A 228,037-nucleotide genomic window follows, 5' to 3' on the forward strand; every position below is an offset into this window, starting at 1 on the left:
CACCATCGCCAGGAGGTCCACGATCTGCTGCGCACCGGGAACGAGCCGCCGGAACGCGGCGTCGACCGGGCCGTACTCGGAGTCGTACGTGTCGCGGAGCGCGTCGCCGAGGTTCAGGAACGGGCCCTGACCGGCGTTGATGTCGTCGAGGTTCGCGATCAGCGTGTCCGCCTGATTGCCGAAGGTGGACACCACGCGGTCGAGTTCGGCGAACAGTCGACCGAGCTGCTCGGAACGCTGGCCGACGACTCCGGAGATGGCGCCGAGGTTGCGGATCAGCAGCACGATGATCTGTTCGCGCTGCTGTGCGTACGTGGTCAGCCCGTCGAGATCGCGCAGGACCGGGCCGAGTCCGGCTCCGTCGCCCTGCACCAGGTCCAGCACGTTCTGGGTGAACCGGTTGACCTGCTCGGTGTCGATCGTCTCGAAGATCGGCTGGAAGCCGTCGAAGAGAGTGGTGATGTCGAAGGACGGCACCGTGCGATCCGGGGCGAACGACGAGCCGGACGGCAACGGTGTCCCGGACGTGTCGTCCTGGATCAACTCGAGGTACCGCTGGCCGAGGAGGTTCTGGTACCGCACCGCGGCCTCGGTGGTGGAGGTGACGGGCCGGTCGCCGTCGACCTCGAAGGTCACCTTCGCGCGGTCGCCGTCGAGGTCGATTCCGGTGACCGTGCCGACCAGCACGCCGGACAGTCGCACGTCGTCCCCGGTGTACAGGCCGGACACGTCGTCGAAACGCGCGTCGTACCGCGCCCGGTCACTGCCCCCACCGGCGGAGAGGGCGTTGCCGATCAACACCAGGCAGAGCACGGACACCAGGGCGAAGACGGCCAGCTTGACCACCGTGGCGACGGGGAAGCCCACTGCGGACGACCGGCTCACGGGGTGGCCCCCGCTCGGTCCAGGAACGCCTCGACGGGACCCGCCATCGTCGGCATCGAGTTCACGATCACCTGCAGTTGGAGCTGGGTCCGTCCGTCGACCGTCGGGAACGCGTCCTCGATGCCCTGGAGGACGTTCGGCACGCGCTGGTACGCGGGCGCGAGCGTGCCCGTGGACAGGGCCACCGGAATCAGCACGTCGAGTGCGGTGTCCAGCAGCGGTTTCAGGTAAGGGTTGTTGTCACGCAACAGGTCTCCCAGGGGAACGCTCAGCCCGGTCCCGAGTCCCGACATCGCCTTGATCGCTCGGTCTCGGTTCGCCGGGTCCTCGAAGTACTCGCTCGACGCCACCACCTGCGACACCACGTCGACGACGGGGCCGATGGACTCGCGCAGACCGTCCCCGAGCTCTGCGCCGCGGACGAGCTTCCACGACAGCGGCGAGCGTTGCGTCTCGGCCATCATCTGCGCGGTGTCGAAGAACGGCTTCAGACCGTCGCCGAAGTTGGTCGAGACGCGGGACATCAGGTCCAGCACGCGGTCGGTGTTGTCGGCGTCGAGCACGTCGGTCAGATCGGCGAGGCGACGGAACACGCCGGTGACGGTGGCGGTCTCGCTGTCGTCGCCCAGTTCGACGGTCGCGTTCTCGTCCAGTGGGGCCCCCCGGCCTTCGGAGAACAGCTCGATCACCGTGGCGCCGAACACCGTCGCCGAGGAGAACCGTGCCGTGAGGTCGTCGGTGAGCACCTCCGCGACGGCCGGTTCGATGTGGGCGTGCACGCGCTGCCGCCCGAAGCCGACCGGCTCGATCTCGTCCACCCGACCGACCGGCAGGCCGCGGTACTTCACGTCGGAGCCCACGGCGAGGCCGTCGCCGACGCTCGCGCTGTCGAAGGTCACGTCGAACCGGGACTCGAACTCGCCGCGGGCGTAGGACGTCAGGACCACACCGGCGAGCACCAGGACCACCGCCACGGCAAGGCCACGCACCCGGAGTGCGCGGGGGCCGGCGGACCGCTTGGAGAGGTCGTCGAAGACTGCCATGGCGCTACCCCGAGATCCTGATGCCGACGTCGGAGCCCCAGATGACCACCGTCATGACCATGTCGAGCACCACGATGACGATGAGCGAGGCGCGGATGGCCCGCCCCGACGCCCGTCCCACACCCTCCGGACCACCGGTGGCGTAGTAGCCCTGGTAGCCGTGGATGAGGATGACGGCGGCGACGAACACGGTGGCCTTGAGCAGGGACCAGCCGAGGTCGGGCAGGCTGAGGAACGTCGAGAAGTAGTGGTCGTACGTCCCGGAGGACTGGTTGCCGAACAGGCCCACGATCAATGCGCACGAGACGTAGGCGAGCACCAGCGTCAGCAGGTAGAGCGGCACGATGGTGAGGACGCCGGCGATGACGCGCGTGGTGACCACGAACGGGATCGAGCGGATGCCGACCACCTCGAGCGCGTCGATCTCCTCGGAGATCCGCATCGCGCCGATCTCCGCGGTCATGCGGCATCCGGCCTGCGAGGCGAAGCCGATGGCCGCGATCATCGGGGCCAGCTCACGCGTGGTGGCGTAGGCGGAGATGAAGCCGGTCAGCGGGCCCATGCCCACGAGGTTCAGGGCGTTGTAGCCCTCGATGCCGATGGACGATCCCACGGCGACGCCGAGGATCACCAGCACCGACACCGTGCCGCCGCCGACCACCAGGGCGCCACTGCCCCAGGTGATGTCGGTGAGCACCAGCATGGTCTGTCGGCGGTAGGCGCGCAGGGTGTGCGGGACCGCGGCGAGCACCTGCCACACGAAGGTGAGCTGGTGTCCCAGGTGTTCGGCGGCCGAGAGGGGCAGTCGGGCGACCCGAGTGCCCGAGCGACGCAGGCCCGAGGTGCCGAGTGGTGAATACCGTGCGACGGTCATCGCGTCACCCGAGCCGCTGCGGGAAGAACATGGTCACCAACTGCGTGGCCAGGACGTTGACGACGAAGGCCGAGATCACTCCGACGACGACGGACGCGTTCACCGCGTTGGCGACGCCGCGCGGTCCGGCCGTGGCCTCGAACCCGCGCTGGCAGGCGACGAGGACGACGATGATGCCGAAGATCTCCGCCTTGACCATCGAGACCACCAGGTCGGTGGTGGAGGCGAAGGAGGCGAACGACGCGAGGTAGCTGCCGGGCGTGCCGCCCTGGAATCCGACGTTGACGACGTAGCCGGACACCAGGCCGATGAAGATCACCAGCGAGCAGAGCAGGGGCGCGACGACGATCATCGCCGCCAGTCGCGGTGCGGCGAGGCGACGGACGGGGTCGATGCCCATGACGCGCATCGCGTCGATCTCCTCGCGCACGGTGCGGGCGCCGAGGTCGGCGGCGATGGCCGACCCGGCCGCACCGCCGAGCAGGAGCGCGGTGACGATCGGGGCACCCTGACGGATGACCCCCAGTCCGCCGGCGGCGCCCGAGATGGAGGTGGCACCGATCTGCGAGGTGAGGCTGCCGACCTGGACGGAGACGATCACGCCGAACGGGATGGACACCAGGACGGCGGGCAGCACGGTCACGGTGACCATGAACCAGGCCTGGTCGAGCGCCTCCCGCCAGGCGAATCGCAGCGCGACGAGATCGCGGGCGAGATAGCCGAACGCAGCGGCCGTCAGGTCGGCGAACCGTCCGAACGTGCGCATGCTGGTGACGACGCGCGATCGCGCCCACGCGCCTGCCCACGACGCGGACCGCGACCTGGCTTCGGTGCCGGCGATGGTGACCCCCCGGTGTGTGCTGTTCCCCCCGGTCCGCGAGGCTTCCGCGAACCTCCGAAAAAGTAGCGGCCCGAAACAGGATCGGGGTCGGTTTCCGCGGGGTTCCGTGACGGGATACAGACGACGGCCCGGCCCCCCGGGACATCCCACCGAGTCGGTGGAAGCGGGGAGTCGGGCCGTCGTGAGATTGCCGCCGGTGTCGCTGCCGGTGTCGATCGTCGCCGGTCAGGACACGATGCGTCCGTTCTCGTACGTGTAGAAGCCCTGACCGGTCTTCTTGCCCAACAGGCCGCCTTCCACCATGCGCAGCAGCAACGGCGGCGCGGCGTAGAGCGGCTCCTTGTACTCTTCGTACATCGAGTCGGCGATGGACTTGACGGTGTCGAGACCGATGAGGTCGGACAGCGTCAGCGGTCCCATCGGGTGGGCCAGGCCGAGAACGGTCGCCTTGTCGATGTCCTCGCGGGTGGCGAAACCCGACTCCACCATCCGAACGGCGGCGAGCAGGTACGGCACCAGCAGGGCGTTGACGACGAAGCCGGATCGGTCCGTCGCGCGGACCACCTGCTTGCCGAGGACGTCGGCCGCGAAGCGTTCGGCGCGCGCGACCACCGCGTCGGACGTGACGAGGGACGGGATCAGCTCGACCAGCGGCAGCACCGGCACGGGGTTGAAGAAGTGCAGTCCGACGACGCGCTCCGGCCGGGTCGTGGCCGTGGCGATCCGCGTGATGGGCAACGACGACGTGTTGGAGGCCAGCACGGCGTCGGAGTCGGTGACGACGCGGTCGAGTTCGGCGAAGATCTCGGTCTTGATCCGCTCGTTCTCGAGGACGGCCTCGACGACGATCTGCCGGTCGGCGAAGTCGGCGAGGTCGGTGGTGAACCGCAGGCAGTCGGCGGCCTGGTCGCGTTCGCGCTCGGTGATCTTGCCGCTGGAGACGCCGCGGTCGAGGGACTTGCGGATGCGGGCACGACCGGCGTCGACGAGGTCGGCGGTCTTCTCGAACACCAGGACGTCGACGCGAGCGCGAGCGCACACCTCGGCGATGCCGGCGCCCATCTGCCCCGCGCCGACAACCCCGACACGCTCGATCTTCTCGCTGGACACACTTACTCCTTCGTTCGCCGCCGTCGGGACGCGACGACGGCAAGAGGTGAGACGGGGGTGACTCTGCCGGGGAACGGTCGAAGCCCCGGGGTACGAGTCAGGCGGCCCGCAACGAATGTCACGGACCGCCTGACTGGTGCGCAGAAACCTCGGAGATGCGGGACTGCTAGTGGAACTGGCCCTCTTCGGTGCTGCCCTTGAGGGCGGCGGTGGAGGTGTTGGGGTCGACCGTGGTGGCGATGCGGTCGAAGTAGCCCGCACCGACCTCGCGCTGGTGCTTGATGGCGGTGAAGCCACGCTCGGCGGCGGCCTTGAACTCGCGCTCCTGCAGGTCGACGAAGGCGGTCATGCCCTCGCGGGCGTAGCCGTGGGCCAGGTCGAACATGCCGTAGTTGAGCGAGTGGAAGCCGGCGAGGGTGATGAACTGGAACTTGAAGCCCATCGCGCCGAGCTCGCGCTGGAACTTGGCGATGGTCGCGTCGTCCAGGTGTGCCTTCCAGTTGAAGGACGGCGAGCAGTTGTAGGCGAGGAGCTGGTCGGGGAACTCGGCGCGCACCGACTCGGCGAACTTCTTGGCGACCTCGAGATCCGGCACGCCGGTCTCCATCCAGATGAGGTCGGCGTAGGGGGCGTAGGCCTTGGCGCGGGCGATGCAGGGCTCGATGCCGTTCTTGACGCCGAAGAAGCCCTCGGCGGTGCGGGTGCCGTCGAGGAACTCGCGGTCGCGCTCGTCGACGTCGGAGGTGATGAGCGTGGCGGCCTCGGCGTCGGTGCGGGCGATGATGACCGACGGGACGTCCGCGACGTCGGAGGCGAGGCGCGCCGAGGTCAGGGTGCGGATGTGCTGCTGCGTGGGGATGAGCACCTTGCCACCGAGGTGGCCGCACTTCTTCTCGGAGGCGAGCTGGTCCTCCCAGTGCACACCGGCGGCGCCGGCGGCGATCATGGCCTTCTGCAGCTCGTAGGCGTTGAGCGCGCCACCGAAGCCGGCCTCGGCGTCGGCGACGATGGGGGCGAGCCAGTTGCTCACCGAGGTGTCGCCCTCGATCTTGGCGATCTCGTCGGCGCGAAGCAGCGCGTTGTTGATGCGGCGCACGACGGACGGCACGGAGTTGGCCGGGTAGAGGCTCTGGTCCGGGTAGGTGTGGCCGGAGAGGTTGGCGTCACCGGCGACCTGCCAGCCGGAGAGGTAGATGGCCTTGAGGCCGGCGCGCACCTGCTGCACGGCCATGTTGCCGGTGAGGGCGCCGAGGGAGTTGATGTAGTCCTCGTTGTTCACGAGGTCCCAGAGGATCTCCGAGCCGCGACGCGCGAGGGTCGCTTCCTCGACGACCGATCCCTGGAGGTCGCTGACCTGCTGGGCGGTGTAGTTGCGCTCGACACCCTTCCAGCGCGGGTTGGTGTCCCAATCCTTCTGGATCTCTTCGGTGGTCCTGGGGGTACCGGTGGTCGACATCGACTGCTCCGTCTCTTCGGTTTCGTCCGCCGATGGCACGTGCGCCGACCTGGAGGGGTCTTCGCAGGGTTGTCAGGCGGATCGGATGTACGAGACCACGATGGCACAGCCGAAAAATGGTGTCTACCTGCTGAGACTGTAAAGTTCGGTTAAGCAGTACAAGCATACTGCGAATGTTGCGAAGATCGACACCGTCGACACCTGCTCGACCTACCCACCGGTAACCGCATCGCCGCACGTCGGGAACGAAATGCACGAAAGTCCGCCGCGAGGCGCGGCCCGCGCGCCACCGGCGACACCGAGCGCGCTGCTGTAGCGAACTGTGACCGACGTCACCGTACGATCGTACTGTTTGTCCCGGTCGACGCGGCTTCTAGGCTCGGTCCATGGCACGGACGTACGTCGGCGCGCGGTTGCGCCAGCTGCGCGTCGAGCGCGGGCTGTCCCAGGCCGCCCTCGCCGCGCGCCTCGACATCTCCGCGAGCTACCTGAATCAGATCGAGCACGACGTCCGACCCCTGACCGCCGCCGTCCTCACCCGCATCACGACGGCGTTCGGCGTCGACACCACGTTCTTCTCCACCCAGGACGACACGCGGTTGATCGCCGAGCTGCGCGAGGTCACGCTCGACCAGGACGTGGCCGTCCCGACGGAGGTCGACGAGTTGGCGGCGTTCGTGTCCGCGCATCCCGGGCTCGCTCGGGCGATGGTGGACATGCACAGCCGGTACCGCAACACCTCGGCGCAACTGGCGGCGGCCACCGACGACCGCTTCGCCGACGGCAGCGGCAGCGGCGCGATCTCCAAGCCGCACGAGGAAGTGCGGGACTACTTCTACCGGCGGCAGAACTACCTCGACGAGCTCGACACCGCGGCCGAGGATCTGGCCAACCGGCTGCGCTTCCACCGCGCCGACATCGCCGCCGAGATCGCCAAGCGGCTGCGGAACCTGTACGACGTCCACATCGTCGAACGCATCGACCTCGGCGAGGGCGTGCTGCATCGCTTCGATCCCCGCACCCGGTTGCTCGAGATCTCGCCGCGACTGTCCGGCGGGCAGAAGGTCTTCCGCTTCGCCGCCGAGCTCGCCTACCTGGAGAACGGCGATCTGATCCGGCGCCTCGTCGACGAGGGCAACTTCTCCGGCGAGGAATCCCGCGCCCTCGCGAGCCTGGGTCTGGCCAACTACTTCGCCGCCGCGACGGTGTTGCCCTACACCAGGTTCCACGAGGTGGCCGAGGACTTCCGCTACGACATCGAACGGCTGTCGGCCTACTACGCGGTGAGTTACGAGACCGTCTGCCACCGCCTCTCGACGTTGCAACGCCCGTCGCTGCGCGGCGTGCCGTTCTCGTTCGTCCGCGTCGACCGGGCCGGCAACATGTCGAAACGCCAGTCCGCCACCGGGTTCCACTTCTCCTCGAGCGGCGGCACGTGCCCGCTGTGGAACGTCTACGAGACCTTCGCCTACCCCGGCCGCATCATGACCCAGATCGCCGAGATGCCCGACGGGCGTCGCTACCTGTGGATCGCCCGCACGGTGGAGCGGCGCGCGGCGCGGTACGGCGAACCCGGTAAGACGTTCGCGATCGGCCTCGGCTGCGAACTGCGCCACGCGTCGCGACTCGTCTACGCCGACGGCCTCGATCTCGACACCGCGCGCGGCGCGACCCCGATCGGGGCGGGGTGCCGGGTGTGCGAGCGGGCGCACTGCCCCCAACGCGCGTTCCCGCCGTTGGGCAAGGCCCTCGACATCGACGCCCATCGCAGTTCGGTGTCCCCGTACGTTCTGCGGGACCGGTGACGCGTCGGTCCGTTACGGTTCGCCCATGACCGGTCGCATCCCCGCTGGCACCCTGTCCTCGCTTCGCCCGATCAACTTCGCGATCGCCCGACTCGCGAGCCGTGTGGTGGGGGCACCGGACATGCATCTGTTCTCCACGCTCGGACAGACCCGCGGGTTGTTCCGCGCGTGGCTGGTCTACAGCGCCCGGCTGATGCCCTTCGGCACACTCGCCCGGCGCGACGCGGAGACGGTGATCCTGCGGGTGGCCGCCGTCCGCGAGTGCGGGTACGAGCAGGACCACCACCGCCGGCTGGGACGGCGCGCCGGGCTCACCACTGCCGAGATCGCGGCACTGGAGCACACCGGCGCCGGTACGGACGAGACCCTCGACACGCGAGCACGGGCCCTCGTGGTCGCCGTCGACGAGCTGCTCGCAGATCGGGACCTCACCGACGCCGCGTGGACGCGGCTCGGAGAGCACCTGACCGACCGTCAGCGCATCGAGTTCGTGCTGCTCGTGACGCAGTACGACGGCCTGGCCACCACGATCGGCACCCTGCGCATCCCCCGCGACTACCCGTAGCCCGAACGAGAACACCGGGGCCGGAACGAGAACACCCCGGCCGCTCGTGCGCGGCCGGGGTGTCTCGTCGTGACGAACGGGATCAGAAGTTGATCATGTGCCCGGCGAGGCCGTGGATGGCCTCCTGCAGTGCCTCGGACAGCGTCGGGTGCGTGTGCACGTTGCGGGCCAGCTCGGTGGCGGTGAGGTCCCACTTCTGCGCGAGCGTGAGCTCGGGCAGCAGCTCGGAGACGTCGGGGCCGATGAGGTGGCCGCCGAGCAGCTCGCCGTGCGTGGTGTCCGCGATGAGCTTGACGAAGCCCGTCGGGTCGCCGAGACCGTGCGCCTTGCCGTTGGCCGTCATGGGGAACGTGGCGACCTTGATGTCGTGGCCGGCGTCCTTGGCCTGGGCCTCGGTCAGACCGAAGCTGGCCACCTGCGGCTGGCAGAACGTCGCGCGCGGCATGAAGCGGTAGTCGTCGATCGGCAGCGTCTCGGCTCCGCCGATGGTCTCGGCGGCGACGACGCCCTGCGCCTCGGCGACGTGCGCCAACTGCAGCTTGGCGGTGACGTCGCCGATCGCGTAGATGTGCGGGACGTTGGTGCGCATGACCGAGTCGATGGCGATGGCGCCGCGGTCGGTGAGCTCGACGCCGGTCTTGTCGAGCCCGAAGCCCTCGACGCGGGGAGCGAAGCCCACGGACTGCATGACCTTGTCCACGGTGACCGTCTCGGTCTCGCCGGACTTGTTGTTCTTGATCGCGACGGTGACCTTGCTGCCGTCGTCGTCGATGCTCTGCACGGCGGCGCCGGTCATGATCTTCACGCCGAGCTTCTTGTACTGCTTGGCGATCTCCTTCGAGACGTCCTCGTCCTCGTTGGGGAGAGCGCGGTCGAGGAACTCGACGATGGTGACGTCCACGCCGTAGTTCTTCAGGACGTAGCCGAACTCCATGCCGATGGCGCCGGCGCCCACGATGAGGATCGACCCGGGCAGATCCTTGGTCATGATCTGCTCTTCGTAGGTGACGACGTTCTCGCTCAGCGAGGTGCCGGGCAGCAGCTTGGTGGTGCTGCCGGTGGAGATGATCGCGTTGTCGAACGTGACCGTCTCGGTGCCGCCCTTGCTCATCTCGACCGAGAGGGTGTTGGCGTCGGTGAACGAGCCCTTCCCGTCGAACTGGTCGATCTTGTTCTTCTTCATCAGGAAGTGAATGCCCTTGACGCGGCCGTCCGCGACCTTGCGGCTGCGATCGTAGGCAGCGCCGAAGTCGAACGACACGTCACCGGAGATGCCGAACTGCTTGGCCTCCTTGGTGAACAGGTGCGCCAGTTCGGCGTTGCGCAGCAGAGCCTTGGACGGGATGCATCCCACGTTGAGGCACACCCCGCCCCAGTACTTCTGCTCGACGATGGCGGTTTTCAGGCCCAGCTGCGCCGCGCGGATGGCAGCGACGTATCCACCGGGACCGGCTCCGAGGACGACGACGTCATAGTGTGAGGTCACGGTGCCTCACCTTAGTCCCGTTGCCTCCGCCACACGAGGCGCGGTCCGTGAACCGGGCTTTTCGTGCTTAGTGTTCGTTCCGGGCAGCCGGTCGTGTCGGTGTCCCTCAGTCGGGGATCATGTCGAACGTGTCGGGGTTGGGGCCGGTGCGACCGTCCTCGCCCTTGTCGAGCGCGGTGATGTCCTGCATCTGCCGGTCGTCGAGGGTGAAGTCGAAGATGTCGAAGTTGGCCTCGACCCGCTCGCGGGTGACCGACTTGGGGAAGACGATGTCCCCGCGCTGGATGTGCCAGCGCAGCGTGACCTGGGCGGTGGACTTGCCGACGTCCTTGGCGATGCGCTCGAGCTCGGGGTCGTCCAGCACCTTGCCCTGCGCGATCGGCGACCACGCCTCGGTGGCGATGCCGTGCTCGGAGCCGTAGGCGCGCACCTGCTCGTTGACGAAGTACGGGTGCACCTCGATCTGGTTGACGGCCGGCACGGTGTCGGTCTCGGCGGCCAGCTTCTCGAGGTGGGGCACCTGGAAGTTGGAGACGCCGATGCTGCGGGCCCGGCCGTCGCGCTGGAACTCCTCGAGCACCTTCCACGTGGAGACGTAGTCGCCGTCGTAGCGAGTGGGCAGCGGCCAGTGGATGAGGAACAGGTCGACGTAGTCGGTGCCGAGCTTCTCGAGCGTCTCGTCGAAGGAGCGCCGCGCGTCGTCGGGCCGGTGGAAGCCGTTGTTCAGCTTGCTGGTGATCCACACCTGGTCGCGGTCGACGCCGGAATCGCGCACGCCCTGGCCGGTCTCGGCCTCGTTGCCGTACATCTGGGCGGTGTCGAGGTGCCGGTAACCGACCTCGATGGCGGTGCGGACGGCGTCGGCCGTCTTCTCGGGTTCGATCTGGAAGACCCCGAAGCCCAGCTGCGGGATGCTGCGGCCGTCGTTCAGGGACACGGTGGGGACTGCACTCATGATCGTGGAAACTCCTCGTCTCGACTTGCGGTACTCCGCGGGTACCCCGTTGCCCTCCCGATCACGCCCCGCGCCCCGGCCCGAGACGCGATGATGGGGCGATGACGGACTTCAACGAGCAGATCATTCGCGAGTTCCGCGAGAACGGCGGCCGGGTGTCCACCGCCGGATTCGGGGACAACCTGGTGGTGCTCCACTCGATCGGCGCCCGCAGCGGCGAGGTGCGGCTGAACCCCCTGTTCGCGCTGCGCGAGGACGACGGGTGGCTGGTGGTGGGCTCGGCCGCGGGCTCTCCCAAGGATCCGGCGTGGGTGCACAACCTGCGCGCGCATCCGCGCATCGAGATGGAGGTGCCGGCGAACGGAAGCGTGCGGACCGTCGAGGTCGACGTCACCGAGATCGACGCGGACGAGTCGGACCCGGCGGCGTGGTCGGCGCGGTGGGACCGTTTCACGGCCGCGTCGAGCGGCTTCCTCGACTACCTGACCACCGCGGAGGGTCGGCGGTTCCCGATCTTCCGACTGACGCCGGTGTCCTGACGATCAGACCCAGACCTCGCCCGCCACGCGCCGGAAGTTGCCGCCCGTCACCGCGTGGACGGCGTCGTCGTCCCACCCGCGAGCGCGCAGGACGTCCGGGATCGTCCGGGTGTCCTCCGGCGGGACCCACTGCAGCGGACCGTAGGCGGTGTACTCGGGCCCGAAGGCGTCCGGGTGCGCTGTCACCTCCGAGACGAAGTCCTCGTGGTCGAACGAGAAGTCCGATCCGATGCCCACGTGGTCGATGCCGAGCAGGTCCACCCCGTACTCGAGGTGGTCCGCCATCGCCTCGACCCGCGCGGCGCCGTCGTCGATCCCGTTGACGCCGAGAAAGATTCCCACACCGTTGATGCCGACGACGCCCCCGGTCTCGGCGCAGGCGCGAGCCTGCTCGTCGGCGATGTTGCGCGGATGTTCCCACAGCGCAGCGAAATTGGAGTGGCTGTAGATCATGGGTCGCTCGGTGACCGTGGCGATGTCCAGTCCGGTACGGCGAGAGCAGTGCGATCCGTCGGCGGCCATGCCGGCCGCGTTCATCGCCCGCACCAGGTCGCGTCCGTAGGCGGTCAGGCCGGTGTCGGTCGCGTCGAGACAGCCACAGCCCGCGGCGTTCTCGTGGTTGTAGGTCGGGAGCAGGGACCGGACCCCGAGGCTCACGAAGTACGCGACGTTGTCGAGGTCACCGTCCAGCGGCGCCGAGTCCTCGAGGTCGAACGCCAAGCCGAGCACCCCCTCGGACCACGCGCGGTCCACGTCGTCCACCGTGTGGACCAGGCGGAAGCGCGAATCGTCCGCCGCGCGGGCCGTCCACGCCGAGATCATCGCGGTGCTCGCCGTCCGGTCCTGCGGCGAGTACCCGACGTTGACCGACAGGTAGGCACCGGTGCCGTACCGGGTCAGGGGCGTGATGTCCGCCTCCGGGTCGAGCGGCAGGCAGGTGTGCTGTTCCCACAGGCGCATGGTGGATCAGCATGTCACGGACCGGAGCGGTCCCCCTCATCGCTTCAGCGGTGGTGCTCCCGTTCGACTCCCAGAGCGGCCCGCACGAGTTCCGTCGCCGCCGGCCGCTCGACCGATGCCGTGGTGACGGCCAGGCCGTGCACCATCCAGTGACGAGCGTGGATCTCCCGCGCCAGCCGGAGCCGTCCGCGCAGGTCGCCGACCGGGACGGTGGTGGCGCCGGTGGACCGCACCGCGTCGCCGGAGTAGATGCGCAGGCCGGATCCGGGATCGGACACGGGGGACCGCAGGATCGACGCCGCCACCCGGTCCGCGAGCAGTCGGAGGCCGCGTCGGCCGCGTCGTGTGCCGACGACCATGCCGACTCCCACACCGTCGGCCGTCGTGATCAGCCGGGCGATGTCCGCGGCGCGCCAGTGCCGGTCGGCGCCGGGGTCGTCGACCACGACGATGCGGTCGAAGCCCAGCACGTCGACGGTGCTCGCTCCGGTGACGGCGCGCACGGTGGCGGCCGGCAGGACGGTACGGACGGCATCCTGGACGGCCTGCGATCCGGCGCGGTCGGCGGCGACGCAGACCAGGGTGCCGGCGGTGGCGGGTTCGGCGGAGCGGGGCCGGGTGGTCACCCCGAACGTCCGGGCGCGAGCGGCCGCCCGTGCGGTCTCGAGGGATGTCTCGTGGGATGTCTCGTGGGATGTCTCGTGGGACACGGACATGGGTCCACCTCCGGTCTGCCCGGCCGTGACGACGGTGGGCGTGGCTGTTCCTGTGCCGCAAACCTACCATTTCCCCGTTTTTGCCGCCATTGTTCGATCAACGGACGGTTCTCATGGTCGGATGTGCCCGCGCACAGCGGGGCACAATGGGGCCGGTGACGGACCCCTACCTCTGGCTCGAGGACGTGACCGGCGCCGACGCGCTCGAGCACGTGACCTCGCGCAACCGCCGGACCCTCGCCGAGTTCGCCGACGACGCCGAGTTCTCCCGCCTCGAACAGCGCCTGCGCGACATTCTCGACACGGATGCGCGCATCCCGTACGTCCGGCGCCGAGGGCAGCACCTCTACAACTACTGGAAGGACGCCGCCCACCCCCGCGGACTCTGGCGGCGCACCACCCTCGAGCAGTATCGGACGGACGACCCGGACTGGGACGTCCTGCTCGACCTGGACGCCCTGGCCGCCGAGGAGGACGAGAACTGGGTGTGGTCCGGCGCGCAGGTCCTCCGGCCCGACTTCGATCGCGCCCTGATCGCGCTCTCCCGCGGCGGCGCGGACGCCACGGTGGTTCGCGAATTCGACCTCGCGACTCGCGAATTCGTCGCCGCGGCCGAGGGCGGTTTCACCGTCCCGGAGGCCAAGACGGACATCGGGTGGATCGACGCGGACACCGTCTACGTCGGCACCGACACCGGGCCCGGCAGCCTCACCACCTCCGGATATCCGCGTCGGGCCCAGCGGTGGCGGCGCGGCACCCCGCTGCACGACGCTCCCGTCGTGGTCGAGGGTGACCCCTCCGACGTCGCCGTGTCGGTGGGATTCGACCCCACCGAGGGGTACTCCCGCACCGTCGTCACGCGCGCGACCGGGTTCTTCGACAGCGAGGTCTCCGTCCTCGGACCCGACGACCGGCCGATCCGCATCGACGCCCCCACCGACGCGTCCCTCTCCCTCCACCGGGAATGGCTGCTGATCCGCACCACCACCGCGTGGACACTCGACGGCGTCCGGCACCCGGCCGGCACGCTGCTCGTCGCGCAGGTGGACGACTGGATCGCCGGAGATCGGCAGGTCCGCACCGTGTTCCGTCCCGATGCCCACACCTCGCTGCATCAGGTGGCCTGGACCGAGAACCACCTGCTCCTCGTCGTGCTCGAGGACGTGCGGTCCGCGGTCGTCGTCGTCACGCTGGACGGCGACAGCGACAGCGACGGCGACGGCGACGAGGGGGTCCGTACCGAGCGTCTCACCGGCCTCCCCGAGAACGCGTCGGTCGGCATCGTCGGCACCGATCCCGACGACGGCGGCGACGAGTTCTTCCTCGACGTCGGCAATTACGTGACCCCGTCGACGCTGCTCCGCGGGACGGTGGGTGGCCCGCTCGAGGAACTGCGCCGCTCCCCCGCCTTCTTCGACGCCGACGGGCTCACCGTCGATCAGTTCTTCGCGACGTCCGACGACGGCACGCGCATTCCGTACTTCGTCGTGCATCGGGCGGGGCCGGACGGCGGAACGGACACCGAGGCGGAACCTGGTCCGACCCTGCTCTACGCGTACGGCGGCTTCGAGGTCTCGCTCACGCCGTCGTACAGCGGCATCGTCGGCGCCGCCTGGCTCGAACGCGGCGGCACCTACGTCGTCGCGAACCTGCGCGGCGGCGGCGAGTACGGACCGGCGTGGCACACCGACGTCCGCGTGGCCGGTCGGCACAAGGTGCACGAGGACTTCGCCGCCGTCGCACGGGATCTCGTCGAGCGCGGCATCACCACCGCCGACCGGTTGGGCGCGCGGGGCGGCAGCAACGGCGGACTGCTCATGGGGATCGCGCTGACGAAGTACCCGGAGTTGTTCGGCGCCATCGTCTGTCAGGTCCCGCTGCTGGACATGAAGCGCTACCACCTACTGCTGGCGGGCGCGTCGTGGATGGCCGAGTACGGCGACCCCGACGACCCCGACGACTGGGCCGTCATCTCCGAGTACTCGCCGTACCAGAACGTCAGGCGCCCCGGAGAATCCGGCCCGCAGTACCCGCCGGTGCTCATCACCACGTCCACGCGCGACGACCGCGTGCACCCCGGTCACGCACGCAAGATGGCGGCGCGGCTCGAGGAGTACGGCCACGACGTGTCGTACTACGAGAACATCGAGGGCGGCCACGGCGGCGCCGCGGACAACGCGCAGCTCGCCTTCACCTCCGCCCTCGCCTTCACCTTCCTGTGGCGGATGCTGACCTGACCAGTCGGCTGCACCCGAATGCCGACATCAGTCGGCGTCGGGGTCGGCCGGGCCCACGATCGACGGGTCCGGCCGACCCACCACCTCGTGGTCCTTGTTCGCGTAGTCGAACCGGTCGAGCACGAAGCGCATGGATTCGAGTCGAGCACGCTTCTTGTCGTTGCTCTTCACCGTGATCCACGGCGCGTGGTCGGTATGGGTCAGGCGGAACATGTCCTCCTTGGCCTGCGTGTAGGCCTCCCACTTGTCCAGCGACGCGAGGTCCATCGGCGAGAGCTTCCACTGACGCACCGGGTCCACCTGACGGATGGCGAACCGGGTGCGCTGCTCGGACTGCGAGACCGAGAACCAGAACTTGGTCAACTGGATGCCGTCGTCGACGAGCATGCGCTCGAACAGCGGGACCTGCACGAGGAAGCGGCGGTACTCCTCGTCCGTGCAGAAGCCCATGACGCGCTCGACGCCGGCGCGGTTGTACCAGGAGCGGTCGAACAGTACGAGCTCACCGGCCGCGGGCAGGTGCGTGACGTATCGCTGGAAGTACCACTGGGTCGACTCGCGCGCCGTGGGCTTCTCCAGCGCGACCACCCGCGACCCGCGCGGATTGAGGTGCTCGGTGAATCGCTTGATGGTGCCGCCCTTGCCGGCGGCGTCGCGACCCTCGAACACGATGACGTGACGCCCGCCGGTGTCCTTGATCCAGTTCTGCAGCTTCAGCAGTTCGATCTGCAGCAGACGCTTGGTGCCCTCGTAGTCCAGGCGGGGCAGGCGGTGGTCGTAGGGGTACCCCTCGCGCCACGTGTCGACGGCGCGGCCGTCCGGTGCGACCAGGACGGGATCGTCGTCGTCGTCGTCCCGCACGGACCACGCGGACCAGGCGGGCGGCGCAGACGGCGCGGACAGGGCGTCGGGGCGAGTGAGCAGCGTCGACGGATCGGTCACGCCCGGCACGGTACGAGCCGTCGGAAACGACGCGGTGACGGCCGGATGAACGACACGAGCCCCGCCCTGATCGGGCGGGGCTCGTGTCGGACGGGAGTCGTCCGTCGGGGTCGTGGGTCAGGCCGGGTCGCCGCCGCTGCCACCACTGCCGCTGCCGCCGCTGCTGCCGCTGTCGAGCAAGCCGGAGAACAGGTCACCGATGCTGTCGACGACGCTGTCGAAGATCGCGTCGAATCCGCCGGACAGGGTCTCGAGAATCGTGTCGAGGAATTCCATCTGCCGTTCGTTCCTTTCTCGGAGCGATCACCACGCCGGATGCGGGCAACCCGTGAACACTCCCGAATCAATCACGAGCGACGTGTCCACGAACGGCTTTTCGTCCGAAAAGTCACCATTCTCGAAGCGTGCCTCGTGGCGGTCGATACCACCGTTTCGCGGGCTCGAACGGGTCGGACGATCACCTCGTCTCGTCGACCAGCCACCCGCACGGGGTCGCCAGGTCCGTCGCCTCGTCCGGGCCCATCGAACCCGGCTCGTACGGGCGAATGTCCGGGCGTGCGTTCAACAGTGGCGCGGCGACCTCCCACACCTTGGCGAGTCCGTCGGGTCGGGTGAACAGCGACCGGTCACCGTCGAGCACGTCGAGGATGAGCCGCGAGTACGGCGAGAGCGGCTCGGCGTCGGACACCGTCGACAGGTCGAGCGACATGCGACCGATGCCCAGATCCTCGCCGGGCCCCGGCTCCTTCACGGTCATCGCGATGTCGACGCGGCCGTCGCCGGAGAGGTCGAACGACAGCACCGCCCCGTCCTCGGGAAGGTGCTTCACCGGGCCGTCGGGACGGCGGAACACCAGCGACACGCGTTGAGTGCTGGTGCCCAACATCTTTCCGGTGCGGAGGAGGAACGGCACGTCCCGCCACCGGTCGGTGTCGACCCACAGCCGCGCCGCGACGTAGGTGTCGGTGGTGGAGTCGTCCGCGACGCCCGCGGTCTCGGTGTAGCCGCGGTACTGACCGAGCACGACCTCCTGCGGGTCGAGGGGACGGAAGGCGGCGATGACCGATTCCCGCGCGGTCTGCAGATCGTCGGCTCCGAGGCTCAGCGGCGGCTCCATCGCCACCTCGGCCGCCACCTGGAACAGGTGCGTCACCAACATGTCCAGCACGGCACCCGTGGCGTCGTAGAACTCGGCGCGATCGTCGATGTCCAGGGTCTCCGGCACGTCGATCTGGACCTGCTCGACGTGTTCCCGATTCCAGATGCCCTCGACCATGCCGTTGGCGAATCGCAGAATGTGCAGGTTCTGGGTGTTCTCCTTACCCAGGAAATGGTCGATGCGGTACACCTGCTTCTCGTCGAGAACGTCGTGCACCGCCGCGTCCAGCTTCTCGAAATTCTCCTGCGACGTGCCGAAGGGCTTCTCGTAGACCACCCGAGCACCCTCGGCCATTCCGTGTTCTCCCAATGCCGCCGTGTAGTCGAGGAAGGTCGACGGCGGCAGCGCGATGTAGTGGACCAGCTGCACGTCGCCGCCCAGCTCGTCGCTCACGTCGGAGACGACCGACGGCAGGTCGCCGGCGTCGTCGACGGAGAATCCGCGTCCGGCGAAGCGCACCCGATCGGAGAACTCCGACCAGACCTTCTCGTCGATGGTCTCGACACCCTCGCCGGGTCCGAACTCCTCGAGGGCGTCGCGCACGTGAGCGCGGAACTCGTCGTCGGTCTTCCGGCCGCGCCCGTTACCGATCAGCGCCCAGTTCTCCGGCAGCAGTCCCTCCTGCGCCAGCTCGTAGAAGGCGGGCAGCACCATGCGTTTGGCGAGGTCACCCGTCGCGCCGAAGAGAACGAAGACGGTCGGGGTGGTCGCACCGGAGTCAGCCATGTGCGGGGGATGCCCGGTTCCACCGAAAACCGAACCTGTCGACGATGGCTACCCTCGCTGCGATGAGCACGTACGTCTTCGACGGCGACATCTCGGGCTTCGGAACGCAGAGCGGCACCCGCATCGTGGTGGGCCACTGGACGTCGTCGCCCCTCGGCGAGTTCACCGACGTCATGGTCGAGTTCGCCGACGGCGAGCGGCTGCTGCTCGCCCCGTCCGTCGAGGTCCGCGACTTCGTCACCGCCACCTACACGTTCGATCGCCATGAGCTCGTCGACGTGGTGCACCGGCGGGTCGGAGACCGGGTGAGCGTCGAGGCCGGCGAGCTCGCGCTCGAGTTCACCGTGGGATCGGCGACCCTGCTGGGCCGGCTGCTCGCCGTGATGCCCGACGCCGTCGTCACCGCGCCGTGGTTCTGCACCCTGAGCGACCCGATCGCCCGCGTGCTGCTGTCCGGCGTCCGCACCCGCGGCACCGCCGGCGGTGGGCGGCGCGAGTTCTACGGTGCCCGCGCGCAGCACCGCATCGTGTCGGCGTCCGCATCCTGGCGGGGGGACGACCTGGGCGGCCTCACTCGGGTCGAGCCGCCGGTGCGCTTCGGGTTCGGCTCCACCCCCGCCGCACCCTCGACGACGGCCGTGCGGACCACCGTCGAGGTGCGCTGAGCGGATCTCGGGGTTCGGACCCGGCCTGCACAACGACGCACGACTCCTGCCCCCGAACCGGGGTTTCCGGTTCGGGGATTCGTCGTGTTCGGTTGTGGTGGTGCGGGTTCCGCCGGTCAGGTACTCCCGGGGTCGGGGTCTGGGTCGCGGAGGAGGTCGCCGGGGTGGAAGTGGTGGTTGACGCGGCCTTCTCTGGTGGGGTCGGCGAGGGCGGGTGGGTGCCAGAGGGTGCGGCCGGCCCAGCGGTGGCCGGGTGGGGCGATGGTGGTGGCCCAGCCGAGGGGTCCGGTGTGGATCTGGCGGTGGTGGCGGTCGCAGGCGTAGGTGAGGTACTCGATGTCGGTGGTGCCGCCGTGGGCCCAGTCGGTGACGTGGTGGACCTGGGTGCGGGTGGCGGGGGCGGTGCAGCCGGGGAAGGTGCAGCCGTGGTCGGTGGCGAACAGCGCGAGGCGTTGGTCGGTGCTGGCGGTGCGGCGGCTGCGTCCGAGGTGCAGGGGCCGATCGTTCAGGTCGGTGATGCACAGCCAGGTGTCGAGGTCGTCGGGGTGGTTGCCGGCGAGGGTGAGCAGGTCCGCGATGGGGAGGGCGGTGCCGCCGGCGGTGAGGGCGAGTCCGGCGCGGGCGGCGAGGTCGGCGACGGTGGTGGTGAGGATCAGGGAGATGGGCAGTCCGCGGTGGGTGGTGCCGAGGTCGCGGCGGGCGAGGGTGCGGGTGATGGCGGTGAAGACGGCGTCGTAGTCGCGTTGGGCGGCGGTGCGGGGATCACGCACCCGCTCCGCCGCCGCCGCAACAGTCTCGGCCTCAGCGCCGGTCTCCCCGTCGCCGGTCTTCCCGTCGCCGGTCTTCCCGTCGCCGGTCGTCCTGTTGCCGGTCTTCCCGTTGCCGGCGGCGTCAGCGCGAGTGCCGTCGCCGTTGCCGTTCTCCCCGTCGCCGCTGTCACCCACCTCGTTCTCGCTGTCACCGGCTCTGTCGCCGTTGCTGTCGAGGGTGACGCCGGGTGCGCCGAGGGTGTCGCGGACGAGTTCGAGGGTGGCGGCGCCCTCGGCGTCGCAGACGATGACGGCGGTGTACATGCCGTGACGGTCGGGGCCGGAGATGCGGAAGGAGCGGCGTCGGCGGCGGTCGGCGGGGTCGGTGAGGGCGCCGTCGGCGTCGATCCATCCGGCGAGGCGGGTGGCGGCCCGGCGGAGGGTGGCGGGGGTGATCTGCCGGGCGAGGTCGGCCAGTTGTTCCTCGGCGTGCTCGCGGGTCTGCGCGTCGACGGCCGGGGAGAGCTCACGCAGGAAGGTGTCGATGACGGTGACGTGGGCGAGGGAGATGGCCCCGTCGCGCAGGGCGGCGGCGGTGCCGGGCATGCGGGGTGGGAGGGGGTCGCCGGTGAGGGTGGTCTGCTCGGTGAGCAGCATGGACCGGCGCAGTCGGGTGCGGGCCTCGGGCAGGTCGATGTGCAGGAGGCCGGAGAGGGCGTCGGCGCAGGTGAGGCCGGTGTCGGTGAACGCCCCGGCCTGGACGGCGCGGTGCAGCCAGGTCTGGCCGAGGCCGGTGAGGGCGCGGGTGGCGTGGTCGGAGTCGATGATGAGGGCGAGGAGGTCCTCGACTCCGGTGGTGCGGGTGTCGAGGGCGGCGAGGTCGGCGATCGCCGCGTTCAGCGCGGCCCGCGCCGCCGTCACCGGTGAGACCGGTGCATCCACCGGTGTTGCTGCTGTGTGTGCGGGTCCGTTCCCGCCGCCCCCCGACGACATGACCCCAGTGTAGGCGGACCCACCGACAGGAATCGATCATACGTTCGAACTGCCGACACGCACGCACGACGCGGTTCCACTGCCGTCCACGTCCCATTCCGGACCGGCATCGAATACGGTGTGCATTCCGTCCGCCGCCCGACCGAGGAGACGCCCTGGAGACGTTCCTGATCGTCGCGGCCGTCGCGCTCGCGGCGAACCTTCTGGTCGGTGTGCTTCGCGTGTCCCGCGGCCCCGACGTTCGTGACCGCGTCGCCGGTCTGATCCTGTTGTCCACCACCGGAACCGCGGTGCTGCTCGTCCTCGCCCACGTCGTCGACGAGCCGTCCCTCCGAGTGGTCGCCGCCGTCGTCGTGGCGCTCGCGGCGGTGATCGTGGTGTCCCTGGTGGCTCACGAGCGGGGACGCCCGTGAGCATCGGCACAGAGCGGGGACGCCCGTGAGCATCGGCACAGAGCGGGGACGCCCGTGAGCGCGCTCCTCGACGTCGTCGCGGCGGCGCTCGTCACCGTCGGGGTCGCGTTCTTCACCGTGGGCACGATCGGCCTGATTCGTCTCCCCGACAGGCGAAGTCGACTCCACGCGTTGACCAAGGCGGACAATCTCGGCCTGGGTCTGGTCGTTCTCGGACTCGCGGTGATCAGCGGATCGATCGCGTCGGCGTTGCTCATGGTCGCGGTGTGGATCCTCGCCCTCGGCGCGTCCGCGACGACGGCCGCGCTGCTCGCGTCGGACCGGGCGGAGGACCGATGACCGCCGCCGTCGTGCTCGACGCACTCCTCGCCGCGGGCGTGCTGGTCACCGCGGTCGTCGCGCTCTGGCACCGTGAGCGGGCCGCGTCCGTCACCGTGTTCCTGGGGTTCGGCGTTCTGCTCACCGCGATCTGGGCGCGCCTGGGTGCGCCCGACGTCGCCCTGGCGGAGGCCGCGCTCGCGGCCGGTGTCACGGGCGCGCTGATGACGACGGTCGTCGCGGGGCGCACCCGATCGACGGCCCCGGCATCGCGGTCCTCCCGCGCCGTCGACGTCGCCGAGGGCGCGGTGGCGGTGGGTGTCGGTGTCGCCCTCACGGCCGTCACCGTCGGTGCGATGCGTTCGGCTGCACCGGTACTCACGGGCGACGTCGCCACCGAGGCCCTCCCGGACAGCGTCGTCGCGCACCCGGTCACCGCGGTTCTGCTGGACTTACGCACCTACGACACCATGCTCGAGATCGTCGTTCTCGCCGTCGCCGCCCTGGCCGCCGTATCCACCCTGCGCGATGCGGCACCCGCACTGAGCGTGCCCGTCGACCGACGCCCGGTCCTCACCGCGGCGGTGGCCGCACTCACTCCGGTGCTCGGCGTCCTCGCGGCCTGGCTGCTGGTCGCCGGCAGCGACCGACCGGGCGGCGCGTTCCAGTCCGGCGCCGTCGTCACCGGCATCGTGTTGCTGACCGTGCTCACGGGCACCCTCCGCCTACCGTCGGCACGGACCACGCGGCTGCTGCTGGCCGTCGGGTCCACGGTGTTCCTCGTGGTGGCGCTGGCGACCGCCCTCACCACGGGCTGGCTCACGCTGGAGAACCCCTGGGGAGGAACGGCGGTGGTCGCTCTCGAGGCGGTGCTCGCCGTGTCCATCGGCGTCTGCCTGGCCGTCCTCGCACTGGCCGGAAGCACGCGAGCGTGACCCGCCCGGAGTGGTTCGTCGCGCTCGGCCTCCTGGTGTTCGCGCTGGGCTCGGTACGCCTGCTGTTCGTGCGGGACATCGTCACTCGACTCGTGGCCCTCAACATCGCGGGCGCGGGAGTCTTCCTGGTGCTGATCGCCCTCGCCGCGCGCACCGATCCGCCGGATCCCGTGCTGCACGCTCTGGTCCTCACCGGCATCGTCATCGCCGTCTCCGTCACCGGGCTCGGCCTGGTGCTGATCCGACGGAGCGACGACGGAGCCGACGAGTCGCGAGACGGAGACGCCCCGTGACATCCCTGCTCCCCGCGTTCGTCGTGGTCCCCGCCCTCGTCGCGACGCTCGTCGCCATGATCCCTCGGATCGGCGCCGTCGCGGCCGGGGCGACCGCCCTCGCCGGCGTGGTCGCGGCGGTGGCGCTGACTCTGCGCGTCTCCGCCGACGGCCCCGTCGACGTCGCCCTCGGTGGCTGGGCCGAACCCGTCGGGATCGCTCTGCGCGCCGACGGCCTCTCGGCGGCGTTCGTCCTGTTCACCGCCGTCGTCGTTCTCGTGGTGACGGTCTTCGCCTCCGGGTCGTCCGCCGCCCGGGGCACGCCGTTCTTCTGGGCGCTGTCCCTGGCGCTGTGGTCGGGACTCAACGCGGTCTACGTCGCGGCGGACCTGTTCAACACCTACGTCGCTCTGGAACTGGTCACCGTCGCCGCCGTCGGGTGCGTGGCCCTCGGCGGCAGATCCGCTGCGGCCCCGGCCCTCCGGTACCTGCTGGTGGCCGTCGCCGGGTCGCTCTGGTTCCTGCTGGCCGTCGGCCTCCTGTACGCGCGCACCGGCACCCTGTCCCTCCGCCTGGCACTCGACGTGCTGCGTGATCCGACCGACGACGGCGCCCTCGTCGCCACCGTCCTGATCCTCGCCACCGTCGGACTGGCCCTGAAGTCCGCGCTGGTGCCGCTGCACGCATGGCTGCCACCCGCGCACGCGGGTGCGCCGGCGGCGGTGAGTCCGCTGATGTCCGCCGTCGTGATCAAGGCCTCGATCTTCGTGCTGTACCGGCTGTGGACGTCGTTGCCCGCCGATGCGGCCACCACCTCTCTGGCCGTTCTCGTCGGTGCGGTGGGCAGCGTGGCCGTGCTGTGGGGATCGCTCGCCGCGTTGCGCCAGGCCCGTCTCAAACGCGTCGTCGCGTACTCCACCGTGGCGCAGGTGGGGTACTTCGTTCTGCTTCTGCCCCTGGTGGTTCCGGCTCTCCGACCCGAGGCCGACGACGCGGCGCGCGCGGTCGCCGAGCTCGCCGTCCAGGGCACCGTCGCGATGGTGGCGGCGCACGCGCTGGCCAAATCCGCGATGTTCATGGCGGCGGGGTGCCTGCTGCACGCTCGCGGGACCGACGAAATCGCCGCGCTGCGGGGCGCCGTCGTCACGAATCCCGGCGCGGTGCTCGCGTTCGGTGTCGCGGGCGTCGCGCTCGCGGGACTGCCTCCTGCACTGGCGTTCTCGGGCAAGTGGCAGCTGCTGACGGCCGTGCTGGAATCCGGTCAGTGGTGGTGGCTGATCGCGTTGCTCGGCGGCGGACTCCTCACCGCGGCCTACACCGTGCGGGTGCTCGCGGTGCTCGTCGCCGAACGCGAGACGGGCACCGAGAACACCCCCGTTCCCGTCCGGATGACCGCCGCGACCCTCGTCACCGCCGTCGCCGCGGGGATCGCCGGCATCGCGTCCGCCGGGTGGCTCGCGACGACGACGGTGGGGGTCTTCTGATGTCCGCCTCGCTGATTCCGTTCGCCGTCCTGGCGACGTCGTTGATTCCCGCGGTCGTCATCTTCTTCCTGCCCGACGACGCCACCCGGACCCGCACCACGCTCAACCTGGGCGGGGCGGCGGCGAAGGTGGCGTTGGTGGCCGCGCTGATTCCGGCGGCGGTGGACGGCGAACGCTTCGAGTGGCGCAGCGCATTCGTGCCGGGCGTCGACCTCGTGCTCCGTGTGGAGCCGTTCGCGCTCTACTTCCTGGCGTTGTCGTCGGTGCTGTGGTTGGTGACGACGATCTACGCGGTCGGGTACTTCCGTGACACACCGGGGCGCAGCCGGTTCTTCGGCTTCTTCAGCCTCTGCGTGGTGGCCACCACGGGAATCGCGTTGGCGGGCAACCCCGTCACGTTCGTGATCTTCTACGAGCTGCTGACCCTCGTGACCTACCCACTGGTGGTGCACGAGCGGTCCGCCGCCGCGATCGCGGGCGCCCGCACGTACCTGGTCCACACCCTGATCGGCGGGGTTCCCCTGCTGATCGGCGTGGTGTGGCTGACCGAGCGCGTGGGCTCGATCGACTTCGCCGATCGGGGCAGCGACGCCATGACGCAGTTCGCCGCGCGGGAGCCCGTCACGGCCACGGCGATCTTCGTGCTGATCCTGGCCGGTCTGGCCGTCAAGGCCGCTCTGATTCCGGTGCACGGGTGGCTGCCGCGCGCGATGGTGGCGCCGGCACCGGTCAGCGCCCTGCTCCATGCCGTCGCGGTGGTGAAGGCCGGCGTGTTCGGCATCGTGCTGCTCGTCGACTACACCTACGGCGTCGAGGTGGCCGAGCGGCTGGGTGTCCTCACTCCGCTGGCGGTACTCGCGTCGGCGACCATCGTCTACGGCTCGGTCATGGCGCTGCGGCAGGACGGCATCAAGGCCCGGCTCGCCTATTCGACGGTGAGTCAGGTCGCCTACGTGACGCTGGGCGTCGCGGTCGTCTCGGCGACGGCGACCACCGGCGGCATCGCGCACATCGTCAACCAGGGCCTGATGAAGATCACCATGTTCTTCTGCGCGGGCCTGTTCGCGGTGGTCCTCGGCATCACCCGCATCTCGGACCTGGACGGCGTCGGCCGACGCATGCCGGTGACCAGTGCCGCGTTCACCGTCGCCGCGGTGGGCATGATCGGGATCCCGCCGATGGCCGGGTTCCTGTCCAAGTGGTACCTCGCCGTCGGATCGGTCGAGGCCGGGCAACCGTGGGTGTTGGGCGTCCTGGTCGCGTCCAGCCTGCTCAACGCCGCCTACTTCTTCCCGATCGTCCACCGCCTGTGGTGGAAGACCGGCGACCACGGACGCGTCGCGGGCATCGAGGCGCCGCCGTCCCTGCTGGTGCCCGCTGCCGTCACCGCGGTGGCCACCGTCGTGGTGGGGCTGGTCGCGGGGTGGATCTATTCACCGCTGAACCTCGCGCGCATCATCACGGAAGGGATCTACGGCCTGTGACTCCCGTGTCGACCCTCGCGGCCGTTCTCTGGATCGCCGCCGTCTCCGTCCCCGCCCTGGTGGTGCTCGCCCTGGCCGCCGCGCCCGTTCGCGTGCGCCGACGACTGGTCACCGTCGCTCCCGCCGCCGTCGTTCCCGCCGGACTGCTCGCGGTGCTCGGCCCGTCCGCGGGGTCGGTGGACGTGCCGTGGTTGCTGCTCGGCACCTCGCTGACCGTGACACCGCTCGGTCGGCCACTGCTGCTGCTGGCGGTGGTGCTGTACGCCGGCGCTCTGGCGGCGGTCGCCGCCGGCGGCGCCGATCGACGGCATCTGCTCAGCGGCTTCCTGCTGGTCGCGTTCGTCGGCAACGCCGGCGTCTTCGTCGCCGCCGACACCGTGACCTTCTACCTGTCGTTCGCCCTGATGAGCGTGGCCGCGTTCGGATGTGTCGTCCACACCCGCACCGAAGCCGCGCGGCGAGCGGGCCGGATCTACCTGGCCCTGACCATGATCTCGGAACTGACCGTCCTGTGCGGGCTCGTGCTCGTGGTGGACGCCGGTGGCCGCGCGGTGGCCGACGCACCGGCCGCCGTCGCCGCGTCGGACCACCGGTCGGCGATTCTCGCCCTGCTGCTGATCGGCTTCGGGATCAAGGCGGGCACCGTCCCCCTCCACGTCTGGCTCCCGCTCGCGCACCCGGCCGCGCCGCCGCCGGCGAGCGCCGTGCTCAGTGGCGCGATGGTGAAGGCCGGACTGTTCGGCTGGCTGACGTTCCTCCCGCTCGGCGAGGTCGCGCTTCCCGGATGGGGCACCACGCTGGTGGCGCTCGCGCTCGTCGGCGCGTTCGCCGCGCTGCCACTCGGGGTGCTGCACGCCGATCCCAAGGTCCCCCTGGCCTACAGCACCATCTCGCAGATGGGGTTCCTCGCGGTGCTGGTGGGCATCGCCCTCACCCAGCCCGAGTTGGCCGATGTCTGCGCCCTGGCCGCCGTCGTCTACGCGGTGCACCACGGCGTCGCCAAAGGCGGTCTGTTCCTCGGGGTCTCGGTCTGGCAGCGGCACGGCGCGGGCCGCGCCCGGCCGCTCGTCCTGGCGGTCCTCGCTGTGCTGGCCCTGGCCGTCGCGGGCGCTCCGCTCGGGTCGGGATCGGTGGCCAAGTACGCCGCCAAGCAGGCCGTCGCCCCCGCCTCGCTCGGCGGCGTGGAGCTGGTCGACCTGCTGCCGTGGGTCGGCACCGTGTCCACCCTCCTGCTCGCGCGCGCGGGCTGGGTCCTGCTGCGCGGGCGGACCGGACCTGCCCGACGGGTCGACCTCTCGCTGGTCTCCTGGTGCCTGCTCACGGTGACCGGCACGGTGGCCACCTGGATTCTCGCCGACCGGTGGTCCGAGGTGGTCACCGTGCCCGGCCTGGACCTCGTGACCCTGTGGGACGCGACGTGGCCGATCCTGATCGGCCTGGTGATCGCCGCCGTCGTCGGCACTCTCGCGGTGCGAGAGGTGTTGCCGCCCAGACTCGCTCACCCGGACGGCACGCTGATCCCGGCCGGAGACCTCGCCGTTCCCGAGGAGCGCGTCGCCACCCGCGCCGCCCGGGCTCTGGTCACCGTGGGAGCGGGTCGCTCCGCCGCCGTCGGTGCCCGCCTCGTCGACGCGGTCGGTCCTCTCCGACGCAGCACGGTGATCGACGACGCCGAGCAGGAACTCTCGCGGTGGGCCATTTCCGGCGCGGCCGTCGTGGTCGTCGCCGCGCTCGCCGTCGTGGTGGTGGTGATCGCATGACGACGGTTCGGGCGACCCTCCTGCGCGGCGGCGCCCTCGCGCTGCTCTGGTGGCTGCTGACCCAGGGTGACGGGCTCTGGTACTACGGCATTCCCGTGGTCGTGGCGGCCACTGCGGTCTCTCTCCTCGTCAGCCGCCCGACGCGACGGGACCGACACCCGTGGCCCGCCCGGCTGCGCGCCGGCGTCGGGGTCGTGCGCTGGTTCCTGGTCCACTCCGTCACGGGCGGGCTCGACGTGGGCCGCCGGGTGGTCGGGCGACGACTCGACATCGATCCCGTCGACGACCACGTTCCCGTCCGCGTCGCGTCCGCGGTCGGTCGCGTGCTGCTCGCCGACCTCGGTTCTCTCACACCGGGTTCGCTGTCGGTCGATCTCACCCCGACCGGTCTCGACGTCCACGTGCTCCACCGCGAGATGCCCGTTCGCGAGCAACTCGCCGAACTCGACGCGCTGCTCGTCACGCTGTTCGACCCACCTGCGCTGTCCGACCCACCTGCGCTCTCCGACCCACCTGCGCGGTCCGACCCACCCACCGGAAAGGCGACCCCGTGACCAGGTTCGGCTCCCCGCCCACCGCCCCGTTCGCCCCCGAACAGGGCCAGCTGCCCATCGAGGACCACGGCCTGATCGGCGACGGGCAGAGCTGCGCCCTGGTGGCCCGCGACGGGGCCGTCCCGTGGATGTGCCTGCCGCGCTTCGACGGTCCGCCGCTGTTCGCACGCCTCCTCGACGCCGAGCGCGGCGGCTCGTTCGACGTGGCCCCGGTGGGGCTGGTCGAGGGCGGGCAGCGGTACCTCGAGGACACCGGCGTCCTGGTCACCACGCTGGTCGGGCCGGAGGGCACGGTGGAGGTCACCGACGCGATGACGCTGCGGTCGGGGGCCGACCTGACCGAACTGGCCTCGGCGTCGCGCGGGGAACTGCTGCGCGTCGCCCGCGTGACGTCGGGCGTCGTCGATCTGCGAATTCGCCTGCAGCCCATCGACACCACGCGGTATCGACCCGACGCCGGCGGGTGGGCCGTGGACACCGACTCGCATCCCGACCTCCCCCTGCGCGTGCTGTGCTCCGCGGATCTGGAGCCCGACGACGACGGCGGACTCGGCACCACGGTGCGTCGACACGCGGGCGAGGTCGTCGTGGTGTCCCTGCACTGGTCCGGCGACACCCGGCTGCCCGTCGGCCTGGATCCGTCCGGTGTCGTCGACCAGACCGCCGCAGCGTGGCGACGGTGGATGCGCCACGTCACCTACGAGGGGCCGCAGCGGGCGCTGGTGCGCCGGTCCGCGCTGACGCTCAAGTTGCTGGACCATTCGACCACCGGCGGCATCATGGCCGCCGCGACGTCGTCGTTGCCGGAACACGTGGGCGGGGTGCGGAACTGGGACTACCGGTACACCTGGGTGCGCGACGCTGCGTTCTCCACCTACGCGCTGCGCCGCATCGGACTCACCAGCGAGGCCGATGCATTCCTGTCGTGGACCCTCGCGTGTGCGGACCGGGACGGTGGACCGTCCATCATGTACGCCCTCGACGGCGGTCAGCCGCCCGAGGAGACCTCCGACGATCGACTGCGAGGGTGGCGCGGCAGCGCGCCGGTGCGATGGGGCAACGGTGCGGCCGGACAGACGCAGCACGACGTCTACGGCGAACTGCTCGACGTCGCCTTCCAGTGGGCCCGCGCGGGCGGGCCCATCGACGATCACCTGTGGGGCATTCTCACCTCGCTCACGGAGCAGGCGATCGAGAACTGGACGGTCCCGGACCACGGCATCTGGGAGATACGCGACTCCGGGCGCCCCTTCACGTACTCGGTCGCCCTGTGTCACGTCGCGGTGGACCGGGCGATCCGCATCGCCGAGATCGCCGGCCGCGACGCCGATCTCGACCGGTGGCGCCGGGCGGCGGCGGAGATTCGCGAGGCTCTGCTCGAGCGGGCGTTCGATCCCGACGCGGAGACGTTCACCGAGCACCTCTCGGCGGACGGCGACGGACGCGGCGGGCTCGACGGGTCGCTGCTGGCCCTGCCGCTGCGTCGCATCGTCGACTTCGACGATCCCCGCATGGTCGCGACCGTAGACGCGGTCCGTCGCCGCCTGGACGCCGGCGACGGCCTGCTCTACCGCTACCTGCACGAGGAATCGTCCGACGGCCTGCCCGGCAAGGAGGGCGCGTTCCTCCTGTGCTCGTTCTGGCTCGTGGACAACCTCACCGGTCAGGGCCGCCTCGACGAGGCGGAGGAGCTGTACGACTCGCTGTGCGCGCGGGCCAACCACCTCGGCCTCCTGAGCGAAGAGATCGACCCCACCGACGGGTCCTTCCTGGGCAACTTCCCGCAGGCCTTCAGCCACATCGGCATCATCGCCAGCGGACATCGGTTGGCCGAGGCACGCCGGAAGGCATCCGGGCGCACGCACTAGAATGTGCCGGTCAGACCCTCGTCCACCCGGCATTCGATCAGGAGAAGATCCGTGACCGCGCACGTCGAAGAACTGCAGTTCCAGGCCGAGACCCGGCAGCTGTTGGACCTGATGATCCACTCGGTCTACTCCAACAAGGATTCGTTCCTCCGTGAGCTGGTGTCCAACTCGTCCGACGCGTTGGACAAGCTGCGCATCGAGGCGTTCCGCGACAAGGACCTCGGGGCCGACACCTCGGATCTGCACATCGACCTCGAGATCGACAAGGACGCCCGCACGCTGACCGTGCGGGACAACGGCATCGGTATGAGCCGGGACGAGGTGGTCGACCTCATCGGCACGCTCGCCAAGTCCGGCACCGCCGAGGTCCGCGCCAAGCTGAAGGAAGCCAAGGACGCCGCGGCGTCCGAGGAGTTGATCGGCCAGTTCGGCATCGGCTTCTACTCGACGTTCATGGTCGCCGACACCGTCACGCTCGTCACGCGCAAGGCCGGCGAGACGACGGCCACCAAGTGGGAGTCTTCGGGCGCCGGCACGTACACCATCGAGGAGGTCGAGGACGCCCCGCAGGGCACGTCGGTGACGCTCGCCCTCAAGCCGGCGGACGAGGAGGACCACCTCCACGACTACACGTCCGAGTGGAAGATCCGCGAGCTGGTCAAGCGGTACTCCGACTTCATCGCCTGGCCGATTCGCATGCAGGTCGAGAAGACCACCGGCGAGGGTGACGAGAAGACCACCACCCTCGAGGACGAGACGATCAACTCCATGAAGGCGCTGTGGACGCGCTCGAAGGACGACGTCTCCGCCGAGGAGTACACCGAGTTCTACCGCCACGTCAGCCACGCCTGGGACGAGCCGCTCGAGGTCGTCCCGATGAAGGCGGAGGGCACGTTCGAGTACCAGGCCCTGCTGTTCATCCCGACGCGGGCGCCGTTCGACCTGTTCATGCGCGAGTCGAAGATCGGCATCCAGCTCTACGTCAAGCGCGTCTTCATCATGGACGACTGCGAGGAACTGGTCCCCGAGTACCTGCGCTTCGTCAAGGGTGTGGTCGACGCGGCCGACCTGTCGCTCAACGTCTCCCGCGAGATCCTGCAGCAGGACCGGCAGATTCGCGCGATCCGTCGTCGTCTCACCAAGAAGGTCCTGTCGACGATCTCCGATCTGCAGTCGAACGAGCCCGAGAAGTACGCGACGCTGTGGTCGGAGTTCGGCCGCGCGCTCAAGGAGGGCCTGCTCTCCGATCCGGACAACGTGCAGACCATCCTCGGCCTGTCGTCCTTCGCCTCGACCCACAGCGACGAGAAGCCGACGACGTTGGCGGACTACGTCTCTCGTATGAAGGACGGCCAGGACACCATCTACTACATGACGGGCGAGAGCCGTCAGCAGGTGGAGAACTCCCCGCACATGGAGGCGTTCGCCGCCAAGGGTCTCGAGGTGCTGATCCTTACCGACCCGGTCGACGAGATGTGGACCGGATCGGTACCGGAGTTCGACGGCAAGGCCTTCCGCTCCATCGCGAAGGGCGCCGTCGATCTCGGTGACGACGAGAAGTCCGACGAGCAGGACGCGAAGAAGGAGCAGTTCGCGGACCTCACCTCCTGGATGGCCGAGGCCCTGTCCGACGACGTCAAGGAGGTCCGTCTCTCGACGCGCCTGACCACGTCGCCGGCCTGCATCGTCGGTGACGACTTCTCCCTCAGCCCCACCCTGGAGAAGATGTACCGCGCCTCGGGTCAGGCCGTGCCGAAGACCAAGCGCATCCTCGAGATCAACCCGGACCACGCGCTCATCGCCGCGCTGGAGAAGGCGCACGCGGAGAAGAAGGACACCGAGCAGCTCACCGAGACCGCTCGGTTGCTGTACGGCACGGCCCTGCTCGCCGAGGGCGGGGAGCTCGAGGACCCGGCATCGTTTGCCAAGCTCCTCGCGGATCGGTTGACGCGCACGCTCTGACGACGGCCGGGGGTGCGGCTCACGCGACCGCCGCGTGCCATGCCGCGCCCCCGTCGTGCAGGCGACGAGCAAGGATCACCGTCGCCGCGGCCACCGACACGGAGGCAGTCGCGGCGATCGCCCACCCCGTCGCCGCGGGCGTCGACGACGCCAGTCCGAGCAGTACGGACGACGCCACCGCGGCGACGAGCAGGTCCACGAGGATCGGGCGCGCCGCCGGGCCCCGCGTGGTCGTCGCGCGCCATCCGGCACGCAGGGCACAGCCGAGGAAGACCGCGATCACGACGACACCGCTCGCCGGCCCGTCGGCTCGCCCGATCGCCACCGCCGCGACGACCGCGCACGGCGCCGCGAGGACCGACGCCACCGCGGCGCGCGCCGACAGGTACCGCCGCAGACCGTCGGGCACGGTCACGATCGCGCCGACGGTCTCGGGGCACGTCCAGACACAGTGGGCGAGGCCCGTCGTCGCTAGCACCGCCGGAACGGCCAGGACCGACACCAGTTCGGTTCCGGTCAGCGCGGCCGCCCCGACGCCCACCGTGGCCACGGCGGGCGGAAACACCTCGCCCCATCGCCGCGACCGGACCAGCTCGACCACGACGGCTCGTATCACGGGGAACCTGCCCCACTGCACCTCGTCGGGCACGTCGGTCTCCCCGTCGTCCACACCGCTCAGGACGGCGTCGGTACCGCGGATCGCGACGGCCGTCACGATCATCGCGGCCACCACCGAGACCGGAACGGCTGTGATCGGGTCCCTCGCACCCGCGGCGGTGACGACTCCCGCGCCGACCGCCAGGACGAGGCGCGGCGCGTGGCCGGGCAGCATCGCCGCGACCGCCGTCACGGCCCGGATCGACACCGCCGCGCCCGCGACGATCGCGGGGACCGCCGACCCGAGCGAGACCGAGGCCCCGGCGCCCGCACCGAGCACCACCGCCGGGCCGCCGCGCACGGACGCCCACAGCCGCGCCGTCACCGCACCGGCGACGAACACCCGGCCGGAGATCGGTACGCCGCGAAGATGCTGCGGCAGCACGGCATTCGGTGCCGGCGGGAGCATCGACCCGGCGAGGGCGGACCACCACGGCCACGCCGCAACGGTCAGCAGCGTGAGACGGACGGCGTCCGGCGACGGGACCCTGACCGTGAGTAGCACCGCTGTCGTCAGCGCCGCGGCCACGAACCCGGCCGCGAACCCCGCCACGATGCGCGCGATCGGGCGCCCCGCCGCGGTGTGATGCGCGGCGAGCATCGCCGCGACCGCCGTACCCGTCGCGCCCGTCGCGCCCGTCATGTCGCGGTCGATTCGGGGCTCGACCGCAGGTCGCCCAGCCGCACGAACGCTGTCGCGACGTCGGTGGTGCGCTCGGCGCGGTGCGTGCAGAGCACCACCGCGCCGCCGCGCCGTCGAACGCCCTCGACCTGCCGGGTGACGACGTCCATGGACTCCTCGTCGAGGGCCTCGAACGGTTCGTCGAGGATCACGAGGGCCGGCCGGTGCAGCACTGCAGCCGCCACGCCGACCTTCTTCCGCTCCCCCGTCGACAGAGCGGCGATCGGCGTCGCGGCACACGCGCCGAGGCCGAATGCTTCCGGTGCCGTCTCCCGCACCCCACGCAGTCGAGCCAGCAACCGCAGGAATTCGACGGTCGTGAACGCGCCGGGTGCCGCGAGACCGGCCGCGGCGTAGCCGATTCCGTTGCGATGACCGCCCGCCGCCGCGGTGACGGCAGGCCCGTACGCGACGGCTCCCGGCTCCGACCGCCGCAGTCCCGCCAGGGTGCGCAGCAAGGTCGACTTCCCCGTCCCGTTCGGGCCCGTCACAGCGACGACGTCACCGGGCCGGGCGGTCACGTCGAGACCGTGAACGAGCGTGCGCGTACCCACCCGCAGCGTCAGGTCCCGGACGGCGAGCACGGTGGTCTCCCCCGGTCTCGGCAGGGTCACCGGGTCGGCCCGTGCGTCGTCGAGGAGCGGACGGCCGCCACCCGATCCGAGTAAGCCCGCCGCTCCCGCTCCGTGCGGACCGGGGTCCACGGATCGCGGCTGCGTATCGTCACCCGCACCCCGTCGCCCGACGCGGTCACCCGCACCTCGACCGGAAAGCGGGACGCTACGAGACGGACGCCCAGCAGCCGATACAGCACGACGCTGCCGAGACGGAGCTGGATCCGACCGTCCCGGACGGCGGGACGGTGACCGCCGGCCAGGGCGGCCAGTCGGTCCGCCGCGACGTCGAGACCGACCCGAACCGTCCACGTGACCGGCTCGCAGTCCGTCGGCGCGGCGCTCAGAAGTCGCCCGCCCGGTGACGCTGGTTCAGACGAACGCCCAGCACGCCCACCACGAACGGAATCACCACGGTCAGTACCGTTTCCATCAGAACAACCCTCCCAACACGCCGCCTACTGCTCCGGCCATCAGACCACCCGTCGCACCGGTGAGGGCACCCGGGCCGCAGCCCACTCCACCCGCCGCGGCCCCGGTGACGCACCCGCCCACCGCGCCCGCAGCGGCGCCCTTCGATCCACCGCTGGTGATCTGGGAATACAGGCCCGATCCGACACACCCTCCGTCGTCGTCGCTCAGGATGCACCCGGCCGCTCTGTACTCGGGGACGGTGTACTCGACCGGTGCTGCCTGCGTGATCGCGAGCGGGGTCACCGTCTCGGCGGACGCGGTGCCCGCGGCGACCGTACTCCCCGCGCCGAGCGCGATCGCTGCGACGGTGAGACCACCGCCGAGGGTCGATCGTCGTCGTGCCTGCATGGATCCTCCTGTCGTCGTCTGCTTGTCGCCGGCGCGGTCGTGCGCCCGGCAGCAACGACGCTACGAACGAAAAATGCTGCACCACAATGACATGCGCGCATGTTCGGAGTTTCCCGACACGGACGCATCGCCTGGCTGCGGTAGGGTCCGCCCATGGGGACGCATGTCGTGGTGGTGGGGGCCGGGCTGTCGGGACTGACGGCGGCACGGGAGCTGAGCAGGCGCGGGACCGCCGTGACCGTGCTGGAGGCGGCGGACCGTCTCGGCGGCAAGGTCCTCGACCGCACCGTCGGCGGGGCGCACGTCGATCTCGGCGCGCACTGGGTGGGCGGGTCGCAGGACGCGGTGCTCTCCCTCGCCGCGGAGCTCGGCATCGCGACGGCCGCGGAACCACTGCCGAATCGCCGGTCCCGGCAGATCTTCGCCACTGCGGACCGGGTGCGGCGGCACGCCCTCGAGCTGCCGCTCCTGCCGCCGCGCGACCTCGCCGCGGTGGGAATCGGCGTGGCCCGACTCGCGCTCGCGGTGCGACGCGATCGGCCCAGCCCCCTCGAGACCGCCCTGCCCCTGACCGAGCGGTGGTTCCGCACTCCGGTCGCGCAGGGCGTCGCTCTGACGTTCTTCCGGCTCATCTTCGGGGCGGATCCGGACCAGGTCCCGGCTCGCGCGGCGCTGGACTACCTCGCCGCGGCGGACGGGCTGCGGTCCATCGCGTCGGTGCGGAACGGTGCACAGGAGCGCTTCGTCGTCGACGGGACCGGCGCCCTCGTCGACGCGGTCGCCGCAGGTGTCACCGGCGACATCGTCACGAGCGCGCCCGTCCGTCGGATCGAGCACGACGACGACGGTGTCACCGTCCACGCCGACGGCCGCACGGTCCGCGGGTCGCACGTCGTGCTCGCGGTTCCTCTTCCCGAGGTTCCGGCCGTCGAGTTCGATCCGCCTCTGCCGGAAGCGGTTCGACTGCGCCTCACCCACAGCCGGATGGGCGAGTACGCCAAGACCGTGGCCGTCTACGACCGGCCGTGGTGGCGCGACGCCGGACTCACCGGCACCGCCCTGCTGACCTCCGGTCCGCTGCAGATGGTGGTGGACGGCCGTCCGGATCGATCCGACGTCGGGGTCCTGGTCGCGTTCAGCGGCGGGCGCGCCGCGGCGGACCTCTTCGCCCGACCCGACCGCCGGGACATCGTGCTCCGCGAGCTCGTCCGCCTCTACGGCGACGCCGCCGCGCGGCCCCGCGCGATGGCGGACATCACCTGGTCGGCCGAGCCGTGGCTGCGCGGCGCTCCCACCGCCCTGCCCCCGTCGGGCGGGCGGTTCCGGGCCGGCGACCTCGCCACCGAGCGCATTCGTTGGGCCGGAACCGATCTGGCAGATCGATGGCCGGGGTACCTCGACGGCGCGGTGCGAGCCGGTCGCGCAGCGGTGGCGGGTATCCCGCGCTGACGCGCACCGGCGTCATGGAGACGGGGGCGCGAGCAGGCGACGCGGCGCTGCGGTCCGGCGAATCGCCGGCGCCACCGGGCGGCCGCGCAGCAGTCCGTCGACGGACCCGGCGTCGAGTGCACGGCGGTACACCTCGGCGGCGCCGAGGACGGCGTCCACGGTGTGGTCGACGTCCTCCTCGGTGTGGGCCGCGGACACCACGAACGACTGTCCGAGCACACCCCGCAGGATCAACTCCTGCAGGAACAACGTCCGGAACGCCTGGGACGGAACGCCGGTCGCGTCCAGTGTGGTGAAGATGGCGCAGCTCGGTCTGCCCAGCACCCGGACGTGATCACCGATGCCTGCGTCCACGCAGACCTGCGTCACGGCGTCGGTCAGGCGGGTGCCGGCTCGCTCCATCGCGCCCACCGGATCCTCCGTCTCGTAGGTGCGGACGACGGCACGGAACGCGGCCAGCCCCAACGTCTCCGGACCGTGTGTGGTGGACAGCAGGAAGACCCGATCGACGTCGGTGTTCATCCCGCCGAGCTCCATGAGGTCCCGCCGACCCGCGAGCGCCGAGATCGGCACCCCGTTGCCCATCGCCTTGCCCCAGCAGGACAGGTCCGGGGTCACCCCGTACACGGACTGCGCGCCGCCGGCGGCCCAGCGGAATCCGGTGATCATCTCGTCGAACACGAGCACCGCACCGTGCCGATCACAGAGCGCCCGAACGGAGTCGAGGTAACCGGGCTCCGGCTCCGCCAGCGCGCCGGCCGCTTCCATCACCACGCAGGCAATGTCGTGCTCGGTGAGCAGCCGTTCGAGCGCGTCCGCGTCGTTGTACGGGAACGGGTGCACCGGGCTCGCGGGAATGCCGGCGTTCATCTCCGTGGTACCGATGAACCAGTCGTCCACGGAGAAGAACGGCTGTCGGCACACCGCGACGTCGGTGCGGCCGGTCGCCGCGCGGGCCAGTCGTACCGCCGCGGTGGTGGTGTCCGAGCCGTTCTTCGCGAACTTCACCATCTCGGCCGTCGGCACGGTGCGCAGGAAGTCCTCCGCCGCCGCCACTTCCAGCGCCGTGGGGCGCGAGAAATTGGTCCCCGCCGCGACGGCCTCGGTCACGGCGGCCACCACGGCCGGGTGCCCGTGGCCCAGGGTCACCGAGCGCAGACCCATGCCGTACTCGACGTAGCACCGATCGTCGACGTCCCACACCCGAGCGCCCGCGCCGCGGGTCAGCACCGGGGCGAGTCCTTCCGGGTACTGGTCGCTGCCGCGGGCGTAGGTGTGGGCGCCGCCGGGCACGAGCCGGTGCAATCGGTCCTGCAGAGCGGTCGATTCGGGCAGGATCATCGGGACACCGTCCGGGTGGTCGGAGTGGACACGCCCTCGGAACGGACGGTGCCGGCGGGCGCGCGGAGAGCGGTGAGCACGAACCAGGTCGCGACGGCCCACTCGGACACCACCACACCGAGAACCATCGTCAGCACGGAACCGGTGACGGCGGTGATCGCGAGGGCGACGCCCGCCGTGGCGACGCCCACGATCGCCCCCGTCAGCACCGTCGACGTCCGACGGCGGGCCGGGAGCACGGCCGTCGTGACGTACGACGTCAGCGTCGTGGCCGGCAGGATCCAGGCCATGATGCGCAGCAGGTCCACGGCCTGCTCGAATCCCGGGCCGTAGACGAGGCGAACGGCGAGCGGCGCCGCCACGGTGATCGCTGCCGCCGCGACGACGGCCACCGCCGTGCAGGCCACCGCGCCCCGGTGGACTCGGCGGTCGAAGTCGGCCTCGGCACTGCGCCGCACCATGCGGGGCAGGAGGGCGAAGCCGATGGGGTCGAGCACCGATTGTCCGGCGCGCACCAACCGATCCGCGGCCGAGAACACGCCCAAGGACGCCGCGTTCAGCACCGCCGAATAGGCGGCGGCGCCGCCCTGGCCGTACCCGGTGAGCAACAACCGGGACGCGAGAACCGGTGCGGCCGTGCGCAGGACCGGCCCGACCGCGAGGGTCGGCTGCAGGCGGCCGGTACGCCGCTCGGCGTCGATCCAGGTCGCCGCGACGGTGATCAGGGACGACGCGCCGAGACAGGCGAGCGCGACCTCGGGAGTCGGGAATCGAGGCAGAGCGAGAAGCAGGATCACGAGGTAGACCACCCGACCGGCGGCCTGGTACGCCGTCGACGCACCGAAGCGTCCGTGACCGATCAGCACCCAGTCCTCCGACAGCGACCAGACGCCGCCCGCCACCGCACCCACCAGCAGCATGCGTGGGGCCCCGTGCAAGCCGGCGGCCCACCCGACGGCGAGCGCGACCACCAGCGCCCCGAAGATCGCGACCCGGATCACGGCGTACGCCCCGCGCACGCGCACGAGGTCGGCATCGTGCACGCGAGCCGAAAAGTATTGCGTGGCCCCCAGATCGACCAGGACCGACCCCAGGAAATACGCCGACATACCCACGGCGACCAGCCCGACGCCCTCGGCGCCGAGCAGTCGTGCCGTCAGCGGCAGGGTGATCAGGGTGACGAGGAACTGCCCGTAGGTGCCGAAGCCGACGAGCAGGACGTCGCGAAGCAGACGCACCGTCAGCGCCGCCGCAGCCCGCGCATCACCGCGCCCGCACGGACCTGCACCCGGGTGAGCACGGCACCGAGAATGCGCCGATCCCCGGCCACCACGTCGCTCGGCCGCACGTAGGCGGGCATCTCCCGCGCCAGCCGGTGATGCATGCGCACCGACTCGCTCAGCTTGCTGTAGCTCGAGGTGCGGCTGCACAGATTGAACGTCGAGTCCCGCCAGGCGGCGTCGACCGAGTCGACGCCGTGGAAGTCACCGAAGACGCCCATGCGCGCGAACAGATCGACGTCCATCGGGAAGACCAGGTCGCCGCGGAACCCGCCGACGCGGTCGTAGAGGTCGCGCCGGAACATCGTGGCCGCAGTGGGACCGAACTCCGCGGGCCCGCGCCGCACGATCACCCCGGCCAGATCCTTGCCGGCCCGGCGACCGAGCAGGCCGGGCAGACCCAGCCCGGTCTCCTTGACCGCGCCGTCCTCGTCGATCACCTCGAACCGCGACGACACCACCGACACGGCCGGGTCGTCCAGGACGGCCTGCTGCCCGGCGAGTGCGCCGGGACGCACCACGTCGTCCGCGCACACCACCTTGACCAGACGCCCGGTCGACCGCCTGACCACGGCGTTCCAGTTGTCCCCGATCGACAGGAGCCGTCGGTTGCGCTCCACGCGCACCCGCGGATCGTCGAAGGAGCGCGCGATCTCACCGGTGTCGTCGGTGCTGGCGTTGTCGAGCACCAGCACCTCCATGTCGACGTCCTCGGCGAGCACCGACCGCAGCGTGGTGCCCAGCGTCCGGCCCGCCTGATACGCGGGAATGCACACCGACAGCGGTACGGTCGCGGTCATCGCCGGAGACCTTCCGTGAGCAGGGCGAGATCGACGAACGCCACGTCCGGATGCGCGGCGGAGACCTCGGCGAGCAGATCCGGCACGGTGACGACGACGCGGTCCGGCCGGGCCGTCGCCAACCAGTCGGGACCGACGATCGGCACGGTCGTTCCCGGCATGCGCCGACCCCACTTCGCGGGCGAGGCGTCCACCGTCGCTCGGATCGTCGAGGCGTCCACGCCTGCCAGGGCGAACAACGCCACCGCGCGGGACGCCGCGCCGTAGGCGGCGACCGACACACCGGCAGCGGCGGCGTCGTCGACGGCCCGACGCAGGGCCGCCACCTCGTGGGTCGCGGCCTCACCGAGGCCGACCAGCACGGCCGCGTCGGTGACACCGAGGAGACGCTCCTCGGCCAGCACTCGACGTGCACACTCGAGGTCGGGACTCACCACGCGCACGTCGGCGTCCATCGGTCGGGCCGTGACCAGCAGCGTGCCGCCGTAGAGCTCCGACTCCCAGCAACCCGTGGGCACGAGCTCGGCGGCGTGGAGGGCCCGCTGCAGGGCAGTGAGCGACCAGTAGGCGAAGTGGCCGTGCCGCACCGACGTCCATTGCCGCTGCCGCAGGATGGCGCCGAACGTGTGGATCTGCAGGACCAGCACCCCGCCGGGTGCGAGCCGTGCCGCTCGTTCCCGCAGGGCGGCAGCCTGATCCGCCTCGTGCATGAGGCCGAGGCCGTCGACGATCAGGGTCGCCGGCGCGTCGTCCGCCGAGGCCGGGAGCGCGTCGCGCACCCCGCGGGCCCGCAGATTCGGCAGCCAGGATCCCCCGTGCGGACTGCCGTACTCCCGCACGACCGTCGTGTCGGTGAGCCAGCCGCGCGCCGCGATCTCCGCGACCGCACGCTCGCCCGCACGGCGCACCGCCGCCGGCTCCACCCCACGGGGCTCGTCCGCCGTCGTGTCGTCGCCGGGCAGCTGGGCCAACCCACACGCGGTGCACAGGGCGAGTCGGAGGACGTGCCGCGGGTCCGTCGCCGGATCGGTGTGCGCGAGCGGGAACAGATCCGCCGCCGGCACGGTCCCGAGATCGAGCACGGTCACGAGGTCCGCCGCGCCGCAGACCCGGCAGGACGCGGTCACGACGCGACCGCCCGGTCGACCCGGGTCAGACTGGAGACATGCGCGTCGTCACCACGCCCCTGCCGGACGTCCTGGTCTTCCTGCCCACACCTCACCGCGACGATCGCGGCTTCTTCACACGGACCTTCGACACGGAGATCTTCGACGCCGCCGTCGCCGAGCACACCGGCCTGGACGTCCGGTCCGCGGACTTCCGTCAGGATTCCCAATCTCGTTCCGCCGCCGGTGTTCTCCGTGGCCTGCACGGACGCGGCGGCCGTGGCGAGACCAAGCTGGTGCGCTGCGCCCGCGGCGCCGTGCAGGACGTCGTAGTCGACGCGCGGCCCGACTCCCCCGCCCGAGGCCGGTCCCACGCCGTCGTGCTCGACGACGTCGACTTCGCGCACCTGTTGGTGCCTCCGGGTTTCCTGCACGGGTTCCTCACGCTGAGCGACACCGCGGACGTCTGCTATCGCATCGACCGGCCGCACGACCCCACCGAGGACGTCGGGGTGCGCTGGGACGACCCGGATCTCGCGATCGACTGGCGCGCCGCACCCGAGTCGCTGAGCGCCCGCGACACGGCGGCCGGTTCGTGGGCGGACCTGCTCGCGCGCTGACCGGCACGGTCTCGCGTCAGCCATGACGCGCCGCCGTCACGGTGCGATGCAACGTCTCGTCGAGTTCACCGCGACGCTGCAGTTCGGTGATGCGCGCCAGACGCGTGAAGCGCTGCGACAGGGTCTCGGCCGTGAGGCCGTGGCGTCGGTAGGACTCGGCCAACTCCACCGCGCCGTCCCGAATGTCCCAGTGGGCCACGAACTCCGGCAGAATCCGGCGTGCCGCGGAGAAGTCCACCCGGTACGAGCGCGGATCCGCCCCGTACTCACCGGTGATCACCACGTCCGCACCGGTCACCTCGGCCACCGTCTCCGCGATCTGCGCGACCGTGACGTTGTTGGCCTCGGTCCCGATGTTCAACGCCCGGCCCCGTACCCGCGCCGCGGGTGCCGCGAGAGCCGCGGCGAACGCCGCCGCGATGTCGCGCGCGTGGACCAGCGGACGCCACGGGGTGCCGTCGGACTTCACCACCACCCTGCCGGTGAGGACGGCCGACGCCGTGAGGTCGTTGACCACGATGTCCGCCCGCAGCCGGGGCGAGAAGCCGAACGCCGTGGCGTTGCGCAGGAACACCGGCGTGAAACCCTCGTCGGCCAACGCGGCGACGTCGTCCTCCACCCGCACCTTGCTCACCGCGTAGGGCGTGAGCGGACGCAGCGGGGCGTCCTCGGTGACGGCGTCGGCACCGGCGGCGCCGTACACCGAGCACGTCGACGCGTACAGGAAGCGCTCCACCCCGGCGTCCTTGGCCGCGCGCGCCAGCCGTACCGACGCATGGTGATTGATGTCGTGGGTGATGTCCGGAGCCAGCGTGCCCAGGGGGTCGTTGGACAACGCCGCGAGATGGATCACGGCGTCGAACCCGCGCAGGTGGTCGACGGTGACGTCCCGCAGATCGAGTCGCAGCGCGTCGGGTTCGGCCGGTGCCGGCCCGAGAACGCAATCGGCGAACCACCCCGTGTCCAGACCGGTCACGGTGTGACCGCGTTCGATCAGCAACGGCACCATGACCGTGCCGAGATACCCCTGATGTCCCGTGACGAGAACGTGCATTACGGCTTCACCTCGACCTGTCCCGGCTGCCGACGTCCAGCAGCATCTTCTCCACGACGAATCCCTCCGCGTACCGGCTGCGGCACTGCACACCCCGTAGCCGCGCCACCGCGAGGAAGGTCTCGTCGTCGTACCAGTCGTGTCCCTGCTGCGAGCGGTAGTGCATCGCCAGCAGCTCGACCTTGCGTCGAGCTACGCTGTCCTGCAACGGAATCAGGACCGGAATACGTGGCAGGTCCGATTCCCACTTGACGATCTCGTAGCCCAGCACCAGATGGTCCCGGAACGTGGTGGGCACCAGTTCCGCCAGCAGGCGGTGGTCCTGGTGCGCATCCGCGCGCTGGGGGGCCAGCACCACCTCCGGCTCGCACGTGCGCCGGAAGGCCTCGAGGCCGTCCTTGACCGCGTTCCAGTGGTGCGGCATCCGGCCGTCCGGCACGTCCAGCACGGTCAGGTGCACCGTCGCGTCGGGGCAGAAGTCCGCCAGCGCGGCGCGCTCCTCCTCCTCGCGGTCGGTCCCGCCACCGGTGAGCACCAGGGCGTGGACCTCGGTGACCGACGATGCGCAGAGCGTCAGCAGGGTGCCGCCCGCGCCGATCGCGATGTCGTCGGGGTGCGCACCCACCACGGCCACCGATCGGATCGGTCCCGGGGAGAGCCCGATCATGCGACGTCGGCGGACGCCCGTGCGGATCGCTCCCACACGGCCCAGGGGCGAATGCCGCGTCCGTAGTCGAGATCGAGTTCCGCCCGCTCCTTGAACGTGTCGGCCGGCTTCCAGAACCCTTCGTGCCGATAGCCGAACAGCTCGCCCCGCCCGGCGAGCGCCATGCACGCGTCGCCCACCAGGTCGCCGCCCGGCGGGATGTGATCGAACACGGCCTGGCTCAGGACGAAGTATCCGCCGTTCTCCCAGATCGGGAATCGGCTGACCGGCACGATCTCCTTGATCTCGCCGGCCTCGGAGACGTCCACGCAGTGGAAGCTCGACTGCGGCGGCACCACCAGCATGGACGCCACCGCGCCCGAGGCGTGGTACTTCTCGATCATCGTGTCCAGCGGGGCGTCGGTCAGCACGTCCGAGTAATTGGCCAGGAAGTACTCGTCGTCCCCGAGGTGCTCGCGCACCCGGCGCAGGCGTTCACCGATGGGCGCCTCGACCCCCGTGTCGACGAACGTGATGGACCAGTCGCTCATGTCGGTGGCCAGCAGTTCCACTTTGCCGTCGCGCAGCACGAAGTCGTTGGACTCCTCCTCGTGGTAGTCGAGGAAGAACTGCTTGATCGCCGCGGCACCGTACCCGAGGCACAGGACGAACTCCGTGTGCCCGTAGTGGGCGTAGTACTTCATGATGTGCCACAGCAGGGGCCGTGGTCCGACCATCTGGAGCGGCTTGGGAATGGTGTCCCCGTCCCCGTTACGCATCCGCATGCCGTATCCGCCGCAGAACAGAACGACCTTCATGACAGAGCCTCCACGGGTTCGTCGGTGCGCAGGGTGGCGCGGGAGAGATCGGCGGTGCGCAGGGACGGGAGCGGGAAGACCACCCGCCCACCCCAGTCGCCGACGTACCGCAGCTGGTCGGTGAGCTCACGCTCGAGGTTCCAGGGCAGCACGAGCACCACGTCCGGGCGGTCGGCCGCGATCCGATCCGGATGATGGATGGGGATGCGCGTGCCGGGAGTGAATCGACCGTGCTTGTACGGGTTCCGGTCGACCGTGTACTCGAGCAGGTCGGGCCGGATGCCGCAGTAGTTGAGCAGCGTGTTGCCCTTGCCGGGGGCGCCGTACCCGACCACCCGCTCGCCGCGGCGGCGGCAGTCCAGCAGGAACTCGAGCACGGCCGCACGGGCATCGCGCGCGGCGGAGTCCAGGCCGCGGTATCCCTCCACCGTGTGCAGGCCGGCGCGACGCTCCTCCGCCAGGAGCTCCAGGGTGCGCTCGCTGGGCGGGCCGGCGTTCGCGGACGGTGTGGCCCACAGCCGAATGGATCCCCCGTGCGTCGGCAGCGCCTCGACGTCGATCACCGTCAGGTCGCCCGCCTCCAGGGCGCGCATGGCCGTCAGGACCGTCCAGTACTGGAAATGCTCGTGATAGACGGTGTCGAACTGCGCCTCGGCCACCAGTCTCAGGGCGTGGTGCACCTCGATGGACACCAGACCGTCGTCCGTCACCAGCGTCCGCAGCCCCTCCGTGAACCCGCGCACGTCGGGGATGTGGGCGTAGACGTTGTTGGCCACCACCAGCGACGCGGGCCCGTGCTCGGCTCGCACGCGCGCGGCCGTCTCCGGGTTCAGGAACGCCGTCAGCGTGGGCACCCCTGCGTCCCGCGCCGCGGCACCGACGTTGACACTGGGTTCGATTCCCAGACAACGGATCCCGCGATCGACGACGTGACGCAACAGGTAACCGTCGTTGCTCGCCACCTCGACCACGAAAGCGTCGTCACGCGCCACGAGGTCCATCCGCCCGGTTGCCTCGTCGACGAACCGGCGGGCGTGGTCCACCCAGCTCGACGAGAAGGACGAGAAGTAGGCGTACTCGGTGAAGGTGTCGTCCGGACCGACGAGGGCCGGAATCTGCAGCAGCAGACAGGCCCGGCAGACGCGAACGTGAAGCGGGTAGGTGGGCTCGGGATCGTCGAGGCGGTCCGCGGTGAGGAACGATTCACACGGCGGGGTGGCGCCCAGATCGAGGACACTCTCGAGATCACGCGACCGGCAGAGGCGACACACCATCTTCGTCACTCCTTCGGGACGGCAGTCGGTGGCTTCTCACGACACGTGCCGGTCCGGCGTCGTGACCCGGACCCGTTCGCATCCCCCGACGCCGTAACGAACCGCATGACTGCATTTGTACGATTTGTACGCATTCTGCCACAGAAACCGTACCTGCGCCCGGTTTCGGGGCGAAGAACCGTCCGAACGGACGACACCGCCTCACTCCTCGGGCGCGCGCAAACCCGCCTGCTCGTCCCGCTCCGCCCACTCGACCAGGGGTCGGAGGTCGTACGCCGCGTCGTCGATCCCGGCGTGCAGGTCACCCAACTCGGCGAACCGCGCCGGCACCGTGTGCATCGTGAAGTCGTCGGGAGAGGCGTCGGGAATCTCGTCCCACCGCACCGGCGTGGACACCGTCGCCCGCTCGGTGCCGCGCACCGAGTACGCACACGCGATGGTGTGATCGCGGGCGTTCTGATTGAAGTCCACGAAGACCTTCGACGGGTCCCGGTCCTTCCGCCACCACGTCGTCGTCACGTCGTCGGGAGCACGTCGTTCCACCTCGCGGGCGAACGCCAGCGCGGCCCGACGCACGTCGCCGAATCCCCAGTCCGGACGGATGCGCACGTAGACGTGCAGTCCGTGGCCACCGGAGGTCTTCGGCCAGCCCACGGCGCCGAGCTCGTCCAGCACCTCGTGGACCACCCCGGCCACCCGCCGCACCCGGTCGAACGAGCACTCGGGCATGGGGTCGAGATCGATCCGCCACTCGTCGGGGCTCTCGACGTCGGCCCGACGGCTGTTCCACGGGTGGAACTCGACGGTGGACATCTGCACCGCCCAGATCACGTGCGCGAGCTCGGTCACGCAGAGCTCGTCCGCGGTGCGGTGGTAGCGCGGGAACGTCACCCGCACCGTCTCCATCCACTCCGGGGCACCGCGGGGCAATCGCTTCTGGTGCACTTTCTCCCCCGCGAGACCGTCCGGAAAGCGGTGCAGCATGCAGGGGCGCTCACGCAGCGCGGTCACGATGCCGTCGCCCACGGACAGGTAGTACTCCACGAGGTCGCGCTTGGTGGCCCCGCTGGCCGGGAAGTAGACGCGGTCGGGGTTCGACACCCGCACGGTGCGGCCGCCCACCTCGAGTTCGATCGCCGGAGACGCCGCCATCGTCCGAGCCTAGGTCAGCGACTCGTCGAGAGCACGGATCGCGTCGGCGAATCGTCCCGGCAGTTCCTGCGGCGGATTGTGGCCACAGTCGACCTCGCGCACGTCGACGAGCCGGGTGAAGTGCCGGGTGTGGTCGGGGACCCCGTACAGCGCGGCGACGGTGTCCTCCGTGGGGTCGAGCACGACCGTCGGCACGGTGATCGGCGGCCCCTCCGCCAAGCGCTCCTGCGTGGCTGCGTAGGCCGGGTCTCCCTCGGCCATCCCGTGCCGGTGCCGGTAACTGTGCACGACGACGTCCACGAAGTCCGGATTGTCGAACGCCGGTGCCGTGGCGGCGAATTCGGAGTCGCCGAACCGCCAGGTGGGTGACCAGTCCGCCCACAACGTCTGGGCGAGCTCGGCACGGTAGGCGGCCAGTCCCGCCCGGCCCCGCTCGGAGTGGAAGTAGTACTGATACCAGTATCGCTTCTCGAGATGCGGCGGCGCGGGTGTCGCGAGCCCGCCCGCCTGGATCAGGTAACCCGACACGCTGACCAGACCCGACACCTCGTCGGGCCACAGCGCGGCCACCGCGCACGCAGCGCGGCCGCCCCAGTCGTAGCCCGCCACGATCGGGCGGTCGAGGCCCAGGGCGACGATCAACTCCCGGAGGTCGTGCGCCAGCGCGGCCTGCTCCCCGGAGCGCGGGGTGGCGTCGTCGAGGAACCGGGTGGCGCCGAACCCGCGCAGGTACGGGACCACGACGTCGTGGCCGGCGTCGGCGAGAAGGCGGGCCACGTCGTCGTACGAGCGGGTGTCGTAGGGGAAGCCGTGCAGCAGGACCACCGGCCGACCCGACGGATCGCCGTACCGGTCGATCGCGACGTCGAGAACTCCAGCCACCACCATGCCCGTCACCATTCCCCGCGACCGGCCGCGGCAACCACGGCGACGCAGTGCTCGGTGAAGCGGTCGCGGTCGACGGGCAGCTCACCGTCCAGGAACGCGGTGAACAGGGTGGTCAGCGCACCGACCACGGCGGTGGCGGTGAGAATCCTCGTCGCCGGATCCGTCTCGTTGGGCAACTGCGCTTCCACGAGCGCCACGAAGTGCGGCACGGTGCGCGTTCCGATGCGGCCGAGCGCGCTGTCGCCGAACGGAGCGGCGAGCAGCACGCGTCCGTACTCCGGGCGGTCCAGCACCAGATCGGTGAAGGCGTGCACCGCGCGGCGCGCCCGCTCCGACGGCCGTCGCGCCCGGCCGACCGCGGCGACCAGGGCCTGCTGGGCGCGGTCGGCCACCAGGGCGTAGACCTCCCGCACGAACGTGTCGCGGTCGGTGAAGTTCTCGTAGAAGTACCGCTCGGTCAGGCCCGCGCGCGAACACACGGACCGCACGCTCACCGCCGGTCCCTCGGGCGCCCCCAGCAGGTCCACACCCGCGGCCAGCAACGTCTCGCGCCGGTGCGCGCGCCTCGCCTCCAGGTCCACCCTCGTCCTCACCGTTGACGTCCGTGCGCACCGACTCTACGGTGACAACATGTGTAGTCAGCCGCTCGGGCCGGACGCGCTCACGTGGCGGTACTTCGGCGATTGGCGCGGCATGCTGCAGGGACCCTGGGCCGGGTCGATGCAGAACATGCACCCCGGCCTCGGCGCGGCGGTCACCGAGCACTCCACCTTCGAACTCGAACGGTGGCAGCGAGTCATGCGCTCGCTCTACCCCATCGGCGGAGTGGTCTTCGACGGAGCGCGCGCGGCCGACACTGCGGCTCGAATCCGTCGGTACCACAACGATATCGGGGGCGTCGACGCACAGGGACGCCGCTACCACGCCCTTGATCCCGACACCTTCTACTGGGCCCACGCGACCTTCTACGTCGGCACGCTCCGCACCGCGGAGTGCTTCATGGGTGGGCTCACCGAGGCGCAGCACGAGCAGCTCTTCGCGGAACACCGCCAGTGGTACGCCCTGTACGGCATGAGCATGCGCCCCGTCCCCGCCACCCGCGCGGACTTCCAGCGCTACTGGGACCACATGTGCCGCGAGGTTCTCGAGGACACGCCCGCCGCCCGGGTGGTGCTCGACCTCTCCGAGCTCCCGCGCCCACCGTTCCTGCCCTGGCTGCCGGCCCGCGTGTGGGCGCTGCTGCGGCCGGCCGTCGCGCGGTCCGCCGTGCGCCTTACCGTCGGGCTCTACGATCCATCGGTTCGAGAGCTGTTGGGCTACAGCTGGTCCGAGGCCGACGAGCACTGGTTCCGCCGTGTCTGCCGCGCCGTCGAGCTGGCCTTCCGCCTCGTCCCCGCACGCCGGCGCCTGCACCCCCGCGCCCGGGCGGGGGTCGACCGCGCCACCGGGCGGCTCCCCGCCGACGCGCCGCTCCCCCAGACCCCCGACCGCAACCTGCCCCTCCCGGACCGGCGGAACAGCCCCCGTCACTACGTCCCCGGCCGCTGACCGCGCGAGTTCTCGCACGATATCGGTGCCGTTTCTGCGGATCCGCGGACCGCGTCTCGATCGTGTGGCAGAACTCGCGTGCCGCCGCTCCGCAACCCCGGTCATCGCGCCCCGGGGAGAGCGGTCACACCATCCCCGGGCCGAGGCACGAGCGGCTCTCCGCCCTACGCGACGCGCTGCGGCCATGGGGGTCGTCACCAGAGCTCAGCTGATCGCGGGAGGGCTACACCAGTCCACCGTCCGCCGGCGGGTGGCCAACGGAACGCTGCACCGCCTGCTCCCCGGGGTGTACTCCACCGAGCCCGCCGACTACCGCCGACGGTGCGACGCCGTCCTCCTCTGGAAGCCGGACGCCGTCCTCAGTCACGACACCGCCGCCTGGTGGTGGGGTCTGCTGGACGACGAGCCCGCGTCGGTGCACGCGACCGTCCCGCCGACCGGGACGGCGGGTGGACCGTCGTGGGTCCGCGTTCACCGACGCCTCCTGACCGACGTGCGGCTGCTGGGAGAGACCCCACTCGTGTCCCCGGAACACGCGATTCTCGATCTGGCGACCACTCTGAGCCGACCGGACTTCCAGCTGGTCATCGATCGGGCCTCGAGTCCGAAGATTCAGTGGCGCGCGCTGGCCGCACTGTGCGACGAGGCAGGCGGCAAGGCCGGAATGCGAGTCCTGCGCGAGGAACTACGACGGGCTTGCCCCGGCACGCTGTCCGAAGCCGAGCGACTCCTGGCTCGGACCCTCTCGGCCCGGTCCTTCCGCATGGAGATCAACGGCCGCGTCGGCCCGTATTACGGCGACCTGGTCTGCCGACGAGCTCGCGTGATCGTGGAGGTGGACGGACGCGAATTCCACAGTGCGGGGGCGGTGTTCACCAACGATCGGAAACGCCAGAACGCACTCGTCCTGGACGGGTGGCTGGTGCTGCGGTACTCGGTCGCCACCGTGCCGGCGACCCCGGACGCAGTTGCCGACGAGATCATGGCCGTCGTGCGGCGGCGCCGGTCTCTCACACGGGGCCGACACCGCCCGGGCGCGAGTTCTTCCACATGATTGCGCCACGACCCGCGGATTCGCAGCTTCACGCACGATCGTGTGGCAATACTCGCGACGCCGGGCAGCTCGGTCCGCCACCCGACGGTCCAGGGTGAAGCCCCCGGTGCCCGACTCGGCCCGCGCGACGAACTCGTCGCACACACGCCGACGCCCGGCCCACCGCGAGGGTGGACCGGGCGTCGGACGAGGTGGGGCAGGACTCAGAAGTCCATGCCGCCCATGCCGCCGGTCGGATCGCCCGCGGGCGCTCCGGCCTTCTCCGGCTTGTCGGCGACGACGGCCTCGGTGGTGAGGAACAGAGCCGCGATCGACGCTGCGTTCTGCAGAGCCGAGCGGGTGACCTTGACCGGGTCGTTGATGCCGGCAGCGAGCAGGTCCTCGTACTCGTTGGTCGCGGCGTTGAGGCCGTGGCCGGTGGGGAGGTTGCGGACCTTCTCCGCGACGACGCCGGGCTCGAGGCCGGCGTTGAACGCAATCTGCTTCAGCGGTGCCTCGAGGGCGACGCGCACGATGTTGGCACCGGTGGCCTCGTCACCCGAGAGGGTGAGTCCGTCCAGAGCCGGCGACGACTGCAGCAGAGCCACGCCACCACCGGCGACGATGCCCTCCTCGACGGCGGCCTTGGCGTTGCGCACGGCGTCCTCGATGCGGTGCTTGCGCTCCTTGAGCTCGACCTCGGTGGCAGCACCGGCCTTGATGACCGCGACGCCACCGGCCAGCTTGGCCAGACGCTCCTGCAGCTTCTCGCGGTCGTAGTCCGAGTCGGAGTTCTCGATCTCCGAGCGGATCTGCGCGACGCGACCGGCGATGGCGTCGGCGTCGCCTGCACCCTCGACGATGGTGGTCTCGTCCTTGGTGACGACGACCTTGCGAGCCTGGCCGAGCAGCTCGAGTCCGGCGCCCTCGAGGGACAGGCCGACCTCTTCGCTGATGACCTCGCCACCGGTGAGGATGGCGATGTCGGCGAGCTGAGCCTTGCGGCGGTCACCGAAGCCCGGTGCCTTGACGGCGACGGACTTGAAGGTGCCGCGGATCTTGTTGACCACGAGGGTGGAGAGAGCTTCGCCCTCGACGTCCTCGGCGACGATCAGCAGCGGCTTGCCGGACTGGATGACCTTCTCCAGCAGCGGCAGCAGGTCCTTGACCGTGGAGACCTTGGAGCTGACCAGCAGGATGTAGGGATCCTCGAGGACGGCTTCCTGACGCTCGGCGTCGGTGACGAAGTAGCCCGAGATGTAGCCCTTGTCGAAGCGCATGCCTTCGGTGAGCTCGAGCTGCAGGCCGAAGGTGTTGGACTCCTCGACCGTGATGACGCCTTCCTTGCCGACCTTGTCCATGGCCTCGGCGATGAGCTCGCCGATGGACGCGTCGCCCGCGGAGATACCGGCGGTAGCAGCGATCTGCTCCTTGGTGTCGATCTCCTTGGCGGACTTCAGCAGGGACTCGGTGACAGCGGCGACGGCGGACTCGATGCCGCGCTTGAGGCCGAGCGGGTTCGCGCCGGCCGCGACGTTGCGCAGGCCTTCGCGGACGAGCGCCTGAGCGAGGACGGTCGCGGTGGTGGTTCCGTCACCGGCGACGTCGTCGGTCTTCTTGGCGACTTCCTTGACCAGCTCGGCGCCGATCTTCTCGTACGGGTCCTCGAGCTCGATCTCCTTGGCGATGGAGACGCCGTCGTTGGTGATCGTGGGGGCGCCCCACTTCTTCTCGAGCACGACGTTGCGACCCTTGGGGCCCAACGTCACCTTGACTGCGTCGGCGAGGCTGTTCAGCCCACGCTCGAGGCCACGACGTGCCTCTTCGTCGAACGCGATGATCTTGGCCATTGCGAAGTGATCCTCCGGATTGGGGGTGACACGCGAAGCGACCGCGGTTGGGGCCGCTCCAATTCCAATTCCGGCCGAGTCGGTGCCCGCGACGGACGACCAGGGGTGTCGACGATTCCCGATCTCACCTCTTCGACCTGGCACTCACACTACATGAGTGCCAGGCCCGATTCTGGCACTCGACCCAGCCGAGTGCAAGCCCTCGAGGTCCGGTCAGAATCCGGCGATGCAGGCCCGCCCGGTCGAGAGGTCGAGCGCGAAGGAGTTGAGGCCGGCGCAGTTCACACCCGTCTCGGTGGACGCACTCGCGCCGCCGCCGTAGCCCGCCACGGCGATGGCCGTCGCGCCGTTCGACGCCGCCGACCGACTGATGCCGCCGCCGAGCGCGAACGCGTAGGAGTTGCCCGCACCGGAGACCGCACTGAGCGCGGTGCCGAAGCCCGTGGCCGTCGCGTTCGCCGCGCCACCGTCGGCGACGGAGACCGCGGTGCCACTGTCGCTCGCGTCCGACCGTGCGACGCCCGGCGCGGTGGCCTTGGCCCCGCAGCTCGCCGTCCCGTCGATCCGAATGTCGTTGGCGGACGGGGGCGAGACGCACGTGACCGGTGCCGCCGTGGCGGTCGCGGTGCCGAGCACCGCACCGAACGACAGGACGGCCGAGGTGGCGGCGACGGCAGCGGCGGCGCGGCGGACACGCGAGGAACGAGCGGACGAGAAGGCGGCGAACAGCGTCACGGAGAACTCCTGGAATTGCGGCGAGAGATCCACCCACGGGCGGACGTGCACGGCGAACCTTACCGGCCCCACCCGGCCGACGAGGGGCGCCGAACGTAACGATTCGGTGTGCGCCCGAGCCCCGGGTCAGTGGACGTGGTCGCGCCAGTCGGCCGGCACCCGCTCGGCCGGACCCGGAACCGTCTGATCCCGCGGATGATGCTGTGGCGCAGCGAGTTCCGGGCCCGTGGTCATCACCTCGCGGCGGTAGTCCCAGAACCAGGTCTCGCCCGGTTCGTAGGACTGCACCACCGGATGTCCCGTCGCGGCGACATGGGCGCTCGCGTGCTGTGCGGGCGAGGAATCGCAACACCCCACGTGCCCGCACCGAGCGCACCGCCGCAGGTGCACCCACCACCCGCCGCCGGCCTCGCACTCCACGCATCCCGGGCCGCTCGGTGGGACCGTCGGATCGATCGCCTGCTCGCTCATGCGCCGTCGCCTTCCGCCTCCTCCGCCGGGCGTGCGCCCGCGGGTCCGCGTGGCCCGTCCAGCGGCAGCCGAACGACGAACGCGGTGTCTCCCGGCACCGACTCCACCCACAGGTCGCCGCCGTGCTTGTTCACCACGATGCGTCGGGAGATGTCGAGCCCCAGCCCGGTCCCCTCCCCCACCGGCTTGGTGGTGAAGAACGGTTCGAAGATGCGGTTCCGGATCTCCCCGGGGATCCCCGGCCCGGAATCCCGGATCTCGACGACGGCGTTGCTGCCGTCCCGCCGCGTGCGCACGGTGAGGGTGCCCGTCCCGCCCATCGCGGCCACCGCGTTGTCGATCAGGTTCGTCCACACCTGATTCAGCTCTGCGGCGTAGGCGGCGACCTCCGGCAGGGCCGGGTCGAAGTCCTTGACGACGGTGACGCCGTCGCCGATACGCCGAGCCAGCATCACCAGCGTGCTCTTGAGCAACATCCGCAGGTCGACGCGGGTGAAGGGCGCGCGGTCGATCTGCGAATACTGCTTCGCCGCGCCGACGAGCGTGGAGATGCGGGTCGTCGACTCCGCGATCTCCGACATCAGCAGTTCGGTCTCGACGGTGTAGTTCAGCCACCGCACCGTGCTCTCGAGCAACCCGTCCCCGGCGTCGGCGGCCACCCGGTCCAGCCAGGCGACGTCCAACCCCGCGGCGACGAACGTCGGGGCCAGGTCCCACCCGTCCGCGACGCCGTGCTCGGTGAACCAGTCGCCGAGCTCGTCCTCGCGGTCGGCGGTCTCCATCGGCGTCAGGTCGGGCGCCTTGCCCACCAGATCCGCCGCCTCGTCCTGCAGCCGCATCAGGGCGGTGAGGGCATCGGTGTCGTAGCTACCCGACGCGATCACCGCCAATTTCCGACGCATGTGGGACACCCGATCGCGCAGCGCCGCCGTCGCCCGCACCGCCGCGGCGGCGGGGTTGTTGAGTTCGTGCGTCAACCCGGCCGACAGCGAACCCAGCGCCAGGAGCCGTTCACGCTGGTCGATGACGGCCTTGGTGCTCTGCTGCCCGAAGAACAGGCCCTCGAGCAGGTGGACCGCCATGGGGAACCACTCGCGCATCAGCGCCCCGAACACATCGGCGTCCAGCACGAAGAAGCGCGACCGACGTACGACGTCCATCGACGCCATGTAGCGCTGCGGTGCGCGGTCCCCGAGGTAGGCCTGCCACGCGCCGGCGTACACGCCGCGTTCGGACGACCGGTTGATTTCGATGGCTTCGCCACCGGACAGCTTCGACAGCGTGATCTCGCCGTCCAACAGAACGTAGAAGCAGGTGGCCTCGTCACCCTCCGCGTAGACCGGGCCGGGGTCGACGACCTCGACGTGACCGCACCGGCACAGCTGTTCTCGCTGCTCCGCGTCGAGCGACTCGAACAGGAACAAGCTCCGCAGTTCGTCCGGGTCGCACTCGACGACTTCGCTCATCGCAGGCCTCCGTCGCGCGTCCGTCAGGGTTGAGCCAGGTACCGGTGTACCAGCATGACCGCCATCGCGCCCTCGCCGACGGCGGACGCGACGCGCTTCGCGGAGTCCGCGCGGACGTCGCCGGCAGCGAACACTCCCGGCACGCTGGTTTCGAGATGGTGCGGGGGGCGATCGGCGGTCCAGCCGCGCGGCCGGATGCCGTCGACCGTCAGGTCCTGACCGGAGACGACGAACCCGTGCCGGTCGCGCACCACGTTCTCGCCCAGCCAGTCGGTGCGCGGCTGAGCCCCGATGAACAGGAACAGGTGGCCGGTCTCGACGGTCTCCTCGGCCCCGTCCACCGAGCGGAGCGTGATGCGCTCGAGGTGGCCGTCGCCCTCGGCGCCCACCACCTCGGTGCACGCGCGCACCCGGATGGTCGGGTTCCGTTCGATCTGCCGGATCAGATAGTGCGACATCGACGCCTCGAGTGACTGCGCTCGCACCACGATGGTCACCGACCGCGCCCACCGCGACAGATACATTGCAGCCTGACCGGCCGAATTGGCTCCGCCGACGACGTAGATGTCCCGATCCGCGCACCCCACCGCCTCCGTCGTCGCGGAGCCGTAGAAGACGCCGCGTCCGGCGAAGTCGTCGACCCCGGGCGCGGGGTGACGCCGGTAGGCGACCCCGGTGGCGAGGATGATCGCGTGGGCGGCGATCGACGCGCCGTCGGCGAAACGGACGACGCGCGCCGGTCCGTCGACCTCGATTCCCACGACGTCGCGCGTCGTCACCAACTCGGCGCCGAACTTCACCGCTTGACGACGGGCCCGCTCGGCCAGCTGCGTTCCGGACACACCGTCGGGAAATCCGAGGTAGTTCTCGATGCGCGAACTCTGTCCGGCCTGTCCGCCGGTGGCGGTGCGTTCGACCAGGACGGTGCGCAGCCCCTCCGACGCGCCGTAGACCGCCGCGCCGAGGCCGGCCGGTCCGCCGCCGACGACGACCAGGTCGTAGAAGTCCTCGGCGGGGGTCGTCCCCAGTCCGAAGTACTCGGCCAGTTCGGTGTCGGTGGGATCGACGAGCAGCGACCCGTCGGCGCAGACGACCACGGGCAGCGTACGGTCGTCGCGGTCCGCGGCGGCGAGCAGCCGGGCGCCCTCGGGTTCGTCGGCGAGGAACCACCGGTACGGAAGGCGGTTGCGCGCGAGGAACTCTCGCATCTCGCTGGACCGCGACGCCCACCGGCCGGCGATCACCTTGGTCTCGGTGACCGGCCGCAGATCCGCGCCACGCCAGGACTCGAGGAGCGCGTCGATCACCGGATACAGCTTCTCCTCGGGCGGGTCCCACGGTTTGAGGAGGTAGTGGTCGAGGTCGACGACGTTGATGGCCTCGATCGCGGCGTCGGTGTCCGCGTACGCCGTCAACAGCACGCGGCGGGCGTGCGGGAAGATGTCCATGGCCTGCTCGAGGAACTCGAGCCCGCTCATCCCCGGCATCCGATGGTCGGCGAGGAGCACCGCCACCTGATCGCCCCGGAGGGCGATCTCGCGCAGCGCCTCGAGCGCCGATTCCCCCGACTCGGCGCGGACGACACGGTAGTCCTCGCCGTACTTGCGACGCAGATCGCGCGCCACCGCCCGCGACACCGACGGATCGTCGTCCACCGTGAGCAGCACGGGCTTGGGCGCGGTCATCGTGCTCGCTTTCGACGGGAGATGGGGCGCGGCGGCGTCTTCCGCGCGGGGGCGGCGGTCTTCCGCCGCGTGGGACGCGTAGCAGGGGTGGCACCCGTTCGCCGCTCGGCGGCGGCGCGAGAACTGTGCTCGGACCGGCCTCGAACGATGCCGAGGAACTCCTGCCGGGGGTCGGTGTCGTCCTCCCCCCTCTCGACGGGCCAGGCCAGGAACACCTGCGTCGACGGCGCGTCCGTGACCGGTCGGTAGACCAGATCCTTGCGCGCGTGAAGCCGAGCGAGCGAGTGCGGGAGCACCACCGGCCCGACGCCGGCGGCGACCATCTCGAGCGTGACGGCGACGTCGTCACCTCGGTCCTGCATCGATTCGTCGTCCAGGTCGGCGAGGGTGACCGCGTCGTACGCGGCGACGGGATGGTCCTTCGGCACGACCACCACGGCCACCTCGGCGTACAGCGGGACGGTGTGAAGACCGTCGCGGTCGGCGGGTTCGCGAACGAAGCACATGTCCACGCGGCCCTCGCGGAGTGCCGTCAGCTGGTCGGGCTCCTCGATCACCTCGACGGTGAGGGGAGTCCCGGGGAATCGGTCGACCCAGATGCGCGTCCATTTGGTCACGGTGACGCCGGGCACGAATCCGATGCGCAGGGCGGGGACGGGTGCGGGCGCGGGTTCCGCGCGCCGTCGCTCGTCGTCGGCGGCGACGACGGCACGCGCGTGCGCCGACAGGGCCTCCCCGGCGGGGGTGAGGTGCGTCCCGGACTCGTCGGTGACGAACACCCGCTCGCCCACCTCGGCCTCGAGGTCTCGGATCGCCGCACTCAGGCGGTGCCGGGAGATGGACAGGTCTCGCGCCGCGCGACCGAAGGCGCCGATCTCGGCGACCGCGAGGAACCAACGCAGGACGGTCGCATCGTTCACTCGATCAGGGTAGGTCACCGGTACGACGGGCATGGGCCGCTCGAGACGGGTGCCCCCGATAGGGTGGTGCCGTGAGCACCGGAGACGCGTCCCAGACGATGAAGCCGCTGACCGCGGCCGGCAAACTCGGCATCTACCTGCCGGCGGCGCCGGAGGACTTCCGCTCCACCAGCATCAGCCGGGCGGACCTGGACGCCCTGCGCGCCGACCCGCCGGAGTGGCTGAGGGAGCTGTGGGCGTCCGGTCCGTTCCCGCGCGACGTGGTCGCGCGCAAACTCGGCGTGACCAACACAGCGCTGGCCCGTAACGGGGTGTCGGACGCGATGACGCAGGAGCAGATCGACGCACTCGTCGGGGAGGAACCCGAGTGGCTGATCCGCGAGCGCGCGAACCTGGCGGAGGTCCAGCGCGAGGCGACCCGCGTGAAGGAGAAGGAGATCGAGCGGCGCGAACGCACCAATCGGCCACCCAAGAACCGCTGACAACCGCTGATCGGGCCCGACCGCAGCCGGGCCCGGGGCGGATCAGACCGCGGCGGACCGGCGGTGTGCGAAGGACGCGCGTGCGTCCTGGTGAGCCGTCCGGCGTGCGGTCACCTCGTCGAGGCCACCGACCAGGGCGGACACGAGTCCCGCGGGATCGGTCAGCCACTGGCGTTCGATGGCGGCCACCTCGTCGGGCAGCAGGAGCCCGGTGTAACGCAGGTCGGTGACCCACCGGTCGATGTCGCCGTGGTCGATCGACTCGAGCGCGGCGCGATCCACGCCGGCCTCGAACTCGTCACAGAACACGGCGCGCACCAGGTCGGTGTGGCCGGAGTTGACCGTAGGACGTCGGTTCTCGAGTAGCTCGTACATCCGCATCTCCCCGATACGAGGCGCCGCATGGACGCCGTCCAAACTGGGTGTAACGAGTACGGGAACGTGAGCGATACAACAATCCCGGTCGTTGACGAGAGCGTACGCCCCGGAGAGCCATTACGCAGACCCTCGTAACAATTCGTGACCTGCCACAAACACGAATGTCATGGATACCGTTCGTTTCGGTTGTGCGGTCTCCACAAATTTCACCGCGAACCATTGTTCGACCATTGTGCGAGTCGGCGTGTCGGACTCGGTGTGTCGGCCGCCGACATCACGCATACTGCGCAGATGACCGCCCTCGCCACGATCGCCGCGCTGCTCGCCGCCGCGATCCACACCTACATCTTCGTGCTCGAGTCCGTGGCCTTCGATACCGCCGGGCGGCGGGTGTTCGGCGTGAAGGACGACGCCGAGGCCCGCACCGTACGCCGCTGGGCCTTCAACCAGGGCTGGTACAACCTGTTCCTCGCCGTCGGCGCTGCCGTGGGCGCGCTGGTGCTCGCGTTCGGAGAGGGCCACGTCGGTGCCGCGCTCGTGCTCTTCGCCTGCGGATCGATGGCCGGCGCCGCGTCGGTGCTCGCGGCCACCGACCGCGCACTTCTTCGACCCGCCGCGATCCAGGGCGGGCCCAGCGCGGTGGCCGTGATCGCCGCGGCGATCACCCTGATCTGATCCGCGCCGATCATCTGATCCGATCCGCGTCGTTGGGTGATCCGGTCCGCGGCGATCGAACCGCGACCCGCTCGGGTCAGGTCGACAGGAGAACCCGAACGGCCACGGCGCCCTCGCCGACCACCGCGGCGACGTGACGCCGGACCGCGGCGAGTTCGGCCGCCGCGGCGGCGGGCGATGCCTCCGCCTCGGTCCGCGCGATGACGGAGATCACCGGGACGCGGGTGCCGTCGACCCGCTCCCAGCGCAGGCGAGGCCGTGCCGACCTGATCCCGGGAAGGTCACGCGCGACGTCCGCGGCCTGCTTCGCGACGGCGCGCAGATCGACGGTGACCGAACCCGGCACCGACGGGTCCGCGCTCAGCGTCAGGTCGCGTCCGGCCGACGAGGGGAGTCGGCGCAGGAGCGACCACAGCAGGATCAGCACGAGGACGACACCCGCACCACCCAGTGCCCACGGCCACCACGTGTCCTGCTGACGGTCGGCGACCACGCCGACGTCGAGGGTGTCGAGGGTGAACGGCAGCGATCCCCGTTGCCAGAGAGCCGCGCCCACGCCCAGCGCGGCCAGAGCGGCGCCGAGAATCAGCACGCCGAGTCGATCGAAGAACGCGGTACTGCGCTTCACGACGTCGCCCCCTTCGTCTCGACCGTCGGCGCACCCGTGGCGGTCCCATTTTCGGCATCGGTCGCGGTGGAGGTCGCAGCGGCCGATCCGGTGGCGGACGCCCCGGACGTCCCGGACGTGTCCGACGCGGCCGCCGCCAGCTTCGCGCGGTCACTGCGGTGGATCCAGACGTCGTCGGCAATGCCGCTGGGCCGGTACCGGCGCCCGCGCCACTTGAGCGACGCCAGGATCATGAGCACGCCGACCACGGCGGCGGCGATGCCGGCGGGCACCATCCAGGACTGCGGCCCGAGTCCGTCGAGGTAGTCGAGGGCGCTGGCGGTCCAGGCCTCGCCCGGGACGACGTTCCACACCGCCAGCGCGTCGCGGATCAGCACAGCGGCCCCCGCCAGCAGCGCCAGGGTCCACAGCAACGCCCAGGGCGTCGCGGCGGGCGCGGCGAGGGGGCGCGGAGCGGGAAGCAGGTCGGCGGTGGATCCGGCGGAGGCTGCGAGGTCCCGGTCGCGGGGCGCGGCGAAGTCGCCCACCCGCACGTCCACGGATTCGGCGCGCAGACCCGAGTCGGCCATGCCGCGCGCGATGTCGCGTCGCAGCTCGTCGGCCACGACGACCGCCGAGCGCGGCCAGGTCACCGTGCAGTCGGCCGCTGCGCGCACGACGCGACCCTCCTGGGTCACCTTCACGCGGGACGGGCGGCGTCCGAAGGCGCCGCCGCCGGAGACGATGCCCGACGTCCGGGTGAGAGAGGCGTCGGCTATGCGCTCGATCGCGCGGTCGAGAACGGTCAGCGACCCGCGTTCACCGGGCTCGGCGAGCGGCGCCCGGTCGGAGCCCACAGCAGCCGCCGCGTCCGCACTCCGCGCGTCGTCCCGTTCAGCCACGGCCGCGGCCGCGCAGCAGGGACTCGGGATCGAAGTTGCCGTCCCGGTAGGCGCCCACGGCGAAGCCGATCGCCCCGAGCACGAGCGCGACCAGGAAACCGGTGAATCCGCCGGCGGCAGCCGCGACGGCCAGCAGCAAGCCGGCCAACAGTCCGATGGTGGAGGAGGTCATGGTGCTCCGATCGTGGAGGGGAAGAGTGGCAGGGACGGGATTGCTCACGGGTGCGGCGGGGTGGAGATGTCGACGTAGGTGCGTCGGCGTGGGAGTGCGCGCCCCGCCCGGCGGACGAGTCGCAGGACGCGGCGCGGAGTCGAGGTGACCACGACGACGTCGACCGGGCGTGCGGGCCGGGTTCGCTCGACCCCGATGCCGAACCGCCGGTCGATGTCGGCGAGCGCTCGCATCAGGACGTCGGGGTCGCCGCCCGCGTCGGGGTGATGAGCCCGAACCGCCGCACGACGAGCGTCCCGGTAGGCGCGCTCGTCGTGCGTCGGCTGTCGGTCGTCGATCACGGGGCGGGAGTACCCCCGCCGGGTTCGCTCGACTCGGCCTGCGCCGGGTCAACCGGCACGACGTCCTCGACGAGGACGTTCACCGGCTTGTCGACGACGGCGCGCACCGCTCTGCGCACCGCGTCGGCCGTGTCGCGCACGACCGAGTCGGTGGTGACGGCGATGTGCACCTCGGTGGCGTCGTCCCGCACGGCGACGCCCGAGACGCGACGCCCCGGCAGGTAGGTCCCGATTTCGCCGAACACGCCGCCGTGCAGGAACGCCACGCCGGGAACCGCGATCACGGCCGCAGCCACGCGGTCGGCGATGTCGTCACCTGCCGGAGCTGCGCCGGTCATCGGACGCGCGCGGGAGCGGGCTCGTCGTCGTCGTTGTCCTCTTCGAACAGATAGACGTCGTGAACGGTGATGTTGACCTCGGTGACCTCGAGGCCGGTCATGCGCTCGACAGCGTCGATGACGTTGCGGCGGATGCCTGCGGCGAGGTCCGCGATGGAGACGCCGTAGTCGGCCACGATGTCGATGTCGACGGCGGCCTGGCGCTCGCCGACCTCCACGGACACGCCCTGCGAGTGGTTGACGCGGGCGCCGGGGATGCGCTCGCGCAGCGCGCCGATGGCGCGGGTGGCGCCGCCACCGACCGCGTGAACGCCGTTGACCTCACGGGTCGCGATGCCCGCGATCTTCGAGACCACGACGTCGGCAATGGTGGTGCGGCCGTCGGACGCGACCAGCGCGCCGGTCCCCTCGCTCGACGAGGCGTTCGTGGACTTGTCCAGGGTCGAGTTCGCCGCCGAGGTGGTCGAGGTGGTCGAGCCGGTCGATGCAGTCATCTCCGAATCATCCTTTCAGGTCGTTGGTGTCGGGAGTGGGTCGCGGCTCGATCGGAAAAGCGTGCACCCAGGTGACGTATGCCACAAGAAGTGGTGTTCAAATCCTCGGACTGGTCCCCCGACGCCGCGGAACCGAATAGGGGGCATGCAGGCGACGAACTCCGCTGCCGCCGCGAGCACGGACGATTCCGCCGATCTCGTGAACGCGGCCGTGCTCGGCGACCGGGCGGCGTTCGAGACTCTCGTGCGTACCCACGGTCCGGCGATGTACCGCTTCGCCCGGAACATGGTGCGTGACGACGGCTTGGCCGAGGAGATCGTGCAGGACGCGTTCGTGGCCGCCTGGAAGAGCCTCGAGCACTACCGGTCGGAATCGGCGCTGCGGACCTGGCTGTTCGGCATCGTCAACCACAAGGCCATCGACGCGACGAGACGGCGGGTGCCACGCCCCGCGGAGGATTGGCTCTTCGAGGAGGCGGTGGGCGACGCCGTCGCCGCGGACGATCCGGCCTCGGCCGCCACCGGCTCCGACTTCCTGGCCGCTCTGCGCCGCGTGCTGTCGGATCTGCCGGAAGTCCAGCGATCCTGCTGGTTGCTCCGTGAAGTGGAGGGAATGACCCACGTCGAGATCGGGGAGACGCTGTCGATGTCCCCGTCCGCGGTTCGCGGACAGGTCACCCGAGCTCGACGAACTCTGAGCGAAAGGATGGCCCCATGGCGGTGACACTCGACGACGGCGCCGGTGCGGACCCGATCCTCGACCGCGCGGCGCGAGAACTGCGGGACGAGGAGACCCCCTCCTGGGTGACCGTCAGTGCGGCCATCCTGGAGACCCTGCGGCGCACCGCTCGGCGCACCACCCCGATCGACGCCGCCTTCCCGTCCGAGGCCGCGGGCGACACACTGCGGATCGGCGATCACGTCGTCCGGCTGGCCGTCCTCCGCGCCCTGGGCGGCCTGCCGAGTCGAGTCCGCGCGGTGGAACTCGACGTCGAGGGTCGACGACTGATCGGGGCGAGTCTCGACATCGCCATCCCCTACCTGCAGGACCTGGACGAACTCGTCGCGGCCATCGAGACCCGTGTCGTCGACGCCCTGTCCGAGGTGGTCGGGGTCCGGGTGTCGCCCACCGACGTGCGCATCCACGTCGTCGACGTCGTCGCCCCCTGAGGGTCGTTCCCGCGGGCGTCTGGATACAGTGCGGTCGATGCCGTGACGTCCGGTCACGGACACCGACGACGGGACCGATCGCCATGTCCACCTCTCTGTCCGCCAGCATCGACGTCCAGGCCCCGCCGGCCGCGGTGTGGGCGGTGGTCTCCGACCTGAAGCGCATGGGCGAGTGGAGCCCCCAGTGCAAGAAGATGACGGTGCTGGGCGGCGAGCCGAAGCTGGGCACTCGCACGATCAATCTCAACAAGCGCGGTCCCCTGGTCTGGCCGACGACGGCGAAGGTGGTCCGGTTCGAGCCGGAGCGTCGGCTGGCGTTCCGCGTGACGGAGAACCACACGATCTGGTCCTACGAGCTGGAGCCGACCGAGACGGGCACCCGCGTGACCGAGCGTCGTGAGGCGCCGGGCGGAACGACGGCGGTGTCGAACGTCCTCGTTCGCCTGGCCTTCGGTGGCCAGCGCAACTTCGACGGTGAGCTCGAGCGGGGAATGAACGCCACGCTGGCCAAGATCAAGGCTGCCGCCGAGAAGTAGCGGCTGCGAACGGGACGAATCCGGCGCCGCGTCCGTACCGTGGAGACATGACTCGCCGCCCGGCCGCCCTGACCGCCGTCGTTCTCGCGGCGGGACTCGCCACGGCCGCGTGCGGTTCGTCGGCAGCGGAGGCCGACAGCAGTCCCGCCACGACCACTGCTCCACCGGTCGCGGACACGGCACCGCCGCCGGTGTCGGTCGAGGTGGTGGCCGACGGGCTCGACCATCCGTGGGACGTCGTGCGGGCGCCCGACGGGACGATCGTGTTCACCGAACGGGCGGGGTCGTTCACCGCGGTGCGTCCGGGGGCCGAGCCCGCGCCGATGTCGGCGGATCTGTCGGACCTGTTCGCGTCGTCGGAGACCGGATTGATGGCACTGGCTCTGTCGCCCGGGTTCGAGCAGGACCGCACCGCGTACACGTGCCAGGGAATCGAGGCGGGCGGCGGCCGCTCCGTCGGAGTGGTCGCCTGGACCGTCGCACCGGACTGGTCGGGGCTCACGCGCGAGCGCACGGTGATCGACGGATTCCCCGTCTCGACGGGTCGGCACGGCGGGTGCCGGATTCTCCCGTCCGACGACGGCACCCTGCTGATCGGCACGGGCGATGCTGCACAGCCGTCGAACCCGCAGGATCGGAATTCGTCGGGCGGCAAGGTGTTGCGGGTCGACGCCGCGACGGGTGCGCCGGCGGCCGGCAATCCGGATTCGGCGTCGCCGGTGTTCACGCTCGGTCACCGCAACGTCCAGGGTCTCGCCGAGCAACCCGGCACCGGCCGGGTCTACTCGGTGGAGCAGGGCAGTTCTCGGGACGACGAGGTGAATCTCCTGACCCCCGGCGGCAACTACGGGTGGTCGCCGGACCGCAGTGGTTCCGGGTACGACGAGTCGGTGCCGATGACCGACCCCGACCGCGTGCCGGGTGCGCGGGGTGCGGTGTGGAGTTCGGGGCCGAGCACGGTGGCGACGGCGTCCGGAACGTTCCTGACCGGATCGGGTTGGGGCGCCTGGGACGGGGCACTCGCCGTCGGAGTGCAGAAGGGTCAGCAGGTGCTGCTGCTCCGACTGTCCGACGACGGCACCACCGTCACCGAGCAGACCACCCTCCCGGAGCTGAGCGAGTTCGGTCGGATCCGGACCGTGGCGGCGCAACCCGACGGCTCGCTGCTGGTGACCACGGACAACGGAGAGACGGACTCCGTCCTGCTCGTCGCACCACGGACGTGACCTCGACACCGTTTCGAGGCCCGATCGTGATGCCCTGTCGCTACGCGCGGCGTTTCACGGGGCGGGGGCTCGGGTAGCCGATTGCCGACGTTCGACCCGGACCTCGGGTCGGTCACCGAGTCGGAAGAGGTTCATCATGTTGGGTCTGGGCATCATCGGTTGGATCATCATCGGCGGACTCGCCGGATGGATCGGCAGCAAGATCATGAAGACCGATGCCCAGCAGGGCATCATCCTGAACATCGTCGTCGGCATCATCGGCGGCCTGCTCGGTGGATTCCTGCTGCAGGCGGTCGGTGTCGACGTCAAGGGCGGCGGCATCATCTTCAGCTTCGTCACGTGCCTCATCGGCGCCTGCATTCTGCTGTTCATCGTCAAGGCGGTCACCGGACGTCGTTCGCGCGTCTGATCCGTCTCCGGACCGTTCGGGGCCCCTCACGTAATCTCGTGAGGGGCCCCGAGCCGTCTCCGCGGCCCGGTCGGTTCCCCACGCCGGCACATCCATACGACGTAAGAGGAGATCGTGGCCCGACGCCCCGTCCCAGCAGGCACCCCCGAACCGACCGGCCTCGGCCACGTCGTGGATCTGATCCGCTCGTCGATTCCGCCGCTGCATCCTGCGGGCGCCCCGTTCGTCGCCGCACCGCTCGCCGTGGCCGCACTCGGCCGTCGTCGCCGTGCGGTGCGCACCGCCTCGCTCCTCACCGCAGGTGCGATGGCCGGCTTCTTCCGCCACCCGCAGCGCGTGCCCCCGAACCGGGCGGGCGTCGTCGTCGCTCCCGCCGACGGCGAGGTGGCGTTGGTCGACGTCGCCGTGCCCCCGGCCGAACTCGACCTCGGGACCGAGCCGCTGCCGCGCGTCAGCATCTTCCTGTCGGTGCTGGACGTCCACGTCCAGCGTGTCCCCGTGTCGGGCGAGGTCGTCGACGTCGTCCACAAGGCGGGCCAGTTCCTCTCGGCGGATCTCGCCGACGCCAGCGTGGTCAACGAGCGCACCTCGATGCACCTGCGGACCCCGGCCGGGCACGATCTCGCCGTCGTGCAGATCGCCGGCCTGCTGGCTCGGCGGATCGTCAACCAGGCGTCGGCGGGTGACACCCTGACCATCGGCGACACCTACGGGCTGATCCGCTTCGGCTCCCGCGTGGACACCTACTTTCCCGAGGGATCCCGCTTGGCGGTGCTGCCGGGCCAGCGCGCGGTCGGCGCCGAGACCGTGCTCGCCGAACTGCCGTGATCGCCGCGGAGGACTCGGCGTCCGACGGAGAGGGTGGGCGTACCGGCCCCGTTCGGCTGTTGCCGAGCGCGGTCACCGTTCTCGCGCTGTGCGCCGGTCTCTCGGCGGTGAAATTCGGCCTCGACGGCCGACTCGGGTTGGCGCTGGCCATGATCGGCGCCGCGGCCGTGCTCGATTCGCTCGACGGACGCATCGCGCGGATGCTCGACGCGACGTCGCGCATGGGGGCCGAGCTCGACTCCCTCGCCGACGCGATCTCCTTCGGCGTCGCCCCGGCCCTGGTGCTGTACGTGACGCTGCTCGAGGGCAGCAGCGGCGGGTGGGTCATCGCGCTGATCTACGCGGTCTCGATCGTCCTGCGCCTCGCGCGGTTCAACACCCTCATCGACGACGATTCCCGGCCCGCGTTCGCCGGGGAGTACTTCGTGGGAGTGCCCGCACCCGCCGGCGCGCTGATCGCGCTGACTCCGCTTGCCGTGCAACAACAGTGGGGCACGGGATGGTGGTCCTCGTACTACGTCGTGGCCACCTGGGTGGTGCTGTCCGCGCTGCTCATCGTCAGTCGCATCCCCACCCTGGCGCTCAAGAGCGTGTCCGTGCCGCCGCGCATGGCCGCCATCCTGCTCGTCGCGGTCGGCGTCGCCGGCGCAGCCCTGATCACTTTCCCGTTCGTGCTGCTCATCGTGCTCATCGCGCTGTACCTGGCGCACATCCCGTTCGCCATCCGCTCGAAGCGGTGGGTCGCGGCGCGTCCGGAAACGTGGGAGGCCAAGCCCGCCGAGCGCCGCGCGGTGCGTCGGGCCGCGCGTCGGGAACGGCCGGGCATCGTGCGCCGACGCCGCCCGGCGCGGGCCGGTCGGAGCTCGGCGCGGCTGCGGCTGCGCCCACCGGTTCCGCGGGACGACCGGTGAGCACTCCCGAGCTGTCCCTGACCGTCCGGCTCACCACCTCGGCTGCCGATGCGCGCCGCGGCATCGTGCGCATCCACCCCGAAGCGCTGACGGCGCTGGGCCTGCGGGAGTGGGACGCGGTGGAGTTGGTCGGATCACGGCGGACGGCATCGGTGGTCGCCGAGAGCACGGCGTCGCCCAGCGGAATCGCGTTGCTGGACGACGTGACGCTCTCCAACACGGGTCTGACCGAGAACGCCACGGTGGTCGTCCGCCCCGTCCGAGTGGCGGGCGGGACCACGGTCACCGTGCACGGCGGCACGGCCGTGGCGGCGCTCGACGACGCCACGCTGCGCCGCGCCCTGCTCGGCAAGGTGGTGAGCGCGGGCGACGCGGTGTCCCTGCTGCCCCGCGACCTCGGGCCGGGGACGTCCACGGCGTCGGTCTCGTCGACGCTCGCGCGCACCGTGGGGGTGGCCTGGACCACCGAGCTGTTGACCGTCACCGCCACCGATCCTGCTGGGCCGGTGAGCATTCAGCCCAACACGTCGGTGACGCGCGGTGCGGGCGCCGGGTCGGGCACGGCCGACGCTCGACCCCGCGGGGTCGCCGAACCCGAACCGCACGCGACGGAACCGCCCGTCGCCGTCGACGATCTGGTGGGGGCGCGGGAGCAGGCCGCCACGCTGAGCGAGTGGCTCGAGCTGGCCCTGGACCGGCCCGAGCTGCTGCGCACCCTGGGCGCCTCGCCGCGGCTGGGCGTGCTCGTCACCGGTCCCGGCGGCGTCGGGAAGGCGACGATGGTCCGCGCCGTCGCGGCGACGCGCCGGATCGTCGAGATCGACGGCCCCTCGGTCGGATCCACCGCTGCGAACGACCGGCTGGCCGCCGTGACGCGCGTCGTCGACACGGCCCGCGGCGCCGAGGATCCCGCGGTGCTGCTCGTCTCGGACGTCGATGCGTTGCTGCCCGTCGACGCGGACCCGGTCTCGACGTTGGTGCTCGATCGGCTGCGCGCGGCCGTCGCGTCGCCGGGAGTGGCGTTGGTGTGCACCACCTCTCGGCCCGATGCGGTCGACGCTCGGTTGCGTGACCCCGACCTGGTGGATCGGGAACTCACGCTGCCCCTGCCGGATTCGACCGCCCGCGCCCGCCTGCTCGACGTACTGCTGCGGGACGTGCCGACCGAGAAGGTCGCGACGGGGGAGATCGCGCTCCGGACACCGGGTTTCGTGGTGGCCGACCTCGCTGCTCTCTGCCGGGAGGCCGCGGTCCAGGCCGCGGCTCGCGCGCATCGCACCGAGGAGACACCGGTGCTGACGCAGGAGGATCTCGTCGGCGCGTTGGCCGTGATCAGGCCGCTGTCCCGCTCGGGCACCGAGGAATTGGTGGTCGGGAGTCTCACGCTCGACGACGTCGGCGACATGGTCGAGACCAAGCAGGCACTCACCGAGGCGGTGCTGTGGCCGCTGCGGCACCCGGATTCGTTCGCTCGCCTGGGCGTCGATCCGCCGCGCGGGGTTCTGCTCTACGGTCCGCCCGGATGCGGGAAGACCTTCGTGGTCCGGGCTCTCGCCAGTTCCGGCCAGCTCAGTGTCCACACCGTCAAGGGCGCGGAGCTGATGGACAAGTGGGTGGGATCGTCGGAGAAGGCGGTCCGCGAACTGTTCAGGCGCGCACGGGATTCCGCGCCGTCACTGATCTTCCTCGACGAGGTGGACGCGCTGGCGCCCCGCCGCGGCCAGAGCAGCGATTCCGGAGTCGGGGACCGCGTGGTCGCCGCTCTGCTCACCGAACTCGACGGCGTGGAGCCACTCCGCGACGTCGTCGTCCTGGGGGCGACCAACCGTCCCGAACTCATCGATCCCGCTCTGCTGCGGCCCGGCCGACTGGAGAAGGCGGTGTTCGTCCCGCCGCCCGACGCCGACGCGCGGCGGGCGATCCTGGCGACGGCCGGTCGGTCGGTCCCGCTGGCCGAGGACGTCGATCTCGGCGCTCTCGCCGAGGATCTCGACGGGTACTCGGCCGCGGACTGTGCCGCCCTGCTGCGGGAAGCCGCCCTCACCGCCATGCGCCGGGACGTCGACGCTGCCGTGGTGACCGCGGACGACGTCGCACGAGCGTGCGACGCCGTCCGGCCGTCACTGGACGCCGCTCAGGTCGCGGCGCTGCAGGCGTACAGCATCTCTCGCTAGCGACGACCCGAGCGAGTCAGCGCCACGCCGCGAGCACCTCGGTCGCGCGCTCGGCGAGCACCGCCTGCAACAGCGGGCCGAAGCTGACCCGGCCCACGCCGAGGGCGGCGAGCGCCGACGGGGTGTTCTTCACCGGATGGCCGATGGCGTTGACCGGCAGGGGCAGTTCGGCGGTGAGGCGCTTCTGGTCGTCGTCCGAGTGGAACCCGACCGGGTAGAGGGAATCGGCGCCGGCCGCGGCGGCCAGCTTCATGCGGGCGATGGCGCGGTCGACGCGATCGCTCTCGTCACCGACCTGCTTGACGAAGAGGTCGGTGCGGGCGTTGATCACGACGTGCACGTCGGTGGCGTCGGACGCGGCGCGCAGCGCGCCCACCAGATCGGCGTGCTCCTGCGCCTCGCGGAGTCGCCCGCCCTCGCCGTGCACGGTGTCCTCGATGTTGAGGCCGACGGCACCCGCGTCGATCAGGCCCTCGATCAGCCGCGTCGGATCCTCGCCGTAGCCGGACTCGATGTCGACCGAGACGGGCACGTCGACCGCGGCGGTGATCTGCCGGACGCGGGTGAGCAGGTCGTCGAAGGTCATGCCCTCGTTGTCGGACTTGCCCACCGAATCGGCGACGGGATGCGAGCCCACCGTCAACGCCGAGAACCCGGCCGTGACCGCGAGGTTCGCGGACCAGGCGTCCCACACGGTGGGGAGGATGACCGGCGTACCCGGAACGTGCAGGTCGAGGAGGGTGGTGGCCTTCTGAGCAAGTGTCGTCATGGTGGGTACGAACCCCCGCCGCCCGACGAGCATTCCCGGTGCACCGATCGGGACCGATAGGTTCGGTGCAGTGAGACGACTGCGCGCCGACCTCCCCTCCGCCGGGGCCGTTCCCGCTCTCGCCGCGTGCTCGTCCGGTGCGCTCGTCGCCGTGGCGTGGTCGGGACCCCGCACCGCGCAGTGGCCGTTCGCCGCCGGCGTCGACGATCTCGTCCGCTGGCAGTCCGCCCAGTCGACCGCGACGACCGTCGGTCAGGTCCTGGCCGTGATCGTCGCCGCGGTGTTCCTGGCCGTCGCCGAGAGTGCCCGGCGGCTGCCGTGGATCCTCGCCGTCGTCGCGATCGTGCTGCTCGCGTTCACGAAGGTCGCCGTTCCCGAGTCCGCGAGCCTGTCCGTGCTCATCGCGTTGCACGGGGTGAAGTCCGCGGCCGCGGGAGTGCTGCTCGGACTCGCCCTGCACGGGGTGCGCCGCTCCCGTCTCGGCTGGTTCGCGATCGCCACGGGCCTCCTCGGCGGAACGGCCCTGGCCGTGGTCTCGACACGGGCCACCACCGACGGCTTCGTCGCGCTGCGGATCGACAGCAGCAGTGTGTTCGGCGAGCCCGCCTGGTGGCTGGTCGGGGTCGCCGCCGCCGCGGCCGTCGCCGCCGCCGTCGTGCCGGGACTCCCGCCGCGACCACCGGAGTCGACGCCCGACGCACCGCGCCGCGACCTCCTGCGGCTCGTGGTCTTCACCGTCCTCGTCGCCGTCGTGTGCCGAGTCGGCGTCGAGGTGGTCGGGACCGGCGAGTACTCCCTGACTCTCGCGATCATCGCGCTGGTCGTCGCCCTCGTCGTGATCGACCGCGTGGCCGCCCGCTGGGACGCACCCGACGCTCGGACCGTCGTCGCGACCGTCCTCGCCACCACCGCCGCCGTCGCCCTGTGGAACACGCTGGCCCGGACCACGTCGTCCGCCACCGTCCTGCTCACCGTCGGTCTCGCCGGACTCGTGGTGGGGGCGCTCGTGGCGTGGCTGCTGCCGGTCGGACGCATCACGTCGTGGCTCACCGCCGTGGCCCTCGCCGCCGCTCCCGCCACCGCCGCTCTGCTGGACGTCGAGCCCGCGCCGGCCGTCGCCCTGGGTGTCGTGACCGTCGCCGTGCCGATCCTGCTCCTTCCCGTCGCCCACGGCGACGGCGGTCCGCACCCGACGGTTCGCCCCCTCGCGCTCGCTCTGCCGGGCGTCGCGTTGCTGCTGTCGACGGCGGCGCCGCTGCCTCCGTTGCTGCTCGATCAGGTCACCATCGACGACTTCCTGGCCACGCTGGGCCCGGCGGAACCGGTCAGCCCGGGAACGGTCACAGGAATCGGGATCTCCCTCGACGGCATCACCGCCGACCCCACCTCCACCTACCTGCTCCTCGGGGTGTCGGTGGTGGCGGTCCTGCGGCTGGTCACGCTGTCCCGACGCAGCTGATCGACCCCATACCCCTACCCCCCGTGGGTATCCCTGCTCCGACGGCGCCGTCACCCACCACGTAAGATGACGTTGCACGGTCGTCCCGGAACGCCGAATTCTCCCGGCGCCATCGATTCGTCCGACACCCCGCCGCCCCCACGTCACCGACGGAGTGCCACTTGCTTTGGATTCTCGTTGCCCACGCCGCGGCTGCGCTCTGTGCGCCTCTGCTCGTTCGATGGTGGGGTCGGCGAGCGTTCCTGGCGCTCGCGCTGGTGCCCGCGGCCTCGCTCGGCTGGGTGATCGGGAACTGGAACACCGAGCAGCGTCTGGACATCGAGTGGGTACCGGGCCTGTCGATGGACATCGACATGCGGTTCGACTCGCTCGCCGCCGTCATGAGCACCCTGATTCTCGGAATCGGGACGTTGATCCTGCTCTACTGCGCCCGCTACTTCGAGGACGACGAGCCGCGCCTGGGCATCTTCGCCGCCGAGATGGTCGCGTTCGCGGGCGTCATGTTCGCCCTGGTGACCAGCGACAACATGCTCATGCTCTACATCTTCTGGGAACTGACGACGGTGCTGTCGTTCCTGCTGGTCGGCCACTACGCCGAGCGCGCGTCGTCCCGCCGGGCCGCCACCCAGGCGCTGCTGGTCACCACCGCCGGTGGCCTGGCGATGCTCGTCGGCATCATCGTGCTGGGTCAGCTGGTGGGCAGTTACAACCTGTCGGACGTCGTCGCCGCGGCCCCGCGCGGATGGCTCGCCGGGGTGGCCCTCGTGCTCGTGCTCGTCGGCGCGCTGAGCAAGTCGGCCATCGTCCCGCTGCACTTCTGGCTCCCGGGCGCCATGGCCGCGCCCACCCCCGTCAGCGCGTACCTGCACGCCGCCGCGATGGTGAAGGCCGGCATCTACCTCGTCGCCCGGCTCGCCCCCGGCTTCGCCGACGCCGGTCCGTGGCGGGTCACCATCCTCACGCTCGGCCTCGCGTCGATGCTCGTGGGCGGCTACCGCGCGCTGCGGGCGTACGACCTCAAGCTGGTGCTGGCCTTCGGCACGGTGAGTCAGCTGGGCTTCCTGGTGGCGATCGTCGGCATCGGCACCCGGACCGCGCTGCTCGCCGGCCTGGCGATGGTGGTCGCCCACGGCTTCTTCAAAGCGGCGCTGTTCATGGTGGTCGGCATCATCGACCACACCACCGGAACTCGTGACGTCCGGCGCCTGGCCCACCTCGGTGACCGTGCCCCGGTCCTGTGTACGACGGCGGTCGTCGCGGCCGCGTCGATGGCCGGCCTGCCGCCGTTCCTCGGGTTCGTCGGCAAGGAATCGGCCTTCGAGGCCGCGATCGACTCCGACGCGTTGAGCCCCGGAGCGTCGGCGGCGGTCCTGGCCACGATGGTCCTCGGATCGATCCTCACGGTGGCCTACAGCCTGCGCTTCGTCTGGGGCGCGTTCGGCCGCAAGAAGCTGCGCGCACCGAGTGCCGCGGTGGCCGGGATGCACGCCCCCGGCGCGTTCTTCCTCGCCCCGGCCGTCCTGTTGGCCGCGCTCGGCCTGGTCGGCGGACTCGCCGCGCCCGTGATGGACCGGCTGCTGTCCCCGTACGCCGAGACGCTGCCGTCGTACGGCGCGAAGGTCTACCACCTCGCGCTGTGGCACGGATTCTCCCTCCCGCTCGGCATGACGGCGATCGTGATCGTGGTCGGTGTCGCGCTGTACAAGGTGCACAAGTCCATCGCTCGCTCCGTTCCGCAGTCGCCGCTCAACGCCGACCGCATCTACGACCGCACGCTGTACGTGATGGACCTGCTCTCGCTGCGGCTCACCGGAACCACCCAGCGCGGTTCGCTCCCCGGCACGCAGGCCACGATCCTCGCCACGCTGGCCCTGTTCCCGCTGATCTCCCTGCTCGTGTACACCCGCACCGGCATCGAGACCCGCCTCGCGGACTCACCTGTGCAGATCGTCGTCGCCGTCGTCATGGTGGCCGCCGCGGCCGGTGCGATGGTGATGCGCAACCGTCTGGCCGCGGTGTTGCTCGTCGGAGTGACGGGCTACGGCGCCGGTGTGATGTTCGTGCTGCACGGCGCACCCGACCTGGCGCTCACGCAGTTCCTCGTGGAGACCTTGACCCTGGTGGTCTTCGTGTTGGTCCTGCGCAAGCTGCCCGCCGAGATCGACGAGGGCCGTGCCTTCGGCCGCAAGCCGTTGCGCGCCCTGCTGGCCATCGGGGTCGGCGTGATGGTCACCGTGGTCGGGGCGTACGCGATGAACGGGCGCAGCACGCGCCCCATCGCCGAGTTGCTCCCCGACGCCGCGTACCTGCTCGGCGACGGCCGCAACGTCGTCAACGTCATCCTGGTCGACATCCGCGCCTGGGACACGTTCGGGGAGATCTCGGTGCTGCTGGTCGCGGCCACCGGCGTCGCCAGCCTCGTGTTCCGCAATCGGCGGTTCGGCAGCGCGCCGCGCGTGTCCGACGCCCCGAACTCCATGGATTCCTCCCAGGCCGCGTCGGAGATCACGTGGCTGTCCGGCAGCGACCTCATCGACCCGAAGCACCGCGTCCTGGTCCTCGAGGTCACCACCCGCCTGGTGTTCCCGACGGTGATGATGCTGTCGATCTACTTCTTCTTCTCCGGCCACAACGCCCCCGGCGGCGGTTTCGCCGGTGGCCTCACGGCCGGCCTCGCGTTGGTGCTGCGGTACCTCGCGGGCGGACGGTACGAGTTGGGCGAGACGTTGCCGTACGACGCCGGCAAGGTGCTCGGCGTGGGCCTGCTGTTCGCCGGCGGTGCGGCGCTGACGTCGCTGTTCCTGGGCGCGCCGGTCCTGTCCTCCGCCACGTTCGAGGTGACGCTGCCGATCCTCGGCGACATCAAGATGGTCACGGCGCTCTTCTTCGACGCCGGGGTCTACCTCATCGTCGTCGGTCTCGTCCTCGACGTCCTCCGCAGCCTCGGCGCGCGCCTCGACGCCCAGATCGAAACGAGCCAGCAATGACCGCCAACATCACGATCCTGGCGTTGGTCGCCGTTCTCGTCGCGGCCGGCGTGTACCTGCTGATCGAACGCAGCATCGTCCGCATGCTGCTCGGACTGCTGCTGCTGTCGAACGGGCTGAACCTGCTGATCCTGACCTCGGGCGGGCCCAACGGCAATCCGCCGGTGGTGGGGCGGGTGTCCGACGCCGGTGCGGGCGATTCCGATCCGCTCGCCCAGGCGATGATCCTCACCGCCATCGTCATCACCATGGGCATCGCGGCGTTCGTGCTGGCCCTGGCCTACCGCTCGTACACCATCAACGTCGCGGACGTCGTCGAGAACGACCCCGAGGACACCAAGGTCGCCCAGCGGCGCAGCCTCGCCGACGCGCCGGACCGCGACAAGTCCGACGACCCGGTCACCGGTGAACCCGGGGAAGCCGGCGACGCCTTCGACAAGGACGGAAATCCCATTCCACTCGACCAGATCGCCAACCGCGAGGACCTCGAGTGCTACGAGGACCTCCACCAGGGCCGGTTCCTCGACCGGGACGACGACGAGACCGGACGGGTGGCGACGGACAAATGACCCTCCCCGCCTCCGTCGTCACACCGCTCATCCCGCTGCCGGTTCTGATTCCTCTGCTGGCCGCGGCCCTGACCCTGGTGCTCGGTCGTCGCCCCCGCGCCCAGCGCATCATCACCATCGCCGCGCTGATCGCGGTGACGGCCGTCTCGGGACTGCTGCTGTTCCTGGCCGATCGCGACGGCACCACCGCGCTGCAGGTCGGCGGCTGGGAGGCGCCGCTGGGCATCACGCTGGTGGTCGATCGACTGTCGGCGCTGATGCTGGTGGTCTCTGCCGTCGTCCTGCTCGCCGTCATCGTCTACGCCGTCGGTCAGGGCATCCGCGACGGAGACGCCGAGCAGCCCGTGTCGATCTTCCTGCCCACCTACCTGGCCCTGACCGCGGGCGTCTGCAACGCGTTCCTCGCCGGCGACCTGTTCAACCTGTACGTCGGGTTCGAGGTCCTGCTGGTGGCGTCGTTCGTCCTGCTGACGCTGGGCGCGAGTGCCGAACGCGTCCGTGCCGGCGTCTCGTACGTCATGGTCTCGGTGGTCTCGTCGATGATCTTCCTGGCCGGGTTGGCCGCGGTGTACGCGGCGACCGGAACCCTCAACTTCGCGCAGATGGCGCTGCGCCTGGACGAGGTCCCCCACGGCACCCGCATGGGCATCTTCGCCATTCTGCTGGTGGCGTTCGGCATCAAGGCCGCCGTCTTCCCGCTGTCCGCCTGGCTGCCCGACTCCTACCCGACGGCGCCGGCGCCGGTCACCGCCGTCTTCGCGGGCCTGCTGACCAAGGTCGGCGTCTACGCGATCATCCGCACGCACACCCTGCTGTTCCCGGACGGGTCGATGGACAACGTGCTGGCGATCGCCGGTCTGCTCACCATGGTGGTGGGCATCTTCGGCGCCATCGCGCAGAGCGAGATCAAACGTCTGCTGTCCTTCACCCTGGTCTCGCACATCGGCTACATGATCTTCGGTGTCGCTCTGTCGACCAGGGCCGGACTCTCGGGCGCGGTCTACTACGTCGCGCACCACATCCTGGTGCAGACCACCCTCTTCCTGGTGGTGGGTCTGATCGAACGACAGGCCGGCTCGTCGTCGCTGCGACGCCTCGGCAGTCTGGCGGCCGCCAGTCCGTTCCTCGCCGTCCTGTTCCTCGTCCCGGCCCTCAATCTCGGTGGTATCCCGCCGTTCTCGGGGTTCATCGGCAAGGTGGCGCTGCTGCAAGCGGGCGCCGACAAGGCGAGCGCCCTGGCGTGGATCCTGGTGGCCGGCGGCACCGTCACCAGCCTGCTGACCCTCTACGTGGTCGCGCGCGTGTGGACCAAGGCGTTCTGGCGTGCCCGCGCCGACGCTCCCGAGGGCGACATCTCGGACGATTCGCCGACGGCATTGCTGGACAACGCGTCCGACGTCAGTTACGACTCGCGGGTCGACCCGGGTCGCATGCCGGTGGGCATGCTGGTGCCGACCGTCGGACTGGTCGCGGTGGGTCTGGGCCTGACCGTGTTCGCCGGGCCCATCATCGGCATCAGCGACCGAGCGGCCGACGATCTGCGTGACCGGTCCGTCTACATCACCGCGGTGCTCGGCGGAACCGAGGATCCGGTGACCTACGGGGCGGAGGCCGACCCCGGTTCGGATGCCGGCGTCGTCCCCGACACCGACGCGACCGGAGAGGGCGGCCGATGAGGTTCCTCACGCGTGATCTGCTGCTGCGCCTCGCCCTGCTGGCCTGGCTCACCGGGGTGTGGGTGCTGTTGTGGGGCAATGTCTCTCCGGCCAACATCCTCGGCGGCCTGGCCGTCGCCCTGTTCGTGACCACCGTGCTGGCCCTGCCGCGGGTGCCGGTCGAGGGCCGGGTGCACCCGCTGTCGATCGTCCGGCTGCTCGGTGTGCTGATCTGGTACGCCGGAGTGTCCAGCGTGCAGGTCGCGTGGGCGGCGATCCGGCCCGGTGAGGCCCCGATCAACGCCGTCCTGCGGTACCCGGTGCGCATCAAGTCCGATCTGGTGCTGACGTTCCTCGTCGACGCGCTGAACATGGTGCCGGGCACGCTGGTCCTCGAGATCGACCGTGACGAGCGGGTGCTGTACATCCACGTCTTCGACGTCGGCAAGCCCGACGCGATCGATCAGTTCCGCACGATCGCACGCACCTACGAGGACGCGTTCATCGCGTCGTTCGAACGCGACCGCGAATGGCACCCCGCCGTCACGTCGTCGCACAGCACGACCGACGAGGAGGAGGCGGTGGCCGAGACCGCGCACGACATCTCCACCGACTTCTCCGGGAAGGACCGCTCGTGACCGTCGTCCTGACCGTCGCCGGCCTGATGATCCTGACGGCCGCCGTCATCACCACCTACCGCCTGCTCGCGGGACCCAACTCTCTCGATCGCCTGGTCGCCGTCGACACGCTCATCGCCCTGGTGATCTGCGGGGTCATGGTGTGGGCCGTCTACACCCGCGACACGACCCTGGTGCCGGCCATCGTCGCCCTGTCGGTGGTCGGGTTCGTCGGGTCCGTGTCGGTCGCGCGCTTCCGCGTTCCCGACGACGCGGCGAGTCGCGCCGCCACGAAGCGACTCCCCCACCCGCCCACGCGGGACGACATCGAGTCCACCTCCGCCGAGGCGACCGCCGAATCCACGGAGAAGCAGCGATGAACCTCGTATCCGACATCGTCACGTCCGTGCTCATCCTGTCCGGCGCCGTCCTCGCGCTCACGGCCGCGATCGGCGTCGTGCGATTCCCCGACACGCTGTCCCGCATGCACGCGGCGACCAAGCCGCAGGTGGTGGGACTGATCCTCATCCTGCTGGGCGCGTTCAACTACCTGCGCGGCAACGTCGACATCTGGATGATCGCGCTGGTCGGGGTCTTCACCGTCCTGACCGCGCCCATCATCGCCCATACCGTCGGGCAGGTCGCCTACCGCGAACAGCGGGTCCGCGATGGGCTGTTCCTGGTCGACGAGCTCCGGGTGGACGAGCGGGACGAGGCCGAGAACGAGGACCGCACCGACTGACGTCGGCCCCGGTCCGACGGGCCCTCGTCGGGACGTCAGGGCTCGCGCAGCTCCCCGATCAGCGAGTCGACCACCGCGGTCAGATCGCCACCGTGCTCCCGTGCGACCGCCCGCTGGCGTTGGTACGAGGCACCGCGGCGGGGAATGTCGGCGACGGAGGCCAGCTCGTCCGCGCACCCCAGCGATCGGGCGACGGGCGCGAGACGCTCGAGCAGATCGTTCAGGTCGTCGGTGACCAGGCGCTCGTTGCTGTCGGCGTCGAGGATGATCTCGGCGTCGAGTCCGTAGCGGGCGGCCCGCCACTTGTTCTCCTGCACGTGCCACGGGGGGACGGTGGGCAGGGTCTCGCCGGCGTCGAGCCGGCGGTCGTAATCGACCACGAGGCAATGGATCAGCGCCACCAGCGCGGCGAGCTCACGTTTGGTGGAGACACCGTCGCACACCCGGATCTCCAGAGTGCCCAGCCGCGGTACCGGGCGGATGTCCCAGTGCATTCCGCCGAGCTGGGAGATCACGCCCGTCTTCATCTGGTCGTGCACGAAGCCCTCGAACTGCGACCACGTCTCGAACTGGAACGGCAGTCCCGCGGTGGGCAACTGCTGGAACATCAGGGCCCGGTTGCTCGCGTAGCCGGTGTCCGACCCCGCCCAGGTGGGCGACGACGCCGACAGCGCCAGCAGGTGCGGGTACTGCAGCAGCAGCGCGTTGAGGATGGGGAACACCCGGTCCGCGGACCGCAGGCCGACGTGGACGTGCACGCCCCAGATGAGCATCTGCCGACCCCACCACTGGGTGCGCTCGATCAATTCGTCGTAGTTCGGTGACCGCGTGAGCTGCTGCGACGACCACTCCGCGAACGGGTGGGTGCCGGAGCAGAACAGGTCGACCCCCAGCGGATCGGCGGCGCGCCGGACGAGGTCGAGCGACTCGCTCAGATCGTCCATCGCTTCCCCGACGGTGTCGCAGACGTCGGTGACGAGCTCGACGGTGTTGCGCAGCAGCTCCTTGGTCACGCGCGGGTTCTCGGCGAGCGCGCCGACCCCGTCCATGACCTCGGCGGCGGTGTTGGACAGATCGCGCGTCGCCTTGTCGACGAGGGCGATCTCCCACTCCACGCCGATGGTCGACCGCGCCGACCCGACGAACGGAACCTCGACCGGACCGGCCGCTCTACTCGGCTTCGACCACGGCGCAGGCGACACGGCCGCCTGCGTCACCCGTGGCCAACGTGGTGGCGTCCGGCACCGCGGCACCGTCCGGGAGGGTGTAGCGCGGCGGGATGTTCGCGAAGTTGTCCGCGCCCGCGTGCACGATCACCGCGACACCGCCGGACAGGTCGTCGAGCGTGACCGCGTCGGTGGTCGTGGTCAGGGTCGCCGTGCCGTCCTCGCGCGCCTGCAGCGACGTCAGGTCACCGCTGGCGGGGTGGCCGGTGTTGCCGCCCACCTGGAGGTGACCGCCCGCGGACAGGAAGTCGCCGGGCTCGCCGCCGGTGGGCGCCACCGAGTTCGGCTCGCACACCGGGTTCTGGTGCATGTGCAGTCCGTGGAAGCCGGGGGTCAGGCCCTCCGCCTCGACGGTGACCTTCAGGTGCCCGTCCTCCTCCGTGAAGGAGACGGTGCCGACGGACGCGCCGGAGGGATCCCGCAGGTCACCGGTCATGTCGGCGGAGGCCGCCCCGCTCTCGGAACCGCCCTCGGCCTCGCCTCCGTGCGACTCGCCGCCGTGCGACTCCATGCCGGCCGGCGGCGCGGAGCTGGTGAACACCGGAGGGGTGGTGCCCGGGACGTCGCTGGCGTTCTCGTTCGCGCTGCACGACGCGAGGGCGAGGACGGCGACGGCGGCGAGGGGCATCGCCACGATCGTTGTGCGCTTCCAGCTGGCCATGGTCACTCTTCTCCTGCGTCCGGACGAAACGGGCGGTGGTGCGGTTCCCCGTCTGGTACCCGGGGGTCTCGCCGACGACTCTAGTCGGCGCTATCGAGTGACGATGACGACGATCCCCGGCGACGCGCTCGCGATGCCGGCGAAGCGCGGCTCCGACCCGAACCCGAGTGTCCGGGCGATGCGTTCGGCCTGCGCCTGCTGGCCGGGAACGGCCGGGTCGTAGTAGACGGTCGACGCGGCGATGACGCCGCTGGAGTAGTTGCCCGTCTCCCCGACCTGGAAGCCGGCCGATTCGAGGCGACCGGCGGTCTCGGCCGCGAGGCCGGAAACCTCGCTGTTGTTGAGGACACGGATGGGCCCCACGGAGGCCCATCCGGACGTCGTCGCGGTGGTGGTGGTGGTGGTCGCAGACCCGGAGGTCGTGGGGGGCGCCGAGGTCCCGGAGGTCGCCGCGGGGGCGGCCGTCGGGGTCGCGACCGCGCTGGTGTCCGCGGCCGGCGCTGCGGCCGTCTCCTCGGATCCCGACCCGGTGAGCGAGAAGATGCCGATGCCCGCGAACACGACGGCAAGGGACAGCAGCACCATCGCCAGGGCCCGCAGCGGAGGGCCGGAGGAGGTGTCGTCGGGGCGGGTACTCACGGGGGTCGAGCTTAGGCGACGGCTCAGATCTCGAAGCCCAGGCGGCGCGCGGCGCGAGCCTTCTGCCGACTCGCCCGCAGGCGCCGCAGGCGCTTGACCAGCATGGGGTCGGCCGCCAGCGCCTCCGGCTTGTCCACCAGGGCGTTGAGCACCTGGTAGTAGCGCGTGGCCGACATGTCGAACAGTTCCTTGATGGCTTCTTCCTTGGCGCCGGCGTACTTCCACCACTGTCGCTCGAAGGAGAGAATGTCGTGTTCCCGACGCGTGAGCCCGTCGTCAGGCTCGTCGGCAGGGGCCTCGGACCCGTGACTACGCGCAGCAGCGCTGTCCATCTCGCTCCTCGTCCGTCCGCATCACGGGCGGTGAATCACACCCGTGTCATCTTCGGTCGCAATCTAACCACGCGGGGGTCGGCGACGACGGGCGCGGCGGGCCCAACACGCCGCGCCCGCCGCTCGGGGGCGCCTCGTCGCCGCCGCAAGCCGTCACGGGCCGTCGTCGGCGGCCCGTGGTGGGCCGGTAATCTTCTGCCCCATGGCCATCCTCCCCATCCGGATCGTCGGCGACCCCGTGCTGCACACGCCCACGCAGCCCGTGACGGCCTCGCCCGACGAGATCGCGCCGCTGATCGCGGACATGTACGAGACGATGGATGCCGCCAAGGGCGTGGGCCTCGCCGCCAACCAGGTCGGCGAATCGCTGCGCATGTTCGTCTACGACTGCCCCTTCGAGGACGAGAACGGCACCGTCACCCGTCGCCGCGGCGAGGTGATCAACCCCGTGCTCGAGACGTCGGAGATCCCCGAGACCATGCCGGATCCGGAGGACGACGACGAGGGCTGCCTCTCCGTTCCCGGTGAGCAGTACCCGACCGGCCGCGCCGACTGGGCCCGCGTGACGGGAACGGACGCCGCGGGCAACCCCATCACCGTCGAGGGGCGCGGGTTCTTCGCGCGCATGCTGCAGCACGAGACCGGTCACCTCGACGGGTTCCTCTACGTCGACGTCCTGGTCGGCCGCCACGCGCGGGCGGCGAAGAAGGCGATCAAGAAGAACGGCTGGGGTGTGCCGGGCCTGAGCTGGGTCCCCGGCACCGTCGCCGATCCCTTCGGTCACGACGACGACTGAGATGCGCGTCTCCGTCGGCGACCGGGTGGTGGTGCGGTACCGACGGCAGGACGCGGCGGAGGCGCCGCCGCTCAGCGACGTCATCGGGATGCTCACCGACCTGTCCCCCGACGCCCTCACCGTCGAGCGCGAATCGGGTGTCCCGGTCGTGATCCCCCGGGCCGACGTCGTGGCGTGCAAGGCCGTTCCTCGTAAACCCGTGCGCGCGAGCGAGATCCGCGCTCTCGAGCACGCGGCGGCCGACGCGTGGCCGGGAGTCGAGCAGGAGCTCGTCGGCGGCTGGTTGCTGCGCGCGGGCCGCGGGGTGTCGCTGCGGGCGAACTCCGCGCTCCCGGTGGACCCGACGGCGGCCACGGCCGACCTGCTCGCCGCCCTCCCCGCGGTGGTGCGGTGGTACGCCCGGCGCGGCCTGGTGCCGCGGCTGCACCTCCCCGATCGCCTCCTGCGCACCCCGACGGGGTGGCGGGCGGGTCCCGACGTCGTGGTGCTGACGGCGCCGGCCACGGTGCACCCCTCCACCGACAGCGCGGTCGCGGCGACACCCGACGCCTCGTGGTCGGCTCACCATCCCCGATTTCGGGACGTCCCGGAGGTACTCACGGCCGTCCGGAACGGTGAGGTGGCGTTCCTGTCTCGACGCGATACATCCGGGACCGCCGTCTCCGTCGCTCGCGCCGCCGTCACCGCCACGCCCGCCGGCACCCGCGTGGTGAGCATCGCGGCGGTGGCGACGCATCCGGACCACCGGCGTCGAGGTCACGCGGCCGCGCTGTGCCGCGACGCCGTGTCGTGGGGCGCCGAGCGGGGTGCGGTCACCGCCCTCGTCCAGGTGGAGTCGGGGGGCGACGCCGCCGCGCTGTACGCGGGGCTGGGGTTCGGGGAGCACCACCGATATCGGTATGCGGAGCCGGAGGCGACCGAGCCCGCGGAGCCGGAGGCGACCGAGCCCGCGGAGCCGGAGGCGACCGGCTGGGCGGAGCCGGAGGCGACCGACCGCCCCGGGTAGCGTGGTCGCCCATGCGCCTCGCCACCTGGAACGTCAATTCCGTCCGCTCCCGGGTCGACCGGATCGTGGACTGGCTGGGGCGCTCCGATGTCGACGTCCTGGCGATCCAGGAGACCAAGTGCAAGGACGAGCAGTTCCCCTACCAGCGGTTCGCCGACATCGGCTACGAGGTCGCGCACGTGGGGCACAGTCAGTGGAACGGCGTCGCGATCGCCTCGCGGGTGGGCCTGACGGACGTGCGCTCGGAGTTCGAGCACCAGCCCGGGTTCCACAAGGATCCGACGGAGACGCCGGTGGTCGAGGCTCGGGCGCTCGGGGCGACGTGCGGTGGAGTACGGGTGTGGAGCCTGTACGTCCCCAACGGTCGCACGCTCGACGATCCGCACTATCGCTACAAGCTCGAGTGGCTCGCCGCGCTGCGCGACGACGCGCGGTCGTGGCTGGACGCCGATCCGGAGGCGCAGGTGGCCCTGGTCGGCGACTGGAACGTCGCCCCGACGGACGACGACGTGTGGGATCCCGCGCTGTTCGAGGGCCGGACGCACACGTCCCCGGCCGAACGGGCGGCGTTCGAGGCCGTCGTCGACGCCGGGTACGCCGACGTCGTTCGTCCGTTCACTCCGGGGCCGGGCGTCTACACGTACTGGGACTACACACAGCTGCGCTTTCCGCGTCGCGAGGGTCTGCGCATCGACTTCGTCCTCGCGTCACCTGCACTCGCCGCTCGGGTGGTCGGTGCGGAGATCGACCGGCAGGAGCGCAAGGGCAAGGGCGCGAGCGATCACGCGCCCGTGGTGGTGGACCTGTCGGCGGACACCTCGGTGAGTTCGGCCTCGACCACACGGTCGGCCTCGGCAACCTCCGGGTCCTGATCGGCGACCAGCGCCAGATACTCCGGCTCGGCGGCGATGACCCGTCTGACCATCGCACAGGCCGGCCAGACGCGCAGGTTGCCCATGCGCAGGATGTCGAGCGCGCCGCGGACCAGGACGGCCGCCCACCCGTGGTCGCCGTACTGCTCCTTGACCACGGTGTGCCGCAGGATCACGGTCTCCCCGATCACGTCGTAGGCGAGGATGCCCGCGAGGTCGCCGTCGACCGTGAGCTCGACACGCGACAGTTCCGGATTGTCGGCGACGAGGCTGTCACTCATCACACCATTGTGAACACAGATCTGTGACTTGTGGGAACAGAGTGACGACTGTTGCCGAATCGCGACCCGGCGCGGGCGTCGGGTGGAGCTACTCCGGCGCCATCAGGTCGCGGTACTGCGGATTCTCCGCCACGAACCGCTGCACATAGGTGCAGACGGGCTTGACCTTCCATCCGTATCCGCGCGCGGCGTCGAGCGAGCTGCGCACCATGATGCCGGCGAGACCGCGATGGCCGAAGTCCTCCGTGATGACGGCGTGGAGGAAGCTCACGACGGGAGCGCGGCGGGACCGACCCGGGGCGTCGACCGGGTAGTACCCGACGATGCCGACCAGGTCCCCGTTCAGTCGGAGTTCGAACCGATTCTGATGGGGATTGTCGGTCACTTCGGTGACGGGAGCGTCGGACAGCATGGCATCTCCTGGCAGCCGAGGATGGGCACAACGGATTCGTGTGTGACCTGAGCCACTATTCCACAGGGTTCGGCGACGCGTCGGGCTCTCCGGGATATGCAAGGCGAACTCACAGGAAAGACCCGCCGGTAGGGTGCCCGGTGTGAGTGCCTCCTCCCTGCTGCCGCTGCCGGCCCCGGGCGAAACGCCGCGTCGCGTTCTGACCATCGCGGGCACCGATTCGGGCGGCGGGGCCGGTATCCAGGCGGACTCCCGCACCATCGCTCTCTGCGGCCTGCACGCCTGCGTCGCGGTCGCGGCCGTGACCGTGCAGAACACCGTCGGCGTCAGTGGGTTCCACGAGATTCCGCCGCAGATCGTCGCCGACCAGGTGCGCACCGTCGTCTCGGACATCGGCGTGGGCGCCGCCAAGACCGGAATGCTCGCGTCCACCGAGATCATCGAGGCGGTCGCCGACGTGGCCCTCGAACTCGGTATCGGCCGGGACACCGCCGTTCCGCTCGTGGTCGACCCGGTCTCGGCGTCCATGCACGGCGACTCTCTCCTGCACGCCGACGCGCTCGACGCCGTCCGGCACCGACTCATTCCCCTGGCGACAGTGGTCACGCCGAATCTCGACGAGGTCCGGCTCATCACCGGCATCGACGTGATCGACGACGCGACGGCTCGCGCCGCGGCCGAGGCGCTCCACGCCCTGGGTGCGCAGTGGGCCGTGGTCAAGGGCGGCCATCTGCGCACCTCGTCCACGAGCACCGATCTGCTCTACGACGGCGACCGCATGCTCGAGTTCACCTCGCCGCGTCTGCCCACCGGCAACGATCACGGCGGCGGGGACACCCTGGCCGCCGCGATCGCCTGCGCGCTGGCCCACGGCCGGTCCGTGCCCGACGCGGTCGCGTTCGGCAAGGAGTGGGTCACCCGATCCCTGGCCGCGGCCTACGATCTCGGCGCCGGCCACGGGCCGGTGTCACCGCTCTGGCGCCTGCACGAGTCGGTTGATGCGTAGTCCCTCCGGGACGCCGTCCAGCTTGGGCGAGAACAGCCCGCGCCGATAGGGTTTCGCGGACAGACGCAGCGCGGCGAGCACCTCCGGGGAGACCGTGTCCAGCGCCGTCGAGGAGATCATGACGTTGCCGTCCGCGCCCGCCTGCATGACCCTCGCCGACACCGTGACGTCGACGCCCAGCCAGTCGGACCCCACCGCGCGCGGCCGACCGGTGTGGATGCCGACGCGCATGCGCGGGGTGTAGCCGTCGACCGTGACGCGGGCGAGCGCATCCCGCGCGTCCATCACCGCCCCGACGGCGTTGTCGGCGCTCGGGAACACCGCCATCACGCCGTCGCCGAGCCGTTTGACGATGTGCCCGCCGCGGTCCTGCATCGGTCGCTCGACGGCCCGCGCCACCTGCTTGAGCAGGATCAACGTGGTCGCGTCGCCGGCGGACAGCGACCACGTCGAGAAGCCCACCAGGTCGGTGAACACGATCGTGACGTCCCGCTCGCCCCGACCGCGTCCGGTGCGCTCGAGCAGCGCCTGCCAGACCTGGAGGGCGCCGAGCGAGACCTCCTTGGCCGCACCGGGTTCCTCGCTCTGCAGGCGATCGGTGACGCGGGCGACCAACCGCGCGGTGCCCGGTCCCGCCGTCGACAACGGATCGCCGAACGTCGGGTCGCCGGGGAGCACGCCCCGGAGTCTCCGCACCGCATCGACGACGCGATCCGTCCGGTTCACCGTGCGAGCGGTGTCGACCACCGCGCGGAGCGCCTCGCGGGCGGACGGGCTCACGCGCCCCGACTCACTGGCTCTGACGCGCGGCGGTGCGCTGCTCGCCGACGGGCACGCCGTTCGGACCCGTGACGGACTCGGCGTAGGTGCCGATGCCGTAGGCGGCGGCCTGCGAGTTCACCGCCAGCGCATCACGATTCACGTTCGCGAGGGTGTCCTCGGCGGTGTGGTAATTGGGGTCGAAGGCCTCGTCGGCCGTCCCGCCCCACCGGGCCGCCTGCTCCTCGGACTTGACGTCGTCGGCTCCGCTGAACACCCCACCCGCCGGGATGCCGCGCTCGATGAAGGGACCGTAGTCGGACCGGCCGTCGAAGTCGGTCCCGTCGGCGTCCTTCGCGGCGAGGCGCTCCTCGAACGTGCGCTCGATGGCGTCCGACCCGGCCGGGCCGGCGGGCGCGCCCTCCTTGTCGGAGTCGTCGCCGTCGTAGACCAGGTAGCCGGGGTTGTTGGACCCCACCATGTCGAAGTTGAGGTACAGCGCCACGGCGGCCGCGTCCTCGTCCGAGAGTCCCTCGACGTACTTCGTCGAGCCCACCAGGCCGAGTTCCTCGGCGCCCCAGAAGCCGAAGCGGACGGCGTTGGTGGTCTGCGGCGCGCCGCCCATCCGCAGCGCGGACTCGAGCACCGCGGCGACCCCCGTGCCGTTGTCGTTGATGCCCGGACCCTCGGGCACGGAATCCAGGTGCGCACCGGCCATGACGACGTTGTCGGTGTCCCCGGTGGTGGTCTGCGCGATCACGTTGCGACTGGTGGTGGTGGTCGTCTCCGAGTCGACGGCGACGGTCACCTCGCCGCCGCCGGCGGCCAGTGCCGCACCGTCCTCGCGGCTCACCCCCAGGGCCGGGATACGGGCGTCGGCCGTGCTGCCGAGGGTGCCGGCGTCGAGCGGGCCGTCCTCGTTGTTGGCCACCACCACGGCCGCGGCACCCAGGTCGGCGGCGACGATGCCCTTCTGCGCGAACGGGCAGCTGCCACGGGAGACGAGGACGACGGCGCCGGTCACGGACAGCCCGTCGTAGTCGGTGGCCTCGCAGCCCGGGGTGTCGTCGGTCGGCGCCACCACGAGCGGCGCGGTGACCGCGCCCGCGGGCGAGTAGGTGAACGCGTTCGACGGCACCTCGCGGTCGCCCGCACGCAGCGAGGCCGACCGCAGGTCGTAGCTGTCGAACGAGAACTCGGGGGTCTCGACCTCGAACCCGGCATCGCGGAGCAGTCCCGAGACGTAGTCCACGCTCGCGTCGTACCCGGGGGTGCCGGCGGCGCGATTGCCGTCGTTGGCCTCGGCGATCGACGTCAGTTCCTCGAGATGCCCGACGACGGCATCGAGCGTGACCGCGTTCGCGAGCGCGTCGCCGGTCACCGGGGCTCCGAGACCGTCGGCCGCGGCGGAGCCCGACGACTGCGCTGCCGACGACGACCCCGCGGCCGAGGTGGTCGCGGGGTCGTCGGTGGAACTCTCACCGGAGCAGGAGGCCAGCGTCAGGGCGCCGACGGCGCAGACGGCGACGGACATCGCGAACCGGGTGCGTTGCGTCCTCATGGCCGTCACCCTAATGCGGTCCGCCCGGTCGCGCGGGAGGTCCGCAGCGACCGGGCCCGGACGACTCCGAGACCGCCCGTCAGGCGTCGCGCTTGTTCACCACGACGATCGACGCGCCGAACACGATCGCGACGAAGGCGGCGAAGTACAGCAGGCTCACCCACGGCCCCCAGTGGAAGTCCACCCCGCCGGGAGCGCCGAGGAAGTTGTTCGCGTTGGTGAAGGGCAGGAACGGCATGATGTCGCGGCCGATGCTGCCGAACAGGTTGAACAGCGATTCCACGAGCAGCGGCCACAGCAGGAGCAGAGCCACCGCCGCGGCCGACTGGCGCAGCAGCGCACCGACTCCCACCGCGAGGAAGACGCAGAGGAACGCGTAGATCGGAATGCTGTAGATCGAGCGCCACGCGTCGCCGCCCTCGAGCACCATCGCCTGGCCGGCGTCGGGTCCGGCCATCGCCTTGGCCACGTAGAAGCCGCCGAGCGCGAGGACGAAGGACAGGGCCGCGCCGACGACGCCGATGAGCAGGGACTTGGTCACCAGCACCGAGGCACGAGAGGGGATGGCCTGGAACGTGGTTCGAATGAGTCCGAAGCGGTACTCGCTGGTGATGGCGAGGGCGGCCATGATCATCAGCACCAGGACACCGAAGCCGCTGACACCGGTGACACTGTCGGCGACGGTGGGCAGGAAGGGCTCGAAGTCGGGCGGATTGCCCGAGGCGAGGGCGTTCTCGTAGGAGCCGTACGCCGACCGGGCGGAGATGCCCAGGATGGCCGCGATGCCCAGCCCGAGGACGACGATCGCCACGGTGCACCACCAGGGCGACTTGGTCGTGGTCAGCTTGATTCGTTCTGCGGCAAGCACACTCATCGCAGTGCTCCTCCCATGGTGTCGGTGGTGGTCCGGGCGTCGGCGGAATCGTCCGCGCCGTGGTACTGCACGTCGTCGCCCGTGAGCTTCATGAACGCCTCCTCGAGCGAGCCGTGCTGCGAGGACAGCTCGTGCAGCACGATCTGATGGCGCGCGGCGATGTCGCCGATGGCCTCGGTGGTGGAATTGGCCACCACCAGGGCAGGTTTCAGCTCGTCGACCGCACTGGGTTCCCGCACGGTCAGCCCGGCGGAGGTCAGTGCACTGCGGAGGGCATCGAGCTGCGGGCTGCGCACGCGCACCGAGGATTCCGAGGCGTGGTCGACGAAGTCCTGCACCGACGAGTCGGAGATCAGGCGGCCGCGGCCGATGACGATCAGATGCTCGGCGGTCAAGGCCATCTCCGACAGCAGATGGGAGGACACCAGGACGGTCCTGCCCTCGGCGGCCAGACGCTGCATGAACTTTCGGATCCAGACGATGCCCTCGGGGTCGAGCCCGTTGACCGGCTCGTCGAACATGAGCACCTTCGGGTCACCGAGCAGTGCGCCCGCGAGACCAAGTCGCTGCGACATGCCGAGAGAGAACCCGCCCGCCTTCTGCTTGGCCACCTCGGAGAGGCCGACCAGGCGCAGCACCTCGTCCACGCGGGAGGCCGGGATGCCGTTGGAGGCGGCCATCCACTGCAGGTGCGCCTTCGCGGATCGGTTGGGATGCACCCACTTCGCGTCGAGCAGGGCGCCGACCGTCTGCAGCGGGTTGGTCAGCTCCCGGTAGGGCCGACCCTCGATCAGCGCGGTCCCGGAGGTCGGCTGATCGAGCCCGAGGATCATGCGCATCGTGGTGGACTTGCCGGCGCCGTTGGGTCCGAGAAACCCGGTCACGATGCCCGGCCGGACCGTGAAGGTGAGGTCGTCGACCGCCTTCTTGGCCCCGAACTGTTTGGTCAATCCCGTCACTTCGATCATGGTGACCACTCTGCCGCGCGCACCACCACGCGCACATCGGTCCCCGGTCCCCATTCCGAGTCGTTCGAAAGGATGACCCAGGGGCCCCGGGGTCTCGGGGAGACTCCGGGACTGCTCGGGGTCGATCAGGGGAGATCCGGCGTCGGTCAGGGAAGATCGGGCGAGGACGCCTGCGCCCAGAAGCGTTTCGGAATCCGGCCGGCCAGCCGCGCCGCCCGTCCCGCCCGGACCGCGTCGGCCATCGCCGACGCCATGAGCTCGGGGTCGCGGGCCCGCGTGACGGCCGTTGCCAACAACACTGCGTCGCAGCCGAGTTCCATGGCGAGCGCCGCGTCGCTGGCCGTCCCGATACCGGCGTCGAGCACCACCGGGACCCCGGCGGCCTCGGTGATCATGGCGATGTTGTGCGGATTGCCGATGCCCAGCCCGGTGCCGATCGGCGACCCCAGCGGCATGACGGCCGCGCAGCCGACGTCCTCGAGGCGACGGGCGAGAATCGGATCGTCCGTCGTGTACGGCAGGACGACGAACCCGTCGTCGACCAGGCGCTCGGCCGCTCGGACCAGTTCGACGGCGTCGGGCAGCAGCGTTCGTTCGTCGGCCACCACCTCGAGCTTCACCCAGTCGGTCCCCAGCGCCTCGCGGGCCAGCCGGGCGGTGAGCACGGCCTCGTCGGCGCCGCGGCAGCCGGCCGTGTTCGGCAGCACCGCGATGTCCAGGCGGCGCAGCAGATCGAGCACACCGGTGCCCCCGGCGGCGTCGACGCGGCGCATCGCGACGGTGGTCAGTTCGGTCCCCGACGCCACCAGCGCGGCCTCGAGCACCGCCAGATTGGCCGCGCCGCCCGTGCCCATGATCAGACGAGAGCCGAAGGACCGGCCGTCGACGACGAAGGGGTCAGCCACCCTGGACCGCCGTGAGCACCTCGACGGTCCACCCGCGACCGAGTTCGTCGTCCCACCGCGACTTCGGCAGTACCGCGCCGTCGACGGCGACGGCGACGCCGGTGTCGGGCAGTCCGAGCGCACCGAGCATGGTGCGGACGGACGTGCCGGGGGCGAACTCGTGGTCCTGGCCGTTGACGGTGACACCGAGAGGAATCACGACAGTGCTCCTGTTCTGGAGAGATCCGATGGTCGGCTGACGGAGGAGGGTCCGGACCCGCCGGACAGTCGGGTGGGCGCGCAGCAGGCGGCCTCGGGCAGGGGCTCACCCCGCAGCTCGGCGACCACCGCGTCGGCGGTGACGGGTGCGAGCAGCATGCCGTTCCGGCCGTGTCCGGTGGCGACGATCGTGCGGTCGTCCACCGCGCCCACGATCGGCAGGTTGTCGGGGCTCCCGGGGCGCAATCCTGCTGCGGCCTCGGCGAATTCGTAGTCCGCGATCCCGGGCAGGACGCGCTCGGCGTCGGCCAGCAGATCGCGCACCCCGGCCACGGTGACCGCGGTGTCGTCGCCGTGCTCGTACTGTGTGGCACCCACCACCAGGCCGTCCGCACGCGGAACCAGGTACACGGCGCGACCGTTGACCGTCGCCCGCACCGTGTGCGCGGGCGTGGGCACCGACCCGGCGCGGCGACGCAGGCGCAGGATCTCGCCCTTCACCGGGCGCACCGACACACCGGGCAGCAGAGCGGAACTCGCCCACCCGGCGGCGACCACCACGCGATCCTCCGGCAGTGCCGCGGGATCGACCACGTCCGTCGTCGTCACCTGCACGCCGAGGGCCTTGCACGACTCCGCCAACGCTGCCAACACCGCCCGGTTGTCGACGGACAACTCGGTCGGACACGACAGGGCCGCACGGCCCCCGACGCCCGGCTCGAGGGCGCGCAGTGCCGACCGCGAGAGCATCTCCACCGCGTGGCCACGCGCTCCGACCCACTCCGCGATCGTCGTCAGGTCGGCCACGTCGGCGGAATCGAAGGCGACGGTGAGGGTTCCCCGCGCGGTGACCACGTGTTCACCCAGCTCGGCGGCCAGAGCACTCCAGCGGTTCAGCGACGCGGCGCCGAGGGCGAGCAGCTCGTCCTCGCCCGGCCAGCCTTCGGAGAAGGGGGCGAGCATGCCGCCGGCGACCCAGCTGGCGCCGTCGGGACGGCCGGGAACACCACGATCGAGCAGACGGACCGGATGACCGGCGAGCGCCGCGGCGCGGGCGACGGTGAGGCCGACGACGCCGCCGCCGATCACGGCCACCGACTCCCGTGCCGAGTTCGGGGAGGACACGGCGGGCACGGCGAACGCGGACGGCGGAATCGGGTTCACTGATGCCATCCCCTCCCTGCGCCGGCATGATCCGGGTCAGGTGATTACGGTCTGGGCGCTTCCACCATCGGGCGGACGGCCCACTCTCAGCCCCCTGCGGGACTCCCGTGCGGTCTCGTTCTCTCGCCGACAGACTACCGTCGACCCCGTGACCACCACACGGCCCTCCGCCCGCGAACGGCTCGCCACCGCGCGGTTGTACCTGTGCACGGACGCCCGTCGCGAGACGGGCGACCTGGCGAAGTTCGTCGACGCGGCCCTCTCCGGCGGCGTCGACATCGTCCAGTTACGGGACAAGGGCTCGGCCGGCGAGGCGCAGTACGGCCCGCTCGAGGCCAAGGAGGAGCTGGCCGCGTTGGCCGTCATCGGCGCCGCCTGCCGACGGCACGGTGCACTCCTGGCCGTCAACGATCGGGCCGATCTCGCCCTCGCCGCGGGCGCCGACGTCCTCCACCTCGGACAGAACGACCTGCCGACGCACTACGCGCGGCAGATCCTCGGACCCGACGTCGTCATCGGCCGCTCCACCCAGAACCGGGCGCAGGCGACGCTGGCCGACATCGAGGACGGCGTCGACTACTTCGCCGTCGGTCCGGTGTGGGCGACACCCACCAAGCCGGGCCGGTCGGCCGCCGGACTCGACGTGGTCCGCGAGGTGGCGGACTCGCACCCCTCGCGGCCGTGGTTCGTCATCGGCGGCGTCGACGCCGAGAACACCCGGCAGACGCTGGCCGCGGGCGCGACGCGCATCGCCGTCGTCCGGGCGATCACCCGCGCGCGCGATCCCGAAGCCGCCGCCCGCGAACTGCTCTCACAGCTCGGCGGCTAGAACCGGACTCACGGCGCGCCGGACCGATTCGTCCGCGGTGATCACCACCGTCGTCCCGAGGTCCGGCTCCGCCGCCCGCGAGGCGTCGACCGTCTCCTCCAGCCGACCGGTCGCGACCACCGCGACGATCCAGCCGAAGCCGCGCTCACCGAGATCGACGGTGCGCGGCGGCGTCGAGTCGACATCCGGGCCCAGCACCGCCCGCACCGGGACGGACCGCAGGGCCGGCCAGCTCTGGGCGAAGCTCGGGTGCAGCGGCAGGGACTCGACATCATCCTCGGCCACCCACCGCAGCTCGGTGCTCTCCCCGTTGGGCACCGTGTCGAGCTGCGCGGCGGCGTCGGCCACCACCGTCGTGTAGGACCAGCCGGAGTCCTCGGTCCAGGTGACCCGCTCGCCCCGCACCGTCAGCGAGTCCCCGGCGATGCCGGCTTCCTCGCCGGCCTCGCGGACCGCCGCACCCGTCGGCGACTCGTGACTGTCGATCGCGCCGCCCGGCAGCGCCCAGGTCCCGCCGTGATGACTCCAACCGGCCCGGTGTTGCAGCAGCACCGTCGCGTGTCCCGACGGCCCGGGCGCGCGCAGCAGCAACCCCGCCGCGCCGTACCGGCCCCACCGCCGACTGCCGTCGCCGCCGAAGACCCAGCCGTCCCCGTCACCACGCATCGCTCACCCTCCGGACGTTCGTGCTCCTCGGGAACAGCTTATGGCGCGGACGGCTCGTGGCGCGGCCACGCAGGACGCCTGTGGAGCGACCGCGAGGGGCCTATGCTCGAATCCGGATCCGTGGCGCGCGGGTCCCGCGAGGGCGAGGAGGCGAGACTCACCGTGCAGTCGAGTGCGCTCACCCTCCGCGCGCCGGTCGACACGCGCTCTGAACGCGCCGAGTTCCTCCGCTCGACGCCGGTGCGGTTCCTGCTGGTCGGCCTGCTGGTGGTGGCCACACTGATCACGACGGCGCTGGTCACCAGCGTGTCGGTGTCCGACCGTGAGCGAACGCTCGATCAACTGCTCGCCCGCACCGAGCCCCTGTCCGACGCCGCTCAGAACCTCTACGTCCAGCTCTCGGTCGCCGACGCCACCGCGGCCACCGCGTTCCTCGCGGGCGGCCTCGACACCGGGGACGTGCGGGACCGCTACACCGAGGCCCTCGGCGCCGCCGCGGGCGAGGTGGTGCGGGCGTCCACGGGCCTCGCCGCCGAGGACGCGGCGTCGCGCAGTCTGCTGTCCTCGATCTCGACCAACCTGCCGACGTACGCCGGCCTGATCGAGACGGCCCGCACCAACAATCGCGTCGGCAATCCGGTGGGCGCCGCGTACCTCGCGGAGGCGTCGACTCTCATGCAGTCCACGGTGCTGCCGTGGGCGCAGAGCCTGCACTCCGGCAAGTCCGACGACGTCTCCGCCGTGCAACGACGCTTCGCGACGCCGCCCTGGACCGCCCTGCTCTTCCTCACCGTCTCCCTGGTGGTCGTGCTGGGTGCGCAGGTCTACCTCGGTCGACGCACGCGGCGCACGATCAACCTCGGGTTCAGCGCCGCCGCCGCGGCCGTCGTGCTGCTGCTCGGGTGGATGCTGGTCGCGGGACTCGTCTCCTCGACCGCGACCGATCGGGCGCTGGCCCGCGGGGCCGAACCGCTCGACCTGTTGACGTCGAGCCGCATCCTCGCCCAGCAGGCCCGCACCGACGAGACCATCGGCATGACGCGACGGACCGCGAACGACGACTACGAGAAGTCCTACACCGAATCCGTTGCGGCCCTGTCGGACACCCTCGCCTCCCTCTCGCACGACGAGACGACACGCACCGCGCGCATCGACGAGACCCGCACGCTGGTCGCGATCTGGTCCTCGGCGCACGACCGACTGAACGCGGCGCTCGACGTCGGCGACTTCGATGCCGCTGTCGACATCGCGACGGGTCCGGCACCGGGCGACGCCGCCGACGCCTTCGGTCGGCTCGACGCCGCGTTGGTCGAGGAGATCGACGCGTCCCGAACTGCGTTGCGCGACAACGTCCAGCGCGCGTCGGGCGTGTTGACCGGCCTGACCGTGGGCGCGGCCGTGACGTGCGGACTGGCCGCGCTCGCCGTCGTCGCCGGCATGTGGTCGCGGGTTCGGGAGTACCTGTGATGCGGCGGGCGCGCGCCACGTCGGTGGCAGCGATGGCAGCGCTGGCGGTGCTGCTGACCGGCTGCGCCGACAACACCCCGGTCCCCGCTGCACCGGCGACCGCGACGGTCGCGCAACCGCTGCCCGACGGCGCCACCACGAATCCGACGCCGACCACCACCGCGCCGCCACCGGACTGCGGAGACCCACGGGCGAGCCTGCAGCCGGACTACGCGACACCCGACGGTGCCGGCCGACCGTCGCCGAACGTCGACGCCATCCGGACCCGCGGGCGCCTCATCGTCGGACTCGACACGGGCAGCAACCTGTTCAGCTTCCGCGACCCGGTGACCGGTGAGATGGCCGGCTTCGACGTCGACATCGCCCGTGAGGTCGCCCGTGACCTCCTCGGTGATCCCGACCGTATCGAGTACCGCATTCTCTCGTCCGCGCAGCGACTCGACGCCCTCGCGGCCAACGAGGTCGACATCGTCGTCAAGACCATGACCATCACGTGCGCGCGCCGCGAGCGGGTCGACTTCTCCTCGGAGTACTTCCGCGCCGACCAACGGGTCCTGACGGTGGCCGGGTCGGGCATCGACGGGATCGACGATCTGGCCGGACGACGCGTGTGCACGGCCGCCGGAACCACGTCCCTGCAACGGATCCAACGTCTCCAGCCCACCGCGCAGGTGGTCAGTGTCCCGAGCTGGGCCGACTGCCTGGTGGTGCTGCAGCAGGGCGCGGTCGAGGCGGTGAGCACCGACGACGCGATCCTGGCCGGCCTCGCCGCACAGGACCCCTACCTGCAGATCGTCGGCGGGTCGATCGCCGCGGAGCCCTACGGCATCGGTGTCACCAAGGGGCACGACGACGTCGTCCGGTTCGTCAACCGTGTCCTCGAACGCCTGCGGAACGACGGTACGTGGAACGCCCTCTACGCTCGCTGGTTGAGCGTGCTCGGACCCTCGCCCGGTGCGCCGTTCCCCGTCTACGGTGGTACGCCGTGACCCGCGTGGAGGGGGAGGGCGAGACCGCCGAGACGCGTGCTGCCGCACCCGAGTTCGAGGGCACCCGCGCCGCCGTGCCCGACTTCGAGGGCACCCGAGCTGCCGCACCCGACTTCGAGGCGACCCGGGCCGCTGCGCCGGACAACGACACGTCCCGCCGGACCACCGCACCGCGCCCGTCCCGCCGGGTGCGGACCGGGTCGCGTCGTCGGCTCGGCGGTGGGCTGGTGGAGCTGCCGCGCATCCCCGAGGTCGATCCCGCGACGGCCATCATGTCCGACCCGCGTGTTCCGGAGAGCAAACGGTTCTGTTGGAAGTGCGCGGCACCGGTGGGACGCAGCGTCGACGGGCGCCCGGCCCACCCGACCGGCGACTGCGCCCGATGCGGAACACATTTCGACTTCGCACCGCTGCTCGATCCCGGCGAGATGGTGGCCGGGCAGTACGAGGTGCAGGGGTGCATCGCCCACGGCGGCCTGGGGTGGATCTATCTCGCGATCGACCGCAACGTCAGTGATCGATGGGTGGTCCTGAAGGGGCTGCTGCACTTCGGCAACGCCGAGGCCCACGCGGTCGCCATGGCGGAGCGCCAGTTCCTGGCCGAGGTGACGCACCCCGGCATCGTCAAGATCTACAACTTCGTCGAGCACCCCCGAAAAGCACCCGCGGGGAGCACGTCTCGTGATGCGGCGGACACCACCGGGTACATCGTCATGGAGTACGTGGGCGGTCGAACGCTGCGGCAGATCATGACCGACGACCCGTCGCGCACCAAGCTGCCCGTCGAGCAGGCCATCGCCTACCTGCTCGAGGTGATGCCCGCGATGGCGTATCTGCACTCGATCGGGTTGGCGTACAACGATCTCAAGCCCGAGAACATCATGGTCTCGCAGGATCAGATCAAGCTGATCGACCTCGGCGCGGTCAGCCCCCTCGAGGGCTACGGATACCTGTACGGGACGGCCGGGTATCAGGCGCCGGAAATCGTGCGTACGGGCCCGACGGTGGCCTCGGAGGTCTACACCGTCGGCCGCACCCTGGCCGTCCTCACGCTCGACATCGCCTCGGAGAAGGGCCGATACGTCGACGGGCTGCCCGACGACGCACCGGTGCTGCAGGAGTACGAGTTCTACGATCGGTTGCTGCGCCGCGCCGTGCACCCGGATCCGAGCGCACGGTTCCACTCCGCCGACGAGCTGGCGAGCCAGCTCAGCGGCATCCTGCGCGAGATCCTCTCCCAGCAGACCGGCAAGACCCACCCCGGCCTGTCCACCGTCTTCTCCCCGCAACGCACCACGTTCGGCACCGACGAGCAGGTCGCCGTCACCGACGTCTACATCGACGGTCGGCATCGCGTCGCGCGGCTGGACCCGCGCGATGTCGTTGCCGCGCTGCCGGTTCCGCTGGTCGACACCTCGGACCCCAGCGCCCAGCTCATCGCCGCCGCGGTCCACAGCGAACCGCACCAGACCCTCGACTCGCTGCGACTGGCCCGGGAGAACGGGGTGGACCGGGTCGTCGGCGACGAGGCGCTCGGGTCCGTCGAAGCCGTGCTCACCGAAGCCCGCGCCTACCTCGACCTGGGTGAGGGCGACGCCGCGGCCGAGGTGCTCGCGCGGCTCGACGCGGTGACGGGGAACTGGCGCGTCGACTGGCACCGCGGAACGGCGGCCCTGCTCGGCCGGAACTTCGTCGACGCCGCGCGACGGTTCGACGCAGTCCTCTCCGCGGTGCCCGGGGAGATCGCACCGAAGCTCGCGATGGCCGCCACCGCGGAACTGCTCGCTCAGCAGACCGGCGACGAGGACCACGCCACGTGGTGCGCCACTGCGGAGACGATGTACACCTCCGTCTGGCGTACCGACCGCACCGTCGTCAGTGCGGCGTTCGGGGTCGCTCGTCGGATGACCGAACGCGGCGCCATCCTCGACGCCATCTTCACTCTCGATCAGGTGCCGCCGACCTCGCGGCACTACTCGATGGCGCGCATGACGAGCGTGCTCACCCTGCTCTCCGGCCCCGTCTCGGACATGACCGAAGGGGCCCTCGCCGAAGCCGCCAACCGCATCGAGGCGCTTCCCGCCCGCGAGCCGCGCGCGCTGCAGCTCCGCACCGTCGTCCTGGGCACCGCACTCGAATGGATGGAGTCCGGGCACGAGCCGGAAACGTCCCGGCGGCTCCTCGGCGTGCCCTTCACCCGCGACGGACTCCGCACGGGTGCCGAATCGGCCCTGCGCGCCCTGGCCCGGACCGCCCGCAGCCGCTCCCACCGCTTCGCCCTGGTCGACCTCGCCAACGCCGTGCGCCCCCAGTCGCTCTTCTGACTCTGCCCGCTGCGCAGCGCGCCTCGATCTGCGCAGGTTTCCACCACCTGCGCAGGTTCCCGCTACCTGCACGGCTTCCGGCCACCTGCACGAGCTGCAACCGGTGAAGGTGACCAGAACCCGCGCAACGACGAACCTGCTCCCACTCCAGCAACGTGCTCCTGCTATAACCGGAGCACCGTGCGGAAACCGGAGCAACGTCCAGCCCCGACACGCTGCGCAGCGCGCCTCGACCTGCGCGGGTTACCACCCGCCGGGACGGTAGGTGTGACGCCCGGTTCACCTCTTCCGTACGGTGGAGTGAACGTCGAGACCCCGGCGTCGATCGTTGTCGTTCGTACGTGAGGGGAGTTCGTTGACGCGAACCCACGTTCCCGAGTTGCTCGGGGTGGAGGTCCAGATGCAGTTCGCGCCGGTACGCCGTCTCGAGGACGGAGCGTTGGCCGGGGCGGAGCTGCAGGTCCGGGGTCCGAGCGGTACCGCCCTCGGCACCGCCTCCGCCCTACGCCACGCCGCGCAGTTGATGGGGCAACGTGCCGATCTCGACGAGTACAAGCACCGGCACGCCCGGACGCCGCTCGCACGAACCGTCGCCGACCACCTGCCGCTGCTGGTGACCATCGACTCGGAGTCGCCGCTGGCCGCGGAACCGGCCACCGAGGGGCTCGAGCGCACCATCGTCACCGTCGACGCCACCGACGTACTGCGCAATCCACACCGCGCCCTGGCCCGCGTGGTGTCGGCACGCGCGTCGGGCCGCCTGGTCGCGCTCGACGGGGTCGGGGTGGACGTCCAGGCCGCGACGCTGCTGTCTCTCATCGAGCCGGACATCGTCGTCACCGCCGCCGAGCTCCACGCCGGGGCGGCCCGGACGGACATCGGCGCCACCGCCCACGCCCTGTCCGCCTACGTCGAGCGCAGCCACGCCGTGATCGTCGCCGAGGGGATCGACGACGACGCCGCGCGCCTCGCCGCCCAGACCGTCGGTGCGACGTACGGGATCGGCCGCCTGTACCCGGCCGTCGACGACCCCGCGAGTCTGCTCGCCGAGGACGTCGTCCCGATGCCGCACGCCCCGGTGTGGTCCAGTCCGATCCCAGGGGACACCACGCCGTACGCGATCGCCTCCGAGCACGCGACGCCGCGGCGCGGCACCAAGCGTGTCCTGGTGCAGATGAGCAAGTCGCTGGAGAAACAGGCGGTCGCGGCAGGGTCGGCCATGCTGGCGCTGGGGACGTTCCAGCACGCCACGCACTTCACGGAGCGGACTGCGCAGCGTTGGCGGCATCTCTCGGACACCATCGGGTTCGCCGGCGTCTACGGCGTCGGGCTGACGCAGATGCTCGACGGCAACACCCAGCACGCGCCGCTGGATCCCGCGGACGACATGGTGAACGAGTGGACCGTCGTCGTCCTCGGTCCGCATCACGCGGCGTTGCTCTCGGCGCGGGACCGTCACGACAACGGGCCCGACCTCGAGCGCACGTTCGACTTCGTCCAGACCTACGACCGCACGACGGTCACGCAGGCGGCGCACGCGATCATGCACCGCTTCACACCGTAGAAAATTACGACGACGTCAGCGCGACGGCGGCACGGGCGATGGCCAGTTCCTCGTCGGTGGGCACCACCAGCACGGTGACCGCGCTGGAGTCGGCGGAGATCACCCGAGCGTCCTTGCTGCGCACGGCGTTACGCTCCGAGTCGAGCACGATGCCGTAGTTCTCCAGGTCGGCCAGGGCGGCGGCGCGGACCTCGGGCGAGTTCTCGCCGACTCCGGCGGTGAAGGTGACGACGTCGACACGTCCGAGCCCGATCATGTACGCCCCGAGGTACTTCCGTAGCCGGTGGACGTAGACGTCGAAGGCCAGCCGGGCGTCGTCGTCGCCGTCGTCGACGAGGCGGCGGAGCTCGCGGAAGTCGGTGACGCCCGACAGCCCCTTGATGCCGGAGCGTCGGTTCAGCAGGGTGTCGATACCGTCGACGTCGAGATCGGCGCTGCGACGCAGGTGCATGACGATGCCTGGATCGATGTCGCCGCTGCGGGTGCCCATGACCAGCCCCTCGAGCGGGGTCAGGCCCATCGTCGTGTCCACGGCCACCCCGCCGCGCACCGCCGACGCCGACGCCCCGTTGCCGAGGTGGAGCACGATCTGATTGAGTGACTGCGGATCTCGCTCGAGGAACTCGGCCACCCGGCCGCTGACGTACTCGTGGGAGGTGCCGTGCATACCGTACCGCTTGATGTCGTGCTCGCGGGCGACGTCGCGGTCGATCGCGTAGGTCGACGCCGCCGCGGGCAGGGCGTGGAAGAAGGCGGTGTCGAAGACGGCCACCTGCGGCACGTCGGGCAGTTCCCGGCGCGCCACCTCGATGCCCTTCACGTTCGCCGGATTGTGCAGGGGCGCCAGGGCGCTGAGCCGGTCGACGGTGGCCACCACGTCGTCGTCGATCAGGGTCGGTTCGCTGAACACGGTGCCGCCGTGGACCACTCGGTGTCCGACGGCCGTGACGCCGGCGTCGGCGAGCGAGAGCCCGGCCTCCGCCATGGTCTCGAAGGCGGTCCGCAGCGCCGCGTCGTGATCCGGGATCTCGAGCGTCCGCTCGGTGGTCTCGCCGCGGTAGGTGACCGCCACCGTCGCGTCGGATTCGCCGATGCGCTCGACGATGCCGTGCAGCACACCGTCGGCCCGCTCGACGTCGACCACCTGGAACTTCACCGAGCTGGACCCGGAGTTGATCACCAGAACGGTCACTGGTCCGCCGCCTGTGCCTGAATGGCCGTGATGGCCACGGTGTTGACGATGTCCTGGACCAATGCCCCGCGCGAGAGGTCGTTGACCGGCTTCGCGAGTCCCTGCAGCACCGGCCCCACCGCGACCGCGCCGGCACTGCGCTGCACGGCCTTGTAGGTGTTGTTGCCCGTGTTGAGGTCGGGGAAGACGAAGACGGTGGCCTGACCGGCGACGTCGGAGTCCGGCAGCTTGGACTTCGCGACCGACGGGTCGATGGCGGCGTCGTACTGAATCGGACCCTCCACCAACAGATCCGGCGCCCGGTCACGGACCAGCTCCGTGGCCTCGCGCACCTTCTCGACGTCGGCCCCCGAGCCGGAGTCGCCCGTCGAGTAGCTGAGCATCGCCACTCGCGGTTCGATGCCGAACATCGACGCCGTCGCCGCGGACGACACGGCGATGTCGGCCAGCTGCTCGGCGGTGGGATCGGGCACGACGGCGCAGTCTCCGTATGCGAGAACACGATCGGCGAGGCACATGAGGAAGATCGACGACACCGTCGACACTCCGTCGCGGGTCTTGACGATCTCGAACGACGGCCGGATGGTGTGCGCGGTGGTGTGCGCGGCTCCGGACACCATGCCGTCGGCAATACCCTTGTGCACCATCATCGTTCCGAAGTAGGAGATGTCCGCCATCACCTCGCGCGCCTTCTCCGGGGTCATGCCCTTGTGCTTGCGCAGCTCGGCGTACTCGGCCACGAAGTCGTCGAAGTACTCCGACGTCGTCGGGTCGAGCACGGTGGCCGCGGACAGGTCGACACCGAGTTCGCCGGCCCGCCGGGTCACCGCGGTCTCGTCGCCGAGGATGGTCAGGTCCGCGACCTGCCGCTGCAGCAGACGCCCCGCGGCACGCAGGATGCGATCGTCGCCACCCTCCGGGAGAACGATGTGTCGACGGTCCGCGCGGGCCCGGTCGATCAGCCGGTACTCGAACATCTGCGGCGTCACCACCGACGGCATCGCGACGTCGAGCCGCGCCAGGATGTCCTCCGCCTTGATGTGCTGCTCGACCACCGCGAGCGCGGTGTCGACCTTGCGCTGCGATCCCACGGCGACGCGGCCGCGGGTGTTCGCGGCCACGCTGGCGGTGTCGAACGTGCCGAGCTCGGTGGTCAGGATCGGCAGCCGAGGCTGCAGGCCCGCGATGAGCTTGGCGATCATCGGGTGTGGCTCGAGCCCACCGTTCATGACGATGCCCGCGAGCGAGGGGAACCCGTCGGCCTCGTGCGCGTTGACCAGGGCGAGCAGAACCTCGGAACGATCCGCGGGCGCGATCACCACGACGGCCTCGGTGAGCCGCTCGAGGATGTGCTCGGCCGTCATGCCGCCCACCATCACGCGCAGCGCTTCCCGTTGCAGCAGTTCGGGATCGCCGCTGTAGAGCTCACCTTTCATGGCGGTGAGCAACTCGTCCATCGTCGGTGCGACGAGCAGCGGTACCTCCGGCAGGGCCCAGGCCGGCACGTCGTCGGTCGCGAGGCGGCCGATCACCTCGTCCAGGGCGTCCGGATCGCACCGGTTGGCGACGATCCCCGCCAGATGTGCTCGGTGCGTGGACAGTTCGGACCGGCAGAGGTCCGCGAGCTGGGCGATCTCGTCCGGCGTGCGCTCCGATCCCCGCAGCGCCAGCAGGACCGGCAGGCCGAGATTGACCGCGATACGGGCGTTGAAACCCAGCTCGCTCGGGCTCGCGATGTCGGTGTAGTCGCTACCGATCACGACGACGGCGTCGCACTGGGCCGCCACCTCGTGGTACCGACGCACGATCTCCGCGAGCGCGGCGTCGGGATCGGCGTGCACCTCGTCGTACGTCACCCCGAGCGACTGCTCGTAGGTGGTGTCGGCCGTGGTGTGGTCGATCATCAGCTCGAGGATGTAGTCCGTCTCCGACGACGACCGCGCGATGGGCCGGAACACCCCCACTCGCGCCGTCGACGCCCCCAGCATGGTCAGCAGACCCAGCGCGATCGTGGACTTGCCGGTGTCCCCCTCCGGCGACGCGATGTAGACGCCACGAACTACCCCGCTGGACTCGGTGTCGGCCATGCCGCCCACCCTAGTTCAGCCGAGTCGGCGCAGTCGGGGCTCGAGGTCGGTCCGGAACAACTCCAGGAAACGGCGCTGATCGTGTCCCGGCGCGTGGAAGACCAGGTGGTTCAGGCCCGCGTCGACGTACTGCTTCACCTTCTCGACGGCCTCGTCCGGATCGGACGCGACGATCCACCGCTTGGCCACCTGCTCGATCGGCAGCTCGTCGGCCGCCTTCTCCATCTCGATCGGATCGTCGATGGAGTGCTTCTGCTCCGGCGTCAGCGACAGTGGCGCCCAGAACCGCGTGTTCTCCAGTGCGGCGTCGGGGTCGGTGTCGTAGGAGATCTTGATCTCGATCATGTGGTCGATCTCGTCGACCGACCGCTCCTTCTTCTCGGCACCCTCCGCCACCGCGGGCAGCAGCTTGTCGGTGTAGAGCTCCATGCCCTTACCGGAGGTGCAGATGAATCCGTCGCCCGCCCGGCCGGCGTAGCGCGCGACCACCGGACCGCCCGCCGCGACGTAGACGGGGACGCCGCCCTCGGGCACGTCGTAGATCGAGGCGCCGGACGTGCGGTAGTACTCGCCGTCGAAGTCGACGCGGTCGCCGAGCCACAGCTCACGCATGAGCGAGACCGCTTCGCGCAGCCGCGCGAACCGCTCCTTGAACTCGGGCCACTCGCCGGAGAAGCCGGTGGCGATCTCGTTGAGGGCCTCGCCGGTACCGACGCCGAGGAAGATGCGGTTCGGGTACAGGCAGGCCATGGTGGCGAACGCCTGCGCGATCACCGCGGGGTTGTAGCGGAAGGTCGGGGTCATCACCGAGGTACCGAGCTGCAGGCGCTCGGTGCGCTCGCCCACCGCCGTCATCCAGGCGAGCGAGAACGGCGCGTGCCCGCCCTCGTGACGCCACGGCTGGAAGTGGTCGCTGACCGTGGCGGAGTCCATTCCGGCGGCCTCCGCCGCGACGCCGAGCTCCACCAGCTCACGCGGCCCGAACTGCTCGGCGGACGCCTTGTATCCCAACTTCAGTTCCCGTGCCACGCCGCACTCCTCGCTCCGTCGACCACCTCTGCCGTCCTCGAATGTAGGCGCTCCGGCGTCCGGCCCGGCAGCAGGGACCATGCGCGGAAGCACACAGCCGCGTGAGAACGACCGGTTCCCGCCGATCCGGCGAGGTTGTGTGCACTCCCGCAGCACCGATGCGCGCCTAGGGTCGAGCCATGGCCACCCCGCCCGGCTCCGCCCGCACCGACGAGCTCGCCGAACAGATCGTCGGCACCTACTTCGCCCTGCGCGCGGCCATGACGATCCTGGCGGTGGGACTGCCGGTGGTGCTGATCGGCTGGTCGCTGGCCGACCCCGCGCTACCCGTCCTCGGCTCGATCAGCGAGTACTACTGGAGCCCGGCGCGGGACGTCTTCGTGGGCGCGCTCGTCGGCACCGGCATCACCCTCATCTGCTACCGCGGTTACGGCCCGCTCGAGAACCGGCTGCTCAACGTCGCCGGCACCCTGCTCGTCGTCGTCGCGCTGGTGCCGACGGACCCGCCCGGCGACGAGGCGTTCGGTCTCCGGATGGCGGTGCACGCCGCGGCGGCGGTGGGGTTCTTCGTCACCTTCGCCGCGTCCGTGTGGTGGTGCGCCGACGACACCCTCGGTTCGTCCGACGACTCCGCGCGGCGCATCCGCCGCTACCGCACCGCCTACCGTGTGGTGGCGTTCGTGGTGGTGATCGCCCCGCTCGTCGCGTTGGGCCTCGTCCTGCTCTTCGGTCAGGGTGCGCTGGCGGTGCTGGTGGTCGAGGCCGTCGCCGTGGTCACCTTCGGCGGGTACTGGGCGCTGAAGTCCTACGAGTTGCGCGGCACCCGACTCATCGAGACGTGATGCCGTGCTCGCGGGCCGCCGCGACGATTCCATGGTGTCGCGCCGCGACGATGCCATGGTGCCGCGCCGCGACGTCCGGATGCGCCCGCGTCCGCGACTTCCACGCGTTCTCCCCGTACGTGGAGAAGATGGGGTTGTCCGGATCCGCCTCCACACCACGGGATTCCGCGGCGAACTCGGCGGGGAGGTCGAGCACCGGGATTCGGGCGTCGAGGGCCGGGTTGTAGAAGTACGGCACGGAGATGCGGTCCTGTCCCGGCTCCGGCGCGACCACCCGATGCCGCGTCGCCCGCAGGTAGCCCCCGGTGGCCACCTCGAGCAGTTCGCCGATGTTGACGACGAAGGTGCCCGGCACCGGTGGCGCGTCGATCCACGTGCCGTCCTCGCGTTCCACCTGCAGTCCGGTCGAGCCCTCCTCGAGCAGGAGCAGGGTCAGCACCCCCGAATCCTTGTGCGCCCCCACCCCTTGCGGGTTCTCGCGGGTGCCGGGGTACCGCACGATCTTGATGAGCGTCGCGGGCTGGACGAACGCCGCGTCGAACGTGTCCTCCGCAGCACCGAGCGACGCCGCCCAGTGCCGCAACAACCGGGCCCCGAGCGCGGACAGCGCGGCATCCCACTGCTCGACGGCCGGGCGCAGCTCGGGCAGCGCGGACGGCCATCGGTTGGGGCCCTGCAGGTTCCAGTACCCCTGTGCGCCGGGAATCGCGTCACGCTCCGGGCCGACGTCGATCTGCTCGCGCCAGTCGACGGCGCCGCCCGTCAGCTCACCACCCACCCGGCTGTAGCCGCGGAAGTGCGGCGACTCGAGGTGGTCGATCTCCGCTTTCGCCTCGTCCGGGAGCGCGAAGAACCGCCGCGCCAGAGCGATCAGCTCGGCCCCGACGGCGGGGTCGAGGCCGTGACCGGCCAGGTAGAAGAAGCCGTCGCGGTGGGTCGCCTCACGCAGCGCGGTCCGGAACGCGGTGGGATTCTCGTCCGCCGTGGACAGGTCGAGGACGGGCAGAGCGGTCATGACGGCCTCCCGGGTAGTGCAGTGCTGTGTCGGGCCGCACGGGGCCCGCGGGTCAGAATCCGACCCCGGCGAACGGGGCGAGCTCGGTCGTGAAGAGCGTGTCGGCCGCGGCCGTCGCCGCCGCGTCCCCGGTCACCAGCCCGGCCACCGCGAGCGAGCGCCACGACGTCCCGCCGAGCAGCACGGCCGCCAGGTCGCGGACGTGCACCCGCAGCGCGCCGGACCCGTCGACCCGGTGGACCCCGTCCGGACCCACCTCGACCGTTCCGGCGTTCTCGGGCAGATCGTCGTCGTCGACGGTGATGGTGACGGACGGCCCCGCGCCGTACGTGCGGGTGGCGAGGGCGGCGTCGACGTCGAGGATCCGGAGCCACGTCTCGTCCGAGGTCGACTGCAGCCGCACGGAGCGGCGGTCGTGGACCAGCAGCGGCAACACGGTGTCGACGGGCAACGCGGGGAACGTGATGCGGTCCACCAGGTCGAGTCGGAGCAGGAACCGCAGCAGGTCGGCGAAGACCGCGTCGGTGGGCGCGTGTAGGTCGTCGACGACGACGCGTCGGTCGGCGCCCGACCACCACTGTGACGGGTCCGCCGGGCGATAGCGCACGTAGCCGTCGTCGCGTCCGTCGGTGGAGTGCACCGCGATCCACACCGGCTCGTCGTCCTCGCGCAGTCGGTGGGCTGCCCACCAGATCGGCAGCCGCGAGACGAAACCCGGCCGGGCCGAGGGGTTCTCGTCGACGATCGCGGCCTGCCGATCGAGCGCCCCGTCGCGATCGATCAGACGAGTGGTTCCCGACGTCGTCACGCCGTCGCGCAGCCGCGCGCGGGCGGTGATCACCTCGGCCCGGAGCGACGACGTCGCGACGCCGTACCCGTACCGCCCGTAGATGACGGCCTCCGACGCCCGCAGCGTGGCGACGACGTGGCCCGCGTCCCGCGCGTCACGCAGCTGGCGGCGCAGCAGGGCGGAGACGATGCCGCGACGCGTGTGGGTCGGCAGCACGCCGACGTGGGTGACGGCGAGGTGCGACACGGCGGCGCCGCCGGGGAGGGTGAGGGTGCCGATGCCGGCATCGGTCGTTCCGACGAGGGTCGACTCGTCGTACGCGCCGTAGGTCAGGCCCGGTTCGCGCAGGGTGGTCACGACCTCGCGGGTGACCGGCAGCCCCGGCAGGCCCACCATCGCGGCGCGGAACACCTGCTGGGAGGCGAGCAGCTCGTCGGGGGTGCGCAGGAGGCGGATCTCGACCATGGAGCCAGCCTAGGTCCGCGGTGCTCCCCGTCCACGACGGGGCAGAATGGACTGCGTGACCGCGAACCCAGCCGACCACCGGTGGACCTACCTCATGGACATGGACGGCGTCCTGGTCCACGAGGAGCACCTCGTCCCGGGCGCCGACCGCTTCCTGCAGGAGCTGCAGGACACGGGCACGCCGTTCATCGTGCTGACCAACAACTCGATTCGCACGCGTCGCGATCTGCAGGCGCGCCTGCGCCGGACGGGCCTCGAGATTCCCGAGGAATCGATCTGGACGTCCGCGCTGGCGACCGCGACGTTCCTGCACAACCAGCGGCCGGGTGGAACGGCGTACGTGGTGGGCGAATCGGGCTTGACGACGGCACTGCACGACATCGGCTACATCATCACCGACATCGACCCGGACTACGTGGTGCTCGGGGAGACGCGCACGTACTCGTTCGAGGCGATCACGACGGCGATCCGCCTGGTCGAGCGCGGCGCACGTTTCATCGCGACCAACCCCGACGCGACCGGTCCGTCGCGGGACGGCTCGCTCCCGGCGACCGGGTCCGTGGCCGCCCTGATCACGCGGGCCACCGGGCGCGAGCCGTACTACGTGGGCAAGCCGAACGCGCTCATGATGCGCTCGGCCCTGCGCGCGATCGGCGCGCACTCGGAGAACACACTCATGATCGGCGACCGCATGGACACCGACGTGGTGTCCGGGCTCGAGGCGGGACTGCAGACCATCCTGGTGCTCACCGGCATCTCGACGCGCGCGTCGGTGGAGATGTATCCGTTCCGGCCGACGCGGGTCATCGAGTCGGTCGCGGACCTGGTGGGCCACACGGAGACTCCGTTCGGATGACCTTTCTCTACTCCCGTCCCGACCGCAGCGTGGTGGCGTCGGGCGCACGGCAGTCGTTCGATCACGTCGACGACGCACGCGAGGCACTCGCCGACGGTGATGCGTCGGTTCTGGTCGGGGCGTTCGGATTCGACGCCGCCACGCTGTGCGCGCTGGTGGAGCCGGTCACGTTCGAGCGGTACGACGAGCCCCGCGTCCCCGCCGACGACCTCGACCTGCCGGGGGCGGTGATCGCCTCGCGGAACCCGCCGCCGGAGAAGCACGTCGACCGGGTGCGCCGGGCACTGACCATCCTGCGGCACCCCGGCGGGGCACTGCGCAAGGTGGTCCTGGCCCGCTCGATCACCCTGGTCTTCGACCGCCCGCTGGACCCGATCGTGTTGGCGGACGGTCTGATCGCGGCCAATCCCGGCCACAACGGGTTCTGCGTCGACCTCACCGCGGCGGGTGGCCCGTACTTCGGGCGTCACCTCGTCGGTGCGTCACCGGAGCTGTTGGTCCGCCGCACCGGACGGGAGGTGGTGTGTCGCCCCTTCGCCGGAACCGCTCCGCGCAGTGCCGATCCCGAGGCCGACCGCGCGGCCGGCGAGGCTCTGCTGGCCAGCGCCAAGAATCTCGAGGAGCACCGGTACGTGGTGGACGCCATCGCCGCCGCGCTCGCCCCGCTGTGCGACGACCTCGACGTTCCCGACGAGCCCACCCTCATCGGGACGCCGGCGGTGTGGCACCTCGCGACCCCGATCACCGGCACTCTGCGTGACTCCGCCACGACCGCACTGGATCTCGCGTTGGCCCTGCACCCGACACCTGCCGTCGCGGGCAGCCCCACCGATCTGGCCCTGCGCACCATCGACCTGGTCGAGTCGGGCCGCAGCCGCGACTTCTACGCCGGTGCCGTCGGGTGGTGCGACGCCGCGGGCGACGGCGAGTGGATGGTGGCCATTCGCTGCCTGGACATCGCGGCCGACGGGAAGAGCGGTGTCGCGACGGCCGGCGGCGGCATCGTCGCCGACTCCGACCCCGACGCCGAACTCGACGAGACCACCGCGAAGTTCGCGACGGTGCTCGCGCCGTTCGGCCTCGCCTGATCGGACGCGCGAGCGCCGCGCCGCCGCTATCGGGTCAGTGCGCCCTCGATGTCACCGAGCAGGTCCGCCACGTCCTCGAGGCCGACGGAGATGCGGACCACGCCGTCCGTGATCCCCACGGCTGCACGGCCTTCCGGTCCCATGGACCGGTGGGTCGTCGTGGCCGGGTGCGTCGTCATGGTCTTGGCGTCGCCGAGGTTGTTCGAGATGTCGACGATGCGCAACCCGTTGAGGAACTGGAACGCCCGCTCCTTGCCGCCCTCGAGCTCGAACGTGACCACGGTGCCGCCGCCGGACATCTGCGCCATCGCCAGCTCGTGCTGCGGGTGTGACTCGAGGTAGGGATACCGGACCCAACGAATGCCGGGTTGCGTCTCCAGGAACTCCGCCACGGCCAACGCGGACGCCGTCATCCGTTGCACGCGTAGGGCCATCGTCTCGAGGCCCTTGAGCAGGGTCCAGGCGTTGAACGGGCTCAGCGCCGGGCCGGTGTGCCGCATGAGCTTCTGGACCGGGCCGTCGATGTAGTCCTGCGAGCCCAGGATCGCACCGCCGAGCACGCGGCCCTGACCGTCGATGTGCTTGGTGCCGGAGTAGACCACCACGTCGGCGCCGAGGTCGAAGCTCCGCTGGAGGATCGGCGTCGCGAAGACGTTGTCCAGCACCACCTGTGCGCCCGCGGCGTGGGCCAGCTCGACCACCCGCCGGACGTCCACCAGCGACTGCATCGGGTTCGACGGCGTCTCGAAGAACACGGCCGTGGTGGGCACCGACAGCGCCTGCTCCCACTGGTCGAGATCCTCACCGTCGACGAAGACCGTCTCCACACCCCAGCGCGGCAGGATCTCGTTGCACACCACGAAGCACGACCCGAAGAGACTGCGGGCCGCCACCAGCCGGTCCCCGGCCTTCAGCAGCGCGCCGAGTGCGGTGAACACGGCCGACATGCCGGACGACGTCGCGAACGCCGCCTCCGCGCCGTCGAGCAGCCGGATGCGCTCCTCGAACATCGACACCGTCGGGTTGCCGTACCGCGAGTAGACGAAATGATCGACGTCGCCGGTGAAGGCCTGCTCGGCCGCCTCCGCGCTCTCGTAGACGAAGCCCGACGTGAGGTAGAGCGCCTCGGCGTTCTCCTCGAACCCGGACCGGTTCAGCCCGCCGCGCACCCCCAGGGTGCCGGGGCCCACGCCGTCGGGAAGGGGCTTGGAAAATCCACCGCCACGAGGGATCACTTCTGCCGCCACGCGAGGCCGACCGCACGCCACCCGGCACCGCCACGGTGCCCGTCCTCGTCGGTCGCGCCCTCGAAGCCGTCGAGCACGTTGTAGGCCGGTGCGATCCCGGCAGCCGTCGCCGCCTCCGCGGCGCCGATGGACCGCTGCCCGGAGCGACACAGGAAGACCACCGGGCCGGACTCGACCCCGGACGCGCGCAGCTGCTCGACGAAGTGCTCGTTCGGGCGGCCGTCGGGGTAGCTCACCCACTCGACGAAGGCGGTGCGCTTGTTCAGCGACGAGGTGTCCGGCACACCGACGTACGTCCACTCCGCGTGCGTGCGGACGTCGACCAACGACGCGTTCGGATCCGAGGCCAGCATCTCCCAGGCCTGCTCGGGCGTGATGTCTCCTGCGTAGCTCACGGCCCCAGTTTCGCACACAGGGCTTCGTGCCCGATTTGTCGCATAGTCGCAGCGCAGGACGTTATGAGGGCAAGATGTGCCGATGAGCGACACCACTGCTCCGGGGAGCGAAGCCACCGCGTCGGCGCAGGATTCCACCGGGACCGACTTCACGCACAAACAAATTCTGACCGTCATCTCCGGGCTGATGCTCGGAATGTTCCTCGCGGCGCTGGATCAGACGATCGTCTCGACGTCGATCCGCACCATCGCCGACGACCTCCAGGGGTTCTCGATCCAGGCGTGGGTCACCACCGCGTACCTCATCACCGCCACGATCTCGACCCCGCTCTACGGCAAGCTGTCCGACCTCTACGGCCGCAAGCAGTTCTTCCTCGCCGCCATCACGATCTTCGTGATCGGGTCGGCGCTCTGCGGCTTCGCGACGTCGATGTACCAACTGGCCGCGTTCCGCGCCGTGCAGGGCCTCGGCGCCGGCGGCCTGTTCTCGCTGGCGTTGACCATCGTCGGCGACATCGTCCCGCCGCGCGAACGCGCCAAGTACCAGGGCTACTTCCTCGCCGTGTTCGGCACGTCGAGCGTGCTCGGTCCGGTCATCGGCGGCGTGCTCTCCGGCGCCGACGAGATCCTCTCGATCACCGGCTGGCGGTGGGTGTTCTTCGTCAACGTGCCCATCGGCGTCGTCGCGTTGTTCGTCGTCGCCAAGGTCCTGAACCTGCCGCCGCGGCGCGGGAACGCCGTCGTCGACTGGGGCGGCGCCGCCGCGCTCGCGGTCGGTCTGGTGCCGCTGCTCATCATCGCCGAGCAGGGCCGCGTCTGGGGCTGGGGCTCCGGCCGGGCGGTGATCTGTTACGTCGTCGGCGCGCTCGGCATCGCCGCGTTCATCGCGGTCGAGGTCCGGATGAAGTCGAACGCCCTGATCCCCATGCGGTTCTTCCGCAACTCGACGTTCAGCATCGGACTGCTGCTGTCGGTGGTCACCGGCGCCGCGATGTTCGGTGGCATCACCCTGCTGCCGCAGTACCTGCAGGTGGTCAAGGGATCGTCGCCGACGCTCGCCGGGTTCCAGATGCTGCCGTTGGTGCTGGGCATCATGATCGCCTCGGTCTTCTCCGGGCAGATGATCTCGCGGACCGGGCACTACCGCCCGTACCCGATCATCGGCACCACCCTGATGACGGTCTGCATGTTCGCGTTCTCGTTCATCCGGTTCGACACCCCGCTGTGGGCGATCATGCTCGCGATGTTCGGGTTCGGCTTCGGGCTGGGCAACCTGATGCAGCCGCTCACCCTCGCCATCCAGAACTCGCTGCCGCCGCAGGACATGGGCGTCTCGACGTCGTCGGCCACGTTCTTCCGCCAGATCGGCGGCACCATCGGTGTCGCGGCGTTCCTGTCGCTGTTGTTCTCCCGCGTCACCGACACCATTCGCGACGCGCTGATCCAGGCCGCCGCGACGCCCGAGTTCCGGACCGCCGTCGGCGAGGCCGCACAGAGCAGCGACCCGACGGTCGCCGGGCTGGCGCGGGGACTGGCGTCGGGCGACGGGTCGGCGGCCGGCGGCGTCCTCGAGGACACGTCGTTCATCCAGAAGCTGCCGACGGCGCTCGGTGACCCCTTCCGCATCGGCTTCTCCGACGCGATGGATCAGGTGTTCGTCGCGGCCGGCGTGCTCCTGGCCGTCGGGTTCGTCATCAACCTGTTCCACAAGGAGATTCCGCTGCGCACACAGGGCGGGTTGGCCGCGCAGCGGGCGGAACTCGCGGAGCCCTGAGCCGGGGGCGGACCTCAGCTGCTGCAGATCTTCCAGGCCTCGTCCTGGCGCACGGCGTTCCAGGTGAGGGTCTGCTCGCTGCCGTCGAGGGTGACGGTGACGTCCACCTCGGCGGTGTCACCGTTCACCCGCACCTCGTCGATGGTGTCCAGGTCGACCGACTCGGCGTCGCGCAGCGGCGCGTTCACGATGCCGGCGCACTGCAGGGAGGCCAGCCGGTCGCCGTCGTTCTGCCCGGCGGCCTCCACGTACTCCGCGACCACCGTGCCCACCCGCTGGTTCTCGCTCACGTTGTCCTCGGGCGAGCGGGTCAGCGACAACACGGCGACGACGATCGCCACCACGGCGACCACTGCGGCCGCCGCGACGAACGGGAGAGCGGTGGAGCGGCCGGCGGGTTCGGGCTCGGGTGTGCTCATGGTCGAGATCTTCTCACCCGGCGAGACCCGGCCCGTGGCCACCACTGGCCACCTTCACAACGTCGTGCCGGGTGTTCGATGCCCCCTCCCTGCCGCTGACCTGGCGCACCGCGGCCCCCACCTGTTCATTTATGCTGAGCTGTCCGCCCCGTTCGACCGTGAGGTAGATCCACGCTGATGACTGACCAGACCCGCCCGCTTCGTGTGGCCATCGTGGGCGCCGGCCCGGCCGGAATCTACGCCGCCGATGCCCTGATGAAGTCGGACCACAACGTGTCCGGTCCCGGCGTGAGCATCGACCTCTTCGAGCGCATGCCCGCCCCCTTCGGCCTGATCCGCTACGGCGTCGCGCCGGATCACCCGCGCATCAAGGGCATCATCACCGCGCTGCACAAGGTCCTCGACAAGCCGCAGGTACGCCTGCTGGGCAACATCGACTACGGCACCGACATCGACCTGCCGACGCTGCGCCGCTTCTACGACGCGGTCGTCTTCTCCACCGGCGCCAACGCCGACCGTGACCTGAAGATCCCCGGAATCGACCTCGACGGCAGCTACGGCGCCGCGGACTTCGTCTCCTGGTACGACGGTCATCCCGACGTCCCGCGCACCTGGCCGCTCGAGGCGGAGAAGGTCGCCGTGCTCGGCGTCGGCAACGTCGCCCTGGACGTCGCCCGCGTGCTCGCCAAGACCGGCGACGAGCTGCTCCCCACGGAGATCCCGGCCAACGTGTACGAGGGCCTCAAGGCCAACAAGGCCGTCGAGGTGCACGTGTTCGGCCGCCGCGGTCCCGCGCAGGCCAAGTTCACCCCGCTCGAGCTGCGCGAGCTCGACCACTCGCCCAACATCGAGGTCATCGTCGCGCCCGAGGACATCGACTACGACGAGGGCTCGGAGAAGGCTCGCCGCGAGTCCAAGCAGGTCGACATGGTGGCCAACACCCTGCAGGACTGGGCCATCCGGGACCAGGGCGACCGCCCGCACAAGCTGTTCCTGCACTTCTTCGAGTCCCCGCACGAGGTGCTCGGCGAGGACGGCAAGGTGGTCGGACTGCGCACCGAGCGCACCGAGCTCGACGGCACCGGCAACGTCAAGGGCACCGGCAAGTACACCGACTGGGACGTCCAGGCCGTGTACCGCGCCGTCGGCTACCTGTCGCAGAACATCGCCGACCTGCCGTTCGACGAGCTCGCGGGCACCATTCCCAACGAGGCCGGCCGCGTGCTGAACAACGACGGCACGCCGTTCCCGTCCACCTACGTCACCGGCTGGATCAAGCGCGGCCCGGTGGGCCTCATCGGCCACACCAAGGGCGACGCCAACGAGACCGTCGCCAACCTGCTGGCCGACGCGCCGTCGTTCGCCGGCGCGGAGGAGCCCGCCGAAGACGCGGTCACGGCGTTCCTCGAGTCGAAGAACATTCCGTTCACCACATGGGACGGCTGGTACCGGCTCGACGCCCACGAGCGCAGCCTGGGTGAGCCCCAGGGCCGCGAGCGGGTCAAGGTCGTCGAGCGCGAGGACATGCTCCGCGCCAGCGAGCCCGACAAGATCTAGAACCGGACCGCCAGCAGGCGTCCCTCACGCTCCTCCTTGCGAGCGTGTTCGTTGAAATCCGGTGCGGCGCACGCGAACAGCGTGCGCCCATCGGATCCACCGAACCCACAGGCGAAGACACCGGTGTCGAAGGTCAGCTCGTCCACCACGCCCTCGCCCTCGCGAATCTGCACGATGCGCTGGTTCAGCGCGTCGGCCGCCCACAGCGTGCCGTCCGGTCCCAGCGCGCAGCCGTCGGGCGCCACCACCACCTCACCGATCCCCGTCGCCATGTCGGTCGACTGCGGCATCGGACCCAACACCGCCCAGTCCCGACGCGGGCCGAGCACACCGTCGGCGCCGATCCGGAACGCGGAGATGCGGTTGCCGAGGGTTTCGTCGACCAGCAGGTCGCCGTCGGCGGTCACCGCCATGCCGTTGGGGAAGTGCAGGTCCGTGGCGTCCTCGTGGACCGAGCCGTCGGGCTCGACGCGCAGGAGCGACGCCGTCTCGATCGGGGCGAGGTTCATCAGATCGAAGCCGAAGTTGCCCACGTACGCGCGGCCGTCGGCGTCGACGTGCATGTCGTTGGCGTGGCCGGTCGCGTGCGCCGACAGGTCCGCGTGCACGACGAGGCTGCCGTCGTTCTCCCGGCGCAGGACCTTCCGGTCCCGCATCGACACCACCAGCAGTCGACCGTCGGGCAGCCACCCGAGGCCCGACGGCTGCTCCGGCACCTCCGCCTCCACCCGGACGTCGTCGCCGGCCTCGGTCGCGGACAGCACCTGCCCGGTGTAGAAGTCGGACACCCAGATGCGCCCGTCGTGCCACCGCGGGCACTCGAAGTAGGTGTAGCCCTCCAGCACGATCGTCGGTTCGGCTTTCATGAATCTCCTCGAATCTCGTCCACCACCCGCGGTGGGTCGTACGCCGTAAGCTTCTGTGAGGCATCCTGACAGACGTGTTCGACAGCCACGTCCACATCAGAGATCCCCGATTTCCGTTGGTGAACAACGAGACCTACCAACCGGAGTCGTACACGGTGGCGGACTACCTCGCCGACGTCGACGGCCTGGGGGTGACCGGTGGCGCCGTGGTGTCCGGCACCTTCCAGTCGAAGGACACGACGTTCCTGAGGTCCGCGCTGGACGAGCTCGGGCCGGGCTGGGTGGGGGTGGTGCACCTGAGCGACGACGCCACCGACGACGACATCGCGACCCTCGACCGCGCCGGGGTCCGCGCCCTGCGCTTCCACCTCCGGCGCGGGGTGTCGGACCTGTCGACCATGACCCGCCAGGCCGTCCGCGCCCACGCGGTCGCCGGGTGGCACGCCGAGTTCTACGTCGACGCGGGCCTGCTCCGCACGCTCGAACCCGTGATGTCGAAGCTGCCCGCGGTGAGCATCGACCACCTCGGGATGTCCGAGGACGCCATGCCGTACCTGCTCGAGCTGGTCGACCGGGGAGCGCGGGTCAAGGCGTCGGCGTTCGGCCGCATCGATCACGATCCGGTGTCCGCGATGCGCCGCATCCACGCGGTGAGTCCCGACGCCCTCATGTTCGGCTCCGACCTGCCCGGCACTCGGGCTCGCCGACGCTTCGAGCCGGCGGACCTCGACCTCGTCGCCGAGGCCGTCGGCGGTGACCTGCAAGCGGTGCTGGTGGGCAACGCCCGGGCCTGGTACCGGCAGCGGTAGGGCCGCTGCCCGGGGATCGGCGCCGGAATCGGCGCGGGAATCGGCGCGGGTCAGTCCGCCGTCGCCACGTCGTGCAGGATGCGGGCGAGGTCGGCGGGACGACTCCACAGGGGCCAGTGCCCCGTCGGGAGATCGACCAGCTCCAGGTTCTCGAGGTGCGCGACCTCGGCGAACATGGGGTGGCCCGCACGGGCGAGCTCCATCATCCGCTCGCTGCGAATCGAGCAGCACACCATGGTGGTCGGCGTGCGGCGTCGCGCGTCGTTCGTCAGATGCACGGCCTGCCGCAGGGTCGTCGCCGGGTGGTCCACGGCATCCGCCCGAAAGCGAGCCAGTGCCTCCGCGCTCACCCCCTCGAGACTGGCCTGCTGCCCCAGAACGTCGAACGGCGGCAACGCTCGGTCGCCCTCCGCGGCGGGGTCGGCGGCGCTGCCGGACGTCACCGGCCCCGAGTCGACCCACACCATCCGATGGATCAGCTCCGGGCGCCGATCGAGAACCAGGCAGGCGGGAGCGTTCGCCCCGCTGTGCGCGACCAGGACCGCCGCCCGGCCCTCACCCGCCCGCGCGAGGCACTCCTCGATGGCCGCGGCCTGATCGTCGAGGGTTCTCGACGCGCGGAGGTCGTCGTCGGGGTCGAGCCCCGGCAGCGTGATCGGCCACGCCCGAGTGCCCAGATCGGTGAGGGCGGCGACCACCTCGTCCCACGCCCACGCGCCGAGCCAATGGCCGGGGAGGAGAACGACGTCGCGGGATGCACGGCGGTGCGGTGACGCGGTCGAGGTCATGACTCGATGGTCGCGCGTGGCGCGGCCGGACGGAAGAGCCGAACGTCAGAGCAGGACGGCGAGCAACCAGGTGCCGGCGGCGAGGAGCGCCCCGAACAGTTCGACCAGGATCGACAGGCCCACCGCCTTCGTCGCGTGCACCGAGGACCGCCAGGCCATCCCCGCCGTGCGGCGGCGGGGCAGCTCCGCCAGGAACACCCCCAGCGGGAAACCGAGGAACAGCCCCACCACCGGGACGACGACGAACCCGACGATGCCGACCAGTCCGCCGACGACGATCGAACGGGTCGGCACCCCGGCGTCCCGCAGGCGTCGACCCGGCCACAGGTACTTCACGACGCCCGACACCACCAGCACCGCAGCGGCCACCCCGAACGCCGTCCAGGCCGTCGTCGTTGCGGTGACGAACGCCCACACACCGATGGCGGCGAGAATGAGCAGTACCCCCGGCAGGACGGGCACGACGACGCCGATCAGGCCGACGAGGATCGCCAGCCCGACGAGCAGCTCGCCGGCGGGACTCACGACGGATCGCTCACGTCGCCGAGACCGGCCGCACCCGACTCGCCGCGGTGCGCGCACGCTCCCGCGCGGTCTCGACGTCCGCGGCCGTGGCGTACGCGACGCCCATCCGGCGCCGCGCGAAGCTCTCCGGCTTGCCGAACAGTCGCACGTCGGACTCGGGGACCCGCAGCGCGTCGTCGACACCCTCGAACGCGATGCCGACCTCGTCGAGGCCGCCGTAGATCACGGCCGACGCGCCGGGCGACCGGAGCGAGGTGTCCACGGGGAGGCCCAGAATCGCGCGGGCGTGCAGCTCGAACTCCGACAGCCGCTGCGTCCCCAACGTGACCAGGCCGGTGTCGTGCGGCCTCGGGCTGACCTCGGAGAAATAGACGTCGTCGCCCTGCACGAACAGTTCGACACCGAACACACCACGCCCGCCGAGGGCCGTCGTGATGGTGCGGGCCACCTCGCGCGACGCCTCCAGGGCAACCGGCGACATCGGCTGCGGCTGCCAGGACTCGACGTAGTCCCCGGACTCCTGCAGGTGGCCGATCGGCTCGCAGAAGTACGTCTCGATCTCGCCGGACTCGTCGGAGGCGCGCACCGTGAGTTGCGTGATCTCGTAGTCGAAGTCGACGAAGCCCTCCACGATCACCCGGCCCAGCGCCACTCGTCCGCCGGCCTGCGCGTGATCCCACGCCGCCTGGACGTCGTCGTCACCTCGGACCACCGACTGACCCTTGCCCGACGACGACATGACCGGCTTGATCACGGCAGGGAAGCCCGTGCGAGACAACACGTCCCGCACCTCGTCGACACTGTCGGCGAAACCGTAGGGGGACGTCGGCAACCCCAACTCCTCCGCCGCGAGGCGACGAATGCCCTCCCGGTTCATCGTCAACTGCGTCGCGCGCGCCGTCGGCACCACCGTGGTGACGCCGCGCTGCTCGACCACGGCCAACGCGTCCGTGGCGATGGCCTCGATCTCGGGGACGATCAGATGCGGCTGCTCGGCGTCGATCACGGCCAGGAGCGCGTCGGGATCACTCATGTTCACCGTGTGGGCACGGTGCGCCACCTGGTGGCCGGGCGCGTCGGCGTACCGATCGACGGCGATCACCTCGACCCCGAGCCGCTGCAGCGCGACGATCACTTCCTTGCCCAGCTCACCCGAGCCCAGCAGCATCACCTTGGTCGCGGACGGGGACAGCGGAGTTCCGAGCCGGAGTGTCGTCACAGCAGGCATGCTATCGGGCATGGCGGACACCACACCGTGTCCTCCGCGCTGAGGTCACCTGCGCGGGTTCCCGCCAACCTCACCGGTTGCAACCAGTGCAGGTGACCGGAACCTGCGCAGGTTCGCCGGGACAGGGCCGGTCCACGAACCTGCTCCCCTTTCCGCAACCTGCTTCGGTTGTAACCGGAGCAGGTTGCTGGAACCGGAGCAACTTCCCACCTGCGCGGGTTCCCGCCAACCTCACCGGTTGCAACCAGTACAGGTGACCGGAACCTGCGCAGGTGCGACGGAACGGGGGCGGTCCACGACCACTCGGTCCCCCGACCCGCACGATCCGGTCACGGCTGCCGCTCCCGCGCCTCGTTAGGGTCGGCGCATGACTTCAGGTGGGCCTCTGGCCGGGATCAAGGTCGTCGAACTCGCGGGCATCGGCCCGGGACCGCATGCCGCGACGCTCCTCGCCGATCTGGGCGCGGACGTGGTGCGGGTGCAGCGGGCGGGCGCCCTGCCCGGCGAGGGCTCCACCGGCGATCCGCTGATCCGGAACCGCCGCATCGTCGAGGCCAACCTCAAGGATCCCGCCGACCTGGACCGCGTGCAGAAGCTGGTGGATCGCGCCGACGTGCTGATCGAGGGCTTCCGGCCGGGCGTGACCGAGCGCATGGGCCTCGGGCCGGAGGACACGACGGGCCGCAACCCGCGCCTGATCTACGGCCGCATGACGGGATGGGGTCAGGACGGGCCGTGGGCGCAGACGGCCGGCCACGACATCAACTACATCTCCGTGACCGGTGTGCTGCACGCGATCGGGCGGGAGGGCGAGCGTCCGGTGCCGCCGATGAACATGGTCGGCGACTTCGGTGGCGGCTCGATGTTCCTGGTCACCGGCATTCTGGCGGCGCTGGTGGAGCGGGCGTCGTCGGGTCGCGGACAGGTGATCGACGCCGCGATGGTGGACGGCACCGTGGCGCTGTCGCACATGATCTGGGGCTGGCGCGGCATCGGGATGTGGTCCGACGAGCGCGGCGCGAACCTCCTCGACACCGGCGCCCCCTTCTACGACACGTACGAGACCGCCGACGGCAAGCACGTCGCGGTGGGGGCGCTCGAGCCGCAGTTCTACGCGGCGCTCCTGCAGGGTCTGGGCCTGGACCCGACCGCGCTGCCGCACCAGCTCGACCGCGCGCGGTGGCCCGAGCTGCGCACGACTTTCACCGACGTCTTCGCCTCCCGCACCCGCGACGAATGGGCCGCCACCTTCGACGGGACCGACGCGTGCGTGACGCCGGTGCTCACGTTCGGGGAGGCGTCGTCGCATCCGCAGATGGCGGCCCGCGAGAACCTCGTCGACGTCGATGGCATCACCCAGCACGCCCCGGCGCCGCGGTTCTCGCGGACCGTGCCGACGCAGCCGGAGGGCCCGGCCCGCACCGCGGCGGATCCGGACGAGATCTGGACCTGATGGACGCCGCCGCCTGGGACGCGAAGTACGACGGACGGACCCCGTCGCCCGGGTCGCCGCCCGACGACGTCCTGGTCGAGTTCGTCACCTCACGTCCGCGCGGGCGGGCGTTGGACCTCGCCTGCGGTCACGGCCGCAACGCTCTGTGGTTGGCGATGCGGGGGTGGCAGGTCGACGCGGTCGACTTCAGTGCCGTGGCGCTGTCCGGGGCGGCGTCGGTGGCCGCGACCGCGACGCGGTCCATCCGCGAGCGCATCCGCTGGGTCCACGCGGACGTCACGACGCTCGTTCCGCCGCGGGAGTACGACCTCGTCGTCGCGTCGTATCTTCACCTGCCGCCGGACGCTCGACGGGCCGTGATGGAGGCCGCGATCGGGGCGCTGAAACATGAGGGAATCCTCATCGTGATCGGTCACCACACCGACAATCCGACGACGGGCGCGCCGGGGCCCTCGGATGTCGAGATCCTCTACACCCCAGACGATCTCGTCGCGGACCTACCCGGCGACGCGACCGTTCGCCGGGCGCAGACGATGTCACGACGAGTGGGTGACGCGACCGCTCTCGATACGGTTCTCGTGGCGTCGGTTACCGGCGAGTAATCCCCTGTTGGCAGCGCCCTCCGGGCGGCGTACTATGGCGACAAGTTACTGGCGAGTAGCATCGCCGGTGGGCTCACCGAAGGCGGTACCGGCCGAGCGCGGACCGCACAACCTAGTACGGAGACGCAGTCACATGGGTCACTACAAGAGCAACCTGCGAGACCTCGAGTTCAACCTGTTCGAGCTCTTCGCCCTGGACAAGACGCTCGAGTCCGGCGATTTCGGCGACCTGGACGTCGACACGGTCCGGGAGATGCTGGTCGAGGTCCGTCGCCTCGCCGAGGGACCGCTGGGCGAGTCGTTCGCCGACGCGGACCGCAACCCGCCCACCTTCGACCCGGAGACGCACACCGTCACGCTGCCGGAGTCGTTCAAGAAGTCCTACCGCGCTCTGCAGGAGGCCGGTTGGGATCACCTCGGCCTCGACGAGGAGCTCGGTGGTCTGCCCGCCCCCCGCCAGGTGTTCTGGGCCGTCGCGGAGATGCTGCTCGGTTCCCAGCCCGCCGCGTTCATGTACGCCGCCGGCCCCGGCTTCGCGCAGATCCTCTACGACAACGGCAACGAGGAGCAGAAGCGCTGGGCGCAGTTCGCCTCCGAGCGCAACTGGGGCGCCACCATGGTGCTCACCGAGCCCGACGCCGGATCCGACGTGGGCGCCGGCCGCACCAAGGCCATTCAGCAGGACGACGGCACCTGGCACATCGAGGGTGTCAAGCGCTTCATCACCTCGGCCGACTCGGACGACATGTTCGAGAACATCTTCCACTTGGTTCTGGCTCGCCCCGAGGGCGGCAAGCCGGGCACCAAGGGCCTGTCGCTGTTCTTCGTCCCGAAGTTCCACTTCGATTCCGAAACCGGTGAACTGGGCGAGCGCAACGGCGTCTTCGTCACCAACGTCGAGCACAAGATGGGCCTGAAGGTCTCCGCCACGTGCGAGCTGACCCTCGGCGGCCACGGCATTCCCGCCAAGGGCTGGCTGGTCGGCGACGTCCACAACGGCATCGCGCAGATGTTCGACGTCATCGAGCACGCGCGAATGATGGTGGGTACCAAGGCCATCTCGACGCTGTCCACCGGCTATCTCACCGCGCTGGACTACGCCAAGCAGCGTGTCCAGGGCGCGGACCTGACGCAGATGACCGACAAGGCCGCACCGCGCGTCACCATCACGCATCACCCCGACGTCCGTCGTTCGCTCATGACCCAGAAGGCCTACGCCGAGGGTCTGCGTGCGGTGTACCTCTACACCGCCGCCCACCAGGACGAGGCTGCGGCGCAGCACGTCTCGGGCGCGGACAAGGACACCGCGTACCGCGTGAACGATCTGCTGCTGCCGATCGTCAAGGGCGTCGGTTCCGAGGTCGCGTACGAGCAGCTCGCGCAGAGCCTGCAGACGCTCGGCGGGTCCGGCTTCCTGCAGGACTACCCCATCGAGCAGTACATCCGCGACGCCAAGATCGACTCGCTCTACGAGGGCACCACGGCCATTCAGGCACAGGACTTCTTCTTCCGGAAGATCGCCCGTGACCGCGGCGTCGCGCTGGCTCACGTTGCCGGACAGATCAAGTCGTGGATCGACAGCGAGGCCGGCAACGGTCGCCTCAAGAGCGAGCGCGCCCTGCTGAACACCGCACTCGAGGACGTCCAGGGCATGGTGGCCACGCTCACCCAGCACCTCATGGGTGCGCAGGAGCAGCCCACCGAGCTGTACAAGGTGGGCCTCGGCTCCGTGCGTCTGCTGCTCAGCGTCGGTGACCTGATGATCGGCTGGCTGCTGCTGCGTCAGTCCGAGATCGCCATCGCCGCGCTGGACAACGGCACCAGCGAGAAGGACAAGCCGTTCTACGAGGGCAAGGTCGCCGTGGCGTCGTTCTTCGCCAAGAACATCCTGCCGCGTCTCACCAGCACCCGTCAGATCCTCAGCGATCTCGACAACGACGTGATGGAGCTCGACGAAGCCGCATTCTGATTCGTCCGTTCCTCCCACACCTCGGCCGCACCGTTCCTGGAATGGTGCGGCCGAGGTGCGTGCGGGGCCGTTGTGCGGCACTACGTCCGCTGTCCCGCAGCTGCAACCGGTGAGGGTGGCGGGAACCTGAGCAGGTGCGAGCCACGGCCCACCCGCTCAGCTTCCGGTCACCCGCGCAGGTTGCAACCGGTGAGGGTGGCGGAAACTTGCGCGGCCCCGCTCACCCCTCGGGCGGCGCCGACCGCAGCACCCGCTCGGCGTGCCGGATCACCGGCGCATCGACCATCTTCCCGTCCACGGTGAACACCCCACGCTCGGTGTCGGCGGCAGCGAGAACCCGCCGCGCCCAGTCGAGTCGGGCCGGAGACGGGGTGAAGCACTCCCGAATCACCGCGGCCTGGGTCGGGTGGAGCGCTACCTTGGCGTCGAACCCCACGGCCACGGCGTCGTCGGTCTCCGCCCGGAGCCCGTCGAGGTCGGCGATGTCGAGGTAGACCGAGTCCAGCGCCGCTCGCCCGAAAGCCTTTGCCGCGAGCAGCACCGACGACCGCGCGTGTTGCGCCACGTCCCGGTACGTTCCGTCGGCCCAGCGCGAGGACTCGCCCCCGAGCGCCGCGATGAGATCCTCCGCACCCCACATCACGGCCACGACCCCGTCGGCCGCGGCGACCTCGGCCGCCCGCACCACCCCCAGCGGGGTCTCGATCAGCGCGACTACCTCGCGACCGCCCAGAGCCCGAACATCCTCGGCGGACTCGCATTTGGGGAGCATCACCCGGCGGTACGACGTGCGGTCGAGGGTCGCGAGGTCCGCGGCGAACTCGTCGGTGGTCCGAGCGTTCACCCGCACCACGGTCCGAGCCGGGTCCAGCGGGGTGTCGATCACCGCCGCCCGGGCGGACTCCTTGTCGGCGGGCGCGACGGCGTCCTCGAGGTCGAGGATCACCACGTCGGCCGCGGAAGCCGCCTTGGCGTACCGCTCGGGGCGGTCGGCGGGACAGAACATCCAGACGGGACTCATCGGACCGGCACTCACGCGCCCGGCTCCCGGCGCACCAACGTCTTCCGCGTGGCCGTCGCCACCACGACGCCGTGCTGGTTGCGCCCGGTGTGCTCGAACGTCACGATGCCCTCTCCCGGCCGCGACGACGACTCGCGCTTGGCCGCGATCAGCGTCTCGGCGTACAGCGTGTCGCCGTGGAACAGCGGCTTGGGGAACGCGATGTCGGAGAACCCGAGGTTGGCGACGATGGTGCCCTGCGTCAGCTGCGCCACGGACAGTCCGACCAGCGTGGAGAGGGTGAACATCGAATTGACCAGGCGCTCACCGAACGTGGTGTCCGCGGCGTAGGCGGCGTCGAGGTGCAGCGCCTGCGTGTTCATCGTCAGCGTGGTGAACAGGACGTTGTCGGCCTCGGTGATCGTACGCCCCGGCCGGTGCTCGTAGACGGTGCCGATCTCCATCTCGTCGAACCACAGGCCGCGCTGGACGACCCGGACCGGCTCGCCGGTCACAGCCCCACCTGACGGGCGATGAGCATCAGCTGCACCTCGGTGGTGCCCTCGCCGATCTCGAGGATCTTGCTGTCCCGGTAGTGCCGTGCGACCGCGTACTCGTTCATGAACCCGTAGCCGCCGTGGATCTGGGTGGCGTCGCGGGCGTTGTCCATCGCGGCCTCCGACGCCACGAGCTTGGCGATCGCCGCTTCCTTCTTGAAGGGTTTGCCGGCCAACATGAGTGCGGCGGCGTCGTAGTAGGCCGTCCGGGCGGCGTAGGCACGGGCTTCCATGCGGGCGATCTTGAACGCGATCGCTTGGTTGCGTCCGATCGCGGTGCCGAACGCCTCGCGCTCGCGGGCGTACTTCACGCTCTCGTCGACGCAGCCCTGGGCGGCACCGACCGCCAGTGCGGCGATCGCGATACGACCCTCGTCGAGAATGCGTAGGAACCCGGCGTACCCGCGACCTTCCTCGCCGAGCAGGTTCTCGGCGGGCACCCGCACGTCCGTGAACGTCAGCGGGTGGGTGTCGGAAGCGTTCCACCCCACCTTGTCGTAGGCCGGTCCGGCCTCGAATCCCGGTGTGCTCGTGGGCACGAGGATCGACGAGATCTGCGCCTTGCCCGACGCGTCCCGCCCGGTGACCGCCGTGACAGTGACCAGCTCGGTGATGTCGGTGCCCGAGTTGGTGATGAACTGCTTGGAGCCGTTGATGACCCAGGAGTCACCGTCCCGCACGGCGGTGGTGCGCGTTCCGCCGGCGTCGCTGCCCGCTCCGGGCTCGGTCAGGCCGAAGGCGCCCAGCGCGTGGCCGGACGTCAAGCGCGGCAACCACTCCTGCTTCTGTGCCTCTGTACCGAATCGGTACACCGGCATCGCCCCCAGGGACACTCCGGCCTCCAGCGTGATGGCGACGCTCTGGTCCACCTTGCCCAGTTCCTCGAGCGCCAGGCAGAGGGCGAAGTAGTCGCCGCCCATGCCGCCGTACTCCTCGGGAAACGGCAGACCGAACAGGCCCATGTCGGCCATGCCCCGCACCACCTCGTACGGGAACGTGTGGTCCCGATCATGCTGCGCCGCAACGGGTGCCACGACCGTACGGGCGAAGTCGCGGACCGTCTTGGCCAGCTGGGTGTACTCGTCGGGCAACGAGCCCGTACTCAGGTCGGTCATGCCGCGTTCTCCTTGGCGGTCGAATCGGGAGTGGTATCGGTGCGCAGCTGCGCCAGAACTTGGTCGACGGCGACCTGGTCGCCTCGGGTGACGAAGACCCGAGCGACACCGTCCGCCGGGGCCGTGAGTGCGTGTTCCATCTTCATCGCCTCGACGACCACCACCACGTCGCCGGCGCGAACCTCGGCGCCGTCGGCCACCGGGGTGGCGATCACGGTGCCGGGCATGGGGCTTCGGATCTCGTCGGACGTCGCGGCCGCGTCCGCCTCGGCGAGGTCGACCTCCGCGGCGACCCGGAGCCGGCGGCCACCGCCCGCACCGGTGACCCACAGGGAGTCCGCGTCGGAGACCGCGGTGACGGTCGACCGGAGACCGTCGAGCACGACGCCGACCCGGTCTCCTGCCACCGACACCGACACGGAGCGCTCCGGTCCGTCGTCCACCGAGACGACGGCGTCGTCCGGGGTACCGGAGAAGGTCACGACGCGACGCGTGGCGCCGTCGTCGACCACCACGGTGATCGGCGCCCGACGTCCTCCCGCCCGCCATCCCGACGGGACGGTCCACGGATCGACCTCGCCGGTCGGCCACGACGACGACCACCGGAAGGTCGCCGCGGCGATCAGAGCCTCGTCGGCGACGTCGGGGGCGGCGTAGTCGGGGACGACGCGGTCGAGCAGCCCGGTGTCGAGCCGCCCGGCGATCACGTCGTCGGTGCCGAGAAGGTAGGTCAGGAAGTCGACGTTGGTCCCGACGCCGAGCACCGCGGTGTCCGTCAGCGCGCGGGTCAGGATCCGCAGGGCATCGGCGCGGTCACGGCCGCGGGCGATCACCTTCGACAGCATCGGGTCGTAGTCGCTGCCCACCACGGACCCGACGGACAGCGAGGAGTCCACGCGGACACCGGGTCCGGACGGTTCCACGAGCCCGACGACGGTGCCGCCGGTGGGCAGGAACCCGCGCGCCGGATCCTCGGCGTAGATGCGTGCCTCGACGGCGTGGCCGGTGAGGGTGACGTCCTCCTGCGTGATCGGCAGCGGTTCGCCCGCGGCGACGCGCAGTTGCAGCTCGACCAGGTCGAGTCCCGTGACCTCCTCGGTCACCGGATGTTCCACCTGCAGGCGGGTGTTCATCTCCATGAAGAAGAACTCGTCCGGCGCGTCGGCCGAGACGATGAACTCCACGGTGCCGGCGCCGACGTAGTCGACACTGCGGGCCGTCGCGCAGGCCGCCTCGCCGATGCGAGCGCGGGTGGCCTCGTCGAGCAGCGGCGACGGGGCTTCCTCGATCACCTTCTGGTGCCGACGCTGCAGCGAGCATTCCCGCTCGCCCAGATGCACGACGGACCCGTGTGCGTCGGCCATCACCTGGACCTCGATGTGCCGAGGGGACAACACGAATCGCTCGAGGAACAGCGTGTCGTCCCCGAACGACGACGCCGCCTCGCGCCGCGCTCGCTCGAGCGCCGGGCGCAGCGCCTCCGCCGACTCGACGACGTGCATGCCCTTGCCGCCGCCGCCGGCCGACGGCTTGATCAGGACCGGGAAGCCGATCTCCGGTGCCGCGGCGACCAGCTCGTCGTCGGTCAGCCCCGGCTCGGCGATGCCGGGCACGACCGGGACGTCGAACGCGGACACGGCCTTCTTGGCGGTGATCTTGTCGCCCATCGTGCGGATCGCCCCGGCGGGCGGACCGACGAACGCGATGCCCGCGCGATCGCACGCCGCCGCGAACTCGGCGTTCTCCGAGAGGAATCCGTAGCCGGGGTGGATCGCGTCGGCACCGCTACGTCGCGCGGCGTCGATCACCGCGTCGATGTTCAGGTAGCTCTCCCGCGCTGCGGCCGGGCCCAGCCGCACCGCGGTGTCGGCGACGCGCACGTGCAGGGCGTCGCGGTCGGCGTCGCTGTACACCGCGACGGAACGAATGCCCAGCCGTCGCAACGTCCGACACACGCGGACGGCGATCTCGCCGCGGTTGGCGACGAGCACGGTGGTGATGTCGGGGGTCATAGCTGCCGTCACATCCTGAAGACGCCGTAGGACACGGGCGGCAAGGGCGCGCCCGCGCAGACCGAGAGTGCCAGCGCCAGTGTGGTTCTGGTGTCGGCCGGGTCGATGATGCCGTCGTCCCACAACCGCGCGGTCGAGTGGTAGGGGTTGCCCTGCTCCTCGTACTGCGCGCGGATGGGGGCCTTGAACCGCTCCTGGTCCTCTTCGGTCCACGGCTCACCCGATGCGGAGTGCTGGTCGCTGCGCACGGTGGCGAGGACCGACGCCGCCTGTTCGCCGCCCATGACGGAGATCCGTGCGTTCGGCCACATCCACAGGAAGCGAGGTGAATACGCGCGCCCGCACATCGAGTAGTTGCCCGCGCCGTAGGAGCCGCCGATGACCACGGTCAGCTTCGGCACCCGAGCGCACGCGACGGCGGTGACCATCTTGGCGCCGTGCTTGGCGATGCCGCCGGCCTCGTACTCTCGGCCGACCATGAAGCCGGTGATGTTCTGCAGGAACAGCAACGGGATGCTGCGCTTGTCGCACAGCTCGATGAAATGTGCTCCCTTGACGGCGGATTCGCCGAACAGCACACCGTTGTTGGCGACGATGCCGACGGGGTGTCCCGCGATGTGCGCGAAGCCCGTCACCAGCGTCGTGCCGTACTCGGCCTTGAACTCCGCGAACTCGCCGGCGTCGACCAACCGGGTGATGACCTCGTGCACGTCGTACGGCGTGCGCGGATCGGTCGGGACGACGTCGTAAAGCTCGGTCTGGTCGGCCGCCGGGCGTGGCTCGACGGTCTCCCACGGCGTATCGGACTTCGGCCCCAGCGTGGCGACGATCGCGCGGACGCGGCGCAGCGCATCGCGGTCGTCGGCCGCGAGGTGATCGGCCACGCCGGAGACCTTGGCGTGCACGTCGCCGCCACCGAGCTCCTCCGCGGTGACGACCTCGCCGGTCGCGGCCTTCACCAACGGCGGACCACCGAGGAAGATCGTGCCCTGGTTCCGCACGATCACGGCCTCGTCGCTCATCGCGGGGACGTAGGCACCGCCGGCGGTGCAGGAGCCCATGACGGCCGCGATCTGCGCGATGCCCTGCGCGCTCATGGTCGCCTGGTTGTAGAAGATGCGGCCGAAGTGCTCACGGTCGGGGAACACGTCGTCCTGCATGGGCAGGAACGCGCCGCCGGAGTCGACCAGGTAGACGCAGGGCAGCCTGTTCTGCAGCGCGATCTCCTGCGCACGCAGGTGCTTCTTGACGGTCATCGGGTAGTAGGTGCCGCCCTTGACCGTGGCGTCGTTGGCCACCACCATCACCTCGCGGCCGGCCACCCGCCCGATCCCGGCGACGACGCCGGCGCCGGGGCACGCGTCGTCGTACATCCCGTTCGCGGCCAGCGGGGCGACTTCGAGGAACGGGCTGCCGTCGTCGAGCAGCGTGTCGACGCGGTCTCGCGGGAGCAACTTGCCGCGCTCGACGTGACGCGCCCGGGCCTTCTCGCTGCCGCCGCGCGCCGCCTTCTCCGTCGCTGCCCGCAGGTCGTCGACCAGCGCCAGGTGCGCATCGCGGTACGCGCCCGTCCTCACCGTCATGTGCCACCGTCTCTCGGTTAATCGCCCTTAACCAAGACGGTAAACGATGATTAACCGAAAGTCCACGAGCCCGGGCTCACTCGACGAGGCGGCGGAACCGACTTCCCTGGAACACGATGGGGGCGACGCCGCTGTGCACGTCCAGACCGTGGATCCGCAGGAGCACGATCGCGTGGTCACCGGCCGGAATCTGCTGCTCGACGGTGGTGTCCAGCCACGCCGAGGCGCCCTCGACGAACACGGCGCCGTCGTCGCTGGTGCGCGTGGTCAGCCCGGCGAACCGATCGCCGGTCTTGGCGGCCAGGGTGCGCACGGCGACGTCGTGCGCTTCCCCGAGCACGCTGATGCCGAGGTGCGATGCCGCCGCCAGGCGTGGCCACGTGCTGGACGTGTTCTGGATGCAGAAGGCGACGAGGGGCGGGTCGATCGACACCGAGACGAAGCTGCTCGCCGCCAACCCCACGCGCTCGCCGTCGATCTGCGCCGCGATCGCGACGACCCCGCTGGGAAACGTGCCGTACGCCCGGCGCAACGTGTCCTGGTCGAGGTCGGTGGTGGAGGCGAGGCTCATGAACTCCACGGTAGGGCCGCGCTCATCCTGCCGCCACCACCCGCGGGGGTGGACCGTGCAAGGTCACAGGCAGGGGGTTCGGATCACCGTGAGCGGGACCCGCGCTACTCGCACGCCGGGGTCCGGCTCATTCACACCGCACGATAGGCACGGGGTCGTACTTCACGGTGCGGGTGGTGCGGGAGAGTTCGGCTCCGGTGGTGGCATCGGAGACGACGCGGGTATCGCTGGTGGTGAAGCCCGGCGCGCCGCTCGACGCGATGCACTGCGGCCCGCGCGGCAATCGGATCGTGTCCGGCGAGGTCGGTGCGGACCGGGATCCGGTGATCGACTCGACATCGACGGTCTTGGTGCCCCAGATCCGGACGGTGACGGACGACGAATCGGCGAACGATTCGATCACCGCGCCGGTCTCGAAGGGGTTCCGGAACTTCAAGTCGATCGCGCCCTCGAACACCGTCGCCTCCCGCGCCTCGGGGTAGCGGGAGATGTAGTAGCTGTGCTCGGTGTGCTCGACATCCTCCATCCCGGCGAAGTAGGAGGCGTTGTAGAGCGTGGTGGCGAACTGGCTGATTCCGCCGCCGACGGCGCGGTCCGGCCGACCGTTGTCGATGATGCCGGACTCCACGAAGCCCTGCGCCGTCCCGCGCGGGCCGGTGTAGCCGTTGAGCGAGAACGTCTCGCCCGGTGCCACGACGGCACCGTTCACGATGTCCGCGGTCAGCCCGATGTTCACGCCGGACGCGTATTCGAAGCCACCGGTGGTGTACTCGGCCACAACTTCTCGGATGCCGAGGCCGTTCGCCTGCTCGGTGGTCACTGCGGGTGCCTGCGGTCCGTACTGCGCGTCGACCGACCGCGCGGGCCCGTCCGCGGCCAGCAGGTCGGGGAGGTTCTCGAGCGTCTGCGGCCACTGCACGGCCACGCCCTCCTGCGACGGCACGACGACGGGCCGTCCCGACGAGAAGTCGAAGCGCGCGTTCACCGGGCGCGTCTCCGTCTCGGCCAGTCCGGGCGCGAGGATGCGGATCGCGGCGTCGGTGTCGTAGACCGGGTCCAGCCCGCCGTCGCCGTTCGGCTCGAACCGCAGGACCTCACCCACCCGCTCGGGCGGAAGCGTGGTGGTGGCGCTCTCCCGACCCGTGACGACGACGGGGGCGGACACGGCGGGTGCGGCCACCTCGTCGACGGCGTCCCGCACGCCCTGCTCGGTGACGGTCACGGCCTGCTCGTCGTAGGGGAGGTCGACGGTGTCGCCCGACGCCCAGTCCCGTTCGAGGGTGGTGGCGGCCGCGTCGACGTTCAGCGTCCGGCCCGTCACCGGCAGGACCAGAACCGGTGTGGCGGCGTCGAACACCACCCCGCCCTCCGCGGGCGCCCGGTCCACGGCGGGACGGAGGTTCTCGACGGCGGCGGTCAGGGCGGCGTCGTCGACCGAGGAGACGACGCCGATCTCCCGCGAGCCGAAAAAGGACGTCAATCGCGTGATCGGCGACAACGGCTGGTCACCCGCGCGGTCGAGGGTGCCGACCCAGTCGATGCCGAGGCCGGCGGCGGCCGGGACGATCTCGGCGGTGGCGTCGTCGGCACGCACGGTGACCGGCTGGTCGGCGCGGGAGCCGAGGCGATCGCGCAGCAGGGCTTCCGCGTCCTGCGGGCTCCGGCCACCGACGTCGACCCCGGCGACGGTCACGCCGCGGGGGATGTCACCGCTGGAGGTGAACCAGTCGACCGCGTAGAGCGCGACGCCCACGGCGACGACGGCGCCGGCGACCACGGCCACGGGCTTCCACGCCGACGACGTGCGCGAGTGTTGCTGATTCACGGCCCGAGCCTACCGAGAAGGCCCCGCAGCGCTGCCGGGTCGGGGGTCGGGCAGCGCTGCGGAGCCACCCCCTCTATCGGGGCGGGTCGGGAAGCGTTACAGCGGCCGTTCAGGTCGTGAACGGCTCCCCTGTTCCGGTTCGGCGCCCCCGATCGGGGGAGCCGGATCGCAATCGAGGAGCCGCTCGTCAGGATGCCCAGTCGACCTCGTCGGCCAGGGCGAGCAGCCGCCGCCGTCGGGTGTCGTTCGACTCCCCCACCCACGCGACCCGTCCCAGGACGTACGCCCGGAAGTCGGGCACACCGTCGTGGTTCTGCGCCGCGGCACCGGTCCGACGGCAGTTGTGGAGCAGGGCGCGCAGCGCGTCGTACTCCTCCCGCGGCACCTGCGGGGACACGTTGACCACGAGCCCGGTCATCGATTGGCGCCGGTGGGAGCGTCGTACCCGCGTCTTCGCCTCGTTCGGGGTGAACCCCTCCTGCCGCAGAATGCGGTCGACGGTGCCGATCACGGTCCGGACGTCGGTGGACGACGGGCCGGAGAGGGCCAGATCGTCGGCGTACCGGGTGTAGGCCAGGCCCCGAGCGCGGGCGAGTCCGGCGAGACGGCGGTCGACGCCGCGTGCCACGAGGTTGGCCAGCGCCGGCGACGTCGGTGCGCCCTGCGGGAGGTGCCGCCCGCGGAGGTCGGTCGCCTCCCGCCAGGGCAGCGGCCGAGCCTCGTCCACGGGCAGGGACGTCGTGCAGATGCCGGCGAGGACCGCGGCGACGGCATCGGGATAGCCGCATGCGGCGAAGACTCCGCGGATGCGCGCGAACGTGATGGTCGGGAAGAAATTCCGCACGTCCATCCGGATCACGACGTCCTGCTGTCGATGCGGGTCGGCGAACGTGTGGACGCCGCGGCCTCGCCGGAATCCGTGGGCGGCGTCGTGCGGCTCGATGCGCTCGACGATGCGACGGAGGACGCGGCGCTGCATCTCGCGCAGCCGCGGCTTCGGGATCTCGAGAAGGCGGTGCGCGCCGGCGCTCTTGGGGATCGTCAGCGCGCGGTAGTGCCGAAGCGGAGTCGGTGCGCGGCACAGCCGACCCTGCAGATCGGCGAACCAGTCCAGCTCGTCGAGGGTCACGTCCAGGGAGGCGGCGAGCTCGGCCGCCGACGCATATCGCGGCACGTCGAACCGCCACGGCCGCACCACCAGCGGAGCCCGCGGTATCGAGATGCGCGGCGGCGGACCGGGAAACCCCGCCTCCAGCAGGACGCGGACCGCGATGTCCACGGTGTACGGCGCACCGGTGATCGCGTCCATCAGCCGTCTGCGCAGGGTGTCGACATCGAGGAACCCCCCGAACGGCACCAACATCTCGTCGAGCGCGGCGCGTGTCCATGCGGTGTCGACCAGCAGCGGCGCGATCGCCGGAACGTGGTGGCGGGCCCAGTGCGGGTTCTCCGGCGGGGGAGTCACGGTCGCGAGCGGCAGCGGGACCGGGGCGACCATGCTCTCCCGTCGGCGGCGCAGCGCAGCACGCGGAGCGTGCATTCCTGCGTCGGACGCAGTGATCGGCTGTGTTCTCGTTCCCGGGGGTTGCCCCCGAGACGGGTGACCGGCCGCGAACTCCGGTCGACCCCACTCTCGCCCCGGCACCGCTGCACGCGGCCCATGGTGCCACAGCAGCCGCATGTCGGTGCAGCACGAAGGGACCCGGCCACCCCTCGTAGCCGGGTCCCTTCGTGTACGCGAGAACCGGTCAGGCGGCCTCGACGATGGCGGTGATCCCCTGACCGCCGGCAGCGCAGATGGAGATCAGGCCGCGGCCGGACCCCTTCTGCGACAACATCTTCGCGAGCGTGGCCACGACACGACCACCGGTCGCGGCGAACGGGTGGCCCGCCGCGAGCGAGGAGCCGTGCACGTTGAGCTTGCTCCGGTCGATCGAGCCGAGGGCGCCGTCGAGTCCCAGACGCTCCTTGCAGTACTCGTCGCTCTCGAAGGCCTGCAGCGTGGCCAGCACGACGGAGGCGAAGGCCTCGTGGATCTCGTAGTAGTCGAAGTCCTGCAGCGTGAGGCCGTTGCGCTCGAGCAGACGCGGGATCGCGTAGGTGGGGGCCATGAGGAGGCCGTCCTTGTACGAGCCGTTGCCGTGGACGTAGTCGACGGCCGCGAACTCCGAGTCCACCAGGTGGGCCAGCACGGGAAGGTTGTGCTGCTCCGCCCACTCGTCGCTCGACAGCAGGACGGCCGACGCACCATCGGTGAGCGGCGTGGAGTTGCCGGCGGTCATGGTGGCGTCGCCCAGCGAGGTACCGAAGACCGGCTTGAGCTTGGCCAGCTTCTCCTCCGACGAATCGGGGCGCAGGTTGTCGTCGCGGGTCAGGCCGAGGTACGGGGTGATCAGGTCGTCGAAGAACCCGGAGTCGTAGGCCGCGGCCATGTTGCGGTGGCTCGCGGCGGCCAGGGCGTCCTGGTCCTCACGGCGGATGCCGAACTCCTTGGCGGTCTCCGCGGCGTGCTCGCCCATCGACTTGCCGGTGCGCGGCTCGCCGTTGCGCGGGATCTCGATGCCCAGCATGGACGGCCGCACGTTCGCGAGCAGCTTGAGGCGATCGGTGGTGCTCTTGGCGCGGTTCAGCGTGAGCAGGAACTCCCGGAGCTCGTTGTTGACGCCGATGGGAGCGTCCGAGGTGGTGTCCACGCCGCTGCCGATGCCGGACTCGATGCGGCCGGCCGCGATGGCGTCGCCGACCGCGATCACGGTCTGCATGCTCGTGCCGCAGGCCTGCTGCAGGTCGAACGCCGGGGTGTACGGGCTCAGGGCGCTGCCGAGCACCACCTCGCGGGTGAGGTTGAAGTCGCGCGGGTGCTTGAGGACGGCACCGCCGCCGACCAGGCCCAGCCGCTCGCCCTGGAGGTTGAACCGACTCACCAGCCCGTCGACGGCGGCGGTCAGCATGTCCTGGTTGGACGCGTTCGCGTACGCCTTGTTCGAGCGGGCGAACGGAATTCTGTTGCCACCGAGGATCGCGACGGGGCGCTTCTCTGTACTGGTCACTGGTTCGTTCTCCCTGTGCGCGGAGGGTACGGCCGCCTTGTGGCCGCATCGTCGTGGACTCTATTCTTACTCACCGGTAAGTTACTTGTCGACACCACCCGACAAGTCGCGAAACACGACATCCCCGAGACACGAAGGTGAGACATGGCAGCCACCAAGGGAGCCCCCGACCTCTACTCGCAGTTCCTGTCCTCGGCGCCCGGCGCGTTCCTCGCGAAGCAGGCCGGACTGCCCCAGCCGGAGACGCTGCGTCGCTACCAGCCGGGTGAGCCGCCGCTCGCCGGACCGATCCTGATCGGCGGCAGCGGACGCCTCGCGGAGCCCCTGCGGGTCCTGCTGTCCGACTACCCCGTCGCCAGCGCGCACGACGACAAGCTGGGCGCCCTGGTCTTCGACGCCACCGGCATCGCCTCCATCGAGGAGCTCGAGCAGCTGTTCCAGTTCTTCTCCCCGAACATCAAGCGTCTCGGCCCGTCGGGCCGCGTCGTGGTGCTGGGCACCACGCCGGAGGAGACCTCGTCGGTCGACGAGCACATCGCCCAGCGTGCGCTCGAGGGCTTCACCCGCAGCGTCGGCAAGGAACTGCGTCGCGGCGGCACCTCGCAGCTGGTCTACGTCTCCTCGGACGCCGCACCGGACCTGTCCGGCGTCGAGTCCACCCTGCGCTTCCTGCTCTCGGCCAAGTCCGCCTTCGTGTCCGGTCAGGTCATCGCCGTCGGCAAGGACTCGTCCACCGCTCCCGCGTCATGGGACAAGCCCCTCGAGGGCAAGGTCGCCCTGGTGACCGGCGCCGCGCGCGGTATCGGCGCCACCATCGCCGAGGTCCTCTCGCGCGACGGCGCCCACGTCATCTGCGCGGACATCCCCGCCGCCGGCGAGGCACTGTCGGAGACGGCCAACAAGGTGGGCGGAACCTCGCTCGCCCTCGACGTCACCTCGCCCGACGCCGCCGACGTCCTGGCCAAGCACGTCAAGGAGCGTCACGGCGGCCTCGACATCGTGGTGCACAACGCCGGCATCACGCGCGACAAGCTGCTCGCCAACATGGACGACGCCCGGTGGAACTCGGTCATCGGCGTCAACCTCGCTGCGCCGCACCGCATCACGTCGTCGTTGGTGAAGTCCGGCACGCTGAACGAGGGCGGCCGCGTGATCGACGTGTCCTCCATCGCCGGCATCGCGGGCAACCGCGGCCAGACCAACTACGGCGCGTCGAAGGCCGGCGTCATCGGCATGGTCCACGCCGAGGCTCCCGAGCTGGCGAAGAAGAACATCACCATCAACGCCGTCGCTCCCGGCTTCATCGAGACCGCGATGACCGCGGCCATCCCGTTCGCCACGCGCGAGGCGGGACGACGGATGAGCTCGCTGCTGCAGGGCGGCCAGACCGTGGACGTGGCCGAGACCATCGCCTACTTCGCGAGCCCCGCCTCCAACGCCGTGACCGGGCAGATCGTGCGCGTGTGCGGTCAGTCCCTGATCGGAGCCTGACGTGGGTGACGTGATCACGCTCGACGCGCCGCCGCGCATTCGCGACGTCTACGCGCGCGCCGCGCTCGACTCGGTGCCGATCATCGGCGGCGGCAAGCGGACCCGGTCGGTGCCGAGCACGACGCTGAAACTGGCCGGGGTGCAGGTGGATCCGGACAACCTGGCGGCCTACTGCCGGGTGACCGGGCTGCGCCTGACCGACGCGCTCCCCATCACCTACCCGTTCACGCTGGTGTTCCCCACCGTCATGTCGCTGATGGTGTCGAAGGATTTCCCGTTCGCCGCCATGGGTTCGGTGCACGCGGAGAACGTGATCGAGAGCCTGCGTCCGGTGTCGGTGCTGGAGCCGCTCGACATCACCGTGCACGCGGAGAACCTCCGCGAGCATCGCAAGGGTCTGCTGATCGACCTGATCAGCGAGGTCGCCGTCGGGCGGGAGACGGTGTGGCGGCAGACCTCGACGTTCCTGTCGCTGCAGAAGACCTCGCTGTCGGGCGGCCCGCGTGAGGCGCCGCCGGCCGACGAGGTTCCGCCGCCGCCCCTCACCACGCTGCGTCCGGACCAGAAGGTCATCTCGAAGTACGCCGCGGTCTCGGGTGACCGCAATCCGATCCACGTCTCGTCGTTGGGCGCCAAGGCCTTCGGGTTCCCGCGCACCATTGCTCACGGGATGTGGAGTGCCGCGGCCGTGCTGGGGGCGGTCGACGGACGGATCGCGGACTCGACGACGTACTCGGTGAAGTTCGGCAAGCCGATCGTGCTGCCGGCGAAGGTCAACGTCTACGCGGACCAGGCGGGCGAGCGCGGCCGGTGGGACCTGGCTCTGAAGCACCCGAAGAAGGGCTACCCGTTCCTGACGGGCACCCTGCGCTGAGCGAGACGCAGCGCCGATTCACGTGAGACACGGTCACCCTGCGGGGTGGCCGTGTTTCTCGTTCGTCAGGACGCGCGCAGACCCCGCCACGCGAGCGTCTCGAGCAGCTCCGTGGCCTGGTGGACGTCCACCTCGCCCCCCGCCACGCGGTCCGCGACGGCCTCACCGGCGCCGACCAGCGCGACGGCCATCAACCCGAAGTCGTGCTCGGGCCCCGGATCCTTCGTGCTCATCTCCAGCAGCGACGCCGTGAGCGCGATCAGGCGGTCCCGACTGCTCTGCACCTGTCCCGCGAACGCCTGCTGACCGATGGCCTGGCGGTAGAGGACCATCCACGACGAGCGGTGCTGGTCGACGAACGTCAGGAACCCCACCAGGGCCTTGCGGAGCTGCTCGCGCGGACTCAGCGACGGGTCCGCCGCCGGGGTCATGGCCTGGACGAATTCGAGGCCCTCACGGTGAATGCAGGCGGCGAACAGCTCGTCCTTGCTGCCGTAGTACAGGTACAGCATCGGCTTCGAGATCTGCGCTCGCGCGGCGATGGAATCCATCGACGTGGCGTGAAAGCCGTTCTCGGAGAACACCTCGATGGCCGCGTCGAGCATCTGCTGTTCGCGGACGGCGCGCGGCAACCGCTTGGTTCCGCCTGCCATGCGCCCTCCCGCGGTCTCGGTGCAGCCCCCGATCTTACTCGACGGTCAGCTCGCTCACACGCAACCCGGGGCGGCCTTCGCCCGCAACACGGTGGCCACCTTCCGGTTCACCTGATCGTCGGTCAGCCGGCCCGCCGCCACCGCGTCCTCGAGGCGGTCCAGCACGTCCGGGACGGCGTCCGTCGTGATCCACAACGCGACGTCGGCACCCGCGACGAGTGCCGCCTCCACCGCCTCCTCGATGCCCAGCCGAGAGGTGATGGCCGCCATGCCGGACAGGTCGTCGGTGAAGATCGGTCCGTCGAACGGCGCCGCGCCGTACCCGGCGCCGTCGCGCAGCAGCGCCATCGCCGCGGGGCTGATGCTCGCGGGTTCGCCCGGGGCCGTCAGCCCGGGCACGTCCAGGTGCCCCACCATGGCACCGACGCCGGGGCGGGCCAGCTCGCGGAAGGGCACCAGATCGCGGGTCTGCAGATCGCTCAGGGGTGGGGTGGTCACAGCTCCGGTGTGCGAGTCACCCGACGCCGCACCGTGACCGGGGAAGTGCTTGATCACCGGGAGCACACCGGCGTCGCGCAGGCCGCGCGCCGCCGCATCGGCGTAGGCGACGACGGTCGCCGGATCGTCGGAGTAGGACCGATCACCGATCACGGTGTCGTCCGCTTGCGAGCTGACATCGACGTCGGGAGCGAAGTCGACGGTGATCCCGAGGTTCCGCAGTCCCTCCCCACGCTCGCGCCACATCGCGTAGGTCTGCTCCGGCGTCATGGTCGCCGCGGTCTCCCGTGCACTCGGGATCGATCCGAGCACGTCCTCCGCCCGCGAGACCCGACCGCCCTCCTCGTCGATGGTCACCATGACGGGCACCGATGCGGCCTCCTGCACCTGCGCGACGCCACCGCCGGCGAGCATGCTCGGCTCGGTCCAACTGCCCACGAACACCCCGCCGACCTGCTCGGCGCGCACGACCGCGAGAGCGTCGTCGGTCCCGGTGACGCCGACGGTCAGCAGTTGCGCCAGCCGCTGTCGTTCGGTGAGGGCGGCCACCGCCTGCGCACAGGTGTCGGTGGTGTTCGGGTCTGCGGCCGGTGACGTAGTCGACTGAGCCGCCGGAGCCGCCGACGACGACGCCACCGCCGCGGGAGACGGGGCGGAAGGCTCCGGTGCGTCGGTCTGCGACCCCGAGCCACAGGCCGTCAGCGCGACGGTCGACACGGCCAGGAGAGCGGTCAGGCGGTATCCGGGCATGTCCGAAACGTTATCGCGATGGCCGCGCGGACGATGCGGTGCGCCGGTAAGGTGCAGGCCACGACCCCCATCCCCGTCGGGAGGACCGCCATGTCCTGTGACGTCATGTTGATCGCCTACGACGGGTCGGACAACGCCCGCCGCGCCGTCCAGTACGCCGGGCGCTTCCTCCAGGCCGAGCGGGCCATCGTCGTCACCGCCTGGGAACCGATGGTGCGTCAGGCCGCCCGCATGTCGGGATTGTCGGGCGTCATGGCCCCGGAATGGTTGCCCGACGAGACCACCGAGGACATCGCGCTCTCCGACGCGCGGGCCACCAATTCCGAGGGACTCGAACTCGCGGCGCGAGCCGGAATCAACGCCGACGGCCGCTGCGAGGAGTCGCACTCCGCCATCTGGACCACCATCGTGGAGGTGGCCGACGAGGTGAACGCCGACATCATCGTCACCGGCACCCGCGGTCGCACCGGACTTCGATCGCTGTTGCAGTCGTCGGTGGCCGATCTCGTGCTCAAGCACAGTCATCGCCCCGTTCTCATCGTTCCGCCCGGCCGGTGACACCCGGACGGCGGGCCGTCCTGGTACGTTGAGCGCGTGAAATCCGCAGCCGTGAGCGCCCTGGTCGGAGCTGTGCTGGGGGTCGCCGTGGTCTTCGGCGCCACCGCCGCCGCCTCGTCGAACAGCCGTCCCGAGATCGACCGGTCGGGCAACGCGGATTCCTCGCTGCTCAATCAGGTCGAGTACGGCAGCCGCTGACCGCTCTCGGACCCGTCGGCGCTGCAGCGCCCGTCGGCGCTGCAGCGTCAGCTCTCGCGCCCGTCGGCGCTCGGTGGCGCTTCTGGTCGGCCCTCGGCGCGTTGATCCTGTCGTTCCTGCAGGCCCCCGGCCTGATCGTGGCCGACACCAAGTACGACCTCACCCAGAACCCACTCGGGTTCCTCTCCCGCGCGTCGCATCTGTGGACCTCCGACGCACCGCTCGGTCAGGTGCAGAACCAGGCCTACGGTTATTTCTTCCCGCACGGCGCGTTCTTCGCGCTCGGTGACGTCCTCTCCGTCCCCGGCTGGATCACCCAGCGGCTGTGGTGGGCGCTGCTGCTCTTCGCCGGGTTCTGGGGCATCGTGCGGCTCGCGGAGGCGCTGGAGATCGGCAGCCGCGGATCGCGGGTGGTCGCCGGACTGACGTTCGTCCTGGCACCCCGAGTGCTCACCACTCTGGGCTCCATCAGCTCCGAGTCGCTCCCGGTGATGCTGGCGCCGTGGGTGCTGATTCCCCTGGTGCGCGTCTTCTCCGGGCGCGCGATCGACGTCCGCCGCGCCGCCGCGTCGTCGGCCGTGGCGGTCGCCCTCATGGGCGCGGTGAACGCCGTGGCCACCGCCGCGGCCACGCTGGTCGCCGTCGTCTGGTGGCTCGCGCACCGTCCCGACGCACGGTGGTGGCAGTTCACGCGCTGGTGGATCGTCGCGCTCCTGGCCGCGACCCTGTGGTGGATCGTGCCGCTGCTCGTCCTCGGCGGGGTCAGCCCGCCCTTCCTCGACTACATCGAGTCCGCCGGAACGACGACGCAGTGGGCCTCGCTGACCGAAGCCGTCCGCGGCACCAGCAGTTGGACGCCGTTCGTCTCGCCGGAACGCATCGCGGGCGCGATCGTCGTGACGCAGCCGGCCGTCGTCCTCGCCTCCTGCGTCGTCGCCGCGGCGGGGCTCGCCGGCCTCGCGATGCGGTCGATGCCCGCGCGCGGACGACTCACGCTGATCCTCCTGATCGGCGTGGTGGGTATGGCCGCCGGATACGTGGGCGGGTTGGCCTCGCCGGTGTCGGAGCCGGTGCGCGCGTTCCTCGACGGGGTGGGCGCACCGCTGCGCAACATCCACAAACTCGAGCCGCTGATCCGCCTCCCCCTCGCCCTCGGTATCGCCCACCTGCTCCGGTTCGCCCCGCTGCCGGGCACCGTGTCCTCGCCGCGGTGGCGCCGCGCCGCCCGTCACCCCGAGAAGAACCCGCTGCTGGCCTTCGCCGCGCTGATCCTCGTCGCGCTCACCGTGGCGACGTCGCTCGCCTGGACCGGGCGCCTCGCCCCGCGGGGCGCCTATCCGGCCGTACCCGACGCCTGGTCGCAGGCGGCGCAGTGGGTGACCGACCATGCGGGCGAGGGCCCCGCCCGATCGCGCGCCCTCGTCGTCCCCGGTGCGCCGCTGGCCTCGCAGCTGTGGGGCCTGACCCGCGACGAACCGCTCCAGGCCCTGGCGTCGTCACCGTGGGCGGTGCGCGACGCCGTTCCCCTGGTCCCACCGGGCGCGATCCGTGCGCTCGACGCCGTGCAGCGACTCCTCGCGAACGGCCGTCCGTCCGCCGGACTCGCCGCCACGCTGACCACGATGAACGTGCGGCACCTGGTGCTGCGCAACGATCTCGACCCCGAGACGTCCCGATCCACCCGGACGTCCACGGTCCACCGGGCGATCGAGGGATCACCCGGTCTGCGCCGCGTCGCGACGTTCGGTGACGACGTCGGCCCGGGTGACGTCGAGGGCATCGTCTCCGACTCCGATCTGCGTCCGACGTACCCGGCGATCGAGATCTACGAGGTCGAGGCCGGAGGCGCTCCTGCGGGTCCGTACACGGTGACGGCCGACGACGTACCGCGGGTGCAGGGCGGACCGGAGGTCGCCGCCCGGCTCGACGACGAGCGTGAGCGCGGCGGTATCGCCCCCGTCCCGGCCGGTCCGATCCTGCTCGACGGCGACGCGCGCGCGGCAGGCCTGCCCGTCGACGACGTTCTGGTCACCGACACCCCCGTCGAGCGCGAGGTGGACTTCGGGTCGGTCGACGATCACAGCAGTTCCGTCCGTGCGCCCGACGACGCGCGGCGTACCCTGAACGCCGTTCCGGACTACCCGGCCGGACCCACCCCACCGGTCACCGGATCCTGGCGCGGAGCGCGGGTCACGGTGTCCTCCTCCGCATCCGACGCCACCCAGTTCGGCGGCGCGTTGCCGGGCGCGAATCCGGCCGCGGCGGTCGACGGCGACCTCGTCACGGGGTGGATCAGCAACGGACTCGAGAGCGCGGTCGGGCAGTGGCTCGAACTGCGACCCGACACTCCACTGACGTCGGGCCTGCTCGAATTCCGCACCACCGCAGGGTCGCTCGGCTCACCGGTCAAATGGGTGGAGATCGCCACGGACACCGGCACGTCCGCGGCTCGGATCACCGAACCGGGTGAGCCGGTGGTGGTCTCGTTGCCCGCGGGACGCACCACGTTCGTCCGCATCACGGCGACGCAGACCGAGGACGGATCGCGCGGAGCTCAGTTCGGGATCGCGGATCTGCGGCTGACGGACTTCTCCGACCCCACGGCGCCCGCGCCGATCCGCATCGAGCACCGCACCGACCTGCCCGCACCGGCACCCGAGGTCACCGTGACGGGTTGGTCGCTGGCCCAGGAGCTTCCGGGCCGAGCGGCGTGCATCGACACTCCCGATCGGGTCCGCTGCGCCGGTGGCGTCGGCATCGACCCCGAAGAGGTCGACGCGTTCCAGCGGACGCTGTCGGTCCCGCAGGGCACGGCGGTGACCCCGGAGTTGTGGGTCCGGGGACGACCGGGCTCGGCGCTCGAGGATCTCCTCGCCCGCGACGGGCGCCCCCGCGCGCGCGGCGCGTCCGAGGTGACCGACGTCCGCGGTTCGGCGTTCGCCCTCACCGACGGGGACGACCGCACCAGCTGGACCGCGTCGCCGGATTCGGTCGAGTCCCGCGCCGGCACGTATCCCACGGTGACACTGACACTTCCGCGTCGGGCGCGAGTCGACGGTCTCGCGCTCACCCAGTCGCTCGGCACCCTGCCCGCACATCCCCTCCGTGTCGCCGTCGATCTGGGCGCCGGACCGCAGGTCCGCGAGATCGACCCCGAGGGAACGACGGAGATCGATCTCGCGCCCGCCGAGACCGACCGCATCGTGGTGTCCCTGCTCGACTGGGACGACGTTCTCGACCGCACCGCCCTGGGCTTCGACCGGATCCGCCCGCCCGGGCTCGCGGAGATCGCGGTGCGGTCGGACGATCCGGCCCTGCCCACGACACGGACCGACACCGCCGCCGAGACCGACGCCCCCGTCGTCCTCGCGTGCGGCGAGGGACCCACGCTCACCGTCGCCGGACAGTTGGTCCGCACCGCGGTGACCGCACCCGCATCCGCCCTCGCAGCGGGCGTCCCGGTTCCCGCGACCGTGTGCGCCGGCGATGTTCCCGTCGTCGCGAACGTGTCGAACCCGGTTCCGCTCCCGGCAGGCGCGCAGTCGGTGTCGGTCGATCCCGGCGACGCGTTCGTCGTCGACTCGGTGACCCTGCGCAGCGCTCCCCTCCGCGCCTTCCCGGCGGCCGGGCCGGACCCCGTCGCGGTCGCGGCCGACGAGTGGACCGAGCACACCCGACGCGTGTCGCTCCCGGGAGCCGACGAGGACCGCATTCTGGTGGTCCCCGAGAGCACGTCGGTCTGGCGAGCGACGATTCCCGACGGCACCGTGCTGACCCCGATCGTGGTGAACGGGTGGCAGCAGGGCTGGGTGGTGCCCGCCGGCGTGTCCGGCGAGGTCACGCTGAGCTTCCCCGCCGACACCACCTACCGAACGGCCCTGGTCGCCGGACTGGTGCTGACGGCGGCGCTGATCGCGTTCCTGCTCGTCGGACCGCGACGGGTCGACGCCGCCGCGACGCCGGTCCGGCCCTGGCGCGGCCTCGTCGCCGGGTCGGTGGGCCTGGCCGGTGCGGCCTGGGTGATCGGCGGGCCCGCCGGACTCGGGCTGGTCGCGGCACTCGCCGCCGCGTTCGTCGGGGTGCGCTCACGGTTCGGCCCGGTGGTGGCCGGCCGCGGCGCCGTCGTCGTCGCCGGCGTCGGCTTCACGCTCGCCGGGGCGATGCTCTCCACCGGACCCTGGCGCGCCGCGGGCGGCTACGTCGGCCACTCCGCGGTCATTCAGGGAGCGGCGTTGCTGGCGGTGGTGGCGCCCGCGGTGTCGGTGCTGCTCGCCGCGGCACCGAACTCGCCGGAGTCGTCGGTGCTCGCGAGGCTCGTCGGCCGTCTGCGCCGCTCCCGATCGCGGACGAACACCCGCACCGGCTCTTCGATCAACGCGTAACCGGCCGCGGCCACGGGAATCGTCAACACCAGGGTCGCGGCGGCCACCAGCGGGAACTGTCCCGCGAACGGCGAGATGCCCAGCACCGGGAACACCACCGCCAGGACCGCGAGGTGCCACACGAAGATGCCGTAGGACCACCGCCCGATCGTCAACGCGAGTTCCCCACCGAGCCACCGTGTCCGAATCGACGTGCCCAGGACCAACGGGGCCAGCAGGCAGAACGAGACGAGGGCACCGAGCGAGACCTTGACGGCGAACTGCCACGCGGCCGGCGTCGTCAAGTCCTGCTCACCGGCCACCGGGGTGGCCGCGACGGCGAAGGCGACGACGGCGACCGCGAGCAACGTCCAGCGCCGATCGGCGAGGCGGGCCAACCGGGGACGCACCGCTCCGGCCGGTCGCGCGGCGATCTCCGCCGCGGTCTCCGCGACGACCATGCCCGCGGCGAACCAGGACAGGTAGCCGGGCAGCCAGTTCTCGATGTTCACCCCGTCGACGGTCGCGATCGGCAGGAACGTCCACGCCGTCGACGCCGCCGCGACACCGAGGAGCACGGGTACTCGCCACCGCGCACGCGGGCCGGACAGTCGCGACAGCATCCACCCGACCAGTGGAAGGAGGAGATAGAAGGCCACCTCCACCGACAGCGACCACATCTGCGTGAGCCCCTGGGTGAGCGAGAGCGGGACGAAGACCTGCACCAACGTCAGATTCGCCAGCCACAGCCCGAGACCGCCGCCCGCACCCGGCAGCAGCGCCAGCACCAGGATCACCACCACCCAGTAGACGGGGAGGATGCGCGCCGCGCGGTGCAGCAGGTATCGCCGCGCCGACGGCGCGCGACCGAGACCCCGCGCCGCCGCCGCATGCGGGCGCCAGAGCAGGAAACCCGAGAGTGCGAAGAAGACCGCGACGGCCAGGTCCAGCCGACCGAGCAACGGACCGACCACCGGCACCGAGAACGTTCCCGTCTGGAACGCGACGTGCGTGAGCAGGACACCCACGGCCGCCAGACCCCGCATTCCCTCGAGCGCGGGGACGAAGCCCGCGACCGGCGCCGTCGCGTCGGGCGGCGTCGTCGTCGCCGATACGGAAGGAGCGTCGCTGGTCATGGTCCTGCCCAGTGTGCCTCACGGCGTCCCGCCCCCACGCGGGCGATACGTTAGGGTTCGGGCAGTTCCGGCCACGCTCGACCACCTGACCACAGGAGTTCATGTCCATGGCGAGAAGTTCGTCGGCACCCGCGTCGACCCAGTCTCCGAAGCGTGTGCTTCCGTCGATCCTCATCGGCCTCGGCGTGTTCCTGCTGGTGGTGGCGATCCTCATCCCGCTCTACACGGTGGGACGGCTCGAGAAGACCCCGCTGGACCTCGAGATCACCACCGTCGCCACGGGCACCGGATCGGTGCTCGACTCCCGGTCCCTCTCCGCGGGCCCCGCGCGGGTGGACGAGAACGTTCCCCTGGTGTCGCAGCGGTTCGTCACCACCGAGGAGCCGTCGGACGCCGACCGCATCACCGTGCAGGCCGGCTCCACGCTGCGCCGCACCGACCGTCAGGGCGACACCGGCCTGCTCACCGCCGTCGTCGACCGCGTGACGCTCGACCGCGTGTCCTCCATGCCCGTCGACCCGGTCGGCTCCATCCAGAGCCAGGCCGATCAGCCGGCCACCGAGGTCCCCCACACCGGTCTGCAGTACAAGTTCCCGTTCGACGCGCAGAAGCAGACGTACCCGTTCTTCGACACGGTGGCGCGGCAGTCCTTCGACATGACCTTCGTCGAGGAGACCCAGATCGAGGGCGTGACCGTCTACCACTACACCCAGACCATCCCGGCTCAGGACCTGTCGCAGGTGGTTCCCTCCCCGACCAACAAGCTCTCCCTGCCGGCGAGCACCTGGGGTGTCGAGGGCGGCGAGCAGCCGATCACCATGACGCGGTTCTACGAGAACACCCGCGACATCTACGTCGAACCCACCACCGGCGTGATCGTCAAGGGTGAGGAGGACGTGCACCAGTACTACGCACGCCGCGCCGGCACCCCCGAGGTGGACGTCATCCGCGCGCCGATCGCCTTCGACGACAACACCGTCGAGTACCAGCTCGGCCGCGCCCGCGACGGCATGGACCAGATCGCGCTCATCGGCCGCACGATCCCGATCGTCGCCGGCGTCGTCGGTCTGATCTCCCTGATCCTCGGGCTCGTCCTGCTGCTGCGCGGCGGACGCGGCACCGGCCGTCCCGCCACCGCGACCGGGCCCGCACCGGACGCCCCGACGCAGGCCTACGACTCGCGCGGCACCGACGGTCCCGGCCACGACTGGACCACCGACCGCACCGAGGAGATCCCGCGCACCAACCTGCGCAAGGACTGACCGGTCAGGGGTGGAGGATCGTCACCCCGGCCGCATCACCGAGGGCGTCCAGCGCATGCTGGGCGCCCTCGAGTGGTTCTCGGCGCGCAATCATCGAGGCCACCGCGTCGATCGGCAGCGTGCGCAGCAGCTCCGGGTAGTCGCGCGCGGGCATCCCGTGGCTGCCCAGAACGTCCAACTCGCGGGCGATCGCGACGTCCATCGCCGTGTGCGCACCGCCGGGCACCAGCCCCACCTGGACGTGTCGGCCGCGCCGACGCAGTGACCGCAGCGCGGCGTCCACCAGAGCCGGGTGGCCCGAACACTCCAACGCCACCTGCAGGTCCGACGGCATCGTCGTCCCCGCGTCGGTGGCGCCCAGCCGTCGCGCGAACTCCAGCGCGTCCGGCGACCGATCCACTGCGGTGACGTGCGCGCCCGCCTGCGCGGCCACGATCACCGCCGACAGGCCCAGACCGCCGCACCCGAACACCCCGACCCGCTCACCCGCCACCACCCGCGCCCGACGATGCACCGCCCGCCACGCCGTCGCGTAGCGGCAGCCGAGAGTGGCGGCGACGTCGAACGACACCGCATCGGGCAGCGCCACCAGATTCGTCTCCGCGTAGCGCACCGCGACGAATTCGGCGAACGACCCGTCGTGGGTGAAACCCGGCTGCTCCTGCCGGGCGCACACCTGCTGCTCACCCGCCGCACACTCGGCGCACCGACCGCACGCGCACACGAACGGCGTGGTCACGCGCTGCCCGAGCCAGGCGCGGTCCACCTCGCTGCCCACCGACACCACCGTGCCCGCGAACTCGTGGCCCGGCACGAACGGCAACGGGACGCCGTCGTCGTGTCCCTGCCAGGCGTGCCAGTCGCTGCGGCACACCCCCGTGGCCGCCACCGCGATCACGGCCCCGTCGGGCGCCGCATCGGGCCGCGGCACCTCCCGGAGCTCACCGGGCCGGCCGAACTCCTCGATCACCAGGGCGCGCATGCGTACTTCTCTACACGGAGCGCCGCCGGGCGCAGTGCGCAGGTTCCGGTCCCCTGCACGCGGTGCAACCGGTGAAGGTGACGGAACCCGAGCAGAACCCGAAACCGCGACGCGTGGAGCGCCCCCGGCGTACGCTCCGCCGCAACATCAGCAGCAACTCCGGGGAGCTCGCATGGCCGAGAAGACCGATTCGCGTGACATGGTCATCATCCACAGCGTGTTCCGCCGCGAGCTCCGGCTGGCCCCGGACATGGTGCGGGCGGTGCCCGACGGCGACACCACCCGATCGAGCGTGGTGGCCGAGCACCTCACCGACCTGCTCGACCTCCTGCACCACCACCACGAGGGCGAGGATCAGCTGCTCTGGCCCAAGCTGCGGGAGCGAGCCGCGGAGTTCACCGATCTGTTCGACTCCATGGACGCCGACCACGGCAGCATCGGCTCCTCCATCGACGCGGTGCAGTCGGCGCTCCGGGACTGGGCGGGCACGGCGGACCGCATGCACGGCGACCGCCTGGCCGAGGCACTCGACACCCTGCTGCCTCCGCTGGTCGACCACCTCGACCGCGAGGAAGCGCGCATCCTCCCGCTGGTCGACCAGCTGCTCACCCCGGAGGAGTGGGGCGAACTCGGCGCTCGCGGGTTCGGACTGCTGCCCCCGCAGAAAGCGATGATCGTGCTGGGACAGATGGCCGAGGACACCCCGGAGGAGAACTGGGACGTCTTCTTCTCGCACCTGCCCGAGCCGGTCCAGCAGGCGTACACCGCCATCGGCGCGCCCGCCTACCTCGACTACGTCGGGACCGTCCGCGGCTGAGCCACGCCCTCGGGCCGGCGCGGCCGCCACCCTCGGGCCGGCGCGGCCGTGACCATCGGGCCGGCGCGGCCGTGACCATCGGGCCGGCGCGGCCGTGACCCTCAGGCCGGCGCAGCCACCGTGTTCGTGACCGACCCGATCCGCTCGATCGCCAGCGTCACCCGATCACCCGGTCGGATCCACCGGTCCAACTCGAGCCCGCAGCCCGACGGCAGGGTGCCGGAGGACAGCACCTCTCCCGGTCCGACGGACTCGCCGCGGCTCGCGTAGGCGAGAGCCTCGGCGATCGACCAGCGTGCTCCCGCGGTGGAGGTCGAGGACCACACCTCGCCGTTCACGGTGACGGTGCCGCCGAGATCGTCCAGCACGGGCAGGATCTCGTCGGCGGTGACCACCTCCGCACTCATGGAGCTGGCGAACGTCTTCGTCTTGATCACCGGGCCGAAGAGTCCCTCGCGCTGCTCCACCCACTGCACGTCCCGGGCACTGAAGTCGTCGAACACCACGAAGCCGCCGATGGCGGCCTCGGCCTCGGCGACGGACGCATCCCGAACGGGACGGGCGACGATCGCCGCGAACTCCAGCTCGAAGTCGAGCTTCTCCGTGTATTGCGGCCAGGGCATCGGGTCGCCGTCGCCGACGACGGTGAGGTGATTGCCCGTGTAGTACACCGGGTGCCGCCCGAATTCGGGGCCGGGAGCCATGGGCGGGAACGTCTTTCGCGTCACCGCACGGTAGGCCTTGGCCAGCGGGACCACGGCCGGCAGGTTGTGCCGGACCAGGGTCGCGGCCGCCTGGTTCCAGTGCTTCTCCCACCCGGCGAAGCAGCGCAACGATCGCGGCTCGAAGGCCGTCGACGCCGTGCGTTCGGTCGACGGGGCTCCCTCGCTCACGGCCCGCTCGATCGCCGTCCGTGCTGCGTCGCGCACCCGTTCACCGCCGGCCAGGAACTCCACCACGGTCGTCGGCACGCCGTCCGCGCCGCCGGTGTCGAACCACCGGTCGGTCGCCTCGTGCAGAACGTCGACTCCGGTCCGTCCCCGCCGAATTCTCATCGTGACACCCCCTCCGTCGATCCAAACACACCGCGCGGGAGGGCTGCCACGGCTGTCGTCACAACGGTGGCCACCGCCGCACCGCACACGGCCACAACGACCAACGACGTCGTGCTGTCGGCCACGAGCAGGATCACGACGGCCTGCGTGACGACGACCAGCCACGCGAGCGCCGCCGGTCGCGTGTCACCGCGCGCGACGGACGCGACGAGCGCGCACTGCACCATCGACAACAGCGCACCCTGAGCTGCGAAGATCCACAGGAGCGGCGCGGCGGCGGCGTACTCCGGTCCGAGGACCACGGTCACGAGCGGCGCGGCCACGGCGGCGCCGACGACGACGACCGTGCCGATCCCCGCCAGGACGGCCAGTGCGCTGCGCACCGCGGCGGTGGACGAGCGCGGGTCCGCCATCCGGGGGTAGAGCACGACACCGACGGCCTGCGGCAACCAGAACGCGCCCTTGGCGGCGACGGCGCCCAGGGCGTAGATCCCGGCCTGGTCGGCATCGAGCACGCGGCGAGCGAGCAGCAGGTCCACCGACGTCAGCAGCACGATGACCAGCTGGACCTGCGACGCGGCGAGCACGTCTCGCACCCGGCCCACCGCGGCGCCGACCGCGACGTCGGCCCTCCGGTCGGCGACCACGCGCGCGAGGGCCACCACCGCTGCGGACCCGGCGGCGCTCGCGAGCAGGGCAGGACCGGCCGACGCTCCGAGTGCCAGCGCGATCACGGCCGGCGCCACCTTGCCCACGCCCGCCGCACCGAGCACCAGGCCGAGCTCCCGGAACCGCGACCCCCCTTGCAGCACACCCTGTTCCGCGGCGAGAAGGACGAGGACGGGAGCGCTGGCGACAGCGGCGACGACCGCGGGCAGGGTGATGTCGAGAACCAGGGACAGCAGTGGCGCCGCCACGAGCGCCACCCCGGCCACCGCCCACGCGCACCGCCGGCCGGTCCGTCGCAACGACGCCCGCGGTCGTCCGCGCACCGCGTCCCGCGCGATCACCGTCTGGACCGCGAGCGCCGGCACCGCGAGCACCAGCTGCGCCGCGAGCAAGGGACCGAACTCGCCGTACCCCGTCGGTCCCAGCAGGTCGGCCGCCACCACCTGCAGGGCGTACGACGCGAGGTTGGCGAGCATCGATCCCGCCGTCACCATGCTCACCCCGGCCGCCACAGCGGAGGCGCGCGCAGGGATCATGCCCTCATGATGGCAGGGACGACGGCCCCCGCCCGGGCAGGGACGACCCTGCGCGCCCGGGTGGGTGTTGCGGTGTGGTCCGTGATGCTGGCGGCGGTCGCCCTCGGTCCGCTGCTCGGCGTCCTGCTGCCCGGCGGTGGTCACCTGCTGCTGCGCGACGGCGTGACGACGCCCCGATCGCACCTCACCGACTCGGCACTCGGCCTCGGGGAGAGCGCGGCGCGGGCGGTCCCGCAGGACGCGGTGGTGGCCGTGGCGTCGTCCGTCGTCGACGGCGGCACCCTGGTGGTCGGCATCCTGCTGCTCGCCTTGGCGTGCGCGGGCATCGGGGCGGGTGTCATGGTCGCGCGCCTGCTGAACACAGCGTCGGCGGCACCGCGGGTGGTCGCGGCCACGGTGGCGATCTGGAATCCGTACGTCGCGGAACGACTGCTGCAGGGCCACTGGAGTCTGGTGGTGGGGTACGCCGTCCTGCCGTGGACCGTCGTCGCGGCCGAGTCCCTGCGTCGCGCGGTCACCGCTCGCCGTGCCGCGGCCGTGGTGCTGTGCCTCGGGATCGCCGGGCTGACGCCCACCGGCCTGCTGCTCAACGCGCTCGTCGCGGCGGTCGTCGTCCTGGCTCCGGGTGCGCCTCGCCGCCTCGCGACCGGCGTCGTGCTCGCCGCGACCCTGCTGCTGTCGGCGCCGTGGTCCGTGGCGGCGCTGACCTCCGGGGCCGGGGCGGAGTCGGACCCGGCCGGAGTGGCGGCGTTCGCGGCGCGCGCCGAACCGGGTCTGGCCACCCTCGGCTCCCTCGCCGGCCTGGGCGGCATCTGGAACGCCGACGCAGTGCCGTCGTCGCGGACCACGTGGTGGGCGCTGGTGGGCACGGCGCTTCTCCTGGCGGTCGCCGCCGCGGGGGTGCCCGCACTCCGACGACGTCGCGGCCCGACGATCATCGCCCTGATCGGCCTCGGCCTGCTCGCGGTCCTGCTCACGGCCCTCGCGGCGACACCGCTCGGTCTCGACGTCGGGCGCTGGGCCGCCGACGCCGTCCCCGGCGCCGGGTTGCTGCGTGACGGTCAGAAGTGGGTCGCGCTGTGGATGCCCGGTCTGGCTCTGGCGGCCGCGGCCGGGTCCACGACCGCGATGCGTGCGGGGGTGGCCTCGCTCCTCGTCGTCGCCGCCCTGCCGGATCTGGCGTGGGGAGCGGGCGGGGCGCTGCGCCCCGTGCACTATCCGGACGACTGGGCGCAGGTGACCGCGGCGATCGGCGCATCGGAGCAGGACGTGGCCGTGCTGCCGTCCGGCACCTTCCGGGTGTTCCCGTTCAGCGGGGAGGTCCCGGTCCTCGACCCCGCCCCGCGCTGGTTGGCTGCCGACGTCCTCCAGACCGGCGATCTGCCCGTCGGCGGGCATGTGGTGGCCGGGGAGGGCGAGCGCGCCCGCGAGGTGGAGGGCCGGCTGCTGTCCGGACGCGCCCCCGATCCGAGCCTCGGCGTGGGGTGGGTGCTGCTCGAGGTCTCCTCGCGCGGCGAGTTCGGTCGCGTCGACGAGGCGGTGGGCGCACTCGACGAGGTCTACGCCGGGCCGGATCTCGTGCTCTACCGCGTTCCCGACGCGATCACGCCGGCCCCGGCCGACCGCACCGCGGCCGTCGCCACCCATCTGCTGTGGGCGGGACTCACCCTCGCAGCGGGCGCGACCGTGGCGGCCGGGACGGTGCGGTCGCGTCGCCGATGACCAGGCCCGCGACCATCGTGCCGTCGGCCCGGTCCCGCAGCACCGAGGCCACCGCGTCGGCGCACTGTGCCCAGGAGAAGTCCTCGGCGCGGGCGCGCGCCTTCTCCCCCAGCTGGCGACGCCGCGCGTCGTCGTCGATCAGGTCGCGAACGGCGTCGGCGAGCTCGTCGACGTCGCTCGCCCGCGCCCGCCACTCGTCGCCGACGAGCGCGCCGGTGACGCCGTCGACCACCGAGTCGGTCAACCCCCGCGAGTGGCGGTAGCCGACCGTCGGCACGCCGTGTTGCGCGGCCTCGACGACGGCGAGACCCCACCCTTCCTTCCGCGACGGCAGGACGTGGACCCATGCCCGGGCGAGCACCTCGTGCTTGCGCCGCTCGGTCACGTGACCGTGGAAGGTGACCGCGTCGGCGACGCCCCGACTGCGCGCGTGTGCCCGCAGCCGGTCCTCCCACCAGCCGCCACCGACGACGTCGAGACGCAGGGACGGCCGTTCCGTGCGCAGGCGGGCGACGACGTCGATCGCGTCCTCGATCTGCTTGTGCGGGACCAACCGGGACAGCACGGCGAGCGTCGGTTCGGACGCGCGCGTGGCTGCGACACCCGTCTCGGAACCCGCCTCGAGGCCCGCGGGCAGGTCGTCGACACCGTTGCGGACCACCGCCACCCGGTCACGGTCGACGCCGAGCGCGACCAGTTCGTCCGCCGACGGCAGGGAGACGGTGAGGTACTGCGCCGACCGGTGGACCCGCGGCGACACGCGCGATTCGAGGAACCACCCCAGGCGCGCCATGACGCGGCCGGCGACCGGCCACTGCTCGCGGTGGCAATGGTGGACCAGGACCGTCACGGGCGCCCGCGTCACCAGGCGGGCGAAGAAGGGAATGCCGTTCTGGGTGTCCACGACGGCGTCGGGACGCAGCCCGGCCAGCGGGCCGACGCCCCACCGGCCGACCAGCATCGCAGCGAGGGCGCGCGGGTAGACGGTGAGCCGTCCCCCGGCACGGCTGATGCGCATGCCGTCGCGCATCTCGGTACGCGGGGCACCGGGATACGCGGCCGTGCGCAGCGTGACCCGAACGCCCTGCGCGGCCAGGCCGGCGCCGACGTGTTCGAGGTAGCGTTCGCTGCCACCGCCCTGGGGATGGCCGGTGTCACGCCAGCACAGCAGCAGGACCTCACGCAGCTCGCCCACACCGTCACCTCCCCGGTCGTCCGGGGGTCGAGTATGCCAAGCTCGATCGGTCCGTGTGCGGCCGGACGGTTACAGTCGGCAGCCGTGCCGATCCGCCGCAGCGCCCCCTGTCCGGTGACGGCCGCCGTCGCCCGCCGCGCCACGCTGGCCCGCTCGGTATCGCTGATCCGCGAGTTCGGCTACGAACAATCGGACCCCGCCCGCTTCTACGGCACCCTGGCCGACGACACCGCACGCATGGTGGACGACCTGTGGCGAGGCGCCACCGACACCACGCTGGACGGCCGCACCGTGCTCGACGTCGGCGGCGGCCCCGGCTACTTCGCGGACGCGTTCGCCGCCGCGGGTGCCACCTACGTCTCCGTCGAACCCGACGCCGGCGAGATGCACGCCGCGGGTCTCGACGCTCGGGGTTCCGTGCGCGGCTCGGGCACCGCGCTGCCGTTCCGGACGAACAGCGTGGATCTCTGCTTGTCCTCGAACGTCGCCGAGCACGTCGCCCGCCCGTGGGACCTGGCGGAGGAGATGCTGCGCGTCACCCGCCCCGGCGGGATCGTGGTGCTGTCCTACACGCTGTGGTGGGGTCCGTTCGGGGGGCACGAGACGGGGCCGTGGCACGTCCTGGGCGGGGAGTACGCCGCTCGGCGGTACGCCCGCGTCCACGGCCGGGAGCCGAAGAACCGCTTCGGCGCGTCACTGTTCCCCATTCGCGCGTCGCACGGATTGCGCTGGGCACGAACGACATCGAGCGGCGAGCTGCTCGCCGCGTTCCCCAGATACCATCCGCGCTGGGCGTGGTGGAGCGTCCGGGTCCCGGCCTTCCGCGAGGCGGCGGTGAGCAATCTGGTGTTGGTGCTGCGCGCGCGCTGACGGTTAGGGTGACTCGGATGACCGCACCGCGCACCCGCCCCACGTCCGCTGCCGGTCGCCCCGCTCGGGGCACGCGAGAATCGCAGGTCGTCGCTCTCGACATCGGCGGGACGAAGTTCTCCGCCGCGCTGGTCGGCGACGACGGGCGTCCGGGGAATCCCGTCGTCGTCCCGACCCCCACCGAGAACGTCTGGGCGGCGTGCGAGGAACTGCTGCTGACCGTCGTCGCCGACGCGGACGTCGAGATCGACGACGTCACCGCCGTCGGTATCGCCTCGGCCGGTCCGGTGGACACCGTGGCCGGAACGGTCGGTCCGATCAACATCGCCGAGTGGTACGACGGCTTCGGGATCGTCGACGCGGTCCGCGGCCTGTTCCCCTCCGCCACGGTCGATCTCGCACTCGACGGGGCGTGCGCGGCGCTGGCGGAACACCGCTTCGGCGCCGCCCGCGGCCACGACAACGTGCTGGGCATGGTGGTGTCCACGGGCATCGGGGGCGGCGTGATCCTCGGTGGACGTCCGGTGTCCGGACGCAGTGGCAACGCCGGGCACGTGGGCCACATCGTCGTTCCCGGTTCGGTGGACCCATGTACGTGCGGCGGCGTCGGCTGCGTCGAGACCGTCGCCAGCGGCCCCAACGCCGTGCGCTGGGCACGCGAGAACGGGTGGGCGGGCGAGACCGGCGTGGAATTGGCGGACTCCGCGCGCGAGGGCGACTCGCTCGCCGTCGCGGCCTTGCAGCGCGCGGGTGTGGCACTGGGTCAGGCGATCTCGTCCGCAGCCGCCCTGCTGGACCTGGACGTCGCCGTGGTGGGCGGCGGCTTCAGCGCCGCCGGCGACGCGCTCTGGAATCCGCTGCAGGAGACCGTGGCGCTGCACGCACGCCTCGGCTTCCTCACCGACTTCACGGTGGTCCCCGCCGAACTGGGCGGCATCGGAACCCTCACCGGCGCGGCGGTTCTCGCCCACGGCGCCGCCTAGTCCGAACCTGGACCGAGACGGCCGAACCGCGTCGGAGCGATGCCGGAACGCACACGAGTCGGTCGGATCGCCGGATACCCGTCGGTTCGGGCGACTCGTGTGCAGCGGCGCATGCCCCGTCACGACCGAACGCCCCGACCCGCGAGGGCCGGGGCGTTCGTGACGTAAGGGTGGATCAGGAGTTCAGCCGCTGCTTCAGCGCCTCGAACTCGTCCTTGATGCCGGTGGGGAGCTTCTCGCCGACGAAGTCGAACCACTCCTCGATGAGCGGGATCTCCTGCTTCCACTCGTCGACGTTCACCGCCAGCGCCTCGGCGACGTCGTCCACGGAGACGTCGAGTCCGCTGATGTCGAGCGCGTCGGCCGTCGGCACCACACCGACGGGCGTCTCGACGCCCGCGGCCTTGTGCTCGATGCGCTCGACGATCCACTTCAGCACGCGGGAGTTCTCGCCGAATCCGGGCCACAGGAAGCGCTTGTCGTCGCCGCGGCGGAACCAGTTGACGTAGAACACCTTCGGCAGTTTCGACTCGTCGGCGTTCTTGCCGAGGTCGATCCAGTGCTGGAAGTAGTCACCGACGTTGTAGCCGAGGAACGGCAGCATCGCCATCGGGTCACGACGGATCGCGCCCACGGTGCCCTCGGCCGCGGCGGTCTGCTCCGAGCCCACGGTGGCACCCATGAACACGCCGTGCTGCCAGTCGCGCGCCTCCGTCACCAGCGGGACGGTGGTCTTGCGGCGTCCGCCGAACAGGATGGCCGAGATGGGCACACCCTGCGGGTCGTCCCACTCGGGAGCCATCGACGGGCACTGCGACATCGGCACGCAGTAGCGCGAGTTGGGGTGCGCCGCATTGGTGCCGGACTCCGGCGTCCACTCGTTGCCCAGCCAGTCGGTGAGGTGCTGCGGATCGCCCTCGAGGCCCTCCCACCACACGTCGCCGTCGTCGGTCAGGCCGACGTTGGTGAACACCGCGTTGCCCTGGTCGATCGTCCGCATCGCGTTGGGGTTGGAGTCCCAGTTGGTTCCCGGCGCCACGCCGAAGAAGCCGAACTCGGGGTTGACCGCGTAGAGGCGACCGTCCTTGCCGAAGCGCATCCACGCGATGTCGTCGCCGATGGTCTCGGCGCGCCACCCGGGCACGGTCGGCTGGATCATCGCGAGGTTGGTCTTGCCGCACGCGGACGGGAACGCCGCCGCGATGTAGTAGGCCTTGTCCTCCGGCGAGATCAGCTTGAGGATCAGCATGTGCTCGGCCAGCCAGCCCTCGTCGTGGGCCATGGCCGACGCGATGCGCAGCGAGTAGCACTTCTTGCCCAGGAGCGCGTTGCCGCCGTATCCGGAGCCGTAGCTCCAGATCTCGCGGGTCTCCGGGAAGTGCGAGATGTACTTGGTGTCGTTGCAGGGCCAGGGCACGTCCTGCTCGCCCTCGGCCAGCGGGGCGCCCAGCGAGTGCAGCGCCTTGACGAAGAAGCCGTCCTCACCGAGCTTCTCGAGCACCGCCGAGCCCATGCGCGTCATCACACGCATGGAGACGACGACGTACTCGGAGTCGGTGAGCTCGACACCCAGCTTGGGGTCCTCGGCGTCGAGGGGGCCCATGCAGAACGGAATGACGTACATGGTGCGACCGCGCATGCAGCCGCGGTACAGCTCGGTCATCGTTGACCGCATCTCGTCCGGCGCCATCCAGTTGTTGGTGGGGCCGGCGTCGATCTCGCGCTCGGAACAGATGTAGGTGCGGGACTCGACGCGGGCGACGTCCGACGGATCGGAGTTGCCCAGGAAGGAGTTCGGCTTCTTCTCCGCGTTCAGACGGGTGAAGGTGCCGGCCTCGACGAGCTGGTCGGTGAGCCGCTCCCACTCCTCGTCGGACCCGTCGGCGAACACGATCCGGTCGGGTTCGGTCAGCTCGGCGACCTCGCGTACCCACGCCAGCAGGCCGGCGTGCGTGGTCGGCGGGGTGCCGTCGGTTCCGTCGAGACGCGGAAGAGTCGCGGTCATCTTGTCTCCAATACGCGGGCTGATCCCGGGCGCCCTGCCTCGTTCGGGTTTTGCGAACGCGTCAGCGCAGGGCCACGAGTGTCCTGGACCTAGAGGTTAACGCCGTGATGACACCGGGAGGGCGATCGGGTATGTCCGATCTGTCACAGAACCGATTCAGTAACCTCGACGAAAACCGGGCTATGTCAGGACATTTGACGACCCTTCCGTCACAACGACCCGCGTTCCGTCACCGTCCACACCGCGTCCGCCTCGTCGTGGACGAACCGGACGAAGTCACCGTCGTCCTCGACCGTGGTCACCCGATCCACCGCGCCGTCGCCGTCGAGGTCCGCCGCGATCACCAGGCCGGCCTCACCCGAGGCGAGATCGGCCCGGAACACCATGGTGTCGACCACGCCGTCACCACCCGCGTCGACGGTCGGCTCGAACTCGAACTCGGGCGGACCCGAGTCGTCTCGCCCCGGATCGACCAGTCCGTCGGCCCACTCCATCACTCGCCCCTGTCCGTCATGGGATTCCCCGGTCACGGGTCACCGCGCCCGGGAGGTTGGACGCAGCGGCACTCGACTCGGTTCCCGGCCGCCCGCCGGTCGACTCCGGACCCGGCACCGCGCCGCCGGCAGCCCACTCGTCGAGAGCCCGATCGAGCACGGCGAGGTCCCGCTCGTAGGCCGCGGCGCGGGCCGCCGCGCGCGCCCCCACCCGGCGAATCTCGGTGTCGATTCCCGCGAGCTCGGCCTCGCGCCGCGCCGCGTCCTCGCGCATCGCGGCCGCCGCCCGATCCGCCGCGTCGGCTTCGGCGGTCATGACCGCCACGGCCACGTCGCGCTCCCACGCCGCCGCGGTGTCCGCCACCACCTCCAGGGCCCACCGTCGCTCGGCCCGCGTCCGTCCCGACGTGCGGCGAGACCAGGTCACCACGGCGGTCAGGGCGACGGCCACCGCTGTCCCGAGCACGGCCGCGGCACCGCCCCCGACGCCGAGCGCCCAGGTCAGCGCTCTCCCGGCGCCGGCACCGGCGGACGACGCGAGGACGACGGCGACACCGTCGTCGGCACTCCACCGGACCTCCGGGCGCGGCCGTGCGGTGTCAGTGCGGCCGAATCGGTTCGGCTCCGCGCTCCCGTCGGGCCCGCCGAGCGCCGATCGAACGGCGGCGTCGGTGTCGCGAGCGAGAGTGGCGGACGCGGCGTCGACCAGTGTCGTGACCGCGGCCGCGACACCGGCGTCACCGGCCCGTCGGCGGACCCGCCGTGCATCGACGATCACGTCGGACACCTGCGCGGTCACCGCCCGACGCGCGTCACCGAGGCGGTGAGCCAGCTCCACCCGCACCCGCGCGGCCGCACGCCGCGAGTCCGGGGCGCCGGCGCGGCGGGTCGCCGCGACGCGTCGTCGACGCTCGCGCAGGGCTTCCACCTCGACCGCGGCGGAATCCGTCCGGGCGGTCGACAGGAGGGCCGCACGGGCGGTGCGCAGGAGGCCCGCCCTCCCCGCCACCGTCTCCGTCTCCTGTGCAGTCGTCGTCGCCAGGACGGCCGACAACCCGTCGGGCGTCGCCACCACGACCCGGCGAACGTGGCCCAGCCGGCGCAGCACGTCGCGACGAGTCGCGTCGGCGATTCCCTCGTCGACGACGACCGCGGTCGCGCGTACCGGCACGGCCCGCAGGCCCTCCGCGAGAGTGCGGCCGACCGGAAGCGCGGGATCGGGCAGGACGACGACGGTCCCGGCCGACTCCGACCCGGCGTCGGCGAGCACGCGCCCGGACTCCGCGATCGCCCCACGAATCGGCCCGTCGTCGAGTCCGGGCGCGACCACCAGCACCACCGACCCGTCGTGTCCCGGCCGAGCGGCTCCCGCCGGGCCGTACCGCGCCAGCACGCGCGCCACGTCGGTCGGCCACGGCCCGGTCACGACGCGCCGCGCACGGCGGCGATCGCCGGATCGCGCAGGAAGGTCTCCACCGCGGCGCGGGTGGCCGGTCGGGCCGCCGCGACGGTCTCGAGCTCCGCGCACAAGGCCAGGTCCCGACGCCGACGGGCCGTGGCGCACGCCGCGGTCCACCACCCGACGACGGCCTCTGCGTCCTCGGCACGCACCGCGTCGCACTTCTCGGGACCACCGATCGCGAGATCGGGTCGACCCACGACCACCAGGGTCGGGGCGGAACGCCGAGCGGTGAGAACGGCGCGGTCGGCGTCGGTGAACCCGCGTGCGATGACGTGCAGGAGGACGTCGACGTCGAGCCGCGGATCGGGTAGATCGGGCGCGTCCACGCCGTGCAGCTCGAGGAGCGGGCCCGAGACCCGGTCCGACAGCGCGCGCACGAGCGTGGACTTGCCGGCGCCCGGCCGGCCGGTGACGCCCGTCGTGATCTCGCCGCGGGCGCGGGCGACGGCGGCCGCGACGGCGTCGTCGTCGGTCGTGGCCGTCAACGCCGCGAGAGCGGCGCGCGTCGCCGACTCCGGTTCCTTGGTCATCGTGCCCCCCTCGACCGTCTCCACCCTGTCGCCCGACCCCCCGCCGACCGACAGCGGCGCCATCGTCGCACGCACGACGGGCGTGTGCGGTCGCACGAGCGACGGGTGTGCGCGGTCGCACGAGCGACGGGTGTGCGCGGTCGCACGAGCGACGGGTGTGTGCGGTCGCTGTGACGCCGTCCGAAACGTCACGGTTCCTGCCGGAGTCTCGACCTCGGGTCGAGACCCGACTGGGATCGAGCGTCCGAATGAGGGACACTGGTGGCCATGACAGAACCCCGTGCCCTGGACGAGCGCCCTGTCGGCGACGTCCCGACCGGCGGCTCCCGTCTCTATCCCCGGGTCACCAGTTTCCGGTCGCGGCGCGGCGCGCTGACCGAGCCGCAGCAGGCGTCGTGGGATCGCCTGTGGCCGACGGTCGGCCGTGACGTGGCCGACGAACCGCTGAATGCGGACGCGTGGTTCGGCCGCTCCGCACCCCTGGTCCTCGAGATCGGGTCCGGCACGGGTACGGCGGCGCTCGCCATGGCGGCCGCCGAGCCGCACGTGAATCTGGTGGCCGTCGAGGTCTACCGCCCCGGCATCGCCCAGACGGTGCAGGGCATCGAACGCACGGGGCTCACCAACCTGCGCATTCTGCGCGGTGACGCCGCCGACGTTCTCGAGAACATGGTCGCTCCGCGTTCTCTCACGGCCGTGCGGGTGTTCTTTCCCGATCCGTGGCCCAAGGCGCGACACCACAAGAGGCGCCTGCTCAAGGCATCGACGTTCGCGCTGATCGCGGATCGGCTGCTCCCCGGCGGTGTGCTGCACGTGGCCACCGATCATGCGGACTACGCCGAGTGGATCGCCGAGATCGGTGACGCGGAGTCTGCGCTCACCCGCCTGCCGTTCGACGTCGACACCCGTACCGTCGAGGGGTCGCCCGTCTCGGTCGATCGTCCGGTGACCAAGTTCGAGGACAAGGCCAACCGGGTCGACCGCGCCGTCACCGAGTTCGTCTGGACCCCCAGCGCCTGACCTCCCGCGGCCCGACGCCCGGCCCCCGACTGCCGCAGAGAGCGAGATACCGAGAATGAGCGTGGAATCCCAGATCGTCGACGACGTGCGTGGCGACGGCGCCGCGCTCCCGGCGGGCGGTGATTCTCGCCATACCAAGCGGGTCCTGCTGGTGTGGGACGCGCCGAATCTCGACATGGGTCTCGGCGCCATCCTCGGCGGGCGGCCCACCGCCGCCTACCGTCCTCGCTTCGATGCGCTGGGTCGATGGCTGCTCGGCCGCACGGCCGAACTCTCGGCGCGCGAGAGCGCGACCCTCGAACCCGAGGCCACGGTCTTCACCAACATCGCCCAGGGCAGCGCGGACGTCGTCCGTCCGTGGGTCGAGGCCTTGCGTAACGTGGGTTTCGCGGTCTTCGCGAAGCCGAAGATCGACGAGGACAGCGACGTCGATTCCGACATGCTGGACCACATCGCGCTCCGCTCGCGCGATCACGGTCTCGCCGGCGTGGTGGTGGCGTCCGCCGACGGTCAGGCGTTCCGCGTGCCGTTGGAGGAGATCGCGGCCGCCGGGGTGCCGGTCCAGGTCCTCGGGTTCCGGGAGCACGCCAGCTGGGCCGTCGCGTCCGAGTCCCTCGAGTTCGTCGATCTCGAGGACATCGCCGGCGTGTTCCGTGAACCGCTGCCCCGTGTCAGCCTGGACGCCCTGCCCGACGAGGGTGCGTGGCTCCAGCCGTTCCGTCCGCTGTCCGCCCTGCTCGTCGGGCGTCAAGGAGTGTCCTGAGTGTTCTCGAGATGGGGGGACCTGGTCCACCGGTCACGGTTCACCGTGCTCGGGGTCATGGTGGCGTTCCTGCTCGGTCTCGCCGCGTACGGCGCGAGCCTGAACGACCACCTGAGCCAGAGCGGGTGGGACGATCCGGGGTCGGAGTCCGTGCACGCCGCACGCACCGCGGACGGCACCTTCGGCCGGGACAGCTCCGGTGACGTCGTCGCGCTCTACACCGCTCCCGCGGGCTCGACGGTCGACGATCCGGACTTCACCCGCACCATCGCCGACGCCCAGAACGCGATGGTCGCCGAGCACCCGGACAAGATCGCCAAGATCAACGTCAGCTACTTCCAGCAGCGCCTCCCCGCGCTCGCGTCGCCGGACAAGACGAAGGCGATCGCCACCTTCGCGATCGTCGGTGACAACGACACCGAGCTGACCAACAACTTCCGCGACGTGAAGGACGCCTTCGAGATTCCCGGCGTCGACGTGCAGTTGGCCGGTCTGCAGCCCATCGCGGGCGCCCTGAACGACACCATGGCCGGCGACATCAAGCGCATGGAGCTGCTCGCCATCCCGGTGGTCGGCGTCCTGCTCTTCTTCGTGTTCGGCGGCGTCGTCGCCGCGGCTCTTCCGCTGGTCATCGGTGGTCTCACCGTCGTCGCCGCCAACGGTATGGTGCGGTTCTTCACCAACTTCGTGCCGGTCAACAGCTTCGTCGCGCCCGTGGTGTCGCTGATCGGCCTCGGTCTGGCCATCGACTACGCCCTGTTCATCGTCAGTCGGTTCCGCGAGGAACTCGCCGACGGACGCACGACGGGCCAGGCGGTCCAGCGTTCGGTGATGACGGCGGGTCGGACGGTCGTGTTCTCGGCGACGATGATCGTCGCCAGCCTCGGTGGCCTCCTGCTGTTCCCGCAGGGCTTCCTCAAGTCGGTCGCGTTCGGCGCCATCTCCACCGTCGCGCTCGCCGCGCTGACCGCGATCACGATCCTGCCCGCGATGCTCTCCGTGCTGGGCAAGCGCATCGACATGCTCGGTCTCAAGAGCATGCGCAAGACCAAGACCACCGAGGAGATCGAGTCCGGCCGGTGGGGTCGCCTCACGCGCTGGGTGATGCGCAACCCGATCAAGGTGACCGTCCCGATCGTGCTCGGCCTGCTGCTCATCACCCTGCCCGTCGGGTCGATCAAGTTCGGCGGCATCAACGAGACGTACCTGCCGCCGGACAACCCCACTCGTGTGGCACAGAGCGTCTTCGACGAGAACTTCCCGTCCTACCGCACCGAACCGCTGAAGATCGTGCTCGAGAACGCCGAGGGCCCGCAGCTCGGCGCGGTGCTCCGGGAGGCGTCCAACGCCCCCGGCCTGGTGGAACGCTTCTCCATCGAACGCAACGAGAACGGCGTCGCCGTCCTCAAGGCGGGCCTGGTCGACCGCAACGTCTCGTCCCCCGCCATCGACTACATCCGGTCCATCGACGTTCCCGACGGCGTCCGGCTCTCCGTGGGCGGCACCCCTGCCATCGAGCAGGACTCCATCGCGGCCTTGATCGACCGGCTCCCGCTCATGGCGACGTTGGTGGTCCTGGTGACCACCCTGCTGATGTTCCTCACGTTCGGCTCGTTGGTGCTGCCCCTCAAGGCCATTCTCATGACCACGCTGGGGCTCGGCGCGACACTGGGCTTCCTGACCTTCATCTTCGTCGACGGCGTCGGGTCCGAGCTGCTGAACTTCACCCCCGGGCCGATCATGGCGCCGGTGCTGGTGCTGATCATCGCGATCATCTTCGGCCTGTCCACCGACTACGAGGTGTTCCTGCTCTCCCGCATGGTCGAGGCCCGCGCTCGCGGCGCCAGCACCTCCGAGGCGATCCGCGTGGGCACCTCGCACACCGGCCGCATCATCACGGCGGCCGCGCTCATCCTCATCGTCGTCACCGGCGCGTTCGCGTTCTCCGATCTGGTGATGATGAAGTACATCGCCTACGGCATGATCTTCGCGCTGATCGTGGACGCGACCCTGATCCGGATGTTCCTGGTCCCCGCCACCATGAAGCTGCTCGGCGACGACTGCTGGTGGGCCCCGCAGTGGATGAAGCGACTGCAGGAGAAGCTGGGGCTCGGCGAACCGATTCTCGACGGCGATCGGATGCCCGCCGACGTCCCGGAGGTGGTGGCGATCGGGTCCACCCCGCCGCCCGCGCGCGTGCGCGAGCCGATACGGGCCCGCGAGCCGCTCACTCAGCCGATCCCGCGGACCGTCTCCCCGCCGGCGCGACCGGAACCGGCCAGGCCCGTCCAGGAACGCCCCGTGTCCGACCGTCCGGTGGCCGACCGCCCTGTGGCCGACCGCCCTGTGGCCGACCGCCCGCGGCCCGCACGGATCGAGCCGACTCGGCCGACACCCGCTCGCGCCGACCTGACCGGCGAGGAGTCCCCCGCTCCGGACGCGACTTCTCGGCCGGAGACGCCGCGGCCCATCGAGAGCTGGTTGGCCGAGCTGCGCTCCCCCGCGGTCGAGCGTCGTACTACGGTGCGTCCCGAGCCGTCCTCGCCGGACGAGCACCGGACCGCGTCGAACGGCACCGGCTCGAACGGCACCGGCTCGAACGGCACCGCATCGAACGGCACCGGTTCGAACGGATCGAACGGATCCCGACGCGTCGAGGGTGGTGCCTCCGGTACCGGAAGCACGACGTCCCGAGGCGACGTCGACGACATCGACGCCTGGATCGCGGGCCTGCGGCTCGACCGCCCGGAGACGCCCGCCGAGAACCCGCGAACCACCGACCGGACCTCGGCGTCGGACGACGCCGACCGGCCCGAGGACTCGTCGGCCCCCGAGCCCGCATCCCTCGACGCCCCCGACCCTGACACGGTCACCCCCGAGCCCACCGCCCCCGAGCCGTCGTCCACCGGCGGACGCCGTCGTGCCCGTGAGGCCGACTCCGGAGGCCGCCGGCATGCGGAGGCGGACTCGGGCGGTCGACATCACGGGCAGTCGGGTGCGATCAGTGTGAGCGAGCTGCTGGCGCGTCAGCGGCGGCAGTAGCGTCGATCGCTCCGTCGGTGGGGCTCGCGCCCAACCGCTCGGCGAACACCCGTGCGTAGCGCGTTCCCGCCGCCAGGAGCAGGCCGCCGACCAGCAGGAACGCAACCGCGCGGGTGACCCCGCCGGTAGCGGCCAGGTCGAACAGGAACAGCTTCGCCAGGGCGGCACCCGCCACGGCGAGTCCGGCCGCGAGCAGCGTGCGTGCGTGGGTCGGGCGGGCGAGCCCGCGGGCCAGCAGCGCCACGGCGAGTCCGGTCCACAGGACCGTCCCGACGCCGTGCCCGGCCACCGCGCCCGCCCGTCCGGCAAGCAGGGCACCGCTCACCACGGTCGTGGTGACCGCCGCCGCCAGACCGACCACCGCGAAGCATCCGGCGACGATCACGCGCACCGCGTCGTCACGCAGGACCCGCAGGCCGACGACGCTCCCGGTGACCGCCGTCGCGACCGCGGCGACCGCCCCGACGAGCGCCCAGCCACCGAGCGTGGTGGCGAGGGTGGGCGAAATCGTCGCGTCCAGGGACCACGCATCGGCGTAGCCGGCGACGCCCACCGCGGACAGGGCGACGCCGACGCCGAACAGGGGAAGCGAGCCGACACGGTGCGCGGCGATCATCGTCACGCAGGCCACGGCCATGAGGGCGGGGAACGCGAGATCACCGGGGGTGGCAGCGACGACGGCCACCGTCGCCGCGAGCGCGGTCGGGAGCGCGAAGGCGAAACGCGTCGACGAGGGGCGGTCGCCCTGCAGGAGGAAGTACCCGGTGGTCAGGGCGACTCCGGCCGCGACGGCCGTGGTCACCGGACGGTCGAGGAGGCATGCGGCCGCGAGGAGCGTCCCCGCGGTGCTCACGACGGCGGCCAGCGTCGTCGCGTCGGTCGGGACCCGGCGCAACACCAGCCGGGCCGAGGCCACGGCACCACCGAACGCGGCCAGCGCGACGAGCAGAACCGGCACGCGGGGGGCCTCCGCACCCATCGCGACGGTCGCAGCCGCGGCGGCGAGGGCGAGGACCACCGGCGCCGTACGCACGGCCCGCAGGACCGTCCACGATCGCGTCGCGTCGACCGGCACCGTCGCGAGATGGACGACGACCAGGGCCACCAACAGCGCGGCCGACAGACCGCCGGTGACGACCGGGGCGAGGAGTGCGACCCCGAGAACCACGAGGACGGCGAGCAGTTCGGAGGACCACCGCAGAGCCACGGCGACACCGAGCGCGGCGACCCCGAGTCCGAGAACGATGCCGACCGGAGCGGCCACCCACCCGTACAGGGCGGTGACGGCGGCGACGGAGAGGTACAGACCGGCGAATCCTGCTGCGGCCGAGGCGACGGCGCCGATCCGGCCACCGGGTCGGTCGACCACTCGGAACGCAGCGCCCAGCAGGCCCACCGAGACGGCGACACCGGCCGCGACCCGCAGCGGCGGGCCGAACCACCCGGCGCGGGCGGCGAGAACGACGAGCATCACGACGCCGACGAGGGTGACCGCGGCGCCGGCGATCGCGAGGAGGCGACTGACGACGCCGTCGCGCTGCCACCAGGGAACGGTCGGCGCGGGGGGCGCGCTGCGGGGCGGGGTCGGCGGCCGGTACTGCGGCGGCCCGGCCGGCTGCGGGCGCACGGGCGGCACGGGCGGGCCGGGAACGGCGGGCTGTACGGGCGGCACGGGCTGTGGGGGTGGGGACGGGGCGAGGCGAGCGAGGTCGTGGGCGACGCGGCCGAGACGCTGATGGAGCAGCGCGACCTCGCCGGCCAGTGCCTGGACGGCGCGCGGGTCGGGAGCGTGAGAAGTCATGTTTCGATGCTCGCCCGGTCCGCCGCCACCCGGAATGGGGGAAACTACGCATTCGCCCCCGGCGACTACTCGAGTGACTCGCTCGGGTTTCCGCCACCCTCACCGGTTGCAACCCGTGCAGGTGACCGGAACCTGCGCAGGTGTCGACCTGCTCAGGTTTCCGCCACCCTCACCGGTTGCAACCCGTGCAGGTGACCGGAACCTGCGCAGGTTCGGCCCGGGCGAGTGTCAGCCGAGCATGCGCTTGATGGTGACGCCGAACGGATGCTTGGCCGTCACGGACCCCATGCGGGTCCGCCCCCGGATCTCGAGGTGCAGGGAACTGTCCTCGCGGCGACCGCGCACCTTGTTGTCGGCGCTGCCCGCCACCGCATGCAGGCCGTCCATGTTCACCGACACCCCCTCGGGCACGATGATCGAGACGGAGCTCAGGTAGTCGTCCACGTCGATGACGACGGTCGACGAGTGCACGGTGGCGTCGACGAAGTTCAGCGTCACCGAACCCATGCGGGACCGCACGCGCAGCAGGCGGGGCACCTCCCACGCGCCGGACCGGGTGACCGACGAGAACGTCGCCTTCACCGTGACCTCGTCCGCACCCCCGACTGACGACACCACCGATCCACGCGAGATCGATTCCGGTGCAGTGGATTCCGTGATCCGGATGCCGGGCAGGTCGACCAGGACGGCGTTCAGCTCGCCGCGCGTCTTCGCGGCCAGGGCGGTGTCCATCCGCTCGGTGTACTCGCCGAGGGACAGCATCCCCTGGCCCACGGCCCGCTGCAACAGTTCGCCCACATGGTTCCGTTCGGCGTCGCTCACCCGCAGATCCCTGTCGTCCATGGGGCCAGGGTACCGATCCGTCCCTGTCGCCGGGCCCGTCAGTCGAGCCCCCGCTCGACCGCCCACCGCGTGAGCTCCACCCGGTTGGCCAGGTGCAATTTGCGCAGGGTCGACTGCACGTGGTTCTCCACCGTGCGATGACTGACGTGCAGGCGCTCGCCGATCTGTTTGGCGGTCATGCCTTTCGACACCATCCGCAGCACCTCGGTCTCCCGCGCCGACAGGCTGTGCTCGGGTGGCGGAGCCTCCGGACCGGCGGCCACGCGCCGGTACTCGCCGAGGACGAGCCCCGCCAGCCCCGGGGTGAAGACCGCGTCTCCGTTCGCGGTGGTGCGCACCGCGGCCTCGAGCTCCTCGGCCGACGCACTCTTCACCAGATAGCCTGTGGCACCGGCCTTCACGGCCGCGAGCACGTCGTCACGCTCGCCCGACGCGGACAGCACGAGCACTCGGCTCCGTGGTGACGCGGCGAGCACCGCAGCCGTCGCCGACGCCCCGTCCCCCTCGGCGAGGTTCATGTCCATGAGGACGACGTCGGGGCACGTCGCCGCGGCCCGACGCGCCGCCGCGGACTCTCCGTCGGCCGTTGCCACCACGTCGAATCCCCGCGCGGTGAGGTCGCGCGCGACGCCGTCGCGCCAGAGCGGGTGATCGTCGACCACCATCACCGTGGTCACGGATTCGGTACCGTCAGTTCCCATTCCGTTCCTTCCCCGGGCGCGGCGATCAACTCCGCCCGTCCGCCGAGCGACTCGAGACGACCCACGATCGACGCCGCGACCCCCAGCCTGCCCTCGGCGCGGGCTGCCACCAGCCGCGCCGGGTCGACCCCCGGCCCGTCGTCCCGCACGCCGACCACCACCGTGCCGGCGTCGTCCTCGATCGAGACGTAGATCGCCGCGCCCGGCGCGTGTCGGTGGGCGTTGTCCACGGCAGCCACGACGGCAGCGACCACTTCTCGGCCCACGTCGGCCGCGACCGACACCGGATCGGAGGGTGCCGCGACCGTCACCGTCGGACCCACCGCCGCCCGCACGTCGGTGGTGAGGTCGACGCGCGAGCCGTCGCCGAGGGCGCCGGGGACACGAGAGGCATTGCCGGACAACAGGTCACGCAGCGCGCGTTCCTGTTCGGCCGCGAGGGTGCCGAGTTCGGCAGCGGGGCCGCCGAGCTCACGACCGCGCCGATTGACCAGAGCGAGCACCTGCAACACCCCGTCGTGCACCTCCCGCGCGAGCCGCTCGCGCTCGGCCGTGGCGGCGGCGAGCGCGATCGCCTCGTCGAGTCGGGCCCGCGCGGACCGGGCGATCCGCGCAGCGAGGCCCAGTGCCAGCCCGACCGACACCAGGATGGGTCCGGTGGAGTCGCGCCAGAGGTCGGCGTCGACGGTGCCGCGCACGAGGGCGATCGCGACGGTCATCGTCAGCGCGGAGGCGACGCCGACGCGCGGACCGCCGAGCAGCGCCGCGCCGACGACGGCGCCCGCCACCCAGATCGTCGTGGGGAGCACCTGATGGTCACGTCGCCAGTCGGGACCGGCGACCGCCACCGTCGAGACGATGAGTCCGAGCGTGACGACCTGGTCCGCGACGACGGCTGCCGGACGGACGGACGGAGTGACGGCGGCGACCACGGAGACGCCGGACCAGAGGACCACCACGGCGACGAGGACGTGGGACCAGCGCGTGGCGTCGTACTGCTCGTGCACCACCAGGTGAAATCCCACCGCGTAGATCACGGTGAGCAGCCGGAACACCGCCGCGGCGCGCCAGAGCGGCGCGTCGGCGCCGGCGGGATCAGTCGTCGGTGTCGCCGTCGATCTCACCCTTTCGCAGCTGCGGCGTTCCGGGGACGGGATCGGCGGCGTCGGCGGGGAACATCGGCTGGGACGGGTCGGATTCGGCGATCGCGTCGTACGCCTCCTCGGGGTCGTCGGCGAGCAGCGATCGCACGGCGGTGTTGGCCATCGCGACCAGCGGTACGGCGAGCAGACCGCCGATGATGCCCGCGAAGACGATGCCGGTCGCGATGGCGAGCACCACGGCGAGCGGATGGATGCGGACGGCGCGGCCGAGGAGCAGCGGTTGCAGGACGTGCCCCTCCAGCTGCATGACCGCGACCACGATCGCGAGCGCGATCAGGGCCGTGACCAGGCCCTTGCTCACCAGAGCGACCAGCACGGCGACGAATCCGGTGAGGACCGCTCCGACGATGGGCACGAACGCGCCGATGAAGACGAGGGTGGCCAGCGGCAGCGCGAGCGGTACTCCGAGGACGGCGAGACCGACGCCGATCCCCACCGCGTCCGCGGCCGCGACGACGACGGTGGCCCGCACGTAGCCGACCAGCGAGCCGAACGCCTGGCTCCCGGCGACCCGGATGCGACGTCGCGCCCGCGTCGGTGCGAGCCGGGTGACGAACTCCCAGATCTGCTGGCCGCCGTAGAGGAAGAAGAGCAGGGTGAAGAGCAGCAGCAGCGTCCCCGTCAGGATCTCCCCGATGGTCGCCGCGGTGGTCAGGGCGCCGGAGGTGAGGGCCTCCTGGTTGGACTGCAACGACCGCACGGCGGAGTCGCCCGCGGCGCGGATCTGGTCCTGGCTGAAGTGGAGCGGGCCGTCGGTGAGCCACTGCTGGAGCGAGGTGATGCTGCCCGTCACCTTGTCGGTGAGAGCGGGCAGTCCCTCGATGAACTGCTCGACGACGAAGGTGAGGATGCCGACGAGCAATCCGATGCTGCCGAGGACCGCCACCGCGACGGCCAGCACCCGCGGGATACCGCGGCGGTGCATCCAGTCCACCAGCGGCAGGAGCAGCGCGGAGGCGAGCAGAGCCAGGCCGACGGGCACGATCACGCTCTCGAGTCGCTGCACCACGGCGCCGAGCGCGACCACCCCGGCGAAGAGCACCAGCAATCGCCAGGTCCAGGCCGCACCGACCCGGACCACCGGATGCACGGAAGCTGCCGGGTCGTCCGTCACCGAGCGAGCGTACCCACCGCGGGTGGGTCCGAGCACCGCTTCCGGGGCACCGACACGCGCGATCACCCCGTCCGCGGCACGACGGGTGGTGTCCGGTGTCGGCCCGTCCCGGTAAGTTCCCCTTCGTGCTGGTGCCCGTGCGTGCGGTCGAGAGGACTCTCCGGAGTCGCTGGCCGCTGTACCTGGCATCGATGCTGCTCGCGAATCTGCTGGGCGCGGTCCTGGTCTTCGCCTTCGTGCGGTACGGCCTGCCGATTCCGGAGAACCAGTCGATCGTCGTCGACCGGGTTCGCAACGTCGTCATCTTCGGCGCGTACCTCGTCTTCGCGGCCGTGGTGAGTCTGGTGACCGCGGCGATCATGCTGCGCAGTGTGATGCGGTGGCAGTTGCGCGGCGGCCCGCCCACCCGCGCGGAACAGATGGCGGCCCTGCACGCGCCGCTGCGTCAGGCCATCGTGCATCTGGTCCTGTGGATCATCGGCGGCATCCTCTTCATGGCGCTCACCGCGGCGGAGATGCCGTCGTTGGCCGTCGCGGTGGCCGTCACCGTGGCCATGGCCGCGGCCATCACGTTCGGCTTCACCTACATGCTCGGTGAACGCATCCTGCGGCCGGTCGCGGCGCAGGCACTCAGCGAAGGCCGGTTCGATCGCACCATGACGCCGGGTGTGGGCACCCGCATGGCGATGACCTGGGGTCTCGGCACACTGATCCCGGTCACCGGGATTCTGCTGCTCTGCGCCACGCAGCTCACCACCGATCTGGTGTTCTCCCCCGACGCGCTGGCCATCGCCATCGCGCTGCTGTGCATCCTCGCCATCGTCCAGGCCTTCTGCCTCTCGATGCTGACCGCGAGTCAGATCTCCGATCCCATCCGGCAGCTGCGGCGTGCGATCGAGCGAGTCCAGCGCGGGGACACCGAAGTGCAGGTCGAGGTCTTCGACGGCAGCGAGATCGGCCGCCTGCAGGTCGGGTTCAACCGGATGATGCAGGACTCCTCGGAACGCAAGGTGCTGCGCGAGCTGTTCGGTCAGCACGTCGGCGAGGACGTGGCGCGTCGGGCACTGCAGTTCGGCACCGAACTCGGCGGGGAGACGCGCTTCGTCGCCGTGTTGTTCGTCGACATGGTGGGGTCCACCGCGGCGGCCTCCGAACGCCCGCCGGGCGAGGTGGTCGACCTGCTCAACGATTTCTTCCGCGTCGTCGTCGACGTGGTCGACCGCCATCACGGCTTCGTCAACAAGTTCGTCGGAGACGCCGCTCTCGCCATCTTCGGCGCCCCGTTCGACCGTCCGGACGCGCCGACGGCGGCGCTGTCGGCGGCGCGCGAGCTGCGGTCCGAACTGCACGGCATCGTCGGCCTCGACATCGGTATCGGCGTCTCCGCCGGGCTGGCGGTGGCCGGCAACATCGGGGCGCAGGAACGCTTCGAGTACACGGTGATCGGTGATCCGGTCAACGAGGCGTCGCGCCTGACCGAGCTGGCGAAGTTCCAGCCCAGCCGCGTCCTGGCGTCCACCTCGGCGCTGTACTTCGCCGACGAGGACGAGCAATCGCACTGGGAACTCGGCGAGAAGGTGCAGTTGCGTGGCCGCCGTCGCGCGACACATCTGGCCACTCCCGTCGTCTACCCGGACCCGACCTGACCGGACCCGGGCCACGCCCCCGTTCCGACGGCGGCGCAGGCCGGCCGGTCTCGTTCGTTACGCTGTCCGACGTGGCATCCCCCGAGCACGACGGCCAGGCCGGGGCTTCCCGGTCGGGACGCCACTGGCGGTGGTTGCGGTGGGTGCTCGCCGTCGCGCTGCTCGCACTGCTCGTCGGGGAGGGTGTCTACCTCGCACCGCGTCTGCACGAATCGTGGCGCGCGCTGACGGAGATGCACTGGGGCATCGCCCTCGCGTGCGTGGTCGCCCAGGCCGTGTCGTTGTCGGCGTTCGCTCGGGTGCAGAAGCAGTTGCTCGCCGCGGGTGGCGTTCGGGTGAGCCAGCGGCGGTCCCTGTCGGTGATCTACGCCAGCACCGCCATGTCCGTGACGCTGCCCGCGGGCCAGGTGTTCTCGACCGCCTTCACCTACCGCGAGACACGGCGCTGGGGCGCGAGCCCCGTCGTCGCGTCGTGGCAGTTGGCCATCTCGGGTGTCATCGCCGCGCTCGGACTCGCCCTGCTCGGCGTGTCGGGCGCCCTGCTGGTGGGCGGCAGCGCCAACACCACCACCCTCGTTCTCCCCGTGGCTGGCGTCGTCGCCCTGGTCGTGGCCGTCCGCTACGTGCGTGCCCATCCTCGGTCGATCGTGGCCGTCGGGCGCTGGGGGCTCGCGAAGTACAACGCGATCCGGGGCAACGCCGCGGATGCGGGCCGGGCCCGGCTGGACGCCATCGTCGATCAGGTCACGTCGGTGCGGCTCGGTCCCCGCGACGCCGCGGCTGCCGCCGGATTCTCCGCCGTGCATCGACTCGCCGACGTCGCGTGCCTGGCACTGGCCTGTTTCGCCGTCGGCGCCGACCCGACCATCTACGGCCTGCTGTTGGTGTTCTCCGCCGGGAAGACCGTCGGGTCGATTCCCGGCGCGCCGGGCGGCCTGGTCATCGTCGACGCCACCCTGATCGCCACGTTGACCACCGCGGCGTCCATCAGCGCGTCGCAGGCCGTCGCGGCGGCGCTGGTCTACCGCGTCGTCAGTTTCGTGCTGGTGGCCGTGGTCGGCTGGGTGGTGTTCCTGGCGCTGTTCCGGTCGCACCGCCTCGAGGACGCGCGAACCGAGTTCGAGCAGGAGAGCGAGCGCACCGCCGCCGGGGAATGATGCGGACCGCGGTCCGGTTGTGTACGGTGTTGGTTGAAACCTCAACACACCAGGAGTTCGTCATGACCGCAGCAGTCGCCGTTCCTCAGCTCACCGCCGGTACGTGGGCCATCGACCCCACGCACTCGACCATCGGCTTCACCGTTCGCCACCTCATGGTCAGCAAGGTCCGCGGACGCTTCCAGGACTTCTCCGGCTCGATCACCGTCGACGAGAGCGGCGTCACCGCCATCTCCGCCGACATCGACGTCGCCTCGATCACCACCGACAACGCGCAGCGCGACGGCCACCTCAAGACCGCCGACTTCTTCGAGGTCGAGAAGTTCCCCACCGCCACCTTCCGCTCCACCTCGGTCACGCCGAAGGGCGACGACTACGTCCTCACCGGCGACTTCACGCTCCACGGCGTGACCCAGCAGGTCGAGCTCACCGTCGAGTACAACGGCGTCAACGCGGGCATGGGCAACGGCCCGGTCGCCGGCTTCGAGGCCACCACCACCATCAACCGCCGCGACTTCGGCATCAGCATCGACATGCCCCTCGAGGGCGGCGGCGCCGTGGTCGGCGACAAGATCACGCTGAACCTGGACATCGAGGCCGGACTGCAGGCCTGATCCAGCACGCACCACGTCACCCCCGTCGGTCCCGCCGGCGGGGGTGACGTGCGTTCGACGATCTCTATTCTGGTGCCCATGACCACCGCCACCCGCTCGTCGACGACGCGCGTGCTCGCCCTGGCCGTCGCGCTCGACATCGTGCTCGTGCTCGTCTTCGCCGCCATCGGACGTCGCAGCCACGCCGAGGGCGTCACCGTCGGCGGAACGCTGAGTACGGCCTGGCCGTTCCTGATCGGGCTGGCCGTCGGGTGGGTGGCCACCGTCGCGCTGTACCGGGACAAGCTCGCTCCGCTGCTCGTTCTCCCCACGGGCGTCCTGGTGTGGGTGGCGACAGTGGTGGGCGGCATGGTCGTTCGTCGTCTGATCGGCGAGGGAACGGCGGTCAGCTTCGTCGTCGTGGCGACGGTGACGCTGGCGGTGTTCCTGCTGGGGTGGCGCGCGCTGGTGCGGATCAGAACCAGAGGTACAGAGCGAGCCCGACGCCGCTGAGCGCGATCACCACGCGAAGCGGGCCGGCGGGCACGCGACGCACCAGCCGTGGCCCGACGGCGCCGCCGCCCATCGCGCCGAGCGCCATCGCGCCGGCGGCGAGCCAGTGCACCTCGCCGGAGAACGCGAACAGCACCGCGGCCACGAGGTTGGCCACCCCCAGCAGATAGCTCTTGAGAAGCGCTGCGCGCCAGACCGGTTCGGCCGTGCAGATCAGCGTGAGAGCCATGAAGACGACCCCCGCTCCGGCACCGAAGTAGCCGCCGTAGACGGCCACCGCGAACAGCGACACCGGGTAGGCGACGGGGAACGTCCGAGACCCGGCGAGCAGTCGAATACGCGGTTGGGCGAGGACGGCGGCCGAGGCGACGAGGATGAGGAACGGGACGAGCGTCTCGAACGAGTCTCCCGGCGCGAGCAGCAGAATCGCGGCGCCCGTGAGACCGCCGAGCGCCGCCCACAGCGTGGACCGGAGCAGCGCGCGGCCGCCGCGCGCGAGTTCCTTCGTCGACGACGCCGTGGCACCCACCCCGGCGCCGACGAGGGCAACGGTGTTGGTCACGTTCGCGGCCACCGGACTCAACCCCACCGCCAGGAGCGCGGGATAGGACACGAGCGACGCCAGTCCCGTCACGTACCCGACCAGGCCGGCACCGAATCCCGCCAGGACGAGCAGCAGAACGTTACCGACGGTCACTTCTCGAGCGTAGTGGCGACGCCGTCACTCGCTCGGGGCGGCCATCTCCCGCAGCAGGCGGTTGGTCATCCGCGCGGCGGCGTCGGTGCCGTCCGCGTCCTCGATGTGCACGGCGAAGGCCAGGTCGCCGCGTGTGCCGAGGAACCAGCGGCCGTCGTCGCCGTCACCGGAGAGGCCGATCACGGCGGGGTCGGCGATGCCGGCCTTCCGCGCGTCGTCGGCCAGCGTTCGACGGAGTCCGCTCAGCACGTCTCCCGGGACGGGAGACCCGGCCGAGGACACCGTCGCCGGACGACCGTCGACCACGAAGGGCACCGGGGCGGATCCGCGGGCCACCGTCGCAGCCATCTGCGCGAGGCCGAACGGGGTGACCGCGAAGTCGCCGGCCTGCTCGCGCGAGGAGGACAGGGAGGCGCCGCGGATCTGGTCGACGGCGGTACGCCCGTCCGGCAACGTCGCGGTCACCGTCTCGAGCCCGGCCAGGTCGTAGGACACACCGAGGCCGAATTGTCGTGCGGCGTCGGCGAAGTCGATGCCCTGACGGTCCGCCGAGGCCGCGACGACGTCGCGCACCGCGTCGGCCGGATGCAGTGCGGTGAAGGCAGGCGTGCCCTGATCGTTGGCGTAGCTGTTCTGCGCGGCGGCCACGACGGCGCCACTGGACGGCCGCGTGACGACGATCGACGCCGGCGTCCCCACGCTCACCACCGCGTTCAGCGCCGCGAGCTGCAGTGCGGGATCCACCGACGACGTCAGGTCCGGGGTGCCGGGCCCCTGATACCCGGCCAGCTGCGTCGTCTCACCGTCGGCGTCGGTGGCCTGCACGGCCCAGCCCGCCGTGGCGTCGCGGTCGGCTTGCCAGACGGAGCGCAGGGCGTCGAGCACCGGGGAGTTGAGTCGCCGGTCATTCGCGATCAGCTTCGGCTCGGCGTAGAGGACCACGCCGGGGATCGCGCGCAAGTCGTCCTCGAGCACGGCGTAGTCGTCGGCACGCAGGTTCACCGCGGTGATCACGGCTCCGGGTGCCGCGGCGGCGTCGGCGAGCAACGACTCGGCGGTGATGAGTGGGGCGACCACATCGATGACGTCGGCGAGGCGGGCTGCACTGCCGGCGAGATCGGACGTGGCGGCGGGATCGAGGCGAACCGAGGCGACGTTCTGCGCGCTCATCATGACCGCACCCGAGGCGTCCAGCACGCGGGGCGCGGGCGCATCGGTGCGGGTGTAGCGGACGGTCTCGCCGGCGCCGGTGTGCGGCATGACCACCGTCGGGTCCCAGGCGATGCGCCAGCCGACGCCGAGCTTCTTCGCCGTTCCCTGCGTGCTGACGTGCCAGGTGCGGTCGTCCCCGGGACGGGGAGCGCCGAACGACCACGACGTATCCACGGTGAAGAACCCGGAGGAATCGTCGAGGCCGATGTACTGCGACACACGGCGGGTGGCGACGCCCGGCCCCATCGCGTCGAACATCTCCTCGAGGGTATGGGCCGCGGCGTTGGGGTAGGACGTCAGCGCGGCGGCCGCGGCCACGTCGCGCTGGTCGAGGGCGGCGACGAAGCGGTCCACCAGGACGGCGGCCTCGCTGCGCGGCTTGTGCACCACGAACGAGGCGATCGTCGCGAGCGAGATGAACACTGCGAGCAGCGCGACGACGAACCGGGGACGCAGAGCCATGTCCCAATCATCACACCAGTCACACGAGTAACACAGCACGGTGAGCGCTCGGAGCGGTCACGGTTCGGTCACCGGTCCCCGTCGGACCGACTCAGCGCAGGTACCGCCCGGCGGCCGCCAGAGCGGGCGCGGAGGAGTCGCCGCCCGCGACGAAGACCGCGAACGCGAGATCCCCGCGGATCCCGACGAACCAGCCGTGCGCCGGACCACCGGCGACCTCCGCCGTCCCCGTCTTGCCGAGCAGACCGTCGAGGTCGCGCAGCTCCGACGCCGTGCCGCTCTGGACGGTCTCGCGCATCATCGCGCGAATCTCCTCGGTGACCTGAGCGGGAGCCGACTGCGGCGTGCTGTCCGCCACCCCCGGTCGCCCGACGATCATGACCGGCGAGGGAGTGCTCCCGTCGGCGATCGACGCGGCCACGAGGGCCATCCCGAACGGCGACGCCGTCACGGCACCCTGCCCGATCGCGGACTCGACTCGCTCGGCCGGCGTGGTGGCCGGGGGAACGCTGCCGGTCACGGTGGTCAGTCCCGGTGTCACGTAGTCGACGCCGAGGCCGAACTGCGCTGCGGCATCACGCAGCGCGGTGTCCGGCAGCCCCACGGCGAGCTGTCCCATCGTGGTGTTGCAGGAGCGGGCGAACGCGGTGGTGAGCGGCACGGACCCGAGGTCGAAGTTGTCGTCGTTGGGGATGGTGCGGCCCTCGATGTTCGCCGATCCGGGGCACGGGACCACGGTGTCGGGCGTGACCTCGCCCGCCTGCAGAGCGGCCGAGGTGGTCACCGTCTTGAACGTCGATCCCGGCGGGTAGAGCCCGGTGAGGGCGAGGGGGCCCTGCGCGTCCGCGGCGGCGTTCTGCGCCACCGCCACGACGTCCCCGGTCGACGGGCGCAGGGCGACGATCGCCGCGGCGTTCGGCAGCGCGGTCAGGGCGTTCTCGGCCTTGAGCTGCTGCAACGTGTCGAGCGACACGCGAATGTCGTCTCCCGTCGTGGCGTCCTCACCGGTCAGCCGCTGGGTCGGTGCGCCGTCCGGTCCGACGAGTTGCACGGCCCAGCCGGCGGTCGCGTCCTGCTGCTCCTGCCACACGGCGGCCACGTCGTTCAGCGCCGGGGAGGCGAGTGCGCGGTTCTCCGTCAGCAACCGGGTCTGCTTCGACAGGGTCACGCCGGGGATCGCGGCGAGCAGCGACTCGATGGGCGCGATGTCCTCCTCGCGCAGGGTCACCGCCGTCACCGGGGATCCACCAGCCGTCGCCAAAGAGTCCCCCAGCGACTCCGCGGTGACGGTGGGCGCGAAGGGCGACACCAACGCGGCGACGGCCCCGGCGTTCGCCGACGCGTCGAGGTTCACCAGCGTCACCACCTGCTGCGACATGAGCGGGGCGCCCGAGGCGTCGAGCACGCGGGGAACGCGGTCCGCAGCGAGCGTCGTGTAGCGCACCGTGGTGTCGGGGGTCAGTCCGGCCACCACGGTGCCGGGGTTCCAGGTCACCTGCAGGCCGGCGCCGCGGTCGGCAACCGACCCCTCCGTGGTGTAGGTCCACACCCGTTCGGTGGCGGTGGGGGCGGCCGTGGTGGTGGTCGTCGCGGGTGCGGCCGCACTGCTCGACGCCTCGGACTCCGGCGGGTCGGCGTCCGCCGGCGTGAACGACCAGGACGCCGAGAGCGTGAACGTCTGCTGGTCCTCGTCGGTCCGGGAGACCGTGAAGCGCGGAGTGGCGGTGACGTCGCCGACGCCCCCGAGTCCGGCGTAGATGCCGTCCAGCGCCGTGGTGGCGGCGGCCGGGTCCGAGGTGATCTCGGCCGCCGCCGCGACGTTCTGCGTGCTCAGCGCCTCGGCGAACCGATCGGCGAGCGACCTGACCTGCGACGGCGGCTCGCCGGAGCACGCCGACGCCACCAGGGCGAGGGCCAGGAGGGCGGCGCCGAACGACGCCGAACGACGGACCGGGTGACGAGTGATCGCGGCAGGCACGTGCTGATAGTGCCCCACGGGTCCGACGGTCACACGCTGTCGCGCGCTGCGCTGCCCGATCCGCGTGAATTCCAGCGATCCGCGCGCGCTGCAACACCGGCGAATCACTGGACCGCGCGCGGATCGGGGCGGGCTCGCGAGGCGCTCGTCCCGTAATTACCTTGACGGCCCGTCGGCGCCGTCCCTACCCTCGACGTCGACCGTGTTCCCGAACGAACGGACAGCATCGAGTGATCACCTCGCAGTAGTGCGGATCCCACCGACGAATGATCGCGGTGGCCACGTCACTCCTCTCGAGGTTCCTCCGTGTCCCGATCCCTCTCGTCCGACTCGTCGTCGGTCGTCGTCACCGACCTCACGTATTCCTTTCCCGACGGGCGCACCGTCGTCGACGGCCTGTCCGCCACGTTCCCGGTCGGCACCACCGGCCTGGTGGGAACCAACGGATCCGGCAAATCGACCCTGCTGCAGTTGATCGCGGGTCTCCGGACTCCGTCGTCCGGCTCCGTCACCGTCCGCGGCACCCTCGGCTACGTCCCGCAGCGGCCCGACGCGGGGACGTCGCCGACGGTGGCCGACCGGCTCGGCATCGCCGACGTCCGCGCCGCCCTGGCCCGCATCGAACACGGATCCACCCGGCCGTCGGACTTCGACGTCGTCGGTGCCGACTGGGACGTCGAGGAGCGCAGCCTGGCCACGTTGAGCTCCGTCGGTCTCGACGTGAACACCAGCGGCACAGCGTATCTCGATCGTCCCGTCGACACGTTGTCCGGCGGGGAGGCGACCCAGTTGGCGGTGGCCGCGCAGATGCTGCGTCGCCCCGACGTGCTGCTGCTCGACGAGCCGACCAACAATCTGGACGGCCGCGCGCGCGAGGCCCTGCGCCGTGCCATCGCCGCCCGCGGAGGCACCGTGATCGTCGTCAGCCACGACGTCGCGTTGCTCGAGACGATGGACCGTATCGCCGAGATGCGATCGGTCCGTGAGCAACCGGCCTCGATCACGCTGTTCGGCGGGAACTTCTCGCACTACCGCGCCACCGTCGAGGCCGAGCAGGAGGCCGCCCTGGCCGCGACGCGTTCAGCCGAGCAGGACGTGCGTCGGCAGCACCGTGACCTGCAGGACGCCCGCACCACGATCGATCGGCGACGGAAGATGGGCGACAAGGCCGACCGGGAGAAGCGGGTGCCCAGGATCGTGGCCCACAACCGCCGGAGCGCCGCGCAGGAATCCGCGGCGCGCTATCGGCTGGGGCACGAAAAACGGTTGTCCGAGTCGCGCGAGCGGCTCGACGACGCGCGGGACGCGATTCGCGACGACGCGGAGATCGTGGTCGACCTGCCCGGCACCGAGGTGCACTCGGATCGCACGGTCGTCGACACGGGAGACATCGAGATCGATTGTGGCGGTCGGTTTCCCGGACGCACGGTCCGACTGACCGTCATCGGACCGGAACGCGTCGCGGTGACCGGGGACAACGGCGCCGGGAAGACGACGCTGCTCCGGGCGCTGCGGCCCGACGTGCCCTCGGCGTACCTGACGCAAAGTCGCGACGATCTGGACGACGGGCTGTCCGTCGTGGAGAACGTCACGGCCGTCGCGCCCACCGCGACCGTCACGGAGATCCGAACGCGGTTGGCCCGGTTCCTCTTCCGCGGTCGCCGGGCGGAGGCCGCGGTCCGCACTCTCTCGGGCGGCGAACGGGTGCGGGCCGCCCTGGCCACCCTGCTGTTGACCGAGCCCCCACCGCAGCTGTTGGTCCTCGACGAGCCGACGAACGATCTCGACCTCGCGTCGCGTGAGCAACTGGTCTCGGCGCTGCGCTCGTTCCGCGGGGCGCTGATCGTGGTGAGTCACGACGTCGACTTCCTGGAGCGGCTGGGGGTGACGCGGCGCCTCCACTTGTCGACGGAGGGGCTTGCCCCGACCTGATACACGGAGGGGCTTGCCCCGACCTGATACACGGAGGGGCTGCTGCAGGCCTGAGAGACTGACCCCGTGGACTTCGCGATCAACCCCGTCGACGGCACGCGCATCGCCTACACGGTGACCGGCGCACCCGGCGGCCCCCCGGTGCTGTTGGTGCACGGCAGCCTGCTCTCGCACCAGATCTGGCGCACGTTCGGGTACGTGCGGGCATTGCGCGAGACGTACCGGGTGATTCTGGTCGACCAGCGCGGCCACGGGCGCAGCGATGCGCCTCGGAGCGAGGACGCGTACCGGATGGACCGCGTCACCGCGGATCTGGTGGCGGTGCTCGACGCGGTCGACGTTCGGGCGGTCCACTACGTCGGCTATTCGTTCGGGGGCCGCTCGGGCCTGCACCTGGCGGTGGCGCATCCGGACCGGGTCGCGTCGGCGCTGATCGGCGGCGCCGGGGCGGGGAGTCAACGCGGTGCGCTCGACGGCCTGTTCTTCGACGGCAGCGCCGACGTCCTGGCCGAGCGGGGTATGGCGGGATTCGTCGACGAGTGGGCGGCGCGCCGCCGGTTCCCGGTCGACTCGGGAACGCGAGCGGCGTTCCTGCGCAACGACTCCGCGGCTCTCGCGGCCTACTTCCGGGCGTCGGACGCGGACCCCGGCCTGAGCGACGACGCCGTCCGCACCCTCGGGATTCCGATGCTGTTCTCGGTCGGCTCTCGGGACGTCCAGCGCATCGACGACACGCGGCGCACGGCCGCGTTGGTCCCCGGCGCCGAGTACGTCGAACTGCCGGGCCACGACCACGCGACGGCGGTGGCCGCCCCCGAGTCCGTCGACCTCACGCGTGACTGGCTGGATCGCATCACGTCACTCGACTCGGCCGTCTCGTGACGACGGGTCGGCCGACGCGGTGCACCGACTGACCGCCGCCGCCGCACCTGACCGTCGGTAGCCTGACGTCATGGCGTCACGGTTCTGGTCCTTGCTCGGTCGGTCGGTCGCGAAGGGGCACACGCGCTCGCGCCGGGCGGTGGCGGACTCCGGGTCGGTCGACGTCGACACGGTGACCGCGGACGCGCTCCGCGACCGGTTCGACCTCCCGCAGTTCCTGGCTCTCGCCCGGGAGTCCGCCGACTCCGCGATCGGACTGCGCCCGTTCGATACGCAGCTCTACGCCGCCACGCGCCTGCTCGAGGGCGACGTGGTGGAGATGGGTACGGGCGAGGGCAAGACGCTGGCCGGGGCGATCGCGGCGGCCGGGTACGTCCTGCAGGGGCGCAGCGTGCACGTGGTGACCGTCAACGACTTCCTCGCCCGGCGCGACGCCGAGTGGATGGAGCCGTTCCACCGCGCCCTGGGCATCGACGTCGGCTTCATCACCGCGGACTCCACCGCCGACGAACGGCGCCGCGCCTACGCCTGTGCAGTGACCTACGCGTCGGTCAACGAGATCGGATTCGACGTTCTCCGTGACCATCTGGTGGACGACCCCGCCGACCTCGTCGCCCCCACCGCGGACGTCGCGATCGTCGACGAGGCCGATTCGGTCCTCGTCGACGAGGCGCTGGTGCCGCTGGTCCTGGCCGGCGGCACCGAGCAGGACGGCGGCGCGGACGACGTCCTGGCGGCCGTGCGCACGCTCGATCCCGACACCGACCACGCCACGGACGCCGAGCGCCGCACCGTCTTCCTCACCGACGCGGGGGCGGAGAAGGTCGAGGCGGCGCTGGGCGGCATCGATCTCTACAGCGAGGAGCACGTCGGAACCACCTTGGTGCGAGTCAATCTCGCGCTGCACGCGCAGGTGCTCCTGCGCCGCGACGTCGACTACATCGTGCGCGACGGCCGGGTGCAGTTGATCGACGCGTCCCGCGGGCGGGTGGCAGATCTGCAACGCTGGCCCGACGGTCTGCAGGCGGCGGTCGAGGCCAAGGAGGGACTGCGCCGCACCGACACCGGTCGCATCCTGGACAGCATCACCGTGCAGGCCGTGATCGGGCGCTACCGGCGGGTGTGCGGCATGACCGGCACGGCTCTCGCTGCGGGAGAACAGCTTCGGACGTTCTACGGGCTGGGCGTGTCGGTGGTGGAGCCGAACGAGCCGCTGATCCGCCTCGACCGACCCGACCGGGTCTACGCGACGGCGCCCGAGAAGACCGCGGCGGTGGTCGCGGCGGTCGCGGAGGCCCACGCCGAGGGTCGGCCCGTCCTGGTGGGGACCCACGACGTGGCGGAATCCGAGGCACTGTCGGAGCGGTTGGCGGCACACGGAGTTCCGGTCACCACGCTCAACGCCAAGAACGACGCCGAGGAGGCCGACATCATCGCCCGCGCCGGGGAACGCGGGGCGGTGACCGTCTCGACCCAGATCGCGGGGCGCGGCACCGACATTCGCCTCGGCGAGGGCGTGCGCGAACTCGGCGGCCTGCTGGTGGTGGGCACCGGGCGCTTCGTCACCGAGCGCCTCGACAACCAGCTGCGCGGGCGCGCGGGCCGGCAGGGCGACCCGGGCGAGTCGGTGTTCTTCGCCTCCTGGGACGACCCCCTGGTCACCTCCTTCCTCGACGCCAAGGACCGGCCGGGCACCCCCGACGCGTCGGGCTTCGTCTCCGCGTCGGCCGCGGCGTCTCGCATCGACCACGCCCAGCGCATCGCCGAGGGCGCGATGCTCGCCACCCACTCCTCGACGTGGCGCTACAACCGCCTCACGGCACAGCACCGCGACATCCTCGACACCCGTCGTCACGCCCTTCTGACCACGGACGAGGCGTGGGACCTCCTCGCCGGCCGCAACCCGGAACGGGCCGAGCAACTCGCCGAGGACGTGGCGCACGAGGTGCTCGTCGTCGCGGCACGGCGGATCGTGCTGCACCACCTCGACCGCGCCTGGAGCGACTACCTGGCCCACCTCGCCGACGTCCGGGAGAGCATCCACCTGCGCGCCCTCGGCCGGGAGAACCCGCTCGACGAGTTCCACCGCATCGCGATCGACGCCTTCGCCGAGGTGCAGTCGCGGGCTCTGGACGAGTCGGACCGCACCTTCCGCTCCGCCGACATCGGTCCGGACGGGGTGGACCTGGAGTCGCTGGGTCTGGTCCGACCGTCGTCGACCTGGACCTACGTGCGGGAGTCGGAGCGCCCGTCCCTGTTCTGAGCGGCCCGTCCCGGCTGGTCCGTGCTGCGTCGGAGCACACAGGTACGCCCGATCGACGGGATCCCGCCGTTCGAGGTGACGTGTGTGCAGTGAGGCATGCCGCCGGCCGGTCGGTCTCGCCGAACCATTGCGAGCGAGCACTCTCTTTCTGTAGCGTGACGCCATCCCACGTGATGGAGGTCACATGAGCGGCTACGACGTCATCCTGTCCGGCGGCACGGTCTTCGACGGGAGCGGCGGACCCGGCGTCCGCGCCGACGTCGGCATCACCGCCGGGGAGGTCCGCGCGGTGTCGTCGACCCCGCTCGAGCCCGGCCCCGACACCGAGGTGGTCGACGCCGCCGGTCAGTGGGTGATGCCGGGCTTCGTGGACGTGCACACGCACTACGACGCCGAGGTGCTCGTCGGCCCCGGCCTCACCGAGTCCGTCCGCCATGGCGTGACGACGGTCCTGCTGGGCAATTGCTCGCTGTCCACCCTGTACTCCACGCCCGTCGACATCGCCGACCTCTTCAGCCGGGTCGAGGCACTGCCCCGAGACCATGTGCTCAAGGCCGTCGACACCCACAAGACGTGGACGAGCCCCGAGGAGTACATCGCCGCGCTCGAGCGACTTCCCCTCGGCCCCAACATCGCCGCGCTGGTGGGCCACTCGGACCTGCGGGCCAAGGTCATGGGCCTCGACCGCTCGACCGACCCGAGCCAGCGGCCCACCCGCCAGGAGAGCGCGCAGATGGCCGAGGCGCTCGAACGCGCACTCGACGCCGGCCTGCTCGGCATGTCGACCATGACCAACCCGTGGGACAAACTCGACGGCGACCGGTACCGCTCGCGTTCGCTGCCGTCGTCGTACGCATCGTGGTCGGAATTCCGCCGGCTGCACCGCATTCTGCGTCGCCGCGGTCGGCTCCTGCAGTCGATCCCGAACCTGAACACCAAGTACGACATGATCTTCTTCCTCGGCGCGGCCACCGGCCTCGGACGGAAGGCGCTCAAGGTGTCCCTGCTGGCGGCCGCCGATGCGAAGGCGTCGCCCTGGATCCACCACATCTTCGGCCCCCTCGCAGCACTGGTGAACGGGCCCGGCCGCGGCGACTTCCGCTGGCAGCACCTGCCGACCACCTTCGACGTCTACTCCGACGGCATCGACCTGGTGGTCTTCGAGGAGTTCGGATCCGGCCGTGCTGCGCTGCATCTGCGAGAAGAGCTGGGGCGCAACGAGTTGTTGCAGGACGAGGCATACCGCCGGTGGTTCCGCGCGGACTTCGAGAAGAAGTTCTCCTCCCGCGTGTGGCACCGAGATTTCGCCGACGCGGAGATCACCGAGTGCCCCGACGCGTCCGTGGTGGGCAAGAACATCGCCGAGGTGGCCGCGGAACGCGGAATCCACGTGGTCGACGCGTTCCTCGACCTGGTGGTCGAGCACGGGCGGAAGCTGCGCTGGCACACGACGATCGCCAACCATCGCCGCAAGCAGATGGACAAGCTGATCACCCGACCGGGCGTCACCGTCGGCTTCTCCGACGCCGGAGCGCATCTACGCAACATGGCGTTCTACAACTTCGGCATCCGCCTGCTGCGGCGCGTGCACGACGCGCGGGAGGGCTTCCTCACCGTCGCGCAGGCCGCGCACAAGCTGAGCGGCGAACTGGCGGACTTCTACGGTGTCGACGCGGGACACCTGCGCATCGGGGACCGGGCGGACATCGTCGTGGTGAACCCGGCCGGTCTGACCGACGAGGTGGACGCCTACAACGAGGAGACCATGCCCGAGTTCGGCGGTCTGAGCCGCATGGTGAACCGCAACGACGACGCGGTCACCGCGACGCTCGTCGGCGGCCGGGTGGTCTACCGCGGTGGACGCTTCGCGTCGTGGTTCGGCGTCTCCGAGCGCGCCGGGCAGTTCCTTCGCGCGGGAATCCGGACGCCCGCTGCAGGTATCACCCGGCGATCGGCTGCGGTGTGAGGCGGACCCAGGAGGAACGCCGGACCGCGACCGTCGGCAAGCTCGTCGACGCCGCCATCGCCTCGCTGTGCGAGAAGGGTTATGCCGCCACGACGGTGACCGAGGTGGTCACTCGCGCCGGCCTGTCCTCGGGCGCGTTGTTCCGGCACTTCCCCACCCGGCTCGATCTGATGGTGGCCGCCGCGGACGAGGTGCGTCGACGGCAGTTCGAGGAGTTCCGCACGGGCCTGTCGGCATTCGGGTCGGCGTCGGTCGAACACTGTCTGACCCTGCTGAGGGCGGCGTGCCGCGCCCCGATCAACGGCGCCTGGTACGAGTTGCTCATCGCAGCGCGCAGTGATCGAGAGCTGCGGGAGCGGCTCGTGCCCTTCACGGAGCGCTATCACGCGGAAATCGTCGCGCTCGGCCGAACCCTGCCCATCGCCGGGACGTTGGCCCCGGCCGAGGTGGATACCGTGCTCTTCTCGGTGGTACTCCTCCTCGACGGGGAGGCCCTCTCCGCCGTCGTGCATCCGCAACCTGAGCAGGAGCAGCTCCGGCTCGACCTGGTCGCCCGGTTGCTGCGCGGCGACGCGATGCATCGACGGAGCGAGGCGAGTTGAGCCGACAGCAATCACCCCGACCCCACACACAGTGGACGGCACGGTCCACCGACGCCACCGTCGCGGTCTTCGAGTACGGCAACCGCGACGCGGACACCACCGTCGTTCTCGTCCACGGCTATCCGGACGACCACCGCATGTACGAGCCGTTGATCGCTGCGATCGGCGACCGCGCCCGGGTGATCGCGTACGACACCCGCGGCGGCGGCGACACCGTCGTCGACGTTCCGGACCGCACGTCGTCCTACGCCATCGAACTGCTGGCCGAGGACTTCTGGGCGGTGGTCGACTCGATCCCGGATCGCACCGGCCCGGTCCACGTGTTCGCACACGACTGGGGTTCGGTTCAGATGTGGGAGCCGTTGCGCGACAGTCGGGCTCGCGCCGATGTCGCCTCCTACACCTCCGTGTCCGGCCCCAGCATCGATCATCTGCGAGGGGTCTCGCGTCGGCGGGGTCTGCGACCCTGGCAGTGGCCATCGCTGCTCGGTCAGCTGGGTCGATCCTGGTACATCTGGGGCTTCCACGTTCCCGTGCTGGGCAAGTACGTGCCGACGGCGTTCGTGAAGGCCGGGCCGAACGATCCCGCCCCCGCGGCCACTCCCGAGAACATGGCGCGCGGCGTGGAGCTGTACCGCGCCAACATCGTTCGACGCATGATCTCCGGTCCCGAGCCACGGTGCGAGGTGCCGACGACGATCGTCGTCCCGCGGCGGGACCGCTTCCTCTCCCCCGACCTCGTCCAGGACGTGGAGCGGTGGGCACCCGATCTCCGGATCGTGCGGGTCGAGGCCAAACACTGGTGGCCCTGGACCCACCCGCACGACGCGGCGGAGCTGCTGCTCGGTCAGGCGTAGGGCCCGCGCCGGAACCCACCCTCGGAGTCGATGACCTGTCCGGTGATCCACGCGGCGTCGTCGGTGCAGAGCCAGGCGATCAGCCGGGCGGCATCGTCGGGTGATCCGATGCGGCCCGTCGGGAAACGCGCCGCGACCGCGGCGCGGGCGGCGGGCGACAGATAGCCGGTGTCGGTGGGGCCGGGGTTGACGGTGTTGACCCGGATCCCGGCGTCGGCCAACTGGTCGGCGACGGTCGCCGTCACCCCGGCCAACGCCGCCTTGGCCGCGGCGTAGGCGATCTCACCGGGCATCGGTCCGAGGTGCTGGCCGGAAGTGAGGAAGACGATCGAGCCGGGTCGGTCCGGGACGTGACGGGCCGCGAAGCCCTGGGCCAGCAGGATCGACGTGCGCGCGTTCACCGCGAAGTGTCGGTCCAGCGCGGCGGCGGTCAGTGCGCCGAGCGGCCTGTCCGAGCCGGACAGGGCCTGGTTGCAGACGAGGATGTCGACCGCGCCGAATTCCGTTGCGGCGCGGTCGATCAGATCCTCGGGCGCACCGGGATCGGTGAGGTCGCCGGACACGTCCAGGAGCCGGGCTCCCGCCGCGAGCCGGGAACGCACGCTGTCCACGACCGCGGCGACGTCGTCGCCACCCCAGGGTTGCTCGTCGTCGTGGGGCGCGTGGTGGTGGCACACGACGTTCGCCCCGCACTCCGCGAGCCGGCGGGCCACGGCGTGGCCGATCCCCACCCGTCGACTCACCCCGGTGACCACGGCGGTGCGACCGAGCAACGGGTACGGATCACGCACGCTCACGCCGGCCAGTACACCAGACCACGCGAGTATCGCCACACGATCGGCGCGGATTCCGCGGATTCGCGGATCGGCATCCGATCGTGTGGCAGAACTCGCGCCGACTTCTACGCCCCGATGCGCTCACCGGTCTCGGGATGGAACAGGTGAGCCGTGCCCTCCCGCTTGCGGAGCGTCACCGTGTCGCCGATGCGCGCGGGGGCCCGCTGCGGGGACCGCGCGACGATGGTGGCCGAGGTGCCGTCGACCGCGCGGATCTCCCGGTCGGGAAAGCTCGCGTAGAGGTAGCTCTCGTTGCCCAGCTCCTCCACCAGATCCACCTGCACCAGCAACCCGTCGTCGTCCGCGCTGCCGATCTCGAGCTGCTCGGGCCGCAGCCCCAGGGTCACCTCGTCCAGACCGGCCGCCGCGATGGCGGTCAGCTGATCGCGCTCGAGTGCCACGAGGCGCTCGCCCACCTGCACCCCGCCGGACGCGACGGGCACCGTGAACAGGTTCATGGCGGGCGAGCCGATGAAGCCGGCCACGAAGGCGTTGACCGGGTGGTCGTACAGCTCGGTGGGCGACGCGAACTGTTGCAGGCGACCGTCTTTGAGGATCGCGACGCGATCGCCCATCGTCATGGCCTCGACCTGGTCGTGCGTGACGTACACCGTGGTGGTGCCGAGGCGGCGCTGCAGGGCCGCGATCTGCGTGCGGGTCTGCACGCGGAGCTTGGCGTCGAGGTTGGACAGCGGCTCGTCCATGCAGAACACCTGCGGCTCGCGCACGATCGCCCGGCCCATGGCGACGCGCTGACGCTGACCACCGGAGAGCTTGCCGGGCTTGCGGTCCAGGTACTCGGTGAGGTCGAGCAGCTTCGCGGCCTCCTGCACCTTGCGATTGCGCTCCTCGAGACCGACGCCGCGCATCTTGAGCGCGAAGCCCATGTTCTCTCCGACGGTCTTGTTGGGGTAGAGCGCGTAGTTCTGGAAGACCATCGCGATGTCGCGATCCTTGGACGGCACGCCGACCATGTTCTTCCCGCCGATCTCGATGGCGCCGCCGTCGATCTCCTCGAGGCCGGCGAGCATGCGCAGCGCGGTGGACTTGCCGGACCCCGACGGCCCCACCAGGACGACGAACTCGCCGTCCTGGATGTCGAGATCGAGCGAGTCGACGGCCAGCTTGTCCGCGCCCTCGTAGATGCAGGACGCGTTCTTGTACGAGATTGCAGCCATGATCGTTTCTCCTACTTGATGGCGCCGAAGGACAGGCCGCGCACGAGCTTGTTCTGCGCGAACCATCCGGCGAGGACGACGGGAAGGGCTGCGAACGTCGCAGCGGCGGAGAGCTGGGCCCAGTACAGGCCCTGCCCGGTGATGAAGCCGACCAGGTAGACCGGAATGGTCTGTGCCTGAACGGCGGTGAGGTTCACGGCGAAGAAGAACTCGTTCCACGAGAAGATGACGCAGATCAACGACGTCGCCGCGATTCCGGGGGAGACCAGCGGCAGGATGACCTCTCGCACCGACGTCCACAGCGAGGCCCCGTCCATGCTCGCGGCTTCGAGCAGCTCGCTCGGCACCTCGAGAAAGAACGAGCGCATCATCCACACCGCGATCGGCAGGTTCATCGCCGTGTACAGGATGATCAGCGCCCAGATGTTGTCCAGCAGACCGATGTCGCCGACGATCACGTACAACGGCACGATCGCCGCGACGACGGGGAGCATCTTGGTCGAGATGAAGAAGAACAGCACGTCCTGCGTCTTCTTCACCGGACGCAGCGACAACGCGAACGCGGCCGGAACTCCCAGCAGGAGAACGAGAAGCGTCGAGACCACGGTGGCGAACGCGGAGTTGGCGAGCGTGGTGCCGATCCCGCTCTCGAGCACCCCGCGGTACTGGTCGAGGGTGGGCGTGAAGAAGATCTTCGGGGTGGAGGTGTAGGCGTCCGCCTCCTGCTTGAACCCGGTGATCACCATCCACAGCACCGGGAAGAAGAAGGCGATGCCGGCGATCCAGGCGACGAGGGACCAGATCGACCCCGGTCCCCATGTCCGCTTGCGGGACACCGGGGCAGGCGTGCTCGGGGCATTCCGGTCGGTGCCCCGCTCGGTGGTGGTGCTCATCAGGCCGCCTCCTCTTTCCCGCTGAAGCTCGTGAAGATCAGTCGCAGCGCCAGGGTGCTGACGACGATGGTGGCCACCACGGTGACGACGCCCATGGCCGCGGCCTGCCCGATGTCGAAGCCGAGGAACGCCCGTTGGTAGATGTAGAACGGCAGGTTCGACGACGCGACGCCCGGGCCACCGGACGTCATCATGTAGACGGCGTCGAAGGTGTTGACGAGGTAGATCGCGCCGAGGACCGCGCCCAGTTCGATGAAGCGCCGCAGGTGCGGCAGCGTCAGCTCGCGGAACAGGGCGACCGGCCCGGCGCCGTCGACCCGCGCGGCCTCCGCGATGTCCTTCGGCATGGACTGCAGACCCGCGAGGATCAGCAGCATCATGAACGGGGTCCACTGCCAGACCAGGTTGGTCATGACCGCGGCGAGCGGGAAGCGCGAGACCCAGTCGATCTCGCCCACCCCGAAGGGACTCAGGACGAAGTTGATCAGGCCGAACACCGGGTCGAACATGGTGGTCTTCCAGATCAGCGCGCCGGCGACCGGGGTGACGAGGAACGGGGTGATGAGCAGGGTCCGAACGAGACTGCGTCCGATGAACTTCCGATCGAGCAGCAGTGCGAGCGCCAGACCCAGCACCACCGAGATGAGCACCGTGCCCACGATCATGATCACGGTGTTGAACGCGACCGTCCGGAACTGGCTGTCCCGGAACACGTCGACGTAGTTGTTCAGGCCGTTGAACTCTCGTGATCCGGGGCGCACCAGGTTCCACGACTGCGTCGAGTAGTAGAGCGTGAACAGGAACGGGATCTGCGTGACGACGATCGCGAACACCATGGCGGGCAGCAGAGGTCCGCGGCGGCGCCACCCCTCGGCCTTCGAGATCACCCGTTCTCGCGGAACGACGGTGGACTCGGTTCTCGCCGAGCCGACTTCGGTCGTGGTCATCACTGATCCTCCTGGTACGTCTTGCCGACCACCTCGGCGTACTGCTGCGCCTGAGCGAGCGCGTCCCGGACGCTGATCTGTCCTGCCACGGCGGCGCTGATCTGTTGGCTGACCCGCGTGCCGAGATCCTGGAACTCGGGGATCGTGAGGAACTGGACTCCGGTGTAGGGCACCGGGTCCACCGTCGGATCCTGCGGATCGGCCCCGTTGATCGAGTCCAGCGTCACCTGACCGAACGCTGCCGACGCCTCCTGGTACTCCGGGATCTCGTAGGTGGACAACCGACTTCCCGGCGGCACGCGCTCCCACCCGAGCTCGGTGCCGACCTTCTGCAGGTACTCCCTGTTCGTCATCCACGAGACGAACTTCCAGGCGTCGTCCGGATTCTCCGACGTCGTCGGGATCCCGAGAGCCCACGAGTACAGCCACCCGTTGTCGCCCTTGACCGCCGACGGCGCCTTCGCGTAGCCGATCTTGCCGACGACGGTGCTCGACGTCGGATCCTCGAGGACCGACACCGCCGAGGTGGCGTCGTACCACATGGCCGTGTTGCCCTGGGCGAGTTGCGTTCCGCACTCGCTGAAGCCGCTCGTCGCCGCACCGGCCTGCCCGTGTGCCCGCACCAGGTCGACGTAGAACTGCACGGCCTGCTCGACCTGCGGGCTGTCCAGCTGTGCGTTCCAGTTCTCGTCGTACCAGCGTCCGCCGAACGCGTTGATCACGGTGTTGAGCGGGGCGAGCACCTCACCCCAGCCGGGCTTGCCGCGCAGGCAGATACCCGACATCCCAGGACGATCGAGCGCCGCGGCGGCCTCGGCGACCTGATCCCAGGTGGGCTCGGCCGGCATCGTGATGCCCGCCTCCTCCATCAGGTCCTTGCGGTACATGAGGAACGACGACTCGCCGTAGAACGGAACCGAGTACATGCTGCCCTCGTAGGAGAGCGACTCCTTGAGCGACGGTATGAAGTCGTCCTCGTCGTAGCCCGGGGTGGCCTGCGCGTACTCGGAGAGGTTGGTGAGCCACCCGTTCTCGGCCCACTGCGGCGTCTCGTAGTTGCTGATCATGACCACGTCGAACTCACCGCCGCCCGTGGCCACCGACGCCGTGATCTTCGCGCGGGCCTCGTTCTCGGACAGGGACACGAACTTCAGGTTCACACCGGGGTTCTCGGCCTCGAACTCCGGTGCGAGCGAGATCGCGTCGGACATCTGCGAGTTCGAGACGATGGCCACGGTGATGGTCGTGCCGTCACCGTCACCGCCGAACGATCCCGCGCCCGCGCAACCGCTCGCCGTCAGCACGGTGGCTGCGGCGAGGGCGACGAGTGGGACGAATCGTGATGTCACGTCGGTACTACCTCGATTCCTTCGTGGGGGTGCTGCCGGGCTCGTCGAGAAGGTCGAGAGCACAGGCGATATCGGTCACCAGGACGGTGGCCAGGCGGCCGCGCAGAGCGGCCCGGACGGCGGCGTGTTTCCGCGCGCCGCCGGAGATGAGCAGAGTGGTGGCGCAGTTCCGGATGTCGTCCAGCGGGACCGAGACGGTGCGGTCGGCCAGCGAGCCGCCGACGTCGGCGCCGTCGGCGTCGAAGAACCGCCCGCCGATCTCGCCGACCGCGCCGAGGCGGTCGAGTTCGACCAGCAGATCCGCGTCGAGGAAGCTGCCCTCGAACAGCGTCGTCGAGGTCGAGACCGGGCCGAGGCCGAAGAACATGAGGTCCGCGGTGCGGCCGGCGTCGAGCGCGCGGGACATCAGCGAATCCTGCTGCAGTGCCACGACGGTCGCGGGGTCGGCGTAGAGCGGGGCGTTCAGCCGCATCGGCGTCGCCTGCAGTTGCTCGGCGCAGCGCGCGAGCACGAAGTCGACCCCGGTCTGGTAGTCCGCCGTGCTCATGGACCCGTCCAACTGCACCACCCGGGCGCACCGACTGCCTCGGCCCTGCAGCGCCTGTGCCACCGCGACCGTCTCCGGCCCCCAGGTGAATCCGAGGGTGTGTGCCGGCTGCACGCGCCGGGTGAGAACCCCCGCTGCTGCTCGGCCCACCGCGTCGTATCGCCCGCCGGCGTCGTCGATGCTCGACGTGACCACCAGCGCCTCGTCGAGTCCGTACCGCTCCTCGAGTCGGCGTTCGAGGTCGGTGTGTACCGACCCGCTGATCTCCTCGGGAACGTGGATCTCGATGCGTACCAGCCCGTTCGCCCGCGCGCGGGCGACCAGCCGACCCGCCGTGGGCCGGGAGACGCCCAGCTTGGCGGCGATCTCCGCCTGGGTCGCGCCCTCGACGTGGTACATCGTCGCCGCACGCAGCGCGAGCCTCAGCTCGTCGCTCCCGTTCGGCGTCGTCACGATGTCGCTCCCGACCGTCGGGGTGAGCATCTGCTCACCTAGTGTTCATCTGCTCACTTACGCTAACATCGAGGTGTGATCCACACAACAGTCGAGTCCATGCGTGCTGCAGTTCTCACCGAGCCCGGGCATCTCGAGGCGCAGACGCGGCCCGTCCCGGCCCCGTCGGCCGGCGACGTCCTGATCCGCGTGGCCTCCGTCGGGGTCTGCGGCTCGGACACGCACTACTACCGGGAGGGCCGCATCGGGGACTTCGTCGTGGAGTCCCCGCTGGTCCTCGGCCACGAGGCGTCGGGCGTCATCGTCGCCGTCGGCGACGGCGTCTCCCCGGACCGCGTCGGATCGCGGGTCTCCATCGAGCCGCAGCGACCCGATCCGCACAGCCGCGAGACGCGGTCGGGCCGCTACAACCTGTGCCCCCACATGGAGTTCTACGCGACCCCGCCGGTGGACGGAGCCCTCTGCGAGTACGTGACCATCGGGTCGGAGTTCGCCCACGACGTCCCCGATTCGGTGTCCGACGACGCCGCGGCGCTGATCGAACCGCTCTCCGTCGCCATCGCGACCGCCCGTAAGGCCGGAATCACCGGTGGCTCGCGGGTTCTCGTCGCCGGCGCCGGCCCCGTCGGGCTGCTCACCGCGCAGGTCGCCCGGGCGTTCGGTGCGACGGAGATCGTCGTCTCCGACGTCTCGACCACCCGACGCGACGGCGCCACCCGGTACGGCGCCACCCGCGTGATCGACCCGGCCGCCGAGTCGGTCCACGGCCTGGACGTCGACGCCTTCGTCGACGCGTCGGGCGCACCCCGTGCCGTCCGGGACGGGCTACGCGCCGTGCGACCCGCGGGCACGGTCGTGCTCGTGGGCATGGGCGGCGACGAGTACCCGCTTCCGGTGTCGGTGATCCAGAACCGCGAGCTCTGGGTCACCGGCGTCTTCCGCTACGCCCACACCTGGCCCACCGCCCTGGACCTGGTCCGCACCGGCCGCGTCGATCTCGACAGCATGGTCACCGGCCACTTCGACCTCGATCACGTCGAGGACGCACTGAACCACGACCGCACCGACGGCAGCATCAAGGCCGTCGTCACCGTGACCCCCAGTCAGGAGACCCTCTCGTGAAGCTGTCCGCCGCCACCCTCGACCGCCTTTCCGACGACGTCGACGTGCCGCGGTACGACCGGTCCGCGATCACCACCGGCATCGTGCACTTCGGTGTCGGCGGCTTCCACCGCGCACACCAGGCGATGTACGTGGATCGGCTGCTGCGCACCGACTTCGAGTCCGCGTCCCGGTGGGGCATCTGCGGCGTGGGTGTGCTCCCGGGCGATCGCCGGATGAAGGACGTCCTGGACGCCCAGGACTGCCTCTACACCCTGGCGCTCCGGCACGCCGACGGGTCGTGGGACACCTCGGTGATCGGGTCGATCACCGAGTACCTCTTCGCGCCGGACGATCCCGAGGCGGTGATCGAGAAGCTCGCGCACGGCGACACCCGCATCGTTTCCCTCACCGTGACCGAGGGCGGATACAACTTCTCGGCCACCACCGGCGAGTTCGACGCCGAGAACTTCGCCGTCCGAGCGGATCTGGCTCCGGGCGCGGTGCCGGGCACCACCTTCGGACTCGTCTGTGAGGCCCTGTCCCGCCGGAAGGACCGCGGTCTCGAGCCGTTCACGATCATGTCGTGCGACAACATCGAGGGGAACGGGCACATCGCCCGGTCGACCTTCACCGCGTTCGCGCGACTGAAGGATCCCGCACTGGCGCAGTGGATCACGGACAACGCCCGGTTCCCCAACTCGATGGTGGACCGCATCACCCCCGTGACCACCCCCGACGTCGTCGACGAACTCGCCGCGCGGTACGACCTCGAGGACGCCTGGCCCGTCGCCGCGGAACCGTTCACCCAGTGGGCCCTCGAGGACTCCTTCACCCTCGGACGGCCGGCGTTCGAGGACGTCGGCGTGCAGGTGGTCGACGACGTCACACCGTACGAGCTGATGAAGCTGCGGCTGCTCAACGCGAGCCACCAGGCCCTCTGCTATGTCGGGTACCTCAGCGGATACCGGCTCGTCCACGACGTGACGCAGGACCCGCTGTTCGCCCGATTCCTGTTGCGCTACATGGACGAGGAGGCGACGCCCACTCTGCAGCCGGTGCCCGGCATCGATCTCGCGGACTACAAGCGCACGCTGATCGAGCGATTCTCCAACCCGGAGATCCGGGACACCGTGGCGCGCCTGTGCGCCGAGTCGTCCGACCGGATCCCGAAGTGGCTGGTGCCCGTGGTGCGCGCCAATCTCGAGTCCGGCGGTCCGATCACGCTGTCCGCCGCGGTGATCGCCAGCTGGGCGCGCTACGCCGAGGGCGTCGACGAGCAGGGAGAGTCCATCGAGATCGTCGACCGGCTGAAGGACTCGCTGGTGCCGGTGGCACGATCGCAGCACGACGACCCGCTCGCGTTCGTGCGCAACCGGGACCTGTTCGGCGACCTGGTCGACGACGAGCGCTTCACGGCCGCCTACCTCGCCGCGCTCGACGGCTTCCACACCCGCGGAGCCCGTGCCGTCGTCGAGGACCTCGTGAACCGACCCGATCGCGCCTAGAGGCGCGGAAGGATCTGCGCGAACGCCAGTTCCGACGCCCCGATGACCGAGATGCGGCGGCCGAGGCCGGACACGTGCAGGGCCACGCCCTGCTGGCGGCCGACCAGGCAGTCGTGCACCGCGGCACCGACATGCTCCATCACCGACGGCACCCCGAGCACGTCCGCGAACAGTCCGCCGAAGACGACGGCGCGGGGATCGACCATCGTCACGATGGTGCACACACCGGTGGCGAGGTCCTCGACGTACGCGTCGGGGAGCGTGCCGCCGCGAGCGGCGACGTCGGCGATGGCCCGCGCCAGCGCGGCGGGACGCGCCGGGCCCGCCAGCCCCAGTGCGTCGCGCAACGCTTCCTGCCCGACCGAGAGTTCCCAGCATCCGTCGCTGCCGCAGCTGCACCGTCGGCCCCGGCGGGTCGCGCGCATGTGCCCGACCTCACCGGCGTACCCACCGGAACCGCCCAGAAGTGTTCCTGCGCCGATGATTCCGGCACCGACGCCGAACTCGGCGAACAGGTAGACGACGTCGTCGACACCGCGTGCGCACCCACGGGTGTGCTCGGCGACGACGCCCAGGTCGGATTCGTTGGAGACGACGCAGGCGACTCCGACCGCGTCACCGACGGACCGTCCCAGGGGCACGTCGCGCCATCCCAGGTTGGGTGCGACCCGCACCATGCCGTCGGCGGAGCGCACCAGCCCCGGCACCGCGACGCACACCGCGCGCGGCGACGTCCCGACGCGGGCGGTCAGGTCCGCGGCGGCGGCGACGATGCGGTCGACCAATTGGTCGGGCGATCGGCCGGCACCCGCCTCGTGCTCGATCTCGGCGAGTGTCTCTCCGCCCCAGCCGATCGCGGAGAAGGTGACCCAGTCGACGGCCGCGTCCACCGCGAGGACCCACACCGCCGAGGCGACGGGATCGACGACGAGCGAAGGCCGGCCCGCACCACCCCCGCTGGAGGGATGTTCGGTGACGAGGCCGTCCGCGACGAGATCGTCGACGAGGGACTTGACCGTGCTGCGGTTGAGCGAAAGGTCCTCGGCGAGGTCCGCCCTCGTCCGCGCGCCACCGAGGTGGACGGCACGGACGAGGGCGGAACGAGCGGAGCGGTCTCTCACCGAGCGATCGGTGCGCGGCGCCGGGACAGCGCGTCGACGCTGGCGGCGAGGAGCAGCACCAGACCGGTGACGATCGACACCACGGCGGCCGATTGGCCCTGCAGGCGCAGGCCGTTGTCGATCACCGCGATCACGGCAGCACCGATCACCGCGTCGCGCACGCGGCCACGGCCGCCGAACAGCGAGGTACCACCGATGACGGCCGCACCGACGGCGAACAGCAGCGTGTTGCCACCGCCCGCCTGCGGATCCACCGACCCGACCTTCGAGGCCGCTACGATCGCGCCGAGCGCGGCGATGGTCGAGCTGACGACGAAGACGCTCATCCGGATCCGGCGGACGTCGATGCCTGCTCGCCGCGAGGCCTCGGCGTTGCCGCCGACCGCGTAGACGTGCCGACCGTAGGACGTGCGGTCGAGCACGAACGTCGCGAGCACCAGGACCGCCAGGACGATCGGCACGACGTACGGGATGCCCGCGATGGACAGCACCGCCGGATTGGGGCTGCGGTTGACCGTCATCGCCCACGTCGCCAGCGCCGCGAGGATCGCGAGCGCCCCGATCTTCACCAGGATCAGCGCCGTCGGCGGGGCCGTGAGACCCTTCCGCAGCCGCGTGCGCTGGCGCCCGAGGTTGATGGCCGCGAACCCGCCGACCACCACCACGAACAGCACCCAACTCGCCCAGACCGGCAGTGACCGGTTGGCCACGGCGAAGAGCACCGGGTTGTCCGAGATGCCGAGGGTGCCGCCCTCGCCGATCAGCTGCAGGACCACGCCGCCCCACGCCAGGAACAGCGCCAGGGTGACCACGAAGGACGGAATGCCGACTCGCGACACCAGGAAACCGGTGAGGCAGCCGATGGACGCGCCGACGCAGATCGCGAGAACGATCTCGATCCAGGGATTCGCCGGGACCCCGAGCGCCGCGACCAGCAGCGCGATCGCGGCGGGCACGATGGCCACCCACAGGCGGGTGAGGCCGGCCAGGACTCCGGCGAGCACGAGCACGAGGCAGAAGGTGTAGAACACCCCGGTTCCCATGCCGCCGAGCAGGTTTCCGCCCTCGGTGTAGTGCAGTGCGAGTACCGCCGCGGCCACGCCGGAGCCCGTGCCCGCCGAGAGGTCGATCTCGCCGAGCAACAGCACGAACACCAGGCCCATGCCGATCAACGCGGTCGCGGCCCCCTGGGTGAGGAGGTTGGCGACGTTGTTGAGCGTGAGGAACTGCTCGGACAACGACGAGAACACCACGAGCAGGACGACCAGGCCGGCGAGGGCCGGAAGAGCGCCCAGTTCGCCGCCGCGCAGTCGCGCGACGTAGTCCTGACCGGCCTGCCCGAGCGTGCGCCGCTCGGTGTCCATCGAGAAGTCCGAACGCGCGCGGTCCTGATCCGGTGCGGCGGTCATATCGTCACCGCCTTCGCCTCGGCGGACGGCAACCCGATGTCGCCGCTCCGACCGGTCGTGATCAGCTCCACGATCTGCGGGACCTTCACGTCCGCGGTCCGGACCTGCGCCGCCATGCGACCCAGGAAGAGCGCCGCGACGGAGTCCGACACCTCCACCACGTCGTTCATGTTGTGGCTGATGAGCAGGACGCCGACGCCCGAATCCGCCAGTCTCCGTACCAGATCGAGCACCTGACGGGTCTGTGCGACGCCGAGGGCCGCGGTGGGCTCGTCGAGCAGCACCACCTTGGACTCCCACAGCACGGACTTCGCGATCGCCACGGTCTGACGCTGTCCACCGGACAGCGCCGCCACGGGGGTCCGCACCGACTTCACGGTGCGGACCGACAGCGACGCGAGCGTATCGCGCGCCGCCTGCTCCATGGAGGCCTCGTCGAGCAGCCCCTTGGCCGTGCGTTCGCGGCCGAGGAACATGTTCTGCACGATGTCGAGGTTGTCGCAGAGCGCGAGGTCCTGGTAGACCACCTCGATGCCGAGCGCCGCGGCGTCCTTCGGGCTGGACACCGACACGGGCTCGCCGCCGAAACGGACCTCCCCCGAGTCGGTGCCGTGGATGCCGGCGATGCACTTCACCAGCGTCGACTTGCCCGCGCCGTTGTCCCCGACCAGGGCGGTGACCTCACCGGCGCGGACCGTCAGGTCCACGTCGTGCAGCACGTGCACGGGGCCGAAACTCTTGTTGATCTCCCGCAGTTCGAGCACCGGGGGAGCCTGGGCGGTCTCTGCCATGCCGGTCAGGAGATGCCCGCGTCGGCGCACGCCTGTGCGACGTCGCCGGTGCACAGCGCGTCGGCCGTGACGGCTCCGCCGTCGACCGCGACCTTCACGTTGTCGCGCGTGATGGTGACCGGATCGAGCAGGACCGACTTCACCTGACGGTTGCCCTCGGGATCCTCGGACGTGCCCGTCGCCTTGGCGTCGGCCGCGGCGGTGTCGCCGTTGGCGAGGTCGATGGCCAGTTCGGCCGCGGCCGCCGCCTCCTTGGCGACGTCCTTGAAGACGGTCATGCACTGATCGCCGCGCAGCACGGCGCGCAGTCCGTCCTCGGTCGCGTCCTGCCCGGTGACGGGCACGGTGCCGTTGAGACCGTTCTTCTGCAGCACGGTGATCACGGCGCCGGCCAGACCGTCGTTGGCGGCGAGGACGCCGTCGACGCGGCCGCCGTTGGCGGTGAGCAGCTGCTCGAAGGTGGTGGCGCCGACCTGGTTGTCCCACTCGGGAATGGCCTGGTCACCGGCCAGTCGGAACTCGCCGGAGTCGTACTTCGGCTGCAGCACCTCGAGTGCGCCGGCCTTGAACAGCGTGGCGTTGTTGTCCGTCGGGGAGCCGTTGATCTGAATGATCTGGGCGCCCGGCTTGGCGCCGACGCAGTCGACCAGGCCCTGACCCTGCAGGTTGCCGACGGTGGTGCTGTCGAAGGAGACGTAGTAGTCGGCCGACCCGCCGAGCGTCAGGCGGTCGTAGTCGATGGTGGCGACGCCGGCCTCGGTGGCCTTCTTCTGCACGGCCGCGCCGGATTCCGACGACAGGTTGCTCATCAGGATCACCTTGGCGCCCTGGCTGATCATCGAGTCGGCGATCGACGAGAACTTGGTGGTGTCGCCCTCGGCGTTCTGGATGATCGGGTCGAGACCCGCATCGCTGAGTGCCTTCTGCAGGAGCGGACGGTCCTGGGACTCGTACCGCGCGGAGGACTTCGTGTCGGGGAGGATGACTCCGACCTTGGTCCCGCCGTTGTTCGATCCGCCGCTGTCTCCGCTGCCGGTGTCGCCGCCGCTGGAGTTGCTGCCGCACGCCGTGAGTGCCATGACGAGACCGACGCCCGCCGCGGTGAGGGCGAGCTTGGTGTTCTGCATCGATCGTCCCTTCGGTTGTATGTTGCGGAGCACAACATATTCCCTCGGGTGTGATCCAGGCAATAGGGCTTGTTCGACGTGACCCCGGTCACAGGCCGTCGGTCAGGTCCCGAACCTCGGCGTAGCGCTCCCGCACCGCCGGAACGGGATCCGCCTCGTACCGTGGCACGTCCGCCGCGACCCACTCCGGCGGCTCCTCGGCGCCCGACAGCACCCAGGCGGCCTGCCGCGCGGCCCCGTCCGCCACGTACTCGCCCGGCGCCGGGACGTCCACCGGCATCCCGAAGATCGCCGGCGCCAGCCGCCGCACCGCCTCGGACTTCGCCCCACCACCGACGAGCAGCACGCGCGACACCGTCGCTCCCTGCGCCCGAAGATGGTCGATGCCGTCGGCGAGACTGCACAGCAATCCGTCGACCGCCGCGCGGGCCAGGTGCGCCGGAGTCGAATTGTTCAGACGCAGACCGTGAACGGCCCCTGTCGCCTCGGGACGGTTCGGCGTCCGCTCCCCTTCGAGGTACGGCACCATGACCAGACCCTCGCTCTCGGTCGACAGCGCGAGCCGCGAGAGCTCGTCGTGATCGACCCCGAGCAACCGTGCCGTCGCGTCGAGCACGCGCGCCGCGTTCAGGGTGCACACGAGAGGCAACTGGCGGCCGGTGGCGTCGGCGAACCCTGCCACCAGTCCCGACGCGTCGCGCGGAGCCACCGTGGTCACGGCGGAGACCACGCCGGACGTGCCGATGGACACCACCAGATCACCCTCGCCCGCACCCAGAGCCAGTGCGGCAGCAGCGTTGTCACCGGTCCCGGGCCCGATCACCGCACCACCGGGCGTCGTCCCGATGCGTGCCGACGGGGCCGCCACGGTGGGCAGGTGAGGAGAACGTCCCCGGAACGCGAGGTCCAGCAGGTCCCGGCGGTACTCGTCGGTGGCGGCCGAGAAGTACCCCGTGCCGCTGGCATCGCCCCGATCGGTGGCCAGGGCGTCGAGACGGCGATCTTCACCGAGCCGCCAGGACAACCAGTCGTGCGGAAGGCAGACGGCCGCAGTGCGATCGGCACTCGTCGGCTCGTGGTCGGCGAGCCAGCGCAGTTTCGCCGCGGTGATCGCCGCGACCGGAACCACCCCGACGGCGTCGGCCCACGCCCGACCGCCCCCGAACTCCTCCACCAGATCCCGAGCCGACCCCGCCGATCGAGTGTCGTTCCACAGCAACGCCGGTCGAACGATCGCACCGTCCTCGTCCAGGCACACCATGCCGTGCTGCTGCGCGCCGACGGACACCGCGTCGACGCCGTCCATCCCGCCCGCGTCCGCGAGAGCGACCTCGAGGGCCTCGGACCACCGAGCCGGATCGATCTCGGTGCCGTCGGGATGAGACGCGCGGCCCTGGCGCACCAACTCCCCGGAATCGGCGTCGCGAACAACGACTTTGCAGGACTGGGTGGAGGAATCGACACCCATCACCAACGCCACGACTCGTCCTCTCCCGTACCGGTTCGAGCCACCGGCCTACCCGTCACACACGACCGGCCTCCGGCCTGCCCGGCTGCACGCTACCGTGATCCCGTGCCCGCCCACGACGAGTCCGGCGAAACGGACCGATTCCGACTCGACGTCATGAGTGCGGCGCTCGAACTCTTCGAGAGGCGCGGCTTCGACGCCACCACCGTCGACCAGATCGCGGACCGAGCCGGCATCTCGCGTCGGACGTTCTTCCGTCAGTTCCGCTCGAAGGACGACGTGGTCTTCGTCGACCACGACGTGACCCTCGCCGCGGTACGAGACCTCCTCGCCCGCAGTGAACTTCCCCCGTACGACGCCGTCTGCGACGCCGCGGCGCAGGTCTACGAGCGCTTCGCCGGCACCCCCGACACCACACGTCGGCGGTACCGCGTCGTGCAGGCCGTGCCGGCGCTCCGCGAGCGGGAACTGGTGATGGTGCTGCGGTACGAGCAGGTCTTCGTCGGCACCCTCCGGGACCGCACACCGGACGCCGACCCGCTGACCACCGTGCAGTTCGCCGCGGCCGTGACGGCCACGCACAACTATCTACTTCGCCGGTGGCTGCGGGACGCGACGGCCGTCTCCGCCGCCGACGTCCGGGCCGCACTCGCCGCCGTCCGGGCGCGCTTCACCGCACCGGCGTCGTCGACGGGCCCGACGGTGGCGATCCTGCCTGCCGGGGTCAATCCGGACGACGTCACCGCCGTCCTCGCCCGACACTTCGGGACCGTCACCACCACCGAGTGACGTCGCCGATCGTGCGGTCCACCACCGGCACCAGGGTCCGGACGTAGGAGGCCGACAGGTGATGGGAATCGTGGTAGACCAGCACGTTTCCCTCCACCGCACGACACCGCTCGGGGCCGCACACCGCGTCGGAGAAGTCCACGGGCACCACACCGGGGAACGGTGCCGAGGCGGCCACCGCCGGATCGACCTCCGCGAGCACCTCGGATCGCGGCAGCCCGCAGGAGTCGGCGTCTCCCCCGTCGGCGATGCAGTCCGCAGCGCGGTAGGGAACACCGTCGACGCTGAGCCACGGGGTGTCGCGGATACCGATCACGGGCAGACCGGCTGCCTCGAGGCGCGCCCACACGTCGGTGTACGCACTCGGGGTGACGTCGCCGAACTCCGTGGGCGAGGGCCGTGTCGACGTCGTGACGACCCAGTCGGGCCGCGCGTCGGCGAGTCGCGTGAGGACGTCCTCCGACCAGTCGCGGCAGTCCGGGTAGGGGTTGTCGTCCAGCAGCCGCGGTTCCCCGACGTCCAGTGGGCAGCCCATCTTCAGGTAGGTCACCACGGCGACGCCGCGGGCGCGGCCGATCTCGTCGAGCGCCGGGAGCCAGTGTTCGGCGTGCGAACCCCCCGCCAGCGCGAGAGTGCGATCGCCGTTCGGGTCGCCGTAGGTGCACGTGATCACCTCGCGCTCGGTCATGTCGGCGATGCACCCGTCGAGCGTGGACTGCGGAAGGTCCATCGCGGCGTCGAGAACGGACGGGCGCATCGGCGCGTCGGGCACCGGGACGCCGTCCGTGAGCGCGGAAGCACCCGGATACAGCCTCGGATCGAGGTCCGACGCGGTCGGACCCGTCGTCCGCTGCAGGTAGCTCTGCCAGCCGCCTGCCGTGAGGGCGAGCACCAGGACTCCGACGACGACGGCACGGACGGCCACGCGGGACCCGTCGGTCACCCGTCGTTCGACGACGTTCCGAGTGAGGACCGCGAGGATCACCGAGGCCGCGACGATCACCGCGCCGGTCAGCGGGTTCACGGTCGCGCCGGCGTCGAGGACGGCGATGAGGATCGGCCAGTGCCACAGGTACAGCGGGTAGGCGATGGAACCGAGGAAGAGCAGGGGGCGCGAACCGAGGAGCCGCGTGACCGTCGTCGGGGAGTCGGGATCGGCGCCGGCCAGGATCACGGCCAGCGCAGCGCCCACCGGCACCAGCGCCCACGGACCGGGGAAGTGCGCCGCGCCGTCGATCACGACCCCGCCGAGACACACCACGAGGAACCCGGCGACACCGAGCGCGGCGCGGATGCGGCCGCTCAGCACGATCCGCCCGATCAGCAGACCGGCGAGCGCACCCACCCCGAGTTCCCAGAACCGGGCCGCGGTGTCGTAGTACGCCCAGCCCTGCCGCAGGGCACCGATGTGCGTCGCGTATCCGAACGACGCCACCGTCGTCACCAGCAGGGTTCCGATCAGCATCGGCCGCACCGCTTCCGGCCGTCCGGCGCGTCGGGCGAGGGCCACGATCGCGGCGACCAGCAGGATCGCCACCGCGTAGTACTGCGCCTGCACCGACATCGACCACAGGTGCTGCAGTGGGCTCACCGACGCGTCCGCGGCCGCGTAGTCCGACGCGGTGGTGGCGAGTTCCCAGTTCTGGACCTGGGCCAGCGTGGCGAGGACCTGCCGCGTCGTCGCGTCCCACGTCGTGAACGGCAGCACAGTCGCGGTCCAGAGCCCCACGGCGAGCAGCACCACCGCCATCGCGGGATACAACCGCCGGGTCGTGCGGGGGACGACGGCACCGAGGGCGCCGGACTCGGCCCGCCGGAGGACCATCGCCGTGAAGAAGAAGCCGGACAGAACGAGGAAGACGTCGACGCCGCCGGACACCCGTCCGAACCAGATGTGGAACACGACCACCAGCGCGATGGCGAGACCGCGCAGGCCGTCCAGGTCGGTGCGGTGGACGGCGGTGCGGACCGTGGCGGGGGCGGTCGAGGCCCGATCGACGTCGGCGGTCATGCACCCACCTCTCGATCGCTTGGTCGACCCAGAATACCGGCCGCGCCCGGTTTGGCATCGCGTGCCATCAGGGACTGGATGGTCCGAGGGGATCGCTGGTAAGGTGACCTCAACCCTCGGCACCGAGTGCCACATTCGACAAGGAGCCCCCATGGCCGGCAACCCCGACTTCGACCTGTTCCAGCTTCCCGACGAGCACAACGAGCTCCGGGAGGCCATCCGCTCGCTCTCCGAGAAGGAGATCGCGCCGCACGCGGCCGACGTCGACGAGAACGAGCGCTTCCCGGAGGAGGCCCTGAAGGCCCTCAACGCCTCGGGCTTCAACGCCATTCACGTGCCCGACGAGTTCGGCGGCCAGGGCGCGGACTCCATCGCGGCCTGCATCGTGATCGAGGAGGTCGCCCGCGTCTGCGGGTCGTCCTCGCTGATTCCTGCCGTGAACAAGCTCGGCACCATGGGTCTGATCCTGAACGGCAGCGACGAGCTGAAGCAGAAGGTGCTGCCGTCCATCGCCGAGGGTGAGATGGCGTCCTACGGACTGTCCGAACGCGAGGCCGGCTCCGACGCCGCGGGCATGAAGACCCGCGCGAAGGCCGACGGTGACGACTGGATCCTCAACGGCACCAAGGCCTGGATCACCAACGCCGGCAAGTCCAGCTGGTACACCGTCATGGCCGTCACCGACCCGGAGAAGAAGGCCAACGGCATCTCCGCCTTCATGGTCCACAAGGACGACGAGGGCTTCTCGGTCGGCGAGAAGGAGCGCAAGCTCGGCATCAAGGGCAGCCCCACCCGCGAGCTGTACTTCGAGAACTGCCGCATCCCCGGCGACCGCATCATCGGCGAGCCCGGCACCGGCTTCAAGACCGCGCTGGCCACGCTCGACCACACCCGCCCGACCATCGGCGCCCAGGCCGTCGGCATCGCTCAGGGCGCGCTCGACGCCGCCCTCGCGTACGTCAAGGAGCGCAAGCAGTTCGGCAAGCCGATCAGCTCGTTCCAGGGTGTCGAGTTCATGCTCGCCGACATGGCGATGGAAATCGAGGCCGCGCGCCTGATGGTGTACTCGTCCGCCGCGCGCGCCGAGCGGGGCGAGAAGAACCTCGGCTTCATCTCCTCCGCGTCCAAGTGCTTCGCCTCGGACGTCGCCATGAAGGTCACCACCGACGCCGTGCAGCTCTTCGGCGGCGCCGGCTACACCCGCGACTTCCCCGTCGAGCGCATGATGCGCGACGCGAAGATCACGCAGATCTACGAGGGCACCAACCAGATTCAGCGCGTCGTGATGTCGCGCGCGCTGCTGCGCTGACCCCTCCCGACGTCTCGGTGCAGTGGTCCACCGTCACGGTGGACCACTGCACCGACATCGTCAGGCCTGGCCCCGAAGCCGGTCGATCTCCCGCCGATCCCGCTTGGTCGGCCGCCCGGCGCCCCGATCCCGCACCGGCACCGCCGCGAACAACTCCTTCGGCGGGGGCGGCGGGCTCCGGTCGACGTAGCACTCCGCCGCGGCGGGGGCGCCCACCCGCTTGCTCACCAGCCGGGCCACCTCCACGATGCGTTCGCGTCCGCCCGCCCACACCCGCACCTCGTCGCCGGGCACCACCGGTTGCGCGGGTTTCGCGGTGGCGCCGTTGATCTTCACGTGCCCGCCCCGGCACGCCGACGCCGCCGCCGAGCGGGTCTTGAACAGCCGTACCGACCAGGTCCAGGCGTCCACGCGGGTCACAGCGACACCAGCCGGACGTCGTGAATCCCGTTGTCCGCCAGGCGCACCGTCATGTACGTACACGCCGGTTGACGACGCCGGTCGGTCGGCGACCCCGGATTGAGCAACCGCATCCCGCGCTCGGTGACCGTGTCCCACGGAATGTGACTGTGGCCGAAGACCAGCAGGTCGACGTCGGGATACGCAGCGTCCGCACGCTTCTCGCGTCCGGCCTTCGCCCCCGTCTCGTGCACGACGGCGACGCGGACGCCCTCGACGGTGCGGCGATCGACCTCCGGAACCAGCGCCCGGAGATCGTCGCCGTCGTTGTTGCCCCAGCAGGCCATGAGATCCGAGGCCCGTTCGCGCAGTGCGTGATACAGCTCCACCGTCATCCAGTCACCGGCATGGATCACCAGGTCGGCGCGGTCCACCTCGGCCCACACCGGCGCGGGGAGATCCTTCGCGCGGGTGGGGACGTGGGTGTCGGCGAGGAGCAGCACCTGCATGTCAGTCCTTCGGACCGCCGGCGACGTAGACCACCTGACCGGACACGAATCCGGCTCCCTCGCTGCAGAAGAACGAGGCGGTGTGCGCGATGTCCTCGGGCTGACCGACGCGGTTCACGGGGATCTGCGACGCCGCCCCCTTCTTGAAGTCCTCGAAGGGCACGCCGACCCGCTCGGCCGTCGCGGCGGTCATCTCGGTCTCGATGAACCCCGGAGCGATCGCGTTGACCGTCACGTTGTAGCGGCCCAGCTCGATGGCGAGCGTCTTGGTGAAGCCCTGCATGCCGGCCTTCGCCGCGGCGTAGTTGGCCTGACCGCGGTTGCCCAGCGCCGACGTCGACGACAGGTTCACGATGCGGCCCCACTTCTCCTCGACCTGGTGCTTCTGCACCTCGCGGGACATGAGGAAGGCGCCGCGCAGGTGCACGCCCAGCACGGCGTCCCAGTCGTCGACCGACATCTTGAACAGCAGGTTGTCGCGCAGGATGCCGGCGTTGTTGACCAGAATCGTGGGCTTGCCGAAGTCGGTCGCGATGCGCTCGACCGCCGAAACGACGGACTGCTCGTCGGCGACGTTCGCCCCGACCCCGATGGCCTGGCCACCCGCCGCGGTGATGGCGTCGACAGTGGTGGCGCATGCCGACTCGTCGAGATCGACCACGGCCACGCCGTACCCGTCCGCCGCGAGCCGCTTGGCCACGGCTGCACCGATTCCGCGCGCACTTCCCGTGACGATTGCCGTCCTGACCTGATCGCTCACAGCTACCCTTTCGTCGTTCGGCACCGAAACCCGCGTCGGCTCTCGTTCTTTCTATCAGCGCACCCGGCGCGCCCCGACGGAAAGGCGTTCGTCATGTCCTCGCGACTCAACCCCTACCTGTCCTTCCGCGACACCGCACGCGAGGCCATGGAGTTCTACCGGGACGTCTTCGGCGGCGAGTTGACCGTGTCCACGTTCGGCGAGTTCGGCATGCCGGTCGAGCCCGCCGAGAACGATCTGGTCATGCACGCCCAGCTCGAGACACCCACCGGCTTCCTGCTCATGGGCGCGGACACGCCGTCGTCGATGTCGGTGTCCACCAACGGCACCGTCTCGCTCAGCGGCGACGACGAGGCCGATCTCCGGCGCTGGTGGGACGGTCTGTCCGACGGCGCCACCCCGGGGGTACCGCTGGAGAAGGCGCCGTGGGGCGACACCTTCGGCATGCTCACCGATCGCCACGGCATCGGCTGGATGGTGAACATCGCCGGCTGAGTCGGCTCGTCAGTACTCGCTCACCGAGAGTTCGACGGCGACCTGGAGGTACTCGGCGACGGTGCGAGCGATGGTGATCGGCTTCTCCGGCAGCGTCAGGTCCGGCACGTCGATGTGCACGCTCGCGCCGCGGAAGCGCCCCGGCGGCGGGCCGTAGTGCAGGCCCATCACCACCAGGGTCGGGTCGACGTCCTTCGCCCGGGCGCGCGCGACCATGTGGCCGATGCCGCTGCCGACGTGCTGCAGCACCGCCGGGTCGCCGTCGTTGCACGTGCCCTCGGGGAACACCGCGAGGTCGTCGCCCCGCCGCAGGCGTTCCGCGCAGACGTCCATCATCAGGTTCCCGGCGCGCGCCGCAGCCCGCAGTCCGTGGTCCTTGCCGCGGAACACCGGTATTCCGCCCATCATGTCGATCCGACGGCGCTGGGACGCTCTCTCGGCGAGCGCGGCGCGCCCGCGCGTACGCCCCGGTTCGGTCTCGACGAACAGCTCGTCCTTCGCCAGGACGCGCGTCCGGCCGATCACCGGGCGCAGCGCGCTGGACCACGCCGCCGCCGCCACGGTGTACGGATCGGTGTCGCTGACGTGGTTCACGGCGATGATCAGTCGACGGTCGTCGTAGATCAGACTCCGGAGTTGCTCACGGGCACCCACCCCGTAGTGCACCCGCGGTCGGAAGCGGCTCGCGAGCGCGCCGTAGGCCAGGCGCGCGACCCGCCGATTCTGCTGATGGGCGAGGTAGTAGTCGTAGACGGCGTCGGCGTTCTCCAGCGCGACCACGGGACGATCCATGTCCGAATCCTATGCGTCACCGCAGGCTCCGCTGTTTGTTCTGACATTTCGAGCGAGCCGTGTATGGTCTGGGTCACAGGCGGAGACCCCGTCTTTGTACGGACATGGAAAGGTGCACGCACCCGTGAACGCAACCCCGCATCGCGTCGTCGTCGTCGGTTCCGGTTTCGGTGGCCTCTTCGCCACCAAGGCCCTGCGTCGCAGCGACGTGGAGGTCACTCTGGTCGCGCGCACCGCCCACCATCTGTTTCAGCCGCTGCTCTATCAGGTGGCCACCGGCATCCTGTCCGAGGGCGAGATCGCGCCGTCGACCCGCATCGTGCTCCGGGACCAGCGCAACGCCAACGTGCTCATCGGGAACGTCACCGATATCGACCCGAGCACCCGCACCGTGACCTCGGTGCACCGCGGCCGCATCACCGTGACGCCGTACGACAGCGTGATCGTCGCGGCCGGCGCCGGCCAGTCGTACTTCGGCAACGACCACTTCGCCGAGTTCGCGCCCGGCATGAAGACTCTCGACGACGCCCTCGAGCTCCGCGGCCGCATCATGAACGCCTTCGACGCGGCCGAACTCGCCACCGACCCCGCCGAGCGCGCCCGCCTGCTGACGTTCGTCGTCGTCGGCGCCGGCCCGACGGGCGTGGAGATGGCCGGCCAGATCGCCGAGCTGTCCAAGCGGACCCTCGCCGGTACCTTCCGCACGATCGACCCCCGTGACGCCCGGATCGTCCTCCTCGATGCCGCACCGAAGGTGTTGCCGCCCTTCGCGGATTCCCTCGGCGAGCACGCGCGACGCCGCCTCGAGTCCCTCGGAGTCGAGGTGACCCTGAACGCCGCGGTCACCGACGTCGACGCCGACGGCCTGGTGGTCCGTGCCGCGGACGGCACCGAGCGGCGCATCGAGGCGGCCACCAAGGTGTGGTCCGCCGGTGTGTCGGCCAGCCCGCTCGGCGCGATGCTGGCGGAGAAGTCGGATGCCGAGATCGACCGTGCCGGGCGACTTCTCGTGAATCCGGACCTGACCGTGCCGGGGCTGCCGAACGTGTTCGTCGTCGGCGACATGATGGCGCTCGACGGCCTGCCGGGTGTCGCGCAGGTGGCGATCCAGGGTGGTCGGTACGCCGCACGCGTCATCGCGGACGAGGTGAAGGCCGCCGCGAAGGGTCGGCCCGCTCCCGAGCGTCGCCCCTTCCGCTACCGCGACAAGGGCAGCATGGCGACGGTGTCGCGCTTCTCGGCCGTCGCGCAGGTGGGCCCGGTCGAGCTCACGGGGTTCCTCGCCTGGCTCCTGTGGCTGGTGGTCCACGTGGCGTACGTGGTCGGCTTCAAGAGCCGCCTGACCACGGTGTGCAACTGGGCGTGGACGTTCCTGGGCCGCACCAGGACCCAGCTCACCGTGACGCACCAGCAGACCGAGGCGCGACTGGCCCTCGGGCGTCTGGTGTCGCTCGAGGACGCCCGCGCCGAGCGTGAGGCCCCCGCGCGGCCGGAGCAGCTCGCCGGCTGACTCTAGGCTGGGTCCATGAGCGAACCGTCTCGCGCGAAGTCGCTCCTGATCGCCTCCCACCCGGGCCCGGCGGTGGCCGTCACGGCCATCGCCGCCGCACTGGCCGTGCGGTTCGGCGTGACGTCCGTGCAGCTGGCCGCCCTGGTGGTGGCCGTCGCCAGTGGGCAACTGCTGACCGGGTGGACCAACGACCTCCTCGACGCCGACCGTGACCGCGTCGTGGGGCGGACGGACAAGCCGTTGGCGCGGGATACGTTGTCGCGCAGCGTCGTTCGGCGTGCGATCGCCTCGTCCGCGATCGTCTGCGTGGCGACGTCGCTGCTGCTCGGCCTGCTACCCGGGGTGCTGCATCTCGTGCTGGGCGTGGGGGCCGCGTTCGCGTACAACGCCGGGGTGAAGTCGACGGTGCTGTCCTGGCTTCCCTACACGGTGGCGTTCGGCGCTCTGCCGGCGGTGGTGTCCCTCGCCACCGTCGACGAGCTCCCTCCGGCCTGGATGATCGCCGTGGGAGCGATGCTGGGGTTCGGCGCGCACCTGGTGAACGTGCTGCCCGACCTCGCCGACGACCGTGCGACGGGCATCTCCGGGTTCCCCCACCGGCTGCCCCCGGCCGCCGTCGCACCGACCGCCGTCGGCGCATTGTCGCTCGCGTCCATCGTCGGCGTGGGCGGGGCCCGCGGGTTCGACGCCGTCGGGATACTCGCCCTCGTCGCCGTGGGGGTGTGCGCGCTGGTGGCGCTGACGGGGTCCGGACGGCGGCCGTTCCAGGCTGCGATCGCGATCGCCGCGGTGGACGTGGCGGTGCTCGTCACCGCCTGAGCGCAGCGGTGCTCGTCACCGCCTGAGCGCAGCGGTGCTCGTCACCGCCTGAGCGCAGCGGTGCTCGTCACCGCCCGAGCGCAGCGGTGCTCGTCACCGCCCGACAACCGACGGCTACGCGCCGTCGACGACCTCGAGATCGTCGTCGTCGCGGAACACCAATCGCCCGTCGTCGAGGGCCACGGCCCAGCGGTGGGGAACGGCCCAAGTGCGGCCGCCGGTGTCACCGGTCAAGGTGCCGGCGTAGTCGTCGACGACGGTGCCGAGCACCGCGGTGGTGTCGGTGTCGGCGCTCGTGTCGCCCGAGACCGCACGCACACGGGCGCCGACTCGCAACGCCGGGCCGTCGGCATCGTTCCTGCCGTCGGTGGCGACCTCGTTCTCGACGCCGGAGTCGACGGCTGCGTCCGTGTCCTCCGCATCCGCGTCCTCCGCGTCCTCCGCGGCCGACTCGGATCGTTCGGTGACGGTAGTCATTGCGACCTCCTGCGTTCCTGCTCTTCCCCGACCGTCGAGGGTTCCCGCTTCTTAATTTGTCACACCTCGATCGTCATCTCATTGTGATCGGTGCCGGGCGTTTCGGGAAGGAACAAATTCGATCGGGGCCGGGTTCGGTGACATATAGTTGACTCGTCAATCATATGACGGATCATCGGAACCAGGAGGAACCCCATGCCCGCCGTGACCGTCGACAACGTCCTCGCCCTCCCGCGCCTCGACACGCCGAGCCCGACCGCCGTCCCCCGTCCGATTCGCACCGTGACCACTGCTCCCACCGGCTACGAAGGCGAAGGTTTTCCGGTGCGACGGGCATTCGCCGGGATCGACCTGGCACGCCTCGACCCGTTCATCCACATGGACCAGATGGGCGAGGTGAACTACGCCCCCGGCGAGCCGAAGGGCACGCCGTGGCATCCGCACCGGGGCTTCGAGACCGTCACCTACATGATCGACGGGATCATGGATCACCAGGACTCGCACGGTGGCGGTGGTTCCATCACCGGCGGCGACACGCAATGGATGACCGCCGGCAGCGGCATCCTGCACATCGAAGCCCCGCCGGAGCAGCTGGTGGTGTCCGGTGGGCTGTTCCACGGGGTCCAGCTGTGGGTCAACCTCCCGCGGGAGAACAAGATGGCCGCTCCGCGCTACCAGGACATCACGGGCGGTCGGGTCGCGCTGCTGTCGAGTCCCGACGGCGGCGCGCTGATCCGCGTCATCGCCGGTGAGATAGACGGGCACGCCGGGCCGGGATCCACGCACACCCCGATCACGTTGTCCCACACCACCGTGGCGCCCGGAGCGTCGGTGACCGTGCCGTGGAACTCTCGCTACAACGCGATCGCCTACGTGCTGGCCGGATCCGGCACCGTCGGCGACGAGCGTCGGCCGGTCCGTACGGGGCAGACCACCGTCTTCGGGTCCGGGGACACACTCACCGTCGCCGCGTCCGACGGTCCCGAACCGCTCGAGGTCTTCCTGCTCGGCGGGGAGCCGATCCGCCAGCCCATCGCCATGGCCGGCCCGTTCGTGATGAACACGAAGGCCGAGGTGCTGCAGGCCTTCGAGGACTTCCAGTCCGGGCGGTTCGGTCAACCCTGAGCGGAGCCGATCACCACGGTGGCGTCCCGTTCGTCGTCGTGGTGAATCCGCGAACGCAGGCCCGACGCACGCATGATCGCTGCCGCGGCGTCGGCCTGCGCCGCGGAGGTCTCGACGAGCAGTGATCCGGTGGGCGTCAACCACCGGACCACCTCGACGGCGACGCGGCGCTGGACGTCCAGGCCGTCCGGTCCTCCGTCGAGGGTGCCGCGCGGCTCGCTGTCACGCGCTTCCCGCGGCATCGACGCCACCGCGGCGGACGGCACATAGGGGGTGTTGGCGCAGACGACGTCGACGCGACCGCGCAGCTCGGCGGGCAGAGGATCGAAGAGGTCGCCCTCGAACACCCTGTCCGGGGGCAGGTTTCGGCGGGCACACGCGACGGCCACGGGGTCGACGTCCGCAGCGTGGACCGTCGCGACGTCGGTCAGCGCAAGCCCGATGGCGCCGGACCCGCAGCACAGATCGACCACCACGGCGCCCGGCCCCACCAGTCCGCGGGCCACGTCGACGAGCGCCTCGGTGCGACGTCGGGGGACGAACACCCCCGGTTCGACCACGACACGGTGCCCGTGGAACTCGGCCCAGCCGACGATCGTCTCGAGCGGCTCGCCCGCCACGCGGCGGCGCACCCAGTTTCGCAGCACGTCGTCGTCCGGCGCCTCCGTTCGAAGCAGTCGCGCCTCGTCCTCGGCGTATACGCACCCGGCCCGACGCAACTGCGCCGTCAGCTCCGCGGGGCGCAGCGGCGCTGCCGGGTCGTCGTCGGGCGCGGTCACCCGTCGACGAGCCGCTCGATCGCGTGCATCGGAATGCTCAGCCAACCCGGCCGGTTCCGGGCCTCGTACACCGCTTCGTACACCGCCTTGTCCAGCTCGTAGGCGCGGAGCAGCGCGAGGGTGTCGCGCGGATCGCGTCCCGCCTCCGCGGCGTACCCGTCGAGGAACGCGGTGACCGTGCGGTCCACCCACTCCCGTGCGAGGCGCTCCGCCGCCGCCCGTGCGGAGTCCTCGGGGAGGTCGACCACACGGCTCATGGCGGCATAGTCGACGGAGCGGACCATGCCGGCGACGTCGCGCAGCGGACTGTCCGGCGTCCGACGCTCCTCGACACTGCGCGACGGCTCGCCCTCGAAGTCGATGAGAACCCACCGCTCCGGGGTCCGCAGCACCTGACCCAGATGCAGATCGCCGTGAATGCGCTGCGTGTCGACGGCGGCTTCCCCCGCGGCCTCGATGAGCGCCCGAACCCGCGGCAGCGCGGCGTCGAGCCCCTCGACCACGGGCAACGCGGACTCGACCCGGGCGGAGATGGCGGCCGTGGTCTCGGCGGCGGGCGCGATCGAGGTGCCGAGAACGCGGGCCAGGTCACGGTGCACCGACGCCACCGCGCCCCCGAGCGAGCGCGCCTCCCCGGTGAAGTCCCCGGCGCCGAGGTCGCCGGCGGCCAGCACGGCGTCCACCGCCTCGAGCGCGGCGGTCCAGCCTTCGGATGCGCCGGAGACGAAGTCCTGCATCATGCCGAGGGTCGTCTCGTCGTGCCGGACGTCGGCCTCGATCCACCCGCGCAGCGTCGCCACGTGCGCGCTCTCGGCCCGGCCCAGCGCCTGGTGCAACTCGACGTCCGGGTTCACGCCCACGGCCACGCGGCGGAACAGCTTGAGCAGGAACCGATCTCCCACGATCACCGAGGTGTTGGACTGCTCGGCTCCCAGCACGCGGCCGGGCAGGCCCGTCGGCAGATCCGCACCGGGAACCGCGAGGAACCGCACATCGCCGGTCCCGCCCGTCGCGAGGAGGTCCGACAGCACACCGATCACCGCCGGATCACGCAGACCGTCGTAGACCACCGCGCCGTCCGTGCGGAGCAGGACCGCGGACTCCAGGTCCTCGTCGACCTCGGTGCGGACACCCACCGGAACCTGGAACATCTGGGAGTCGGCGCCCTCGAGGTGCACCTCGACCAGCAGGTGCACGACGGTGAGGTCCGCCGTCGTCGCCAGGGTCTCGCGGGCGAGGACGTCCACGCCGGTCACCGTGTGGCCCTTGGCCGAGAACCACCGTTGCCCGGGCAGCCAGGGACCCAGAGCGGCCGCGAGCTCCGCGTCGGTGGGGGACGCCGGAGCGGTGGCCTCGGGCTCCGGGGTCGCGGACTCGGCCGGGGTGGACGGTTCCGGCGCGGACGGCGTCGAGGAAGACATGGCCCACCTGTACCCGGAAATGCCGTCCCGTGCACCCCGAGCCCCGACCCCGCGCGAGTTCTGCCACACGATCGGGCGGGATTCGGCGGATCCGCGGGATTCGGGGCGATCGTGTGTGAAAAGTCGCGGGCGCCGGCGCCCGCAGCCCGGCCGGATCGCCGGGATCCCGTCCGGACGGTCGACCTGCGGGCCACCACGCCCGTGCGGGGCTCGCAGGCTTTCGGCAGGATGGGGGCCATGACCACGGCAGAGTCCCCCACCCGCGAATCCCGCCCGTCCGGCCTCGACCTGGCCTGGGTCGACCCGTCCACCCGTGCGCAGGACGACCTGTTCGAGCACGTCAACGGACGGTGGCTCGCCGAGTACGAGATCCCGGCCGACCGAGCCGTCGACGGAGCGTTCCGCACCCTGTACGACCGCGCCGAGGAACACGTCCGCGACATCGTGACCCAGTGCGCCGCATCGAACCCGGCGCCGGGCAGCGACGCCGCCAAGATCGGCGACCTCTACGCCGCCTTCATGGACGCCGAGGCGATCGAGGCCGCGGGCGTCTCCCCGATCGCCGACGAGCTCGCGGCGGTCGCCGACGCCACGGACCGCGCGGCCCTCGCGCAGGTCCTGGGCGGCCTGGCCCGCACGGGCGTCGGCGGCGCCCTGGCGCACTACGTCGACACCGACTCCAAGCAGTCCGATCGCTACCTGATGCACGTCACGCAGTCCGGCCTCGGGCTGCCCGACGAGTCCTACTACCGCGGTGACGACCACGCCGAGTTGCGGGAGAAGTACGTCGCCCACATCGACCGCATGTTCGCCCTCGCCGGGGCGTCCTTCGACGCGGCCACCGTCCTCGAGGTGGAGACGGCGCTGGCGGCCGGGCACTGGGACGTCGTGAAGCGGCGCGACGCCGACCTGTCCTACAACCTCCGCTCGTGGGCCGACCTGACCGCGGAGGCCCCCGGATTCGACTGGGAGGCGTGGGTATCGGGCACCGGTGCCACGCCGGAGCAGTGGGCCGAGGTGGTGGTGCGGCAGCCGTCGTTCGTCACCACCGTCGCGCAGGAATGGTCCGGCCGCAGCCTCGACGACTGGAAGGCGTGGGCCACCTGGCGCATCGTCCACTCCCGGGCGCCGTATCTCGCCGCCGACCTGGTCGACGAGAACTTCGACTTCTACGGCCGCACGCTCACCGGGACCGAGGAGAACCGCGAGCGCTGGAAGCGCGGCGTGTCCCTGGTGCAGGACCTCATGGGCGAGGCCGTGGGAAAGCTGTACGTCGAGCAGCACTTTCCGCCGGAGTCGAAGGCGCGGATGCAGGACCTGGTGGCGAATCTGGTCGAGGCGTACCGCCGCAACATCACCGACCTCGAGTGGATGAGCCCGGAGACCCGCACCGCCGCCCTGGCCAAGCTCGATCGGTTCACCCCCAAGATCGGCTACCCGGACACCTGGCGGGACTACTCCGCACTCGAGATCGACGCCGCGGACCCGGTGGGCAACTACCGGCGTGGCTACGAGTTCGAGTACCGACGCGATCTGGGCAAGCTCGGCGGGCCGGTCGACCGCGGCGAATGGTTCATGACCCCGCAGACCGTCAACGCCTACTACAACCCCGGCATGAACGAGATCGTGTTCCCGGCCGCCATTCTGCAGCCCCCGTTCTTCGATCCCGACGCCGACGACGCCGCCAACTACGGCGGAATCGGTGCGGTGATCGGGCACGAGATCGGCCACGGGTTCGACGACCAGGGCGCCAAGTACGACGGGGACGGCAACCTCGTGGACTGGTGGACCGACAGCGACCGCGCCGAATTCGGTACGCGTACCACGGCTCTCATCGATCAGTACGACGCGTTCGAGCCGAAGGCGCTGCCCGGCCACCACGTCAACGGCAAGTTCACGATCGGTGAGAACATCGGCGACCTCGGGGGCCTGTCCATCGCCGTCGAGGCCTACCGCATCTCACTGGAGGGCCGCGAAGCACCGGAGATCGACGGGCTGACGGGCCTGCAGCGCGTGTTCTTCGGCTGGGCGCAGGTGTGGCGCACCAAGGCGCGCGACGCCGAGGCCCTGCGCCGACTGTCCATCGATCCGCACTCGCCGCCGGAGTTCCGCTGCAACGGTGTGGTGCGGAACCTCGACAGCTTCCACGAGGCGTTCGGGGTCACCGAGGGTGACGCGCTGTACCTCGATCCGGCCGAGCGCGTGCGCATCTGGTGACAGCGCGGCACGGGGACCGCGTCAGCGAATGCGGTCCCCGGACTCCGCGTCGAAGAAGAACACCTCGTCCGGAGCCGGACGAACCCGCAGGCGCTGACGCGGATCGACCACCGTGCGGCGATCCACCCGCACCACGACGCGCCCGCCGCGCGCCGTCCACCCGGCGTCGGCCGCCGGAGTGGAATAGGCGAAGGACTCGGCACCGAGCTCCTCGACGAGATCGGTGACCAGTTCGACGGACTCGGAGTCGTTCTCGCCGACCAGGTCCCAGCTCTCCGGGCGCACACCGACGAGTATGCGGCCCCCGTGCCCGGACGGAACCGGAACGCGCAGACCGCCCAGGACGGCGTGCCCGTCCCGGGCGTCGGCCTCGAGCAGGTTCATGGCCGGCGAGCCGATGAACGACGCCACGAAGTCGTTCACCGGATTCGCGTACAGCTCACGGGGACTGGCGACCTGCTGCAGATGCCCGGCCTTCAGCACGGCGACGCGGTCGCCCATGGTCATGGCCTCGACCTGGTCGTGGGTGACGTAGACGGTGGTCGTCCCCAGCCGCCGCTGCAGTCCGGCGATCTGCGAGCGGGTGCTCACCCGCAGCTTGGCGTCGAGGTTCGACAGCGGCTCGTCCATGCAGAACACCTCGGGACGGCGCACGATCGCGCGCCCCATGGCGACGCGCTGGCGCTGACCACCGGACAGCTTGCCCGGCCGACGGTCGAGGAGCGGCTCGAGCTCGAGCATCCGAGCCGCCTCCTCGACCCGAGAGCGGGTGTCCTCCTTGCTCATTCCCGCGTTGCGGAGCGCGAAGCCCATGTTGTCCGCCACGGTCATGTTGGGATACAGCGCGTAGTTCTGGAACACCATGGCGACGTCGCGTTCCTTCGGCGCGAGGCCGCTGACGTCCTTGCCGCCGATCTCGATGCGGCCGCTCTCGACCGCCTCGAGGCCGGCGAGCATACGCAGGGACGTCGACTTCCCGCATCCCGACGGGCCGACGAGCACCAGGAACTCGCCGTCGGCGATGTCGAGGTCGAGGCCCTCCACCGACGGGTGCGGGGCGCCCGCGTAGCGATGGGTGGTGCCGACGAAGTTGACCGAAGCCATGGTGGTGGGTCCCGTTCCTTACTTGGGCAGCTTGGGCGTGATCTGGCGATCGATGATCTGCTGCAACTGATCCTGCATGCCGCTGAACGTCGAGGCGACGTCGGCGTTCTGCAGGGCGATCTGCTCGAGGCCGGTGCCGATGATCTTGTCGCCGCCGGGCACGAACACGCGGGCATAGTCCTGCGAGCGGGTGCGTGAGAGCTGGTCCACGGCGGTGCGCGACCGCGGGTTCTGCTCGAGGAACGCCACCTCGGACGGATCGGTCGCGGCCGCCTTGCGCACGGGCATGTAGCCGACGTTCTGCGAGAAGTAGACCGTCGACTCGGTGTTGGTGACGAAGTCGATGAACTTCAGCGCGTTGATCTTGCGCTCGTCCGGGATGTTCGCCGGAATCGCGAGACCCGCTCCGCCGGTGGGGCATCCGGGAGTGCCGGCCTCGGCGGGCAGGAACGCGGTGCCGAAGTCGAACTTCGCATTGGCGGTGATGCCGGAGAGGTCACCGGTGGAGGCGATGGTCGAGGCGAGCAGCCCCGCACCGAAGTCGTTCGCGATGTCGTTGGAGACGGCCGCGTACTTCTTGGTGTGGATCATCTCCTTCAGGAAGTTGCCCGCGGCGATGGTGCGCTCGTCGGTGAACTTCAGGTCGAACTGGTCGGAGTAGCTGCCGCCGAAGGTCCAGATCGGCCCCTCGTAGGTCCAGCCGAGGTAGTCCTCCGCGTTGCCCCACCCGTGGGCGAGCTTGCCGTTGCCGACCACGCGCTGCAGCTCCGGGCCCCACTGGTCGAACTCCTGCCAGGTGGCGGGTCCGCGATCGGGCAGTCCGGCCGCCGACCAGACCTCCTTGTTGTAGTAGAACAGCGGGGTCGACCGCGCGTAGGGCAGAGCCCACGTCTTGTCGTTCCAGTTGTAGTCGGCCACCAGCGAATCGACGTACTCGCTCGTGTTCACCCCCGCCTGCGAGAACAGATCGTCCAGCGGCGAGATCGCGCCCAGCAGAGCGAAGTTGAACCACCAGACGTCCGAGAGCAGGACGACGTCGGGCAGCGACCCACCGGAGAGCGCAGCGTTGAACTTCTGCGCGATCTCCTCGTAGTTCTTGCCGCCGTCGATCATCTGGACCGTCAGGTCCGGGTTGGCGGCCTGGAAGCGCGAGATGAGCTCGTTCTCGACGTCCTTCGAGCTACCGGGGTGCGACGACCAGAAGGTGATCGTGTTCGCGTCCCCGCCCGAGCCCGAGCCGGACGACGACGTGGAACTGGTTCCGGCGCAGGCGGTGAGGGCGGCGCTCGCCGCGACGGCGCCCGCCGCTCCGGCGGCTCCGAGGAAACCCCGACGAGAGAGATGCATGTCGACTCCTGTGTTGGTGGTGTGCGCGAGAGGAAGGCCGGTCAACCCTTGACGGCGCCGGAGGTCAGGCCCTTGATCATGTGTCGCTGCAGGGCGAGGAACACGATGAGGATGGGGATCATCGTCAGGACGGTGCCGGCCATCACCGGCCCCCAGTTGGTGACGCCGTCGTTGTTCTGCAGTTGGGTCAGACCCACCGGAAGCGGTGCGACGGAGGAATCGTCGGACATCAGGAACGGCCAGAGGTACTCGTTCCACTCGTTGACCACGGTGATCGTCGCGAACGCGACCATGGTCGGGCCGGAGAGCGGCAGCACCACCCGGAACAGCAATCGCACGGGGCCGGCGGCGTCCATGCGCGCGGCCTCGATGATCTCCTGCGGAATGGACAGGAAGTGGTTGCGCATGAGGAACGTGCCGAACGCCACGCCGGCCAGCGGGACGATGATCCCCTGGAAGGTGTTGCGCCACCCCAACTGTGCGACGAGGGCGTAGTTGGAGATGACCGTGATCTGGTTCGGCACCATGAGGGCGGCGATGATGACGAGGAAGACGATCGTCTTGCCCGGGAAGCGCAGGAACACCAGGCCGTAGGCACTGAGCACGCCGAGGACGAACTTCACCACCGCGAGGATGCTGGTGATGATGAGCGAGTTCTTCAGGAAGGTCCAGAACGGCACGGTCGAGGTGGCGTCCGCGTAGTTCTCCGGCCGGAAGACGCTGGGCCACCAGATCGACGGCTGCACGTAGATGTCACCGCGTTCCTTGAACGAGGTGACGACGATCCAGAACAGCGGCAGCCCGATGATGACGATGACGACGACCATGGCGGCGTAACCGAACAGGCTGGAGAGCCGGCGGCGTCGGTCCGCGTCGAGCTGTGCCGGCGGGACCGGCGTGGTGGCGGCGGTCATCGTGCGTCACCTCGATCCATGACTCGCACCTGGAACACCGTGATGATCAGCAGCACCAGGAACATGACGGTGGCGACGGTGGCGCCGTAGCCGGCTCGGAAGTTGCGGAAGGACTCCTCGTACACCTGGTAGACCATGGTGGTGGTGCCGATGCCCAGGGGGCCACCGCGGGTCATGACGTTGATGATGTCGAAGACCTGCAGGGAGTTGAGCATCACCGTGATCGACAGGAAGAACGTCGTGGGCCGCAGCTGCGGCAGGGTGACCTTGCGGAACGTGGTCCACCGACTCGCGCCGTCGATCTGCGCGGCCTCGGTCAGATCCTGCCGGAGGCCCTGCAGCGCAGCGAGATAGATGACGAAGGCGTAGCCGAGGTTCTTCCACAGGTAGGTCACCGTCACCATGAACAGCGCCCACCCGGGACTCTGGTAGAAGTCCGGCACGCTGTCGAATCCGATGCGGCGCATCAGATCCTGGATCAGGCCGAAGTTGGGGTCGAACACGAACTGGAACGCCACGCCGATCGCGGCGCCCGAGATGACGAACGGCGCGAAGACGGCCGAGCGAACGACGTTCCGTCCCCGCAGCTTCCGGTCGAGCAGCATCGCCAGGATCAGGCCGAGCAGCATGCTGCCCGCGACGGCCGCGATCGTGAAGACGACCGTGTTGGAGACGATCTGCCAGGTGTCGCTTCGGCCCCACCACTCGCGGTAGTTCGCCAGTCCGATGAACGTGGAGGTCGGCGAGCTGATGTTCCAGTCGAAGAAGGACAGCCGGATGTTGTCCACCAGCGGCCGGTAGGTGAAGACCCCGAGCAGAACGAGATTCGGCCCCACCAGCACCAGGAACAGGGCGTAGTCCCGCCACGGACGACGCAGGAAAGAGCGTTGCGCCGGAGGAAGATCCGGCAGCGTCCGCTGCACGACGGGTCGGCCCCGACCGACCGGTCGCCGGGAGCTCCGAGAAGCCGCCCGCCGAGGGAGGAGTGCTGTCACCGATGGGACATTAGCCTAGATAAAACGAACTAATGGTGAACTGGAACGGATCCGCACCTGTCCGGACGGTGGCGTTTCTACAGCTGCCAGTCCCCGAGGCCGTCGTAGCCGCTCAGAACGCCGCCCGCGGTGTTCTGCACCACCACCGGATCGCCCTTCTGCACGGTCTCGTAGAACCATTTCGCGTCCTCGGTGCTGACGTTCAGGCAGCCGTGACTGACGTTCTCGACGCCCTGGCTGCCCACCGACCACGGGGCCGCGTGGACGAAGATCCCGCTGTTCGACATGCGCGTCGCGTACTCGACGTACGTGCGGTAACCCTCCGGGGCGTCGACGGGCACACCGTAGGTGGACGAGTCCATGTACATGTCGCGGTATCGCTCGCCGATCACGTAGGTGCCGTTGGGCGTCTCGTGACCCGGCTTGCCCATCGACGTCGGCATGGTGCGCACGACGGCCCCGTTGCGCGTCACCGTGATGGTCTTGGTGGCGTCGTCGGCCGTCGTGACGATCGCGTCGCCGACGGTGAACGTGCTCGTCAGATCCCCGGCGCGCACGGTCACGTCGGTGTTGGCGGGCCAGAAGGCGTCGGGACGCCACCGCACCTGACGATCGGAGAACCAGAAGAACCGGCCGGGGACGTCGCCCGCGGAGGTGGTGACGTCGATGGCGCGCTCCGCGACGGCGCGGTCGGCGATCGGCGCGGAGAACCGCAGGATCACCGGCTGCGCGATGCCGACGACCTCGCCGGCGGACGGGTTCACCGCGGGGGTGGCGAAGTTCGCCGGGCCGCGCTGGGGTTCGACGGGCAGCTGCGGGACGGTCGGCAGCGACGGCGGTGCGGGCAGTCCGGGCAGCGCGGGCAGCTCGGGCGCCGGCGGCAGACCGGGCAGCGAGATGTCGGGTCCACCGGGCCAGAGGGGCGCGGCCGCAGCCGGTGCTGCGGCGGCGACCAGACCGGCGGTGACGACGACGGCGCCCACCGCTGCTCGCATCATGGAACCGGACGTACGACGAACTCCCATGTGCGTGAACCATCCCTGTCGGTCTCGAATCGAGTCGTGCTCCGCCATTAACACACAGAGGCGACGACCGTCGCCAGTCGGGTACCGTGGCAAGACACGCGAGACCGATGTCAAGCCACGGCGACGGTCGAGGTTCACCCGTGCCGCATGGACGACGACAGTCGGTCCGACGCGCACGACGAGAAGAAGGGCCGCACGCCGTGGTGGTCGACGACCGAGGGCAGGAGTCCGAGCGACACCTGCCGGCGACAGCGACCGATCGGGCACGGCCGGCGACAGCGGCCGATGCAGTACGGCCGTCGGCGCTGTTTCCCGAGCGCACCGAGAACGGACTGAGCTCACTGCTCGGCCCGGACAGTCTGCACACCTCCTTTCAGCGCATCATGGACCTGCAGACGGGCGCCATCGTCGGGTACGAGGCCGTCGTGGGCGGTCCTGCCGACTCGTCGTTCGCCGACCCCGCCGCCCTCGCCTCCGCCGCGCGCGCGATGGGCATGACGCCGGACCTCGACGCCGCGCGGTGGAACGGCGCACTCGCGGCCGCCGCCCGCGAGGACAAGCCCCGCGAGGTACCGCTCTTCATCGCCGTCGATCCCGATTCCCTCACCGATCTGCCGGACCTCCACGATCACGACGCGGGCGGCGCCGTCCTCCAGTTCGACGAGACCGCCCTGATCCGACGTCCGGCGCACCTCATGCGCGTCGTCGCCGAGGTGCGACGACTGGGGTGGGCGATCGCCGTCGACCACGTCGGTGTCCGGCCGGAATCGTTGGCCCTGCTCCCGCTCCTGGAGCCCGACGTCGTCAAGCTCGATCGAACGTTGCTCGCGACGCGCCCCAACCGGTTCACCGCGCGTGTCGTCAACGCCGTGGCCGCGCAGGTGGAGCGGACCGGCGCGATCGTCATGGCGGAGGGCATCACCGACGAGGCGTCGGCCCTCGCCGCGAGGGCGATGGGCGCGCGGGTGGGCGAGGGCCCGCTCTACGGATCGACGACGTCGCTCTCCGGCGACAGTCCCGTCGGCTCGCCGCTGGAGTTCGGGACCGCGCGAGCGCGGGGCGCGACACCTCTGTCCACGCCCTACAACCTGGCGGCCGGGGGTCTCGACGTGCGGCGGGCGAGCAAACGCCTGCTCATCGAGATCAGCAAGAACCTCGAGTCGATGGCCACGGACAGCCGTCAGACCGCGCTGATGATGGGCGCGTTCCAGCACCTCCGCCACTTCACTCCGCTCACGGGTCGGCGCTGGGAACTCATGGCGCAGAATGCGGCCCTGGTGGGGGCACTCGCGGAGAACATGGGTCCCGAACCCGCCCCGAAGATCCGCGGCGCGGGGCTGCCCGCGTCGGATCCGCTGCGCGAGGAGTGGGACGTGGTGGTGCTGTCACCGCACTTCTCGGCCGTGCTCGCGGCGCGCGATCTCGGCGACGGTGGCCCGGACATGGACCGGCGCTTCGACTACGTCCTCAGCCACGACCCGACGCTCACCATCGAGTGTGCGCGGTCGCTGGTCGCGCGGCTGCCACCGGAGCGCAGCGGGAGCTGACCTACTGGACTTCGGGCACGACCACACTGCCCGGGTCAGCCGACTTCGGGCACGACGACACTGTGGACGAAGCGCATTTTCTCCAGCACGCGGGCGGGCAGGACGAAGGGGTAGAGGTCCTGGTGCCCCATGGACCGGTTGAGCTGGTTGAGCGCCCAGGTGAGCGGGAGCCACCAGTCGATGATGCGGTCGAACCCGACGTCGCCGGCGAGCGGCGCCTCGAACGTCGAGCCGGCGGGCGCGAAGGCGTAGGCCGCGGCGGTGTCGAGCGTGTCCCGGATGTGCAGGTAGTGCGCGAAGGTCTCGGCCCAGTCCTCGGCGGGGTGCATCGTGGCGTAGGACGACACGTAGTTCTTCCGCCACCCGTCGGGCGCGCCCTCGCTGTAGTGCCGATCGAGGGCGGCCTGGTAGTCGTCGGCGGGGTTGCCGAAGAGCTCCTCGAACCGCCCACGGTGCTCGCCGGTCCCGATGAGCACCGTCTGGTAGTAGTGCCCGATCTCGTGCCGGAAGTGGCCGACGAGCGTGCGGTAGGGCTCGTCCATCGACACCCGCAGTTGCTCGCGGTGCGCGTCGTCGCTCTCGGCGAGATCGAGGGTGATCAGACCGTTGGCGTGGCCGGTGATGACGTGCCGGTTGGCGCTGGAGAGCAGGTCGAAACCCAGGCCGCCCGCCGGATCGTCGTCCCGCCCGACGATGGGCAGGTGCAACTCGTCGAGCTCGAGGATCACTCGGCGCTTGGCCGTCTCGGCCGCGGCGAACTCGGCCATCGCCTCGGTGTCGCTGTCGGCGGGACGGGTGCGGGTGAGGGCGCACGACGCGCACAGCGTGGCGCCCGACGACACGTCGACCAGCCAGTTGCACCGTGCCCGTTTGATGTTGGCGCAGCGGCCCCAGACGGCACCGTCGACGGTGACGGTCAGATCGTCGCCGAGCACCTGGATGCTGCGGCCGGGAAGGTGGAAGCCGAGCCGACTGTCGCAGGACAGACAGATCGAGTTCTCGAAGGACAGTTGCTGACCGCACTTGCGGCAGAAGAACACTCGCATGGATTCCGGATAACCTTCCTCACGCCGTCGGTCTCGGCCGACAGCGACGCCACCGTTCGGGCGAGCGTCGGATACCCAGCGTAGCCGCCGTGACACGCGCCTCGAACCGCCTCGTCGGGGTTTGAGAACAGGGGGCTCGGTCAACTCTGCGACCATGACTGATTCGACGCAGAAGACGGCTTCGTACACGGTTCCGGGCATGTCCACCGAGGACGGCGCACGCGTGGCAGAGATCCTGCAGGATCGGCTGAACGCGCTGAACGATCTGCACCTGACCCTCAAGCACGTGCACTGGAACGTGGTGGGCCCGAACTTCATCTCGGTCCACGAGATGCTCGACCCGCAGGTCGAGGCCGTTCGCGGATTCGCGGACGACGTCGCCGAGCGCATCGCGACCCTCGGCGGGTCGGCCAAGGGCACGCCGGGCACCATCGTCGCGCAGCGCTCGTGGGACGACTACAGCATCGGCCGCGCACCGGCCATCGAGCACCTCGGTGCGCTCGATCTCGTCTACACGGGGGTCATCTCGGACTACCGCGAGGCGATCGAGAAGACCGGTGACATCGACCCCGTCACCGAGGACCTGCTCATCGGACACAGCGGCCAGCTGGAACTCTTCCACTGGTTCGTCCGCGCGCACCTCGAGAACGCCGGTGGTCAGCTCTCCACCGCGGGTGCGTCCTCGGAGAAGGAAGCTGCAGCCGACGCCGGCTGACCCGACGCGTCACGGACAGCGCCGCGCCCTCCCGTCGAGGTGCGGCGCTGTCGTGCGTCCGGTGTAGTTTGCGCGGGTGAGCGACTCGTCCATCACCACTCGCCGGGAGCGCATGCGGGGCCTGGTCGAGCGCATCGCCGACGCGCGTCGCGGAGACAGCAGCGAGACCCTCGCGGCCGCATTCCTCCTCGCCGCCACGGTGGCGGCCCTGGTCTGGGCCAATTCTCCGTGGGGCGAGACGTATCGGGCGTTCTGGCACACACCGCTGTCCGTCACCGTCGGCACGCACGGCATCGAACTCGATCTCCAGCACTGGGTGAACGACGGCCTCATGGCGCTGTTCTTCTTCGTCGTCGGCCTCGAGGTCAAGCGCGAGTTCGCGATGGGCGAGTTGCGGGACACCTCCCGCGCGGCGGTGCCGATCGTGGCGGCGCTGGCCGGACTGGCCGTTCCCGCGCTGCTGTTCCTGGTGCTCAACCCGTCGGGTCCGGCGTCGGCGGCGTGGGGCGTCGTCATCTCCACCGACACGGCCTTCGTGCTGGGTCTGCTGGCCGTGGTCGGCCCGTCGCGTGCGCTGCGCCTGCGCGTGTTCCTCATGACCCTCGCCGTCGCCGACGACGTCGGCGCCCTGGCGATCATCGCCGTCGTCTACACCGACGACCTGCGAGTCGGCCCTCTCCTGGTGTCGTTCCTCGGCCTCGCCCTGGTCCTGGTCCTGCGGCGGATGCGCGTGTGGCGGGGAGCGGGTTACCTCGTCGTCTCGCTCGTGACCTGGACGGCGATGTACCTCTCCGGCGTCCACCCCACCCTCGCCGGCGTGATGATCGCCCTGCTGCTGCCCGTCTACCCGCCCCGGCGACGGGAGGTCGAGCACGCCGCCGCGCTCACGAGGGCGTTCCGCCAGTCGCCGAACCCCGAGTACGCGCGGGCGGCTCGACTCGGGCTCGAGCGGGCGGTCTCCGTCAACGAGCGGCTGATGCGCCTGTACCAGCCGTACACCGCCTTCCTGGTGGTGCCGATCTTCGCGCTCGCCAACGCCGGGGTGGTCCTGAGCCGGGAGACGCTCACCGCGGCGGCCACGTCCCCGCTCACGTGGGGCATCGTGCTCGGACTCGTGATCGGCAAGTTCGTCGGCATCACCGGTGCGACCGCGCTGTTCGCCCGCATCCGTCCGCAGGCGCTGGCCCCGGGGCTGACCTTCCCGCAGATCGCGGGCGGCGCCGCGCTGTCCGGCGTCGGTTTCACCATCTCGCTCTTCATCGTCGATCTCGCGCTCGAGGACCCGCTGCTGCAGGACGAGGCGCGCGTCGGCGTGCTGTCCGCGTCGGTGATCGCGGCGCTGCTGGGGTGGGGAGTGTTCGCGCTCGGCAACCGGCTCGCGCCCCCGCCGGCCGGCCCACCGAAGAAGCTGCTCAGGCCGGTGGGTCGACGCGACCACGTCCGCGGTCCGCTGGACGCGCCGCTCACCGTGGTCGAGTACGGCGATTTCGAGTGCCCGTTCTGCAGCAAGGCGACCGGAGTCGCGCGGGAGCTGCGCGAGCACTTCGGCGACCGACTGCGCTACGTCTTCCGGCACTACCCACTGGACGACTACCACCCGCACGCGCGCTATGCCGCGCAGGCCGCGGAAGCCGCTGCGGTCCAGGGCAAGTTCTGGGAGATGCACGACACGCTGTTCCGCCACAGCGACGACCTGGAGCGCGACGCCGTCGACGGGTACGCGGCAACCGTGGGGCTCGACATGGACCGGTACGAGGAGGACATGCGCACCGGCGACTTCGTCACCCGCGTGGAGGACGACGAACTCGACGCGCTCACCAGCGAACTGCCGGGGACTCCGGCGTTCTATCTGGGCGGCGCCGACACACCCCGTCGGCACGACGGCCCGCACGACACGGCGACGATGATCCGCGAACTGGAGAAACTGCTGACCTAACGGTGGTCCGGCACCCGGTTGCCCTCGTCGTCCCAGTGCTCGGCCACCTTCTTCGACGGCTGCACGCGCGGCGGCTCCCCTTGCATCTTGGGGTAGTCGGGCGGGAAGTTCAGCTCGCCGCCGGGCAGGGTCTCCCACAGCTGCAGCAGCGGATCCAACGAGAACGCCTCGTCGTCCATGTCCGCCCACGGGTCGCCGTCCGCCAGGTAGTCCGGCACGGTGTGCAGCGTGTAGGCGCGCGGATCCGCCGTCTCCGCCAACGTCGACCACGACATGGGGGTGCTGACGGGCGCACCGGGCCGGGCGCGCAGGCTCCAGGCGCTCGCGATGGTGCGGTCCCGGTTGTTCTGGTTGTAGTCGAGGAAGATGCGCTCTCCGCGCTCCTCCTTCCACCAGGCGGTGGTGACGCCGTCGTCCCGCCGTTCGAGTTCGCGGCCGAGTCCGATGGCGGCGTGTCGGACGTCCTCGAACGTGTACTCCGGCCGGACCCGCACGTAGACGTGAATGCCGCGGTTGCCGCTGGTCTTGGGATAACCGCGCAGGCCCAGCTCTGCGAGCAGTTCGCGCGTCACCTCCGCCACGCGCTGCGCGTCGGCGAACGTGGTGCCCGGCTGCGGGTCGAGGTCCAGACGCAGCTCGTCGGGACGGTCGACCTCGGGACGACGCACCGGCCACGGGTGGAAGGTCAGCGTCCCCATCTGGGCGGCCCAGACGAACGACGCCGGCTCCGACGGGCACAGCTCGGCCGCCGTACGTCGACTCGGGAACGTGATGTCGACGGTCTCGATCCAGTCGGGCGCGCCCTTCGGCAGCCGCTTCTGATAGAAGCCGTCGCCGCCCTTGTCCTGCGGCCCGGTGGCCAACCGCATCCCGTCGCGGTAGCCGTCCGGCCACCGCTCCATCGCCGTCGGGCGATCGCCGATCGCGCGCATCATCGCCGGGCCGACGGCCGAGAAGTACTCGCACACCTGGAGTTTGGTGATAGCCGGGCCCGCATCGGTGGCCTCGTAGATCACCCGGTCGGGGCTGGTGACGCGGACGTCGCGCTCGCCCGCCCGCACCGACGCGGCCGGTGTCGCCATCACGCACCCGCCAGGATGTCGGCGACGTCGTACCGCTCGGGGGTGTCGAGCTGGTCGTAGGTGCAGCTGAGCGGATCGCGGTCCGGTCGCCACCGCAGGAAGCGCGCCGCGTGCCGCAGTCGGTCCTTCTCCATCTGGTCGTACGCCACCTCGAGCACGCGCTCGGGCCGGACGGGGATCCACGTGCGGTCCACCCCGGACCGCCATCGGGTCTGCTCGCCGTCGGAGACGACGTCCTCGCCGAGCCGCAAGGGCTCCAGTTCCTTCTGGTACTCGATCCGCTTGGCGTCGGTGAACGCCGACGCGCCCCCGATCATCTGCAGCCGGTCGCCGTTGTAGAGTCCGAGCAGCATGGACCCGATACCGTTGCCGGACTTGTGAATTCGGTACCCGATGAGCACGCAGTCGGCCGTCCTGGCGTGTTTGACCTTGACCATCTCGCGCTTGTTCGGCAGATACACCCCGTCCAGGCGCTTGGCCACCACCCCGTCGAGACCTGCACCTTCGAAGCGGTCGAACCACTCGGTGGCCAGCGCGGCGTCGTCGGTCACCCGCGTGACGT

Annotated in this window: 209 protein-coding genes, 3 pseudogenes and 1 riboswitch (2 of these 213 cut by a window edge); of the genes and pseudogenes, 89 read left to right on the forward strand and 123 right to left on the reverse strand. The window is 70.8% G+C overall.

The window, feature by feature from the left end; genetic code table 11:
• The 6 genes from RC2_RS07730 to aceA all read right to left on the reverse strand — a co-directional run.
• On the reverse strand, window positions 1-885 hold the 5' portion of the coding sequence (locus RC2_RS07730; RefSeq protein WP_245811014.1) for an MCE family protein. Its footprint begins 165 nt before the window's first position; only the first 885 of its 1,050 coding nucleotides appear in the window; it begins with the start codon at window positions 883-885; its stop codon lies beyond the left edge, outside the window.
• Window positions 882-1,928 (reverse strand): MlaD family protein, encoded by a 1,047-nt coding sequence (locus RC2_RS07735; protein WP_068145784.1) that lies wholly within the window; start codon window positions 1,926-1,928, stop codon window positions 882-884. The genes RC2_RS07730 and RC2_RS07735 overlap by 4 nt, the downstream gene beginning before the upstream one ends.
• A gap of 4 nt (window positions 1,929-1,932) precedes the next feature.
• Entirely contained in the window at window positions 1,933-2,802 is an 870-nt protein-coding gene (locus RC2_RS07740) for an ABC transporter permease (protein WP_068145783.1), read from the reverse strand.
• A gap of 4 nt (window positions 2,803-2,806) precedes the next feature.
• Window positions 2,807-3,568 (reverse strand): MlaE family ABC transporter permease, encoded by a 762-nt coding sequence (locus RC2_RS07745; RefSeq protein WP_068145780.1) that lies wholly within the window; start codon window positions 3,566-3,568, stop codon window positions 2,807-2,809.
• A gap of 300 nt (window positions 3,569-3,868) precedes the next feature.
• Window positions 3,869-4,753 carry a 3-hydroxybutyryl-CoA dehydrogenase gene (locus RC2_RS07750; protein WP_068145776.1) on the reverse strand — a complete coding sequence of 295 codons (885 nt, stop codon included), beginning with the start codon at window positions 4,751-4,753 and terminating at the stop codon, window positions 3,869-3,871.
• Between the two features lie 166 nt (window positions 4,754-4,919).
• Entirely contained in the window at window positions 4,920-6,209 is a 1,290-nt protein-coding gene (gene aceA, locus RC2_RS07755) for an isocitrate lyase (protein WP_068145773.1), read from the reverse strand.
• A gap of 386 nt (window positions 6,210-6,595) precedes the next feature.
• On the opposite strand from aceA, the gene ramB reads away from it, so the two are divergent.
• Both ramB and RC2_RS07765 read left to right on the forward strand, forming a co-directional pair.
• Complete coding sequence (gene ramB / locus RC2_RS07760) at window positions 6,596-8,014, forward strand: acetate metabolism transcriptional regulator RamB (RefSeq protein ID WP_068145769.1); 1,419 nt, start codon at window positions 6,596-6,598, stop codon at window positions 8,012-8,014.
• Window positions 8,015-8,039: 25 nt separating this feature from the next.
• Window positions 8,040-8,579, forward strand: a complete 540-nt coding sequence (locus tag RC2_RS07765) for a carboxymuconolactone decarboxylase family protein (protein WP_068145766.1) — start codon at window positions 8,040-8,042, stop codon at window positions 8,577-8,579.
• Between the two features lie 82 nt (window positions 8,580-8,661).
• On the opposite strand, the gene lpdA is transcribed toward RC2_RS07765, so the two are convergent.
• Window positions 8,662-10,065, reverse strand: coding sequence for a dihydrolipoyl dehydrogenase (gene lpdA / locus RC2_RS07770; RefSeq protein ID WP_068145764.1), 1,404 nt, complete (start codon window positions 10,063-10,065; stop codon window positions 8,662-8,664).
• A 106-nt stretch (window positions 10,066-10,171) separates the two neighbouring features.
• Entirely contained in the window at window positions 10,172-11,020 is an 849-nt protein-coding gene (locus tag RC2_RS07775) for an aldo/keto reductase (protein WP_068145762.1), read from the reverse strand.
• 101 nt (window positions 11,021-11,121) lie between these two features.
• Between RC2_RS07775 and RC2_RS07780 the strand changes: the two genes are divergently transcribed.
• The gene (locus RC2_RS07780; protein ID WP_068145758.1) at window positions 11,122-11,559 is read left to right on the forward strand and encodes a nitroreductase/quinone reductase family protein; all 438 of its coding nucleotides are present in this window, start codon (window positions 11,122-11,124) and stop codon (window positions 11,557-11,559) included.
• A gap of 3 nt (window positions 11,560-11,562) precedes the next feature.
• Here the strand turns inward: RC2_RS07780 and RC2_RS07785 are convergent, their stop codons facing one another.
• On the reverse strand, window positions 11,563-12,519 hold the full coding sequence (locus tag RC2_RS07785) for a dipeptidase (protein WP_068145755.1): 957 nt from the start codon (window positions 12,517-12,519) through the stop codon (window positions 11,563-11,565).
• 44 nt (window positions 12,520-12,563) lie between these two features.
• Window positions 12,564-13,235, reverse strand: coding sequence for a hypothetical protein (locus RC2_RS07790; RefSeq protein ID WP_068145752.1), 672 nt, complete (start codon window positions 13,233-13,235; stop codon window positions 12,564-12,566).
• A 146-nt stretch (window positions 13,236-13,381) separates the two neighbouring features.
• Here RC2_RS07790 and RC2_RS07795 point away from each other — a divergent pair, with 146 nt between their 5' ends.
• Complete coding sequence (locus RC2_RS07795; RefSeq protein ID WP_068145749.1) at window positions 13,382-15,472, forward strand: prolyl oligopeptidase family serine peptidase; 2,091 nt, start codon at window positions 13,382-13,384, stop codon at window positions 15,470-15,472.
• 27 nt (window positions 15,473-15,499) lie between these two features.
• Here RC2_RS07795 and ppk2 read toward each other — a convergent pair whose 3' ends face one another.
• From ppk2 to RC2_RS07805, 3 genes are all read right to left on the reverse strand, one after another.
• Complete coding sequence (gene ppk2, locus RC2_RS07800) at window positions 15,500-16,375, reverse strand: polyphosphate kinase 2 (RefSeq protein WP_068146069.1); 876 nt, start codon at window positions 16,373-16,375, stop codon at window positions 15,500-15,502.
• A gap of 156 nt (window positions 16,376-16,531) precedes the next feature.
• The gene (locus tag RC2_RS18925; RefSeq protein WP_156509724.1) at window positions 16,532-16,690 is read right to left on the reverse strand and encodes a hypothetical protein; all 159 of its coding nucleotides are present in this window, start codon (window positions 16,688-16,690) and stop codon (window positions 16,532-16,534) included.
• Window positions 16,691-16,871: 181 nt separating this feature from the next.
• Entirely contained in the window at window positions 16,872-18,299 is a 1,428-nt protein-coding gene (locus RC2_RS07805; protein WP_068145746.1) for a glucose-6-phosphate dehydrogenase, read from the reverse strand.
• A 62-nt stretch (window positions 18,300-18,361) separates the two neighbouring features.
• Between RC2_RS07805 and RC2_RS07810 the strand changes: the two genes are divergently transcribed.
• A complete protein-coding gene (locus tag RC2_RS07810; RefSeq protein ID WP_068145744.1) occupies window positions 18,362-18,964 on the forward strand; it encodes a hypothetical protein in 603 nt (200 codons plus the stop codon).
• A gap of 116 nt (window positions 18,965-19,080) precedes the next feature.
• Here RC2_RS07810 and RC2_RS07815 read toward each other — a convergent pair whose 3' ends face one another.
• Window positions 19,081-20,655, reverse strand: coding sequence for an HNH endonuclease signature motif containing protein (locus RC2_RS07815; RefSeq protein ID WP_169846842.1), 1,575 nt, complete (start codon window positions 20,653-20,655; stop codon window positions 19,081-19,083).
• A 263-nt stretch (window positions 20,656-20,918) separates the two neighbouring features.
• Between RC2_RS07815 and RC2_RS18930 the strand changes: the two genes are divergently transcribed.
• Genes RC2_RS18930 through htpG form a run of 10 tightly spaced genes read left to right on the forward strand, consistent with a single transcriptional unit; the run spans window position 20,919 to window position 31,756 of the window.
• Window positions 20,919-21,119 (forward strand): MrpF/PhaF family protein, encoded by a 201-nt coding sequence (locus RC2_RS18930; protein ID WP_156509719.1) that lies wholly within the window; start codon window positions 20,919-20,921, stop codon window positions 21,117-21,119.
• 54 nt (window positions 21,120-21,173) lie between these two features.
• The gene (locus RC2_RS07825; RefSeq protein ID WP_068144922.1) at window positions 21,174-21,458 is read left to right on the forward strand and encodes a cation:proton antiporter; all 285 of its coding nucleotides are present in this window, start codon (window positions 21,174-21,176) and stop codon (window positions 21,456-21,458) included.
• Window positions 21,455-22,372 (forward strand): hydrogen gas-evolving membrane-bound hydrogenase subunit E, encoded by a 918-nt coding sequence (gene mbhE / locus RC2_RS07830; protein WP_068144919.1) that lies wholly within the window; start codon window positions 21,455-21,457, stop codon window positions 22,370-22,372. The genes RC2_RS07825 and mbhE overlap by 4 nt, the downstream gene beginning before the upstream one ends.
• Window positions 22,369-22,665, forward strand: coding sequence for an NADH-quinone oxidoreductase subunit K (locus tag RC2_RS07835; RefSeq protein WP_068144916.1), 297 nt, complete (start codon window positions 22,369-22,371; stop codon window positions 22,663-22,665). Before mbhE ends, RC2_RS07835 begins: the two co-directional genes overlap by 4 nt.
• The gene (locus RC2_RS07840) at window positions 22,662-24,128 is read left to right on the forward strand and encodes a complex I subunit 5 family protein (RefSeq protein ID WP_068144913.1); all 1,467 of its coding nucleotides are present in this window, start codon (window positions 22,662-22,664) and stop codon (window positions 24,126-24,128) included. The genes RC2_RS07835 and RC2_RS07840 overlap by 4 nt, the downstream gene beginning before the upstream one ends.
• A complete protein-coding gene (locus RC2_RS07845) occupies window positions 24,128-25,612 on the forward strand; it encodes a complex I subunit 5 family protein (RefSeq protein ID WP_068144942.1) in 1,485 nt (494 codons plus the stop codon). The genes RC2_RS07840 and RC2_RS07845 overlap by 1 nt, the downstream gene beginning before the upstream one ends.
• Window positions 25,609-27,372: a proton-conducting transporter transmembrane domain-containing protein gene (locus tag RC2_RS07850; RefSeq protein ID WP_211266785.1), complete on the forward strand. Its 1,764-nt coding sequence runs from the start codon at window positions 25,609-25,611 to the stop codon at window positions 27,370-27,372. The genes RC2_RS07845 and RC2_RS07850 overlap by 4 nt, the downstream gene beginning before the upstream one ends.
• Window positions 27,369-27,926 (forward strand): Na+/H+ antiporter subunit E, encoded by a 558-nt coding sequence (locus RC2_RS07855; RefSeq protein WP_068144910.1) that lies wholly within the window; start codon window positions 27,369-27,371, stop codon window positions 27,924-27,926. The genes RC2_RS07850 and RC2_RS07855 overlap by 4 nt, the downstream gene beginning before the upstream one ends.
• Window positions 27,923-29,794 (forward strand): glycoside hydrolase family 15 protein, encoded by a 1,872-nt coding sequence (locus tag RC2_RS07860; protein WP_068144907.1) that lies wholly within the window; start codon window positions 27,923-27,925, stop codon window positions 29,792-29,794. Before RC2_RS07855 ends, RC2_RS07860 begins: the two co-directional genes overlap by 4 nt.
• 51 nt (window positions 29,795-29,845) lie before the next feature.
• Window positions 29,846-31,756 carry a molecular chaperone HtpG gene (htpG, locus tag RC2_RS07865; RefSeq protein WP_068144905.1) on the forward strand — a complete coding sequence of 637 codons (1,911 nt, stop codon included), beginning with the start codon at window positions 29,846-29,848 and terminating at the stop codon, window positions 31,754-31,756.
• Window positions 31,757-31,775: 19 nt separating this feature from the next.
• On the opposite strand, the gene RC2_RS07870 is transcribed toward htpG, so the two are convergent.
• From RC2_RS07870 to RC2_RS07880, 3 genes are all read right to left on the reverse strand, one after another.
• Complete coding sequence (locus tag RC2_RS07870; RefSeq protein WP_068144902.1) at window positions 31,776-33,056, reverse strand: hypothetical protein; 1,281 nt, start codon at window positions 33,054-33,056, stop codon at window positions 31,776-31,778.
• Window positions 33,053-33,709 carry an ABC transporter ATP-binding protein gene (locus tag RC2_RS07875; RefSeq protein ID WP_068144900.1) on the reverse strand — a complete coding sequence of 219 codons (657 nt, stop codon included), beginning with the start codon at window positions 33,707-33,709 and terminating at the stop codon, window positions 33,053-33,055. The genes RC2_RS07870 and RC2_RS07875 overlap by 4 nt, the downstream gene beginning before the upstream one ends.
• 432 nt (window positions 33,710-34,141) lie before the next feature.
• On the reverse strand, window positions 34,142-34,531 hold the full coding sequence (locus RC2_RS07880) for a hypothetical protein (protein ID WP_068144895.1): 390 nt from the start codon (window positions 34,529-34,531) through the stop codon (window positions 34,142-34,144).
• 153 nt (window positions 34,532-34,684) lie between these two features.
• Here RC2_RS07880 and RC2_RS07885 point away from each other — a divergent pair, with 153 nt between their 5' ends.
• Window positions 34,685-35,980, forward strand: coding sequence for a flavin monoamine oxidase family protein (locus tag RC2_RS07885; protein WP_072681251.1), 1,296 nt, complete (start codon window positions 34,685-34,687; stop codon window positions 35,978-35,980).
• Between the two features lie 12 nt (window positions 35,981-35,992).
• Here the strand turns inward: RC2_RS07885 and RC2_RS07890 are convergent, their stop codons facing one another.
• Genes RC2_RS07890 through RC2_RS07905 form a run of 4 tightly spaced genes read right to left on the reverse strand, consistent with a single transcriptional unit; the run spans window position 35,993 to window position 40,528 of the window.
• Complete coding sequence (locus tag RC2_RS07890) at window positions 35,993-37,321, reverse strand: glutamate-1-semialdehyde 2,1-aminomutase (protein ID WP_068144891.1); 1,329 nt, start codon at window positions 37,319-37,321, stop codon at window positions 35,993-35,995.
• Window positions 37,318-38,559 carry a lipopolysaccharide biosynthesis protein gene (locus RC2_RS07895; protein WP_245811015.1) on the reverse strand — a complete coding sequence of 414 codons (1,242 nt, stop codon included), beginning with the start codon at window positions 38,557-38,559 and terminating at the stop codon, window positions 37,318-37,320. Before RC2_RS07895 ends, RC2_RS07890 begins: the two co-directional genes overlap by 4 nt.
• Before the next feature lie 2 nt (window positions 38,560-38,561).
• The gene (locus tag RC2_RS07900; RefSeq protein WP_068144936.1) at window positions 38,562-39,401 is read right to left on the reverse strand and encodes a glycosyltransferase family 2 protein; all 840 of its coding nucleotides are present in this window, start codon (window positions 39,399-39,401) and stop codon (window positions 38,562-38,564) included.
• Window positions 39,398-40,528: a class I SAM-dependent methyltransferase gene (locus RC2_RS07905; protein WP_068144889.1), complete on the reverse strand. Its 1,131-nt coding sequence runs from the start codon at window positions 40,526-40,528 to the stop codon at window positions 39,398-39,400. The genes RC2_RS07900 and RC2_RS07905 overlap by 4 nt, the downstream gene beginning before the upstream one ends.
• Window positions 40,529-40,566: 38 nt before the next feature.
• On the opposite strand from RC2_RS07905, the gene RC2_RS07910 reads away from it, so the two are divergent.
• Window positions 40,567-41,127: a dTDP-4-dehydrorhamnose 3,5-epimerase family protein gene (locus RC2_RS07910; protein ID WP_068144885.1), complete on the forward strand. Its 561-nt coding sequence runs from the start codon at window positions 40,567-40,569 to the stop codon at window positions 41,125-41,127.
• Between the two features lie 16 nt (window positions 41,128-41,143).
• Here RC2_RS07910 and RC2_RS07915 read toward each other — a convergent pair whose 3' ends face one another.
• The 7 genes from RC2_RS07915 to RC2_RS07945 form a co-directional block, all read right to left on the reverse strand.
• Window positions 41,144-42,181 carry an NAD-dependent epimerase/dehydratase family protein gene (locus tag RC2_RS07915; protein WP_068144882.1) on the reverse strand — a complete coding sequence of 346 codons (1,038 nt, stop codon included), beginning with the start codon at window positions 42,179-42,181 and terminating at the stop codon, window positions 41,144-41,146.
• Window positions 42,182-42,188: 7 nt separating this feature from the next.
• Window positions 42,189-42,848 (reverse strand): PIG-L deacetylase family protein, encoded by a 660-nt coding sequence (locus RC2_RS07920; RefSeq protein ID WP_068144930.1) that lies wholly within the window; start codon window positions 42,846-42,848, stop codon window positions 42,189-42,191.
• The gene (locus RC2_RS07925) at window positions 42,845-43,645 is read right to left on the reverse strand and encodes a glycosyltransferase family protein (RefSeq protein ID WP_068144879.1); all 801 of its coding nucleotides are present in this window, start codon (window positions 43,643-43,645) and stop codon (window positions 42,845-42,847) included. Before RC2_RS07925 ends, RC2_RS07920 begins: the two co-directional genes overlap by 4 nt.
• Window positions 43,642-44,919: a class I SAM-dependent methyltransferase gene (locus RC2_RS07930; RefSeq protein ID WP_068144927.1), complete on the reverse strand. Its 1,278-nt coding sequence runs from the start codon at window positions 44,917-44,919 to the stop codon at window positions 43,642-43,644. Before RC2_RS07930 ends, RC2_RS07925 begins: the two co-directional genes overlap by 4 nt.
• A gap of 201 nt (window positions 44,920-45,120) precedes the next feature.
• Window positions 45,121-46,071, reverse strand: a complete 951-nt coding sequence (gene ligD, locus RC2_RS07935) for a non-homologous end-joining DNA ligase (RefSeq protein WP_068144878.1) — start codon at window positions 46,069-46,071, stop codon at window positions 45,121-45,123.
• A 9-nt stretch (window positions 46,072-46,080) separates the two neighbouring features.
• A complete protein-coding gene (locus RC2_RS07940) occupies window positions 46,081-46,959 on the reverse strand; it encodes an alpha/beta fold hydrolase (RefSeq protein WP_211266784.1) in 879 nt (292 codons plus the stop codon).
• Window positions 46,960-46,964: 5 nt separating this feature from the next.
• Window positions 46,965-47,540, reverse strand: coding sequence for a TetR/AcrR family transcriptional regulator (locus RC2_RS07945; protein WP_072681253.1), 576 nt, complete (start codon window positions 47,538-47,540; stop codon window positions 46,965-46,967).
• A 49-nt stretch (window positions 47,541-47,589) separates the two neighbouring features.
• Between RC2_RS07945 and RC2_RS07950 the strand changes: the two genes are divergently transcribed.
• Complete coding sequence (locus RC2_RS07950) at window positions 47,590-48,507, forward strand: oxygenase MpaB family protein (RefSeq protein WP_072681256.1); 918 nt, start codon at window positions 47,590-47,592, stop codon at window positions 48,505-48,507.
• 250 nt (window positions 48,508-48,757) lie between these two features.
• A complete protein-coding gene (locus RC2_RS07955) occupies window positions 48,758-49,561 on the forward strand; it encodes a DUF559 domain-containing protein (protein ID WP_245811016.1) in 804 nt (267 codons plus the stop codon).
• Window positions 49,562-49,764: 203 nt separating this feature from the next.
• Here the strand turns inward: RC2_RS07955 and groL are convergent, their stop codons facing one another.
• The 6 genes from groL to RC2_RS07985 form a co-directional block, all read right to left on the reverse strand.
• Entirely contained in the window at window positions 49,765-51,390 is a 1,626-nt protein-coding gene (groL, locus tag RC2_RS07960; RefSeq protein WP_068099370.1) for a chaperonin GroEL, read from the reverse strand.
• A gap of 213 nt (window positions 51,391-51,603) precedes the next feature.
• Window positions 51,604-52,125 (reverse strand): DUF6764 family protein, encoded by a 522-nt coding sequence (locus RC2_RS07965; RefSeq protein WP_371828672.1) that lies wholly within the window; start codon window positions 52,123-52,125, stop codon window positions 51,604-51,606.
• Window positions 52,126-52,251: 126 nt separating this feature from the next.
• The gene (locus RC2_RS07970) at window positions 52,252-52,596 is read right to left on the reverse strand and encodes a UBP-type zinc finger domain-containing protein (protein ID WP_068145037.1); all 345 of its coding nucleotides are present in this window, start codon (window positions 52,594-52,596) and stop codon (window positions 52,252-52,254) included.
• Complete coding sequence (locus tag RC2_RS07975; RefSeq protein ID WP_068145041.1) at window positions 52,593-54,062, reverse strand: ATP-binding protein; 1,470 nt, start codon at window positions 54,060-54,062, stop codon at window positions 52,593-52,595. The genes RC2_RS07970 and RC2_RS07975 overlap by 4 nt, the downstream gene beginning before the upstream one ends.
• A 23-nt stretch (window positions 54,063-54,085) precedes the next feature.
• Window positions 54,086-55,747: an NAD(P)/FAD-dependent oxidoreductase gene (locus RC2_RS07980; RefSeq protein WP_068145044.1), complete on the reverse strand. Its 1,662-nt coding sequence runs from the start codon at window positions 55,745-55,747 to the stop codon at window positions 54,086-54,088.
• The gene (locus RC2_RS07985) at window positions 55,744-56,667 is read right to left on the reverse strand and encodes a LysR substrate-binding domain-containing protein (protein WP_068145045.1); all 924 of its coding nucleotides are present in this window, start codon (window positions 56,665-56,667) and stop codon (window positions 55,744-55,746) included. The genes RC2_RS07980 and RC2_RS07985 overlap by 4 nt, the downstream gene beginning before the upstream one ends.
• Window positions 56,668-56,738: 71 nt before the next feature.
• Here RC2_RS07985 and RC2_RS07990 point away from each other — a divergent pair, with 71 nt between their 5' ends.
• On the forward strand, window positions 56,739-57,149 hold the full coding sequence (locus tag RC2_RS07990) for a DUF5997 family protein (RefSeq protein ID WP_371828670.1): 411 nt from the start codon (window positions 56,739-56,741) through the stop codon (window positions 57,147-57,149).
• Window positions 57,150-57,191: 42 nt separating this feature from the next.
• On the opposite strand, the gene RC2_RS07995 is transcribed toward RC2_RS07990, so the two are convergent.
• Window positions 57,192-57,524: a hypothetical protein gene (locus tag RC2_RS07995; protein WP_068145047.1), complete on the reverse strand. Its 333-nt coding sequence runs from the start codon at window positions 57,522-57,524 to the stop codon at window positions 57,192-57,194.
• Window positions 57,525-57,818: 294 nt separating this feature from the next.
• On the opposite strand from RC2_RS07995, the gene RC2_RS08000 reads away from it, so the two are divergent.
• On the forward strand, window positions 57,819-58,202 hold the full coding sequence (locus RC2_RS08000; RefSeq protein WP_068145232.1) for a DUF1304 domain-containing protein: 384 nt from the start codon (window positions 57,819-57,821) through the stop codon (window positions 58,200-58,202).
• 76 nt (window positions 58,203-58,278) lie between these two features.
• On the opposite strand, the gene RC2_RS08005 is transcribed toward RC2_RS08000, so the two are convergent.
• The 6 genes from RC2_RS08005 to RC2_RS08030 are packed head-to-tail and all read right to left on the reverse strand — an operon-like array spanning window position 58,279 to window position 61,056.
• Window positions 58,279-58,830 carry a hypothetical protein gene (locus RC2_RS08005; protein ID WP_068145049.1) on the reverse strand — a complete coding sequence of 184 codons (552 nt, stop codon included), beginning with the start codon at window positions 58,828-58,830 and terminating at the stop codon, window positions 58,279-58,281.
• The gene (locus tag RC2_RS08010; RefSeq protein ID WP_139277315.1) at window positions 58,827-59,711 is read right to left on the reverse strand and encodes an Asp23/Gls24 family envelope stress response protein; all 885 of its coding nucleotides are present in this window, start codon (window positions 59,709-59,711) and stop codon (window positions 58,827-58,829) included. The genes RC2_RS08005 and RC2_RS08010 overlap by 4 nt, the downstream gene beginning before the upstream one ends.
• On the reverse strand, window positions 59,704-59,883 hold the full coding sequence (locus tag RC2_RS08015) for a DUF2273 domain-containing protein (protein ID WP_068099361.1): 180 nt from the start codon (window positions 59,881-59,883) through the stop codon (window positions 59,704-59,706). Before RC2_RS08015 ends, RC2_RS08010 begins: the two co-directional genes overlap by 8 nt.
• Before the next feature lie 44 nt (window positions 59,884-59,927).
• Window positions 59,928-60,224 (reverse strand): hypothetical protein, encoded by a 297-nt coding sequence (locus RC2_RS08020; protein WP_068145054.1) that lies wholly within the window; start codon window positions 60,222-60,224, stop codon window positions 59,928-59,930.
• On the reverse strand, window positions 60,221-60,562 hold the full coding sequence (locus tag RC2_RS08025; protein ID WP_068145058.1) for a hypothetical protein: 342 nt from the start codon (window positions 60,560-60,562) through the stop codon (window positions 60,221-60,223). Before RC2_RS08025 ends, RC2_RS08020 begins: the two co-directional genes overlap by 4 nt.
• A complete protein-coding gene (locus RC2_RS08030; RefSeq protein ID WP_068145060.1) occupies window positions 60,559-61,056 on the reverse strand; it encodes an Asp23/Gls24 family envelope stress response protein in 498 nt (165 codons plus the stop codon). Before RC2_RS08030 ends, RC2_RS08025 begins: the two co-directional genes overlap by 4 nt.
• A 145-nt stretch (window positions 61,057-61,201) precedes the next feature.
• On the opposite strand from RC2_RS08030, the gene RC2_RS08035 reads away from it, so the two are divergent.
• The 8 genes from RC2_RS08035 to RC2_RS08070 all read left to right on the forward strand — a co-directional run bounded on the left by RC2_RS08035 (window position 61,202) and on the right by RC2_RS08070 (window position 68,310).
• Entirely contained in the window at window positions 61,202-61,780 is a 579-nt protein-coding gene (locus tag RC2_RS08035; protein WP_068145063.1) for an RNA polymerase sigma factor, read from the forward strand.
• Window positions 61,771-62,226 carry a hypothetical protein gene (locus tag RC2_RS08040; RefSeq protein ID WP_068145066.1) on the forward strand — a complete coding sequence of 152 codons (456 nt, stop codon included), beginning with the start codon at window positions 61,771-61,773 and terminating at the stop codon, window positions 62,224-62,226. Before RC2_RS08035 ends, RC2_RS08040 begins: the two co-directional genes overlap by 10 nt.
• An 83-nt stretch (window positions 62,227-62,309) precedes the next feature.
• Window positions 62,310-62,762: an SRPBCC family protein gene (locus RC2_RS08045; protein ID WP_068145069.1), complete on the forward strand. Its 453-nt coding sequence runs from the start codon at window positions 62,310-62,312 to the stop codon at window positions 62,760-62,762.
• Between the two features lie 47 nt (window positions 62,763-62,809).
• Window positions 62,810-63,988 carry a PQQ-dependent sugar dehydrogenase gene (locus RC2_RS08050; RefSeq protein ID WP_068145070.1) on the forward strand — a complete coding sequence of 393 codons (1,179 nt, stop codon included), beginning with the start codon at window positions 62,810-62,812 and terminating at the stop codon, window positions 63,986-63,988.
• 136 nt (window positions 63,989-64,124) lie between these two features.
• Window positions 64,125-64,397, forward strand: coding sequence for a GlsB/YeaQ/YmgE family stress response membrane protein (locus tag RC2_RS08055; RefSeq protein ID WP_068145073.1), 273 nt, complete (start codon window positions 64,125-64,127; stop codon window positions 64,395-64,397).
• A gap of 114 nt (window positions 64,398-64,511) precedes the next feature.
• Complete coding sequence (locus RC2_RS08060; protein ID WP_068145076.1) at window positions 64,512-65,225, forward strand: phosphatidylserine decarboxylase; 714 nt, start codon at window positions 64,512-64,514, stop codon at window positions 65,223-65,225.
• Entirely contained in the window at window positions 65,222-66,136 is a 915-nt protein-coding gene (gene pssA / locus RC2_RS08065; RefSeq protein WP_245811018.1) for a CDP-diacylglycerol--serine O-phosphatidyltransferase, read from the forward strand. Before RC2_RS08060 ends, pssA begins: the two co-directional genes overlap by 4 nt.
• Window positions 66,133-68,310 carry an AAA family ATPase gene (locus RC2_RS08070; RefSeq protein ID WP_068145236.1) on the forward strand — a complete coding sequence of 726 codons (2,178 nt, stop codon included), beginning with the start codon at window positions 66,133-66,135 and terminating at the stop codon, window positions 68,308-68,310. Before pssA ends, RC2_RS08070 begins: the two co-directional genes overlap by 4 nt.
• 16 nt (window positions 68,311-68,326) lie before the next feature.
• Here the strand turns inward: RC2_RS08070 and RC2_RS08075 are convergent, their stop codons facing one another.
• Window positions 68,327-69,079, reverse strand: coding sequence for an isocitrate lyase/PEP mutase family protein (locus RC2_RS08075; RefSeq protein ID WP_068145239.1), 753 nt, complete (start codon window positions 69,077-69,079; stop codon window positions 68,327-68,329).
• Window positions 69,080-69,149: 70 nt separating this feature from the next.
• On the opposite strand from RC2_RS08075, the gene RC2_RS08080 reads away from it, so the two are divergent.
• The 7 genes and pseudogenes from RC2_RS08080 to mnhG all read left to right on the forward strand — a co-directional run bounded on the left by RC2_RS08080 (window position 69,150) and on the right by mnhG (window position 77,108).
• Window positions 69,150-70,538, forward strand: coding sequence for a hypothetical protein (locus tag RC2_RS08080; protein WP_068145079.1), 1,389 nt, complete (start codon window positions 69,150-69,152; stop codon window positions 70,536-70,538).
• A gap of 161 nt (window positions 70,539-70,699) precedes the next feature.
• Window positions 70,700-73,525, forward strand: a complete 2,826-nt coding sequence (locus tag RC2_RS08085) for a Na+/H+ antiporter subunit A (protein WP_068145080.1) — start codon at window positions 70,700-70,702, stop codon at window positions 73,523-73,525.
• Window positions 73,522-74,094 (forward strand): Na(+)/H(+) antiporter subunit C, encoded by a 573-nt coding sequence (locus RC2_RS08090; RefSeq protein WP_072681259.1) that lies wholly within the window; start codon window positions 73,522-73,524, stop codon window positions 74,092-74,094. Before RC2_RS08085 ends, RC2_RS08090 begins: the two co-directional genes overlap by 4 nt.
• Window positions 74,091-75,770, forward strand: a complete 1,680-nt coding sequence (locus tag RC2_RS08095) for a Na+/H+ antiporter subunit D (RefSeq protein ID WP_072681262.1) — start codon at window positions 74,091-74,093, stop codon at window positions 75,768-75,770. The genes RC2_RS08090 and RC2_RS08095 overlap by 4 nt, the downstream gene beginning before the upstream one ends.
• Window positions 75,767-76,387, forward strand: coding sequence for a Na+/H+ antiporter subunit E (locus RC2_RS08100; protein WP_068145085.1), 621 nt, complete (start codon window positions 75,767-75,769; stop codon window positions 76,385-76,387). The genes RC2_RS08095 and RC2_RS08100 overlap by 4 nt, the downstream gene beginning before the upstream one ends.
• Window positions 76,384-76,635 (forward strand): annotated as a pseudogene (locus tag RC2_RS08105) (monovalent cation/H+ antiporter complex subunit F); the annotation flags it as partial. The gene RC2_RS08100 and the pseudogene RC2_RS08105, both read left to right, overlap by 4 nt.
• Window positions 76,636-76,742: 107 nt before the next feature.
• Window positions 76,743-77,108 (forward strand): monovalent cation/H(+) antiporter subunit G, encoded by a 366-nt coding sequence (gene mnhG / locus RC2_RS08110; RefSeq protein ID WP_068145088.1) that lies wholly within the window; start codon window positions 76,743-76,745, stop codon window positions 77,106-77,108.
• 35 nt (window positions 77,109-77,143) lie between these two features.
• Here mnhG and RC2_RS08115 read toward each other — a convergent pair whose 3' ends face one another.
• The 4 genes from RC2_RS08115 to napA all read right to left on the reverse strand — a co-directional run bounded on the left by RC2_RS08115 (window position 77,144) and on the right by napA (window position 79,966).
• Window positions 77,144-78,310, reverse strand: a complete 1,167-nt coding sequence (locus tag RC2_RS08115; RefSeq protein WP_072681331.1) for a glutamate--cysteine ligase — start codon at window positions 78,308-78,310, stop codon at window positions 77,144-77,146.
• Window positions 78,279-78,995 (reverse strand): superoxide dismutase[Cu-Zn], encoded by a 717-nt coding sequence (sodC, locus tag RC2_RS08120; RefSeq protein ID WP_068145244.1) that lies wholly within the window; start codon window positions 78,993-78,995, stop codon window positions 78,279-78,281. Before sodC ends, RC2_RS08115 begins: the two co-directional genes overlap by 32 nt.
• Window positions 78,996-79,085: 90 nt before the next feature.
• Window positions 79,086-79,580 (reverse strand): LytR C-terminal domain-containing protein, encoded by a 495-nt coding sequence (locus RC2_RS08125; RefSeq protein WP_068145247.1) that lies wholly within the window; start codon window positions 79,578-79,580, stop codon window positions 79,086-79,088.
• Between the two features lie 77 nt (window positions 79,581-79,657).
• On the reverse strand, window positions 79,658-79,966 hold the full coding sequence (gene napA, locus RC2_RS08130) for a nucleoid-associated protein NapA (protein ID WP_068099346.1): 309 nt from the start codon (window positions 79,964-79,966) through the stop codon (window positions 79,658-79,660).
• A gap of 202 nt (window positions 79,967-80,168) precedes the next feature.
• Here napA and RC2_RS08135 point away from each other — a divergent pair, with 202 nt between their 5' ends.
• Genes RC2_RS08135 through RC2_RS08145 form a run of 3 tightly spaced genes read left to right on the forward strand, consistent with a single transcriptional unit; the run spans window position 80,169 to window position 82,640 of the window.
• Window positions 80,169-80,762 carry a peptide deformylase gene (locus tag RC2_RS08135; RefSeq protein WP_068145091.1) on the forward strand — a complete coding sequence of 198 codons (594 nt, stop codon included), beginning with the start codon at window positions 80,169-80,171 and terminating at the stop codon, window positions 80,760-80,762.
• 1 nt (window position 80,763) lies between these two features.
• On the forward strand, window positions 80,764-81,768 hold the full coding sequence (locus RC2_RS08140) for an N-acetylglutamate synthase, CG3035 family (RefSeq protein ID WP_068145094.1): 1,005 nt from the start codon (window positions 80,764-80,766) through the stop codon (window positions 81,766-81,768).
• A gap of 11 nt (window positions 81,769-81,779) precedes the next feature.
• Window positions 81,780-82,640, forward strand: a complete 861-nt coding sequence (locus tag RC2_RS08145; protein ID WP_068145096.1) for an exodeoxyribonuclease III — start codon at window positions 81,780-81,782, stop codon at window positions 82,638-82,640.
• On the opposite strand, the gene RC2_RS08150 is transcribed toward RC2_RS08145, so the two are convergent.
• Window positions 82,550-82,921 carry a GNAT family N-acetyltransferase gene (locus RC2_RS08150; protein WP_068145100.1) on the reverse strand — a complete coding sequence of 124 codons (372 nt, stop codon included), beginning with the start codon at window positions 82,919-82,921 and terminating at the stop codon, window positions 82,550-82,552. The genes RC2_RS08145 and RC2_RS08150 overlap by 91 nt on opposite strands.
• Before the next feature lie 88 nt (window positions 82,922-83,009).
• On the reverse strand, window positions 83,010-83,333 hold the full coding sequence (locus RC2_RS08155) for a GNAT family N-acetyltransferase (RefSeq protein ID WP_068145102.1): 324 nt from the start codon (window positions 83,331-83,333) through the stop codon (window positions 83,010-83,012).
• Between the two features lie 142 nt (window positions 83,334-83,475).
• Here RC2_RS08155 and thiD point away from each other — a divergent pair, with 142 nt between their 5' ends.
• Window positions 83,476-84,339 carry a bifunctional hydroxymethylpyrimidine kinase/phosphomethylpyrimidine kinase gene (gene thiD, locus RC2_RS08160; protein ID WP_245811020.1) on the forward strand — a complete coding sequence of 288 codons (864 nt, stop codon included), beginning with the start codon at window positions 83,476-83,478 and terminating at the stop codon, window positions 84,337-84,339.
• On the opposite strand, the gene RC2_RS08165 is transcribed toward thiD, so the two are convergent.
• The 7 genes from RC2_RS08165 to thiO form a co-directional block, all read right to left on the reverse strand.
• The gene (locus tag RC2_RS08165; RefSeq protein WP_068145104.1) at window positions 84,301-85,119 is read right to left on the reverse strand and encodes an adenylate/guanylate cyclase domain-containing protein; all 819 of its coding nucleotides are present in this window, start codon (window positions 85,117-85,119) and stop codon (window positions 84,301-84,303) included. The genes thiD and RC2_RS08165 overlap by 39 nt on opposite strands.
• A 10-nt stretch (window positions 85,120-85,129) precedes the next feature.
• Window positions 85,130-86,659: a M28 family peptidase gene (locus tag RC2_RS08170; protein WP_082895349.1), complete on the reverse strand. Its 1,530-nt coding sequence runs from the start codon at window positions 86,657-86,659 to the stop codon at window positions 85,130-85,132.
• 79 nt (window positions 86,660-86,738) lie between these two features.
• On the reverse strand, window positions 86,739-87,533 hold the full coding sequence (locus tag RC2_RS08175; protein ID WP_068145110.1) for an ABC transporter permease: 795 nt from the start codon (window positions 87,531-87,533) through the stop codon (window positions 86,739-86,741).
• Window positions 87,530-88,501 (reverse strand): ABC transporter ATP-binding protein, encoded by a 972-nt coding sequence (locus tag RC2_RS08180; RefSeq protein ID WP_068145252.1) that lies wholly within the window; start codon window positions 88,499-88,501, stop codon window positions 87,530-87,532. Before RC2_RS08180 ends, RC2_RS08175 begins: the two co-directional genes overlap by 4 nt.
• A 146-nt stretch (window positions 88,502-88,647) precedes the next feature.
• On the reverse strand, window positions 88,648-89,406 hold the full coding sequence (locus tag RC2_RS08185) for a thiazole synthase (RefSeq protein ID WP_068145112.1): 759 nt from the start codon (window positions 89,404-89,406) through the stop codon (window positions 88,648-88,650).
• The gene (thiS, locus tag RC2_RS08190; protein ID WP_082895350.1) at window positions 89,399-89,605 is read right to left on the reverse strand and encodes a sulfur carrier protein ThiS; all 207 of its coding nucleotides are present in this window, start codon (window positions 89,603-89,605) and stop codon (window positions 89,399-89,401) included. The genes RC2_RS08185 and thiS overlap by 8 nt, the downstream gene beginning before the upstream one ends.
• A complete protein-coding gene (gene thiO / locus RC2_RS08195; RefSeq protein WP_082895351.1) occupies window positions 89,602-90,777 on the reverse strand; it encodes a glycine oxidase ThiO in 1,176 nt (391 codons plus the stop codon). The genes thiS and thiO overlap by 4 nt, the downstream gene beginning before the upstream one ends.
• A riboswitch (TPP riboswitch) is annotated at window positions 90,765-90,887 on the reverse strand. It overlaps the preceding gene by 13 nt.
• Window positions 90,888-90,916: 29 nt before the next feature.
• Between thiO and thiE the strand changes: the two genes are divergently transcribed.
• The gene (gene thiE, locus RC2_RS08200; RefSeq protein WP_068145117.1) at window positions 90,917-91,597 is read left to right on the forward strand and encodes a thiamine phosphate synthase; all 681 of its coding nucleotides are present in this window, start codon (window positions 90,917-90,919) and stop codon (window positions 91,595-91,597) included.
• Here thiE and RC2_RS08205 read toward each other — a convergent pair.
• Window positions 91,580-92,263 (reverse strand): NUDIX hydrolase, encoded by a 684-nt coding sequence (locus tag RC2_RS08205; RefSeq protein WP_072681265.1) that lies wholly within the window; start codon window positions 92,261-92,263, stop codon window positions 91,580-91,582. The genes thiE and RC2_RS08205 overlap by 18 nt on opposite strands.
• Window positions 92,264-92,383: 120 nt before the next feature.
• Here RC2_RS08205 and RC2_RS08210 point away from each other — a divergent pair, with 120 nt between their 5' ends.
• From RC2_RS08210 to RC2_RS08225, 4 genes are all read left to right on the forward strand, one after another.
• On the forward strand, window positions 92,384-93,730 hold the full coding sequence (locus RC2_RS08210) for a GlnX family signal transduction membrane protein (RefSeq protein ID WP_211266787.1): 1,347 nt from the start codon (window positions 92,384-92,386) through the stop codon (window positions 93,728-93,730).
• Window positions 93,730-94,719: a glutamate ABC transporter substrate-binding protein gene (locus RC2_RS08215; protein ID WP_068145259.1), complete on the forward strand. Its 990-nt coding sequence runs from the start codon at window positions 93,730-93,732 to the stop codon at window positions 94,717-94,719. Before RC2_RS08210 ends, RC2_RS08215 begins: the two co-directional genes overlap by 1 nt.
• Entirely contained in the window at window positions 94,716-97,043 is a 2,328-nt protein-coding gene (locus RC2_RS08220; RefSeq protein WP_068145120.1) for a serine/threonine-protein kinase, read from the forward strand. Before RC2_RS08215 ends, RC2_RS08220 begins: the two co-directional genes overlap by 4 nt.
• A gap of 400 nt (window positions 97,044-97,443) precedes the next feature.
• Entirely contained in the window at window positions 97,444-98,607 is a 1,164-nt protein-coding gene (locus tag RC2_RS08225; RefSeq protein ID WP_068145268.1) for a DICT sensory domain-containing protein, read from the forward strand.
• Window positions 98,608-98,611: 4 nt separating this feature from the next.
• Here the strand turns inward: RC2_RS08225 and RC2_RS08230 are convergent, their stop codons facing one another.
• Genes RC2_RS08230 through fgd form a run of 3 tightly spaced genes read right to left on the reverse strand, consistent with a single transcriptional unit; the run spans window position 98,612 to window position 102,915 of the window.
• Window positions 98,612-99,799, reverse strand: coding sequence for an acetate kinase (locus tag RC2_RS08230; RefSeq protein WP_068145122.1), 1,188 nt, complete (start codon window positions 99,797-99,799; stop codon window positions 98,612-98,614).
• Window positions 99,796-101,886, reverse strand: a complete 2,091-nt coding sequence (gene pta / locus RC2_RS08235; protein WP_068145265.1) for a phosphate acetyltransferase — start codon at window positions 101,884-101,886, stop codon at window positions 99,796-99,798. The genes RC2_RS08230 and pta overlap by 4 nt, the downstream gene beginning before the upstream one ends.
• A 15-nt stretch (window positions 101,887-101,901) precedes the next feature.
• On the reverse strand, window positions 101,902-102,915 hold the full coding sequence (gene fgd, locus RC2_RS08240; RefSeq protein WP_068145125.1) for a glucose-6-phosphate dehydrogenase (coenzyme-F420): 1,014 nt from the start codon (window positions 102,913-102,915) through the stop codon (window positions 101,902-101,904).
• A gap of 179 nt (window positions 102,916-103,094) precedes the next feature.
• Here fgd and RC2_RS08245 point away from each other — a divergent pair, with 179 nt between their 5' ends.
• Entirely contained in the window at window positions 103,095-103,757 is a 663-nt protein-coding gene (locus tag RC2_RS08245) for a hypothetical protein (RefSeq protein ID WP_068145128.1), read from the forward strand.
• Here the strand turns inward: RC2_RS08245 and RC2_RS08250 are convergent.
• Window positions 103,744-104,772 (reverse strand): isopenicillin N synthase family dioxygenase, encoded by a 1,029-nt coding sequence (locus RC2_RS08250; RefSeq protein WP_068145130.1) that lies wholly within the window; start codon window positions 104,770-104,772, stop codon window positions 103,744-103,746. The genes RC2_RS08245 and RC2_RS08250 overlap by 14 nt on opposite strands.
• A 52-nt stretch (window positions 104,773-104,824) precedes the next feature.
• Window positions 104,825-106,027, reverse strand: coding sequence for a GNAT family N-acetyltransferase (locus RC2_RS08255; protein WP_068145133.1), 1,203 nt, complete (start codon window positions 106,025-106,027; stop codon window positions 104,825-104,827).
• Window positions 106,028-106,121: 94 nt separating this feature from the next.
• Between RC2_RS08255 and RC2_RS08260 the strand changes: the two genes are divergently transcribed.
• Window positions 106,122-106,883, forward strand: coding sequence for an HAD-IIA family hydrolase (locus RC2_RS08260; protein ID WP_068104775.1), 762 nt, complete (start codon window positions 106,122-106,124; stop codon window positions 106,881-106,883).
• Window positions 106,880-107,971 (forward strand): isochorismate synthase, encoded by a 1,092-nt coding sequence (locus RC2_RS08265; RefSeq protein WP_068145136.1) that lies wholly within the window; start codon window positions 106,880-106,882, stop codon window positions 107,969-107,971. Before RC2_RS08260 ends, RC2_RS08265 begins: the two co-directional genes overlap by 4 nt.
• A 26-nt stretch (window positions 107,972-107,997) precedes the next feature.
• Here the strand turns inward: RC2_RS08265 and RC2_RS08270 are convergent, their stop codons facing one another.
• A complete protein-coding gene (locus RC2_RS08270) occupies window positions 107,998-109,203 on the reverse strand; it encodes an O-succinylhomoserine sulfhydrylase (RefSeq protein ID WP_068145270.1) in 1,206 nt (401 codons plus the stop codon).
• Window positions 109,203-109,613, reverse strand: a complete 411-nt coding sequence (locus tag RC2_RS08275) for a rhodanese-like domain-containing protein (protein WP_068145139.1) — start codon at window positions 109,611-109,613, stop codon at window positions 109,203-109,205. The genes RC2_RS08270 and RC2_RS08275 overlap by 1 nt, the downstream gene beginning before the upstream one ends.
• A gap of 82 nt (window positions 109,614-109,695) precedes the next feature.
• Here RC2_RS08275 and RC2_RS08280 point away from each other — a divergent pair, with 82 nt between their 5' ends.
• Window positions 109,696-111,387 carry an MDR family MFS transporter gene (locus tag RC2_RS08280; protein ID WP_068145142.1) on the forward strand — a complete coding sequence of 564 codons (1,692 nt, stop codon included), beginning with the start codon at window positions 109,696-109,698 and terminating at the stop codon, window positions 111,385-111,387.
• A gap of 14 nt (window positions 111,388-111,401) precedes the next feature.
• Here the strand turns inward: RC2_RS08280 and RC2_RS08285 are convergent, their stop codons facing one another.
• Window positions 111,402-111,806 (reverse strand): Rv0361 family membrane protein, encoded by a 405-nt coding sequence (locus RC2_RS08285; RefSeq protein ID WP_139277316.1) that lies wholly within the window; start codon window positions 111,804-111,806, stop codon window positions 111,402-111,404.
• Window positions 111,807-111,983: 177 nt separating this feature from the next.
• Here RC2_RS08285 and RC2_RS08290 point away from each other — a divergent pair, with 177 nt between their 5' ends.
• Window positions 111,984-113,363 (forward strand): FAD-dependent oxidoreductase, encoded by a 1,380-nt coding sequence (locus tag RC2_RS08290; RefSeq protein WP_068145149.1) that lies wholly within the window; start codon window positions 111,984-111,986, stop codon window positions 113,361-113,363.
• Here the strand turns inward: RC2_RS08290 and RC2_RS08295 are convergent.
• Entirely contained in the window at window positions 113,360-114,229 is an 870-nt protein-coding gene (locus tag RC2_RS08295) for an SMP-30/gluconolactonase/LRE family protein (RefSeq protein ID WP_068145152.1), read from the reverse strand. The two genes, RC2_RS08290 and RC2_RS08295, sit on opposite strands and share 4 nt — an antisense overlap.
• A 74-nt stretch (window positions 114,230-114,303) precedes the next feature.
• Between RC2_RS08295 and RC2_RS08300 the strand changes: the two genes are divergently transcribed.
• Window positions 114,304-115,038, forward strand: a complete 735-nt coding sequence (locus RC2_RS08300; protein WP_068145155.1) for an amidohydrolase family protein — start codon at window positions 114,304-114,306, stop codon at window positions 115,036-115,038.
• Window positions 115,039-115,088: 50 nt separating this feature from the next.
• On the opposite strand, the gene RC2_RS08305 is transcribed toward RC2_RS08300, so the two are convergent.
• Genes RC2_RS08305 through purT form a run of 3 tightly spaced genes read right to left on the reverse strand, consistent with a single transcriptional unit; the run spans window position 115,089 to window position 117,579 of the window.
• Window positions 115,089-115,826 carry an alpha/beta fold hydrolase gene (locus tag RC2_RS08305; protein ID WP_068145158.1) on the reverse strand — a complete coding sequence of 246 codons (738 nt, stop codon included), beginning with the start codon at window positions 115,824-115,826 and terminating at the stop codon, window positions 115,089-115,091.
• A 45-nt stretch (window positions 115,827-115,871) separates the two neighbouring features.
• The gene (locus RC2_RS08310; RefSeq protein ID WP_068145276.1) at window positions 115,872-116,351 is read right to left on the reverse strand and encodes a DUF456 domain-containing protein; all 480 of its coding nucleotides are present in this window, start codon (window positions 116,349-116,351) and stop codon (window positions 115,872-115,874) included.
• A gap of 10 nt (window positions 116,352-116,361) precedes the next feature.
• Entirely contained in the window at window positions 116,362-117,579 is a 1,218-nt protein-coding gene (purT, locus tag RC2_RS08315; RefSeq protein WP_139277332.1) for a formate-dependent phosphoribosylglycinamide formyltransferase, read from the reverse strand.
• A 367-nt stretch (window positions 117,580-117,946) separates the two neighbouring features.
• Between purT and RC2_RS08320 the strand changes: the two genes are divergently transcribed.
• From RC2_RS08320 to RC2_RS08330, 3 genes are all read left to right on the forward strand, one after another.
• A complete protein-coding gene (locus RC2_RS08320; RefSeq protein ID WP_068145161.1) occupies window positions 117,947-119,032 on the forward strand; it encodes a CaiB/BaiF CoA transferase family protein in 1,086 nt (361 codons plus the stop codon).
• Window positions 119,032-119,634 carry a class I SAM-dependent methyltransferase gene (locus RC2_RS08325; RefSeq protein WP_068145164.1) on the forward strand — a complete coding sequence of 201 codons (603 nt, stop codon included), beginning with the start codon at window positions 119,032-119,034 and terminating at the stop codon, window positions 119,632-119,634. The genes RC2_RS08320 and RC2_RS08325 overlap by 1 nt, the downstream gene beginning before the upstream one ends.
• 133 nt (window positions 119,635-119,767) lie before the next feature.
• Complete coding sequence (locus RC2_RS08330; RefSeq protein ID WP_068145166.1) at window positions 119,768-121,603, forward strand: acyl-CoA dehydrogenase; 1,836 nt, start codon at window positions 119,768-119,770, stop codon at window positions 121,601-121,603.
• A 220-nt stretch (window positions 121,604-121,823) separates the two neighbouring features.
• Here the strand turns inward: RC2_RS08330 and RC2_RS08335 are convergent, their stop codons facing one another.
• From RC2_RS08335 to RC2_RS08375, 9 genes are all read right to left on the reverse strand, one after another.
• The gene (locus tag RC2_RS08335; RefSeq protein WP_371828671.1) at window positions 121,824-122,639 is read right to left on the reverse strand and encodes an HpcH/HpaI aldolase/citrate lyase family protein; all 816 of its coding nucleotides are present in this window, start codon (window positions 122,637-122,639) and stop codon (window positions 121,824-121,826) included.
• Complete coding sequence (locus RC2_RS08340; RefSeq protein ID WP_068145278.1) at window positions 122,636-123,067, reverse strand: MaoC family dehydratase; 432 nt, start codon at window positions 123,065-123,067, stop codon at window positions 122,636-122,638. Before RC2_RS08340 ends, RC2_RS08335 begins: the two co-directional genes overlap by 4 nt.
• 47 nt (window positions 123,068-123,114) lie before the next feature.
• Complete coding sequence (locus RC2_RS08345) at window positions 123,115-124,275, reverse strand: acyl-CoA dehydrogenase family protein (RefSeq protein WP_068145169.1); 1,161 nt, start codon at window positions 124,273-124,275, stop codon at window positions 123,115-123,117.
• The gene (locus RC2_RS08350) at window positions 124,272-126,287 is read right to left on the reverse strand and encodes an acetyl-CoA carboxylase biotin carboxylase subunit (protein ID WP_068145172.1); all 2,016 of its coding nucleotides are present in this window, start codon (window positions 126,285-126,287) and stop codon (window positions 124,272-124,274) included. The genes RC2_RS08345 and RC2_RS08350 overlap by 4 nt, the downstream gene beginning before the upstream one ends.
• Window positions 126,288-126,295: 8 nt before the next feature.
• Window positions 126,296-127,870 carry a carboxyl transferase domain-containing protein gene (locus RC2_RS08355; protein WP_068145176.1) on the reverse strand — a complete coding sequence of 525 codons (1,575 nt, stop codon included), beginning with the start codon at window positions 127,868-127,870 and terminating at the stop codon, window positions 126,296-126,298.
• 76 nt (window positions 127,871-127,946) lie between these two features.
• The gene (locus tag RC2_RS08360) at window positions 127,947-128,441 is read right to left on the reverse strand and encodes a flavin reductase family protein (RefSeq protein WP_068145283.1); all 495 of its coding nucleotides are present in this window, start codon (window positions 128,439-128,441) and stop codon (window positions 127,947-127,949) included.
• A 127-nt stretch (window positions 128,442-128,568) separates the two neighbouring features.
• Window positions 128,569-130,266 carry a VanW family protein gene (locus RC2_RS08365; RefSeq protein ID WP_072681270.1) on the reverse strand — a complete coding sequence of 566 codons (1,698 nt, stop codon included), beginning with the start codon at window positions 130,264-130,266 and terminating at the stop codon, window positions 128,569-128,571.
• Between the two features lie 187 nt (window positions 130,267-130,453).
• Window positions 130,454-131,806: a reverse transcriptase family protein gene (locus tag RC2_RS08370; RefSeq protein WP_139277317.1), complete on the reverse strand. Its 1,353-nt coding sequence runs from the start codon at window positions 131,804-131,806 to the stop codon at window positions 130,454-130,456.
• Window positions 131,807-132,014: 208 nt separating this feature from the next.
• Complete coding sequence (locus RC2_RS08375) at window positions 132,015-133,316, reverse strand: acetyl-CoA C-acetyltransferase (protein WP_068145182.1); 1,302 nt, start codon at window positions 133,314-133,316, stop codon at window positions 132,015-132,017.
• 144 nt (window positions 133,317-133,460) lie between these two features.
• Between RC2_RS08375 and RC2_RS08380 the strand changes: the two genes are divergently transcribed.
• Entirely contained in the window at window positions 133,461-134,807 is a 1,347-nt protein-coding gene (locus RC2_RS08380) for a 3-oxoacyl-ACP reductase (RefSeq protein ID WP_068145184.1), read from the forward strand.
• 1 nt (window position 134,808) lies between these two features.
• Window positions 134,809-135,681, forward strand: coding sequence for a MaoC/PaaZ C-terminal domain-containing protein (locus RC2_RS08385; RefSeq protein WP_068145187.1), 873 nt, complete (start codon window positions 134,809-134,811; stop codon window positions 135,679-135,681).
• Window positions 135,682-135,746: 65 nt separating this feature from the next.
• Here the strand turns inward: RC2_RS08385 and RC2_RS08390 are convergent, their stop codons facing one another.
• The gene (locus RC2_RS08390; protein WP_068099303.1) at window positions 135,747-136,334 is read right to left on the reverse strand and encodes a TetR/AcrR family transcriptional regulator; all 588 of its coding nucleotides are present in this window, start codon (window positions 136,332-136,334) and stop codon (window positions 135,747-135,749) included.
• Window positions 136,335-136,388: 54 nt separating this feature from the next.
• Window positions 136,389-137,582 (reverse strand): glycoside hydrolase family 3 N-terminal domain-containing protein, encoded by a 1,194-nt coding sequence (locus RC2_RS08395; RefSeq protein ID WP_068145190.1) that lies wholly within the window; start codon window positions 137,580-137,582, stop codon window positions 136,389-136,391.
• A 90-nt stretch (window positions 137,583-137,672) separates the two neighbouring features.
• On the opposite strand from RC2_RS08395, the gene RC2_RS08400 reads away from it, so the two are divergent.
• The 3 genes from RC2_RS08400 (at window position 137,673) to RC2_RS19450 (ending at window position 142,720) form a co-directional block, all read left to right on the forward strand.
• On the forward strand, window positions 137,673-138,140 hold the full coding sequence (locus RC2_RS08400) for a universal stress protein (protein WP_068145290.1): 468 nt from the start codon (window positions 137,673-137,675) through the stop codon (window positions 138,138-138,140).
• 36 nt (window positions 138,141-138,176) lie between these two features.
• Window positions 138,177-138,338 carry a DUF2613 domain-containing protein gene (locus tag RC2_RS08405; RefSeq protein WP_072681274.1) on the forward strand — a complete coding sequence of 54 codons (162 nt, stop codon included), beginning with the start codon at window positions 138,177-138,179 and terminating at the stop codon, window positions 138,336-138,338.
• Window positions 138,339-138,439: 101 nt separating this feature from the next.
• Window positions 138,440-142,720, forward strand: coding sequence for an alpha-(1->3)-arabinofuranosyltransferase domain-containing protein (locus tag RC2_RS19450; RefSeq protein WP_442981463.1), 4,281 nt, complete (start codon window positions 138,440-138,442; stop codon window positions 142,718-142,720).
• Here the strand turns inward: RC2_RS19450 and RC2_RS08415 are convergent.
• Window positions 142,639-143,835, reverse strand: a pseudogene (locus tag RC2_RS08415) (acyltransferase family protein); the annotation flags it as partial. The gene RC2_RS19450 and the pseudogene RC2_RS08415 sit on opposite strands and share 82 nt — an antisense overlap.
• Before the next feature lie 107 nt (window positions 143,836-143,942).
• Between RC2_RS08415 and pgfA the strand changes: the two are divergent.
• Window positions 143,943-145,097, forward strand: a complete 1,155-nt coding sequence (gene pgfA / locus RC2_RS08420; protein WP_068145292.1) for a cell envelope lipid trafficking protein PgfA — start codon at window positions 143,943-143,945, stop codon at window positions 145,095-145,097.
• Between the two features lie 4 nt (window positions 145,098-145,101).
• Here the strand turns inward: pgfA and RC2_RS08425 are convergent, their stop codons facing one another.
• On the reverse strand, window positions 145,102-146,079 hold the full coding sequence (locus RC2_RS08425) for an alcohol dehydrogenase catalytic domain-containing protein (protein ID WP_068145195.1): 978 nt from the start codon (window positions 146,077-146,079) through the stop codon (window positions 145,102-145,104).
• A gap of 172 nt (window positions 146,080-146,251) precedes the next feature.
• On the opposite strand from RC2_RS08425, the gene RC2_RS08430 reads away from it, so the two are divergent.
• Window positions 146,252-146,896, forward strand: a complete 645-nt coding sequence (locus RC2_RS08430; RefSeq protein ID WP_068145199.1) for a hemerythrin domain-containing protein — start codon at window positions 146,252-146,254, stop codon at window positions 146,894-146,896.
• A 101-nt stretch (window positions 146,897-146,997) separates the two neighbouring features.
• On the opposite strand, the gene RC2_RS08435 is transcribed toward RC2_RS08430, so the two are convergent.
• Complete coding sequence (locus RC2_RS08435) at window positions 146,998-147,951, reverse strand: fumarylacetoacetate hydrolase family protein (protein WP_068145203.1); 954 nt, start codon at window positions 147,949-147,951, stop codon at window positions 146,998-147,000.
• Window positions 147,948-149,156: a lipopolysaccharide biosynthesis protein gene (locus tag RC2_RS08440; RefSeq protein WP_139277318.1), complete on the reverse strand. Its 1,209-nt coding sequence runs from the start codon at window positions 149,154-149,156 to the stop codon at window positions 147,948-147,950. Before RC2_RS08440 ends, RC2_RS08435 begins: the two co-directional genes overlap by 4 nt.
• Before the next feature lie 9 nt (window positions 149,157-149,165).
• Here RC2_RS08440 and RC2_RS08445 point away from each other — a divergent pair, with 9 nt between their 5' ends.
• A complete protein-coding gene (locus RC2_RS08445) occupies window positions 149,166-150,878 on the forward strand; it encodes an MmpA family trehalose lipid delivery protein (protein ID WP_068145300.1) in 1,713 nt (570 codons plus the stop codon).
• On the opposite strand, the gene RC2_RS08450 is transcribed toward RC2_RS08445, so the two are convergent.
• Entirely contained in the window at window positions 150,820-152,064 is a 1,245-nt protein-coding gene (locus RC2_RS08450) for a glycosyltransferase family 4 protein (protein ID WP_068145297.1), read from the reverse strand. The genes RC2_RS08445 and RC2_RS08450 overlap by 59 nt on opposite strands.
• Window positions 152,065-152,187: 123 nt before the next feature.
• On the opposite strand from RC2_RS08450, the gene RC2_RS08455 reads away from it, so the two are divergent.
• Window positions 152,188-152,943: a class I SAM-dependent methyltransferase gene (locus tag RC2_RS08455; protein WP_068145206.1), complete on the forward strand. Its 756-nt coding sequence runs from the start codon at window positions 152,188-152,190 to the stop codon at window positions 152,941-152,943.
• 17 nt (window positions 152,944-152,960) lie between these two features.
• Window positions 152,961-153,926 carry an ROK family protein gene (locus RC2_RS08460; protein WP_082895354.1) on the forward strand — a complete coding sequence of 322 codons (966 nt, stop codon included), beginning with the start codon at window positions 152,961-152,963 and terminating at the stop codon, window positions 153,924-153,926.
• A 175-nt stretch (window positions 153,927-154,101) separates the two neighbouring features.
• Here the strand turns inward: RC2_RS08460 and RC2_RS08465 are convergent, their stop codons facing one another.
• From RC2_RS08465 to RC2_RS08480, 4 genes are all read right to left on the reverse strand, one after another.
• Window positions 154,102-155,931 carry a phosphoenolpyruvate carboxykinase (GTP) gene (locus tag RC2_RS08465; protein ID WP_068145209.1) on the reverse strand — a complete coding sequence of 610 codons (1,830 nt, stop codon included), beginning with the start codon at window positions 155,929-155,931 and terminating at the stop codon, window positions 154,102-154,104.
• Window positions 155,932-156,140: 209 nt separating this feature from the next.
• Complete coding sequence (locus tag RC2_RS08470; RefSeq protein ID WP_068145211.1) at window positions 156,141-156,425, reverse strand: DUF6802 family protein; 285 nt, start codon at window positions 156,423-156,425, stop codon at window positions 156,141-156,143.
• A 16-nt stretch (window positions 156,426-156,441) separates the two neighbouring features.
• On the reverse strand, window positions 156,442-157,851 hold the full coding sequence (locus RC2_RS08475; protein ID WP_068145213.1) for a hypothetical protein: 1,410 nt from the start codon (window positions 157,849-157,851) through the stop codon (window positions 156,442-156,444).
• Window positions 157,848-158,417: a hypothetical protein gene (locus RC2_RS08480; protein WP_139277320.1), complete on the reverse strand. Its 570-nt coding sequence runs from the start codon at window positions 158,415-158,417 to the stop codon at window positions 157,848-157,850. The genes RC2_RS08475 and RC2_RS08480 overlap by 4 nt, the downstream gene beginning before the upstream one ends.
• Before the next feature lie 267 nt (window positions 158,418-158,684).
• Between RC2_RS08480 and trmB the strand changes: the two genes are divergently transcribed.
• From trmB to RC2_RS08495, 3 genes are read left to right on the forward strand one after another with little or no spacing between them, the layout of a single operon-like run.
• On the forward strand, window positions 158,685-159,437 hold the full coding sequence (gene trmB / locus RC2_RS08485; RefSeq protein ID WP_068145219.1) for a tRNA (guanosine(46)-N7)-methyltransferase TrmB: 753 nt from the start codon (window positions 158,685-158,687) through the stop codon (window positions 159,435-159,437).
• Window positions 159,438-159,492: 55 nt separating this feature from the next.
• Window positions 159,493-160,200, forward strand: coding sequence for an NYN domain-containing protein (locus RC2_RS08490; protein WP_068145222.1), 708 nt, complete (start codon window positions 159,493-159,495; stop codon window positions 160,198-160,200).
• On the forward strand, window positions 160,201-163,242 hold the full coding sequence (locus tag RC2_RS08495) for an MMPL family transporter (protein WP_072681278.1): 3,042 nt from the start codon (window positions 160,201-160,203) through the stop codon (window positions 163,240-163,242).
• Here RC2_RS08495 and RC2_RS08500 read toward each other — a convergent pair.
• From RC2_RS08500 to RC2_RS08520, 5 genes are all read right to left on the reverse strand, one after another.
• Window positions 163,202-165,043, reverse strand: a complete 1,842-nt coding sequence (locus RC2_RS08500) for a DUF2339 domain-containing protein (RefSeq protein WP_068144533.1) — start codon at window positions 165,041-165,043, stop codon at window positions 163,202-163,204. The two genes, RC2_RS08495 and RC2_RS08500, sit on opposite strands and share 41 nt — an antisense overlap.
• Window positions 165,044-165,271: 228 nt before the next feature.
• Window positions 165,272-165,886, reverse strand: a complete 615-nt coding sequence (locus tag RC2_RS08505; protein WP_068144535.1) for a DUF1707 SHOCT-like domain-containing protein — start codon at window positions 165,884-165,886, stop codon at window positions 165,272-165,274.
• A gap of 38 nt (window positions 165,887-165,924) precedes the next feature.
• Entirely contained in the window at window positions 165,925-166,587 is a 663-nt protein-coding gene (locus tag RC2_RS08510; RefSeq protein ID WP_068144537.1) for a response regulator, read from the reverse strand.
• Window positions 166,560-167,711, reverse strand: a complete 1,152-nt coding sequence (gene macS / locus RC2_RS08515) for a MacS family sensor histidine kinase (protein WP_082895322.1) — start codon at window positions 167,709-167,711, stop codon at window positions 166,560-166,562. Before macS ends, RC2_RS08510 begins: the two co-directional genes overlap by 28 nt.
• The gene (locus RC2_RS08520; protein WP_245811021.1) at window positions 167,683-168,864 is read right to left on the reverse strand and encodes an AI-2E family transporter; all 1,182 of its coding nucleotides are present in this window, start codon (window positions 168,862-168,864) and stop codon (window positions 167,683-167,685) included. Before RC2_RS08520 ends, macS begins: the two co-directional genes overlap by 29 nt.
• Window positions 168,865-169,046: 182 nt before the next feature.
• Between RC2_RS08520 and RC2_RS08525 the strand changes: the two genes are divergently transcribed.
• From RC2_RS08525 to RC2_RS08540, 4 genes are all read left to right on the forward strand, one after another.
• On the forward strand, window positions 169,047-170,510 hold the full coding sequence (locus tag RC2_RS08525; RefSeq protein WP_068144645.1) for an adenylate/guanylate cyclase domain-containing protein: 1,464 nt from the start codon (window positions 169,047-169,049) through the stop codon (window positions 170,508-170,510).
• Window positions 170,511-170,581: 71 nt separating this feature from the next.
• Window positions 170,582-171,667, forward strand: coding sequence for a lysylphosphatidylglycerol synthase transmembrane domain-containing protein (locus RC2_RS08530; RefSeq protein ID WP_068144541.1), 1,086 nt, complete (start codon window positions 170,582-170,584; stop codon window positions 171,665-171,667).
• 62 nt (window positions 171,668-171,729) lie between these two features.
• Window positions 171,730-172,281 carry a YceI family protein gene (locus RC2_RS08535; protein WP_068144544.1) on the forward strand — a complete coding sequence of 184 codons (552 nt, stop codon included), beginning with the start codon at window positions 171,730-171,732 and terminating at the stop codon, window positions 172,279-172,281.
• Between the two features lie 78 nt (window positions 172,282-172,359).
• A complete protein-coding gene (locus RC2_RS08540) occupies window positions 172,360-172,773 on the forward strand; it encodes a DUF3054 domain-containing protein (protein ID WP_068144547.1) in 414 nt (137 codons plus the stop codon).
• Here the strand turns inward: RC2_RS08540 and RC2_RS08545 are convergent.
• The 3 genes from RC2_RS08545 to RC2_RS08555 all read right to left on the reverse strand — a co-directional run bounded on the left by RC2_RS08545 (window position 172,736) and on the right by RC2_RS08555 (window position 177,122).
• Window positions 172,736-173,470, reverse strand: a complete 735-nt coding sequence (locus RC2_RS08545; RefSeq protein WP_068144550.1) for a sulfite exporter TauE/SafE family protein — start codon at window positions 173,468-173,470, stop codon at window positions 172,736-172,738. The two genes, RC2_RS08540 and RC2_RS08545, sit on opposite strands and share 38 nt — an antisense overlap.
• Window positions 173,471-173,494: 24 nt before the next feature.
• A complete protein-coding gene (locus tag RC2_RS08550; RefSeq protein ID WP_068144553.1) occupies window positions 173,495-175,144 on the reverse strand; it encodes a hypothetical protein in 1,650 nt (549 codons plus the stop codon).
• Between the two features lie 91 nt (window positions 175,145-175,235).
• The gene (locus RC2_RS08555) at window positions 175,236-177,122 is read right to left on the reverse strand and encodes a penicillin-binding transpeptidase domain-containing protein (RefSeq protein ID WP_371829119.1); all 1,887 of its coding nucleotides are present in this window, start codon (window positions 177,120-177,122) and stop codon (window positions 175,236-175,238) included.
• 306 nt (window positions 177,123-177,428) lie between these two features.
• On the opposite strand from RC2_RS08555, the gene RC2_RS08560 reads away from it, so the two are divergent.
• The 6 genes and pseudogenes from RC2_RS08560 to RC2_RS08585 all read left to right on the forward strand — a co-directional run bounded on the left by RC2_RS08560 (window position 177,429) and on the right by RC2_RS08585 (window position 185,624).
• Window positions 177,429-179,054, forward strand: coding sequence for an ABC-F family ATP-binding cassette domain-containing protein (locus RC2_RS08560; protein WP_068144556.1), 1,626 nt, complete (start codon window positions 177,429-177,431; stop codon window positions 179,052-179,054).
• 66 nt (window positions 179,055-179,120) lie between these two features.
• Window positions 179,121-179,936: an alpha/beta fold hydrolase gene (locus RC2_RS08565; protein WP_068144559.1), complete on the forward strand. Its 816-nt coding sequence runs from the start codon at window positions 179,121-179,123 to the stop codon at window positions 179,934-179,936.
• Window positions 179,937-180,006: 70 nt separating this feature from the next.
• Window positions 180,007-182,169, forward strand: a pseudogene (gene secA2 / locus RC2_RS08570) (accessory Sec system translocase SecA2); the annotation flags it as partial.
• Window positions 182,170-182,383: 214 nt separating this feature from the next.
• The gene (locus tag RC2_RS08575) at window positions 182,384-184,165 is read left to right on the forward strand and encodes an N-acyl-D-amino-acid deacylase family protein (protein ID WP_068144564.1); all 1,782 of its coding nucleotides are present in this window, start codon (window positions 182,384-182,386) and stop codon (window positions 184,163-184,165) included.
• Window positions 184,162-184,767: a TetR/AcrR family transcriptional regulator gene (locus RC2_RS08580; RefSeq protein WP_245811022.1), complete on the forward strand. Its 606-nt coding sequence runs from the start codon at window positions 184,162-184,164 to the stop codon at window positions 184,765-184,767. The genes RC2_RS08575 and RC2_RS08580 overlap by 4 nt, the downstream gene beginning before the upstream one ends.
• Window positions 184,764-185,624 carry an alpha/beta fold hydrolase gene (locus RC2_RS08585; protein WP_068144567.1) on the forward strand — a complete coding sequence of 287 codons (861 nt, stop codon included), beginning with the start codon at window positions 184,764-184,766 and terminating at the stop codon, window positions 185,622-185,624. Before RC2_RS08580 ends, RC2_RS08585 begins: the two co-directional genes overlap by 4 nt.
• Here RC2_RS08585 and RC2_RS08590 read toward each other — a convergent pair.
• From RC2_RS08590 to RC2_RS08615, 6 genes are all read right to left on the reverse strand, one after another.
• A complete protein-coding gene (locus RC2_RS08590) occupies window positions 185,615-186,421 on the reverse strand; it encodes an SDR family oxidoreductase (protein ID WP_245811023.1) in 807 nt (268 codons plus the stop codon). The two genes, RC2_RS08585 and RC2_RS08590, sit on opposite strands and share 10 nt — an antisense overlap.
• Window positions 186,422-186,525: 104 nt before the next feature.
• A complete protein-coding gene (locus RC2_RS08595) occupies window positions 186,526-187,638 on the reverse strand; it encodes an ABC transporter ATP-binding protein (RefSeq protein WP_068144569.1) in 1,113 nt (370 codons plus the stop codon).
• Between the two features lie 11 nt (window positions 187,639-187,649).
• A complete protein-coding gene (locus RC2_RS08600) occupies window positions 187,650-188,531 on the reverse strand; it encodes a carbohydrate ABC transporter permease (protein ID WP_068144572.1) in 882 nt (293 codons plus the stop codon).
• Window positions 188,531-189,478, reverse strand: a complete 948-nt coding sequence (locus tag RC2_RS08605; RefSeq protein ID WP_068144574.1) for a carbohydrate ABC transporter permease — start codon at window positions 189,476-189,478, stop codon at window positions 188,531-188,533. Before RC2_RS08605 ends, RC2_RS08600 begins: the two co-directional genes overlap by 1 nt.
• Window positions 189,478-190,827, reverse strand: a complete 1,350-nt coding sequence (locus tag RC2_RS08610) for an ABC transporter substrate-binding protein (RefSeq protein WP_068144578.1) — start codon at window positions 190,825-190,827, stop codon at window positions 189,478-189,480. The genes RC2_RS08605 and RC2_RS08610 overlap by 1 nt, the downstream gene beginning before the upstream one ends.
• A gap of 7 nt (window positions 190,828-190,834) precedes the next feature.
• The gene (locus RC2_RS08615) at window positions 190,835-191,857 is read right to left on the reverse strand and encodes a sugar-binding transcriptional regulator (protein ID WP_068144580.1); all 1,023 of its coding nucleotides are present in this window, start codon (window positions 191,855-191,857) and stop codon (window positions 190,835-190,837) included.
• Window positions 191,858-191,926: 69 nt separating this feature from the next.
• Between RC2_RS08615 and RC2_RS08620 the strand changes: the two genes are divergently transcribed.
• Window positions 191,927-192,949 carry an NAD(P)-dependent alcohol dehydrogenase gene (locus RC2_RS08620; RefSeq protein ID WP_068144585.1) on the forward strand — a complete coding sequence of 341 codons (1,023 nt, stop codon included), beginning with the start codon at window positions 191,927-191,929 and terminating at the stop codon, window positions 192,947-192,949.
• Window positions 192,946-194,436, forward strand: a complete 1,491-nt coding sequence (locus RC2_RS08625) for a mannitol dehydrogenase family protein (RefSeq protein ID WP_068144588.1) — start codon at window positions 192,946-192,948, stop codon at window positions 194,434-194,436. The genes RC2_RS08620 and RC2_RS08625 overlap by 4 nt, the downstream gene beginning before the upstream one ends.
• On the opposite strand, the gene RC2_RS08630 is transcribed toward RC2_RS08625, so the two are convergent.
• The 5 genes from RC2_RS08630 to RC2_RS08650 all read right to left on the reverse strand — a co-directional run bounded on the left by RC2_RS08630 (window position 194,433) and on the right by RC2_RS08650 (window position 200,364).
• Window positions 194,433-195,557, reverse strand: a complete 1,125-nt coding sequence (locus RC2_RS08630; RefSeq protein WP_068144591.1) for an ROK family protein — start codon at window positions 195,555-195,557, stop codon at window positions 194,433-194,435. The genes RC2_RS08625 and RC2_RS08630 overlap by 4 nt on opposite strands.
• Entirely contained in the window at window positions 195,554-196,966 is a 1,413-nt protein-coding gene (locus tag RC2_RS08635; protein WP_072681280.1) for a sugar ABC transporter permease, read from the reverse strand. Before RC2_RS08635 ends, RC2_RS08630 begins: the two co-directional genes overlap by 4 nt.
• Window positions 196,963-197,757 carry an ATP-binding cassette domain-containing protein gene (locus tag RC2_RS08640; protein ID WP_068144657.1) on the reverse strand — a complete coding sequence of 265 codons (795 nt, stop codon included), beginning with the start codon at window positions 197,755-197,757 and terminating at the stop codon, window positions 196,963-196,965. Before RC2_RS08640 ends, RC2_RS08635 begins: the two co-directional genes overlap by 4 nt.
• A 5-nt stretch (window positions 197,758-197,762) precedes the next feature.
• Window positions 197,763-198,884 (reverse strand): sugar ABC transporter substrate-binding protein, encoded by a 1,122-nt coding sequence (locus RC2_RS08645; RefSeq protein ID WP_068144597.1) that lies wholly within the window; start codon window positions 198,882-198,884, stop codon window positions 197,763-197,765.
• Between the two features lie 88 nt (window positions 198,885-198,972).
• Window positions 198,973-200,364, reverse strand: a complete 1,392-nt coding sequence (locus RC2_RS08650; RefSeq protein WP_068144601.1) for a xylulokinase — start codon at window positions 200,362-200,364, stop codon at window positions 198,973-198,975.
• Window positions 200,365-200,457: 93 nt separating this feature from the next.
• Between RC2_RS08650 and RC2_RS08655 the strand changes: the two genes are divergently transcribed.
• Window positions 200,458-201,141 (forward strand): TetR family transcriptional regulator, encoded by a 684-nt coding sequence (locus tag RC2_RS08655; protein WP_068144604.1) that lies wholly within the window; start codon window positions 200,458-200,460, stop codon window positions 201,139-201,141.
• On the opposite strand, the gene RC2_RS08660 is transcribed toward RC2_RS08655, so the two are convergent.
• Window positions 201,125-203,152 (reverse strand): acyltransferase family protein, encoded by a 2,028-nt coding sequence (locus tag RC2_RS08660; RefSeq protein ID WP_068144606.1) that lies wholly within the window; start codon window positions 203,150-203,152, stop codon window positions 201,125-201,127. The genes RC2_RS08655 and RC2_RS08660 overlap by 17 nt on opposite strands.
• A 151-nt stretch (window positions 203,153-203,303) precedes the next feature.
• Between RC2_RS08660 and RC2_RS08665 the strand changes: the two genes are divergently transcribed.
• On the forward strand, window positions 203,304-204,461 hold the full coding sequence (locus RC2_RS08665) for an acyl-CoA dehydrogenase (protein WP_068144609.1): 1,158 nt from the start codon (window positions 203,304-203,306) through the stop codon (window positions 204,459-204,461).
• A 60-nt stretch (window positions 204,462-204,521) separates the two neighbouring features.
• Here the strand turns inward: RC2_RS08665 and RC2_RS08670 are convergent, their stop codons facing one another.
• From RC2_RS08670 to RC2_RS08680, 3 genes are read right to left on the reverse strand one after another with little or no spacing between them, the layout of a single operon-like run.
• Complete coding sequence (locus RC2_RS08670) at window positions 204,522-204,881, reverse strand: RNA-binding S4 domain-containing protein (protein WP_068144612.1); 360 nt, start codon at window positions 204,879-204,881, stop codon at window positions 204,522-204,524.
• Complete coding sequence (locus RC2_RS08675) at window positions 204,878-205,369, reverse strand: metallophosphoesterase family protein (RefSeq protein WP_068144614.1); 492 nt, start codon at window positions 205,367-205,369, stop codon at window positions 204,878-204,880. Before RC2_RS08675 ends, RC2_RS08670 begins: the two co-directional genes overlap by 4 nt.
• Before the next feature lies 1 nt (window position 205,370).
• Window positions 205,371-206,129: an SDR family oxidoreductase gene (locus RC2_RS08680; RefSeq protein ID WP_068144619.1), complete on the reverse strand. Its 759-nt coding sequence runs from the start codon at window positions 206,127-206,129 to the stop codon at window positions 205,371-205,373.
• Between the two features lie 93 nt (window positions 206,130-206,222).
• On the opposite strand from RC2_RS08680, the gene RC2_RS08685 reads away from it, so the two are divergent.
• Window positions 206,223-206,624, forward strand: coding sequence for a VOC family protein (locus RC2_RS08685; protein WP_068144622.1), 402 nt, complete (start codon window positions 206,223-206,225; stop codon window positions 206,622-206,624).
• Between the two features lie 9 nt (window positions 206,625-206,633).
• On the opposite strand, the gene RC2_RS08690 is transcribed toward RC2_RS08685, so the two are convergent.
• On the reverse strand, window positions 206,634-207,416 hold the full coding sequence (locus RC2_RS08690; RefSeq protein ID WP_068144625.1) for a lysophospholipid acyltransferase family protein: 783 nt from the start codon (window positions 207,414-207,416) through the stop codon (window positions 206,634-206,636).
• 124 nt (window positions 207,417-207,540) lie between these two features.
• Between RC2_RS08690 and RC2_RS08695 the strand changes: the two genes are divergently transcribed.
• The gene (locus RC2_RS08695) at window positions 207,541-208,926 is read left to right on the forward strand and encodes an NAD(P)/FAD-dependent oxidoreductase (RefSeq protein ID WP_245811024.1); all 1,386 of its coding nucleotides are present in this window, start codon (window positions 207,541-207,543) and stop codon (window positions 208,924-208,926) included.
• A 15-nt stretch (window positions 208,927-208,941) separates the two neighbouring features.
• Complete coding sequence (locus RC2_RS08700) at window positions 208,942-209,745, forward strand: UbiA family prenyltransferase (RefSeq protein WP_068144634.1); 804 nt, start codon at window positions 208,942-208,944, stop codon at window positions 209,743-209,745.
• Window positions 209,746-209,859: 114 nt separating this feature from the next.
• Here RC2_RS08700 and RC2_RS18650 read toward each other — a convergent pair whose 3' ends face one another.
• Window positions 209,860-210,222, reverse strand: a complete 363-nt coding sequence (locus RC2_RS18650) for a hypothetical protein (protein ID WP_139277322.1) — start codon at window positions 210,220-210,222, stop codon at window positions 209,860-209,862.
• 195 nt (window positions 210,223-210,417) lie between these two features.
• On the opposite strand from RC2_RS18650, the gene RC2_RS08710 reads away from it, so the two are divergent.
• Window positions 210,418-211,347 carry a pirin family protein gene (locus tag RC2_RS08710; RefSeq protein ID WP_068144639.1) on the forward strand — a complete coding sequence of 310 codons (930 nt, stop codon included), beginning with the start codon at window positions 210,418-210,420 and terminating at the stop codon, window positions 211,345-211,347.
• Here RC2_RS08710 and RC2_RS08715 read toward each other — a convergent pair.
• Together RC2_RS08715 and RC2_RS08720 are read right to left on the reverse strand one after the other, a co-directional pair.
• Window positions 211,338-212,126, reverse strand: coding sequence for a putative protein N(5)-glutamine methyltransferase (locus RC2_RS08715; RefSeq protein WP_245811025.1), 789 nt, complete (start codon window positions 212,124-212,126; stop codon window positions 211,338-211,340). The two genes, RC2_RS08710 and RC2_RS08715, sit on opposite strands and share 10 nt — an antisense overlap.
• Window positions 212,123-213,547: a maltokinase N-terminal cap-like domain-containing protein gene (locus RC2_RS08720; protein ID WP_082895326.1), complete on the reverse strand. Its 1,425-nt coding sequence runs from the start codon at window positions 213,545-213,547 to the stop codon at window positions 212,123-212,125. The genes RC2_RS08715 and RC2_RS08720 overlap by 4 nt, the downstream gene beginning before the upstream one ends.
• Window positions 213,548-213,784: 237 nt before the next feature.
• Here RC2_RS08720 and RC2_RS08725 point away from each other — a divergent pair, with 237 nt between their 5' ends.
• A complete protein-coding gene (locus RC2_RS08725) occupies window positions 213,785-215,764 on the forward strand; it encodes a M13 family metallopeptidase (protein ID WP_072681282.1) in 1,980 nt (659 codons plus the stop codon).
• A 21-nt stretch (window positions 215,765-215,785) separates the two neighbouring features.
• Here the strand turns inward: RC2_RS08725 and RC2_RS08730 are convergent, their stop codons facing one another.
• The 5 genes from RC2_RS08730 to RC2_RS08750 all read right to left on the reverse strand — a co-directional run bounded on the left by RC2_RS08730 (window position 215,786) and on the right by RC2_RS08750 (window position 221,149).
• The gene (locus RC2_RS08730) at window positions 215,786-216,868 is read right to left on the reverse strand and encodes an ABC transporter ATP-binding protein (protein ID WP_072681284.1); all 1,083 of its coding nucleotides are present in this window, start codon (window positions 216,866-216,868) and stop codon (window positions 215,786-215,788) included.
• An 18-nt stretch (window positions 216,869-216,886) separates the two neighbouring features.
• Window positions 216,887-218,215 carry an ABC transporter substrate-binding protein gene (locus RC2_RS08735; RefSeq protein ID WP_072681286.1) on the reverse strand — a complete coding sequence of 443 codons (1,329 nt, stop codon included), beginning with the start codon at window positions 218,213-218,215 and terminating at the stop codon, window positions 216,887-216,889.
• 41 nt (window positions 218,216-218,256) lie between these two features.
• Window positions 218,257-219,129 carry a carbohydrate ABC transporter permease gene (locus RC2_RS08740; RefSeq protein WP_072681288.1) on the reverse strand — a complete coding sequence of 291 codons (873 nt, stop codon included), beginning with the start codon at window positions 219,127-219,129 and terminating at the stop codon, window positions 218,257-218,259.
• Window positions 219,126-220,052: a carbohydrate ABC transporter permease gene (locus RC2_RS08745; protein ID WP_068153462.1), complete on the reverse strand. Its 927-nt coding sequence runs from the start codon at window positions 220,050-220,052 to the stop codon at window positions 219,126-219,128. Before RC2_RS08745 ends, RC2_RS08740 begins: the two co-directional genes overlap by 4 nt.
• Window positions 220,053-220,201: 149 nt before the next feature.
• Window positions 220,202-221,149 carry a L,D-transpeptidase gene (locus RC2_RS08750; RefSeq protein ID WP_068153465.1) on the reverse strand — a complete coding sequence of 316 codons (948 nt, stop codon included), beginning with the start codon at window positions 221,147-221,149 and terminating at the stop codon, window positions 220,202-220,204.
• A 200-nt stretch (window positions 221,150-221,349) separates the two neighbouring features.
• Between RC2_RS08750 and RC2_RS08755 the strand changes: the two genes are divergently transcribed.
• A complete protein-coding gene (locus RC2_RS08755) occupies window positions 221,350-222,696 on the forward strand; it encodes an EAL domain-containing protein (RefSeq protein WP_245811026.1) in 1,347 nt (448 codons plus the stop codon).
• Window positions 222,697-222,731: 35 nt separating this feature from the next.
• On the opposite strand, the gene RC2_RS08760 is transcribed toward RC2_RS08755, so the two are convergent.
• Window positions 222,732-223,742, reverse strand: a complete 1,011-nt coding sequence (locus RC2_RS08760) for a zinc-binding metallopeptidase family protein (protein WP_068153286.1) — start codon at window positions 223,740-223,742, stop codon at window positions 222,732-222,734.
• Between the two features lie 199 nt (window positions 223,743-223,941).
• Here RC2_RS08760 and RC2_RS08765 point away from each other — a divergent pair, with 199 nt between their 5' ends.
• Entirely contained in the window at window positions 223,942-224,457 is a 516-nt protein-coding gene (locus RC2_RS08765) for a Dps family protein (protein ID WP_371828721.1), read from the forward strand.
• A gap of 112 nt (window positions 224,458-224,569) precedes the next feature.
• On the forward strand, window positions 224,570-226,393 hold the full coding sequence (gene nhaA, locus RC2_RS08770; RefSeq protein WP_068153295.1) for a Na+/H+ antiporter NhaA: 1,824 nt from the start codon (window positions 224,570-224,572) through the stop codon (window positions 226,391-226,393).
• On the opposite strand, the gene RC2_RS08775 is transcribed toward nhaA, so the two are convergent.
• Window positions 226,390-227,475, reverse strand: coding sequence for a DNA polymerase domain-containing protein (locus RC2_RS08775; RefSeq protein WP_068153290.1), 1,086 nt, complete (start codon window positions 227,473-227,475; stop codon window positions 226,390-226,392). The two genes, nhaA and RC2_RS08775, sit on opposite strands and share 4 nt — an antisense overlap.
• Window positions 227,475-228,037, reverse strand: partial view of an ATP-dependent DNA ligase gene (locus tag RC2_RS08780; RefSeq protein WP_068153297.1) — the 3' portion only. It continues 484 nt past the right edge of the window; 563 of the gene's 1,047 nt are visible here — the last part of the coding sequence; its start codon lies off the right edge, out of view; it ends in the stop codon at window positions 227,475-227,477. The genes RC2_RS08775 and RC2_RS08780 overlap by 1 nt, the downstream gene beginning before the upstream one ends.

Source organism: Rhodococcoides corynebacterioides NBRC 14404, assembly GCF_001894765.1.
GTDB classification, from domain to species: domain Bacteria; phylum Actinomycetota; class Actinomycetes; order Mycobacteriales; family Mycobacteriaceae; genus Rhodococcoides; species Rhodococcoides corynebacterioides.

What these genes read in the sequence shown, in the direction of transcription:
- RC2_RS08075 (WP_068145239.1), bottom strand. Translation starts at nt 69,079, where the DNA reads ATGACGACACTTGCTCAGAAGGCCACCACCCTCCTCGACCTGCACGTT.
- RC2_RS08660 (WP_068144606.1), bottom strand. Translation starts at nt 203,152, where the DNA reads ATGACCGCCGACGTCGATCGGGCCTCGACCGCCCCCGCCACGGTCCGC.
- RC2_RS07805 (WP_068145746.1), bottom strand. Translation starts at nt 18,299, where the DNA reads ATGGCTGACTCCGGTGCGACCACCCCGACCGTCTTCGTTCTCTTCGGC.
- RC2_RS08155 (WP_068145102.1), bottom strand. Translation starts at nt 83,333, where the DNA reads ATGCTGTCCGACGCTCCCGTCACCGAAGTGACCGACAATCCCCATCAG.
- RC2_RS07915 (WP_068144882.1), bottom strand. Translation starts at nt 42,181, where the DNA reads ATGCACGTTCTCGTCACGGGACATCAGGGGTATCTCGGCACGGTCATG.
- RC2_RS08280 (WP_068145142.1), top strand. Translation starts at nt 109,696, where the DNA reads ATGAGCGACACCACTGCTCCGGGGAGCGAAGCCACCGCGTCGGCGCAG.
- RC2_RS08710 (WP_068144639.1), top strand. Translation starts at nt 210,418, where the DNA reads ATGCCCGCCGTGACCGTCGACAACGTCCTCGCCCTCCCGCGCCTCGAC.
- RC2_RS08040 (WP_068145066.1), top strand. Translation starts at nt 61,771, where the DNA reads ATGGCGGTGACACTCGACGACGGCGCCGGTGCGGACCCGATCCTCGAC.
- RC2_RS08685 (WP_068144622.1), top strand. Translation starts at nt 206,223, where the DNA reads ATGTCCTCGCGACTCAACCCCTACCTGTCCTTCCGCGACACCGCACGC.
- RC2_RS08720 (WP_082895326.1), bottom strand. Translation starts at nt 213,547, where the DNA reads ATGTCTTCCTCGACGCCGTCCGCGCCGGAACCGTCCACCCCGGCCGAG.
- RC2_RS07900 (WP_068144936.1), bottom strand. Translation starts at nt 39,401, where the DNA reads ATGACCGCGACCGTACCGCTGTCGGTGTGCATTCCCGCGTATCAGGCG.
- RC2_RS08765 (WP_371828721.1), top strand. Translation starts at nt 223,942, where the DNA reads ATGTCCACCGAGGACGGCGCACGCGTGGCAGAGATCCTGCAGGATCGG.
- RC2_RS08775 (WP_068153290.1), bottom strand. Translation starts at nt 227,475, where the DNA reads ATGGCGACACCGGCCGCGTCGGTGCGGGCGGGCGAGCGCGACGTCCGC.
- RC2_RS08505 (WP_068144535.1), bottom strand. Translation starts at nt 165,886, where the DNA reads ATGGACGACAGGGATCTGCGGGTGAGCGACGCCGAACGGAACCATGTG.
- RC2_RS08425 (WP_068145195.1), bottom strand. Translation starts at nt 146,079, where the DNA reads ATGCGCGCCCTGGTGATCGAGGAGTTCGGCCGGCCCGGTGAGCTCCGG.
- RC2_RS07980 (WP_068145044.1), bottom strand. Translation starts at nt 55,747, where the DNA reads ATGACCGCGCCCAAGCCCGTGCTGCTCACGGTGGACGACGATCCGTCG.
- RC2_RS08340 (WP_068145278.1), bottom strand. Translation starts at nt 123,067, where the DNA reads ATGGAGATCGGCACCGTCTACGAGCACCGGCCGGGGCGTACGATCACC.
- RC2_RS07890 (WP_068144891.1), bottom strand. Translation starts at nt 37,321, where the DNA reads ATGATCCTGCCCGAATCGACCGCTCTGCAGGACCGATTGCACCGGCTC.
- RC2_RS08345 (WP_068145169.1), bottom strand. Translation starts at nt 124,275, where the DNA reads ATGACCGACCTGAGTACGGGCTCGTTGCCCGACGAGTACACCCAGCTG.
- thiO (WP_082895351.1), bottom strand. Translation starts at nt 90,777, where the DNA reads ATGGCATCAGTGAACCCGATTCCGCCGTCCGCGTTCGCCGTGCCCGCC.
- RC2_RS08370 (WP_139277317.1), bottom strand. Translation starts at nt 131,806, where the DNA reads ATGCACGCTCCGCGTGCTGCGCTGCGCCGCCGACGGGAGAGCATGGTC.
- RC2_RS07845 (WP_068144942.1), top strand. Translation starts at nt 24,128, where the DNA reads ATGTCCGCCTCGCTGATTCCGTTCGCCGTCCTGGCGACGTCGTTGATT.
- RC2_RS08330 (WP_068145166.1), top strand. Translation starts at nt 119,768, where the DNA reads ATGGGTCACTACAAGAGCAACCTGCGAGACCTCGAGTTCAACCTGTTC.
- RC2_RS08090 (WP_072681259.1), top strand. Translation starts at nt 73,522, where the DNA reads ATGACCGCCAACATCACGATCCTGGCGTTGGTCGCCGTTCTCGTCGCG.
- groL (WP_068099370.1), bottom strand. Translation starts at nt 51,390, where the DNA reads ATGGCCAAGATCATCGCGTTCGACGAAGAGGCACGTCGTGGCCTCGAG.
- RC2_RS08740 (WP_072681288.1), bottom strand. Translation starts at nt 219,129, where the DNA reads ATGACCGCCGCCACCACGCCGGTCCCGCCGGCACAGCTCGACGCGGAC.
- RC2_RS08170 (WP_082895349.1), bottom strand. Translation starts at nt 86,659, where the DNA reads ATGAGGACGCAACGCACCCGGTTCGCGATGTCCGTCGCCGTCTGCGCC.
- RC2_RS08750 (WP_068153465.1), bottom strand. Translation starts at nt 221,149, where the DNA reads ATGGGAGTTCGTCGTACGTCCGGTTCCATGATGCGAGCAGCGGTGGGC.
- RC2_RS08255 (WP_068145133.1), bottom strand. Translation starts at nt 106,027, where the DNA reads ATGGTCGAGATCCGCCTCCTGCGCACCCCCGACGAGCTGCTCGCCTCC.
- RC2_RS08390 (WP_068099303.1), bottom strand. Translation starts at nt 136,334, where the DNA reads ATGGCAGGCGGAACCAAGCGGTTGCCGCGCGCCGTCCGCGAACAGCAG.
- RC2_RS08095 (WP_072681262.1), top strand. Translation starts at nt 74,091, where the DNA reads ATGACCCTCCCCGCCTCCGTCGTCACACCGCTCATCCCGCTGCCGGTT.
- RC2_RS08100 (WP_068145085.1), top strand. Translation starts at nt 75,767, where the DNA reads ATGAGGTTCCTCACGCGTGATCTGCTGCTGCGCCTCGCCCTGCTGGCC.
- RC2_RS07975 (WP_068145041.1), bottom strand. Translation starts at nt 54,062, where the DNA reads ATGAGCGAAGTCGTCGAGTGCGACCCGGACGAACTGCGGAGCTTGTTC.
- RC2_RS08435 (WP_068145203.1), bottom strand. Translation starts at nt 147,951, where the DNA reads ATGAGAATTCGGCGGGGACGGACCGGAGTCGACGTTCTGCACGAGGCG.
- pgfA (WP_068145292.1), top strand. Translation starts at nt 143,943, where the DNA reads ATGGCGAGAAGTTCGTCGGCACCCGCGTCGACCCAGTCTCCGAAGCGT.
- RC2_RS08035 (WP_068145063.1), top strand. Translation starts at nt 61,202, where the DNA reads ATGCAGGCGACGAACTCCGCTGCCGCCGCGAGCACGGACGATTCCGCC.
- RC2_RS07910 (WP_068144885.1), top strand. Translation starts at nt 40,567, where the DNA reads ATGCGCGTCGTCACCACGCCCCTGCCGGACGTCCTGGTCTTCCTGCCC.
- RC2_RS07745 (WP_068145780.1), bottom strand. Translation starts at nt 3,568, where the DNA reads ATGCGCACGTTCGGACGGTTCGCCGACCTGACGGCCGCTGCGTTCGGC.
- RC2_RS08175 (WP_068145110.1), bottom strand. Translation starts at nt 87,533, where the DNA reads ATGAGTGTGCTTGCCGCAGAACGAATCAAGCTGACCACGACCAAGTCG.
- RC2_RS07740 (WP_068145783.1), bottom strand. Translation starts at nt 2,802, where the DNA reads ATGACCGTCGCACGGTATTCACCACTCGGCACCTCGGGCCTGCGTCGC.
- RC2_RS08290 (WP_068145149.1), top strand. Translation starts at nt 111,984, where the DNA reads ATGACTGACCAGACCCGCCCGCTTCGTGTGGCCATCGTGGGCGCCGGC.
- RC2_RS08295 (WP_068145152.1), bottom strand. Translation starts at nt 114,229, where the DNA reads ATGAAAGCCGAACCGACGATCGTGCTGGAGGGCTACACCTACTTCGAG.
- RC2_RS08350 (WP_068145172.1), bottom strand. Translation starts at nt 126,287, where the DNA reads ATGACCCCCGACATCACCACCGTGCTCGTCGCCAACCGCGGCGAGATC.
- RC2_RS08675 (WP_068144614.1), bottom strand. Translation starts at nt 205,369, where the DNA reads ATGCAGGTGCTGCTCCTCGCCGACACCCACGTCCCCACCCGCGCGAAG.
- RC2_RS08615 (WP_068144580.1), bottom strand. Translation starts at nt 191,857, where the DNA reads ATGCTCACCCCGACGGTCGGGAGCGACATCGTGACGACGCCGAACGGG.
- RC2_RS08595 (WP_068144569.1), bottom strand. Translation starts at nt 187,638, where the DNA reads ATGGCTGCAATCTCGTACAAGAACGCGTCCTGCATCTACGAGGGCGCG.
- RC2_RS07970 (WP_068145037.1), bottom strand. Translation starts at nt 52,596, where the DNA reads ATGAGCGAGCAGGCGATCGATCCGACGGTCCCACCGAGCGGCCCGGGA.
- mnhG (WP_068145088.1), top strand. Translation starts at nt 76,743, where the DNA reads ATGAACCTCGTATCCGACATCGTCACGTCCGTGCTCATCCTGTCCGGC.
- RC2_RS07785 (WP_068145755.1), bottom strand. Translation starts at nt 12,519, where the DNA reads ATGCGCCTGTGGGAACAGCACACCTGCCTGCCGCTCGACCCGGAGGCG.
- RC2_RS07810 (WP_068145744.1), top strand. Translation starts at nt 18,362, where the DNA reads ATGAGCACGTACGTCTTCGACGGCGACATCTCGGGCTTCGGAACGCAG.
- RC2_RS08760 (WP_068153286.1), bottom strand. Translation starts at nt 223,742, where the DNA reads ATGCGAGTGTTCTTCTGCCGCAAGTGCGGTCAGCAACTGTCCTTCGAG.
- ligD (WP_068144878.1), bottom strand. Translation starts at nt 46,071, where the DNA reads ATGGCGGCGTCTCCGGCGATCGAACTCGAGGTGGGCGGCCGCACCGTG.
- RC2_RS08180 (WP_068145252.1), bottom strand. Translation starts at nt 88,501, where the DNA reads ATGATCGAAGTGACGGGATTGACCAAACAGTTCGGGGCCAAGAAGGCG.
- RC2_RS07925 (WP_068144879.1), bottom strand. Translation starts at nt 43,645, where the DNA reads ATGAAGGTCGTTCTGTTCTGCGGCGGATACGGCATGCGGATGCGTAAC.
- RC2_RS08360 (WP_068145283.1), bottom strand. Translation starts at nt 128,441, where the DNA reads ATGAGCCTCGCCTCCACCACCGACCTCGACCAGGACACGTTGCGCCGG.
- trmB (WP_068145219.1), top strand. Translation starts at nt 158,685, where the DNA reads ATGACAGAACCCCGTGCCCTGGACGAGCGCCCTGTCGGCGACGTCCCG.
- RC2_RS08125 (WP_068145247.1), bottom strand. Translation starts at nt 79,580, where the DNA reads ATGGTGCTGCTGTCCCTTGCCGTCGTGTTCGCGGGCATCGGCATCTTC.
- RC2_RS08260 (WP_068104775.1), top strand. Translation starts at nt 106,122, where the DNA reads ATGGACATGGACGGCGTCCTGGTCCACGAGGAGCACCTCGTCCCGGGC.
- RC2_RS08000 (WP_068145232.1), top strand. Translation starts at nt 57,819, where the DNA reads ATGACCGCCCTCGCCACGATCGCCGCGCTGCTCGCCGCCGCGATCCAC.
- RC2_RS08635 (WP_072681280.1), bottom strand. Translation starts at nt 196,966, where the DNA reads ATGACCGCCGCACCGGATCAGGACCGCGCGCGTTCGGACTTCTCGATG.
- RC2_RS08605 (WP_068144574.1), bottom strand. Translation starts at nt 189,478, where the DNA reads ATGACCACGACCGAAGTCGGCTCGGCGAGAACCGAGTCCACCGTCGTT.
- ramB (WP_068145769.1), top strand. Translation starts at nt 6,596, where the DNA reads ATGGCACGGACGTACGTCGGCGCGCGGTTGCGCCAGCTGCGCGTCGAG.
- RC2_RS08245 (WP_068145128.1), top strand. Translation starts at nt 103,095, where the DNA reads ATGGCCACCCCGCCCGGCTCCGCCCGCACCGACGAGCTCGCCGAACAG.
- RC2_RS08465 (WP_068145209.1), bottom strand. Translation starts at nt 155,931, where the DNA reads ATGACCGCGACTCTTCCGCGTCTCGACGGAACCGACGGCACCCCGCCG.
- RC2_RS08305 (WP_068145158.1), bottom strand. Translation starts at nt 115,826, where the DNA reads ATGACCTCGACCGCGTCACCGCACCGCCGTGCATCCCGCGACGTCGTT.
- RC2_RS08015 (WP_068099361.1), bottom strand. Translation starts at nt 59,883, where the DNA reads ATGACCTCCTCCACCATCGGACTGTTGGCCGGCTTGCTGCTGGCCGTC.
- RC2_RS08250 (WP_068145130.1), bottom strand. Translation starts at nt 104,772, where the DNA reads ATGACCGCTCTGCCCGTCCTCGACCTGTCCACGGCGGACGAGAATCCC.
- RC2_RS08050 (WP_068145070.1), top strand. Translation starts at nt 62,810, where the DNA reads ATGACTCGCCGCCCGGCCGCCCTGACCGCCGTCGTTCTCGCGGCGGGA.
- RC2_RS08645 (WP_068144597.1), bottom strand. Translation starts at nt 198,884, where the DNA reads ATGCAGAACACCAAGCTCGCCCTCACCGCGGCGGGCGTCGGTCTCGTC.
- RC2_RS08480 (WP_139277320.1), bottom strand. Translation starts at nt 158,417, where the DNA reads ATGACCAAGGAACCGGAGTCGGCGACGCGCGCCGCTCTCGCGGCGTTG.
- RC2_RS08140 (WP_068145094.1), top strand. Translation starts at nt 80,764, where the DNA reads ATGCGCGTCTCCGTCGGCGACCGGGTGGTGGTGCGGTACCGACGGCAG.
- RC2_RS07950 (WP_072681256.1), top strand. Translation starts at nt 47,590, where the DNA reads ATGTGTAGTCAGCCGCTCGGGCCGGACGCGCTCACGTGGCGGTACTTC.
- RC2_RS18925 (WP_156509724.1), bottom strand. Translation starts at nt 16,690, where the DNA reads ATGGAATTCCTCGACACGATTCTCGAGACCCTGTCCGGCGGATTCGAC.
- RC2_RS08510 (WP_068144537.1), bottom strand. Translation starts at nt 166,587, where the DNA reads ATGGGAACTGACGGTACCGAATCCGTGACCACGGTGATGGTGGTCGAC.
- RC2_RS07885 (WP_072681251.1), top strand. Translation starts at nt 34,685, where the DNA reads ATGGGGACGCATGTCGTGGTGGTGGGGGCCGGGCTGTCGGGACTGACG.
- RC2_RS08215 (WP_068145259.1), top strand. Translation starts at nt 93,730, where the DNA reads ATGCGGCGGGCGCGCGCCACGTCGGTGGCAGCGATGGCAGCGCTGGCG.
- RC2_RS08445 (WP_068145300.1), top strand. Translation starts at nt 149,166, where the DNA reads ATGGCAGGGACGACGGCCCCCGCCCGGGCAGGGACGACCCTGCGCGCC.
- RC2_RS07930 (WP_068144927.1), bottom strand. Translation starts at nt 44,919, where the DNA reads ATGGTGTGTCGCCTCTGCCGGTCGCGTGATCTCGAGAGTGTCCTCGAT.
- RC2_RS08045 (WP_068145069.1), top strand. Translation starts at nt 62,310, where the DNA reads ATGTCCACCTCTCTGTCCGCCAGCATCGACGTCCAGGCCCCGCCGGCC.
- RC2_RS07995 (WP_068145047.1), bottom strand. Translation starts at nt 57,524, where the DNA reads ATGTACGAGCTACTCGAGAACCGACGTCCTACGGTCAACTCCGGCCAC.
- RC2_RS08575 (WP_068144564.1), top strand. Translation starts at nt 182,384, where the DNA reads ATGAGCGGCTACGACGTCATCCTGTCCGGCGGCACGGTCTTCGACGGG.
- RC2_RS08285 (WP_139277316.1), bottom strand. Translation starts at nt 111,806, where the DNA reads ATGAGCACACCCGAGCCCGAACCCGCCGGCCGCTCCACCGCTCTCCCG.
- RC2_RS08135 (WP_068145091.1), top strand. Translation starts at nt 80,169, where the DNA reads ATGGCCATCCTCCCCATCCGGATCGTCGGCGACCCCGTGCTGCACACG.
- RC2_RS07795 (WP_068145749.1), top strand. Translation starts at nt 13,382, where the DNA reads ATGGGGCCGGTGACGGACCCCTACCTCTGGCTCGAGGACGTGACCGGC.
- RC2_RS08600 (WP_068144572.1), bottom strand. Translation starts at nt 188,531, where the DNA reads ATGAGCACCACCACCGAGCGGGGCACCGACCGGAATGCCCCGAGCACG.
- pta (WP_068145265.1), bottom strand. Translation starts at nt 101,886, where the DNA reads ATGGCCGACACCGAGTCCAGCGGGGTAGTTCGTGGCGTCTACATCGCG.
- RC2_RS08640 (WP_068144657.1), bottom strand. Translation starts at nt 197,757, where the DNA reads ATGGCAGAGACCGCCCAGGCTCCCCCGGTGCTCGAACTGCGGGAGATC.
- RC2_RS08620 (WP_068144585.1), top strand. Translation starts at nt 191,927, where the DNA reads ATGCGTGCTGCAGTTCTCACCGAGCCCGGGCATCTCGAGGCGCAGACG.
- sodC (WP_068145244.1), bottom strand. Translation starts at nt 78,995, where the DNA reads ATGGCCAGCTGGAAGCGCACAACGATCGTGGCGATGCCCCTCGCCGCC.
- RC2_RS08550 (WP_068144553.1), bottom strand. Translation starts at nt 175,144, where the DNA reads ATGGCTCTGCGTCCCCGGTTCGTCGTCGCGCTGCTCGCAGTGTTCATC.
- RC2_RS08440 (WP_139277318.1), bottom strand. Translation starts at nt 149,156, where the DNA reads ATGATCCCTGCGCGCGCCTCCGCTGTGGCGGCCGGGGTGAGCATGGTG.
- RC2_RS08265 (WP_068145136.1), top strand. Translation starts at nt 106,880, where the DNA reads ATGACCTTTCTCTACTCCCGTCCCGACCGCAGCGTGGTGGCGTCGGGC.
- nhaA (WP_068153295.1), top strand. Translation starts at nt 224,570, where the DNA reads ATGCGGGGCCTGGTCGAGCGCATCGCCGACGCGCGTCGCGGAGACAGC.
- RC2_RS07920 (WP_068144930.1), bottom strand. Translation starts at nt 42,848, where the DNA reads ATGATCGGGCTCTCCCCGGGACCGATCCGATCGGTGGCCGTGGTGGGT.
- RC2_RS07735 (WP_068145784.1), bottom strand. Translation starts at nt 1,928, where the DNA reads ATGGCAGTCTTCGACGACCTCTCCAAGCGGTCCGCCGGCCCCCGCGCA.
- RC2_RS08150 (WP_068145100.1), bottom strand. Translation starts at nt 82,921, where the DNA reads ATGAGTGACAGCCTCGTCGCCGACAATCCGGAACTGTCGCGTGTCGAG.
- RC2_RS07780 (WP_068145758.1), top strand. Translation starts at nt 11,122, where the DNA reads ATGACGGACTTCAACGAGCAGATCATTCGCGAGTTCCGCGAGAACGGC.
- RC2_RS08665 (WP_068144609.1), top strand. Translation starts at nt 203,304, where the DNA reads ATGGCCGGCAACCCCGACTTCGACCTGTTCCAGCTTCCCGACGAGCAC.
- RC2_RS08025 (WP_068145058.1), bottom strand. Translation starts at nt 60,562, where the DNA reads ATGACCGGCGCAGCTCCGGCAGGTGACGACATCGCCGACCGCGTGGCT.
- RC2_RS08735 (WP_072681286.1), bottom strand. Translation starts at nt 218,215, where the DNA reads ATGCATCTCTCTCGTCGGGGTTTCCTCGGAGCCGCCGGAGCGGCGGGC.
- napA (WP_068099346.1), bottom strand. Translation starts at nt 79,966, where the DNA reads ATGGACAGCGCTGCTGCGCGTAGTCACGGGTCCGAGGCCCCTGCCGAC.
- RC2_RS08430 (WP_068145199.1), top strand. Translation starts at nt 146,252, where the DNA reads ATGGCCGAGAAGACCGATTCGCGTGACATGGTCATCATCCACAGCGTG.
- RC2_RS07790 (WP_068145752.1), bottom strand. Translation starts at nt 13,235, where the DNA reads ATGTCCGTGTCCCACGAGACATCCCACGAGACATCCCACGAGACATCC.
- RC2_RS08700 (WP_068144634.1), top strand. Translation starts at nt 208,942, where the DNA reads ATGAGCGAACCGTCTCGCGCGAAGTCGCTCCTGATCGCCTCCCACCCG.
- RC2_RS08055 (WP_068145073.1), top strand. Translation starts at nt 64,125, where the DNA reads ATGTTGGGTCTGGGCATCATCGGTTGGATCATCATCGGCGGACTCGCC.
- RC2_RS08355 (WP_068145176.1), bottom strand. Translation starts at nt 127,870, where the DNA reads ATGACGGTGAGGACGGGCGCGTACCGCGATGCGCACCTGGCGCTGGTC.
- RC2_RS07870 (WP_068144902.1), bottom strand. Translation starts at nt 33,056, where the DNA reads ATGACGGGCGCGACGGGCGCGACGGGTACGGCGGTCGCGGCGATGCTC.
- RC2_RS08535 (WP_068144544.1), top strand. Translation starts at nt 171,730, where the DNA reads ATGACCGCAGCAGTCGCCGTTCCTCAGCTCACCGCCGGTACGTGGGCC.
- RC2_RS08320 (WP_068145161.1), top strand. Translation starts at nt 117,947, where the DNA reads ATGACTTCAGGTGGGCCTCTGGCCGGGATCAAGGTCGTCGAACTCGCG.
- aceA (WP_068145773.1), bottom strand. Translation starts at nt 6,209, where the DNA reads ATGTCGACCACCGGTACCCCCAGGACCACCGAAGAGATCCAGAAGGAT.
- RC2_RS08540 (WP_068144547.1), top strand. Translation starts at nt 172,360, where the DNA reads ATGACCACCGCCACCCGCTCGTCGACGACGCGCGTGCTCGCCCTGGCC.
- RC2_RS08325 (WP_068145164.1), top strand. Translation starts at nt 119,032, where the DNA reads ATGGACGCCGCCGCCTGGGACGCGAAGTACGACGGACGGACCCCGTCG.
- mbhE (WP_068144919.1), top strand. Translation starts at nt 21,455, where the DNA reads ATGACCGCCGCCGTCGTGCTCGACGCACTCCTCGCCGCGGGCGTGCTG.
- RC2_RS08730 (WP_072681284.1), bottom strand. Translation starts at nt 216,868, where the DNA reads ATGGCTTCGGTCAACTTCGTCGGCACCACCCATCGCTACGCGGGCGCC.
- purT (WP_139277332.1), bottom strand. Translation starts at nt 117,579, where the DNA reads ATGCCTGCTGTGACGACACTCCGGCTCGGAACTCCGCTGTCCCCGTCC.
- RC2_RS07765 (WP_068145766.1), top strand. Translation starts at nt 8,040, where the DNA reads ATGACCGGTCGCATCCCCGCTGGCACCCTGTCCTCGCTTCGCCCGATC.
- RC2_RS08690 (WP_068144625.1), bottom strand. Translation starts at nt 207,416, where the DNA reads ATGGATCGTCCCGTGGTCGCGCTGGAGAACGCCGACGCCGTCTACGAC.
- RC2_RS07940 (WP_211266784.1), bottom strand. Translation starts at nt 46,959, where the DNA reads ATGGTGGTGGCTGGAGTTCTCGACGTCGCGATCGACCGGTACGGCGAT.
- RC2_RS08490 (WP_068145222.1), top strand. Translation starts at nt 159,493, where the DNA reads ATGAGCGTGGAATCCCAGATCGTCGACGACGTGCGTGGCGACGGCGCC.
- RC2_RS08380 (WP_068145184.1), top strand. Translation starts at nt 133,461, where the DNA reads ATGGCAGCCACCAAGGGAGCCCCCGACCTCTACTCGCAGTTCCTGTCC.
- RC2_RS08470 (WP_068145211.1), bottom strand. Translation starts at nt 156,425, where the DNA reads ATGGAGTGGGCCGACGGACTGGTCGATCCGGGGCGAGACGACTCGGGT.
- RC2_RS08725 (WP_072681282.1), top strand. Translation starts at nt 213,785, where the DNA reads ATGACCACGGCAGAGTCCCCCACCCGCGAATCCCGCCCGTCCGGCCTC.
- RC2_RS08225 (WP_068145268.1), top strand. Translation starts at nt 97,444, where the DNA reads ATGCAGTTCGCGCCGGTACGCCGTCTCGAGGACGGAGCGTTGGCCGGG.
- RC2_RS18650 (WP_139277322.1), bottom strand. Translation starts at nt 210,222, where the DNA reads ATGACTACCGTCACCGAACGATCCGAGTCGGCCGCGGAGGACGCGGAG.
- RC2_RS08400 (WP_068145290.1), top strand. Translation starts at nt 137,673, where the DNA reads ATGTCCTGTGACGTCATGTTGATCGCCTACGACGGGTCGGACAACGCC.
- RC2_RS07880 (WP_068144895.1), bottom strand. Translation starts at nt 34,531, where the DNA reads ATGCAGGCACGACGACGATCGACCCTCGGCGGTGGTCTCACCGTCGCA.
- RC2_RS08460 (WP_082895354.1), top strand. Translation starts at nt 152,961, where the DNA reads ATGACCGCACCGCGCACCCGCCCCACGTCCGCTGCCGGTCGCCCCGCT.
- RC2_RS08395 (WP_068145190.1), bottom strand. Translation starts at nt 137,582, where the DNA reads ATGCCCGGATACCGCCTGACCGCTCTCCTGGCCGTGTCGACCGTCGCG.
- RC2_RS08205 (WP_072681265.1), bottom strand. Translation starts at nt 92,263, where the DNA reads ATGCGTGGTGACGGGGACGGCTGGGTCTTCGGCGGCGACGGCAGTCGG.
- RC2_RS07775 (WP_068145762.1), bottom strand. Translation starts at nt 11,020, where the DNA reads ATGAGTGCAGTCCCCACCGTGTCCCTGAACGACGGCCGCAGCATCCCG.
- RC2_RS08500 (WP_068144533.1), bottom strand. Translation starts at nt 165,043, where the DNA reads ATGACTTCTCACGCTCCCGACCCGCGCGCCGTCCAGGCACTGGCCGGC.
- RC2_RS07855 (WP_068144910.1), top strand. Translation starts at nt 27,369, where the DNA reads ATGACGACGGTTCGGGCGACCCTCCTGCGCGGCGGCGCCCTCGCGCTG.
- RC2_RS08030 (WP_068145060.1), bottom strand. Translation starts at nt 61,056, where the DNA reads ATGACTGCATCGACCGGCTCGACCACCTCGACCACCTCGGCGGCGAAC.
- RC2_RS08145 (WP_068145096.1), top strand. Translation starts at nt 81,780, where the DNA reads ATGCGCCTCGCCACCTGGAACGTCAATTCCGTCCGCTCCCGGGTCGAC.